199 protein-coding genes, 3 tRNA genes, 3 pseudogenes and 1 riboswitch (1 of these 206 running past the window's edge) are annotated in these 230,093 nt (G+C 71.0%); of the genes and pseudogenes, 119 read left to right on the top strand and 86 right to left on the bottom strand.

All coding sequences use genetic code 11. The annotated features are described in order from the left end of the window. Positions 1–43, bottom strand: the start of a protein-coding gene (locus tag AB0D59_RS26980; protein ID WP_362570261.1) for a low temperature requirement protein A. It extends 1,196 nt beyond the left edge of the window; the window shows 43 of its 1,239 coding nt (coding positions 1–43); the start codon lies at positions 41–43; the stop codon falls past the left edge of the window. Between the two features lie 479 nt (positions 44–522). On the opposite strand from AB0D59_RS26980, the gene AB0D59_RS26975 reads away from it, so the two are divergent. Next, positions 523–702, top strand: a complete 180-nt coding sequence (locus tag AB0D59_RS26975; RefSeq protein WP_362570258.1) for a hypothetical protein — start codon at positions 523–525, stop codon at positions 700–702. Between the two features lie 73 nt (positions 703–775). On the opposite strand, the gene mscL is transcribed toward AB0D59_RS26975, so the two are convergent. The 6 genes from mscL to AB0D59_RS26945 all read right to left on the bottom strand — a co-directional run bounded on the left by mscL (position 776) and on the right by AB0D59_RS26945 (position 6,609). Further along, positions 776–1,234: a large conductance mechanosensitive channel protein MscL gene (mscL, locus tag AB0D59_RS26970; RefSeq protein WP_362570256.1), complete on the bottom strand. Its 459-nt coding sequence runs from the start codon at positions 1,232–1,234 to the stop codon at positions 776–778. A gap of 138 nt (positions 1,235–1,372) precedes the next feature. Then, positions 1,373–1,948: a hypothetical protein gene (locus AB0D59_RS26965; protein ID WP_362570253.1), complete on the bottom strand. Its 576-nt coding sequence runs from the start codon at positions 1,946–1,948 to the stop codon at positions 1,373–1,375. A gap of 177 nt (positions 1,949–2,125) precedes the next feature. After that, the gene (locus AB0D59_RS26960) at positions 2,126–2,959 is read right to left on the bottom strand and encodes an S-methyl-5'-thioadenosine phosphorylase (RefSeq protein WP_362570250.1); all 834 of its coding nucleotides are present in this window, start codon (positions 2,957–2,959) and stop codon (positions 2,126–2,128) included. A 101-nt stretch (positions 2,960–3,060) separates the two neighbouring features. Further along, on the bottom strand, positions 3,061–3,390 hold the full coding sequence (locus tag AB0D59_RS26955) for an FmdB family zinc ribbon protein (protein WP_362570248.1): 330 nt from the start codon (positions 3,388–3,390) through the stop codon (positions 3,061–3,063). A gap of 67 nt (positions 3,391–3,457) precedes the next feature. Further along, positions 3,458–4,750: an MFS transporter gene (locus AB0D59_RS26950; RefSeq protein WP_362570245.1), complete on the bottom strand. Its 1,293-nt coding sequence runs from the start codon at positions 4,748–4,750 to the stop codon at positions 3,458–3,460. A 320-nt stretch (positions 4,751–5,070) separates the two neighbouring features. Beyond that, positions 5,071–6,609, bottom strand: coding sequence for a potassium/proton antiporter (locus AB0D59_RS26945; protein ID WP_362570351.1), 1,539 nt, complete (start codon positions 6,607–6,609; stop codon positions 5,071–5,073). 259 nt (positions 6,610–6,868) lie between these two features. Here AB0D59_RS26945 and AB0D59_RS26940 point away from each other — a divergent pair, with 259 nt between their 5' ends. Further along, complete coding sequence (locus AB0D59_RS26940; RefSeq protein ID WP_362570242.1) at positions 6,869–9,628, top strand: penicillin acylase family protein; 2,760 nt, start codon at positions 6,869–6,871, stop codon at positions 9,626–9,628. A gap of 96 nt (positions 9,629–9,724) precedes the next feature. Here the strand turns inward: AB0D59_RS26940 and AB0D59_RS26935 are convergent, their stop codons facing one another. Then, the gene (locus AB0D59_RS26935; RefSeq protein ID WP_362570239.1) at positions 9,725–10,306 is read right to left on the bottom strand and encodes a 5-formyltetrahydrofolate cyclo-ligase; all 582 of its coding nucleotides are present in this window, start codon (positions 10,304–10,306) and stop codon (positions 9,725–9,727) included. A 133-nt stretch (positions 10,307–10,439) separates the two neighbouring features. On the opposite strand from AB0D59_RS26935, the gene galU reads away from it, so the two are divergent. The 7 genes from galU (at position 10,440) to AB0D59_RS26900 (ending at position 16,147) form a co-directional block, all read left to right on the top strand. Next, positions 10,440–11,375, top strand: coding sequence for a UTP--glucose-1-phosphate uridylyltransferase GalU (gene galU, locus AB0D59_RS26930; protein ID WP_362570236.1), 936 nt, complete (start codon positions 10,440–10,442; stop codon positions 11,373–11,375). Next, positions 11,372–12,694, top strand: a complete 1,323-nt coding sequence (glp, locus tag AB0D59_RS26925) for a gephyrin-like molybdotransferase Glp (RefSeq protein WP_362570233.1) — start codon at positions 11,372–11,374, stop codon at positions 12,692–12,694. Before galU ends, glp begins: the two co-directional genes overlap by 4 nt. A 127-nt stretch (positions 12,695–12,821) precedes the next feature. Then, a complete protein-coding gene (gene moaC / locus AB0D59_RS26920; RefSeq protein WP_362570230.1) occupies positions 12,822–13,334 on the top strand; it encodes a cyclic pyranopterin monophosphate synthase MoaC in 513 nt (170 codons plus the stop codon). Then, positions 13,331–13,867, top strand: coding sequence for a MogA/MoaB family molybdenum cofactor biosynthesis protein (locus tag AB0D59_RS26915; RefSeq protein ID WP_362570227.1), 537 nt, complete (start codon positions 13,331–13,333; stop codon positions 13,865–13,867). The genes moaC and AB0D59_RS26915 overlap by 4 nt, the downstream gene beginning before the upstream one ends. A 20-nt stretch (positions 13,868–13,887) precedes the next feature. Then, positions 13,888–14,559 (top strand): GNAT family protein, encoded by a 672-nt coding sequence (locus AB0D59_RS26910; RefSeq protein ID WP_362570224.1) that lies wholly within the window; start codon positions 13,888–13,890, stop codon positions 14,557–14,559. A gap of 184 nt (positions 14,560–14,743) precedes the next feature. Next, the gene (gene glpR, locus AB0D59_RS26905; RefSeq protein WP_362570222.1) at positions 14,744–15,970 is read left to right on the top strand and encodes a gephyrin-like molybdotransferase receptor GlpR; all 1,227 of its coding nucleotides are present in this window, start codon (positions 14,744–14,746) and stop codon (positions 15,968–15,970) included. 103 nt (positions 15,971–16,073) lie between these two features. Further along, positions 16,074–16,147, top strand: a tRNA-Ala gene (locus AB0D59_RS26900). Positions 16,148–16,219: 72 nt separating this feature from the next. Here the strand turns inward: AB0D59_RS26900 and AB0D59_RS26895 are convergent. The 3 genes and pseudogenes from AB0D59_RS26895 to AB0D59_RS26885 all read right to left on the bottom strand — a co-directional run. Continuing rightward, the gene (locus tag AB0D59_RS26895; protein ID WP_362570219.1) at positions 16,220–17,443 is read right to left on the bottom strand and encodes a site-specific integrase; all 1,224 of its coding nucleotides are present in this window, start codon (positions 17,441–17,443) and stop codon (positions 16,220–16,222) included. Next, complete coding sequence (locus AB0D59_RS26890; RefSeq protein ID WP_362570348.1) at positions 17,440–17,631, bottom strand: excisionase family DNA-binding protein; 192 nt, start codon at positions 17,629–17,631, stop codon at positions 17,440–17,442. The genes AB0D59_RS26895 and AB0D59_RS26890 overlap by 4 nt, the downstream gene beginning before the upstream one ends. A 9-nt stretch (positions 17,632–17,640) precedes the next feature. Beyond that, positions 17,641–18,227, bottom strand: a pseudogene (locus AB0D59_RS26885) (replication initiator); the annotation flags it as partial. A gap of 90 nt (positions 18,228–18,317) precedes the next feature. Here AB0D59_RS26885 and AB0D59_RS26880 point away from each other — a divergent pair. Beyond that, positions 18,318–19,010, top strand: a complete 693-nt coding sequence (locus tag AB0D59_RS26880; protein WP_362570216.1) for a UTRA domain-containing protein — start codon at positions 18,318–18,320, stop codon at positions 19,008–19,010. Positions 19,011–19,656: 646 nt separating this feature from the next. Further along, positions 19,657–19,932: a CRISPR-associated protein Cas2 gene (locus AB0D59_RS26875; protein ID WP_362570214.1), complete on the top strand. Its 276-nt coding sequence runs from the start codon at positions 19,657–19,659 to the stop codon at positions 19,930–19,932. 172 nt (positions 19,933–20,104) lie between these two features. Here the strand turns inward: AB0D59_RS26875 and AB0D59_RS26870 are convergent, their stop codons facing one another. Together AB0D59_RS26870 and AB0D59_RS26865 are read right to left on the bottom strand one after the other, a co-directional pair. Continuing rightward, complete coding sequence (locus AB0D59_RS26870; protein WP_362570211.1) at positions 20,105–20,347, bottom strand: hypothetical protein; 243 nt, start codon at positions 20,345–20,347, stop codon at positions 20,105–20,107. A 411-nt stretch (positions 20,348–20,758) separates the two neighbouring features. Further along, entirely contained in the window at positions 20,759–21,247 is a 489-nt protein-coding gene (locus tag AB0D59_RS26865) for a GNAT family N-acetyltransferase (RefSeq protein ID WP_362570208.1), read from the bottom strand. 79 nt (positions 21,248–21,326) lie between these two features. Here AB0D59_RS26865 and AB0D59_RS26860 point away from each other — a divergent pair, with 79 nt between their 5' ends. Then, positions 21,327–22,130, top strand: coding sequence for an exodeoxyribonuclease III (locus AB0D59_RS26860; RefSeq protein ID WP_362570205.1), 804 nt, complete (start codon positions 21,327–21,329; stop codon positions 22,128–22,130). A gap of 78 nt (positions 22,131–22,208) precedes the next feature. Here AB0D59_RS26860 and AB0D59_RS26855 read toward each other — a convergent pair whose 3' ends face one another. Beyond that, on the bottom strand, positions 22,209–22,841 hold the full coding sequence (locus AB0D59_RS26855) for a MerR family transcriptional regulator (RefSeq protein ID WP_362570346.1): 633 nt from the start codon (positions 22,839–22,841) through the stop codon (positions 22,209–22,211). 232 nt (positions 22,842–23,073) lie between these two features. Between AB0D59_RS26855 and AB0D59_RS26850 the strand changes: the two genes are divergently transcribed. The 4 genes from AB0D59_RS26850 to AB0D59_RS26835 all read left to right on the top strand — a co-directional run bounded on the left by AB0D59_RS26850 (position 23,074) and on the right by AB0D59_RS26835 (position 26,848). Continuing rightward, on the top strand, positions 23,074–24,603 hold the full coding sequence (locus AB0D59_RS26850; protein ID WP_362570202.1) for an NAD(P)/FAD-dependent oxidoreductase: 1,530 nt from the start codon (positions 23,074–23,076) through the stop codon (positions 24,601–24,603). Then, entirely contained in the window at positions 24,600–25,559 is a 960-nt protein-coding gene (locus tag AB0D59_RS26845) for an alpha/beta hydrolase (RefSeq protein WP_362570199.1), read from the top strand. Before AB0D59_RS26850 ends, AB0D59_RS26845 begins: the two co-directional genes overlap by 4 nt. After that, positions 25,556–26,440: an SDR family oxidoreductase gene (locus AB0D59_RS26840; protein WP_351706790.1), complete on the top strand. Its 885-nt coding sequence runs from the start codon at positions 25,556–25,558 to the stop codon at positions 26,438–26,440. The genes AB0D59_RS26845 and AB0D59_RS26840 overlap by 4 nt, the downstream gene beginning before the upstream one ends. Before the next feature lie 96 nt (positions 26,441–26,536). After that, the gene (locus AB0D59_RS26835) at positions 26,537–26,848 is read left to right on the top strand and encodes a hypothetical protein (protein ID WP_362570196.1); all 312 of its coding nucleotides are present in this window, start codon (positions 26,537–26,539) and stop codon (positions 26,846–26,848) included. 72 nt (positions 26,849–26,920) lie between these two features. Here the strand turns inward: AB0D59_RS26835 and AB0D59_RS26830 are convergent, their stop codons facing one another. Next, positions 26,921–30,385 (bottom strand): S41 family peptidase, encoded by a 3,465-nt coding sequence (locus AB0D59_RS26830; RefSeq protein ID WP_362570193.1) that lies wholly within the window; start codon positions 30,383–30,385, stop codon positions 26,921–26,923. Between the two features lie 168 nt (positions 30,386–30,553). On the opposite strand from AB0D59_RS26830, the gene AB0D59_RS26825 reads away from it, so the two are divergent. The 9 genes from AB0D59_RS26825 (at position 30,554) to AB0D59_RS26785 (ending at position 41,708) form a co-directional block, all read left to right on the top strand. Continuing rightward, a complete protein-coding gene (locus AB0D59_RS26825; protein WP_362570190.1) occupies positions 30,554–31,159 on the top strand; it encodes a TetR/AcrR family transcriptional regulator in 606 nt (201 codons plus the stop codon). Between the two features lie 124 nt (positions 31,160–31,283). Next, positions 31,284–33,515: an MMPL family transporter gene (locus AB0D59_RS26820; protein WP_362570188.1), complete on the top strand. Its 2,232-nt coding sequence runs from the start codon at positions 31,284–31,286 to the stop codon at positions 33,513–33,515. 277 nt (positions 33,516–33,792) lie between these two features. Beyond that, the gene (locus AB0D59_RS26815; protein WP_362570187.1) at positions 33,793–34,308 is read left to right on the top strand and encodes a YbaK/EbsC family protein; all 516 of its coding nucleotides are present in this window, start codon (positions 33,793–33,795) and stop codon (positions 34,306–34,308) included. Beyond that, complete coding sequence (locus tag AB0D59_RS26810) at positions 34,305–35,150, top strand: DMT family transporter (protein WP_362570184.1); 846 nt, start codon at positions 34,305–34,307, stop codon at positions 35,148–35,150. The genes AB0D59_RS26815 and AB0D59_RS26810 overlap by 4 nt, the downstream gene beginning before the upstream one ends. 123 nt (positions 35,151–35,273) lie before the next feature. Continuing rightward, entirely contained in the window at positions 35,274–36,215 is a 942-nt protein-coding gene (locus AB0D59_RS26805) for an ABC transporter ATP-binding protein (RefSeq protein ID WP_362570181.1), read from the top strand. Beyond that, on the top strand, positions 36,212–37,561 hold the full coding sequence (locus tag AB0D59_RS26800; RefSeq protein WP_362570178.1) for an ABC transporter permease: 1,350 nt from the start codon (positions 36,212–36,214) through the stop codon (positions 37,559–37,561). The genes AB0D59_RS26805 and AB0D59_RS26800 overlap by 4 nt, the downstream gene beginning before the upstream one ends. 13 nt (positions 37,562–37,574) lie before the next feature. Further along, a complete protein-coding gene (locus AB0D59_RS26795; RefSeq protein WP_362570175.1) occupies positions 37,575–40,328 on the top strand; it encodes an alkaline phosphatase family protein in 2,754 nt (917 codons plus the stop codon). Positions 40,329–40,468: 140 nt separating this feature from the next. Beyond that, on the top strand, positions 40,469–41,350 hold the full coding sequence (locus tag AB0D59_RS26790; protein ID WP_362570172.1) for an NAD(P)-dependent oxidoreductase: 882 nt from the start codon (positions 40,469–40,471) through the stop codon (positions 41,348–41,350). 82 nt (positions 41,351–41,432) lie between these two features. After that, entirely contained in the window at positions 41,433–41,708 is a 276-nt protein-coding gene (locus AB0D59_RS26785; RefSeq protein ID WP_351706757.1) for a DUF1876 domain-containing protein, read from the top strand. Positions 41,709–41,880: 172 nt separating this feature from the next. Here the strand turns inward: AB0D59_RS26785 and AB0D59_RS26780 are convergent, their stop codons facing one another. The 6 genes from AB0D59_RS26780 to AB0D59_RS26755 form a co-directional block, all read right to left on the bottom strand. Continuing rightward, a complete protein-coding gene (locus AB0D59_RS26780; RefSeq protein WP_362570343.1) occupies positions 41,881–43,050 on the bottom strand; it encodes a serine hydrolase domain-containing protein in 1,170 nt (389 codons plus the stop codon). A gap of 119 nt (positions 43,051–43,169) precedes the next feature. Beyond that, positions 43,170–43,616 (bottom strand): organic hydroperoxide resistance protein, encoded by a 447-nt coding sequence (locus AB0D59_RS26775; RefSeq protein WP_362570169.1) that lies wholly within the window; start codon positions 43,614–43,616, stop codon positions 43,170–43,172. A 204-nt stretch (positions 43,617–43,820) separates the two neighbouring features. After that, positions 43,821–44,282 (bottom strand): MarR family transcriptional regulator, encoded by a 462-nt coding sequence (locus tag AB0D59_RS26770; protein WP_362570166.1) that lies wholly within the window; start codon positions 44,280–44,282, stop codon positions 43,821–43,823. A 53-nt stretch (positions 44,283–44,335) separates the two neighbouring features. After that, positions 44,336–45,112: an ABC transporter ATP-binding protein gene (locus AB0D59_RS26765; protein WP_362570163.1), complete on the bottom strand. Its 777-nt coding sequence runs from the start codon at positions 45,110–45,112 to the stop codon at positions 44,336–44,338. Continuing rightward, on the bottom strand, positions 45,100–45,861 hold the full coding sequence (gene cbiQ / locus AB0D59_RS26760) for a cobalt ECF transporter T component CbiQ (protein WP_362570161.1): 762 nt from the start codon (positions 45,859–45,861) through the stop codon (positions 45,100–45,102). Before cbiQ ends, AB0D59_RS26765 begins: the two co-directional genes overlap by 13 nt. 1 nt (position 45,862) lies before the next feature. Next, a complete protein-coding gene (locus AB0D59_RS26755; protein WP_362570341.1) occupies positions 45,863–46,912 on the bottom strand; it encodes an energy-coupling factor ABC transporter permease in 1,050 nt (349 codons plus the stop codon). Positions 46,913–47,165: 253 nt separating this feature from the next. Between AB0D59_RS26755 and AB0D59_RS26750 the strand changes: the two genes are divergently transcribed. Further along, positions 47,166–47,513, top strand: coding sequence for an SsgA family sporulation/cell division regulator (locus tag AB0D59_RS26750; protein ID WP_362570158.1), 348 nt, complete (start codon positions 47,166–47,168; stop codon positions 47,511–47,513). Between the two features lie 6 nt (positions 47,514–47,519). Here AB0D59_RS26750 and AB0D59_RS26745 read toward each other — a convergent pair whose 3' ends face one another. From AB0D59_RS26745 to AB0D59_RS26735, 3 genes are all read right to left on the bottom strand, one after another. Further along, on the bottom strand, positions 47,520–49,190 hold the full coding sequence (locus AB0D59_RS26745) for a penicillin-binding transpeptidase domain-containing protein (protein WP_362570155.1): 1,671 nt from the start codon (positions 49,188–49,190) through the stop codon (positions 47,520–47,522). Between the two features lie 103 nt (positions 49,191–49,293). After that, positions 49,294–50,910: a penicillin-binding transpeptidase domain-containing protein gene (locus AB0D59_RS26740; RefSeq protein WP_362570153.1), complete on the bottom strand. Its 1,617-nt coding sequence runs from the start codon at positions 50,908–50,910 to the stop codon at positions 49,294–49,296. Positions 50,911–51,053: 143 nt separating this feature from the next. Beyond that, positions 51,054–52,844, bottom strand: a complete 1,791-nt coding sequence (locus AB0D59_RS26735) for a phospholipid carrier-dependent glycosyltransferase (RefSeq protein ID WP_362570150.1) — start codon at positions 52,842–52,844, stop codon at positions 51,054–51,056. A 140-nt stretch (positions 52,845–52,984) separates the two neighbouring features. Here AB0D59_RS26735 and rsmI point away from each other — a divergent pair, with 140 nt between their 5' ends. From rsmI to AB0D59_RS26685, 10 genes are all read left to right on the top strand, one after another. Further along, on the top strand, positions 52,985–53,833 hold the full coding sequence (rsmI, locus tag AB0D59_RS26730) for a 16S rRNA (cytidine(1402)-2'-O)-methyltransferase (RefSeq protein WP_362570148.1): 849 nt from the start codon (positions 52,985–52,987) through the stop codon (positions 53,831–53,833). 451 nt (positions 53,834–54,284) lie between these two features. Beyond that, complete coding sequence (locus AB0D59_RS26725) at positions 54,285–54,731, top strand: hypothetical protein (RefSeq protein ID WP_362570145.1); 447 nt, start codon at positions 54,285–54,287, stop codon at positions 54,729–54,731. Positions 54,732–54,778: 47 nt separating this feature from the next. Continuing rightward, the gene (locus AB0D59_RS26720; protein WP_362570143.1) at positions 54,779–55,711 is read left to right on the top strand and encodes a TatD family hydrolase; all 933 of its coding nucleotides are present in this window, start codon (positions 54,779–54,781) and stop codon (positions 55,709–55,711) included. Positions 55,712–55,868: 157 nt separating this feature from the next. Further along, positions 55,869–57,368, top strand: coding sequence for a ubiquitin-like domain-containing protein (locus AB0D59_RS26715; protein WP_362570140.1), 1,500 nt, complete (start codon positions 55,869–55,871; stop codon positions 57,366–57,368). A gap of 38 nt (positions 57,369–57,406) precedes the next feature. Next, complete coding sequence (rsmA, locus tag AB0D59_RS26710; RefSeq protein WP_362570138.1) at positions 57,407–58,336, top strand: 16S rRNA (adenine(1518)-N(6)/adenine(1519)-N(6))-dimethyltransferase RsmA; 930 nt, start codon at positions 57,407–57,409, stop codon at positions 58,334–58,336. Then, positions 58,333–59,262 carry a 4-(cytidine 5'-diphospho)-2-C-methyl-D-erythritol kinase gene (locus tag AB0D59_RS26705; protein WP_362570136.1) on the top strand — a complete coding sequence of 310 codons (930 nt, stop codon included), beginning with the start codon at positions 58,333–58,335 and terminating at the stop codon, positions 59,260–59,262. Before rsmA ends, AB0D59_RS26705 begins: the two co-directional genes overlap by 4 nt. Positions 59,263–59,619: 357 nt before the next feature. Then, a complete protein-coding gene (locus AB0D59_RS26700) occupies positions 59,620–61,422 on the top strand; it encodes an ABC-F family ATP-binding cassette domain-containing protein (protein WP_362570134.1) in 1,803 nt (600 codons plus the stop codon). A 454-nt stretch (positions 61,423–61,876) separates the two neighbouring features. Further along, positions 61,877–63,661 (top strand): PQQ-binding-like beta-propeller repeat protein, encoded by a 1,785-nt coding sequence (locus AB0D59_RS26695; protein WP_362570132.1) that lies wholly within the window; start codon positions 61,877–61,879, stop codon positions 63,659–63,661. 192 nt (positions 63,662–63,853) lie between these two features. Continuing rightward, entirely contained in the window at positions 63,854–65,632 is a 1,779-nt protein-coding gene (locus AB0D59_RS26690) for a PQQ-binding-like beta-propeller repeat protein (RefSeq protein ID WP_362570130.1), read from the top strand. 293 nt (positions 65,633–65,925) lie between these two features. Then, complete coding sequence (locus tag AB0D59_RS26685) at positions 65,926–66,618, top strand: response regulator transcription factor (RefSeq protein WP_362570127.1); 693 nt, start codon at positions 65,926–65,928, stop codon at positions 66,616–66,618. A gap of 15 nt (positions 66,619–66,633) precedes the next feature. Here AB0D59_RS26685 and AB0D59_RS26680 read toward each other — a convergent pair whose 3' ends face one another. Both AB0D59_RS26680 and AB0D59_RS26675 read right to left on the bottom strand, forming a co-directional pair. Then, positions 66,634–66,960 carry a hypothetical protein gene (locus tag AB0D59_RS26680; protein ID WP_362570124.1) on the bottom strand — a complete coding sequence of 109 codons (327 nt, stop codon included), beginning with the start codon at positions 66,958–66,960 and terminating at the stop codon, positions 66,634–66,636. Between the two features lie 26 nt (positions 66,961–66,986). Next, a complete protein-coding gene (locus AB0D59_RS26675) occupies positions 66,987–68,687 on the bottom strand; it encodes a sodium:solute symporter family protein (protein WP_362570121.1) in 1,701 nt (566 codons plus the stop codon). Between the two features lie 126 nt (positions 68,688–68,813). Here AB0D59_RS26675 and galT point away from each other — a divergent pair, with 126 nt between their 5' ends. Genes galT through galK form a run of 3 tightly spaced genes read left to right on the top strand, consistent with a single transcriptional unit; the run spans position 68,814 to position 71,988 of the window. Then, positions 68,814–69,872 (top strand): galactose-1-phosphate uridylyltransferase, encoded by a 1,059-nt coding sequence (gene galT, locus AB0D59_RS26670; RefSeq protein ID WP_362570118.1) that lies wholly within the window; start codon positions 68,814–68,816, stop codon positions 69,870–69,872. Beyond that, positions 69,872–70,834 (top strand): UDP-glucose 4-epimerase GalE, encoded by a 963-nt coding sequence (galE, locus tag AB0D59_RS26665; protein WP_362570116.1) that lies wholly within the window; start codon positions 69,872–69,874, stop codon positions 70,832–70,834. The genes galT and galE overlap by 1 nt, the downstream gene beginning before the upstream one ends. Next, on the top strand, positions 70,834–71,988 hold the full coding sequence (gene galK / locus AB0D59_RS26660) for a galactokinase (protein ID WP_362570113.1): 1,155 nt from the start codon (positions 70,834–70,836) through the stop codon (positions 71,986–71,988). Before galE ends, galK begins: the two co-directional genes overlap by 1 nt. Positions 71,989–71,991: 3 nt before the next feature. On the opposite strand, the gene AB0D59_RS26655 is transcribed toward galK, so the two are convergent. Continuing rightward, complete coding sequence (locus AB0D59_RS26655) at positions 71,992–72,438, bottom strand: GNAT family N-acetyltransferase (protein WP_362570110.1); 447 nt, start codon at positions 72,436–72,438, stop codon at positions 71,992–71,994. Positions 72,439–72,710: 272 nt separating this feature from the next. On the opposite strand from AB0D59_RS26655, the gene AB0D59_RS26650 reads away from it, so the two are divergent. Next, positions 72,711–73,484 carry a response regulator transcription factor gene (locus tag AB0D59_RS26650; RefSeq protein WP_362570108.1) on the top strand — a complete coding sequence of 258 codons (774 nt, stop codon included), beginning with the start codon at positions 72,711–72,713 and terminating at the stop codon, positions 73,482–73,484. An 87-nt stretch (positions 73,485–73,571) separates the two neighbouring features. On the opposite strand, the gene AB0D59_RS26645 is transcribed toward AB0D59_RS26650, so the two are convergent. Further along, positions 73,572–74,069 (bottom strand): MarR family transcriptional regulator, encoded by a 498-nt coding sequence (locus AB0D59_RS26645; RefSeq protein ID WP_362570105.1) that lies wholly within the window; start codon positions 74,067–74,069, stop codon positions 73,572–73,574. Positions 74,070–74,158: 89 nt separating this feature from the next. Between AB0D59_RS26645 and AB0D59_RS26640 the strand changes: the two genes are divergently transcribed. The 3 genes from AB0D59_RS26640 (at position 74,159) to AB0D59_RS26630 (ending at position 75,588) form a co-directional block, all read left to right on the top strand. Continuing rightward, entirely contained in the window at positions 74,159–74,974 is an 816-nt protein-coding gene (locus AB0D59_RS26640; RefSeq protein ID WP_362570102.1) for a trans-aconitate 2-methyltransferase, read from the top strand. Further along, positions 74,974–75,336, top strand: a complete 363-nt coding sequence (locus AB0D59_RS26635; RefSeq protein WP_362570099.1) for a VOC family protein — start codon at positions 74,974–74,976, stop codon at positions 75,334–75,336. The genes AB0D59_RS26640 and AB0D59_RS26635 overlap by 1 nt, the downstream gene beginning before the upstream one ends. Before the next feature lie 78 nt (positions 75,337–75,414). Next, positions 75,415–75,588 (top strand): CsbD family protein, encoded by a 174-nt coding sequence (locus AB0D59_RS26630; protein WP_362570096.1) that lies wholly within the window; start codon positions 75,415–75,417, stop codon positions 75,586–75,588. 67 nt (positions 75,589–75,655) lie between these two features. Here the strand turns inward: AB0D59_RS26630 and AB0D59_RS26625 are convergent, their stop codons facing one another. Both AB0D59_RS26625 and AB0D59_RS26620 read right to left on the bottom strand, forming a co-directional pair. Beyond that, complete coding sequence (locus AB0D59_RS26625; RefSeq protein WP_351706674.1) at positions 75,656–76,330, bottom strand: TetR/AcrR family transcriptional regulator; 675 nt, start codon at positions 76,328–76,330, stop codon at positions 75,656–75,658. After that, the gene (locus AB0D59_RS26620) at positions 76,327–77,340 is read right to left on the bottom strand and encodes a fatty acid desaturase (RefSeq protein WP_362570093.1); all 1,014 of its coding nucleotides are present in this window, start codon (positions 77,338–77,340) and stop codon (positions 76,327–76,329) included. The genes AB0D59_RS26625 and AB0D59_RS26620 overlap by 4 nt, the downstream gene beginning before the upstream one ends. A 308-nt stretch (positions 77,341–77,648) precedes the next feature. Between AB0D59_RS26620 and ppc the strand changes: the two genes are divergently transcribed. Then, the gene (gene ppc, locus AB0D59_RS26615) at positions 77,649–80,393 is read left to right on the top strand and encodes a phosphoenolpyruvate carboxylase (RefSeq protein ID WP_362570090.1); all 2,745 of its coding nucleotides are present in this window, start codon (positions 77,649–77,651) and stop codon (positions 80,391–80,393) included. A gap of 127 nt (positions 80,394–80,520) precedes the next feature. Here the strand turns inward: ppc and AB0D59_RS26610 are convergent, their stop codons facing one another. The 7 genes from AB0D59_RS26610 to AB0D59_RS26580 all read right to left on the bottom strand — a co-directional run bounded on the left by AB0D59_RS26610 (position 80,521) and on the right by AB0D59_RS26580 (position 86,246). After that, a complete protein-coding gene (locus AB0D59_RS26610) occupies positions 80,521–81,030 on the bottom strand; it encodes a hypothetical protein (RefSeq protein ID WP_362570087.1) in 510 nt (169 codons plus the stop codon). 42 nt (positions 81,031–81,072) lie between these two features. After that, on the bottom strand, positions 81,073–81,681 hold the full coding sequence (pth, locus tag AB0D59_RS26605; protein ID WP_362570085.1) for an aminoacyl-tRNA hydrolase: 609 nt from the start codon (positions 81,679–81,681) through the stop codon (positions 81,073–81,075). Between the two features lie 74 nt (positions 81,682–81,755). After that, a complete protein-coding gene (locus AB0D59_RS26600) occupies positions 81,756–82,355 on the bottom strand; it encodes a 50S ribosomal protein L25/general stress protein Ctc (protein ID WP_351706660.1) in 600 nt (199 codons plus the stop codon). A gap of 241 nt (positions 82,356–82,596) precedes the next feature. Next, positions 82,597–83,577 carry a ribose-phosphate diphosphokinase gene (locus AB0D59_RS26595; protein WP_362570082.1) on the bottom strand — a complete coding sequence of 327 codons (981 nt, stop codon included), beginning with the start codon at positions 83,575–83,577 and terminating at the stop codon, positions 82,597–82,599. Positions 83,578–83,718: 141 nt separating this feature from the next. Beyond that, positions 83,719–85,167, bottom strand: a complete 1,449-nt coding sequence (gene glmU, locus AB0D59_RS26590) for a bifunctional UDP-N-acetylglucosamine diphosphorylase/glucosamine-1-phosphate N-acetyltransferase GlmU (RefSeq protein ID WP_362570080.1) — start codon at positions 85,165–85,167, stop codon at positions 83,719–83,721. A gap of 124 nt (positions 85,168–85,291) precedes the next feature. Continuing rightward, positions 85,292–85,363, bottom strand: a tRNA-Gln gene (locus tag AB0D59_RS26585). Between the two features lie 22 nt (positions 85,364–85,385). After that, positions 85,386–86,246, bottom strand: coding sequence for a hypothetical protein (locus tag AB0D59_RS26580; protein WP_362570077.1), 861 nt, complete (start codon positions 86,244–86,246; stop codon positions 85,386–85,388). Positions 86,247–86,412: 166 nt separating this feature from the next. On the opposite strand from AB0D59_RS26580, the gene AB0D59_RS26575 reads away from it, so the two are divergent. Then, a complete protein-coding gene (locus AB0D59_RS26575) occupies positions 86,413–87,726 on the top strand; it encodes a histidine kinase (RefSeq protein ID WP_362570074.1) in 1,314 nt (437 codons plus the stop codon). Positions 87,727–87,855: 129 nt separating this feature from the next. Here AB0D59_RS26575 and AB0D59_RS26570 read toward each other — a convergent pair whose 3' ends face one another. After that, complete coding sequence (locus AB0D59_RS26570) at positions 87,856–88,353, bottom strand: SUKH-3 domain-containing protein (protein ID WP_362570071.1); 498 nt, start codon at positions 88,351–88,353, stop codon at positions 87,856–87,858. 86 nt (positions 88,354–88,439) lie between these two features. After that, positions 88,440–88,979 carry a YwqJ-related putative deaminase gene (locus tag AB0D59_RS26565; protein ID WP_362570068.1) on the bottom strand — a complete coding sequence of 180 codons (540 nt, stop codon included), beginning with the start codon at positions 88,977–88,979 and terminating at the stop codon, positions 88,440–88,442. Between the two features lie 296 nt (positions 88,980–89,275). Between AB0D59_RS26565 and AB0D59_RS26560 the strand changes: the two genes are divergently transcribed. From AB0D59_RS26560 to AB0D59_RS26550, 3 genes are all read left to right on the top strand, one after another. Continuing rightward, a complete protein-coding gene (locus tag AB0D59_RS26560) occupies positions 89,276–90,292 on the top strand; it encodes an SMI1/KNR4 family protein (protein ID WP_362570066.1) in 1,017 nt (338 codons plus the stop codon). Between the two features lie 8 nt (positions 90,293–90,300). Beyond that, a complete protein-coding gene (locus tag AB0D59_RS26555; protein WP_362570063.1) occupies positions 90,301–93,438 on the top strand; it encodes an SUKH-4 family immunity protein in 3,138 nt (1,045 codons plus the stop codon). Positions 93,439–93,766: 328 nt separating this feature from the next. Continuing rightward, positions 93,767–94,639 carry a cellulose-binding protein gene (locus AB0D59_RS26550; RefSeq protein WP_362570338.1) on the top strand — a complete coding sequence of 291 codons (873 nt, stop codon included), beginning with the start codon at positions 93,767–93,769 and terminating at the stop codon, positions 94,637–94,639. A 49-nt stretch (positions 94,640–94,688) separates the two neighbouring features. On the opposite strand, the gene AB0D59_RS26545 is transcribed toward AB0D59_RS26550, so the two are convergent. The 3 genes from AB0D59_RS26545 to AB0D59_RS26535 form a co-directional block, all read right to left on the bottom strand. Continuing rightward, complete coding sequence (locus AB0D59_RS26545; RefSeq protein ID WP_362570061.1) at positions 94,689–96,299, bottom strand: cation acetate symporter; 1,611 nt, start codon at positions 96,297–96,299, stop codon at positions 94,689–94,691. After that, a complete protein-coding gene (locus AB0D59_RS26540; protein ID WP_362570058.1) occupies positions 96,296–96,706 on the bottom strand; it encodes a DUF485 domain-containing protein in 411 nt (136 codons plus the stop codon). The genes AB0D59_RS26545 and AB0D59_RS26540 overlap by 4 nt, the downstream gene beginning before the upstream one ends. A 227-nt stretch (positions 96,707–96,933) precedes the next feature. Next, on the bottom strand, positions 96,934–98,427 hold the full coding sequence (locus tag AB0D59_RS26535; RefSeq protein ID WP_362570055.1) for an MFS transporter: 1,494 nt from the start codon (positions 98,425–98,427) through the stop codon (positions 96,934–96,936). 447 nt (positions 98,428–98,874) lie between these two features. Between AB0D59_RS26535 and AB0D59_RS26530 the strand changes: the two genes are divergently transcribed. The 21 genes from AB0D59_RS26530 to AB0D59_RS26430 all read left to right on the top strand — a co-directional run bounded on the left by AB0D59_RS26530 (position 98,875) and on the right by AB0D59_RS26430 (position 127,684). Beyond that, positions 98,875–99,663, top strand: coding sequence for an ABC transporter ATP-binding protein (locus AB0D59_RS26530; RefSeq protein WP_362570052.1), 789 nt, complete (start codon positions 98,875–98,877; stop codon positions 99,661–99,663). Beyond that, entirely contained in the window at positions 99,660–102,239 is a 2,580-nt protein-coding gene (locus AB0D59_RS26525; RefSeq protein ID WP_362570049.1) for an FtsX-like permease family protein, read from the top strand. Before AB0D59_RS26530 ends, AB0D59_RS26525 begins: the two co-directional genes overlap by 4 nt. A 384-nt stretch (positions 102,240–102,623) precedes the next feature. After that, positions 102,624–106,157 carry a transcription-repair coupling factor gene (gene mfd, locus AB0D59_RS26520; RefSeq protein WP_362570047.1) on the top strand — a complete coding sequence of 1,178 codons (3,534 nt, stop codon included), beginning with the start codon at positions 102,624–102,626 and terminating at the stop codon, positions 106,155–106,157. Between the two features lie 327 nt (positions 106,158–106,484). Beyond that, positions 106,485–106,700 carry a hypothetical protein gene (locus AB0D59_RS26515; RefSeq protein WP_362570044.1) on the top strand — a complete coding sequence of 72 codons (216 nt, stop codon included), beginning with the start codon at positions 106,485–106,487 and terminating at the stop codon, positions 106,698–106,700. Positions 106,701–106,916: 216 nt separating this feature from the next. After that, a complete protein-coding gene (locus AB0D59_RS26510; RefSeq protein ID WP_362570041.1) occupies positions 106,917–107,261 on the top strand; it encodes a hypothetical protein in 345 nt (114 codons plus the stop codon). 265 nt (positions 107,262–107,526) lie between these two features. Next, positions 107,527–108,249 carry an HNH endonuclease family protein gene (locus AB0D59_RS26505; RefSeq protein WP_362570039.1) on the top strand — a complete coding sequence of 241 codons (723 nt, stop codon included), beginning with the start codon at positions 107,527–107,529 and terminating at the stop codon, positions 108,247–108,249. Positions 108,250–108,715: 466 nt separating this feature from the next. After that, the gene (locus tag AB0D59_RS26500; RefSeq protein ID WP_362570036.1) at positions 108,716–109,321 is read left to right on the top strand and encodes a hypothetical protein; all 606 of its coding nucleotides are present in this window, start codon (positions 108,716–108,718) and stop codon (positions 109,319–109,321) included. Positions 109,322–109,359: 38 nt separating this feature from the next. Continuing rightward, positions 109,360–110,847 carry a protein kinase gene (locus AB0D59_RS26495; RefSeq protein WP_362570335.1) on the top strand — a complete coding sequence of 496 codons (1,488 nt, stop codon included), beginning with the start codon at positions 109,360–109,362 and terminating at the stop codon, positions 110,845–110,847. A gap of 252 nt (positions 110,848–111,099) precedes the next feature. Beyond that, positions 111,100–111,927, top strand: coding sequence for a glycoside hydrolase domain-containing protein (locus tag AB0D59_RS26490; RefSeq protein WP_362570033.1), 828 nt, complete (start codon positions 111,100–111,102; stop codon positions 111,925–111,927). 261 nt (positions 111,928–112,188) lie between these two features. Further along, positions 112,189–112,836 (top strand): SurA N-terminal domain-containing protein, encoded by a 648-nt coding sequence (locus AB0D59_RS26485; protein WP_362570030.1) that lies wholly within the window; start codon positions 112,189–112,191, stop codon positions 112,834–112,836. Between the two features lie 159 nt (positions 112,837–112,995). Further along, entirely contained in the window at positions 112,996–113,985 is a 990-nt protein-coding gene (locus AB0D59_RS26480) for a nucleoside triphosphate pyrophosphohydrolase (RefSeq protein WP_362570027.1), read from the top strand. A gap of 78 nt (positions 113,986–114,063) precedes the next feature. Further along, positions 114,064–116,412 carry a tetratricopeptide repeat protein gene (locus tag AB0D59_RS26475; protein WP_362570024.1) on the top strand — a complete coding sequence of 783 codons (2,349 nt, stop codon included), beginning with the start codon at positions 114,064–114,066 and terminating at the stop codon, positions 116,410–116,412. Beyond that, on the top strand, positions 116,409–117,707 hold the full coding sequence (locus AB0D59_RS26470; RefSeq protein WP_362570021.1) for a cytochrome P450: 1,299 nt from the start codon (positions 116,409–116,411) through the stop codon (positions 117,705–117,707). The genes AB0D59_RS26475 and AB0D59_RS26470 overlap by 4 nt, the downstream gene beginning before the upstream one ends. Before the next feature lie 242 nt (positions 117,708–117,949). After that, the gene (locus tag AB0D59_RS26465; RefSeq protein ID WP_362570018.1) at positions 117,950–118,957 is read left to right on the top strand and encodes a transglycosylase family protein; all 1,008 of its coding nucleotides are present in this window, start codon (positions 117,950–117,952) and stop codon (positions 118,955–118,957) included. Between the two features lie 193 nt (positions 118,958–119,150). Beyond that, positions 119,151–119,322: riboswitch (cyclic di-AMP (ydaO/yuaA leader) on the top strand. A gap of 3 nt (positions 119,323–119,325) precedes the next feature. Next, positions 119,326–120,012, top strand: coding sequence for a transglycosylase family protein (locus tag AB0D59_RS26460; protein ID WP_362570015.1), 687 nt, complete (start codon positions 119,326–119,328; stop codon positions 120,010–120,012). Between the two features lie 407 nt (positions 120,013–120,419). Continuing rightward, positions 120,420–121,706 (top strand): phosphopyruvate hydratase, encoded by a 1,287-nt coding sequence (gene eno, locus AB0D59_RS26455; RefSeq protein WP_351738839.1) that lies wholly within the window; start codon positions 120,420–120,422, stop codon positions 121,704–121,706. A gap of 117 nt (positions 121,707–121,823) precedes the next feature. Continuing rightward, positions 121,824–122,300: a septum formation initiator family protein gene (locus tag AB0D59_RS26450; protein ID WP_362570012.1), complete on the top strand. Its 477-nt coding sequence runs from the start codon at positions 121,824–121,826 to the stop codon at positions 122,298–122,300. Positions 122,301–122,329: 29 nt separating this feature from the next. Then, complete coding sequence (locus AB0D59_RS26445; RefSeq protein ID WP_362570009.1) at positions 122,330–122,848, top strand: DUF501 domain-containing protein; 519 nt, start codon at positions 122,330–122,332, stop codon at positions 122,846–122,848. A gap of 102 nt (positions 122,849–122,950) precedes the next feature. After that, the gene (locus tag AB0D59_RS26440) at positions 122,951–123,892 is read left to right on the top strand and encodes a Ppx/GppA phosphatase family protein (RefSeq protein ID WP_362570006.1); all 942 of its coding nucleotides are present in this window, start codon (positions 122,951–122,953) and stop codon (positions 123,890–123,892) included. 857 nt (positions 123,893–124,749) lie between these two features. Continuing rightward, positions 124,750–126,129, top strand: a complete 1,380-nt coding sequence (locus tag AB0D59_RS26435) for an NAD(P)/FAD-dependent oxidoreductase (protein WP_351706567.1) — start codon at positions 124,750–124,752, stop codon at positions 126,127–126,129. Between the two features lie 256 nt (positions 126,130–126,385). Next, the gene (locus AB0D59_RS26430; RefSeq protein WP_362570003.1) at positions 126,386–127,684 is read left to right on the top strand and encodes a cyclopropane-fatty-acyl-phospholipid synthase family protein; all 1,299 of its coding nucleotides are present in this window, start codon (positions 126,386–126,388) and stop codon (positions 127,682–127,684) included. A gap of 76 nt (positions 127,685–127,760) precedes the next feature. On the opposite strand, the gene AB0D59_RS26425 is transcribed toward AB0D59_RS26430, so the two are convergent. After that, a complete protein-coding gene (locus AB0D59_RS26425) occupies positions 127,761–130,289 on the bottom strand; it encodes an FtsX-like permease family protein (protein ID WP_362570000.1) in 2,529 nt (842 codons plus the stop codon). Further along, positions 130,289–131,137: an ABC transporter ATP-binding protein gene (locus AB0D59_RS26420; RefSeq protein ID WP_362569998.1), complete on the bottom strand. Its 849-nt coding sequence runs from the start codon at positions 131,135–131,137 to the stop codon at positions 130,289–130,291. The genes AB0D59_RS26425 and AB0D59_RS26420 overlap by 1 nt, the downstream gene beginning before the upstream one ends. 372 nt (positions 131,138–131,509) lie before the next feature. Here AB0D59_RS26420 and AB0D59_RS26415 point away from each other — a divergent pair. Further along, positions 131,510–131,592, top strand: a tRNA-Leu gene (locus AB0D59_RS26415). A gap of 51 nt (positions 131,593–131,643) precedes the next feature. Here the strand turns inward: AB0D59_RS26415 and AB0D59_RS26410 are convergent. Continuing rightward, positions 131,644–131,895, bottom strand: coding sequence for a hypothetical protein (locus AB0D59_RS26410; protein WP_362569995.1), 252 nt, complete (start codon positions 131,893–131,895; stop codon positions 131,644–131,646). A gap of 218 nt (positions 131,896–132,113) precedes the next feature. Further along, a complete protein-coding gene (locus AB0D59_RS26405) occupies positions 132,114–132,512 on the bottom strand; it encodes a helix-turn-helix transcriptional regulator (RefSeq protein WP_362569992.1) in 399 nt (132 codons plus the stop codon). A gap of 229 nt (positions 132,513–132,741) precedes the next feature. Here AB0D59_RS26405 and AB0D59_RS26400 point away from each other — a divergent pair, with 229 nt between their 5' ends. The 6 genes from AB0D59_RS26400 (at position 132,742) to AB0D59_RS26375 (ending at position 138,537) form a co-directional block, all read left to right on the top strand. Then, positions 132,742–132,957 (top strand): hypothetical protein, encoded by a 216-nt coding sequence (locus tag AB0D59_RS26400; protein ID WP_207921928.1) that lies wholly within the window; start codon positions 132,742–132,744, stop codon positions 132,955–132,957. 69 nt (positions 132,958–133,026) lie between these two features. After that, complete coding sequence (locus AB0D59_RS26395; protein ID WP_351706552.1) at positions 133,027–133,245, top strand: hypothetical protein; 219 nt, start codon at positions 133,027–133,029, stop codon at positions 133,243–133,245. 87 nt (positions 133,246–133,332) lie between these two features. Continuing rightward, positions 133,333–135,243 carry a hypothetical protein gene (locus tag AB0D59_RS26390; protein ID WP_362569989.1) on the top strand — a complete coding sequence of 637 codons (1,911 nt, stop codon included), beginning with the start codon at positions 133,333–133,335 and terminating at the stop codon, positions 135,241–135,243. Positions 135,244–135,331: 88 nt separating this feature from the next. Beyond that, on the top strand, positions 135,332–136,006 hold the full coding sequence (locus AB0D59_RS26385; protein ID WP_362569986.1) for a hypothetical protein: 675 nt from the start codon (positions 135,332–135,334) through the stop codon (positions 136,004–136,006). Between the two features lie 296 nt (positions 136,007–136,302). After that, on the top strand, positions 136,303–137,481 hold the full coding sequence (locus AB0D59_RS26380; RefSeq protein ID WP_362569983.1) for a 4-hydroxybenzoate 3-monooxygenase: 1,179 nt from the start codon (positions 136,303–136,305) through the stop codon (positions 137,479–137,481). A 195-nt stretch (positions 137,482–137,676) separates the two neighbouring features. Next, positions 137,677–138,537 carry a Bax inhibitor-1/YccA family protein gene (locus AB0D59_RS26375; protein WP_362569981.1) on the top strand — a complete coding sequence of 287 codons (861 nt, stop codon included), beginning with the start codon at positions 137,677–137,679 and terminating at the stop codon, positions 138,535–138,537. 90 nt (positions 138,538–138,627) lie between these two features. Here the strand turns inward: AB0D59_RS26375 and AB0D59_RS26370 are convergent, their stop codons facing one another. Next, entirely contained in the window at positions 138,628–138,858 is a 231-nt protein-coding gene (locus AB0D59_RS26370; protein WP_351706537.1) for a DUF4287 domain-containing protein, read from the bottom strand. A 119-nt stretch (positions 138,859–138,977) separates the two neighbouring features. Here AB0D59_RS26370 and AB0D59_RS26365 point away from each other — a divergent pair, with 119 nt between their 5' ends. Continuing rightward, on the top strand, positions 138,978–139,289 hold the full coding sequence (locus AB0D59_RS26365; protein WP_362569978.1) for a hypothetical protein: 312 nt from the start codon (positions 138,978–138,980) through the stop codon (positions 139,287–139,289). 176 nt (positions 139,290–139,465) lie between these two features. On the opposite strand, the gene AB0D59_RS26360 is transcribed toward AB0D59_RS26365, so the two are convergent. The 3 genes from AB0D59_RS26360 to AB0D59_RS26350 all read right to left on the bottom strand — a co-directional run bounded on the left by AB0D59_RS26360 (position 139,466) and on the right by AB0D59_RS26350 (position 143,225). Continuing rightward, positions 139,466–140,260: a hypothetical protein gene (locus AB0D59_RS26360; protein WP_362569975.1), complete on the bottom strand. Its 795-nt coding sequence runs from the start codon at positions 140,258–140,260 to the stop codon at positions 139,466–139,468. A gap of 294 nt (positions 140,261–140,554) precedes the next feature. Beyond that, complete coding sequence (locus tag AB0D59_RS26355; protein ID WP_362569972.1) at positions 140,555–141,775, bottom strand: acetyl-CoA C-acetyltransferase; 1,221 nt, start codon at positions 141,773–141,775, stop codon at positions 140,555–140,557. Positions 141,776–142,166: 391 nt separating this feature from the next. Further along, positions 142,167–143,225, bottom strand: a complete 1,059-nt coding sequence (locus AB0D59_RS26350; RefSeq protein WP_362569970.1) for an SGNH/GDSL hydrolase family protein — start codon at positions 143,223–143,225, stop codon at positions 142,167–142,169. A 150-nt stretch (positions 143,226–143,375) separates the two neighbouring features. On the opposite strand from AB0D59_RS26350, the gene AB0D59_RS26345 reads away from it, so the two are divergent. Next, a complete protein-coding gene (locus AB0D59_RS26345) occupies positions 143,376–144,767 on the top strand; it encodes a cystathionine beta-synthase (RefSeq protein ID WP_351738794.1) in 1,392 nt (463 codons plus the stop codon). A 341-nt stretch (positions 144,768–145,108) separates the two neighbouring features. On the opposite strand, the gene AB0D59_RS26340 is transcribed toward AB0D59_RS26345, so the two are convergent. Continuing rightward, on the bottom strand, positions 145,109–145,960 hold the full coding sequence (locus AB0D59_RS26340) for a helix-turn-helix transcriptional regulator (protein WP_362569967.1): 852 nt from the start codon (positions 145,958–145,960) through the stop codon (positions 145,109–145,111). 146 nt (positions 145,961–146,106) lie between these two features. Between AB0D59_RS26340 and AB0D59_RS26335 the strand changes: the two genes are divergently transcribed. Further along, on the top strand, positions 146,107–146,868 hold the full coding sequence (locus AB0D59_RS26335) for an SDR family oxidoreductase (protein ID WP_362569964.1): 762 nt from the start codon (positions 146,107–146,109) through the stop codon (positions 146,866–146,868). A gap of 16 nt (positions 146,869–146,884) precedes the next feature. On the opposite strand, the gene AB0D59_RS26330 is transcribed toward AB0D59_RS26335, so the two are convergent. The 6 genes from AB0D59_RS26330 to AB0D59_RS26305 all read right to left on the bottom strand — a co-directional run bounded on the left by AB0D59_RS26330 (position 146,885) and on the right by AB0D59_RS26305 (position 151,511). Then, on the bottom strand, positions 146,885–147,292 hold the full coding sequence (locus AB0D59_RS26330) for a hypothetical protein (protein ID WP_362569961.1): 408 nt from the start codon (positions 147,290–147,292) through the stop codon (positions 146,885–146,887). A 72-nt stretch (positions 147,293–147,364) separates the two neighbouring features. Beyond that, positions 147,365–148,051 carry a carbonic anhydrase gene (locus tag AB0D59_RS26325; protein WP_362569958.1) on the bottom strand — a complete coding sequence of 229 codons (687 nt, stop codon included), beginning with the start codon at positions 148,049–148,051 and terminating at the stop codon, positions 147,365–147,367. A 147-nt stretch (positions 148,052–148,198) separates the two neighbouring features. Further along, on the bottom strand, positions 148,199–149,128 hold the full coding sequence (locus AB0D59_RS26320; RefSeq protein ID WP_362569955.1) for an ABC transporter substrate-binding protein: 930 nt from the start codon (positions 149,126–149,128) through the stop codon (positions 148,199–148,201). 10 nt (positions 149,129–149,138) lie between these two features. Then, entirely contained in the window at positions 149,139–149,837 is a 699-nt protein-coding gene (locus AB0D59_RS26315; protein WP_362569953.1) for an ABC transporter permease, read from the bottom strand. Between the two features lies 1 nt (position 149,838). Next, positions 149,839–150,480: an ABC transporter permease gene (locus AB0D59_RS26310; protein ID WP_362569951.1), complete on the bottom strand. Its 642-nt coding sequence runs from the start codon at positions 150,478–150,480 to the stop codon at positions 149,839–149,841. After that, on the bottom strand, positions 150,477–151,511 hold the full coding sequence (locus tag AB0D59_RS26305; RefSeq protein WP_362569948.1) for an ABC transporter ATP-binding protein: 1,035 nt from the start codon (positions 151,509–151,511) through the stop codon (positions 150,477–150,479). Before AB0D59_RS26305 ends, AB0D59_RS26310 begins: the two co-directional genes overlap by 4 nt. A 141-nt stretch (positions 151,512–151,652) precedes the next feature. Here AB0D59_RS26305 and AB0D59_RS26300 point away from each other — a divergent pair, with 141 nt between their 5' ends. The 3 genes from AB0D59_RS26300 (at position 151,653) to AB0D59_RS26290 (ending at position 154,679) form a co-directional block, all read left to right on the top strand. Beyond that, positions 151,653–153,161 (top strand): aromatic amino acid ammonia-lyase, encoded by a 1,509-nt coding sequence (locus AB0D59_RS26300; protein ID WP_362570332.1) that lies wholly within the window; start codon positions 151,653–151,655, stop codon positions 153,159–153,161. Continuing rightward, positions 153,158–154,000 carry a MurR/RpiR family transcriptional regulator gene (locus AB0D59_RS26295; protein ID WP_362569946.1) on the top strand — a complete coding sequence of 281 codons (843 nt, stop codon included), beginning with the start codon at positions 153,158–153,160 and terminating at the stop codon, positions 153,998–154,000. Before AB0D59_RS26300 ends, AB0D59_RS26295 begins: the two co-directional genes overlap by 4 nt. A 76-nt stretch (positions 154,001–154,076) precedes the next feature. Continuing rightward, the gene (locus AB0D59_RS26290; RefSeq protein WP_362569943.1) at positions 154,077–154,679 is read left to right on the top strand and encodes a hypothetical protein; all 603 of its coding nucleotides are present in this window, start codon (positions 154,077–154,079) and stop codon (positions 154,677–154,679) included. A gap of 16 nt (positions 154,680–154,695) precedes the next feature. Here the strand turns inward: AB0D59_RS26290 and AB0D59_RS26285 are convergent, their stop codons facing one another. The 5 genes from AB0D59_RS26285 to AB0D59_RS26265 form a co-directional block, all read right to left on the bottom strand. Further along, positions 154,696–155,070, bottom strand: a complete 375-nt coding sequence (locus AB0D59_RS26285) for a hypothetical protein (protein WP_362569941.1) — start codon at positions 155,068–155,070, stop codon at positions 154,696–154,698. A gap of 16 nt (positions 155,071–155,086) precedes the next feature. Further along, complete coding sequence (locus AB0D59_RS26280; RefSeq protein ID WP_362569938.1) at positions 155,087–155,590, bottom strand: roadblock/LC7 domain-containing protein; 504 nt, start codon at positions 155,588–155,590, stop codon at positions 155,087–155,089. A gap of 31 nt (positions 155,591–155,621) precedes the next feature. Beyond that, entirely contained in the window at positions 155,622–156,413 is a 792-nt protein-coding gene (locus tag AB0D59_RS26275; RefSeq protein WP_362569935.1) for a transcriptional regulator, read from the bottom strand. Then, complete coding sequence (locus AB0D59_RS26270) at positions 156,410–156,799, bottom strand: hypothetical protein (RefSeq protein ID WP_089102296.1); 390 nt, start codon at positions 156,797–156,799, stop codon at positions 156,410–156,412. Before AB0D59_RS26270 ends, AB0D59_RS26275 begins: the two co-directional genes overlap by 4 nt. Positions 156,800–156,970: 171 nt before the next feature. Further along, complete coding sequence (locus AB0D59_RS26265; RefSeq protein WP_362570329.1) at positions 156,971–158,341, bottom strand: diaminopimelate decarboxylase; 1,371 nt, start codon at positions 158,339–158,341, stop codon at positions 156,971–156,973. Between the two features lie 272 nt (positions 158,342–158,613). Between AB0D59_RS26265 and hutU the strand changes: the two genes are divergently transcribed. The 4 genes from hutU to hutI all read left to right on the top strand — a co-directional run bounded on the left by hutU (position 158,614) and on the right by hutI (position 164,253). Then, entirely contained in the window at positions 158,614–160,293 is a 1,680-nt protein-coding gene (gene hutU, locus AB0D59_RS26260; protein WP_362569932.1) for a urocanate hydratase, read from the top strand. 221 nt (positions 160,294–160,514) lie between these two features. Further along, complete coding sequence (locus tag AB0D59_RS26255) at positions 160,515–161,717, top strand: allantoate amidohydrolase (protein WP_362569929.1); 1,203 nt, start codon at positions 160,515–160,517, stop codon at positions 161,715–161,717. Then, positions 161,708–163,054 (top strand): formimidoylglutamate deiminase, encoded by a 1,347-nt coding sequence (locus AB0D59_RS26250; RefSeq protein ID WP_362570326.1) that lies wholly within the window; start codon positions 161,708–161,710, stop codon positions 163,052–163,054. Before AB0D59_RS26255 ends, AB0D59_RS26250 begins: the two co-directional genes overlap by 10 nt. A gap of 20 nt (positions 163,055–163,074) precedes the next feature. Next, a complete protein-coding gene (hutI, locus tag AB0D59_RS26245; RefSeq protein ID WP_362569926.1) occupies positions 163,075–164,253 on the top strand; it encodes an imidazolonepropionase in 1,179 nt (392 codons plus the stop codon). 329 nt (positions 164,254–164,582) lie between these two features. Here hutI and AB0D59_RS26240 read toward each other — a convergent pair whose 3' ends face one another. Further along, positions 164,583–165,476: an RNA polymerase sigma factor SigF gene (locus AB0D59_RS26240; protein ID WP_362570323.1), complete on the bottom strand. Its 894-nt coding sequence runs from the start codon at positions 165,474–165,476 to the stop codon at positions 164,583–164,585. Between the two features lie 305 nt (positions 165,477–165,781). Here AB0D59_RS26240 and AB0D59_RS26235 point away from each other — a divergent pair, with 305 nt between their 5' ends. The 6 genes from AB0D59_RS26235 (at position 165,782) to AB0D59_RS26210 (ending at position 171,093) form a co-directional block, all read left to right on the top strand. After that, positions 165,782–166,186: an STAS domain-containing protein gene (locus AB0D59_RS26235; protein ID WP_362569923.1), complete on the top strand. Its 405-nt coding sequence runs from the start codon at positions 165,782–165,784 to the stop codon at positions 166,184–166,186. Positions 166,187–166,367: 181 nt separating this feature from the next. Next, positions 166,368–166,886 (top strand): ATP-binding protein, encoded by a 519-nt coding sequence (locus AB0D59_RS26230; protein ID WP_362569920.1) that lies wholly within the window; start codon positions 166,368–166,370, stop codon positions 166,884–166,886. 232 nt (positions 166,887–167,118) lie between these two features. Further along, on the top strand, positions 167,119–167,829 hold the full coding sequence (locus AB0D59_RS26225; RefSeq protein WP_362569917.1) for an LPXTG cell wall anchor domain-containing protein: 711 nt from the start codon (positions 167,119–167,121) through the stop codon (positions 167,827–167,829). A gap of 29 nt (positions 167,830–167,858) precedes the next feature. After that, positions 167,859–168,710 carry a hypothetical protein gene (locus tag AB0D59_RS26220; protein ID WP_362569915.1) on the top strand — a complete coding sequence of 284 codons (852 nt, stop codon included), beginning with the start codon at positions 167,859–167,861 and terminating at the stop codon, positions 168,708–168,710. 11 nt (positions 168,711–168,721) lie between these two features. Beyond that, complete coding sequence (locus tag AB0D59_RS26215; RefSeq protein WP_362570320.1) at positions 168,722–169,777, top strand: hypothetical protein; 1,056 nt, start codon at positions 168,722–168,724, stop codon at positions 169,775–169,777. A gap of 2 nt (positions 169,778–169,779) precedes the next feature. Beyond that, complete coding sequence (locus AB0D59_RS26210; protein ID WP_362569912.1) at positions 169,780–171,093, top strand: hypothetical protein; 1,314 nt, start codon at positions 169,780–169,782, stop codon at positions 171,091–171,093. 142 nt (positions 171,094–171,235) lie between these two features. Here AB0D59_RS26210 and AB0D59_RS26205 read toward each other — a convergent pair whose 3' ends face one another. Continuing rightward, positions 171,236–172,732 (bottom strand): oligopeptide:H+ symporter, encoded by a 1,497-nt coding sequence (locus AB0D59_RS26205; protein ID WP_362569909.1) that lies wholly within the window; start codon positions 172,730–172,732, stop codon positions 171,236–171,238. A 492-nt stretch (positions 172,733–173,224) separates the two neighbouring features. Between AB0D59_RS26205 and AB0D59_RS26200 the strand changes: the two genes are divergently transcribed. Continuing rightward, on the top strand, positions 173,225–173,902 hold the full coding sequence (locus tag AB0D59_RS26200; protein ID WP_007382513.1) for a response regulator transcription factor: 678 nt from the start codon (positions 173,225–173,227) through the stop codon (positions 173,900–173,902). A gap of 135 nt (positions 173,903–174,037) precedes the next feature. Further along, entirely contained in the window at positions 174,038–175,312 is a 1,275-nt protein-coding gene (locus tag AB0D59_RS26195; RefSeq protein WP_362569906.1) for an ATP-binding protein, read from the top strand. Positions 175,313–175,318: 6 nt separating this feature from the next. Here AB0D59_RS26195 and AB0D59_RS26190 read toward each other — a convergent pair whose 3' ends face one another. Further along, positions 175,319–175,828, bottom strand: coding sequence for a GtrA family protein (locus AB0D59_RS26190; protein ID WP_362569903.1), 510 nt, complete (start codon positions 175,826–175,828; stop codon positions 175,319–175,321). A gap of 207 nt (positions 175,829–176,035) precedes the next feature. On the opposite strand from AB0D59_RS26190, the gene AB0D59_RS26185 reads away from it, so the two are divergent. The 4 genes from AB0D59_RS26185 (at position 176,036) to AB0D59_RS26170 (ending at position 180,208) form a co-directional block, all read left to right on the top strand. Further along, complete coding sequence (locus AB0D59_RS26185) at positions 176,036–177,175, top strand: 5-(carboxyamino)imidazole ribonucleotide synthase (RefSeq protein ID WP_362569900.1); 1,140 nt, start codon at positions 176,036–176,038, stop codon at positions 177,173–177,175. Beyond that, positions 177,172–177,696: a 5-(carboxyamino)imidazole ribonucleotide mutase gene (gene purE, locus AB0D59_RS26180; RefSeq protein WP_362569897.1), complete on the top strand. Its 525-nt coding sequence runs from the start codon at positions 177,172–177,174 to the stop codon at positions 177,694–177,696. Before AB0D59_RS26185 ends, purE begins: the two co-directional genes overlap by 4 nt. A 21-nt stretch (positions 177,697–177,717) precedes the next feature. Beyond that, on the top strand, positions 177,718–178,896 hold the full coding sequence (locus tag AB0D59_RS26175) for a dipeptidase (RefSeq protein WP_362569894.1): 1,179 nt from the start codon (positions 177,718–177,720) through the stop codon (positions 178,894–178,896). 217 nt (positions 178,897–179,113) lie between these two features. Next, complete coding sequence (locus AB0D59_RS26170; RefSeq protein ID WP_362569891.1) at positions 179,114–180,208, top strand: dipeptidase; 1,095 nt, start codon at positions 179,114–179,116, stop codon at positions 180,206–180,208. A 32-nt stretch (positions 180,209–180,240) separates the two neighbouring features. Here AB0D59_RS26170 and AB0D59_RS26165 read toward each other — a convergent pair whose 3' ends face one another. Then, positions 180,241–180,627 carry a VOC family protein gene (locus AB0D59_RS26165; protein WP_362569888.1) on the bottom strand — a complete coding sequence of 129 codons (387 nt, stop codon included), beginning with the start codon at positions 180,625–180,627 and terminating at the stop codon, positions 180,241–180,243. 13 nt (positions 180,628–180,640) lie between these two features. After that, entirely contained in the window at positions 180,641–181,000 is a 360-nt protein-coding gene (locus AB0D59_RS26160; RefSeq protein ID WP_362569885.1) for a VOC family protein, read from the bottom strand. Positions 181,001–181,142: 142 nt separating this feature from the next. Here AB0D59_RS26160 and AB0D59_RS26155 point away from each other — a divergent pair, with 142 nt between their 5' ends. Then, positions 181,143–181,649 (top strand): CGNR zinc finger domain-containing protein, encoded by a 507-nt coding sequence (locus tag AB0D59_RS26155; protein WP_362569882.1) that lies wholly within the window; start codon positions 181,143–181,145, stop codon positions 181,647–181,649. A gap of 304 nt (positions 181,650–181,953) precedes the next feature. Here AB0D59_RS26155 and AB0D59_RS26150 read toward each other — a convergent pair whose 3' ends face one another. Next, on the bottom strand, positions 181,954–183,297 hold the full coding sequence (locus AB0D59_RS26150; protein ID WP_362569879.1) for a UDP-glucose/GDP-mannose dehydrogenase family protein: 1,344 nt from the start codon (positions 183,295–183,297) through the stop codon (positions 181,954–181,956). 173 nt (positions 183,298–183,470) lie between these two features. On the opposite strand from AB0D59_RS26150, the gene AB0D59_RS26145 reads away from it, so the two are divergent. Both AB0D59_RS26145 and AB0D59_RS26140 read left to right on the top strand, forming a co-directional pair. Further along, entirely contained in the window at positions 183,471–184,628 is a 1,158-nt protein-coding gene (locus AB0D59_RS26145) for an acyl-CoA dehydrogenase (protein WP_362569876.1), read from the top strand. Between the two features lie 405 nt (positions 184,629–185,033). Next, positions 185,034–185,252: pseudogene (locus AB0D59_RS26140) on the top strand (hypothetical protein); the annotation flags it as partial. Here AB0D59_RS26140 and AB0D59_RS26135 read toward each other — a convergent pair. The 3 genes and pseudogenes from AB0D59_RS26135 to AB0D59_RS26125 all read right to left on the bottom strand — a co-directional run. After that, positions 185,160–185,826, bottom strand: a pseudogene (locus AB0D59_RS26135) (helix-turn-helix transcriptional regulator); the annotation flags it as partial. The pseudogenes AB0D59_RS26140 and AB0D59_RS26135 overlap by 93 nt on opposite strands. Beyond that, complete coding sequence (locus tag AB0D59_RS26130; RefSeq protein ID WP_362569873.1) at positions 185,823–186,347, bottom strand: DUF6879 family protein; 525 nt, start codon at positions 186,345–186,347, stop codon at positions 185,823–185,825. The pseudogene AB0D59_RS26135 and the gene AB0D59_RS26130, both read right to left, overlap by 4 nt. Then, a complete protein-coding gene (locus AB0D59_RS26125; protein ID WP_030115393.1) occupies positions 186,331–186,522 on the bottom strand; it encodes a hypothetical protein in 192 nt (63 codons plus the stop codon). The genes AB0D59_RS26130 and AB0D59_RS26125 overlap by 17 nt, the downstream gene beginning before the upstream one ends. A gap of 470 nt (positions 186,523–186,992) precedes the next feature. Between AB0D59_RS26125 and AB0D59_RS26120 the strand changes: the two genes are divergently transcribed. Continuing rightward, positions 186,993–187,358: a four-helix bundle copper-binding protein gene (locus tag AB0D59_RS26120; RefSeq protein ID WP_362569870.1), complete on the top strand. Its 366-nt coding sequence runs from the start codon at positions 186,993–186,995 to the stop codon at positions 187,356–187,358. Between the two features lie 204 nt (positions 187,359–187,562). Here the strand turns inward: AB0D59_RS26120 and AB0D59_RS26115 are convergent, their stop codons facing one another. Further along, entirely contained in the window at positions 187,563–188,852 is a 1,290-nt protein-coding gene (locus AB0D59_RS26115; RefSeq protein ID WP_362569867.1) for an LCP family protein, read from the bottom strand. A 119-nt stretch (positions 188,853–188,971) separates the two neighbouring features. On the opposite strand from AB0D59_RS26115, the gene AB0D59_RS26110 reads away from it, so the two are divergent. Continuing rightward, entirely contained in the window at positions 188,972–189,520 is a 549-nt protein-coding gene (locus AB0D59_RS26110) for an acyl-CoA thioesterase (protein WP_362569864.1), read from the top strand. Positions 189,521–189,705: 185 nt separating this feature from the next. On the opposite strand, the gene AB0D59_RS26105 is transcribed toward AB0D59_RS26110, so the two are convergent. Beyond that, positions 189,706–191,088, bottom strand: coding sequence for an LCP family protein (locus AB0D59_RS26105; protein WP_362569861.1), 1,383 nt, complete (start codon positions 191,086–191,088; stop codon positions 189,706–189,708). A 249-nt stretch (positions 191,089–191,337) separates the two neighbouring features. Here AB0D59_RS26105 and AB0D59_RS26100 point away from each other — a divergent pair, with 249 nt between their 5' ends. Next, entirely contained in the window at positions 191,338–192,372 is a 1,035-nt protein-coding gene (locus AB0D59_RS26100; protein WP_362569859.1) for a glycosyltransferase family 2 protein, read from the top strand. A 25-nt stretch (positions 192,373–192,397) separates the two neighbouring features. On the opposite strand, the gene AB0D59_RS26095 is transcribed toward AB0D59_RS26100, so the two are convergent. From AB0D59_RS26095 to AB0D59_RS26075, 5 genes are all read right to left on the bottom strand, one after another. Beyond that, on the bottom strand, positions 192,398–193,957 hold the full coding sequence (locus tag AB0D59_RS26095) for an LCP family protein (protein WP_362570318.1): 1,560 nt from the start codon (positions 193,955–193,957) through the stop codon (positions 192,398–192,400). A gap of 219 nt (positions 193,958–194,176) precedes the next feature. Further along, on the bottom strand, positions 194,177–195,817 hold the full coding sequence (locus AB0D59_RS26090; protein ID WP_362569856.1) for an LCP family protein: 1,641 nt from the start codon (positions 195,815–195,817) through the stop codon (positions 194,177–194,179). Positions 195,818–196,058: 241 nt separating this feature from the next. After that, complete coding sequence (locus AB0D59_RS26085; protein WP_362569853.1) at positions 196,059–197,795, bottom strand: LCP family protein; 1,737 nt, start codon at positions 197,793–197,795, stop codon at positions 196,059–196,061. Positions 197,796–198,037: 242 nt separating this feature from the next. After that, on the bottom strand, positions 198,038–199,162 hold the full coding sequence (locus AB0D59_RS26080; protein WP_362569850.1) for an LCP family protein: 1,125 nt from the start codon (positions 199,160–199,162) through the stop codon (positions 198,038–198,040). 375 nt (positions 199,163–199,537) lie between these two features. After that, positions 199,538–200,293, bottom strand: a complete 756-nt coding sequence (locus AB0D59_RS26075) for a TIGR03089 family protein (protein ID WP_362569848.1) — start codon at positions 200,291–200,293, stop codon at positions 199,538–199,540. A gap of 111 nt (positions 200,294–200,404) precedes the next feature. On the opposite strand from AB0D59_RS26075, the gene AB0D59_RS26070 reads away from it, so the two are divergent. Both AB0D59_RS26070 and AB0D59_RS26065 read left to right on the top strand, forming a co-directional pair. Then, the gene (locus AB0D59_RS26070) at positions 200,405–201,790 is read left to right on the top strand and encodes an N-acetylmuramoyl-L-alanine amidase (RefSeq protein ID WP_362569846.1); all 1,386 of its coding nucleotides are present in this window, start codon (positions 200,405–200,407) and stop codon (positions 201,788–201,790) included. A gap of 161 nt (positions 201,791–201,951) precedes the next feature. Then, the gene (locus tag AB0D59_RS26065; RefSeq protein ID WP_362569843.1) at positions 201,952–203,034 is read left to right on the top strand and encodes an NDP-sugar synthase; all 1,083 of its coding nucleotides are present in this window, start codon (positions 201,952–201,954) and stop codon (positions 203,032–203,034) included. Positions 203,035–203,255: 221 nt separating this feature from the next. Here AB0D59_RS26065 and AB0D59_RS26060 read toward each other — a convergent pair whose 3' ends face one another. The 4 genes from AB0D59_RS26060 to AB0D59_RS26045 all read right to left on the bottom strand — a co-directional run bounded on the left by AB0D59_RS26060 (position 203,256) and on the right by AB0D59_RS26045 (position 207,276). Next, positions 203,256–204,266 carry a DNA-3-methyladenine glycosylase 2 family protein gene (locus tag AB0D59_RS26060; protein ID WP_362569841.1) on the bottom strand — a complete coding sequence of 337 codons (1,011 nt, stop codon included), beginning with the start codon at positions 204,264–204,266 and terminating at the stop codon, positions 203,256–203,258. A gap of 170 nt (positions 204,267–204,436) precedes the next feature. Further along, on the bottom strand, positions 204,437–205,792 hold the full coding sequence (locus AB0D59_RS26055; protein WP_362569838.1) for a coenzyme F420-0:L-glutamate ligase: 1,356 nt from the start codon (positions 205,790–205,792) through the stop codon (positions 204,437–204,439). Continuing rightward, positions 205,789–206,748, bottom strand: a complete 960-nt coding sequence (gene cofD, locus AB0D59_RS26050) for a 2-phospho-L-lactate transferase (RefSeq protein ID WP_362569835.1) — start codon at positions 206,746–206,748, stop codon at positions 205,789–205,791. The genes AB0D59_RS26055 and cofD overlap by 4 nt, the downstream gene beginning before the upstream one ends. A gap of 33 nt (positions 206,749–206,781) precedes the next feature. Beyond that, on the bottom strand, positions 206,782–207,276 hold the full coding sequence (locus AB0D59_RS26045; RefSeq protein WP_362569832.1) for a cysteine dioxygenase family protein: 495 nt from the start codon (positions 207,274–207,276) through the stop codon (positions 206,782–206,784). A gap of 615 nt (positions 207,277–207,891) precedes the next feature. Here AB0D59_RS26045 and AB0D59_RS26040 point away from each other — a divergent pair. The 3 genes from AB0D59_RS26040 to AB0D59_RS26030 all read left to right on the top strand — a co-directional run bounded on the left by AB0D59_RS26040 (position 207,892) and on the right by AB0D59_RS26030 (position 213,525). Then, entirely contained in the window at positions 207,892–208,155 is a 264-nt protein-coding gene (locus AB0D59_RS26040; RefSeq protein WP_003975777.1) for a WhiB family transcriptional regulator, read from the top strand. A gap of 304 nt (positions 208,156–208,459) precedes the next feature. Beyond that, entirely contained in the window at positions 208,460–212,038 is a 3,579-nt protein-coding gene (locus AB0D59_RS26035) for a glycosyltransferase (RefSeq protein ID WP_362570315.1), read from the top strand. Further along, a complete protein-coding gene (locus AB0D59_RS26030; protein ID WP_362569829.1) occupies positions 212,035–213,525 on the top strand; it encodes a DUF5719 family protein in 1,491 nt (496 codons plus the stop codon). The genes AB0D59_RS26035 and AB0D59_RS26030 overlap by 4 nt, the downstream gene beginning before the upstream one ends. Positions 213,526–213,573: 48 nt before the next feature. Here the strand turns inward: AB0D59_RS26030 and AB0D59_RS26025 are convergent, their stop codons facing one another. Beyond that, positions 213,574–214,026 (bottom strand): metallopeptidase family protein, encoded by a 453-nt coding sequence (locus AB0D59_RS26025; RefSeq protein WP_351706832.1) that lies wholly within the window; start codon positions 214,024–214,026, stop codon positions 213,574–213,576. 278 nt (positions 214,027–214,304) lie between these two features. Between AB0D59_RS26025 and AB0D59_RS26020 the strand changes: the two genes are divergently transcribed. From AB0D59_RS26020 to AB0D59_RS25990, 7 genes are all read left to right on the top strand, one after another. Next, positions 214,305–214,727 (top strand): DUF3499 domain-containing protein, encoded by a 423-nt coding sequence (locus AB0D59_RS26020; protein ID WP_351706829.1) that lies wholly within the window; start codon positions 214,305–214,307, stop codon positions 214,725–214,727. Between the two features lie 173 nt (positions 214,728–214,900). Next, complete coding sequence (locus tag AB0D59_RS26015; protein WP_362570312.1) at positions 214,901–216,517, top strand: L-lactate permease; 1,617 nt, start codon at positions 214,901–214,903, stop codon at positions 216,515–216,517. Positions 216,518–216,844: 327 nt separating this feature from the next. Continuing rightward, positions 216,845–218,209 carry a phosphomannomutase/phosphoglucomutase gene (locus tag AB0D59_RS26010; protein ID WP_362569826.1) on the top strand — a complete coding sequence of 455 codons (1,365 nt, stop codon included), beginning with the start codon at positions 216,845–216,847 and terminating at the stop codon, positions 218,207–218,209. 79 nt (positions 218,210–218,288) lie between these two features. Next, positions 218,289–218,459: a Trm112 family protein gene (locus AB0D59_RS26005; RefSeq protein WP_020940431.1), complete on the top strand. Its 171-nt coding sequence runs from the start codon at positions 218,289–218,291 to the stop codon at positions 218,457–218,459. A gap of 61 nt (positions 218,460–218,520) precedes the next feature. Next, on the top strand, positions 218,521–219,648 hold the full coding sequence (locus AB0D59_RS26000; RefSeq protein ID WP_362569823.1) for an SIS domain-containing protein: 1,128 nt from the start codon (positions 218,521–218,523) through the stop codon (positions 219,646–219,648). Between the two features lie 243 nt (positions 219,649–219,891). Next, a complete protein-coding gene (gene manA, locus AB0D59_RS25995; protein WP_362569820.1) occupies positions 219,892–221,043 on the top strand; it encodes a mannose-6-phosphate isomerase, class I in 1,152 nt (383 codons plus the stop codon). Between the two features lie 170 nt (positions 221,044–221,213). Continuing rightward, complete coding sequence (locus AB0D59_RS25990) at positions 221,214–222,194, top strand: cation diffusion facilitator family transporter (RefSeq protein WP_362569817.1); 981 nt, start codon at positions 221,214–221,216, stop codon at positions 222,192–222,194. 218 nt (positions 222,195–222,412) lie between these two features. Here the strand turns inward: AB0D59_RS25990 and AB0D59_RS25985 are convergent, their stop codons facing one another. Beyond that, positions 222,413–224,656, bottom strand: a complete 2,244-nt coding sequence (locus AB0D59_RS25985; RefSeq protein ID WP_362569814.1) for a fructose-specific PTS transporter subunit EIIC — start codon at positions 224,654–224,656, stop codon at positions 222,413–222,415. Positions 224,657–225,124: 468 nt separating this feature from the next. Here AB0D59_RS25985 and ahcY point away from each other — a divergent pair, with 468 nt between their 5' ends. Further along, on the top strand, positions 225,125–226,582 hold the full coding sequence (ahcY, locus tag AB0D59_RS25980; protein WP_362569811.1) for an adenosylhomocysteinase: 1,458 nt from the start codon (positions 225,125–225,127) through the stop codon (positions 226,580–226,582). A 236-nt stretch (positions 226,583–226,818) separates the two neighbouring features. After that, the gene (locus AB0D59_RS25975; RefSeq protein ID WP_362569808.1) at positions 226,819–227,436 is read left to right on the top strand and encodes a hypothetical protein; all 618 of its coding nucleotides are present in this window, start codon (positions 226,819–226,821) and stop codon (positions 227,434–227,436) included. Positions 227,437–227,455: 19 nt separating this feature from the next. Here AB0D59_RS25975 and AB0D59_RS25970 read toward each other — a convergent pair whose 3' ends face one another. Then, positions 227,456–228,514, bottom strand: coding sequence for an RDD family protein (locus AB0D59_RS25970; protein ID WP_362569805.1), 1,059 nt, complete (start codon positions 228,512–228,514; stop codon positions 227,456–227,458). Positions 228,515–228,644: 130 nt separating this feature from the next. On the opposite strand from AB0D59_RS25970, the gene AB0D59_RS25965 reads away from it, so the two are divergent. After that, positions 228,645–229,652 carry a stage II sporulation protein M gene (locus AB0D59_RS25965; protein ID WP_362569802.1) on the top strand — a complete coding sequence of 336 codons (1,008 nt, stop codon included), beginning with the start codon at positions 228,645–228,647 and terminating at the stop codon, positions 229,650–229,652. Between the two features lie 138 nt (positions 229,653–229,790). Here AB0D59_RS25965 and AB0D59_RS25960 read toward each other — a convergent pair. After that, on the bottom strand, positions 229,791–230,093 hold a 303-nt coding region (locus AB0D59_RS25960; protein ID WP_362569799.1), incomplete at its 5' end, for a hypothetical protein.

Below are 230,093 nucleotides of genomic sequence, written 5' to 3'. Positions count from 1 at the left end.
GCGCGCCCTGGGGAGCGGGCGCCGGAGTGGAACTCGACGTCATGCGTCCAGCACAGCAGAAAAGGACAGCGAAGGCTTGTGAAGGGGTTCACGGGCGGAGTGCGGTGAGAACGGCGAGGAGTGCGGTGAGAACGGCGAGAGGGGTGCAGGCGCGGTCCTGACCGGACCGCCGGACGGACGGTGTGCACGCGCGAGGGGGCGGCGCCCGGGCGCGCGACGCAGGCGAGTGCCGGGACGGCCTCCGGGTAGGGCTCGGGAACCGTCGTGGCGCCTGGGGGCTTCTCCTCGCTCTCGAACAGTTGACTGAGCTGCTCGTCCAGGAACGCGCGGAATCCGGTGAGCAGATCCGGGCCCGTGAAGGGGTCGGCGCCATCGCCCTCCCGCGTGGACACGGCATCTGCGGTCTCGTCCGCGGCTTCGTGCCGGTCAGGCCGGGTGGCAGACCCGGAGCCGACGGACGGCTCGGCCGGCCCGGGACCGTACGGGTCCGGGCCGGAACCGTCCGGACCGTACCCTTGAGGCATGAGTACCGCCGCTCCCGAGCCCGAGCCGCGCGACCCGAAGGCCGCGCTGATCTTCGACGACCCGCTGGACCGGCAGTCGTCGGACGACACGGACGGCGGCTGGGGCGAACGCCCCGAGGGGGACTCCGCTGCGGACCTCAAGCGCTTCCTCGACGAGAAGCCGCCCCACCACCTCTGAACCGTCCGCGCCGTCGCCCGGACCCACCGCCGAGCGGCCCGCGCTTTCGCCCGGACCGCGCGCGGCAGCGTCGCTAGCGCTCGTTGTGCCCGGAACCGCGCTGCGCGACCAGGGCGTCGCGGATCTCCTTCAGTACCTCCAGCTCGGTCACCTCGACGACCTCGCGCGTGCCCTCCCTCGCCCTCCGGCGGGCCTCCAGCCGGGCCAGGTACTTCGCCATCGGCAGGACCATCAGGAAGTACACGACCGCCGCGGTGATCACGAAGCTCAGAGTGGCTCCGAGTACCGAGCCCCACATCAGCTGGATGCCGTGGGTCCCTTGGCACGACGAGCTCAGGCACGAGCTGTAGCTGTCGAGGTTCTTCGTGCCGATCGAGCCGACCAGCGGGTTGATGATCCCCTTCACCACCGAGTTGACGATGTTCGTGAAGGCGGCGCCGATGACCACCGCGACCGCCAGATCGACGACGTTGCCGCGCATCAGGAAGGCCTTGAAGCCCTGCCATATGCCCGGTTCCTGCTTCTCGCTCACCTCGGGGACTCTCCTCGCATGCACAGGGTGTGGAACAAAACGCTCCGCAACCTACGTCACCAAGCGGCCATCGTGCCCAATCCGGTAGCTCGAACGAGCGACTTGACAGGATTCGGCCAAGAAATCTCCCCAGGCTGTTCAGCACAACGTCACCGCCAGCCGCGCCGTGGCGCTCGCGCCGACCAGCCGTGCCGCGGCGGCACGCGGAACCGAGAGCACGACCAGCGCCCCGCTCTCCGAGGTCCCCTCGACCGGCTCCGGCAGCTCCGTCACACGCACCCCCCGCGCGATCACCCGGGCGTCCCCGCCCGCCGAGGGATCCCCGGCGGCGATGACGTCCACCCGGTCGCCCGGGCGCAGCAGGCGGACCGTTGCGGCGTCGGCGATCCGCACCGGCGCCGTCACCATGTCCACGGGCGGGGCGTGCCGCCGTACCGGCTGAGTGACCGGATGCTTCCGGGGCCGCTCGGCGCGCAGGGGATCCGTGGCGGCGCGGGGCCCGGCCGCGACGAGCGCCGCCGCCGTGACCGCCAGGCCGGCCGCGAGGGCCCGCCTGCGGTGCCGCAGCAGCCGCCCCAGCCGATGGCTCCCGCCGCGTACCCGCACCGGGTCGAAGTGCGGGACCTCGCAGGTGGCGGGGGCGTCCGTGCCCAGCGGGCGCGGGAGGCGAAGGGGAGGGGGGAAGGCGGGGGACGAGGACGGGGGAACGGACATGTGGATCACCACCAGCGACGAGGAATCGGCTTGCGAGGCCACGATGAGGCCTCGCGCCGAAACGCGTCGGAGCCCGTGGACTATCCACGGGTTGTGGACAACTCCGCCACCCGAACGGGGAGTTCCGCCCGTTTTCCACAGGGGGCCGGGCGTTCGGGAACCGCTCCGTCGCCCGTGCTACGGCAGCGGGAACCCCGGATCCATCCCGCCGAGCGCGTTCGTGCACAGGCAGTCCCGTGCCGCGTTCTCCGGCAGGGCCGCCACCGCGTCGAACAGCACGCCCCGCAGCCGGTCCACGTTCGCCGCGAACACCTGCAGCACCTCGTCGTGCGAGACGCCCTCACCGGTCTCGGCGCCCGCGTCCAGGTCGGTGACCAGCGTCAACGACGTGTAGCAGAGCTCCAGTTCACGAGCGAGTGCCGCCTCCGGATGGCCGGTCATGCCCACCACGGACCAGCCCTGCGCCTGATGCCACAGCGATTCGGCGCGGGTCGAGAAACGCGGCCCCTCGACCACGACCAGCGTGCCCCCTTCCACCGGCTCCCAGTCCCGGCCGCGAGCCGCCTTGAGCGCCGCGATGCGCCCGGTGGGGCAGTAGGGGTCGGCCAGGGAGACGTGCACCACGTTCGGTACGGTGCCGTCGGGCAGCGGCAGCCCGTCGAAGTACGACTGCGCCCGGGACTTCGTACGGTCCACCAGCTGGTCCGGCACGAGGAGTGTGCCCGGCCCGTACTCGGGGCGCAGACCGCCCACCGCGCACGGGCCGAGCACCTGGCGCACGCCGACGGAGCGCAGCGCCCAGAGGTTGGCCCGGTAGTTGATGCGGTGCGGCGGCAGATGGTGGCCGCGTCCGTGGCGGGGCAGGAAGGCGACCCGGCGGCCGGCGATCTCGCCGAGGAAGAGGGAGTCGCTGGGCGGCCCGTAGGGCGTGTCGACCTGGACCTCGGTCACGTCGTCGAGGAAGGAGTAGAAGCCGGAGCCGCCGATTACGCCGATCTCTGCGTTCGCCATGCCCAGCACACTAGCTGGCCCGCAGGATCGCGCAGGGGCCGGTGCCCGGGAATACCTCGGACCCCGCCGTCGTACGACAGCGGGGTCCGGGAGGAGGAGTCTCAGGCGGCGGAGCTGCTGGCGGAGCCCGAGGAGGACGCCGAACCCGACGAAGACGTCGACGACGACTTCGAGTCGGACGACTTCGAGTCGGACGACGCGCTCGACGAGCCGGAGCCGGACGGCTTCGACGCGGGGCTGCTGCTCGACGAGGAGCCGCGGCTGTCGTTGCGGTAGAAACCCGAGCCCTTGAAGACAATGCCGACGGCGGAGAACACCTTCTTCAGGCGGCCACCGCAGTTGGGGCACTCGGTCAGGGCGTCGTCGGTGAACTTCTGCACCGCCTCGAGGCCCTCGCCGCACTCGGTGCACTGGTACTGGTAGGTCGGCACTGTCTTCCTCCTGGCACTCTCACTCGATGAGTGCTAACGACGGTCCATAGTGACGTATTCCTGAGGATCAGTCCACCGTCACCGGCACGCGGTGACCGACGCCACGTGCGACCGTACGGTTCCGGGGCCGGGTGACGAGCCGCGAGCGCAGCGCCAGCAGGGTCACCAGGGCGAGCACCGTGCCCGCCATCGGCACCAGGAACCCGGCGCCGCCCCACAGGCGGTCCTCCAACTGTCCGGCGACCGTGACCGCGGCCGCCTGGCCGAGCGCGACCGCGCCGGTCAGCCAGGTGAACGCCTCCGTGCGGGCGCCGGCCGGGACCAGGCCCTCGACCAGCGTGTAGCCGGTGATCAGCGCGGGTGCGATGCACATGCCGACCAGGAGACCGAGGCCGGCCAGGACGAGCACGGAGTGGGACGTCCACAGCGCCGACGCGGTCAGCGCGAGCGCCGCGTAGCCGACGACCAGGCGCCGGTGCGGGGCGGCCTTCCAGACGATCGCGCCGCAGACGACGCCCGAGAGCATGTTGCCCGCGGCGAAGGTGCCGTACAGGACACCGTTCAGGCCGGGCTCGCCGATCGACTCGGTGAACGCGGCGAGCGAGACCTGCATGCCGCCGAAGACCGACCCGATGCCGAGGAAGGTGACGACCAGCACCCGCACGCCGGGGACGCGGAGCGCGGGGACGTGCTGCACGCGCGCGTGGCCGGTGCCGGTCACCCGCGGCTGGGTGCCGTTCTGCGCGGCGAAGAGGAGACCGCCGACCAGGGTCAGCGCGGCCTCCGTGACCAGACCGGCGGCCGGGGTCACGGTGGTGCACAGGGCGGTCGCGAGCAGCGGCCCGAAGACGAAGGTGAGCTCGTCCGTGACGGACTCGAAGGCGGCCGCGGTGGACATGAGGGGCGAATCCTGGAGCTTCACGCCCCAGCGGGCGCGCACCATGGGGCCGACCTGGGGCACCGAGGCGCCGGTCGGCACGGCCGCCGCGAACAGCGCCCACAGGGGCGCGTGCGCCAGCGCGAGCGCCGTGAAAGCGAGGCCCGACAGCGTGTGGACCAGCACTCCGGGGACCAGCACCGCGCGCTGCCCGTAGCGGTCGGCGAGGCGGCCGCTATAGGGCGCGAACAGCGCCATGGAGACACCGGTGACCGCCGCGGCGGCACCCGCGGCGCCGTACGAGCCGGTGGTGTGCTGCACGAGCAGCACGATCGAGATGGTGAGCATTGCGAACGGCTGGCGCGCCGCGAAACCGGGGAGCAGGAACGTCCAGGCGCCGCGGGTGCGCAGCAGCTGTCCGTATCCCGGGCGGGACGGCGCCGCCGAGTTCTCCGACGGCTCGGTGGTGACCGTGGATGCCACGGCCCGTGCCTTTCTGCCGCCTGGTAGCGCGCCCGTGCGGGGGCGCCGAGAGCTGTCCTCTTGCGCGGAACTGCGGTAGATACCGGTGTCCACTGCGAAGAGCGATCCGGCCGCCATACGGTCGCGCCAGCTCTGCGTCAGGCAGAGTTGGTTCGATCAGGGTGCTTTTATCGTACAGGGCTCACCCCCTCGTACGCCTGTGAAAACGGGCACCACGGGGGCCGTTCACCTGGGATTGGCGGCGGTGTGAACCGTCCGAAACGCGTCCTTAACACGCGCCTCACGCGCCCCGCGCCCGCAGCCGTTGCGTGCGCCCGCGCTCACCGCCCGGAGGGCGACCCCGAGCCCGCGCCCGACCCCGCGCCCGCCGTCCCGTTCGTGCCCAGCCAGCCCGCCAGTTTGCCCCCGTGTCCGACCGCGCGCAGCCGCCGCTCCGCGGTGTCGCGCACCGGGTCGGTGGCGACCACGAGGAGTTCGTCCCCGCGCCGCAGCACCGTCGTGGGTAGAGGGACAAACGATTTTCCTTCGCGGACGACCAGGGTGACGGCGGCCCCGGCGGGCAGCCGCAGTTCGTTGACCTCGACGCCGTGCATCCGCGAGCCCTCGGGGATCGAGACGGACAGCAGGTGCCCGCGCAGCCGCTCCAGCGGTGCGGACTCGATGCCGAGGTCGGCAGCCTCCGGACCGATGCCGAGCCGCAGCTTGCGGGCCAGCCAGGGCAGCGTCGGCCCCTGGACGAGGGTGTAGACGACGACCAGGACGAAGACGATGTTGAAGATCCGGTGGCTGGTGTCGACGCCGTTCACCATGGGGATCGTCGCCAGGATGATGGGGACGGCGCCGCGCAGGCCGGCCCAGGACATCAGGGTCTGCTCCCGCCAGGGCACACGGAACGGCGCGAGACTGACGATCACGCTCAGGGGCCGCGCCACCATGGTGAGCGCGAGCCCGATGATCAGGGCCGGCCAGATGTCGTCGCCGAGCTCGTGCGGGGTGACCAGCAGGCCGAGCAGGACGAACATGCCGATCTGGGCGATCCAGCCGAGTCCCTCGGCGAAGCCGCGGGTGGCGGGCCAGTGCGGCAGCCTGGCGTTGCCGAGCACCATGGAGGCGAGGTAGACGGCGAGGAAGCCGCTGCCGTGCGCCAGCGCGCCGGCCGCGTACGCCGTGACCGCGATGGCCATCACGGCGATCGGGTAGAGGCCGGAGGCGGGCAGCGCCACGTGCCTGAGGCCCCAGGAGCCGAGCCAGCCGACCGCGAGGCCCATGGCCGCGCCGATGGCCAGCTCCAGGGCTATCTCGCCGAGCAGGACGTACCAGTGCTCCACCGGTCCCGCGGTGGAGAAGGCGACGACCAGGATGACCACCGGGGCGTCGTTGAAGCCGGACTCCGCCTCCAGCGTGCCCGTCACGCGCGCGGGGAGGGGAATGCGCCGGAGCACCGAGAAGACCGCCGCCGCGTCCGTCGAGGACACCACCGCTCCGATGATGAGCGCCTGCCGCCATTCCAGCCCGACCAGATAGTGCGCGCCCGCCGCGGTGACCCCGACGCTCACCCCGACCCCGACCAGGGCCAGCATGGACGCGGACGCCAGGACCGGTTCGACCTCCTTCCACTTCGTGCCGAGACCGCCCTCGGCCAGGATCACGACCAGGGCCGCGTATCCGATGACCTGGGTCAGTTCGGCGTTGTCGAAGTGGATGTCGCCGATGCCGTCCTGGCCCATGAGGACGCCGATCCCCAGGTACACGAGCAGGCTGGGGAGCCCGCTGCGCGAGGAGATCCGGACCGCCGCGACGGCGACGAGCAGGACCAGGGAGCAGACGAGCAGGAGCTGGTTGAGGTGCTGGACAGTCAGTGGCGATTCCCTTCGTCGGCTCGCGCGCGGGCGACGCGAAAGCTCACGTACACATGACCCGAGGCTGCGGCTCCCCGCACCCAAGTACTTCGTTACCTTACCTAACTCTTGACGCTTTCTTGACGTTTCGCGAGGCAAGATCGAACGCCCGTGCCCGCCGGTTCCCGACTCCGCGTCAAGGCGCGCGAGGCCCTGCGCCTATGGTTGCTCCAGCACTCCAGGACCGCCTGCCGCTCGCGTTAGGACAGCAAGGACAGCGATGCCCCCCAACACCACCGCCACATCGGGTGACAAGCCTGGCAAGTCCGGCAGGAAGAAGGGGCGCAAAGCCCGCCTGATCGTTCTGGTGCTCGTCCTCGCCATCGTCGGGGGCATCGCCTACGGGGCGTACTGGTCGATCAGCACGGTCCGCGCGTCCTTCCCGCAGACCAAGGGTTCGCTCACGCTCAAGGGCCTCTCCGGACCCGTGACAGTGAAGCGGGACGGCTACGGAATCCCGCAGATCTACGCCTCGTCCGACGAGGACCTGTTCATGGCGCAGGGCTACGTCCAGGCGCAGGACCGGTTCTACGAGATGGACGTGCGCCGTCACATGACCTCCGGGCGCCTGTCGGAGATGTTCGGCAAGGGCCAGGTGAAGGACGACGAGTTCCTGCGCACCCTGGGCTGGGACCGGGTCGCGAAGGAGGAGTACGACACCAAGCTGTCGGACTCGACGAAGAAGTACCTCCAGGCCTACTCCAAGGGAGTCAACGCCTACCTCGCCGGCAAGGACGGCAAGGACATCTCCCTGGAGTACGCGGCCCTCGGCTTCATAAACGACTACAAGCCCGAGCAGTGGACCCCCGTCGACTCGGTCTCCTGGCTGAAGGCGATGGCCTGGGACCTGCGCGGCAACATGAAGGACGAGATCGACCGGGCCCTGATGACCAGCCGCCTCGGCCCGCAGCAGATCAAGGACCTCTACCCGGAGTACCCGTACAGCCGCAACGAGCCGATCGTCCAGGAGGGCCAGTACGACGAGCTCACCAAGACGTTCGAGCAGAGCGGCTCCACAAGCGGCTCCGGGACCTCGACGGGCACGAGTGGCTCCTCCACCTCGTCGACCACCGGTTCGGCGCTGACAAGCCAGCTGGCGGGCCTCTACAACGTCCTGGACGACGTCCCCACGGCCGTCGGCGTGAACGGCCAGGGCATCGGCTCCAACTCCTGGGTCGTCGGCGGGCAGTACACCATCACCGGCAAACCGCTGCTGGCCAACGATCCGCACCTGTCGGCCTCGCTGCCGTCCGTCTGGTACCAGATGGGCCTGCACTGCACCACGGTCTCCAGCAAGTGCCAGTACGACGTCACCGGGTACACCTTCGCCGGCATGCCCGGCGTGATCATCGGCCACAACGCGGACATCGCCTGGGGCATGACCAACTCCGGTGTCGACGTCACCGACCTCTACCTGGAGAAGCTCTCCGGCGACGGCTACCTGTACGACGGCAGGACCAAGCCCTTCACGAGCCGCGAGGAGACCATCAAGGTCGCCGGCGGCACCTCGAAGAAGATCGTCGTACGGCAGACCGCCGACGGGATGCCCCTGTTGTCCGACCGTAACGACGAACTCGTCAAGGTCGGCAAGAAGGCCTCCGTCGACAACGCCGCACCCGACCGCGGCGACGGTTACGGCGTCGCGCTGAAGTGGACCGCCCTCGACCCGGGCACCACCATGGACGCCGTCTTCGCCCTCGACAAGGCGTCCGACTGGAGCTCGTTCCGCGAGGCGGCCGCCCAGTTCGACGTGCCGTCGCAGAACCTGGTCTACGCCGACACCAAGAACCACATCGGCTACACGCTGCCCGGCAAGATCCCCACGCGTTCGTCGGCCGACGACGGCTCCATCCCGGCCCCCGGCTGGGACTCCAAGTACAAGTGGACCGGCTACATCAAGCAGGACGAACTGCCCTACGAGTACGACCCGAAGCGCGGCTACATCGTCACCGCCAACCAGGCCGTGGTCGACAAGGACAAGTACCCCTACACGCTCACCACGGACTGGGGCTACGGCGCCCGCAGCCAGCGCATCACCGACCTGATCGAGTCGAAGATCAAGGACGGCGGCAAGATCTCCACCGACGACATGCGGCAGATGCAGCTGGACAACAGCAGTGAGATCGCCAAGCTGCTCGTGCCCAAGCTGCTGAAGATCAACCTCGACGACAAGGACGTCCGCGAGGCGCAGAAGCTCCTCGAGGGCTGGGACTACACCCAGGACGCCGACTCCGCTGCCGCCGCCTACTTCAACGCGGTCTGGCGCAACATCCTCAAGCTGGCCTTCGGTAACAAGCTGCCCAAGGAGCTGCGGGTGAAGGGCCAGTGCCTGTGGGTCGAGAAGGCCGACGGCACCGGTCCGGTCGACGACGACACCAAGGTCCGCGAGTGTGGTGAGCGCGACGCCGACCAGGCCCAGCCGGACGGCGGCGACCGCTGGTTCGAGGTGGTCCGCACCCTCATGGAGAAGCCGGACAGCGACTGGTGGAAGACGCCGGCGTCGGGCACCCGCCCCAAGGCCGACAACATGAACGAGCTGTTCGAGCGTGCGATGATCGACGCCCGCTGGGAGCTGACCGCCAAGCTCGGCAAGGACATCGACACCTGGAGCTGGGGTCGGCTGCACCGCCTGTTCCTGAAGAACCAGACCCTGGGCACCGACGGCCCGGCCATCGTCCAGTACGTCCTCAACCGGGGCCCCTGGAAGCTCAGCGGCGGCGAGGCCACGGTCAACGCGACCGGCTGGAACGCCGCAGGCGGCTACGGCGTCGTCTGGGTCCCCTCCATGCGGATGGTCGTCAACCTCGACGACCTCGACAAATCCAAGTGGATCAACCTCACCGGAGCCTCCGGCCACGCCTTCAGCGCCCACTACACCGACCAGACCGGCAAGTGGGCCGACGGCGAGCTGCTCCCGTGGTCGTTCTCGGACAAGGCGGTCGACAAGAGCACCGGCGACACGCTCGTCCTCAAGCCCTGAGCTGTTGACCACACGCCGTCGAAAGCGGCCCCCCACGCACGCGTGGAGGGCCGCTTCACGTGACGGCGCCTGCCGTCGCCCCGCGTGCCGGCTACCTCAAGAGCCCGCGAACCGGCGCGCGCCCGACGGCGTCACCACCGCTTGCACCGGCCGGTCGTGCGCCTCCGCGGGCACGCGCTCGACGACCTCCGTGTCGTACAGCAGCACCACGAGCGCCGGGCGCGCGCCCGCGCGCTCCAGACGTGCCAGTACGCGGTCGTACGACCCTCCGCCGCGCCCCAGCCGCATCCCGCGCGCGTCGACCGCGAGCCCCGGCAGCAGGACGACGTCGGCGGAGAGCACGGCGTCCGGGCCGAGGAGTTCACCGGAGGGTTCGAACAGCGCCATCTTCCCGCCGTGTTGGACGCGCGCGAGGGAGCCCTCCCCGGCGTACGCGCCCCAGTCCAGATCGTTGTCCGGCAGGAGCGCGGGAAGCAGGACGCGCACGCCCCGCGTGAGCAGCGCGTCGAGTAGCGTGAGGGTGCCGGGCTCGCTCCCGACCGAGACGTACGCCGCCACCGTGCGTGCACGCGCCAGCTCGGGCAGTTCCAGAGCGTGCTCGGCCAGCGCGTCGGACGACTCCCTGACGACGTCTGTCGTCAACCTGTTCCTCACCCCCAGGAATTCTCGTCGCAACATTCGCTTGTCAGTCTCGCCCCCGGGCTCACCGTGCTGCACAGGTCGTCCCCGCATCCTTTCTAATCCGCTCATATGAGTGCCAATTAACCGGAGCCTCAGATTCTTCGCAAAGGCACCGGATAAGGTTGCGGGCATGACTCAGTCGCACCCCAGGATCAGCAAGGCTGTCATTCCCGCGGCAGGCCTCGGCACCCGGTTCCTGCCGGCCACCAAGGCCACTCCCAAGGAGATGCTGCCGGTCGTCGACAAGCCGGCGATCCAGTACGTGGTCGAGGAGGCCGTGTCGGCGGGGCTCGACGACGTCCTCATGATCACCGGACGCAACAAGCGTCCCTTGGAAGACCACTTCGACCGCAACTACGAGCTGGAATCGGCGCTCCAGAAGAAGGGCGACGCCAACCGGCTCGCCAAGGTCCAGGAGTCCAGCGACCTGGCCACGATGCACTACGTGCGCCAGGGCGACCCCAAGGGCCTCGGCCACGCCGTGCTCTGCGCGGCCCCGCACGTGGGCCACGAGCCCTTCGCCGTCCTGCTCGGCGACGACCTGATCGACCCGCGCGACCCGCTGCTCCAGCGCATGATCGAGGTTCAGGAGCAGTACGGCGGCAGCGTGATCGCGCTCATGGAGGTGGACCCGGAGCAGATCCATCTTTACGGCTGCGCCGAAGTGGAGACCACTGTCGACGGCGACGTCGTCAGGGTGACCGGCCTGGTTGAGAAGCCGGACCCGGCGGACGCTCCGTCGAACTACGCCATCATCGGCCGCTACGTCCTCGACCCGCACGTCTTCGACATACTGCGGCGCACCGAGCCGGGCCGCGGCGGCGAGATCCAGCTCACCGACGCCCTGCAGCAGCTCGCCCAGACGTATTCATCAGCGGCTACCGCCGCGGGGAAGGCCGGCGGCCCCGTGCACGGCGTCGTCTTCAAGGGCCGCCGCTATGACACCGGCGACCGCGGCGACTACCTGCGTGCCATTGTCAGACTCGCATGCGAACGTGAAGACCTGGGCCCGGACTTCCGGACCTGGCTTCGCAGTTACGTAGCCGAGGAGATGCAGCAGAGTTGAGCAGCGCCGCGACCCGCCCCGCCGGCCAGGACCACCTGTGGTCGGTGGACGAGCACCTGGAGGACATCCTCACCACCGTCCGCCCCCTGGAAGCCATCGAGCTGCAACTCCTCGACGCCCAGGGCTGCGTCCTGGTCGACGACGTCATGGTGCCGGTGTCCCTGCCGCCGTTCGACAACAGCTCCATGGACGGGTACGCGGTACGGGTCGCGGACGTGGCGGGCGCCAGCGAGGAGTTCCCGGCCGTCCTGGAGGTCGTCGGGGACGTCGCGGCGGGCGCGGCGGAGCTCACCCCGGTCGGCCCCGGCCAGGCCGCCCGGATCATGACCGGTGCCCCGCTGCCGCCCGGCGCCGAGACCGTCGTCCCCGTGGAGTGGACCGACGGCGGACTCGGCGAGGGACCGGTCGAGGGGATGGTGGCGCGCAGCCTCGCGCCCCAGGGCGCCGAGGGGCACGTGCGCGTGCACCGGCCGGCCGAGGCACGCGCGCACGTGCGCGCCAAGGGCAGCGACGTGCGGGCCGGCGAGCGCGCACTGGAGGCGGGCACCGTGCTGGGCCCGCCGCAGATCGCGCTGCTCGCCGCGATCGGCCGCGGCTCGGTACGCGTGCGCCCGCGCCCGCGCGTGGTGGTCCTGTCCACCGGCAGCGAGCTCGTCCAGCCCGACGAGGAGCTCGGCAGCGGCCAGATCTACGACTCCAACAGCTTCGCCCTCACCGCCGCAGCCCGCGACGCCGGCGCCATCGCCTACCGGGTGGGCGCGGTCGTCGACGACGCCGACACCCTGCGCGCCACCATCGAGGACCAGCTCGTCAGAGCCGACCTGATGGTCACCACCGGCGGCGTGAGCGTGGGGGCGTACGACGTCGTCAAAGAGGCGCTGGCGCACGTCGGCGACGCGGACGAGGCAGGCGGCGGCATCGACTTCCGCAAGCTCGCCATGCAGCCGGGCAAGCCCCAGGGCTTCGGCTCCATCGGCCCCGACCACACACCGCTGCTGGCCCTGCCCGGCAACCCCGTGTCGTCGTACGTCTCCTTCGAGCTGTTCGTCCGCCCCGCCATCCGCACCCTGATGGGCCTCCCGGACGTGCACCGGCCCCGTACCAAGGCGACCCTCAAGGCGGACCGGGCGCTCGGCTCGCCCAAGGGGCGCAGGCAGTTCCTGCGCGGGGCGTACGCCGACGGCGAGGTGACCGCAGTGGGTGCCGCCGGTTCGCATCTGGTCGCCGCCCTGGCGCACGCCGATGCGCTGATCGTCGTGCCCGAGGACATGGAGTCAGTCGAGCCCGGCAGCGAGGTCGAGGTCGTCCTGCTCGGCTGACCCGCGCGCGTACCCGTTCGCCGGGCGGTCCTGCCCGGTGGTGCGCGCCGGCTTGGCGGTACCGTGTCGCGCACAGCAGGCTCGAGCGCCGCACCGCGACGGGCCCGGACCGGGAGCGCCACACAGCATGACTGAGCCTTCCCGGGGGGACACCCCCGGACGCCCTGTGCCAGACCGTCTCACGCACATCGACGACGCGGGCGCCGCCCGCATGGTCGACGTGTCCGGCAAGGACGTGACCGCGCGTACCGCACGTGCCAGCGGACGCGTCCTCGTCTCGCCCCGCGTGATCGAGTTGCTGCGTGGTGAGGGCGTCCCCAAGGGCGACGCCCTCGCCACCGCGCGCATCGCGGGCATCATGGGCGCCAAGCGCACACCGGACCTGATCCCGCTGTGCCACCCCTTGGCGGTCTCCGGTGTGAAACTGGATCTGTCGGTCGCGGATGACGCCGTGGAGATCCAGGCCACCGTGAGGACGACGGACCGCACGGGCGTCGAGATGGAGGCCCTCACCGCGGTCTCCGTCGCCGCGCTCACCGTGATCGACATGGTCAAGGCGGTCGACAAGGGAGCGGTCATCACGGACGTACGCGTGGAGGAGAAGACGGGCGGCAAGTCGGGCGACTGGAGCCGGGCGTGAGCGCCGGGCCGTCCGCCGGTGGTGCGCCGCGCGCGCCGTACCGTGCGCTGGTGGTGACCGCCTCCAACCGCGCCGCCGCCGGCGTCTACGAGGACAAGGGCGGGCCGCTGATCGCGGCCGGACTGGAGGGCTTCGGATTCACCGTGGACGGGCCGCGGGTCGTGCCCGACGGGGATCCCGTGGCAGCCGCCCTGCGTGCGGCCGTCGAGGCCGGGTACGACGTCGTCGTCACCACCGGAGGCACCGGCATCTCGCCCACCGACCGCACGCCCGAGGCGACCCGTGCGGTGATCGACCACGAGGTGCCGGGCATCGCGGAGGCCGTCCGCGCGTTCGGACGGGAGAAGGTGCCCACCGCCGCGCTCTCCCGGGGTCTGGCCGGGGTGGCGGGCCGGACACTGATCGTCAACCTTCCGGGGTCCACCGGCGGGGTACGGGACGGCCTGGCCGTCCTGGAACCGTTGCTGGCGCACGCCGTCGACCAGATCCGAGGCGGCGACCACCCCAGACCCAGCACCGGGGGTGCGAGCTGAACAGCCCATCCTGGCCCGTCGTGCTGGTGGATGGCGATGTCGTCCTCCGGCCCATAAGGGTGCGCGACCAGCGTGCCTGGCGCGAGGTCAACCGGCGCAACCGCGACTGGCTGCGCCCCTGGGAGGCGACCATCCCGCCGCCCACGCCCAGTGGCCCGATCGCGCACCGGCCGACCTACCGGCAGATGGTCCGGCACCTGCGCTCCGAGGCGAACGCGGGCCGCATGCTGCCCTTCGTCATCGAGTACCAGGGGCGCCTGGTCGGGCAGTTGACCGTCGCCGGGATCACCTGGGGGTCGATGTGCTCGGGACACGTCGGCTACTGGGTGGACCGGTCGGTGGCCGGCCGCGGGGTGATGCCGACGGCCGTCGCGCTCGTGGTGGACCACTGTTTCCGCACGGTTGGTCTGCACCGCATCGAGGTCTGTATTCGCCCCGAGAACCGGCCCAGCCGCCGGGTCGTGGAGAAACTCGGATTCCGTGAGGAGGGGCTGCGACCGCGTTATCTCCACATCGACGGAGCCTGGCGCGACCACCTCGTCTTCGCCCTCACGGCGGAAGAGGTGCCAGAGGGGTTGCTCGGCCGCTGGCGGCGGGAACGCTCCCAGAGCGAGTCGCCGAAGGCACCGGGCACGACGGGCACCCCGAACGTGCCCTGGAATCCGCAGAACACTCCAGGGAATCCCACCTAGCCGAATAATGGAATACGTGTTCGAAATTGATCGACTGGTGACCGTCTCAGGGCATTGAATTCGCGGCTCCGGCGGCTGTCTGATCGCATCGGTCACAAAAAAAGCTCGAAATATCAGCCAGATCGTGCGACACACCGGCGCAATTGGCAGATGGCCCCACGCAAACCCCTCTACCGTGTGAGGCGTGAGCAGCAGCGGCCTCATCTACGCAGTCATTGTCGGGGCCTGGGCCGCCTACTTGGTGCCTATGTGGCTCCGTAGGCAGGACGAGTTGAACGAGGCCCGTCCGACGGAACGCTTCAGCACCGCCATCCGGCTGCTGTCCGGACGGGCGGGGATGGAGCGCCGGTACGCCAGGGACCTGCGGGCGCGCTCCGCCTCTGAGGGGGAGCAGGACGCCGGGGATCCGGACGCCGTCACCGACTCGGTGGACGTCCGGGCCTTCGCCATGCCTCCGACCCGCCGTCAGGTCCGGGCCGAGGCGGAGCCGGAGGCACCCGGGCGCCAGGAACCGGCACGCGACCAGGCGGTCGCGCCGGCGGCCAAGTCCCCGTCCACACCAGCCCGTCAGGCAGGCGCCACGCCCGCCCCGGCATCCACCCCCGCGCGCAAGCGAGTTCCGGCCGCGCGGCGCGCGTCCTCGGCACAGACGGCCGAAGCGCGCGCCCGGCGTACGAAGGCACTTGCGCGCCGTCGGCGCACCACTGTGTTGCTCTTCGTCGCGTTCACGCTGGGCGCGATCGTCGCCGCCGTCGGGGGGCTGGCGTTCCTGTGGGCGCCGGGCGTACCCGCCGTCATGCTCAGCGCCTACATCGCCTACCTCCGCGCACAGGAGCGCCGGCGCTTCGCCTACCAGATGGACCGGCGTCAGGCCGAGGTCGCCGCACAGCGGTTGCGGGAGCGCCAGCCGCGGCGGCGCGCCCCTCTCGACCCGGGCGCGGTCGCCGACGAACCGGAAGAGGGACCAGCGGCCGAGACCGACCCCGGCCTGTCCGCGCTCGCCGCTGACCGGCGCGCCCTCGTCGAACAGACCGACCACGCCGAGTGGGTCGACCAGCAGCGCGAGCGGCAGCGGCGGCCCGGGCACGGGGACAGCTGGGACCCGGTGCCGGTGCCACTGCCGACGTACGTGACCGCGCCGGTCGCGCCCCGCGCCACCTCGGACGTGGACCTGGGGGCGCCCGACGCCTGGAGTTCGGCGCGGTCCAGCTCCGTCGCGCCGGAACAGGAGACCAAGCCGGTCGGGACGGAGGCGGAGGCGCAGGCGCCGGAGGCCGCCGACGACAAGTCGGTGGACGTCCGGACCGACGCGCGCCGCGCGGCCTCCGCGCGCCGGGCGCGCGAGCGCGGCCGCACACCCCTGTTCGACCAGTACGAGGACGGCGACCGCCCGCGCGCGGCCAACGAGTGACACCAAGAGAGCGTGGGGCGCCTCCCGGTACCCCGGCCCTGACCAGTCAGGGAACGGATTTCCAAGCACCCCGACGGGGATGCTAGAGTTTCACTCGTTGCAAGGGCCTGTGGCGCAGTCTGGTAGCGCACCTCGTTCGCATCGAGGGGGTCTGGGGTTCAAATCCCCACAGGTCCACGCAGCTCAGAGCCCCGGTTGGTGATCACCGACCGGGGCTCTGACGTGTCGTACAGCAGCGAAGTACAGCAACTACTTCGGATCTTGCTTCCCAAGGTGCTTGCCCAGTTTGCGCAGTGCCCGGCGAGTGGCTTCCGACGGGACGTGCGTGTACACCTCCATGGTCACTGCGATCTTGCTGTGCCGAAGGATCTGCATCGCCACGCGGGGGTGCACGTCCAGGGCGGCGAGCAGCGAGCCGCACGTGTGCCGAGTGTCGTGCAACCGGATCCGGCGGACGCCGGCGCGGCCCGATCGGTCCTCGAACCGGCGGTTGAAGTTGCGCGGCTCGAAGGGCGTGCCGTAGCGCGTGGTGAACACGAAGTCGTTGGCCGTCCACAGCTCACCGTCTGCCTGCCTGGAGACCTCTTGCTCCTTCCGCCGCAGTTGGAGGGCCGTGACGCAGATCTCCGGAAGCGGGAGCGTCGCCGTCGACACCTCGGTCTTGGTCTCGTCATGGATCAAGCGCCGGTTGATCCGCTGTAGCTGCATTTGCACCGTGATCTCTCCGGCGTCCAGGTTGACGTTCTCCCAGGTGAGGCCCAGCACCTCACCGCGCCGGAAGCCCAAGACCAGGATCAGCACGTAAGCCGCGTACAGCGGGTCATGGGCCGCACTCGCCGCTTCGAGGAACTGCCGAGCCTCTTCGACCGACCATGGGTGCCGCTTCGTCTTGCGCGCCGACCGCACCTTGACCAGGCCCGCGACGTTCTTTGAGATCAGCTCTTCCGTCATCGCGTTGGTCAGGGCCGACCGCAGGACCGCGCGAGCATCCTGCACCGTGCGGCGGGACGGGATCCGCTCACAGCACTCGCCGGCGGCGCAGCAGCGAGGCGTGTCCCGCTTCGCATCCAGCCCCTGCGCGCAGCACTGGCACTGTTCCAGGAGGGTGTTCACCCAGTTCCGCACGTCCCGCACCGTGAGCTTGTCGAGCCGCTTCGAGCCCAGCCCCGGAACGATGTAGAGCCGGGTGTGCATCGCGTAGGTCTCGGCCGTCTTGGGCTTCAGATCAGGCTCTACGACCTCCCGAAGCCATCGCGCGAGGTACTGCGCCAGGGTCGGCGTAGACGTTGCCACCGGCCCTTCCTTGGCCTCCGCGTGCAGTTTGATCCACTTGTCGTGGACCTCTGCGCGGGTCTTGCCGTAGACGTACTTGCGCTTGCGCTTGCCCTCCGGGGTGTCGACCCAGACGTACGCGGCGAAGCCGTTCTTGTACGGGTAGATCGAGCCTTCGCCATTGCCCCGCTTGCCGCTCACGCTGACACCCCCTCAGGTGCGGAGGTGACGCGCTGGATGTAGTCGTCCACCCATTCCGGCAGGATGCGCCGGTTGCGTCCGACCTTCACCGAGCGGATCTCTCCGGTGAGCACCAGCATCTTGGTCTTGGAGAGGCCGAAGCCGAGCATGGCCGCAACCTCTGCTGTGGTGTGCCACTTGGGCGTGATCGGTCATGGTCATGCTGCGAGTTCCTCCCATTCGAGCTGGTCTTGCAGGGCTTCGCGTGCGGTCTCTCGGTTCAGGCGGATCTCCTTGGCGATCGTTGCGGCCAGCAGGACTCTCCTGGCGTGTGGCCCTGTCCGGCGTAGGTCCAGTGGGCGAGCACGAGCGTGGAGCCCTCCGAGTCGTCGAGGTCTTCGGAGAGCCCGCGTTCGCGGCGTTCCTGCCGGGCCCGGTAGTCGGCCCGCACCTGACGCAGCGGGCTCAGGGTGGTCGAGTAGCGGCGGCTCTTGGTCGAGAAGTGGCCCCGGAAGCCGAGCATGTGAGCCCAGCGGGCCAGCATCCGGTCCGGGTACGCGTCGTCCAGGTCCCAGCAGGCTTCGATCAGGCGCCGGGTGTGCGCGGGCAGCGGCAGCTTGTCGAGTTCCGAGAGCTCCCCGATCCGGTGGTCCACGGTGCCGGTGGTCTCGGCCGCCTTCGTGGCGTACTTCGCGACGTACGAGGCGACCGCCTGTTCCGTCAGCTCCTCGTGGCCCAGGGCGCCGATCGGCTGTACGTCGACCTGGGAGCCCCACCGCAGCGTGCGGGCGGGGAAGTCCCCGGCTTTAGAACAGGAGCGAAATCATGTCCGGAACATCGCCCGCTCTGCCGCCGTACCGGCGCATTGCCGCGCAGATCAAAGGGCGGATCGAGCGTGGCGAACTTCGTCCGGGCGACCGCATCCCGTCCAGTCCGTGGCATCGTCCGCGACGAAGGCGTATCGGTCGCCACGGCGACTCGTGTCGCAGGGGTTCTGCGGGCAGAGGGGTATGCGGAGACCATCCAGGGGATTGGAACGGTGGCGCGTATGCCCAGCAAAATCACGACCGGCCCTGACCGACTCCAGCTCCAGCGGACCACCGGCAGCGGCTTCCGGCCCGGAGAGCGGGTCGAGATCGTCAGTGCCGATGTAGTCCCGGCGAGTGCGGAAGTGGCCGACGCCCTCGGAGTCGAGGAGGGCAGCCCCGTAGTTCAGCGACGCCGGCGCTACCTGGACGAAGACGGAGTGATCGCACTCTCTACGTCGTGGTTGCCGAAGGAGTTGGGGGAGGCCGCCCCGGAGCTGACATCCACGGGGCCGTTGCCGAAGATGACATTCGGTCTGATCGAAGATCGGACGGGGCGCCGAGCGGTCAAGCGGCGAGACGTCGTGTCGATTCGCTCCGTGCCCGAGGATGTCGCGCCGCTCCTCGCCCTTGAAGCCGGAACCTTGGCCCTGACCATGGCAAACACCTATTGGGACCAGTACGGTCAAGTCACTGAGTTTGCCCGTGACTTCATGGGCCCGACCGTGAACTTGCTGCCGACTACGATCTTCAGTAGCGACCGGCAGGCGCAGCGGCTGTAGGCCCAGTTACGGGTTTCTCTACCTCATCAAGCCCCGGCTGCGCTCCGCTCCGCCGGGCGCGCTCCCGGCTCCGCTGCGGGCGACGCTCCTGCCTTCGGCCCGCTCCGCCCGCGCTGCGCCGACGCGCGCCCTGACGAGAGTTGGCCGGCGGCATGGGGTCAGAACCCGTCGTGGCTGGGGCGGTCGGCTCCACGACTTTAGGCAGCCACCATGGGGCGAGCCTCGAAGATCATGGCCCCAACGTCGTGCTTTAACGGGCAGGTCCACAGACTGCCCGACGCGCCGGAAGCTTACGGGGCCATGATCACTCGCCCCATGGCAGCTCCAGCCCAAAGTCGCTCCACCGACCTTTGTCAGTGCCGTCCGCTAGAGTTGGAAATTTGACCGCCCGTCAGCATCAAGCACTAGATGTAGTGGTGAGTACTCGCCGGTAGCACAACTTGTGGGGGTCATGCTTGCTGTCGGGGCGTCAGAGGTGCTGTACTTGCCCTTGACCGAAAACAAGCAGGCCCCATCCGGGGCTCGACTTGAGGTCGAGTCATCGGCATGGGGCCTTTTGCGTTGGCGCGCCTTGGGACCTTACAACGGTTGACATGGTTGTCCAAGTCTTCACGGCAGATGATTCGACCTCGGAAACGAGGTATTCATGCCCGTGAAATCTGTACTCATCGGCTACGACCTGAACAGCCCCGGCCAGGACTACGACTCGCTCTTCACGGCGATCAAGGGACTGGGCACATGGTGGCACCACCTCGACTCCACCTGGATCGTCAAGACGACGAAAACCACGGCCGAGGTGTGTGACACCCTGAAGGGGCACATCGACTCCAACGACGAGCTCCTCGTCGTCGCGCTGACCGGTGAGGGCGCCTGGATCGGGTTCAACGACCTGGGCAGTAAGTGGCTCATGGACAACCTCTGACCGTGCCCCTGCCGTGCCCGATCGCCCGGGAACCTACGGGGAATCGCGGTAAGTAGCGGACAGTCTGCATGAGAGCGGCCCCCGACCGATTTACCTGGTCAGGGGCCGTTCACCTGCGGTGGGTGTGGGATTTGAACCCACGGTGACATCGCTGCCACGACTGTTTTCAAGACTATGTGCGGGACGCAGATTGCCGACGCAGCCCCCACGCCCTGAACCGGCCACTCACGAAGATGCCGACGCCGGCGGACAGCGCAATCAGCGCAATGGAGGCCCCGCCCTCCACGGTGACGTGGCGACCCTGGGGCGCCGATGCCACCAGAAAGGCACTGATCCCGGCGAAAGTCACGGCGGCTACGGCAAGGAAAATCGCCATTTCAGCCCACCACATCGCCTGCGTCGGTCGAGTCGTCATGGCGTAGTTGTACCTCACGCCTTCCCGCGGTACCGCAGCGAGGTACAGCAACCATCGCGACCGGACCTAACCGCCAGCAGCCCCGCATGACCGTCTGACCAGCCGAGTAGACCCCAGCGACCGCTGTGCCCATAGTTCGCATCGAGGGGGTCTGGGGTTCAAATCCCCACAGGTCCACTGCACGATGAGATCCCGGCGATCATGATGATCGCCGGGATCTCTGTCGTTTCCGGGCTCTTTCGACCGGGTGGACGCCGAAGGACGAGTTGGTCCAGGGCTAGGGCTGGGTGGCCACCCGGTCGGTTCGGTAGAGCAGTTGGGGTCGATGCGGCGGCACCGCGATCCGCCCGGCGCCCGGGGGCGGGGTCCTGCCCCACATGGCGTCCGTCGAACGACCGGGCGTGACGTGGATTACAGAGTTCCCCGGAGGGTCTTCGCGTAGCAGCGGCTCGACTCGTAGTGGCGGTAGTAGCCGAACTTCACGCACGGCTCGTAACCGCTGGAGGTGTACAGGGCGATCGCCTCGGGCTGCTTGGTGCCCGTCTCGAGGACCATGCGGAGGCGGCCGGCCGCGCGGGCGTCGTCCTCCAGGGCCGCGAGTATGCGGCGGGCCAGGCCCCGGCCGCGCATCCCCTCGATGACGAACATCCGCTTGAGTTCGGCGTCGCCGTCCTCGTTGCCCTCGCCGTTCTCGTCCTGGCTGCGCCAGCCGCCGGTGGCCACGGGGCGGTCGAACTCGTCGTACGCGATCAGGTAGATGCCGTTCGGCGGTGCGAAGTCGGCCGGGTCGAGGGCCGTGGCGTCGCCTCCGTCGCCGTAACGCAAGTGGTACTCGGCCTGGACCTCGTCGTTGAGCTTTACGGCGTCGGGGTGGTCGAAGGCGACGGGGTGTATATTCATGTTAGGCATCGTATATTCGTGCAGGCGGTAAACGCGACGGGCATCGGGACTGCGTCCAGTGTGCCGGTATCGTGCCCTGGTGCTGACAGTGACCTCGGTGAATGTGAACGGGCTGCGGGCCGCCGCGAAGAAGGGCTTCGTGGAGTGGCTCGCGGAGACCTCCGCGGACGTGCTCTGCCTGCAGGAGGTGCGCGCGGAGCCGCAGCAGCTCCCGGAGGGGGTGCGCGCGCCCGGCGGGTGGCATGTCGTGCACGCCCCCGCGTCCGCCAAGGGGCGCGCGGGTGTGTCCTTGTACACCCGGCGCGAGCCGGACAGCGTGCGCGTCGGCTTCGGGTCGGACGAGTTCGACGCGAGCGGGCGCTATGTCGAGGCCGACCTTCCCGGCGTCACCGTCGCCTCCCTCTATCTCCCCTCCGGCGAGGTCGGCACCGAGCGGCAGGACGAGAAGTACCGGTTCATGGACGCGTTCCTCGTCCACCTGAAGGAACTGCGCGAGCGGGCCGCCGCCGACGGACGCGAGGTCGTCGTCTGCGGCGACTGGAACATCGCCCACCAGCAGGCCGACCTGAAGAACTGGCGCGGCAACACCAAGAACTCCGGCTTCCTGCCGGAGGAACGGGAGTGGCTCGGCAGCGTCCTGGACCCGGCCGGCGGCGGGTACGTCGACGTCGTACGCGCGCTGCATCCGGACGTCGAGGGACCGTACACCTGGTGGTCGTACCGGGGGCGGGCCTTTGACAACGATGCAGGTTGGAGGATCGATCTCGCGGTGGCGACCCCTGGGCTGGCAGCCCGCGCCGTCAAGGCAGTCGTGGAGCGGGCGGCCAGCCATGAGGAACGGTGGTCGGATCACGCTCCTGTGACGGTGGCCTTCGAGATGTGACGCGGACCGGTGCCCTCGCCGAGTGTGAAGGTCGGCGAGGCATCGCCACCCGCTATGAGAAGACCGCGACCGTCCACCTTACGAAAAGGGCTGGTCCCGCTTGCTCATCCGGCGGTCAAGGGCCAGTGACACCTCCGCCTCCACCACACTCCGGGCCAGCGGGCGCAGGCGCTCCATGTCCTCCTGGGGGCCGTGGCGCAGGACGAGTTCGGCGAAGAGTTCGGCGAGGGCGTCGGCGTGCTCGCGGACGCTTCGGCCCGCTGCCAGGACCTCCGCGAGCGGGAAGCCCTCGCGGACCAGGGCCTCCGAGGCGTCCAGCAGGCGGCGGCTTATGTGGACGATGTCGTCGCCGTCGGTGCCGAGGTAGCCGAGGTCCAGGGCGGCGGCGAGGTTCTCCGGGGTGGCCTCGCCCTCGAAGCGGGCGGCGAGTTCCTCGGGGGTCAGGCGGACCGGCTCCTCCTCGGTGGGGGTGCCGACGCCGAGCAGGTCGGCCACATCGCGACCGTGGTCGAAGGCCTCCGCCAGCTCCGCGATGCCGTTCAGGGTGTGGCCGCGCTCCAGGAGTGCCGAGATCGTGCGCAGCCGGGCCAGGTGATGGTCGTCGTACCAGGCGATACGGCCCTCGCGGCGCGGCGGTGGGATCAGCTTGCGTTCGCGGTAGAAGCGCAGCGTGCGCACGGTGATGCCGGCCAGGCCGGCCAGTTCCTCCATGCGGTACTCGCGCGGTCCGCCCTGGCCCGGGAGCCGGCCGCGGTCCGCGGAGGTGCTGCGTCCACCGTCGTCTGCCACGTGTGAAGCCTATGTTGTAGCGCCGGTACCCGCGGCGGAGCCGCTGATGTGAACGTCCCCCGACCGACCCCTACCCATCGGTACGGAGCTGCTCTACAGTCCAATCGTGCCAGTGTTCACTGGCGTAATCATGGTCGATGCGTGGAGGCTCCGGATGGCCCAGCACGAGCAGGTACGGGTGGCGGTGATCGGGTCCGGGTTCGGCGGTCTGGGCGCGGCCGTGCGATTGCGCCGGGAAGGCATCACCGACTTCGTCGTCCTGGAACGGGCCGGCAGCGTCGGCGGCACCTGGCGGGACAACAGCTACCCCGGGTGCGCCTGCGACGTGCCGTCCCACCTGTACTCCTTCTCCTTCGCACCCAACCCCGACTGGCCGCGCACCTTCTCCGGGCAGGAGCACATCCGCGCCTATCTGGAGCATGTCGCCGATGTCTTCGGGCTGAGGCCCCACCTCCGCTTCGGCTCCGAGGTCAAGCGGATGACCTGGGACCCGGAGAAATTGTGTTGGGACATCGAGACGGCCGCCGGTTCGCTCTCCGCCGACGTCGTCGTCTCCGCCACCGGCCCGCTGTCCGACCCGAAGATCCCCGAGATCCCGGGGCTGGACTCCTTCCCCGGCAAGGTCTTCCACTCGGCCCGCTGGGACCACGACTACGACCTGCGCGGCAAGCGGGTCGCCATGGTCGGTACCGGTGCCTCCGCGATCCAGATCGTGCCCGCCATCCAGCCCGAGGTCGCGAAACTCACGCTCCTCCAGCGCACGCCCCCGTGGGTGATGCCCCGCGTGGACCGCGCCATCAGCGCCGCCGAACGCCGGCTGCACCGGGCGCTGTCCTTCACCACCCAGGCCCGGCGCGGGTTCCTGTGGGGGATCCGGGAGCTCCAGGTCCAGGCGTTCACCAAGCGCCCCGACGAGCTCGGCCTGGTCGAGAGCCTCGCCAAGCGCAACATTGCGCGCGCGATCAAGGACCCCGCGCTGCGCGCCAAGCTCACGCCGGACTACCGCATCGGCTGCAAGCGGATCCTGCTGTCCAGCACCTACTATCCGGCGCTGGCGCAGCCCAACGTGGACGTGGTGGCGAGCGGGCTCAGCGAGATCCGCGGATCGACGGTGGTGGCCGCCGACGGCAGCAGCGCCGAGGTCGACGCGATCATCTTCGGCACCGGCTTCCACGTCACCGACATGCCCATCGCCGAGCGGGTCGTCGGCGCCGACGGGCGGACCCTCGCGGAGGCCTGGAAGGGCGGCATGGAGGCACTGCGCGGTGCCGCTGCCGCCGGGTTCCCCAACTGGATGACGATCATCGGGCCCAACACCGGCCTCGGGAACTCCTCCATGATCCTCATGATCGAGTCCCAGCTGAACTACATGGCCGACTACCTGCGCCAGCTCCATGTCCTCGGGGGGCGTGCGGCCCTCGACGCGCGCCCCGTGGCCGTGGCCGCCTGGAACCACAAGGTCCAGGAACGCATGAAGCGCACCGTGTGGAACACCGGCGGCTGCACCAGCTGGTACCTGGACGCGAGCGGCCGCAACACCACCATCTGGCCCGGCACCACGACGGAGTTCCGGCGCGCGACCCAGCGGGTGGATCTCGCGGAGTACGAGGTGGTCCGTCCGCCCCTGACCAGCGGTGCGGACGGCGCGCACGGCGCCAAGTCCGGTGCGGAGGTGGGCGCGTGAGCCGCCTCACCCACGTGACCACCGGGCCGTACGCCCCGCCCGCACCCGCGCGCGAACTCACCGCCGTCTCCGCCGACGGCGCGCGCCTGCACGTCGAGGTGCACGGCCCCGAGAACGCGCCCCCCGTCGTCCTCGCCCACGGCTGGACCTGCTCGACCGCCTTCTGGGCGGCGCAGATACGGGAACTCGCCGCCGACCACCGGGTCATCGCGTACGACCAGAGAGGGCACGGGCGCAGTCCCGCGAGCCCTGCGTGCACCACCCAGGCGCTGGCGGACGACCTCGAAGCGGTCCTCGCGCACACACTCGCACGCGGGGAGCGGGCCGTGATCGTCGGGCACTCCATGGGCGGCATGAGCGTCATGGCGGCCTCCGCGCGTCCGCGCTTCCGTGAGCACGCCGCCGCGGTCCTGTTGTGCAGCACGGGCAGTTCGCGGCTGGTCGCGGAGGCGCGCGTCGTACCGTTGCGTGCCGTGGCGGTGCGCACCTGGCTCACGGCGCACGTCCTGGCCTCGCGCGCCCCGCTCGGACCGGTCACGCCCGTCGCCCGGAGCATCCTCAAGTACGCCACCATGGGCGCCGGTTCCGCCCCGCACATGGTGGAGGCGTGCGCGCGGATCGTGCACGCTTGCCCGCGCGCCGTGCGCCACGCCTGGGCGCTCGTCCTCGCGCATCTCGACCTCGACGACGGCGTACGGGAGTTGCGCGCGCCCACGGCGGTCATCAGCGGCGCGTCCGACCGGCTCACGCCCCCTCTGCACGCCCGCGCGCTGGCCGCTGCACTGCCGCACTCCCTCGGTCTCACCGAGCTGCCCGGCATGGGCCACATGACTCCGGTCGAGGCGCCGGAACTGGTCAACGAAAAGATCCGGGAACTGGTCACCGCGTATGTGACGGACACCCCCGGCCGAGCCGGCGGCGCCGAGGCGCCCGAGCGGATCAAGGAGGGCTCATGAGCAGGGTCGGTCTCGAAGGACAGGTCGCCGTCGTCACCGGAGCGGCGCGCGGGGTCGGCGAGTTGCTCGCCCGCAAGCTCTCCGCGCGCGGGGCGAAGGTCGCGCTGGTCGGGCTGGAGGAGGAGGCGCTCAAGGAGGTCTCCGGGCGGCTGCACACCGACAGTGCGTACTGGTACGCCGATGTCACCGATCACGAGGCGATGAGCCGGGTGGCGCGGGAGGTCAAGGAACGGTTCGGGAAGGCCGACATCGTGGTGGCCAACGCCGGCGTGGCGAACGGTGGTCCGTTCGCCGAGTCGGATCCCGAGGCCTGGCGGCGGGTGATCGAGGTCAACCTGATCGGCTCGGCGGTGACGGCACGCGCGTTCCTGCCGGTGCTCACGGAGAGCCGGGGCTATCTGCTGCAGGTGGCGTCGCTGGCCGCGATCACGCCGGCGCCCATGATGACGGCGTACTGCGCGTCCAAGGCGGGCGTGGAGGCGTACGCGCACAGTCTGCGCGCCGAGGTCGGCCACCAGGGGGTGCGCGTCGGGGTCGCGTATCTGTCCTGGACGGACACCGACATGGTGCGCGGCGCCGACCAGGACGATGTGATGCGGGAGCTGCGGCAACGGCTTCCGTGGCCGTCGAACAAGACGTATCCGCTGGGCCCGGCGGTGGACCGGATCGTGGCCGGGATCGAGCGGCGCTCGGCACATGTGTACGGGCAGTGGTGGCTGCGGGGGATGCAGGGCGTCCGCGGATACCTGCCGGCGCTGATCGGGACCGTCGGGCAGCGTGAGATGAAGCGGTTCGCGCCCCGCTTGCAGGGCATCCGTACCGGGCTCGTCGGCGCAGGTGGGGCGGCTGATGAGGAGGCGCGCGCTACGCACCGTCATTGATCGAAATGCGGTCTGTAGCCGCCCGTGTGAGTCTGGTCGAGGCCCCACTGATGGGCCAATCCCCCTCACCCACCACGGGAGTGAACCCACATGGGTATGAAGGACAAGGCCGGCAAGACGCAGGGTCAGGCCAAGCAGAAGATGCGTGAAGGCCAGGAGCAGGCCAAGCAGCGCGGCCAGCAGACGCCGCAGGAGCACGGCCGACAGGCGCCGCAGGAGCACGGCCGACAGGCGCCGCAGGAGCACGGCCGGCAGACGCCGCAGGAGCACGGCCGGCAGACGACGCAGCAGCGTGGCCAGCAGGCGACGCAGGAGCGTGGCCAGCAGACGCGTGAGCGCGGCCGCCAGAACATGGACGACACCGAGCAGGAGATGCAGGACCGGTTCAACCAGGACTACGACGCGTAGTCGCCGTACTGGCTTGGCCGAAGTATGCGGGGCGCCCTTCGTCGTGGAGGGCGCCCTGCGCTTTTGGGCTCCCTAGGGGGCCGTCGGCCGCGGGGGCAGCTTCGGGCGGGATCTGTCCGGGGTCTCGCTGTAGTCCGGGGGGAGCGCCGCCGGGTGGTCGGTCAGGAGGTCCAGCGCCAGTTGGATCGCGTCGTCCATCTCGACGTGACGGCCCTCCGCCCAGTCCAGCGGGGTACGCAGGACCTCCACGTCGGGGGCGACGCCGTGGTTCTCGACGGACCAGCCGTAGTCCTCGAACCAGGCAGCGTTCATCGGCACCGTGATCACCGTGCCGTCGCCCAGCCGGTGCCGCCCGGTCATGCCTACGACCCCGCCCCAGGTGCGCTGCCCGACGACCGGGCCGAGCCGCAGCAGCTTGATCGCGGCCGTGATCATGTCACCGTCGGAGGAGGTCGCCTCGTCGGTGAGCGCGACGATCGGGCCGCGCGGCGCGTTGGAGGCGTACGACACCGGCTGGGCGTCCCTTGTCAGGTCCCAGCCGAGGATGGTCCGGGTGAGTTTCTCGACGACGAGTTCGCTGATGTGGCCGCCCGCGTTGCCGCGCACGTCGACGATGAGCGCGGGCCGCGAGACCTCCATGCGCAGATCGCGGTTGAACTGGGCCCAGCCCGAGCCGCCCATGTCCGGGATGTGCAGATAGCCGCACCTGCCACCGCTCGACTCCCGTACCACCGCACGGCGTTTGGCCACCCAGTCCTGGTAACGCAGCGGCCGCTCGTTGATCAACGGGAGGACGGCGACCCGGCGCGGCGGCCCCGGCTCGCCGTCGCCCGGCACGAAGGTCAGCTCCACCGTCGTACCGCCCGCTCCCGCGAGCAGCGGATACGGGCCGGTCACCGGATCCACCGGCCTGCCGTCCACGTGCGTGAGCACCGCCCCCTCCCGGATCCCCGTGCCCGCCAGCGGTGACCGCGCCTTGGAGTCGGAGGAGTCGCCGGGCAGGATCCGCTTGACCGTCCAGCCGCCGTTCCGGCGTACGAAGTCGGTGCCAAGCAGGCCCTGGAAACGCTGGTAGTGCGGTGGGCCCTCGTTGCGGCGGGCGGGGGAGACATAGGCGTGCGAGGTGCCCAGTTCACCGAGGACCTCGCGCAGGAGGTCGGCGAACTCGTCGGGGGAGGCTACTCGTTCGACCAGCGGACGGTACTGGTCGAGGACCCCGTCCCAGTCGATGCCGCACATTCCGGGGTCCCAGAAGTAGTCGCGGATGAGGCGGCCGGCCTCGGCGTACGCCTGCCGCCACTCGGCGGGCGGGTCGACCTGGTGCAGGATGCGGCGCAGATCGATCCAGACGGTCGAGTCGGCGTCGCCGGACTCGGTCGACGGCACGGCCCGCAACTCGCCCTCGTCGACCACGACCAGGCGGCTGCCGTCGCCACTGACCGTGAACCAGTCCAGGTGGTCCACGAGTTCGGACTTCTTCGCCTTGCTGATGTTGAAGTACTCCAGGGTCGGCCGGCCGCTGGTGTCCGCAGGGTTGACGAAGGTCTCGCCCAGCGCACCCGAGATCGGCCAGCGCAGCCAGACCAGACCGCCGCCCGCGACCGGGTACAGCGCCGAGTACTTGGAGGCGGTGACCGGGAAGGGGGTCACCCGGCTCTCCAGTCCCTCCACCTCGACGGTGACCGCGCCGCCCTCGCCGGGCTCCTCGTCCTCGACGAGGTCCAGACCGCCCGCCGCCGGTCGCCCGTCGGGGCTGAGGGCGAAGGGGGAGGGGGTCGCCGACGAGAGCGGGACCAGGTACGGGCGGCAGCCGAGCGGGAAGGACAGGTCGCCGGTGTGCACGTCGTACACCGGGTCGAACCCGCGCCAGGACAGGAACGCGAGATAGCGGCCGTCACGGGTGAAGACGGGGTTCTCGTCCTCGAAGCGGCCGTTGGTGACGTCGATGACGAGCCGGTCGCTGATCCGGGCCAGCTTGATCTGCCGCAGCGAACGGCCGATCCCTGGATGCGACCAGGTCAACCATGACCCGTCCGGCGAGAAGGCCAGATCACGGACCGGACCATTGATCGACTGGATCAACTCGGTGACCACGCCGTCGGGGCCTTCACCGTCAATGGAATCAATGCCGAGAGAGGTAGTGGCATCCACATGGTCAATGCCGTCAGCTGAATCAACAGGTCCAGCGGAATCAACAGGTCCAGCGGAATCAACGGAGTCAGCCGGACCGGCGGAATCGACTGCATCAGTGGCGTTGACAGCATCAGCGGCATTGACGGCATCAGCGGCGTCGACGGAATCCGCAGATGCCTCGACGTCCTCAACATCCTCGGTCACGTCGATGAGCAGCAATCGCCCGTCGTGCGCCGCCACCGCCAGCCGCTCGCCGAGCGGGTCGGACACCAGTTCAAGGACCCGGCCCAGCATCCCGGAGGCCAGCCGGCGCGGTGGGCGGTCGCCGCTCGCCCGGGGCAGGTGGGCGATCTCGACCGCGTCCTCGCCGCCGGCGTCCGTGACGTACGCGATCTGCCCCGTCGAGCCGAGCATCTCCGGGAGCCGCACCCGTACCCCCGGCGTGTCGGCGATGGTGCGCGCCGGGCCGTCGCGGTGGGTGAGCCAGTACAGGCTGCCGCGTACGACGACGGCGCTGGCCCGTCCCGTCTCGTCGACGGAGACGCCGTCGACGTGCTGGGCGGCCGGCACCTGGTAGGGGCGGCGCCCGGCGCGCGGCCCGGACAGCCGTACGTCCAGCCTGCGCGGCGCCGAGTCCGGGCCGAGGCCGTCGACGAGCCACAGGTCGCCCGCGCACTGGTACACCACCCGGGTGCCGTCGCTGGCCGCGTGCCGGGCGTAGAAAGCGTCGTGGTCGGTGTGGCGGCGCAGGTCGGAGCCGTCGTAGGCGCAGGAGTAGAGGTTGCCGACGCCCTCGTGGTCGGAGAGGAAGGCGATCCGGCCGGCGACGAACATCGGGGAGTGCAGATGGCCGCCGATGCCGGCGAGCAGCCGCTGCCCGTGCAGCCAGAGCCGGCCCATGGCGCCGCCCCGGTAGCGTTTCCAGCCGGCCGGTTCGTGCGGCGGCGTGCCGGTGAGCAGCAGGGTCCTGCGCTCGCCCTCGATGTCGGCGACCTGGATGTCGGAGACCGGCCCCCAGGGCAGCTTGCGGCCGGGGTCGCCGTCGGGGGACACCTTGTAGGCCCAGGTGAAGTAGGAGAACGGCTGCCCCTGGGAGGCCACCGCGAGAATGCCGCTCTCCGGGGTCCAGCCGCACACCTGGGTGTCGGCGCTGCCCCAGTACGTCAGCTGCCGCCCGGGTCCGCCGTCCACGTCGGCCAGGTGGATCTCGGGCACCAGGCTGCGCCAGCTCGTGTAGGCGACCTGGCGGCCGTCCGGCGAGAAGCGCGGATGGCCGACCTTGGTGCGGTCGACGGTGAGCCGCCAGGCGCGGCCCGGGGCGTTCAGCGAGGTCAGCCAGAGGTCGTCCTCGGCCACGAAGCACAACAGGTCACCGTGGAGATGCGGCATGCGCAGATAGCTCACCTCCCCATGCTTTTCCGGGTGCAGGGGCCCAGCAACTCGTGCGGCACGCGCGCGTGGCGGACGAGCGTGAGAGAGCACACGTACGAAACGGTTTCGTTTCTCTAGATCTCGGGGTATCTTCAACATGTACGCAGTGAGGTGCCGACGGAACAGGGAAGGGTGAGTGGCATGACTGAGGTCGCAACGGCGCGTCGCAGTCGGATCACGCCCGAGCGTGAGACCGAGCTGTACGAGGCCGTGCTCGACCTGCTCCGTGAGGTCGGCTACGACGCCCTCACCATGGACGCCGTCGCCACCCGCACCAAGTCCAGCAAGGCCACCCTCTATCGCCAGTGGGGCGGCAAGGCCGAACTGGTGGCCAAGGCGGTACGGCACCGGAAGCCGGGTGCCGCGATCGACGAGATCGACACCGGGTCGCTCCGCGGCGATCTGCACGCCCTCACGAAGCGCTCGGACGACTGTGAGATGGAGCAGAACTCCGCGCTGATGCGCGCGCTCGCCATGGCGGTCCACGGCAACCCGGACCTCCTGCAGGCGTTCAAGGAGCATCTGATCGAGCCCGAGATGGCCCAGTTCCGCCAAGTGCTGCAACGGGCGGTCGACCGGGGCGAGATCCGCGCGGACAATCCGGCGATCGGATTCCTGATGCACATGATGATCGGTGGATTCGCCGCTCGGACCCTGATCGACGAGCAGCCGCCTACGCAGTCCTTCGTGCTGTCCTACATCGACGCCGTGGTGCTCCCCGCCCTCGGCGCACCCGTCACCTGCTGACACCTCCCCACAACCAGCCCACCTGACGCCTCCGCTCACGTCGTCGGGCCGATCACCCCTGCCACCCACCGGGTTGATCACCCCTGCCCTGAATACCCCACGACCTGACCGGGAGTACGCCCACGTGGCCACGTTCCTCTACAAACTGGGCCGGCTCGCCTTCAGGCGACGGCACTTCGTCGCACTCATATGGGTGGCGCTGCTGACCCTCGCGGGAGTCGGCGCGGCCAGTGCCCCCGCCGCCGGCAACACCTCCTTCTCCATCCCCGGAACCGAGGCCCAGAAGGCCTTCGACCTGCTGGACCAGCGCTTCCCGGGCACCAGCTCCGACGGCGCCACCGCGCGCGTGGTCTTCAAGGCGCCGACCGGCGAGAAGATGACCGACAAGCTCAACAAGGCGACCGTCAAGAAGACCGTCAAGGAACTGTCCGAAGGCTCCGAGGTCGCCTCGGTCGCCGACCCCTACAAGGGCAAGGCCGTCAGCAAGAACGGCACGATCGCGTACGCCTCGGTCACGTACAAGGTCTCCGGCATGGAGCTGGAGGACTCCTCACGGGACGCCCTGAAGGCGGCCGCGCAGGATGCGCGGGACGCCGGGCTGACCGTGGAGGTCGGCGGCGACGCGCTCAGCGCCACGCCCGAGACCGGCTCCAGCGAGGTCATCGGCATCGCGATCGCCGCGGTCGTCCTGGTCATCACGTTCGGCTCGCTGCTCGCGGCCGGGTTCCCGCTGCTCACCGCGATCATCGGCGTCGGTATCGGCGTCTCCACGATCACGGCCCTGGCCAGCGCCCTCGACCTGGGCTCCACCACCTCCACACTGGCCACGATGATCGGCCTCGCGGTCGGTATCGACTACGCCCTGTTCATCGTCTCCCGCTACCGCGCGGAACTCGCCGAGGGCCGCGAACGCGAGGAAGCCGCCGGCCGCGCGGTCGGCACGGCGGGCTCGGCGGTCGTCTTCGCCGGTCTGACGGTCGTGATCGCCTTGGTCGGCCTGTCCGTCGTAAACATCCCGATGCTCACCAAGATGGGTGTGGCCGCCGCGGGCACGGTCGCCATCGCCGTCCTGATCGCCCTCACCCTCATCCCGGCGCTGCTCGGCTTCGCGGGCCGCAAGATCAAGCCCGCCGGTGAGAAGAGCAAGCTGCTCGGCGGCGGCCGCGCCGCGAAGAAGGCCGGCAAGCCCAACATGGGCACCCGCTGGGCCAGCTTCGTCGTACGGCGCCCGGTCGCCGTCCTGCTGCTCGGTGTCGTCGGCCTCGGCGCGGCGGCGGTTCCCGCGGCCTCCCTGCAGCTCGGCCTCGGCGACGACGGCTCCCAGCCGACCTCGACCACCCAGCGCCGCGCCTACGACCTGCTCTCCGACGGCTTCGGCCCCGGCTTCAACGGGCCGCTCATGGTCGTCATCGACGCCAAGGACAGCGCCCACCCGAAGGCCGCGTTCAACAAGGTCGACCACGACATCAAGGGCCTCAAGGACGTCGTCACGGTGACCCCGGCCGCCCCCAACAAGGCCGGCGACACCGCGACCATCACCGTCATCCCGAAGTCCAAGCCGTCCTCGGCCACCACCGAGGACCTGGTCCACGCGATCCGTGACCAGGGCACCGAGATCACCGCCGACACGGACGCCAAGGTCCTGGTCACCGGCTCGACGGCGATGAACATCGACGTCTCGCAGAAGCTCAACGACGCCCTGATCCCCTACCTGGTCCTGGTCGTCGGCCTCGCCTTCCTCCTGCTGATCGTGGTCTTCCGCTCGATCCTGGTCCCGCTGAAGGCAGCCCTCGGCTTCCTGCTCAGCGTGATGGCGGCGCTCGGCGCCGTGGTCGCGGTCTTCCAGTGGGGCTGGCTGTCCGGCCTGCTCGGCGTCGAGGAGACCGGACCGGTCATGTCGATGATGCCGATCTTCATGGTGGGCGTCGTCTTCGGCCTCGCCATGGACTACGAGGTGTTCCTCGTGACCCGGATGCGGGAGGCGTACGTCCACGGCGAGAAGCCGAGCCAGGCCGTCGTCACCGGCTTCAAGCACGGCGCACGGGTCGTCACGGCCGCCGCCGTCATCATGATGGCCGTCTTCTCCGGCTTCATCGGCTCCAGCGAGTCCATGATCAAGATGATCGGCTTCGGCCTCGCGATCGCCGTCTTCTTCGACGCGTTCATCGTCCGCATGGCGATCGTCCCCGCCGTGCTCGCCCTGCTCGGCAAGCGCGCCTGGTGGCTGCCGAAGTGGCTGGACCGCCTGCTGCCCAACGTCGACGTCGAGGGCGAGGGCCTGAAGGCCCTGTCCGACGAGAACGCCGGCCACGACTCCGGCAGGGACGAGGAGGACCGGGAGCTGATACGCGCCTGACGCACAGCTCGTGAAAGACCGCCGGTGAGGGTCCGTGGGGACGGGGCGCCCTCACCGGCCTTTCCGTACCCGATGAACCGGCCGCGGAGGGCGAGCGCCGGCTGGGGCAGCGTCCGGCCGGAAACGGAGCCCGACGCGACGCTGCCGACCGGCACGGCGCCCGGTTTGATCGTGATCTCCATGAGGTTCCCTCCCCGCGTGGTCGTACTCCGTGACCGGCACGGATCACGCGTTAACCATTCGCCGTCACTTCGTCCGCTTGGTTAGCGTGCCCTCCATGACGACGACAGCCGACGCCGACGCCGGGGGCTTCGGAGCCCATCCCCGTTTCGCCGCCGCCCTGGACGAACTGGGGCTGGGGGAGCTGACCTCCCGGATCCGGCGGTTCCCGGACGCGACCCGTACCGCCGCCGAGGCCGCCGCGGCGATCGGGTGCGAACTGAGCGAGATCTGCAAGTCGCTGATCTTCGCGGCCGACGGGGTGCCGGTGCTGGTGCTGATGGACGGCGCCTCCCGCGTCGACGTGGAGCTGGTTCGCAAGGAACTCGGCGCCCAGAAGGTCACCCGGGCCAAGGCGGACGTCGTACGGGAGACGACCGGGTACGCCATCGGCGGTGTGCCGCCGTTCGGGCACCGTACACGCACGCGCGTGCTCGCCGACCGGGCGCTGCTGCGGCACGACGTGGTGTGGGCCGCCGCCGGCAACCCCCATGCCGTCTTCCCGATCGCGCCCGCTGCCCTGGTCGGGCACGCCGGCGCCACCGTCGTGGACGTGCGCGAGCCCTCCGCGTGAGCCCACTGGTCACCGCGGCCGTCCTGTGCGCCGCGGTCACGCACGCCAGTTGGAACGCCATCGCCCACCGGATCACCGACAAACTCGTCGGCTCCTCGCTGATCGCCGCCGGAGGCGTGCTGATCGGGCTGCTGCTGATGCCGTTCGCGGCGGTCCCGGCGGCCGGCGCACGGCCGTATCTGATCGCCTCCGCGGTCGTCCATGTCGCCTACTTCGCGCTGCTGATGCTCTCCTTCCGACTCGGCGACTTCGGACAGGCCTATCCGCTCGCGCGCGGCACCGCACCGCTGCTGGTCACGCTGTTCGCCGCCGTGTTCGTGCACGAGGTCCCCAACGCCCTGGCGGCCGCGGGGATCGCCGTGTCCTGCGCCGGGCTCTTCGGGATCGCGCTGTGGGGGCTGCGCGGCCGCAGACCCGACTGGGCGGCGATCGGGGCCGCCCTCGCCACCGGCGTGTCCATCGCCGCGTACACCGTCCTCGACGGCCTGGGAGTCCGCGCCTCGGGTTCCCCGGTCGGCTACATCGCCTGGCTGATGGCCCTCCAGGGCCTGGCCATCCCGGCGTACGCCCTCTTTCGCAGACGTGGCGAACTGCTCACCGCGGCACGCCCGTTCGCGGCGCTGGGACTGCTGGGCGCCCTGCTGTCCGTCCTCGCCTACGGACTGGTCCTGTGGGCGCAGACGCGCGCCGAACTCGCGCCGGTCGCGGCGCTGCGCGAGTCGTCGATCATCGTCGGGGCGGCCATCGGCGCGGTGTTCTTCAAGGAGCGGTTCGGGACGCCCAGGATCGCGGCGGCCGGTCTCCTGGTCGTCGGTATCGGACTGATGCTGCACGCCGGTTGACGCGCGGCACTTGCCGTTGCCTTGACGAACCGTTCTTCGAACGTTCAACCGAGCGCCTGTATCCGGACTGTGTGTTCTCCGTAAGGTCCCTGCGGATTGCGAATGAAGGGACGCACGGGACTCATGGACACACTCCACGCAGTCCGGGCCCGCGGGATCAGCAAGTGCTTCGGCGATGTCGTCGCACTCGACGGCGTGGACCTGGATGTGACGCAAGGCCAGATCCACGGTCTGGTCGGGCCGAACGGCGCCGGCAAGACGACACTGCTCGGCCTGCTGCTGGGGCTGGCCGTCGCCGACGGCGGCAGGCTGGAGATCCTGGGCACGCCGGTCGAGCGGGCGCTCGCCGCTCCCGACGGTGTCGCCGGGTTCGTGGACGCGCCCGGTCTCTACCCCTCGCTGACCGCCCGGCAGAATCTCGCCGCGCTGGCCGCGCTCCGCGGCCTGGACGCGGGGACGGCGGGCATCGACGACGTGCTCGGCGAGGTCGGGCTCACCGATGTCGCCGACGACAAGACCCGCGGCTTCTCCCTCGGCATGCGCCAGCGGCTCGGGCTCGCCGCCGCCCTGCTCACCAGGCCCCGGCTGCTCGTGCTCGACGAACCGTCCAACGGCCTCGATCCGTCCGGCAAGAGACACGTGCACCGGGTCCTCACCCGGCTCGCCGCCGCCGGAACGGGCGTGGTGCTCTCCAGCCACCGGATGGACGACCTGGAGGCGCTGTGCTCCGAGGTCACCATCCTCGCCACCGGACGCGTCGTCTTCTCCGGCCCGCTGAGCAAGCTGGCCGCCGAGAACCGTGAACTCGACTACCGGCTGCGCGCCTCCGACCCCGAGGCCGCGCGCCGGATCGCCGCGGACACGGCGGGCATCCGCATCGTCGACGACAGCGGCGTACGACAGGACGCCGACGTACTCGTCGTACGCGCGCTGGTGCCCGCCCTCGACGAACTCGTCGCGAAGGTCGTGCGGTCGGACGTCGCGGTGCGCGAACTCGCTCCCGTCGTATCACCGCTGGAGGCCGCGTTCCTCGCCCTCACCGAGCAGGAGGAGACCGGCCGATGACCGTGACCACCATCGCCCAGCGCACGCCCGTCGCCCGCCGTGTCCCGGTGTCGCGCGGCTACCGCTTCGAACTGGTCAAGCTGGTCTCGCAGTGGCGGATTCGGCTGCTGGTCCTCGCCTGCTGGATCGCGCCGGCGCTCTTCGTCGCCGGGGTGAGCCAGCAGAGCACGCTCCCCGCCGACACCCTCTTCGGCCGCTGGATGCAGGCCACGGGGTGGGCCGGACCGCTGGTCATGCTCGGTTTCGCGGGCACCTGGGCGCTGCCGCTGCTGACCTCGGTGGTCGCCGGTGACGTGTTCGCCTCCGAGGACCGCCTGGGCACCTGGCGCCATCTGCTGGTGGCGGTCCGCTCGCCTGCGCGGATCTTCGTGGCGAAGGCACTGGCCAGCCTCACCGTCATCCTGCTGCTGGTGGCCGGGCTGGCCTGTTCCAGCGCGGTCGGCGGTCTGGCGGCGGTCGGCAACCAGCCCCTGGTCGGCCTCGACGGCCACCTGCTGTCGCCCGGGGACGCCGCCGGCCGGGTCCTGCTCGCCTGGGGCGTGGCGCTCGCCCCGACCCTCGCCCTCGCCGCGATCGGGCTCCTCGGCTCGGTCGCCCTCGGGCGCTCCCCGATGGGGCTGCTGCTGCCCCCGATCGTCGCGCTCGCGATGTCGGTCGCCCAGATGCTGCCGCTGCCCGTCGCCGTGCGCCTGGCCCTGCCCACCTACGCCTTCATCTCCTGGAACGGCCTGTTCACCAGTCCGGCCCAGCTCGCCCCGCTCCTGACCGCCGTCGCGGTCAGCCTGGTGTGGGCGGTGCTCGCGACCGCCTTGGCCTACGTGCTGTTCGTACGGCGGGACTTCACCAACCCGGCCTACGACGGCTCCGGCCGCCGCGCGTTCACCCTCGGCGTGCTGCCGCCGGCCGCGCTGATCGCCGTCACCGTCGGGGCGGTGGCCGTGGCCACCCCCTCGACAGGCTCCGGCATCGAACAGGACAAGGTGCAGAAGTCCCTCGCCACGGTCTTCGCGCACCTCTATCGCCTGCAGACGCAGGAACTCCATCGACCCGCCGTCACCGAAAAGCAGTTGGGGGCCACGGCGGCGTGTACCAAGAGCGACGGCCAGGCCGCCCAGGAGGGCGCGGGGAACGACTGGCGTTGCGTGGTGAGCTGGCACCTCCCCGGCGTCTCGGTGACGGGGACGGCGATCTACCAGCTCGACATCACCTCGGACGGGCGGTTCGTGGCCGACGGCGACGGTCCGAAGGAAGTGAACGGCTACTTCCTCGTACGGACGTCGACCGGCGACGCCCCGAATCCGCTCTGGCAGTTCGACGGCAACGTCGACCTGCTTGAAACCCACTGAAGGGAACAGTTCCGTGCAGGTAACCCGCCAGCGTCGGATCAGTGAGAAAAGACAGCTCAACCTCTTCGGCCACCGCGTCGGCCGCCGGGCCATGATGGTGACGGCCGGTATCGCCGTCGCCCTCGGCGTCACGGGCACCGCGGTCGCCTCGACGTACCAGTTCGGCACCCAGCAGGTCGGCCAGAGCACGGCCAACGGCCAGGTGGTCTCCGCCGACCAGTACATCAGGCCCTATGGCAGCCGTACCGTCATCAACGACGGCAAGATCATGTCGTCGACGGTCAGCCCGGACGGCACCCACCTCGCGGCCTCGGTCACCGATGGTGACGCGTCCCTGGTGATCATGGATCTGGCCACCGGGCAGGTCAAGCAGAAGATCGGCACCAACGCGGCGGACTCCCTGCGCATCAGCAGCGGCGCCGTCGGCCAGGAGGGTCCGACGTACTCGCCCGACGGCAAGCAGCTGTGGCTGGGACAGGCGAACGGCTACACCAGGTTCACCGTCAACGCGGACGGCACCCTAGCCAACCCGACGGCCGTCAACATCGCGGCCGACGGCTCCAAGCAGGCGCTCGTGGGCGCGGCCGTGTTCTCCGCCGACGGCTCCACCGTGTACTCCGCGGTCAACGGCCAGAACAAGGTGGTCGCGATAGACGCGGCGACCGGAACCATCAAGCAGACCTGGGCCGTCGGCAACGCCCCGCGCGGTATCGCCCTGGCCGGCGGCAAGCTGTACGTCAGCAACGAGGGCGGTCGCCCGGCCAAGGCCGGCGACACCACCATCAACTCCTACGGCACCGACGTCGTGGCGAACCCGAAGACCGGCGCCAGCACCACCGGCACGGTCAGCGTCATCGACACCGCGGACCCGTCCGCCGCCGTCGGCACCATCGACGTGGGCCTGCACCCGACCGCGGTGTACGCGAGCAAGGGCGCGGTGTTCGTCACCAACACCGCCGACAACAACGTGTCGGTCATCGACAGCCGCAAGGACAAGGTCGTCCAGACGATCTCCACCCAGCCCTGGCCCGAGGCGTCCGTCGGCTACGAGCCCAACGCGGTCACCCTCACCGACGACGGCCGGCTGCTGGTGACGCTCGGCCGCGCCAACGCCGTCGCCGTCTACCGCTACACGTCCCCGCAGATGCCGGCCCGCTACGTCGGCCTGCTTCCCACGGACTACTTCCCGTCGGAGATCGCCACCGTCGGCAAGAAGATCGTCGTCTCCAACACCCGCGGTGTCGACGCCCTGCGCCCCGACGCCGCCGGCCACAACACCCACGACACCACGTCGAGCCTCACCCAGTTCACCCTGCCGAGCGACCAGGTCGTCAGGTCCGAGACGGCCAAGGTGTTCAAGCAGAACGGCTGGACGTCCAACTCGGTCAAGACGGCCAAGGGCAACAGCCACGAGAAGGCCGTTCCGGTCCCCAAGCGGATCGGCGACCCGTCGACGATCAAGCACGTCTTCCTGCTCGTCAAGGAGAACCGCACCTACGACCAGGTCTTCGGCGACCTGCCGCAGGGCAACGGCAACTCCTCGCTCACCCAGTTCGGCGAGAACGTCACGCCCAACCAGCACGCGCTGGCCCAGCAGTTCGGGCTGTACGACAACTTCTACGACATCGGCACCAACTCCGCCGAGGGCCACAACTGGCTGATGCAGTCCGACAACCCGGAGTACACCGAGTCGTCGGCCGGCGAGTACACGCGCAGTTACGACACCGAGAACGACGTCCTCGGCCACCAGAAGACCGGCTTCATCTGGACCGGTGCGCAGGCGGCCGGGAAGTCCGTCAAGGACTTCGGCGAGTTCCAGTCGCTGGAAACCAAGCCGTCCGGCGCGACCTGGCAGAACCTGTACTGCGACAGCAAGAACATGGCCGCGACCGGCGCGCAGACCGCCTACCCCATCAAGACGGGCTCGGCGATCCCCTCCCTCAACGACGTGTCCGTGCAGGGCTTCCCGCTGTTCGACCTCGATGTCCCGGACATCTACAAGGAACAGATCTGGAAGCAGGACTTCGAGAAGAACGGTCCGGCGAACCTGAACATGTTCTGGTTCTCCAACGACCACACCGGTGGCCCGGCGAACGCGGCCGCCGAGGTCGCCGACAACGACCTCGCGGTCGGCCGGATGGTCGACCAGATCACCCACAGCAAGTACTGGAAGGACTCGGCGATCTTCGTCGTCGAGGACGACTCCCAGGCCGGTCTCGACCATGTCGACGGCCATCGTGCCCCGGTCCAGGTCATCAGCCCGTACGCCCAGCACGGCAAGGTCGACGACCACTACTACTCGCAGATCACCATGGTCCGCACCATCGAGCAGATCCTCGGGATCCACCCGATGAACCAGCTCGACAGCGCGGCCACCCCGATGTACGGGGCGTTCACCAAGAAGGCGGACGACACCCCGTTCACGGCGGTCCCCAACCGCACCTCGCTGACCCTCGGCGTGAACCCGCAGCCGACCTGCGGCTCGGACACCCCGGCGGCCCAGGACACCAAGGCGGCGGCCGCGCCGACGTCCGTGTCCGTGCCGGCGGCCGAGAAGGCGGTCGCGGCGCAGTGGCAGAGCTGGGCCTCGCACCAGCGGCTGACCGGCAAGAACGCGGTGCCGGACTACGCCAACCCCACGCAGATGAACCGTTACACCTGGTACCAGACCCACAACTGGACCAAGCCGTACCCCGGCGACAAGAAGATCTACACGCCCGACGACGTACCGGGCGCCTACCTCCCGTCCTCGGAGAACGACGGCTGACCGCACCCTCACGTCGGCACGTGCGGGGCCCGGTCCGGGCCCCGCACGTGCCGTTTCCGGTCCCTGGGCGGACGCCGCGCGCGGGCTGCCGCGCCATGCGCCAAGCTTGCTGCGGAACCGTACGACGACAGGGAGACGTCATGACCGACAAGCCGACCGTGGCCTTGCTGGGCACCGGCATCATGGGCGCCGCGATGGGCCGCAACCTCCTGAAGTCCGGACTCACCGTCCGCGCCTGGAACCGCACCCGCGCCAAGGCCGAACCCCTCGCCGCCGACGGAGCCCAGGTCACCGACACCCCGGCCGAGGCCGTCGAGGGCGCCGATGTCGTCCTGACCATGCTCTACGACGGCACCACCGCCCTGGAGACCATGCGGGAGGCCGCCGGCACGCTGCGCCCCGGTGTCGTCTGGGCGCAGTCGACCACCGCCGGCCTCGACCAGATCCCCGAACTGGCCGCGTTCGCCCGCGAGCACGAACTCGTCTTCTACGACGCCCCGGTCCTCGGCACCCGCCAGCCCGCCGAGGCCGGCCAGCTCACCGTCCTGGCCGCGGGGCCCGAGCAGGGCCGGGAGACGGTCACACCCGTCTTCGACGCCGTCGGCGCCCACACGCTGTGGACCGGCGACGACGGGTCCTCGGCCGCCGCGACCCGGCTCAAGCTGGTCGCCAACAGCTGGGTCCTCGCGGCCACCGCGGCGACCGGCGAGGTCCTGGCCCTGGCCCAGGCCCTCGGCGTCGACCCGCAGAACTTCTTCGACATCATCGCGGGCGGACCGCTCGACATGGGCTACGTGCGGGCCAAGGCCGGGCTGATCCTGGACGGCGGGCTGACCCCGGCGTCCTTCGCGGTGGCCACGGCCGGGAAGGACGCCCGGCTGATCGTCGCCGCCGGTGCGAGCCACGGCGTGCGCCTCGACGTCGCCGAGGCGGCCGCCGAACGCTTCGCCCGCGCCGCCGCCCAGGGCCACGCCGACGAGGACATGGCCGCCGCGTACTTCGCGAGCTTCGACGACGTGTAGCCGTCACCGGGAGCCCGCGTCGACGTGACGGCCCGGCCCATTGAGGAGCACCCTGGAAGCAGCGATTCCGGAGGTGGTCCCCATGATGCAAACCGCTGTGGGATGGCACGTCGAGATGGAGTTCCTGGAGGACGACACGCACACGCGCGCGGTGGCCATGGTGCGCCTGCCCGACGGCACCGAGGTACGAGCGCACGGCCATGCGAGCCGTCATGACTCCGACAGCAATCAGCCCAGAGTCGGCGAGGAGATCGCGGGAGCCCGCGCTTTGAACGAACTGGCCATGCAGTTGCTGACCAAGGCGCACGGCGAGATCGACGCGGACTCCGGACGGCACTCGCACCCGATCAACGTGTGAGGAGCGCGGGCGACGCGGGAGACGGGGGCGTTTTGCGGACACGCAGGCGCGCGCGGCGTGGGTGCGGGGCGCGGGCATGGGCGCGTACGCGGAGCGCTGAGGCGCGTACGCGGGCGATGGGGCGTATACGTGGGCGTTCGGCGCGTACGTGGGCGCTCGCCGCGTGCGGCGGCTACGACAGCGCCGTGCGCACCGCCCGCACCAGCGCCTGCGCCCGTGCGTCCGCCGTCACGCTCTTGCGGAAGCCGTTGGTGACATAGCCGAAGGCGATGCCCGACTCGGGGTCCGCGAAGCCGAGCGCGCCGCCGCGGCCCGGGTGGCCGAACGAGGTGGGGGAGAGCAGCGGGGACGCGCTGCCGTGCAGCATGTAGCCGAGCCCGAAGCGGGTGGAGATGACCAGCACCCGGTCCGGCCCCGCCGACTGCTCGGCGCGGGCCAGCTCCATGGTCTCCGGCGTGAACAGCCGCGTGCCACCGTCGACCGCGCCGATGAGGGAGGCGTAGAAGCGGGCCAGGCCGTCGGCGGTGGCGAACCCGTTGGAGGCGGGCAGGGCGGCCGCGCGGTAGGCGGGGTCGTTCTCGTCCGGAAGCGGGCTGATCGCGCCGAACGCCCGGCGGGTCAGCGATCCGGGGTCGGCGTACGCCTCGGAGACGGCCCGCTTGGGCCGGGTCCGCAGCGCGCCGGCGGTCTCCGGGCCCTCGACGGGCCCGACGCGCCCCACGCGCGCGTGCTCCGTCTGCGGCAGCCCGAGCCACAGCTCGGCGCCGACCGGACCGGCGATCTCCTCCGCGATCCACTCGCCGATCGGCCGCCCGGTCACCCGCCGCACCAGTTCACCGGTCAGCCAGCTGTAGGTCTGTGCGTGATAGCCGTGATCGGTGCCCGGCTCCCACGCCGGCGCCTGCGCCGCCACGGCGGCCGCGCCCAGATCGGGGTCGGCGGCCTCCTCGGGCGTGAGCGGCCGGTCCAGCACCGGCACGCCAGCGCGGTGCGCGAGCAGGTGCCGCACCAGCGTGTGCTCCTTGCCGGCCGCCTTGAACTCCGGCCAGTGGTCACCCACCGGGGCGTCCAGGTCCAGCTCCCCGCGCTGCCGCAGAAGCAGCAGCACCGCGGCGGCGACGCCCTTGGTCGCCGAGCGCACGATCTGGGCGGTGCCGTGCTCCCAGGAAGCCTCGCCGGCACTCCCGTCGAAGTCCCGGGTGCCGCCCCACAGGTCGACGACCCGGTGCCCGTCCCGGTACACGGCGACCGCCGCGCCCCGGTCCCCGAGCAGCTCGAAGTTCTTCGCGAACGCGTCCCTGACCGGCTCGAAGCCCTCGGCCACAGTGCCGTTCACGTCCACGTCCGCCACGTCCTTCCTGATCGCCTGCACCCTCGGGGGCAACGCCCCCGCGGGGCCCGCGATTCCTCGGTACCGAGGACATACGGGCGTGAGCTGCGCCTCAGTGCGGGAGGGCGCGGTCAGCCGAGCACGATCGTCACGTCGATGTTGTCGCGTGTCGCGTTCGAGTACGGGCACACCTCGTGGGCGGCGTCCACCAGCTTCGCCGCGATGTCCGCGTCCAGGACGGGGAGCGAGACACTGAGCGCGACGGCGAGACCGTAGCCGCGCCGCTTGTTGGGGCCGATACCGACCTTCGCGGCGACCGTGGAGCCGGTCAGGTCGTAGCCCGCGCGGTTGCCGACCAGGATCAGCGCGTTGTGGAAGCAGGAGCTGTAGCCCGCCGCGAACAGCTGCTCGGGGTTGGTGCCGTTGCCGTCGCCACCCAGCTCCAAAGGCATCGCGACCTTGAGTTCGATCTGGCCGTCCTGGCTGGTCACGTACCCGTCCCGGCCGCCGTGCGCGGTCGCCTCGGCGACATACATGATCTTCGTCGGACGGCTGTCGACGGTGGCGCCTTCGGTCACGGCGGGACCTCCCCCAGGGCGGAAACGATGGTGGGCAACACGGTGGTGTGCAAGCACATCGTGCACAAGGTACCGACCGGTAGGAAGTCTCTGGATTACCAGGGGGTGGAAACCGTGGGTAACAGGGGGCGGGGGGAGCGGCGGGAAAGAGAGGGCGGGAGGTGGGGCGTGCGATGTCGATGTGTGCGCCGAGCGCGGGCGCCGCTACGCGGGGCGCGAGGCCGCCCCGCTCGCCCGGTCCGCGAGCACCCGCAACTCCTCGCGCAACCGCGCCATGTCCGCGCCGTCGAGCCCCGTCGTCGTGAGCAGGGCGCCGGGTACGCGCGCCGCGCGCTCCCGCAGTTCCTCCGCGCGCCCGGTGCACGCGACGAGCACCGAGCGCTCGTCCCGCTCCGAGCGCTCCCTGCGCACCAGACCCGCCGCCTCCAGCCGCTTCAGCAGCGGCGACATCGTGCCGTAGTCGAGGCGGAGCGCACCGGCCAGTTCCTTCACCGTGGTCTCGCCCCGCTCCCACAGGACGAGCAGCACGAGGTACTGCGGGTAGGTGAGCCCGAGGTCGTCGAGGAGCGGGCGGTAGGCGGCGGTCACGGCGCGCTGCGCGGCGTACAGCGCGAAGCACAGCTGGTCGTCCAGCCGTGGCGACCCCGTGTCCTCTTGATGCGTCACCCGCCCATTGTCACGGACGCGGGGGCGCGCGGGACGGCCGTCACGGAAACGCGTCAGGCGCCCCCGCGTCCGGCCGTCGCGGCGCGCGGGTCGAAGCCGAACGGCAGTTCCAGCCGGTGGGCGCGCATCAGGGCGTCGTCGGAGAGGAGTTCACCGGTGGGGCCGTCGGCGGCGATCGTGCCGTCGCTCAGGATCAGGGAGCGCGGGCACAGCTCCAGGGCGTAGGGCAGGTCGTGGGTGACCATGAGGACCGTGACGTCCAGGGAGCGCAGGATGTCGGCGAGTTCGCGGCGGGAGGCCGGGTCGAGGTTGGAGGAGGGTTCGTCGAGGACGAGGATCTCCGGTTCCATGGCGAGGACGGTGGCGACGGCGACCCGGCGGCGCTGGCCGAAGGAGAGGTGGTGCGGCGGGCGTTCGGCGAAGTCGGCCATGCCGACCCGTTCCAGGGCGGTACGCACGCGTGCTTCGAGTTCGGCGCCCTTGAGGCCGGCCGCCGCCGGACCGAACGCCACGTCCTCGCGCACCGTCGGCATGAACAGCTGGTCGTCCGGGTCCTGGAAGACGATGCCGACCCGGCGCCGGATCTCCGCCATGTGCCGCTTGCCGACCGGCAGTCCGGCCACCGTCACCGTTCCCGTGCCGCCGCTCAGGATGCCGTTGAGGTGCAGTACGAGGGTGGTCTTGCCGGCGCCGTTCGGCCCGAGCAGCGCGACGCGCTCGCCGCGCGTGACGGTGAAGTCCACGCCGAACAGGGCCTGGTGCCCGTCGGGGTAGGCGAAGGCGAGGCCGGAGACCTCCAGGGAGGCGGGAGCGGTAGTCACAGGGCCCATCCCAACACGCAGACGACAAGGGCGGACAAGGGCAGCGCGAGGGCGTGGGACCACTGCGCCCGGGACGCGGTCACCTCGTCGATGACCGGCATCGAACCGGCGTACCCCCGGCTCACCATGGCCAGGTGGACGCGCTCCCCGCGCTCGTAGGAGCGGATGAACAACGCGCCGGCGGACTTCGCGAGCACGCCCCAGTGGCGCACGCCCCGCGCCTCGAAGCCGCGCGACTCCCGCGCGATCCGCATCCGGCGCATCTCGTCGGTGATGACGTCGCCGTAGCGGATCATGAAGGAGGCGATCTGGACGAGGAGCGGGGGGAGTCTGAGCCGCTGGAGCCCGAGGAGCAGTTCGCGCAGCTCCGTGGTGGCCGCCAGGAGGACGGAGGCGGCGACGCCGAGGGTGCCCTTGGCGAGCACGTTCCAGGCGCCCCACAGGCCGTTGACGCTGAGTGAGAGGCCGAGGACGTCGACCCGCTCGCCCTCCGCCACGAACGGCATCAGCACCGCGAAGGCGACGAACGGCACCTCGATCAGCAGCCGGCGCAGCACGAAGGAAGCGGGCACGCGCGCGTGGTACGCGACGCCCGCGAGGAGCACGGCGTACAGGGCGAACGCCCACATCGCCGAACGCGGTGTGGAGACCACGACGACCACGAAGGCGAAGGCGGCGGCGAGCTTGGTGTGCGGGGGGAGCGCGTGCACGGGGGAGTGTGCGTGCCGGTAGAGCCTGTGGGCGTGTCCTGCACCCATGTCAGAGCGCCCGGGACGGTTCTTCGGCGCCCCGGCGCCTGCGCACCGCCCAGAACACCGTGCTGCCCGCGACGACGGTCACACCGACGCCGATGACGCCCGCGAGGCCGCCGGAGAGACGGGCGTCGGAGATGTCGTTGACGCCGTAGTCGGCGAGCGGGGAGTCGGCGGCGGCGTGCTCCTCGGCCTTCACGTCGATGCCCTTGTCGTGGGCGACCTTCTCCAGACCGTCCGGGTTGGCGGAGGCGTAGAAGCTGACGAACCCGGCGAGGACCAGGGAGGTGGCGAGGCCCGTGATCCACAGCGCGCGCCGCGAGGTGCGCGCTGCCACCGGCGCCGCGGGCGCCGGCTGCGACGGGGGCGCGTCCACCAGCACGCCGTTCACGCGCAACTTCAGCCCTTGCCGAAGCTCGCGCGCCCCGTACACCAGGTCCGGGCGTACGGCGATGACGGCGCCGACCGTGAGCGCGGTGATCGCGGCCTCGCCGATGCCGATGAGGACGTGCACACCGATCATGGCCGTGGCCACCTTGCCGATGGACACGTCGGTGGTGCCGCCGATCGCGTAGAGGAGCGTGAAGGCGACGGAGGCGGCCGGGACGGAGAGCAGGGCGGCGACGAAGGAGGCGGCGGTCACCGAACGCCGGGTGCGCGGCAGGACCTTCAGCAGGCCCCGGAAGACGGCGTACGCGACGAGGGTCGTCACGATCGCCATGTCGGTGATGTTCACGCCGAGCGCGGTCAGGCCGCCGTCCGCGAACAGGATGCCCTGCATCAGCAGGACCACGGACACGCACAGGACGCCGGTAAAGGGGCCGACGAGTATCGCGGCCAGCGCTCCGCCCAGGAGATGGCCGCTTGTTCCGGCCGCGACGGGGAAGTTGAGCATCTGTACGGCGAAGATGAACGCCGCCACCAGGCCGGCGAGCGGCGCCGTGCGCTCGTCGAGTTCACGGCGCGCGCCGCGCAGGCTCACGGCGAGGGCGCCGGCCGCGACCACCGCGGTGACCGCCGAGGTGGGGGCGTCGATGAATCCGTCAGGTACATGCACCATTCGATTTTAAGCTGTTGTTGCGAAGCTTTTGCAAGAGCGAGGGAGTCGTATATCGCGCACCGGGACGCAGCACGGAGACACGGCACCGAGACGCAGTACCGAGACGCAGTATCGAGACACGTTCGGGGGTACACCGGGAAGCGCAGGAGATGCGACGGCCTCCGCAAGCGCAATCCGGAATATGTGCGACATTGGAGAAGAAGCGGATGCACAGCTTTCGCAAAGGTAACGGAGCGTAAAGGGCAGTCCGATGTCTGTAGTCGAGCAGTATGCGCGAGCCCACATCGTCACGGACGAGGACGTGCGGGAGGACCCGGGTGCGGTGCCCGTCGTCCTGCGCTACGACCCCGAAGCCGATCCGCGATCGGTGCGCGTCGGCCTGCCCGGGACGGACGAGTGGACGTTCTCGCGCGCGCTGCTGGAGCAGGGACTCAGGGCGCCGGCGGAGAGCGGTGACGTACGGGTGTGGCCGCTGGGGCGAGTGCAAGCCGTGGTGGAGTTCCACTCCGACCACGGCACGTCGGTGGTGCAGTTCGAGTCGAAGGCGCTGCTGCGCTTCCTCAGGCGCACCTACATGAGCACCCCTGTGGCCGGCTAGCGCCGCCTACAGCGACGACCCCAGCTTCAGCAGCGCCGCCACGATCGGCCCGGCCGTGTCGCCGCCGTGGCCGCCCGCCTGGACCACGCCCGCGCCCACCAGATCGCCCTTGTACGCCGTGAACCAGCCGTTGGGCTTCTTCTGCCCGTCGACCTCGGCCGAGCCCGTCTTGGCGCCGTAGTCCGGGCCGAGACCGGCCATCGCCTGGGCGGCCGTACCGTACGCCGCCGTGTACTGCATGACCTCCTTCAGCTCGGACTGGGTCTTCGCGGACATCGTGCGCGAGGCCTTGGCGACGGTCCGGTTGTCGACCGAGGGGGAGACCAGGTACGGCTGGTGGAAGACGCCCGTCTCGACGGTGGACGCCACCGACGCCATGTTCAGCGGGTTCATCCGCACCCCGCCCTGCCCGATCAGCGAGGCGCCCATCTGCGCGCCGCTCTGCACCGGGACCGAGCCGTCGAAGGTCGGCACGCCGATGGCCCAGTTGTTCATGCCGAGGCCGTAGACCTGCTGCGCCTCGGTCGTCAGGTCGCTGTTGGACAGCTTGGGCGCGAAGTTGATGAAGGCGTTGTTGCAGGACGCCCCGAAGGCCAACTTGAACGTGCCCTTCTTGATCTCGGAGTCGTCGTCGTTGTGGAACGTCCACCCGGCCAGCTTGTACGTCTTCGGGCAGGGGTGGGAGGCGTCCGGGGTGATGAGCCCCTTCTCGAACAGCATCGTCGAGGTGACGATCTTCATCGTGGAGCCGGGGGCCAGTGAGCCCTGGAAGGCCACGTTGAAGCCGTGGCTGGAGTTGGCCACGGCGTAGATCTCGCCGGTCGACGGGCGCATCACGACGACCGAGGCGTTCTTCTGCGTGGTGACCTGCTTCTCGGCGGCTGCCTGGAGAGTCGGGCTGAGCGTCGTCTTCACCGTGCCCGGCGTGCCCTTGCTGAGCTCCAGGAGGGTCTTGTCGGACAGCTTCGCCTTCTGGGACGCCTTACCGCGCACCACGCGCAGTTCGACGCCCGCCTTGCCGCCGGCCTTCTTGCCGAACTTGTCCCGCAGCCCGTCCAGGACGGTGCCCAGCGACGGGTACTTGGCGGTGGTGATCTCCCCGCCGTCACGGTCCAGGGCCTTGATGGGCGGAGTGCCGGACTCGCCGGTGGCCAGGGTGTCGCCGTCCGCGAGGTCCGGGTGGACGACCGCGGCATGCCAGTCGACCACCGGCTTGCCGTCGCCGGCGCGCCGCACGACGCTGAACGAGGAGTCGTACGACAGCGGCTTGCTGACGCCCTTGTACGACACCGTCGCCTTCACGGAGAACGGGACCTTGGCGCCGGTGCGCGTGCCCTCGGTGAGCGTGACGTCCTTGACGTGGGCGTTCTTGGCGTAGCCGGTGAGCAGCGTGATGCAGGCCTTGGCGTCGTCCGTGGCGGCGGCGGCCTGTGTGACCTTGCCCTGCTGCCAGGACGTCAGGAAGGTCCGCGCCGTCGTCTGCACCTCGGTCGCCGACAGGGGCCCGGTCTTGACGGGCTTGGCGGCCGACGCCTTCGACGCCGCGTCGGCCGCTCCGCCGCCGTACAGCGCGTAGACGCCGAAGCCGGCGCCGCCGACGACGACGGCGATCATCCCGACGATGACGGCGGGTCTCTTCTTCTTCCGCCGTTCGACGACGCGCCTTCTCTTGCCCACAGCTCAGTTCCTCCGCGCACTTCCCCAGGGCCCCCGCCGCCCCGTAGCCCTCACGCTCCCCAACGACTGCAACAGCCTAGAGTCCCGGCCTGTGGGAGTGACTTCAGCCACCGATCCGTAGCACGCTTGCGACAATAGGACCGGCCGCGTCGATGCCGTGACCGCCGTCCTGGGTCATGGCCGCGGCCGCGACGTCATTGCGGTAACCGGCGAACCAGCTGTTCGACTTGGACTGCCCGTCGACCTCCGCCGAGCCCGTCTTGGCCCCGATGCTGCCGCTCAGCCCGCTCATCACCCCGGCCGCGGTACCGCTGGTGGCGGTGCGGTTCATCATGGAGCGCAGCTGGCCGACCGTGTTGGCCGGCAGGCCCTTGGCGGTGGCCAGGTCACGGCCGTCCAGTTTCTGGGAGACGAGCACCGGCTGCCGGAAGGTTCCCGTCGCCGCCGTCGCCGTCACCGACGCCATGTTCAGCGGGCTCATCTGCACCTGGCCCTGGCCGATGAGGTTGGCCGCGGTGTCCGGGCCGCCGGAGGCGGGGACGCGGCCGTCGAAGCTCGGGATGCCGACCTTCCAGTCGTTGCGCCCGAGCCCGAAGCGGTCCTCGGCCTCCTTGGTGAGCGAGTCGACCTGGACGGAGTCCGCGTACTTCACGAACGCCGTGTTGCACGACCGCGCGAAGCTGTCCGAGAGGGTGGCCTTCAGATCCGGCTGAAGTCCCTTGAGGTTGCTGAAGGTCTGGCTCTGCCAGGTCGCGGTCGGCGGGCAGGGCGCCGGGCCGTTCATCGTGGTGATCCCGGTGTCGATGAGGGTGGCCGCGCTGATGATCTTCATGGTGGAGCCGGGCGCCAGCTCGCCCAGGAAGGCCGCGTTGAAGCCGTCCTCACGGTGGTTGGCGACCGCGAGCACCTCGCCGGTGCTGGGCTTGACGGCCACCACCGACGACTCGGCGTACTTCGTCACCGCCGACTCGGCGGCGGCCTGCACGCGCGCGTCGAGCGTCGTGCGCAGCTTGCCCGCCCTGCCCGCCGCGAGGGTCAGCAGGGTGGTGTCGGCGGATTCCTGGGACGTGTGCTGGATCACCAGTTCCACGCCCGGGGTGCCGCCCGCCTTGTCGCCGTAGCGGCTGCGCAGCTCGTCCAGGATCGGGCCCAGGGACGGGTACTTGTCCTTGCTGAGGGCCGTGCCGTTGCGGTCGACGGCCTCGATCGGCGGGCTCGCCGCCTCGCCGGTGGCCAGCGTGTCGCCACGTCTGAGCTGCGGATGGACCACGGACGGCTGCCAGTCGACGAGTGCGCGGTGCGTGGTCTCGCCGCGCACGACCGTCAACGTGCTCCGGTAGGCGAGTGTCTTCGACTTCCCGTCGTAGGACACCGTCCCCTTCACGCTGAACGGCACGGTGGCTCCGGTCGCCTTGCCGGGCGTGATGTGCACGTCCTTGATGTGCGCGGTGGCGCTGAAGGAGGTGAGTACCGGTTCGGCGTCGGCGGAGTTGTTCGTGTACGACGCCGCGGTCACCGACTCGCCCTTCTCCCAGGCCGTGAAGAACTTCCGCGTGGTGTCCTTGATCTCGTCCGTGGTGGGCGGCCCGGTCCGAACCGCCGGTGTGCCGCCGCCGTCGCCGCGCAACGCCGACAGCACGTTGTAGCCGCCGTACCCGGCTCCGCCCACCATCACGGTGCAGACGCTGCCGACTATGGCCGCCTTGACCCCCTTGCGCATGGTGCGAATCCCCTCCCCGTGCGCTTTCGCCGCATTTTGTGAACGCGTTCAAAAGCTGGCTTTGATGCGCACTGTAGGCGGTTGTGAGGGCCCTGTGTCAGATGTTGACTAATTGTTGTCTGAACAGAGATCAGGGATGTGGCTCACACCCAGGTATCGAGCCACATACGTGAACGCCAGGAATCGATCGGAATCGCCGTGCCGGTGTACAGCGGCCAGAAGTAGATGAAGTTCCAGACGATCAGCAGGACGAGTACGCCCGCACCCGACGCGCCGATCAGCCGGCGGGTGTCGCTGGAGCCCGGCGGGCCGATGATCGAACCGATCATCATCGCCACCGCGAGACACAGGAACGGCACGAAGACGACGGCGTAGAAGAGGAAGATCGTGCGCTCCTGGTACATGAACCAGGGCAGGTACCCGGCCGCGATGCCACAGGCGATGGCGCCCGCCCGCCAGTCACGGCGGAACGCCCACCGCCACAGGATGTACAGGATCGCGAAGCAGGCCGCCCACCACAGCAGCGGCGTGCCGATCGCCAGCACCTCACGGGCGCACTTCTCCCCGGCGTCCGACGGGCAGCCGTCCGCACCGGGGGATGGCGACTCGTAGAAGTACGACACCGGGCGGCCCAGCACCAGCCAGGACCACGGGTTGGACATGTAGGTGTGCGGCGACGAGAGGCCGACGTGGAAGAGGTAGACCTCGTGCTCGTAGTGCCACAGGCTGCGCAGCCAGTCCGGCAGGAACGTCCAGTCGCCGCCCTTGCCGTCGGTGGCCGCCCAGTTGCGGAAGTAGCCGCCGCTGCCGTCGGTCGGGGACAGGATCCAGCCGATCCAGGACGTCAGGTAGACGGCGATCGCCACCGGGACCGTCGCCAGGAACGTGATCCCCGTGTCGTACTTCAGGACCGCCTTGTACGGGTGCCGGGCGCCGGCCACCTTGCGGGCGCCGACGTCCCACAACAGCGCCATCAGGCAGAACGCGGCCAGGATGTAGAGGCCGTTCCACTTGGTGCCGAGCGCCAGGCCCAGCAGCACACCCGCCGCCCAGCGCCAGGGGCGCCAGCCGAAGCGGAAACCGTCGGCCACGCGCGCGTCGGGGCGGATCCGGCCGTCCGCATCGGGAGGCAGCGCGGCCGCGAGTCTCTCCCGTGACCTGTCCCGGTCGATGACCAGGCAGCCGAACGCGGCCAGCACGAAGAACATCAGCACGCCGTCGAGCAGCGAGGTGCGGCTCATCACGAAGTGCAGCCCGTCCACCGCCATCAGGCCGCCCGCCAGGCAGCCCAAGAAGGTGGAGCGGAACATCCGGCGCCCGATCCGGCACAGCAGCAGCACGCTCAGCGTGCCGAGGAGCGCCGTCATGAAGCGCCAGCCGAACGGATTGAAGCCGAAGATCAGCTCCCCGAGCCCGATGACGTACTTGCCGACCGGCGGGTGCACGACGTACGCCGCGTCCGCCGGGACCGTGACATGGCCGTTCGCCTGCAGGATCAGGTCGTTGGCGTTCTTGTCCCAGTTGACCTCGAAACCGCGGTGGACGAGCGCCCACGCGTCTTTCGCGTAGTACGTCTCGTCGAATATCACCGCCTTCGGGCTGCCCAGGTTCCAGAACCGCAGCAGGCCCGCCATCAGCGTCACAAGGAGCGGGCCGCCCCAGCCGGACCAGCGCGTGATCCGCTCGGCGAGCGCCGGGGGCACGCCCAGGCCGAACCACAGCCGGGAGCTGGGCTCGGCGTACGGCGGGACCAGGCGGTCGACGACATCGGCGCCCGCGCCGGCGCCCACAGCGCTTCTCCCGCCGGCGGTGTGCGCCGTGTGCGCCGGGCTCGCCGGGTAGCCGAAGCGGCGCAGCCGCTGCTGCCACGCCGGCTGCTCGTCGAGCGCTGCCTGGCCCTGCCGGGTGTCCGTGGAGGACGCGGTACTGGTCACCGCGCCATCGTAGGGAACCGTTCTGTGTGAGTCCCGTGCAATGGGGCTTAGAGGTGGTTTCCTTTGCGACCGACGGCCGCGGTTCCCGGGGGGCCGCGCTGGGGGACGGTGCTGTCGGTGGCTGCTGCGAGGATGGAGGCGTGACTGGAACCCTTGTCCTCGCAGGCACCCCCATCGGCGACGTCGCGGACGCACCGCCCCGGCTCGCGGCGGAGCTGACCGGCGCCGACGTGATCGCGGCCGAGGACACCCGGCGGCTGCGGTGGCTCACCCAGGCGCTCGGTGTGACGCCCAAGGGGCGCGTGGTGTCGTACTTCGAGGGCAACGAGGCCGCCCGTACGCCCGAGCTGGTCGAGGAACTCGTCGGCGGCGCGCGCGTGCTGCTCGTGACCGACGCCGGGATGCCCTCCGTCTCCGACCCCGGCTACCGGCTGGTCGCGGCCGCCGTGGAGAAGGAGATCCGCGTCACCGCGGTCCCGGGGCCGTCCGCGGTGCTCACCGCGCTCGCGCTGTCCGGGCTGCCCGTCGACCGGTTCTGCTTCGAGGGGTTCCTGCCGCGCAAGGCGGGCGAACGCCGCTCCCGGCTCCAGGAGAACGCCGAGGAACGCCGCACCCTCGTCTACTTCGAGGCCCCGCACCGCCTCGACGACACCCTCGCCGCCATGGCCGAGGTCTTCGGCGCCGAGCGGCGGGCCGCCGTCTGCCGTGAGCTGACCAAGACGTACGAGGAGGTACGGCGCGGTCCGCTGGCCGAGCTCGCGGTGTGGGCGGCCGACGGGGTGCGCGGCGAGATCACCGTCGTCGTCGAGGGCGCCCCCGAGCGCGGGCCCGAGGAACTCGACGCGGCGGAACTCGTACGGCGGGTGCGGGTGCGGGAGGAGGCCGGCGAGCGCCGCAAGGAGGCGATCGCGGCGGTGGCGGTGGCGGCGGGGATTCCGAAGCGGGTGGTGTTCGACGCCGTGGTCGCCGCGAAGCGCGCGGATGGCTGAGGGCGGTTTCGGCAGCGCCGTCGTGGTTGCTCTTGTGCAGCCGTGTGCGGGTCGGTGGAGGCTGGTCGGCGAGTACCCACGCCCCTGGGGGGCGCCTCGGGGCCGGGGATTCACGCAGGGGCGCTGCTCGATCCTCGAGCGCGTCGCTCTTCCTCTGAGCATGCGCCCCTGACCTGCGATGATGTGTCCTCTGAGCGGGGCGCGTCTCCTTTGAGCGCACGCCCCACGCAACGGTAAAGCAAGGGCGGGAAACGCAAAGCCCAGCCCTATGCGACAAGGCCGATTTGGCAAGCCGGATCCAAATCGCATCCAACACTCGGCAGGCCCGTCGCATTCGCGCCGGTGAAGGCGTCCACTGGTCAGCAGGGACGTACCCGTCCCTCACCTCCATGGGATTCCGGGGGGAATCCCGACAACCGGGGTGCTTGTCCAGCGGACAAGAGGAGTTGGCATGAGTGAGATCGCAGGGCAGACCGGCCTCCGCGGTGCGGCCACAGCCGTCGTTCGCGAGTCGTATTCCTTCGCTTGCATGCGATGCGGGCACGGCTGGGAGCAGTCGTACGAGATAGAGCACCACACGGACGCGGAGAACCACGAGTTCGTCATGTATGTGGCGAACGGCCAGGTCGTCCCGTCCCCGCTGAGCCGGCCCGCGTGCCAGAACTGCGACGGCCAGGTCGTGCGGATCATGCGCGCGGGGCAGGTCTCGTCGGTGCACAGCGCGGCCCAGCAGCCGTCCCGGCGGCCGGTGCAGGGCGGCCGGGACGAGGCGGCCGAGGCGGCCGAGGAGGCCGAGACCGGACCCGCGGCGGCGACGGAGGCCTCCGCGCAGGTCAAGGCGCACCACCACTGGCACCTGTCCGATCTCCTGCATCCGTTCCAGCGCAAGGCGAGCTGACCCGGGCGCGGGTCCGGCGGGGTGTGCCCCTTTCGTAGGATCGGGGCATGCCTTCGAACGCCTCCGCGAACGCGTCCGCCGCGGCCCACAAGAACGCGGCACCGCCGCTCCCGGAACCCCTCCGGGTGCCGGTCGCCGACTCCCACACCCACCTCGACATGCAGTCCGGCACGGTCGAGGAGGGCCTCGCGAAGGCCGCCTCGGTGGGTGTGACGACCGTCGTCCAGGTCGGCTGCGACCTCAAGGGCTCCCGGTGGGCGGCCGAGACGGCGGCCGCGCACGCGAACGTCCACGGGACGGTCGCCCTGCACCCGAACGAGGCGCCGCGCATCGTCCACGGCGACCCTGGGGGTACCTCCCAGCCCCCTGGGGCTGGGGGAGGCTGGTCCCGGCAAGGTGCCCGCGCGGCGGGCGGGGACGCGGCCCTGGACGAGGCACTCGCCGAGATCGACCGGCTGGCCGGGCTGCCCCAGGTGAAGGGCGTCGGCGAGACCGGCCTCGACCACTTCCGCACCGGGCCCGAGGGCAAGGCCGCCCAGGAGCGTTCCTTCCGCGCCCACATCGAGATCGCCAAGCGGCACGGCAAGACCCTCGTCATCCACGACCGCGACGCCCACGCCGACGTGCTGCGTGTCCTCAAGGAGGAGGGCGCCCCCGAGCGGACGGTGTTCCACTGCTACTCCGGGGACGCCGAGATGGCCGAGGTGTGCGCCCGCGAGGGCTACTTCATGTCCTTCGCCGGCAACGTCACCTTCAAGAACGCCCAGAACCTCCGGGACGCGCTCGCCGTCGCCCCGCTGGAGCTGGTCCTCGTGGAGACCGACGCGCCCTTCCTGACCCCGGCGCCGTACCGCGGACGGCCCAACGCCCCGTATCTCATTCCGGTCACGGTGCGCGCGATGGCCGCCGTGCGAGGCACCGACGAGGACGCGCTGGCGACAGCCCTGGGCGCGAACACGGCCCGCGCCTTCGATTACTGAGGGTGCATCGATCATAACTGACGTGTAACGCTCGCACGGGCCCGGCTTGGGCCCGATCGCGACCGTGCGTAGTTGTGCCGCTTTGGAGAGTGACCAGTGCTCCGCTAGGTTCTGGGGGCCCGATCCGGACCCCTCTGGCCCTCTGGAGCGTGTCGGCGTGAGCACATCGCAGTACGAGACGTTTGAGGCGTACGACCCCTACGGCGCGCCGGGGGCGCACGGTGGAGGTGGCGCGCACGGGGAGCAGGGCGTGTACGACGCGTCTGTGATGCCAGTGCCCGGCGTGCACGACGCCGTGACGCAGGGATACGGCGTGGCCGCCTACGGGAGTGACACCTTCCGGCCGGCGTACGAGGTCTCGGCGGAGGCGGGCGCGGGAGCGGGGGCGCGGGTCGCGCCGGTGGGCCACGCGCAGGCGCAGGCGTATGCGGGTGAGCCGGGCGAGCCGGTGCTTCCGCGACAGGGCGGGCGCGTGCCGGAGAGCGAGGCGCGTGAATCGGGAGTGGGCGCCGTGGCGGGGCGGCGTGCCGCGCGCCGACGGAAGGCGCGGTACACCCAGCGCCCGGATTCCGCCGTGCGCCGTCTGCTGCCGCAGGCACTGGTCGTCGCCTTCCTCGCCGGCGGCACCACCGCGTTCCTCGCCAAGGACAAGGCCATCGAGCTGACCGTCGACGGCAGGCCGCGCATCCTGCACACGTTCGCGGACGACGTGACCGAACTGCTCGCCGACGAAGGCGTGCGGGTGGGCGCGCACGACATGGTGGCGCCGGCCGCCGACGCGGCGCTGGCCAGCGGCGACGAGGTCGCGGTGCGCTACGGCCGCCCCGTGCGGCTCACCCTGGACGGCCAGCGGCGCGAGGTGTGGACCACGGCGCGCACGGTCGACGGGGCGCTCACCCAGCTGGGGGTGCGTGCCGAGGGCGCGTACCTGTCGGCCTCGCGCTCCCAGAGCATCGGACGCGCCGGGCTCGCGCTCGACGTGCGCACCGAGCGCACGGTCACGATCCTGGCGGACGGCCGGACCCGCACCATCCGCACCAACGCCGCGACCGTCCGCGAGGCCGTCGAGGAGGCCGGGATCACCCTGCACGGCCAGGACACCACCTCCGTGCCGCAGGCCGGCTTCCCGCGCGACGGGCAGACGGTGACCGTGCTGCGCGTCACGGACGGCACGGAGGTGCGCGAGGAGGCCATCCCGTTCGAGGTGCGGCGGACGCCGGACCCCACGGTGTTCACGGGCACCGAGGTGGTCGAGCGGACCGGGCGGCCCGGGCTGCGCCGGGTCACGTACCACCTGCGGACCGTCAACGGGGTCCGGCAGAAGCCGCGCCGCGAGCGGTCCGAGATGGTCCGCGAGCCGAGCGCACAGCTCGTCAAGGTGGGCACCAAGCCGCACCCGGACTCCGTGAAGGGCGCCGACGGCCTCAACTGGCACGGTCTCGCCGTCTGCGAGTCCGGCGGCCGCGCGGCCGCGGTGGATCCCTCCGGGACGTACGGCGGGCTGTACCAGTTCGACACGCACACCTGGCACAGCCTCGGCGGCAGCGGGCGCCCGCAGGACGCGCCGGCCGAGGAGCAGACGTTCCGTGCGAAGAAGCTCTACACGAAACGCGGCTCCACCCCGTGGCCGCACTGCGGGGCACGGCTGCACGGGTGACCGGCGGGAGGGATCCCGGCGGCCCGTACCCTAGTCCCGTGAGCAGCCCCATCCCCGACGCCCTCCTCGGCCCGGCCGACATCCGTGAACTCGCGGCAGCGCTCGGTGTACGCCCCACCAAGCAGCGCGGTCAGAACTTCGTCATCGACGCCAACACGGTCCGCCGTATCGTCCGCACCGCCGAGGTCCGCCCGGACGACGTCGTCGTCGAGGTCGGTCCGGGACTCGGGTCCCTCACCCTCGCGCTCCTCGAGGCCGCCGACCGGGTGACCGCGGTGGAGATCGACGACGTTCTGGCGGGCGCGCTGCCCGCGACGATCACGGCGCGCATGCCGGCGCGCGCGGACCGGTTCGCGCTGGTCCACTCCGACGCGATGCACGTCACCGAACTGCCCGGGCCCCCACCCACCGCGCTCGTCGCGAATCTCCCCTACAACGTCGCCGTCCCCGTCCTCCTCCACATGCTCGACACCTTCCCGAGCATCGAACGGACGCTGGTGATGGTCCAGGCCGAGGTCGCCGACCGGCTCGCCGCCCCGCCCGGTTCGAAGGTGTACGGCGTGCCCTCCGTCAAGGCCAACTGGTACGCCGACGTGAAGCGCGCCGGATCCATCGGGCGCAGCGTCTTCTGGCCCGCCCCGAACGTCGACAGCGGACTCGTCTCCCTCGTCCGGCGCGCGGAGCCGCTGAAGACGACGGCGTCGAAGCGCGAGGTCTTCGCGGTCGTCGACGCGGCGTTCGCACAGCGCCGCAAGACCCTCCGGGCGGCGCTGGCCGGCTGGGCCGGGTCCGCGGTGGCCGCTGAGGCGGCCCTCGTGGCCGCCGGGGTCTCGCCGCAGGCGCGTGGGGAGTCGCTCACGGTGGAGGAGTTCGCGCGGATCGCCGAGGCCGCGTCCCCGCGGGGGACAGAGCAGCAGACGGCCGCCGCGCGGCAGGCCGCGTCCCCGACAGAGGAGTCCGGTAAGTGAGCGTCACGGTACGCGTGCCAGCCAAGGTCAACGTCCAGCTCGCGGTGGGCGCCGCCCGCCCCGACGGCTTCCACGACCTCGCCAACGTCTTCCTCGCCGTCGGCCTGTACGACGAGGTCACGGTCACGCCCGCCGACGAGCTGAGCATCACCTGCGAGGGCACGGACGCCGACCAGGTACCGCTGGACCGCACCAACCTCGCCGCGCGCGGCGCGCTCGCGCTCGCCGGGCGCCGGGGCATCGACCCGGCCGTGCACATCCACATCGCCAAGGACATCCCGGTCGCCGGCGGCATGGCCGGGGGGAGCGCGGACGGGGCGGGCGCGCTGCTCGCGTGCAACGAGCTCTGGCGCGCGGGCGCCTCGCGCGCCGAACTCCTCGCCATCTGCGCAGATCTGGGCAGCGACGTGCCCTTCAGCCTGGTCGGCGGCGCCGCCCTCGGCACCGGGCGCGGCGAACGGCTCGCCGCCCTCGAGGTCGGCGGGACCTTCCACTGGGTGTTCGCGATGGCCGAGCGCGGGCTGTCCACCCCCGCCGTCTTCCGCGAGTTCGACCGGCTCGCCGAGGGCCTCGACATCCCCGAGCCCGTCGCCTCCCGCGATCTCCTGGACGCGCTCGCCGAGGGCGACCCGGACGCGCTCGCCGCCGCCGTCTCCAACGACCTCCAGCCCGCCGCGCTCTCTCTCTTCCCGGAGCTCGCGGAGACGCTCGACGCGGGGCGCACGGCCGGTGCCCTCACGGCGCTGGTCTCCGGCTCCGGGCCCACGACGGCGTTCCTGGTCCGCGATACCGCGTCGGCGCAGAAGGTGTCCGAGGCGCTCCTCGCCTCCGGCACCTGCCGTACGGTGCGCACGGCAACGGCGCCCGCGCCGGGCGCGCGGGTCGTCACCACGGCGCACGACATCGGCGCCCCCGCCGGAGCGTGACACCAGCGCGCAGCCGCTGACGCCACCGGCACCGATCCGACGACCTCCCCGGCCCCCCGCACGGCCGCGAGCACCGGCACCGGCACGGTCACCACGGGTTTCCCCGCCTCCTACGTCGGCGTCCGCTGGGACGGCGACCAGGACGGCGTCACGATCCGTTTCGCGGACGGCGACAGCAAGGACGCCACCACCGTCTCCGGCCCCGGCGACCGGCTGGAGACCGACCGCCCGGCCCAGACGACGCACGACCTCCTCGGCGAGGTACGCGCTCAGGCGGGCGGAAGGCAGCTCGCGGCAGGACGGGCTCCCGGCGCGCATTACGCTGGGAGGCTGACCGTCCCCCTGCGCAGGAGTGAAATGGCCGTCAACCTGGTCAATGTCGAGAACGTCAGCAAGGTCTACGGCACCCGTGCCCTGCTGGACGGCGTCTCGCTCGGCGTGTCGGAGGGCGACCGCATCGGCGTGGTGGGCCGCAACGGCGACGGAAAGACCACCCTCATCCGGATGCTCGCCAAGCTGGAGGAGGCCGACACCGGGCGTGTCACGCACTCCGGCGGACTGCGCCTCGGCGTCCTCACCCAGCACGACTCCCTCGACCCGGCGGCCACCGTCCGGCACGAGGTCATCGGTGACATGGCCGACCACGAGTGGGCCGGCAACGCCAAGGTCCGGGACGTCCTCACCGGACTCTTCGGCGGCCTGGACCTGCCGGGGTTCCCCAAGGGCCTGGACACCGTCATCGGTCCGCTGTCCGGCGGTGAGCGGCGGCGTATCGCGCTGGCCAAGCTGCTCATCGAGGAGCAGGACCTGCTCGTCCTCGACGAGCCCACCAACCACCTCGACGTCGAGGGCATCGCCTGGCTCGCCCGGCATCTGCGGGAGCGCCGCTCGGCGCTGGTCTGCGTCACCCACGACCGCTGGTTCCTCGACCAGGTCTGCACCCGCATGTGGGACGTGCAGCGCGGCGCCGTCTACGAGTACGAGGGCGGCTACTCGGACTACGTCTTCGCCCGCGCGGAACGCGAGCGGATCGCGGCCACCGAGGAGACCAAGCGGCAGAACCTGGTCCGCAAGGAGCTCGCCTGGCTGCGCCGGGGCGCCCCCGCCCGGACCTCCAAGCCCCGCTTCCGGGTCGAGGCCGCCAACGAGCTGATCGCCGACGTGCCGCCGCCGCGCGACACCTCCGAGCTGATGAAGTTCGCCTCCTCGCGGCTCGGCAAGACCGTGTTCGACCTGGAGGACGTGACCGTCCAGGCCGGGCCCAAGGTGCTCCTCAAGCACGTCACCTGGCAGCTCGGGCCCGGCGACCGCATCGGCCTGGTCGGTGTCAACGGCGCCGGCAAGACCTCGCTGCTGCGCGCCATGGCCGAGGCCGCGCGCACCGAGGGCGAGGAGCAGCCGGCGGCCGGCCGGGTCGCCGTCGGCCGGACCGTCAAGCTCGCCTACCTCTCCCAGGAGGTCGTCGAACTCGACCCGAACCTGCGGGTCCTGGAGGCCGTCCAGCAGGTGCGTGAGCGCGTCGACCTCGGCAAGGGGCGCGAGATGACCGCCGGGCAGCTGTGCGAGACGTTCGGCTTCAACAAGGAGAAGCAGTGGACGCCGGTCGGCGACCTCTCCGGCGGGGAGCGCCGCCGCCTCCAGCTGCTCCGGCTGCTCATGGACGAGCCGAACGTCCTCTTCCTCGACGAGCCCACCAACGACCTCGACATCGAGACCCTCACCCAGCTGGAGGACGTCCTCGACGGCTGGCCCGGCTCGATGATCGTCATCTCCCATGACCGGTTCTTCGTGGAGCGCACCACGGACCGCGTCTTCGCCCTCCTCGGCGACGCCACCCTGCGGATGCTGCCGCGCGGCATCGACGAGTACCTGGAGCGGCGCCGGCGCATGGAGGAGGTGGCCGCCGCCACGGTCGTGGCTCTGAAGGCCCCCACGGCCGAGCGGAGCGCCGCCGACCAGCGCGCCGCCAAGAAGGAACTCCAGAAGATCGAACGTCAGCTGGACCGCGTCTCCGAGAAGGAGACCAAGCTGCACGACCAGATCGCCGCGAACGCCACGGACTTCGCCAAGGTCGCCGAACTCGACACCCAGCTGCGCGACTTGGCCGGGGAGCGCGAAGAACTGGAGATGCGCTGGCTGGAGTTGGCGGAGGACGCGTAGCGCGGCGTGCGCGCGGTGCTGGGTGGCGCGTAACTCGGCGTGCGCGCGGTGCTGGGTGGCGCGTAACTCGGCGTGCGCGCGGTGCTGAGCGGCGCGCAACTCAGCGTGCGCGCGGTGCTGGAGGGCGTGTGGTCCGGCGTGTGCGCCGTGCCGGTGGGCGTGCGACCCGCATCGGCGCGCCCGCCCCCTCACCCACCGGCGTGAACCGGCCGCGCACGTGCCCCACCCCACGGCGCGCGCAACCCCCTTGCGTGCGCCCCGTGAAGGGAGCGTGAAGGCGCGTAACGGGGGCATCACGGGGCGGTTCTTCCTTGGGAACAGGGGTTGATGAGGGCCCGTGGCCTGTCGGTCCCGAGTGATAGAAAGGTCAGTCTGAGAGCAGTCTGAGAACGGCCTGAGGCCCGTCGGGAGCCTCGGGGCGTGGCTAAAAATCAGTAACGGGGGAAGATCGCTGATGACTCAGCCACCCAGTCAGCCGCCGCAGCAGGGCGGATTCGGCGCACCGCAGGACCAGCCGCCACCGGGTGGTGGCTTCGGCGCCCCGCAACAGCCGCCCGCTCAGGGCGGTTTCGGTGCACCCCAGGGCACGCCCCCGCCGCCTGCCCAGCCGCCCCAGCCGGGATACGGCTATCCGCAGCAGCCGGGACCGTACGCGCAGCCCGGTCCCTACGGTCAGCCGCAGCAGCCCGGCCCATACGGTCAGCCGCAGCAGGCGGGGCCGTACGGGCAGCCGCCCCAGCCGGGTTACGGCTATCCGCCGCAGTACCCGGGCGCACCCGGCGTCGCTCCGCCGCCCGGTGGCGGGGGCCGCGGGCCGTTCAAGGGGAGGACCGGGCTGATCGTCGCGGCGGCCGTGGCGGGGCTGCTGGTCGTCGGCGGCACCGTGTACGCCGTGACCAGTGGCGGGGACGACGGCAAGAAGCCGGTGGCCCAGCAGTCCGAGGACCCCAAGGCCTCCGGCACCGACACCCCGGCCAACCCGGGAGACGGCAGTGGCGACGGCGGCGCGGACCCGGAGAACCTCAACGAGGGCCGCAAGTCCGGCGAGGCCAAGGTGCTCTGGTACAAGTCGGCTCCCGACGCCCCGGCGTCCGGCGCCGACGCACCCGGCATGTGGATCACCGGGAAGACCGCGGTGAAGGCGGCGTACAAGCAGGTCTTCGCCTACGGCGTGGGCAGCGGTGACCCGACCTGGGCCCCGATCACGTTCCCGCAGAAGATCTGCGCGGTGACCCCGGACCAGTCGGCCGACGGCAAGGTCGTCGTGGCGTACATGAACGGCACCAGCGACCGGGCCAAGTGCAACCGGCTGCAGGAGATCGATCTCGACACGGGCCACAAGGGGTGGACCGCGACCGTCGCCGACGGCGGCCTGTTCGACACCGCGATCAGCATCGAGCTGACGATCAGCGGCAAGACGGTGATGGTGGGCCGCTCCCAGTCGGGCACGGCGTACGACCTCGACAGCGGCGACAAGATGTACGACAAGAAGAAGTACGGCGCGTCCTGCTTCCCGACGGCGTTCGCGGGCGGTACGAACCGGCTGGTGGAGGTGGCCTCCTGCGGGGTCGGCGGCGGCAACGAGCACGACGAGATCTCAGAGCTGGAGCCGGGCACCGGCGCGGTCAGGTGGACCCAGCCGGTCAGGAAGGGCTGGTCGGTCCAGCGGACCTACTCCGTCGACCCGCTCGTGGTCTACATGACCAACGAGGAGAAGAAGGCCTGGAACATCTCGACTTTGGACGCCAAGGGCACGTTCCGGTCCGAGGTCAAGGTCGACGAGAAGTTCGCCCCCGAGTGCGGCTGGGCGATCCTCGCCCGTGACCTCCAGGGCTGCCAGGGCGTCGCCGTCGACGCGAACACCCTCTACCTGCCGACGGACACGAACAGCGGTGCCAACGAGATCGTCGCGATCAGCCTCGCCGACGGCAAGGCGAAGTGGCGTACGAAGTCCCCGACGGACGAGTCGATGTACCCGGTCAAGGTGGAGGGCGGCAAACTCGTCGCGTATGTACGGCCGTCGTACGACTCGGGCGGCCAGGTCGTGTCGATCCCGACCGCCGGCTCCGCCCACACCACCACCAGGCTGCTGCAGAACCCGCAGCACACCGCCGACATCGAGGACGGCTTCTACGACGGCGCGGTCGACTGGGTCGACGGGCGCTTCTATCTCTCCTCCACGCGGCTGTCCGGCAGCGACGACGCGAAGGAGAAGCTGATGATGGCCTTCGGCAACTGAGCGGCCCCGCCTCACCCCCTGCCTCAGCCCCCCTCGCCCCGCCCAGCAGCCCGCGCCGACGGCCGGCCCCCTCACACGCAGACCGCCGGCCTTCTGCCGCATCGGCCGCCAGTGCCGGCCCACGCGCCGTCCCCAACTGGCCCACGTGCCGTCCCCAGCCGTCTCCCGCGCCGTCCCCAGAGGTACCCCGTCATGACGCAGCCGCCTCCGCCACCGCCCAACCAGCCCCCGCAGCAGCCCGGTTTCGGCGCCCCCGCCGGCCCGCCGCAGCCACCCGTACCCCCGGCCCCCCAGCCGGGCTACGGCTACCCGCAGCAGCCCGCGGCCCCCCAGCCCGGCTACGGCCACCCCCACCAGCCACCCCAGCCCGCGCAGCCCGGCTACGGCTACCCCGCCCAGCCTCCGGCCGCGAACCCGTACACCCAGCAGCCCCCCGCCCCCACCCCCGCCAACCCCTACGCTCAGCAACCCGGTTACGGCTACCCGGGTGGCCCGCCCGGCAGCCCCGCCCCCGTTCCCACCCCTGCCCCCGCTCCCACCCCCGGCAGGAACAACGCCACGCTGTTCATCGTCGTCGCCGCGGTCGTCGTGATCGCGCTGATCGTCGGCGGTGGCATCTGGTACTCCAAGTCCTCCGGCGCCGACGGCAGGAAGGACGACACCGCCGGCTCCAGCGCCGGCGGCACCGGCGGCGAGGGAGGAGGCAAGGGCAGCGAGAAGGTGCCCGCGGACCCGGCCTCCAGGATCCTCTTCCAGGTCCCGCTGCCCACGGCGAACGACACCACGGTCACCGCCGGTTCCTGGCTCACCGACAAGGTGTACGCGAAGACCGGCGTTGCCCGGATCGTCGGCTACGACCCCGACTCGGGCGCCAAGCTGTGGACGGTCCCGCTGCCCGGCCCGGTCTGCTACGCCACCGGGCACACCAGCGCGGACGGCAGGACCGCCGTCGTCTTCCAGCCGAAAATGCCGCCCAAGGGTTCCACGGCCGGCTGCACCCAGGTCGCCGCGATCGACCTGAACGCCGGTAAAAGACTGTGGACGCAGACGATCAAGTCCGGTGACGTACCGATCAACTTCAATAACGTGACGGTCGCCCAGCAGACGGTCGCGGTCGGCGGCACCAGCGGCGGCGCCGCCTTCGCGCTCGCCTCCGGCAAGGTCCGCTGGCAGCCGAAACCGACCGACACCTGCTACGACGCCGGTTACGGCGGCGGCGCCAAACTGGTCGCGGTCCGCAGGTGCGGCAGCGGCGACACCGCCCAGCTGCACATCCAGACCATCGACCCGGTCTCCGGCAAGGTGATCTCCGAGTACGAGATGACCTCGGGCATCGCCTACGCCAGCGTCGTGTCGACCGACCCCCTGGTCGTGGCCGCCGACGTCAACGACAGCGCGGGCGACGGCAGCGGCTTCTCGGACGTCTTCTCCATCGACAACAGGACCGGGCGGCTGCGCACCCGTATCTCCACGCCGGGCAGCTCGTACGCGGCCCGCTGCGACGGCATCTACCAGCTGGAGAAGTGCCAGGGAGTGGTGGTCGGCAACGACCGGCTGTACCTGGCGACCGAGGAGCACGACGGCGGCGCGGACCACACCAAGACCAACGAGATCGTCGCCTTCGACCTGGCCACCGGCAAGCAGACCGGCCAGCGCGCCGACGCCGGCGACAACTACACGATCACACCGCTGCGCATGGACGGTCCGAATGTGATCGCGTACAAGGACCCGCCGTACGACAAGGGCGTTCGGATCGTCAGTATCGACGGCGGTTCGTTCAGTGAGACCAAGCTGCTGGAGAACCCGGCGACCGCGGCGGTCAGGGCCGTGGAGACCACCATGTCCCCGGCGTCCGCGGAGGTCCTCTACTCCCAGGGGCACCTGTACCTGTCCGCGGTGTACGCCCACGCCGCCGGTTCGTCGGTGTCGGCCAAGGAGTACCTGGTCACCGCGTTCGGCGCGGGTGGCTGACGGTTCGTCAAGCGGAAACGCCCGTGTCACCCGGCCCGCGATTCCGGTCCCGCCCCTGGTCAGGGGCGGGACCGGGCGCGTACCGCATCACATGCGCTCTTCACCTGCGAATACGAGAAAACCCAGAGATTCCTCCGATCCGGGGCACTTCTCATCAGTAGGGGCAGCGCAACGTCGAACAAGCGTGTAGCTTCCGGGGGCATGAAGGACGAGGTGCCGGGGGGCCCTCTGTCCACGCGGACCAGTGGGCATCCATAGTGGGGCATCCATTGGGGGGACTGGGGGGTTGCTCTATGGGAGTGCGGCTCATGGTGGTCGACGACCACCGGTTGCTCGCCGAGGCGCTGGCCTCTGCGCTGAAACTGCGCGGCCACCGGGTGCTCGCGGCGGCGGCGCCGGCGGCGGGTGCGGCCGAGCTGGTCATCACGCGCGCGCCCGAGGTGTGCCTGCTGGGTACGGCGACACCGGCCGAGCCGGGGATCTTCGACCCGGTGGTGAAGATCAAGCGGGAGCGGCCGCAGGTCGCCGTCCTCGTGCTGGGCCCGGTGCCCTCCCCGCGGGGCATCGCGGCGGCCTTCGCCGCGGGCGCCTCCGGGTACGTCCGGCACGACGAGCGGATAGAGGGCGTCGAGCGGGCGATCATGAAGGCGCGGGCCGGCGAGGCGGCCGTCGCCCCGGCGCTGCTCCAGGGCGCGTTCGGCGAACTGCTCAACCCCGCCGCGCAGCCCGACGACGAGGGTCAGCGCCTCCTCCAGATGCTCACCCCCAGGGAGGTCGAGGTCCTGGTCCGGGTGGCCGACGGCGAGGACACCCGCCTGATCGCCGCAGGCATGGGCATCGCCCCGAGCACGGCCCGCACCCATGTCCAGCGGGTACTGATGAAGCTGGGGGTGGGGTCGCGCCTGGAGGCGGCCGCGTTGGCGGCGCGGACAGGGCTCCTGGACAGGGCCGGCCCGCTCAACAACTCAGCAGGGCCCGACCTGTAGCCGGCTGGACCGCGATCAGTCGTCGGCCTCCGTTGCCGGAGGCACCGGCGGCGGCGTAGGCCGCAGCCACAACCACACCAGGAAGAACACCCCCAGCAACAGCATCCCGATCCCGGTCCACAGGTTGATGTTGATCCCCTGTGCCTTGTCGATCTCGGCCTGCGAGTCCGTGATCCCGGCGATCGTGACGATGATCCCGTACAGCACGAACAGGCCGCCGATGATCCGCCGCAGGTCGAAGATGCGCGCGGCGGTCGTGGACCTGCTCTCCAGCTCGGTGACTTCCCGGTGGACGTCCTGCTCGGAGTAGTGGAATCCGGAGTGCCCGGAGTCGTCGGTCATGGTCTCTCCATTCTCCCGGGTCCGGGTCAGAACGAGAACGGGATGTAGCAGAGGGCGGCGAGGACGACCGCACCCCAGCCCAGCAGCGCCGGCCGCCGGTACCAGGCGTCGTCGCCCGCGGCGGGCGCCTCGGACATGCCGGGGGAGCGCGTGCCGTAGACCAGGCCCGCCAGCTCCGCCGCCGGCTTCGGCGCGGTGAACAGGGACACGATCACCATCACCACCGCGCCGGCGACGAAGCCGGCGATCGCGGAGACGAAGTTGGCGCCCTGGTCCGAGGGGATGCTGATGATGTCCTTCTTGTAGAGGACGAAGTAGTTGACCATCGCGGTCACCGTCCCCGCGAGCAGCCCCCAGAAGCCGGACTTCGCCGAGGCGCGCTTCCAGAACATGCCGACGATGAAGACGACGAACATCGGCACGTTGAAGAAGGAGAACAGCGTCTGGAGGTAGCTCATGATGTTCGAGAACGACGACGCCAGGAACGCCGTACCGACGGACGCGGCCACGCCGATCGCGGTGATGAGGCGTCCGAAGCGGACGTAGTAGCCGTCCTCGCGGCCCCGCACCACGTACTTCGCCCAGATGTCCGTCGTGAAGACGGTGTTGAAGGACGACACGTTGGCGGCCATGCCGGCCATGAAGGCCGCGAGCAGACCGGTGACCGCGATGCCGAGGACGCCGTTGGGCAGCAGCTGGGACATCAGGTACGGGATCGCGTCGTTGTACTGGAGGCCCGAGCCGGACGTGCCGATGTTCGGCACCAGCGCGGCGGCGACCAGACCCGGGATCATCACCAGGAAGACGATGAAGATCTTCGGGTACGCGGCGATCAGCGGGGTGCGCTGGGCGGCGGAGAGGTTCTTCGCCGACAGGGCGCGCTGGACCTCGGCGAAGTTGGTCGTCCAGTAGCCGAAGGAGAGGACGAAGCCGAGGCCGAGGACGATGGTCAGCCAGTTCGCGCCGAGCGGGTTCACGCTGCCGATGCCGGTGCCGCCCCAGGCGGTGGTGAAGTTGTGGCCGTGGGTGGCGTCGAGCTTGCCGACCAGGCCGTCCCAGCCGCCGACCTTCTTCAGACCGAGCACGGACAGCGGGATGAGGGCGGCCAGGATCACGAAGAACTGGAGCACCTCGTTGTAGATGGCCGAGGAGAGGCCGCCCAGGGTGATGTACGCCAGCACGAACGCGCCGGCCACCACGATCGCCACCCACTGCGGCCAGCCCAGCAGCGCCTCCACGACGATCGCGAGGGCGTACAGGTTGACGCCCGCGATCAGGATGGCGGCGAAGGCGAACAGGATCGAACTCAGCAGGTGTGCGGCTCTGTCGAAGCGCAGCAGCAGCATCTCGGGGACCGAGCGGACCTTGCTCCCGTAGTAGAAGGGCATCATCACCAGGCCGAGGAAGACCATGGCCGGAATGGCGCCGATCCAGTACCAGTGCACGGTGTACGCGCCGTACTGCGCGCTGTTGGCGGCCATGCCGAGGATCTCGGTGGCGGCCAGGTTCGCCGAGATGAACGCGAGCCCGGTGATCCACGCGGGCAGCGAGCGTCCGGAGAGGAAGAAGTCGAGGCTGGTCTTCACCGAGCGGCGGGCCGCGAAGCCGATGCCCAGGACGACCACGAAATAGATCGCGAGGATCGCGTAGTCGAGGCCGTTGGTGGGGAGCCGTAGCTCCTCCGCGAGGTATGTGGGGGATACAGGGGCGTTGGTGGGGTTTTGCACCCAGTAATTCAACACTTTCGTTGTCTCACCTTGATTGATTGCGATGTTGACTCACCTGGTGAGTTGTGTTTTGGTGTGTTCGGTTCTGTTTGATGGTTTGGCTGACTCGATCAACGGGAGTCCGCAGTGAAGAAGACCTCGACCCGGCTGGCCGACGGTCGCGAGCTCATCTACTACGACCTGCGGGACGACACCGTGCGGGACGCGGTGGACCGCCGGCCGCTGGAGCGGACGCACACCACCTCCGAGATCCGCCGTGACCCGCTGCTCGGCGACCAGGTCGCCATCGCCTCGCACCGGCAGGGCCGCACCTACCACCCGCCGGCCGACCAGTGCCCGCTGTGCCCGACCAAGGGCGACCGGCTGAGCGAGATCCCTGACTCGTCGTACGACGTCGTCGTCTTCGAGAACCGTTTCCCCTCGCTGGCCGGCGACTCCGGGCGCTGCGAGGTGGTCTGCTTCACCTCGGACCACGACGCGTCCTTCGCGAGCCTCACCGAGGAGCAGGCGCGCCTCGTCCTCGAAGCGTGGACCGACCGGACCTCGGAACTGTCGCATCTCCCCTCCGTCCAGCAGGTGTTCTGCTTCGAGAACCGCGGCGAGGAGATCGGCGTGACGCTCGGTCACCCGCACGGCCAGATCTACGCCTACCCCTTCACCACCCCGCGCACCGCCCTGATGCTGCGTTCACTCGCAACCCACAAGGAGGCGACCGGCGGAGAGAACCTCTTCGACGCCGTCCTGGAGCGGGAACTCGCCGACGAGCGGGTCGTCCTTGAGGGTGAACACTGGGCCGCCTTCGTGCCGTACGCGGCACACTGGCCCTACGAGGTCCACCTGTACCCGAAGCGCCGCGTCCCCGACCTGCTCGGACTGGACGAGGCGGCGCGCTCAGAGTTCCCCCAGGTTTATCTGGAACTCTTGAGGCGCTTCGACCGTATCTTCGGTGAGGGTGAACCTCCCACGCCCTACATCGCCGCCTGGCACCAGGCGCCGTTCGGGACGCTGGAGGAGTTCGAGGGGGTCACGCGCGACGACTTCGCGCTCCACCTGGAGCTTTTCACCATCCGCCGAACGTCCGGCAAGCTGAAGTTTCTCGCGGGTTCCGAATCCGGCATGAACGTGTTCATCAACGACGTGCCGCCGGAGCGCGCGGCCGAGCGACTGCGAGAGGTAGCGAGTTGATGAAGTACCTGGTGACGGGCGGAGCGGGTTACGTCGGCAGCGTGGTGGCCCAGCACCTGCTGGAGGCGGGCCACGAGGTCACCGTCCTCGACAACCTGTCCACGGGCTTCCGGGAGGCCGTCCCGGCGGGCGCGGCCTTCGTCGAGGGCGACATCCGCGACGCCGCGAAGTGGCTCGACGCCTCCTACGACGCGGTACTGCACTTCGCCGCGTTCTCCAAGGTCGGCGAGTCGGTCGAGCAGCCCGAGAAGTACTGGGACAACAACGTCGGCGGCACCATGGCGCTGCTCGCCGCGATGCGCGAGGCCGGCGTCCGCAAGCTCGTCTTCTCCTCCACGGCAGCCACCTACGGCGAGCCGGAGCAGGTCCCGATCGTCGAGACCGCCCCGACGAAGCCCACCAGCCCGTACGGCGCCACCAAGCTCGCCGTCGACCACATGATCACCGGCGAAGCCGCCGCTCACGGCCTGGGCGCGGTCTCCCTGCGCTACTTCAACGTGGCCGGCGCGTACGGCACCCAGGGCGAGCGCCACGACCCCGAGTCGCACCTGATCCCGCTGGTCCTCCAGGTCGCCCAGGGCCGCCGCGAGGCCGTCTCGGTCTTCGGCGACGACTACCCGACGTCCGACGGCACCTGCGTCCGCGACTACATCCACGTCGCGGACCTGGCCGACGCGCACCTGCTGGCCCTGACGGCCGCGCTCCCCGGCGAGCACCTGATCTGCAACCTCGGCAACGGCGAGGGCTTCTCGGTCCGCGAGGTCATCGAGACCGTCCGCCAGGTCACCGGCCACCCGATCCCCGAGGTCGTGGCCCCGCGCCGGGGCGGCGACCCGGCCGTCCTGGTCGCCTCGGCGGCCACCGCCCGCGAGAAGCTGGGCTGGAACCCGACCCGCGCGGACCTCGCGGGCATCGTCGCGGACGCCTGGGAGTTCGCGCAGCACGTCTCAAGGGAGCAGTAGTGGGGGCACAGCAGGTCCGGGACGGTTTCGCGGAGCTCTACGGAACCGCGCCCGAAGGGGTCTGGTCGGCGCCGGGCCGGGTCAACCTGATCGGTGAGCACACCGACTACAACGACGGCTTCGTGATGCCGTTCGCGCTGCCGCACGTGACGACGGCCGCGGTCTCCCGCCGCACCGACGGCGTGCTGCGCCTGCACTCCGCCGACATCGAGGGCGGGGTCGTCGAGCTCTTGCTCGACGCCCTGGAACCCGGCACCGACCAGGAGTGGACGGCGTACCCGGCGGGCGTGGTCTGGGCGCTGCGCGAGGCCGGCCACCCGGTCACCGGCGCCGACGTGCACCTGTCCTCCACGGTCCCGACCGGCGCCGGTCTGTCCTCCTCCGCGGCCCTGGAGGTGGTGATCGCCCTCGCCCTCAACGACCTGCACCAACTGGGCCTGGCCCGCTGGCAGCTGGCCCGCCTGTGCCAGCGCGCGGAGAACGTCTACGTCGGGGCGCCGACCGGCATCATGGACCAGACGGCGTCCGCCTGCTGCGAGCACGGCCACGCCCTGTTCCTGGACACCCGCGACCTCTCGCAGAAGCAGATCCCCTTCGACCTCGCGGCCGAGGGCATGCGGCTGCTGGTCGTCGACACCCAGGTCAAGCACGCCCACAGCGGCGGCGAGTACGGCAAGCGCCGGGTCGGCTGCGAGAAGGGCGCGGCCCTGCTGGGCGTGGACGCGCTGCGGGACGTCGCCTACGACGACCTCGACGCGGCGCTCGACCGGCTGGGCGACGAGGAGGAGGTACGGCGCCTGGTCCGGCACGTCGTCACCGAGGACCACCGCGTGGAACGCGTCGTCGCCCTGCTGGAGGCCGGCGACACCCGCGCCATCGGCCCGGTCCTCACCGAGGGCCACGCCTCGCTGCGCGACGACTTCCGGATCTCCTGCCCGGAGCTGGACCTGGTCGTCGACACCGCCCTCGCCACCGGCGCCCTGGGCGCCCGGATGACCGGCGGCGGCTTCGGCGGCTCGGCGATCGTCCTCGCGGAGGCGTCCGACGTCGACACGATCACCAAGGCGGTCGAAGAGGCCTTCGCGGGGGCCGGGTTCACGGCGCCCCGGACGTTCGAGGCGGTGCCGTCGGCCGGCGCCCGCCGGGAGAGCTGAGGCTCAGCCCAGCCGCTTCGTGAGGGTGTACTCCGTGATCCCCGGCGGATAGTCGGGGACCACGCACACCACCTGGTAGCCCTGCTTCCGGTAGAAGTCCGGCGCCTGGAAGTCCCAGGTCTCCAGGCGGACGGCGGCGCAGGCGCGGTCCTGCCGGGCGATGCGCTCCGCCTCGGACAGCAGCCGGCCGCCGAGCCCCGTGCCGCGACGGCGGGCGTCCACCCACAGGTAGGTGACGTGCAGCCAGGTCGCCCAGGTGTGCCCCACCAGGCCGCCCGCCAGTTCGCCCGAACCGTCGTCCACCGCCCAGACGTGCAGCGGAACTTGGCGTTCGTCGGGTGTCCCGCGCAGGGCCGCGAGGACCGGGGAGGCCGCAGTGTTGGTGTCCCGCAGCCGCGCGTGGAGCAGTTCCCGCCGTTCTTTGTCGACTTCCGTCTCAATACGAAACATGCGGCACACCATAAACGTGTCGGCCGGGCAGTTCTGCAAATTGCCTTCCGCTCCCGCCCCCCTTCCGTACCCTGAGGAGCAGCACCGGTGGGGGCCGGTGCTGATCAGGGGGCGAGACAAGTCGGGTACGACACCCGCGGTGGGGGTAGCAGTTCAGGCACGGCGGCGGCCGTGCGGTTCCGTCCTCCCACGGGTGTCGTGTCCGCATGATCCGTCGTTCTGAGCACCTTGGGGTATCCCCTGCTCGTGAAGAGCTTGGGGAAGGGGGTTTTGTGGTTCGCATCCGAGTTCTGGTCGTCGACGACCACCGTATCTTCGCCGAGTCGCTCGCCGCGGCTCTGGCCGCCGAGCCCGACGTCGACGTGTCCGCGGCCGGCAGCGGTCCGGCGGCACTGCGCTGCCTGGAGCGCGCGGTCGCCGAGGGCCGTCGCTACGACGTGCTGCTCGTCGACGCCGATCTGGGCGGCCAACTGCCCGGCGGCCGCCCGGCCGTACCGGTGCAGGAGGGCAACGAGGAGGGTCTGGTCGACGGGATATCCCTGGTCGCCGGGGTCCGCTCGGCCCATCCCGCCGTCCGTGTCGTCGTGCTCGCCGAGAAGGACGATCCCAGGCGCGCGGCCCTGGCCCTGCAGGCCGGCGCCTGCGGCTGGGTGGCCAAGGACTGCTCGCTGTCCCGGCTGCTGAACGTCATCCGGGGGGTGCTGCGCGACGAGACCCATCTGCCGGCCGCCCTGCTGACCGGGGTCCTGCGGGAGTTGACGGCCGCGCGCAAGCACCGCACCGAGAGCGAACGGCTCGTGGAGTCCCTCACGCCGAGGGAGCGGGAAGTGCTCCGGTGCATGGTGGCGGGCCTGGGGCGCAAGGCGGTCGCCGAGCGCCTGTTCCTGTCTCCGCACACCGTCCGCACCCATATGCAGAACGTGCTCGGCAAACTGGGCGTGCACTCCACGCTGGCCGCCGTCGCGCTCGCGCGCCGGGCCGGAGTGGGGCCGGCCGACCTGGGAGCTGCCGGCCGGATCCTGCCGGAGGAGAGCAGCAGTGCCTGATCGACGCCGGTGAGCCCCGCGTAGCCGGTGAGCCCCGCGTCTCCGGCGGGGTCCGCGTCTCCGGTGGGATCCGCCCCCGCGGGTCCCTCAGCCGGGGATGTTGTCGAACGGGGCGGTCAACTGGCGTAGCAGACTGGCGAGTTCGGCGCGCTGGGCGCGGGAGAGTTCGGCGAGGATCGCCCGTTCCTGGTCGAGGAGTCCGGCCAGGGCCTGGTCCGCGCGGTCCTGGCCCTCCTCGGTCAGACGCACCAGCACGCCTCGCCGGTCGCTCGGGTCCGGCAGCCGTTCCACCAGGCCCTTCTTGGTCAGCCGGTCGATCCGGTTGGTCATGGTCCCGGAAGTCACCAGGGTCTGGGTCAGCAGCTGCCCGGGGGAGAGCTGGTACGGCGTCCCCGCGCGCCGGAGCGCGGTCAGCACGTCGAACTCCCAGGGCTCCAGGCTGTGCTCCGCGAAGGCCAGCCGACGCGCCCGGTCCAGGTGCCGGGCCAGTCGGCTCACCCGGCTGAGCACCTCAAGCGGTTCCACGTCGAGGTCCGGGCGCTCCCGGCGCCACGCAGCCACCAGCCGATCGACCTCGTCCTCCATGGCGATCAGTGTAGTGGTTGTGTCGATGTGAAGTCTCTTGATGTCGAGCTTCTTGACATCGAGATATCGAGGCGGGGAAGGTGGAGCCCATGACGACTCCCGCCTGGGACCCTGCCCAGTACCTCCGGCACGCCGACCACCGCGCCCGCCCCTTCACCGACCTCCTCGCCCGGATCCCCGAACTCCCCGGCGAACCCCCGGCCGTCGCCGATCTCGGCTGCGGCCCCGGCAACATGACCGCCCTGCTCGCCGAACGCTGGCCCACCGCCCGCATCACCGGCTACGACAACTCGCCCGAGATGCTCGACAAGGCACTCGTGGAGTACGCGGGCCCCACGGCCGGCGGCGGCCGCCTGGACTTCTCCCACGCCGACGTCCGCACCTGGGCGCCCGAGCGGACGTACGACCTGATCGTCAGCAACGCCACGCTCCAGTGGGTGCCCGGGCACACCGAGCGGTTCGCCGACTGGATCGCCGCCCTCGCCCCCGGCGGCACCTTCGCCTTCCAGGTTCCCGGCAACTTCACCGCCCCCAGCCACCGGCTCATGCGCACCCTCGCCGAGTCCCCCCGCTGGCGGGGCCGCCTCGCCGAGGTCCTCCGCCACGAGGACGCCGTCCTCACCCCCGAGGCCTACCTGGAGCGGCTGACGGGGCTCGGCTGCACCACCGACGTCTGGGAGACGACGTACATCCATCTGCTGACCGGCGAGGACCCGGTCCTCGACTGGGTGAAGGGCACCGGACTGCGCCCGGTCCTCACCGCCCTCGCCGACGATCCCGGGGCCCGCGACGCCTTCCTCGCCGAGTACCGGGCCGCACTGCGCGAGGCCTATCCGGCCGGCCCGCACGGCACCCCGTTCCCGTTCCGGCGCGTCTTCGCCGTCGCCCACAAGGAGGCGAACTGATGCTCGCCGCCCTCGACCATGTGCAGCTCGCCGCCCCGCCCGGCTCCGAGGACCGGCTGCGGACGTTCTACGTGGACACCCTCGGCATGACCGAGATCCCCAAACCGCCCGTGCTCGCGGCGCGCGGCGGCTGCTGGTTCCGGGCCGGCGAGATCCATCTGCACGTGGGGATCGAGCAGGCCTTCCGGCCGGCCAGGCAGGCCCACCCGGGCCTGCTGGTGACGGGTATCGAGACGTACGCGGCCCGGCTCACCGCCCACGGCACTCCCGTCGCCTGGGACGGGGACCTCCCCGGCCACCGCCGCTTCTACTGCGAGGACCCCGTGGGCAACCGCCTGGAGTTCCTCGAACCGGTCCGCTGAGCCGCCGTTTGCCCCGGCCCGCCCACGGTTACCCGGCGGGACGACAGCCGACTACGAACCCGTCAGGGGTGATCGACGGTGGCACGAGAGCAGAAGGCCAAGGCCAAGAAGGAACAGCTCAAGGGCAAGGCCAAGGAGATCGGCGGGCGGGCGACGGGCGACCTTCCGCTGGAGATGGAAGGCCGCGCCGAGAAGGCCAAGGGCGACGCCCGCCAGGCCAAGGAGAAGACCAAGGACATCTTCAAGCACTGAAGACATCTTCAAGCAGTGAGGACATCTTCAAGCACTGAGGAGGTCCGCAAGGGTCCGGCGGGCGGTCTCAGGCCTTGCGGTGCCCTATCAGCCGCGGCTTCTGCTCCAGGCCGTCCAGGCCGTGCCAGGCCAGATTGACCAGGTGGGCGGCGACCTCCGCCTTCTTCGGGCGGCGCACGTCCAGCCACCACTGGCCGGTCAGCGCCACCATGCCCACCAGGGCCTGCGCGTACAGCGGCGCCAGCTTGGGGTCGAAGCCGCGCGACTTGAACTCGCGCCCGAGGATGTCCTCCACCTGGGTGGCGATGTCCGAGATGAGCGACGCGAAGGAACCCGTGGACTGCGGGATGGGGGAGTCCCGGACCAGGATCCGGAACCCGTCCGTGTACTCCTCGATGTAGTCGAGCAGGGCGAACGCGGCCTGCTCGCACAGCTCACGCGGATGCCCGGCGGTGAGGGAGCCGGTCACCATGTCCAGCAACCGGCGCATCTCACGGTCGACCACCACCGCGTACAGCCCCTCCTTGCCGCCGAAGTGCTCGTACACCACCGGCTTGGAGACCCCGGCCTTCGCCGCGATCTCCTCCACCGAGGTGCCCTCGAAACCCTTCGCGGCGAAGAGGGTGCGACCGATCTCCAACAGCTGCTGGCGACGCTCCGCCCCGGTCATACGGGTGCGACGTGCCCGCCGCGGCTTTTCGGGACTGGGGGTGCTGGAGTCGGTCGCCACGGCGTCAATCATGCCGCCTCGGCGGTCTCCGACCCTCGTCGGGAGCCGCCTTCCCCGGTGTTACGGCGCGAATCGATACGTGAGCGTGACGGCCACCGCACGTCGTACGCCCAGCCCAGCTGCTCGCACCAGCGGATGATCCGCGCCGACGAATCCAGCTGGCCGCGCTCCACCCCGTGCCGGGCCGAGGTCGGGTCGGCGTGGTGCAGGTTGTGCCAGGACTCGCCGCAGGACAGGACCGCCAGCCACCACACGTTGCCCGACCTGTCCCGCGACTTGAACGGCCGCTTGCCCACGGCGTGGCAGATCGAGTTGATCGACCAGGTCACATGGTGCAGCAGCGCCACCCGGACGAGTGAACCCCAGAAGAACGCGGTGAACGCACCCCACCAGGACATGGTCACCAGACCGCCGATCAGCGGCGGCAGTGCCAGCGAGAGCGCCGTCCAGTAGATGAACTGGCGGGAGATCGCCCGGATCGCCGGGTCCCTGACCAGGTCCGGCGCGTACTTGTCCTGCGGGGTCCGCTCCTCGTCGAACATCCAGGCGATGTGCGCCCACCACAGGCCCTTGAGCAACGCCGGCACGGTCTCCCCGTACCGCCACGGCGAATGCGGGTCGCCCTCCGCGTCGGAGAACTTGTGGTGCTTGCGGTGATCGGCCACCCAGCGCACCAGGGGCCCCTCCACCGCCATCGAGCCCGCGACCGCCAGTGCGATCCTGAGCGGCCGCTTCGCCTTGAACGAGCCATGGGTGAAATAACGGTGGTAACCGATCGTCACGCCATGGCAGCCCAGATAGTAGAAGAACACCATCAGGCCCAGGTCGAGCCAGCTCACGCCCCCCCACCCCCACGCCAGCGGCACCGCCACCAGTAGTGCGAGGAACGGGACGACGATGAACAGCAGCAGGGTGATCTGCTCGATCGAACCCTTCTTCTCGCCGCCCAGCGTGGCGGACGTAGCCAGAGCGTCGGCCGGCTTGTGGGCGTCGTCGATCACATCGGAACTAGACGAGGTCATGCGCGTCCCCTGGGGGGTCGAGGGTTGAGAGGGGTGCCGATCCGCGGCGACCGGACGGGACGACAAGGGTCCTTCCCTACGGTTCCGTAACCTACGGCATCGTAAGTATGGCAGCGAGGCGTCTCGCGGCAAGAGCCCCATAGCCTGCGCGTCCTCATGGACACCTATCCTTGGAGTCGGTCGGACAGCGCGGTCCGCTCTGTTTCCTTCCCGGATGTCCGGCCCGTATGCGGACAGGCCCCGCCTGCCGCCCGGCCGACGGACGGGTCCCCTCCAGACGAGCTTCAACACTGCAAGGAGCCGCACCTGTGAGCAGTGCCGACGACCAGACCACCACGACCAGCAGTGAGCTGCGCGCCGACATCCGCCGGCTGGGTGACCTTCTCGGCGAGACCCTCGTCCGGCAGGAGGGCCCCGAGCTGCTGGACCTCGTCGAGAAGGTCCGCCGCCTCACCCGCGAGGACGGCGAGGCCGCCGCCGAACTGCTGCGCGGCATCGAACTGGAGACCGCCGCCAAGCTGGTCCGTGCCTTCTCCACCTACTTCCACCTGGCCAACGTCACCGAGCAGGTCCACCGCGGCCGCGAACTGCGGGCCCGCCGCGCCGCCGAGGGCGGCCTCCTCGCCCGCACCGCCGACCGGCTCAAGGACGCCGACGCCGACCACCTGCGCGAGACCGTCCAGAACCTCAATGTCCGGCCGGTGTTCACGGCGCACCCCACCGAGGCCGCGCGCCGTTCGGTCCTGAACAAGCTCCGGCGTATCGCGGCGCTCCTTGACACCCCGGTCATCGAGTCGGACCGCCGCCGCACCGACATCCGCCTCGCCGAGAACATCGACCTGGTCTGGCAGACGGACGAACTCCGGGTGGTGCGCCCCGAGCCCGCCGACGAGGCCCGCAACGCCATCTACTACCTGGACGAGCTGCACGCCGACGCCGTCGGCGACGTCCTGGAGGACCTGACCGCCGAACTGGAGCGCGTCGGCGTCAGGCTCCCCGACGACACCCGCCCCCTGACCTTCGGCACCTGGATCGGCGGCGACCGCGACGGCAACCCCAACGTCACCCCGCAGGTCACCTGGGACGTCCTGATCCTCCAGCACGAGCACGGCATCAACGACGCCCTGGAGATGATCGACGAACTCCGCGGCTTCCTCTCCAACTCCATCCGCTACACGGGGGCGACGGAGGAACTGCTGGAGTCCCTGCGCGCCGATCTGGAGCTGCTGCCGGAGATCAGCCCCCGCTACAAGCGCCTCAACGCCGAGGAGCCCTACCGCCTCAAGGCCACCTGCATCCGGCAGAAGCTGGTCAACACCAAGCGGCGCCTGGCCACCGACACCCCGCACCAGCCCGGCCGTGACTACCTGGGCACCGCCGAGCTCCTGGCCGACCTGCGGTTGATCCAGGCCTCGCTGCGCGAGCACCGCGGCGGCCTGTTCGCCGACGGCCGCCTGGCCCGTACGATCCGCACCCTGGCCGCATTCGGCCTCCAGCTCGCCACCATGGACGTCCGCGAACACGCCGACGCCCACCACCACGCCCTCGGCCAGCTCTTCGACCGCCTCGGTGAGGAGTCCTGGCGCTACACCGACATGCCCCGTGAGTACCGCGCCAAGCTCCTGGCCAAGGAACTCAGGTCGCGCCGGCCGCTCGCGCCCACTCCTGCGCCGGTGGACGCGGCCGGGGAGAAGACCCTCGGGGTCTTCCAGACGGTGAAGAAGGCCCTGGAGGTGTTCGGGCCGGAGGTCGTCGAGTCGTACATCATCTCCATGTGCCAGGGCGCCGACGACGTCTTCGCCGCCGCGGTCCTGGCCCGCGAGGCCGGCCTGATGGACCTGCACGCCGGCTGGGCAAAGGTCGGCATCGTCCCCCTCCTGGAGACCACCGACGAGCTCAAGGCCGCCGACACCATCCTGGAGGACATGCTCTCCGACCCCTCCTACCGGCGCCTGGTCGCCCTGCGCGGAGACGTCCAGGAAGTCATGCTCGGCTACTCCGACTCCTCCAAGTTCGGCGGCATCACCACCAGCCAGTGGGAGATCCACCGCGCCCAGCGCCGCCTGCGCGACGTCGCCCACCGCTACGGGGTGCGCCTGCGCCTCTTCCACGGCCGCGGCGGCACCGTCGGCCGCGGCGGCGGCCCCTCCCACGACGCCATCCTCGCCCAGCCCTGGGGCACCCTCGAAGGCGAGATCAAGGTCACCGAACAGGGCGAGGTCATCTCCGACAAGTACCTCATCCCCTCCCTCGCCCGGGAGAACCTGGAACTGACCCTCGCGGCGACCCTGCAGGCCTCCGCCCTGCACACCGCCCCCCGCCAGTCCGGAGAAGCCCTGGCCCGCTGGGACGCGGCGATGGACGTCGTCTCCGACGCCGCCCACTCCGCCTACCGGCGCCTGGTCGAGGACCCCGACCTGCCCGCCTACTTCTTCGCCGCCACCCCCGTCGACCAGCTCGCCGACCTCCACCTGGGCTCCCGCCCCTCCCGCCGCCCCGACTCCGGCGCCGGCCTGGACGGCCTGCGCGCCATCCCCTGGGTGTTCGGCTGGACCCAGTCCCGGCAGATCGTCCCCGGCTGGTTCGGCGTCGGCTCCGGACTGAAGGCCCTGCGCGAGGCCGGCCTGCGGCACGAAGGGGACACCGTCCTCGCCGAGATGCACGAACAGTGGCACTTCTTCCGCAACTTCGTCTCCAACGTCGAGATGACCCTCGCCAAGACCGACCTGCGCATCGCCCAGCACTACGTCGACACCCTCGTCCCCGACGACCTCAAGCACGTCTTCGACACCATCCGCGCCGAACATGAACTGACCGTCACCGAGGTCCTGAAGATCACCGGCGAGAGCGAACTGCTCGACGCCACCCCCGTGCTCAAGCAGACCTTCGGCATCCGCGACGCCTACCTCGACCCCATCTCCTACCTCCAGGTCACCCTCCTCAAGCGCCAGCGCGACGCCGCCGCCACGGGCGCCGAACCCGACCCCCTCCTCGCCCGCGCCCTCCTCCTCACCGTCAACGGCGTGGCAGCCGGCCTGCGCAACACCGGCTGACCAACGCCACCGCACATGGCTGTGCCCCCGGGGTCGTACACCCGGGGGCACAGCCGTATGCGCTCACAGCCGTATGCGCTCACAGCCGTATGCGCTCACAGCCGTATGGGCTCACAGCCGTATGGGCTCACTGCAAGGCGAAGAAAGCCGCCGTCAGCAGCGCGATCCCCGAACCGCCCAGTGCCCAGGCCACCCGGGTCAGCCGCAGCCCTCCGGCCACCACCACCGCCGACAGCAGCAGCGCGCCGCCCAGCGGCACCCAGGCGAGCAGGATCCCGGCGGGGCCGGACCGGACCACGTCGTCGGTGCCGGGCTTCACGATCACGTCGTAGGTCTGCCCCTTGCGCACCGCCACCGACTTGTCGATGACCACACGTGAGCGCGCGGAGGCGCCGGCGGCGACCGGGGTGAACGGGCCCGTGCAGGTGTCCGCACCGCACGCGGTCACCTCGACCGTGCCCCGTTCCTTGCCCTTGGTCAGCATCACGTGCTGCGCAGTGCCCCAGGAGCCCCACACCCCGCCGACCAGGATCAGCACGGCGACCGCGCCCATCGACACGACCCGGCCCAACCGCAGAGCGGCGACCGGAGGCGTACGGGAGGAGGGGACCGAGGCAGCAGGCATGGCCGGGATCATTGGCCATGTCCCTACGGCCGGTCAACTGCGGTGGGGGACAAGTCAGGAGTTGTACGTGCTTTGCGCCCGCTCCAGTCCCTCGGCGACCAGCGCCTCCACGGAGTCGGCCGCCCGGTCCACGAGGTAGTCCAGTTCCTTGCGCTCGGCCGAGGAGAAGTCCTTCAGCACGAAGTCCGCGACCTGCATACGACCCGGCGGGCGCCCGATCCCGAACCGCACCCGGTGGTAGTCGGCGCCCATGGCCTTCGTCATCGACTTCAGCCCGTTGTGGCCGTTGTCGCCGCCGCCGAGCTTGAGCCGCAGGACGCCGTAGTCGATGTCGAGTTCGTCGTGGACGGCGACGATGTTCGCCACCGGCACCTTGTAGAAGTCGCGCAGCGCGTTCACCGGGCCGCCGGACAGGTTCATGAACGACATCGGCTTGGCCAGGATCACCCGCCGGCTACCCGGACCCGGCGCCCCGAGCCGCCCCTCCACGACCTGCGCCTGTGCCTTGCCGGCCCGCTTGAACTTCCCCCCGATCCGCCCGGCGAGCAGGTCCGCGACCATGAAACCGACGTTGTGCCGGTTCATCGCGTACTCCGGTCCGGGGTTGCCGAGGCCGACGATCAGCCAAGGGGCGTTGGCGGCTGCGGGGGTGGTCACGTCCATGTCTCCTTGATACGCGCCAGCCGCCGCTCCCGGGAGGAAGCAGCGGCTGACGAACGATGAAACGAAGGTGAGGATCAGGCCTCGGCGACTTCCTCGGCCGCCTCGCCCTCTTCGCCCTCGGCGGACTCCTCGGCCTGCGCGGCCAGGACCTGCAGGACGACCGCGTCGCCGTCGACGGCCAGCGTGGTGCCGGACGGCAGGGTGATGTCCTTGGCCAGGATGGAGGCACCGGCCTCCAGGCCCTCGACGGAGACGGTGACGGACTCGGGGATGTGGGTGGCCTCGGCCTCGACCGGCAGCGCGTTCAGCACGTGCTCCAGCAGGTTGCCGCCCGGGGCCAGCTCGCCCTCGGTGTGCACCGGGATCTCGACGTTGACCTTCTCGCCGCGCTTGACCAGCAGCAGGTCGACGTGCTCCAGGAAGCCCTTGATCGGGTCGCGGACCACGGACTTCGGGATCGCCAGCTCGTTGGACTTGCCGTCGATGTCCAGGGAGATCAGGACGTTCGGGGTACGCAGCGCGAGCAGCAGCTCGTGGCCGGGGAGGGTCAGGTGGATCGGGTCCGAACCGTGGCCGTACAGGACACCGGGGACCTTGCTGTCGCGGCGGATACGGCGGGCGGCGCCCTTGCCGAACTCGGTGCGCGACTCGGCGGCGATCTTCACCTCGGACATGGTGATCACTCCTCGTAGAAGTAGAACGGACGTGGTCACCCGGCCACGAACGGCCTGCTACGAAGAGCGCGTCGATAACGGACCGCCGACACCTGTACAGAACAGGTACGGCCTCCCTCGCCGAGCAACTTGTGCAGTCTACTCGGCGGGGGAGGCCGTACCAAAAGGATCTTCAGCGCAGGCGATGCAGGCCGTGCACCTTGTGCAGAAACCTCACTGCACGGTGCTTACAAGTCGCCGCTCACTGCTCGTCGAAGAGGCTCGTCACCGAACCGTCCTCGAACACCTCGCGCACCGCGCTCGCGATCGTCGGCGCGATCGACAGCACCGTGATCTTGTCCAGGTCCCGGCCCAGCTCGCCCGGCGTGGGCAGCGTGTTCGTCAGCACGAACTCGCTCACCCGCGAGTTCTTCAGCCGGTCCGCCGCCGGACCCGAGAGCACGCCGTGCGTCGCCGTCACGATCACGTCCTCGGCGCCGTGCGCGAACAGGGCGTCCGCCGCCGCGCAGATCGTGCCGCCGGTGTCGATCATGTCGTCGACCAGGACACAGACCCGGCCCTTGACCTCGCCCACGACCTCGTGGACGGTCACCTGGTTCGCCACGTCCTTGTCACGGCGCTTGTGCACGATGGCCAGCGGCGCACCGAGCCGGTCGCACCAGCGGTCGGCGACCCGCACCCGGCCGGCGTCCGGGGACACGATCGTCAGCTTGTCCCTGTCCACCTTCCCGCCCACGTAGTCCGCGAGCAGCGGGAGCGCGAACAGGTGATCCACCGGACCGTCGAAGAATCCCTGGATCTGGTCCGTGTGCAGGTCCACCGTCAGGATCCGGTCCGCTCCCGCCGTCTTCATCAGATCGGCGATGAGCCGCGCCGAAATCGGTTCACGGCCCCGGTGCTTCTTGTCCTGCCGCGCGTAACCGTAGAACGGCACGATCACCGTGATGGAGCGCGCCGACGCTCGCTTCAGCGCGTCGATCATGATCAGCTGCTCCATGATCCACTGGTTGATCGGAGCCGTGTGGCTCTGGATCACGAAGCAGTCGGCACCGCGCGCCGACTCCTGGTAGCGGACGTAGATCTCGCCGTTCGCGAAGTCGAAGGCCTTGGTCGGTACTACCCCGACACCCAGCTGGTGGGCGACCTCCTCGGCAAGCTCGGGGTGGGCGCGGCCGGAGAAGAACATCATCTTCTTCTTGCCGGTCGTCTTGATCCCGGTCACAGCACTGTCTCCTCAGAGGTGTCTCAGCCGTACAGCTGGATGTCCAGCGACCTCCGCGCCGGGCGCATGAGGCCGAAACAGCTGGTTAGGTGCGGGTGTGCACTTATCACGGTACGACGTCTTCGGCGCACCTGTTTCCGGTCAGTCCTCGCTCGCGCCCTGCCGGGAAGCCGCCTCGGCGGCCTTCGCCGCCGAGCTCCCCGGACGCTTCCGGGCCACCCAGCCCTCGATATTCCGCTGCTGACCGCGGGCCACGGCCAGCGAACCGGGCGGTACGTCCTTCGTGATCACAGACCCGGCAGCGGTGTATGCACCGTCCCCGACCGTGACAGGCGCCACAAACATGTTGTCCGAACCCGTCTTGCAGTGCGACCCGACGGTGGTGTGGTGCTTGTTCTCACCGTCGTAGTTCACGAAAACGCTCGCCGCACCGATGTTCGAGTACTCGCCGATCGTCGCGTCGCCGACGTAGGAGAGGTGCGGGACCTTGCTCCCCTCCCCGATCTTGGCGTTCTTGGTCTCCACATAGGTGCCGATCTTCCCCTTGGCACCCAGCCGCGTCCCCGCCCGCAGATAGGCATACGGTCCCACGGTCGCGTTCGGACCGACATGGGCGGAATCGGCCACCGTGTTGTCCACCCGCGCCCCGGCGCCGACCCGGGTGTCCTTCAGCCGGCAGTTCGGCCCGACCTCGGCGCCCTCGCCGAGGTGCGTGGAGCCCTGCAGCTGCGTCCCCGGGTGGACGACGGCGTCCCGCTCGAAGGTGACCGTCACGTCGACCCAGGTGGTCGCCGGGTCCACGACCGTGACGCCGTCCAGCATCGCCCGCTCCAACAGCCGGTCGTTGAGGATCCGGCGGGCCTCCGCCAGCTGCACCCGGTTGTTGATCCCGGCGATCTCGCGGTGGTCGGCGGCGACCGACGCACCGACCCGGTGACCGGCCTCGCGCAGGATCCCCAGCACGTCCGTCAGGTACTCCTCGCCCTGGCTGTTGTCCGTGCGCACCTTCCCCAGCGCGTCCGCGAGCAGTTGCCCGTCGAACGCGAACACACCCGAGTTGATCTCCCGGATCGCCCGCTGCGCGTCGGAGGCGTCCTTGTGCTCCACGATGGCCGTCACGGCGCCGGACGCGTCGTCGCGCACGATACGGCCGTAACCGGTCGCGTCCGGGACCTCGGCGGTCAGCACGGTCACGGCGTTGCCGTCGGCGTGGTGGGTCCCGGCGAGCCGGGCGAGGGTCTCGCCGGTGAGCAGCGGGGTGTCCCCGCAGACGACCACGACGGTCCCGTCGACCGTGCCGCCCAGCTCCTCCAGCGCCATCCGCACGGCGTGCCCGGTGCCGTTCTGCTGCTCCTGCACGGCCGTACGGACGGTGGGGTCGACCGCAGCGAGATGCGTGCCGACCTGCTCGCGCGCGTGCCCGACGACGACGACCAGGTTCTCGGGGTCCAACTCACGGGAGGCGGCGAGCACATGACCCACCAGGGAACGGCCACAGATGTCGTGCATGACCTTGGGTGTGGCCGACTTCATACGGGTGCCCTCACCCGCTGCGAGAACGACGACGGCTGCCGGGCGAATGGCGCTCACGGAGTTGCCCTTCGGCTTTTTGGATGGGTGGGGGTGACATCCGCAGGATACCGGGGCGTTTCGTGGGGGACATGAGAGCGGGCCCTGACGGGACTGTCAGCGGTCAGGGCCGGAAAGAGTGCGGCTCCCCCGCCAGGACTCGAACCCGGACAGATGGCACCAAAAGCCACAGTGCTGCCAATTACACCACGGGGGAATATATCGACGAAACCGGACATTCAGTCAGGTCGTCGAGCGGCGCTTCCTACTATGCCGTACCAGGCGCCTTCCATGCGACGATACAAGTCGGCGCTCTTGAGTACATAGATGGTCAGGCAGCCTCGATATGCTTCCGAGGTGTTCTTGCGGCTCGTCCTCGGGTTGTGCTTCTTGATGGTGGGCCTCTGGAATTCGGAAGGCTTCACGCCCGCCAGATCTGCCCAGAACTCCTCGACGGCCGACACATTGGCCGACTCGTGGATGCTCACCCGGAAGCGCAGGCGCTCTCGCTCCACGCCGAGCATGCTGAGCCAGCGTAGGTAGAAGCTGATCACGTTCGGGTCGCTGTTGATGAACTGCAGTCTCTCGCGACGGTTGTACGACTTGTCCTTGGCGCCCTCTGCCCAATAGAGGGCCACGCCCGTCAGGAAGACTTCACGGTCGGACAGCTCGCCGACGGCCTGTTCGGCGGTCGCCTTGGTGTGTCGGCGTTCGTTCTCGCGGCGTTGCAGGGTTGCCTCCTGGCCTTGCCTGGCGATCGCCGAGGACTCCTCGGGTGTGCGCCTCCGCTCCGGCCTCGGCAGGTCCCGTACCCACAACGAGATCGAACTCTTCGAGCACCCCAGCTCCACCTGGATCCGGTCGTACGTCCAGCCCTGGAGCCGTAGCTCTCGCGCCTTGTCCCGCAAGTCGTCCTTCGCGTTCGGTCGCTTCGTCCATTCCGGGGGCGGCTCGCCCTCCAGGAGGCGGTTGAGGATGTCGTTGTTGTCCACGTGCAGCCGGTCGCGGATCTGGCGTCGGCTGAGTCCGGCCCGCCGCAGTGCCACCGCTTGCTCCCGGAGCCCCTCGAAGTCCTGATATTTGGTGTGTGGATGTGCCATAGGCATACCGTCCGGGTGGAATGATCGATTCCGACGCCGAACGAGCGTGGTTCAGCAGTTCGAGGGATACCGGTGGGTTTCGGTGTTGTTCGGTTACTGAGGGTGGTGTAGGCCAGTAGACGAAACTCACCGGAAAAGCCCACCCTCGCGCCCGTAGGCTGGACGCATGACCACGACGGGGGCAGACCGCACGACGGCCTTGGCAGGGCCGTGGTGGTGGTCGCGGTGGCGTAGTGCGGCGTTGGACGGTGGTCTGGCGCTGGTGTCGGCGCTGGAGTGCGGCGCCGAGGGGATCCCGTTCGCACGGGATGCGGGGGTTCCGGTGTCGGCCGGGATCGTGTTCGGTTTGCTGGCCGGTTCGGTGCTGTTGCTGCGCAGGAAATGGCCGATCGCCGTCGTACTCGTGTCGATCGCGATCACGCCGGCCCAGATGGGCTTCCTGATGGGCATCGTCGGCCTCTACACCCTCGCCGCGGCCGAGGTACCGCGGCGGATCATCGTGGCGCTGTCGGGGATGACGCTGCTGGGCACGTTGATCGTGACGTTCGTACGGGTGCGGCAGAGCATGGCACGGGGGGATCTGACGCTCGGGGACTGGTTCGTGCCGTTCGCGGCGCTGGCGACCTCGCTCGGCCTGACCGCCCCTCCGGTGCTGCTGGGCCTCTACGTGGGCGCGCGGCGGCGGCTGATGGAGAGCCTGCGGGAGCGCGCGGACAGCCTGGAGCGGGAGCTTCAGTTGCTCGCGGAGCGCGCGGAGGAGCGTGCGGAGTGGGCGCGGGGCGAGGAACGGACGCGGATCGCGCGGGAGATGCACGACGTCGTCGCGCACCGGGTGAGCCTGATGGTGGTGCACGCGGCGGCGTTGCAGGCGGTGGCGCGGAAGGACCCGGAGAAGGCGGTGAAGAACGCGGCGCTGGTGGGCGACATGGGGCGCCAGGCGCTGACGGAGCTGCGGGAGATGCTGGGGGTGCTGCGCTCCGGGGACGGCGACCGGCGTCGTACGGCGTCGGCGTCCGCGGCCCTGCCGTTGGCCGCGGTGGGGGTGGCCGCTGCGGTGGCGGCTTCGCGGGTGGCCGAGGAGGAGGGGCCGTATCTGTCGGAGCTGGAGGAGCTGATCGGGCAGTCGGCGGCGGCCGGGATGGTGGTCGATCTGTCGGTGGAGGGGGACGCGCGGTCGTACGCGGTCGAGGTGGAGCAGACGGCGTACCGGGTGGTGCAGGAGGCCCTGACGAACGTCCACAAGCACGCGGCGGGCGCCAAGACCCATGTCCGGCTGGCGCATCGGGTGGCGGAGATCGCGATGCAGGTGGAGAACGAGCCACCGCCGGAACCGGCGTCGGCGGCCTCGGCGGGCCTGCCGTCCGGTGGCAACGGTCTGGTAGGCATGCGCGAGCGGGTGCTGGGGCTCGGCGGGGTGTTCGTGTCGGGACCGACGGACGCGGGGGGTTTCCGGGTGTCGGCGGTGATTCCGGCGGCGTGAGCGGTGGTGGGTGGGCGAGGGGTTGTTGTGGGTGGGTGAGGGTTGCTGTGCGGGGGCGCGTGAGCGGTTTTGGTGGGTGGGTGCCGGTGAGGCGTGGGTAGGTGCCGATCAGGCGTGGGTGGGTGCCGGTCAGGCGTGGGTGGTGAGGCGTTGGGGTTCGACGCCCGCGATGAGGGTGGTGAGGCCGTGGTCGATGTCGGGGCCTACGTACCAGTCGCCGGTGTGGTCGAGGGTGTAGACGCGGCCCTCGGTGTCGATGGCGAGGAGCGAGTGGGTCTCGGTCTCCTCGCCCAGCGGGCAGACCTCGGTGTCCAGGGCGCGGCCGAGGTCGCCGAGGGTACGGGCGAGGTGCAGGCCGTGCAGGGGGTCCAGGTGGAGGGTGGCGGGGGCGATCTGGCGGCCGGGCCCGGTGGGGTTGATGTGCAGGCCGCCGAATTCGGCCCAGGCTTCTACGGCGGCGGGGAAGACGGTGTGCCGGTGTCCGGCGGGTGAGGTGTGCTCGCGGAGGGCGTCGGCCCAGACCTCGGCCTGCTTTATGTCCCAGCGTCCGGGTTGCCAGCCGGCGGCGCGCAGGGCTGCGTCGACGGGCACGGAGAAGCGGGTGGAGGAGGTGTGGTCGGGGTGCATCTGCCCTTAGTTCGTGTGCGGGTGCGGGTGCGGGTGCGGTGTGTTGCGTGGGGGGTAGGGGGGCGCCGCGTGGGTGGGGGTGTGCGTCAGTCGTCGGTGGCGGTGGGGTCGACGATGCGGACGCCGAAGTGGGCGGTGAGGGCGGCGCAGGCCCGGCAGGGGGCGGCGAAGCTGCCGTGCAGGGGGTCGCCGTCCTCGCGTATGCGACGGGCGGTGAGCTTGGCCTGCTTGAGGGCTTTGCGGGCTTCGCCGTTGGTCATGGGTTTGCGGGTGGCTCGTTTGCTGCGGGCGCTGTCGGCGGAGGCGATGTGCCGTGAGATGAGGATGGCCTCCGCGCAGCGGCCGGTGAAACGGTCGCGTTGTCCGCTGGGCAGGGTGTCGAGGAACTCCTGGACCAGCGGATGCAGTGGGGGCGGCTGATCGCCGCGGGCCGCGGTGCCGGTGAGGGTGGCGCCGCGGACGGAGAGGGCGGCGGCGACGGTGGGCAGGATGCCGTCGCGGCGGTGCCGGAGGGCGGGCGCGGGAGGTATTTCGGTGCTGCTCCAGCCGATGCGGGGGTCGCCGTTGGTGGCGCTGTGACTCGCGCCGGGCATGGCGGTGTGCGGTCCCGTCTGTGCGATGTTCATGATCGTCTTCCCCTCCCGGGCATCCCCCGAAAGTCACAGACTGCCAAATCCCGTGGCGGGTGCGGAAGCTGGGGCGGTGCGACACGCCCGGGTTTGGGCAGGCTGTCACGGCAGGGTGACGGCTGGTCACGGAAGCGGAGGCCCGGTGACCGGGGTTCGCGTACCGCATAGGCTGTCGGCACCGCGATGGGCGCGGTCGACGCGTCTGGGACGTGGGAGAGACAGCCGGATACGGGCCGTGGCGCGCTTTGGGGTGCGGTTTCGGTTCGTACAGAGTGCCGCAGGGGGCAACCGTCATGACGACAGGTCGGCTCGGGCTGGGGGCACCGCCCAGCCGCCAGGCCGGGGGACAAGCCGTGCCGCCGAACTCGGCCTACGCCGGGCAGGTCGTGCATTTCCCGGATCCGGTCCGGGCGGCACGTCACCCGAGAGGGGTACGTGTCGACGAGCACGGCTACCCCGATTTCTCGCCCTACGCGCGCGCGGCGGCGGAGATCGCGGACCCGCCGGAGGGCTTCGGCGTCGACGAGTTGCGGCTGACGGACTATGTGTCGGCGAACGCCGTGCTGTCCGCCTCGGGCCACGAGCTGTGGGACACGGTGCCGGCGGTGGCGACGCCGCACGGCTGGACGTGGCATCACGCGCCCGGGTCCCGGCGGCTGGAGCTGGTCCCGGTCGAGGTGAAGGCGTTGCTGCGGCATCACGGTGGGGTGGCGACGGCCCGGGTGGACCAGGGCAAGCGGGGCACCCGTCCGTTGCAGGAGACGCGCCCGGCCCATGTGGGGCTGCCCAAGTCGGGCGTGGCGGTGTCGGAGTCGCAGGTGCAGGGCGTCGAGGAGGACCTCGGCTACCGGTTGCCGGGTGCGTACCGCTCCTTCCTGAAGGCGGCGGGCGGGTGCGCGCCGGTGGGTACGGCACTGGACGCCGAACTCGGCCTCCTCCTCGACCAGCCGTTCTTCACGGTCCGCGACGAGGCGGCGGTCAACGACCTCGTGTACGTCAACAAATGCCTGCGCGACCACCTGACCAAGGACTACCTGGGCGTGTGCTTCGTGCAGGGCGGTCTGCTGGCGGTGAAGGTGAAGGGCGACCGGCTCGGCTCGGTGTGGTTCTGCGCGTACGACGACGTGCGCGACGTGGATCCGTCGTGGTCGCCGGCCGAGCGGGTGGAGCGCCTGCTGCTGCCCTGCGGTGAGGACTTCGATGTGTTCCTGTCCCGGCTGGCGGGTTCCCCGCCGGAGCTGGAGACGGTGGCGAACCTGATGGTGGACGGCGGCTTCGCCCGTGCCGTCTCTGTTGGCTCGGGGGAGTGAGTTTCGGCATGGTGACGTTCGCGCAGGCGCAGGAGCGCGCGGAGGAGTGGATCAACGGCGACGTGCCGGCGTACCAGCACCGCGAGGTGCGGGTACGGGAGTTCGGCCTCGGGTTCGTGGTGTGGGGCGAGGACCGTGCGGAGGGCCCGCGTTCGGACGCGGGCGGGCAGCGGCTGGTCATCGCCCGGGACAGCGGCGACGCGACACTGTGGCCGGCGCTGCCGGTGGGCGAGGTGATCCGCCGGTACGAGGAGGAGTACGGCCGTGAGGCGGAGGTCGCCGACGCGGTACCGGCGCCCGCGGCACGGGTCGACCTGAACCAGACCTCGTTCCTGTTGAGCCCGCCGGAGTGGCTCCAGGAAGCGGCGGACAAGCTGGGTATTCCGGATCGGCGATCGGGGGGTGACGGGGCGTCGGCCGAGGAGGTGGCCGGGGGGTCCGGGGTGGGTTCGGGTGCGGGGACTGGTGTGGGCTCAGGTGTGGGCTCAGGTGTAGGGGCCGGGGCGGGCTCAGGAATGGGTTCCGGTGTGGGGGTCGGTGCGGGCTCCGGCGTGGGGTCGGGGATGGGTTCCGGTGGGCTTGCGGAGACGCAGGCGGGGGTGCCGGCAGGCGCCGGTGGGGTTGGTGGGGTTGGTGGCGGGGCTGGTCCGGCAGGGGGTAGTGGGGCTTCCTGGCCGGTGGCCGGGAGCGGTGCGGGTGGCGCGAGTGGCGCCGGAGTGGGTGCGGGCGCGGGGGCGGCTGCCGGGGCGCAGGGTGCGCCTGGTGCGCCTGGTGCGCCCGGGGTGCCCAACGTGCCTGCCGGTGCGACTCCTTGGGCGGGCACCGACACGAACGCCGATGCCGGTGAGGACCGTTCCGTGCCGTTGCCCGCGACGGTGTTCGCGCCGCCGCTGAGCGACTCCGGCGACGGTGCGCTGGGTGACGCCGAGACGGCGCTGATGACGGGGGGCAGCCAACTGCCGCGCACGGCGGTGTCTCCGGCGCTCGACGACGCGAGCGCGCCGGGTGTGCAGGGCGCGCACGGCGTGCAGGGTGCATCGGGGGCGCCCGGAGCTGCTGGTGCGCCGAGGGTGCCGGGTGCACCCGGGGCGCACGGTGCGGCCGCCGCGCCCGGCGCGCCGCAGGACAGCACGCCTCCGCCGCCTCCGCCGGGCGTCCCGACGTACGGCTACCCGCAGGGGCCGGCGGCGGCTCCGGCTCCGCCCGCGCCGGGCGCGTCGGCCCCTGCGCCGGCGCCCGCGGCTCCGCCCGCGCCTTCTTACGGCTATCCGCAGGGCCCCGCCGCCCCGAGCTACGGCTACCCGCAGGCGCCGGCCGGTGCTCCGAGCGCGCCCCGGCCTCCGGCGGGTCCGGCCGCGCCGAGCCGCCCGCTGGCACCGAACGCCAGTGACATAGCGGACGCGGCGACGAGCCGGGCCGCACCTCCGCCGCGCAAGGCGCGTGGTGCGGCCGGTGCGCCGCCTCCGCCCCCGGGCGCCCCGGGAACCCCGGGCGCACGCCCAGGGGGCACGTCTCAGCCGCCCGCGCCGGGTGTGCCGGCGGGCGGGTATGCGCCGACCCAGATGGTGTCGGCGTTGGGTCCCGAGGGGCCTGAGGGGCCGGCGCAGGCGCAGGGCGCGCAGACTCCGCCGGGCGCCCCCAACCCGCCCGGTGCGCCGGGCGCTCCGGGTGGCGCGCCCCCCGGCGACGTCCATCGGTCGGCCACGATGCTGGCCGACTCGAGCGGGATGGGAGGGGGCGCACCTCAGCCCCCACGAGCCCCGGGCATGCCGAATCCGCCCGGCGCTCCTGGAGCACCGGGCGCCCCGGGTGTACCCCCGGCGCCCGGCGCACCGCCGCCGTTGCACGCCCCGGGTGCACCTTTCGCCCCAGGCGCACCGCAAGCTCCGGGCGCCCCCGGCGTGCCTCCCGCGCCCGGTGCCCAGGGCTCCGCCGGTGGTGCGCGTGAGGCGGTCCACCACGCGGAGACCGTGTTGGCCGCGCCGCCGGTGGGCGCCCCGGGCGCACCGCTGCCCCCGCCCGCCCCCGGCGTACCCGCGGCCCCGGGCGCCCCCGGTATGCCGCCGGGCGCCCCGCAGATGCCGCCGCCGATGCCGGCCGGTGCGATGCCGCCGCCCGGGCAGCCCGTGCCGGGGCAGCAGCCGTCGGCGTACGGCTACCCGCAGCAGGGTCAGCCGACCGTGGGCCCCGGCTACCAGGCGGTGCTGCGCTACCGCGCGCAGGACGGTTCGGAGCAGCAGCTGATCCGGCGTTCGGCGCCGGGGACGCCGCACCCGGAGTGGCAGATCTACCACGAGCTGCGGGCGATGAACGTGCCGCCGGGCCAGGTGCTGGAGCTGCACACGGAGCTGGAGCCGTGCGAGCTGCCGGGTGCCTACTGCGCGCGGATGATCCGGGAGCAGTGGCCGCAGGCGCGGCTCGCGAGCATCGCGCCGTACGGGACGGATCACGCGAGCCGGCAGCAGGGGATGCGGCAGTTGCTGGCGCACCAGGGCGAGTTGCACCAGGTGGCGGCGGGTCCCGCGCGGCCCGCGCCGGTGCGGGCGCCGTTGCCGCAGGTCCAGGCGGCGCCGCCGATCCCGCCCGAGGCGATCGCGCAGGAGCTGGGTGCGGCGTTCGGGCCGGGCGTGTTCCGGTTCGAGCAGGCGGCGGTGTCGCGGCAGGGTGTGCCGCCGATCGTGGCGCACACGCTGGTCGCGGCGGGACTGCCGCTGGACATGGGGCCGTTCTTCTGGGCGCAGGCCCAGCCGGGCCGTCCGGTGCCGACGCTGGCGGAGCTGGCGCAGGAGCGCGGGGTGCAGCCGGCGCCGGACGCGGGGTCGTACCTCGTGATGGGCACCGACTTCGGCAAGGCGATCTGTGTGCAGTACGGCACCGCCAACATCGTGGCCGTGCCTGTGGAGGCGGGGCCGGGCGGGGCGTCCGTGCCGCCGCAGTTCGTCAACACCGGGCTGCCGGAGTTCGCGCGCTGCCTGGCGCTGCTGGGCCGGATGTGGCGGCTCAGGTTCGGCCTGAACCAGGAGCAGGCGGGTCGCTGGACCGTCGACTTCCAGGCACAGTTGGCCTCGCTGGACCCGGCGGCGCTCGGTTCGCCGGAGAGCTGGTGGTCGGTGCTGCTGGAGCAGATGTGGGACGGACTGCTGTAGCGCGGCGGTAGGAACGGCCGGTGGGGGCCGGCCCGGTCGGGTGACCGGGCCGGCCCCCACGCGCGTGTGCACGCCTTGGCCCGGGACCGGGTCGGTCGGCGGCGCGCTGAGCCGGTACCGCGACCGCGGGGCGCGCGGCAGTGCGTTTCACGCCCCTGGTGCTCTCGGGTGCTCTCGCGGGCCTCGATACGACGCACGACGCTACGGCCGTGACATGTCTGCGGAGTGTCGCGTTATGAACACTTACGCCCTATCCATCAAGATGTGCGCGAAATCATCATTTCGTGCGGGTCCGGCGGAGAGGGGTTCCAGGGTGAGCAGCGCATCGATGTCGCCGTACGAGTTCGTGACCGTCCGGGGGCGTGGTTACCGCCCCGAGCAGGTCGACACGTTCCTGGTGGCGCTCTCGCAGGACAGGGACGCCGCGTGGGAGCGTGCCGCGCGGCTCACCGTGCTCGCCAAGGACATGGAGGCGGAGGCCGTGCGGATGCGTGCCGTCGTCGAGCAGCTCCCGCCCCAGACCTACGAGACGCTCGGGGACCGCGCGCAGCGGGTGTTCCGGCTTGTGGTGGACGAGGCGTCGGCCGTCCGTGACAACGCTCGGCGCGCTCTGACCGACGGGGTTGTGCAGGCGCAGACGTGCGCCGAGAACGAGCGCTGTGCGGCGCAGGAGGAGGCGGACGCGCTCCGCGCGGACACCGAGGAGCGCGCCCGCCAGCTGCTTCTCGCCGCGCGCGCCGAGGCCGACGAGATCCGCATCGGCGCCCGGCTGGAGGTGAAGGAGGCGCGCGGTGAGGCCCTCGCGGCGTTGCGCGAGGTGCGGCAGCGCACCACCGGGATGCTCGCCGAGCAGGCCCGGGAGCACGCCGAGCGCTGGGCCGAGGCGGAGCGCGAGGAGGTCGCGCGCGCCGCCGCGGTCGACGCGGACACCGCCGACCGCATCGCCCGCGCGGAGGCCGCCCTGTCCGAGGCGAAGCGTGCCCTGGGCGAGGCGGAGGAGTGGGAGCACCGTTCCCAGGAGGCGGCGCGGGTGCGTGCCGACGAGATTCTCGCGGAGGCGCGGGTCCGGGAGGAGCGCATCGCTCGGGATACCGAGCGGGTGCTGCGCGAGCACGGGGAGACCTGGGACGACGTACAGGCGCACATGGACCACATGCGCGACAGCCTCATGTCCCTGACGGGGCGTGCGACGGCCGAATAGCGCCCCGCCCCCGCCCTCTCACGCCCCCAACCCAACCCACCGCACCCGCTCAAGCCCCCCGGCGCCCGGCCCCCGCGAGGATCCAGCCCTCCACCGCCTCGTACTGCCGACGCTGTTCCGCCGCCCCGCGCCGGCCGGAGGCGACCGTGCCCAGCCATCCCAGGAGGAAGCCGGCCGGGATGGAGACGATGCCGGTGGTGGTGAAGGGGAACCAGTTGAAGTCGGCGTGCGGGAAGGCGGAACCCGGCGAACCGGAGACCAGGTTCGTGCCCGGCATCAGGAGGAGCACGGTGAGGGTGCCGCCGAGGAGGGTGCACATCAGGCCGGTGCGGGTGTAGCGGCGCCAGAAGAGGCCGTAGACCAGGGCGGGTGCGAGGGCGGAGGCGCCCAGGCAGAAGGAGAGGGTGGCCAGGGGCTGGAGGCTGTGGTGCTGGACCAGGGTCGCCAGCAGGATCGTGGGGACTCCTATGGCGACCGCGCAGACGCGGGCGAGTTTCATCTCCCGCCGGGCCGGTGTCTCCTGGGCGCGGGTCGCGAGGACGTCGTGGGCGAGGGAGTTGGCGCAGGCGAGGATCATGCCGGCGACGGAGGCGAGCAGGGTGAGGAAGATCGCCGTGGTGACGGTGGTGAAGAGCAGGGTTCCCGCCGTCGACACGTCGGTTCCGAACGCCGCTCGGGAGCCCAGCAGATAGGCGGTGTTGCCCTGCGGGTCGGCGGCGGCGATGGCGGTACGGCCGACCAGGGCGGTGGCGCCGAAGCCGACGACGCTGATGATCAGGACGAACAGGGCGACGCCCGACACGGCCCAGGACATCGAGCGGCGGACCTGGCGGGCGCCGGCGGCGGTGTACATGCGCATGGTGATGTGCGGCAGGCAGGCGCCGCCGAGGACGATGGTCAGTTCCGAACTGATCATGTCCAGCCGGGGGTCGGGTCCGGCGGCGAACTGGAGTCCGGAGTGCAGGTAGGCGGTTCCGGCGCCGCTGCCCCGGGCGGCCGCGGCGAGCAGCGCGCCGGGGTCCCAGTCGAAACGGTGCAGGATCAGCAGGGCGACCACCGTGCCGGAACCGAGCAGCATCACGATCTTCAGGATCTGGATGAGGGCGGTGCCCTTCATGCCGCCGATGGCCGCGTAACTGATCATCAGCGCGCCGAGGCCGATGACGCAGCCGGTCTGCACGGACTCGTCGGAGAAGCCGAGGATGAACGCCATCAGCTGGCCGGCGCCGGCGAGTTGGACCAGCATCAGCGGCAGCAGGGCGGCGATGGTCACCGCGCAGGCCGTGATCCGTACGCACCGGCCGGGCATCCGGCGGGCCAGCGCGTCGCCCATGGTGAACCGGCCCGCGTTGCGCAGCGGTTCGGCCAGCAGGAACATCAGCAGCATCAGCGACAGTGCCGTGCTGAGGGCGAGGACGACGCCGTCGTAGCCGCACAGGGCGATCACGCCGCCGGTGCCGAGGACGGTGGCCGCGGAGATGTAGTCGCCGGCGATGGCCAGGCCGTTGCGCAGCGGGGAGAGGGAGCCGTAGCCGGTGTAGAAGGCGTCGAGGTCGTCGCGGTCCGGGCCGGTCAGCACGCACAGCAGGAGGGTGAGCGTGGCGACGGCGGTGAAGGCGACCAGGGACATGGACTGTGCGGAGTCGCTGAAGCCGGTCACCGTACGGCTCCTCGCCTGGCGTCCAGTTCGGCCGTTCTGCGGATGCGGTCGGCGAGCGGGTCGACGTGGCGGCGCGCGGTGTGCTCGTACAGGGCGATCGCCAGCCAGGTGACGGGCAGTTGGAGGAGGGCGAGGAGCAGGCCGGCGGGTACGCCGTCGGTGACCGTGCTCGTCATCACGCGCGGGGCGAACGCGGACAGCACGAGGAACAGGGTGAAGTAGCCGAGCGCGGTGAGGGTCGCGGTGCGCCGCTGCAGGCGGTAGGCGGCGCGCAGCACCCGCAGGTCGCTGTGGTGGCCGACCGGCTCCCGGTGCGGCACATGACGGGGCGCCGGCGGCTCCGGCGGCAGCGGCTGCCAGGGGTAGGTGAGGTACGACGGATCGCGCGGGGAAGGGTCCTGGGACATCCCGGTGCTCCTTGCGTGGCTCGGGTCCGTGGCGGCGGACCGCAGGGAGAGGAGGGAGCGGGGTCACGCACCCTACTCGCAAGTAGCCGAGGCTCGCGGTCTTTTCCGCCAACTGGTCGACCGGTATGCGCTTACTGGGCGAGAGCGCGTCTGACCTCGGGTGTTACCCGCGTTAACCGAGGGATCGGAGTTCCTTCTCGAGGGCCGTGTTGACGCAGGGTCAGGTGTCAGTCGGTGAGGACCGGAAAGCGTCGCGGTGCGACGAACAGCAGGACGAGGAACGCCAGTGCCGCCGCGCACGCCGCTCCGAAGTACACGGCGTGGACCGCGTAGGCGATCGCGTGGCGGGTGGACTCGGGGGCGGTTCCGTCGTCCAGCGCGCGCGTGACGGAGTCGAGGTCGCCGGCGCCGCCCAGGTGGGCCGTGAGCACCCCGTTGGCGATGGCGCCGAACACCGAGGCGCCGATCGTCTGCCCGGTCTGCCGGCAGAAGAGCACCGACGCGGTCGTCGTGCCCCGCTCCTCCCAGCCCACCGTCGACTGCACGCCGACGATCAGCGGCAGTTGGAACAGGCCGAGCGCGCCGCCCAGCACGAGCATCAGCAGCGTCGGCTGCCAGGCGGCGCCGGGGTAGGGCAGGAAGGGGAAAGCGAACAGGATCAGCGCGGCCGCGCCGATGCCGAGCAGCGCGGTGTCGCGGAAGCCGATGCGCCGGTACACGTGCTGGCTGAGCGCCGCCGAGATCGGCCAGCTCAGCGTCCACACCGACAGCACGAATCCGGCGGCCACCGGCGCGAGACCGAGGACCGACTGCGCGTAGGTGGGCAGGAACACCGTCGGCGCCACCATCAGCAGGCCCAGCGCGCCGAGCGCGAGGTTGACAGCCGCGATCGTACGACGGCGCCACACCCAGCCCGGGATGATCGGCTCCGCGGCCCGGCGCTCGATCCACATCACGAGCCCCACCAGCGCGAGCCCGGTGCCGAACAGCGCGCACGACGGCGCGGACCACCACGCCCACGCCACCCCGCCCTGCACGAGCGCCGTCAGCAGCACGCCCCCGCACGCGAAGACCGCCAGCGCGCCCGCCCAGTCCACCCGCGGGGGCGTGCGCGGCGCGCGCTCCGGCTCGTGCAGATGACGCACTATCAGCCAGAGCGCCGCCGCGCCGATCGGCAGATTGATGAGGAAGATCCACCGCCAGTCCGCGTACGTGGCCAGCACCCCGCCGAGCCCCGGCCCGGCGACCGCGGAGACCGCCCACACCGTGGACAGCTTGGACTGGATCTTGGGGCGTTCCTTGAGCGGGTACAGGTCGGCCGCCAGGGTCTGCACGGTGCCCTGCAGCGCGCCCCCGCCCAGGCCCTGCACGATCCGGAACGCGATCAGCGCGGCCATGTTCCAGGCGCCCGCGCACAGCAGCGACCCCAGCAGGAACACCACGGCCCCCGCGACCAGCACCGGCTTGCGGCCGAAGGTGTCGGAGAGCTTGCCGTACACCGGCAGCGTCACCGTCACGGCCAGCAGATAGCCGGAGAACAGCCAGGAGAAGAAGGAGAACCCGCCGAGGTCGCCGACGATCTGCGGTACGGCGGTGGAGACGACGGTGGAGTCGAGCGCGGCCAGTGCCATCGCGAGCATCAGGGCGGCCACCACGGCCCCCCGCCGGCCCGTCCCGGCATCGCGCCCGGCCGCGCGTATCGCGGGTCTGGTGTTCTCCACGCCGGATCCTCTCCCCATGCGTTCCCCTTGCATCTATGTCGTGTGCGACAGCTTCCCATCCGCCCCGACCTGGCGGGAGTGCGCATCCGCTTGACCCTCACGCGAGGAGAGGGGGGAGGCTGACCGCACCGAAAGGTGGAGCCGAACCCGGAGAAGGGCTCCACCCGGCGGTGGACATCCCCTAGGGGGTTCTCCGTACTACGGCTCGGGGAGGGTTCGTCCCGCCGGAGGAGGAGACGGCACCCCTGTCGTCCTTAACCTGGCTTTACGCCGCCGGGGGGCGGTTGACCGAACCGGCGGGGGTGGGGTTTACCCCCCGGGAAAGACGGGGCTTCGCACCAGCGCGGAGCAACGCCGCACACCGCGAGACTCATCGTCGTACCGAACGCTTCGCAGCAGAGCGCGGCACCGCGCTGTTCTCTCGCTGACCGACTTAGGAGACATACCGTGACATCGGCTGTGACCATTCCCAGGCACGGGGGTACTGGAGGGCGTACGGCCGTTGCCGCGCGGGCGCGGCAGGTCGTCAAGGCGTACGGGTCCGGAGAGACCCGTGTCGTCGCTCTCGACCACGTCGACGTGGACATCGCGCGGGGGCAGTTCACCGCGATCATGGGCCCCTCGGGGTCCGGCAAGTCCACCCTGATGCACTGCCTCGCCGGACTCGACACCGTGACGAGCGGTCAGATCTACCTGGACGAGACCGAGATCACCGGCCTGAAGGACAAGAAGCTCACGAAGCTGCGCCGGGACCGGATCGGGTTCATCTTCCAGGCGTTCAACCTGCTGCCGACGCTGAACGCGCTGGAGAACATCACGCTCCCCATGGACATCGCCGGGCGCAAGCCCGACAAGGAGTGGCTGGGGCGCGTGGTCGGCACCGTGGGGCTCGCGGACCGGCTCAAGCACCGTCCCACGCAGCTCTCGGGCGGTCAGCAGCAGCGCGTGGCCGTGGCGCGCGCCCTCGCCGCGCGCCCCGAGATCATCTTCGGTGACGAGCCGACCGGAAACCTCGACTCCCGTGCGGGCGCGGAGGTCCTCGGCTTCCTGCGCCGCTCCGTCGACGACCTGGGGCAGACGATCGTGATGGTCACGCACGACCCGGTGGCCGCCTCCTACGCGGACCGTGTGCTCTACCTCGCCGACGGCCGGATCGTCGACGAGATGTTCAAGCCGACGGCGGACACCGTCCTGGACCGCATGAAGGACTTCGACGCGCGGGGGCGTACGTCATGACCGTCATGAAGACCTCCATGCGCAACTTCTTCGCGCACAAGGGACGCATGGCCCTGTCGGCGGTCGCCGTGCTGCTGTCGGTGGCGTTCGTGTGCGGCACGCTGGTGTTCACCGACACGATGAACACGACGTTCGACAAGCTGTTCGCGGCGACCTCGTCCGATGTGACGGTCAGCGCCAAGGGCGCCTCCGACACCGGCGAGACGACCTCCGACAACGGCAAGCCGCCGGTCATGCCGGCCTCGGTGGTCACCAAGGTCCGTGCGGCGGACGGCGTCAAGGCGGCCGAGGGGACGGTCTTCTCGACGTCCGTGACCGTCGTCGACGCCAAGAAGGACAGCCTGTCGCCGTCCAGCGGGGCGCCGACCATCGTCGGCAGCTGGAACTCCAACGACGCCCGCACCATGAAGATCACCTCCGGTGCGGCGCCGGAGAACTCCGGCCAGATCATGGTGGACGCCGACACCGCCGACAAGCACCACCTCGGGCTCGGCGACGAGATCGGCGTGATCAGCGCGGTCGGCACGCACACCGCGAAGATCTCCGGCATCGCCGACTTCACCGTCACCAACCCCGGTGCCGCGATCTTCTACCTGGACACGAAGACCGCGCAGCGCACGCTCGTCGGGCAGAGCGGTGTCTTCACGAACGTCAACGTGACGGCCGCGTCCGGTGTCACCGACGCGCAGCTGAAGAAGAACGTGACCGGCGAACTCGGCGCCGACTACCAGGTGCAGACCGCCAAGGAGACCGCCGACGCCAACCAGAAGGACGTCGAGGGCTTCATGAACGTCATGAGGTACGCGATGCTCGGCTTCGCCGGGATCGCCTTCCTGGTCGGCATCTTCCTGATCATCAACACCTTCTCCATGCTGGTCGCCCAGCGCACCCGCGAGATCGGCCTGATGCGGGCCATCGGCTCCAGCCGCGGCCAGGTCAACCGGTCCGTGCTCGTCGAGGCGCTGCTGCTCGGCGTGGTCGGCTCGGTCCTCGGGGTCGGCGCGGGCGTCGGTATCGCGGTCGCGCTGATGAAGCTCATGGGCTCGATAGGCATGCACCTGTCGACCAGCGATCTGACGGTCGCCTGGACGACCCCGGCGCTCGGCCTGGTCCTCGGGGTCGTCGTCACCGTCCTGGCCGCCTACCTGCCCGCGCGACGGGCCGGCAAGGTCTCCCCGATGGCCGCGCTGCGCGACGCGGGCGCCCCCACCGACGCCAGGGCCGGCCGCATACGTGCCCTGGTGGGCCTCCTGCTGACCGCCGGCGGCGCCTACGGCCTCTACCTGGCCGCGGAAGCCGACAAGGCGTCGCAGGGCGCCGCCTGGCTGGGCCTCGGCATCGTGCTCTCGCTGATCGGGTTCGTCGTCATCGGCCCGCTGCTCGCGGGCGCCGTCGTGCGGGTCCTGGGCGCCGTCCTGCTGCGGATGTTCGGCCCCGTCGGGCGCATGGCCGAACGCAACGCGCTGCGCAACCCGCGCCGTACCGGTGCGACGGGCGCCGCCCTGATGATCGGGCTCGCGCTGGTCGCCTGTCTCTCGGTGGTCGGCTCCTCCATGGTCGCCTCCGCCACCGACCAGCTCGACAAGACCGTAGGCACGGACTACATCATCCAGTCCGACAGCGGTCAGCGGATCACCCCGCAGGCGGTCAAGGCCGTCAAGGACACCCCGGGGCTCGCCCGGGTCACCGAGTACCGGGTCACCGAGGCCGACTACACCACCCCCGACGGCAAGACGCTCAAGGACACCGACATCACGGCGGCCGACCCGACGTACGCGACCGACCTGCGCACCAAGACCGTCGCCGGAAACCTCGCGGACGCCTATCTGCCGGACTCGATGTCCGTGCACGACAAGTTCGCGAAGGCGCACGGCATCCACCTCGGCTCGAAGATCACCCTCAAGTTCAAGGAGGGGCGGACGGCCCGGCTGACGGTCCGGGCGATCACCAGCAGCGACGGCCTCATCGACGCCGGATCCAAGTACATGTCGATCGCCACGCTCGCCAAGTACGTGCCGGCCGACAAGATGCCGCTCGACGACCTGGTCTTCGCCACCGCCAAGGAGGGGCAGCAGGACAGCGCCTACAAGTCGCTCAAGAGCGCGCTGCACGACTACCCGCAGTACACCGTGCGTGACCAGACCGACTACAAGGACGCGCTGAAGGACCAGATCGGCCAGCTGCTCAACCTGATCTACGGGCTGCTCGCCCTGGCGATCATCGTCGCGATCCTCGGTGTCGTGAACACCCTGGCGCTCTCGGTGGTCGAGCGGACGAGGGAGATCGGCCTGATGCGGGCGATCGGTCTGTCGCGGCGGCAGCTGCGCCGGATGATCCGGATGGAGTCCGTGGTGATCGCCCTCTTCGGCGCCCTGCTGGGCCTGGGGCTCGGCATGGGCTGGGGTGCCACCGCTCAGAAGCTGCTCGCCCTGCAGGGCCTGAAGGTCCTGGAGATCCCCTGGCCGACGATCATCGGGGTCTTCCTCGGCTCGGCCTTCGTGGGCCTGTTCGCCGCCCTGGTCCCGGCGTTCCGGGCGGGCCGCATGAACGTCCTGAACGCGATCGCGACGGACTGACGGGACTGACACGGGACCGACGGGACCGGCGGGACTGGCGGACCGACGGGACCGACGGGACCGACTGAGAGACCACCGCATACGGGGGTTGCGGGGGACGGCCCGGCGCCGGGGAGTCTTGGGGGACTCTCCGGCGCCGGGTACGTGTCTTGTCGGGCCCGGCCTCTCGACCGGCCGAGTCGGGCGGCGGCCGGGCGTAGGCTTCGGAAGTCCAGGGGCGAAGCCCCCTGGTACGGCCACCGAGACGCGCGGCGCCGCACCGGGCGACGGAGGTTATCCACAGCCCCGGCACACGCCGACGCGTCGACGTACGCTGGAGACCCCCCGGTCGCAGCCCGCGCCGGGCACTTCGCGTTGCCCACCCCCCGACGAAAGCCGCCCTGAATGAGCCTGCACGGTCTGCTCGACGTCGTCGTCAAGGACGCCGCACTCGCGGAAGCGATCAAGGCGGCCTCGGACGGCAACCGCATGCACGTCGACCTGGTCGGCCCCCCCGCGGCCCGCCCCTTCGCGGTCGCCGCCCTGGCCCGCGAGACCGGCCGCCCCGTGCTCGCGGTCACCGCCACCGGCCGCGAGGCCGAGGACCTGGCCGCGGCCCTGCGCACGCTGCTGCCGTCCGAGGGCGTCGTGGAGTACCCCTCCTGGGAGACGCTCCCGCACGAGCGGCTCAGCCCCCGCAGCGACACCGTCGGCCGCCGCCTCGCCGTGCTGCGCCGTCTCGCCCACCCGAGCCCCGACGACCCCGAGACCGGCCCGGTCTCCGTCGTCGTCTCGCCCGTACGGTCCGTGCTCCAGCCGCAGGTCAAGGGTCTGGGCGACCTGGAGCCGGTGGCGCTGCGCACCGGGCAGAGCGCCGATCTGAACGACATCGTGGAAGCCCTGGCGGCCGCCGCCTACGCGCGCGTGGAGCTCGTCGAGAGGCGCGGCGAGTTCGCCGTGCGCGGCGGCATCCTGGACGTGTTCCCGCCCACCGAGGAACACCCCCTGCGCGTCGAGTTCTGGGGCGACGACGTCGAGGAGATCCGCTACTTCAAGGTCGCCGACCAGCGCTCCCTGGAGGTCGCCGAGCACGGCCTGTGGGCGCCGCCCTGCCGCGAGCTGCTGCTCACCGACGACGTCCGCGCACGCGCACGTGCCCTCGCCGAGGAGCACCCGGAGCTGGGCGAGCTGCTGAACAAGATCGCCGAGGGGATCGCGGTCGAGGGCATGGAGTCCCTCGCCCCGGTCCTGGTCGACGACATGGAGCTGCTGCTCGACGTGCTGCCCGAGGGCGCGATGGCCGTCGTCTGCGACCCGGAGCGGGTCCGCACCCGCGCCGCCGACCTGGTGGCCACGAGCCAGGAGTTCCTGCAGGCCTCCTGGGCGGCCACCGCGGGCGGCGGCGAGGCGCCCATCGACGTCGACGCGGCATCCCTGTGGTCCATCGCGGACGTCCGCGACCGGGCGCGCGAGCGGGACATGATGTGGTGGTCGGTGTCGCCGTTCGCCGCCGACGAAGAGCTGTCCGCCGACACCCTCAAGCTCGGCATGCACGCCCCGGAGACCTACCGCGGCGACACCGCGAAGGCCCTCGCCGACACCAAGGGCTGGCTCGCCGACGGCTGGCGCACGGTGTACGTCACCGAGGGCCACGGTCCCGCCTCCCGCACCGTCGAGGTGCTCGGCGGCGAGGGCATCGCGGCCCGCCTGGACGTCGACCTGGACGAGCTGAGCCCCTCGGTCGTGCATGTCTCCTGCGGCTCGATCGACTACGGCTTCGTCGACCCGGCGCTCAGAGTCGCCGTCCTCACCGAGACCGACCTGTCGGGCCAGAAGGCGGCCGGCAAGGACGGCGCCCGGATGCCGGCCCGCCGCCGCAAGATCATCGACCCGCTCACCCTGGAGGCGGGCGACTACATCGTCCACGAGCAGCACGGCGTCGGCCGCTACATCGAGATGGTGCAGCGCACCGTGCAGGGCGCCACCCGCGAGTACCTGGTCGTGGAGTACGCCCCCGCAAAGCGCGGTCAGCCCGGCGACCGGCTCTACATCCCCACCGACCAGCTGGAGCAGATCACCAAGTACGTCGGCGGCGAGGCCCCCACCCTGCACCGCCTGGGCGGCGCGGACTGGACGAAGACCAAGGCACGCGCCAAGAAGGCCGTGAAGGAGATCGCCGCCGACCTGATCAAGCTCTACAGCGCGCGCATGGCGGCCCCCGGCCACGCCTTCGCCGGCGACTCGCCCTGGCAGCGCGAGCTGGAGGACGCCTTCCCGTACGCGGAGACCCCCGACCAGCTGACCACCATCGCCGAGGTCAAGGACGACATGGAGAAGTCGGTCCCCATGGACCGCCTGATCTGCGGCGACGTCGGCTACGGCAAGACCGAGATCGCGGTCCGGGCCGCCTTCAAGGCCGTACAGGACGGCAAGCAGGTCGCCGTCCTCGTGCCCACCACCCTGCTGGTGCAGCAGCACTTCGGGACGTTCTCCGAGCGGTACTCGCAGTTCCCGGTGAGCGTGAAGGCGCTCTCCCGCTTCCAGACCGACACCGAGGCGAAGACGACCCTGGAGGGCCTCAGGGAGGGCGCCGTCGACGTCGTCATCGGCACGCACCGGCTGTTCTCCTCGGAGACCAAGTTCAAGGACCTCGGCCTGGTCGTCGTCGACGAGGAGCAGCGCTTCGGCGTCGAGCACAAGGAGCAGCTGAAGAAGCTGCGCGCCAACGTCGACGTGCTGACCATGTCCGCGACCCCGATCCCGCGCACCCTGGAGATGGCGGTCACCGGCATCCGCGAGATGTCCACGATCACCACCCCGCCGGAGGAGCGGCACCCGGTGCTCACCTTCGTCGGCCCGTACGAGGAGAAGCAGATCGGCGCCGCCATCCGCCGCGAACTGCTGCGCGAGGGCCAGGTCTTCTACATCCACAACCGGGTCGAGTCCATCGACCGCGCGGCCTCCCGCCTCCGCGAGATCGTCCCCGAGGCGCGGATCGCCACCGCCCACGGCCAGATGTCGGAGTCGGCGCTGGAACAGGTCGTCGTCGACTTCTGGGAGAAGAAGTTCGACGTCCTCGTCTCCACGACGATCGTGGAGTCCGGCATCGACATCTCCAACGCCAACACCCTGATCGTCGAACGCGGCGACACCTTCGGCCTGTCCCAGCTGCACCAGCTGCGCGGTCGCGTCGGCCGCGGGCGGGAGCGCGGGTACGCGTACTTCCTGTACCCGCCGGAGAAGCCGCTCACCGAGACCGCGCACGAACGGCTCGCCACCATCGCCCAGCACACCGAGATGGGCGCCGGCATGTACGTGGCGATGAAGGACCTGGAGATCCGGGGCGCCGGCAACCTGCTCGGCGGCGAGCAGTCCGGGCACATCGCGGGCGTCGGCTTCGACCTGTACATCCGGATGGTCGGCGAGGCGGTCGCGGACTACCGACGGCAGCTGGAGACCGGGGAGATCGAGGAAGAGCCGCCGCTGGAGGTCAAGATCGAATTGCCCGTCGACGCGCACGTCCCCCACGACTACGCGCCCGGCGAGCGGCTGCGCCTCCAGGCCTACCGGTCCATCGCCTCCGCCAACTCCGAGGAGGACATCAAGGCGGTCCGCGAGGAACTCACCGACCGCTACGGCAAGCTCCCCGAGCCGGTGGAGAACCTGCTCCTCGTCGCCGGGCTGCGGATGCTCGCCCGCGCGTGCGGGGTCGGCGAGATCGTGCTCCAGGGCACCAACATCCGTTTCGCTCCGGTCGAGTTGCGCGAATCGCAGGAGCTGCGGCTCAAGCGTCTGTACCCGGGGACCGTCATCAAGCCGGCCGCCCACCAGGTGCTGGTGCCCCGCCCGAAGACCGCGAAGGTGGGCGGAAAGCCGCTGGTGGGGCGGGAGTTGCTGGGCTGGGTCGGCGAGTTCCTGGCGTCGGTGCTGGGCTCGTAGGGCCGTCGGTCCCCGGCGCGCGGGACCGCTGAGGCGCGGCTTTTGTCGGATTCCTTGACTCTGGCCGCGCCCACTCCCCATCGTTGACGCATCGGCGCCTGCCAGGCGCCCCGTTCATTCCCAGGGGAGGAATGAACAGCGTCGCCTTCGGCGATCTCGGCGTCACGCTGACCAACCAACCGACCGACCGACCGGCACGGCGCCCGCGTCACGCGCCTGCCACTGCACCCGATCGGCCCGGGGCTCGTCCGGCTCCCGCACGGACCGGGGGCGAGCCCAACGCCGTACCTCGTGTGCCGCGGGCACCAGCTCCTGGTGCACAGAGCGATGCGCGAGCGCGGGGCGGCCGCCCTCGTCCGCTTCGACGGGCGCACCTTCGCCGACCTCGCCACCCGTGCGGAGTCCGACCCGGCGGTCCTGGACGAGCTGAGCATCTCGGCCGTGGGCCCCCAGGCGAACGGGCGCCGGCGGTGCTCACCCTGGTCGGCGGCGTCCTGCTGCCCGCCGGCCTGCTCGGCCAGATGGCCGACCTCACGTACGTAGCCGAGACCCTGGACACGCCGGCCTCGCGGGGCCCGGCCGAACAGCGCGAGGACCGCTTCGGGTTACCGGTCCGCAAGTCCGAGCCCTACCGGCGGATCCTCTACCGCTCCATCGGACTCGGGGTTCGCGGCGATCGGCAGTTCCTGCCCGACCCGGCTCGCCACCCGGGCCACGTGCACGGTGACCGCCGAGTTCTCACCGCCCACGACGGGGCCCGTGAGTGGCGCCCTGACGGTCACCTCGGGGAAGAACACCGTCGCGGCCGCCCTGACCGGCACCGGATACGTCCACCTCACGGTCGCCCTCGTGGGCGCGTCCGACCGGCACGTCACCATCGGCGGGGTTCCCGCCGGCGCGGCCTGCGACGGCCCGGCCGACACGTGGAACTGCAAGTTCGACGTCACGACCGAGGCGTTGTCCCTGACCGCGACCATCACCGACGCCGGCTTCTCCTTCAAGGGGCGGTCGAGCCCCTGCACCGGCGTCAACAACCCCTGCACACCGGACCTCGCCGCCGACGCGACCGCCACGGCGACCTTCGGACCGCCGATCCTGCGCTGACCGCGGCACGGCGGCCGCCCCAGACGGTTTGGCGCGCCGCGGGCAGGTAAGGCGTGCGGTGCGGCGTACGGCCGTGGCGTGGTGTGAGCGGGCGCGAAGGCGTACCGCTCGGGCTTCTCCCGGTACGTCAAAGCGGTTCCGATAAGGGGGGGTTGGTTGTCATTCACCCTTTTGGATCCCATTCGGCGTGAACCGTGCGACGGCTACCGTGAGCCAGGAGAGATCCGCCCACGTGGAGGCGGGAAAAAAAGAAGAGGGGGCGCACGTGACGCGTCTGAGGGACGGGGCGGTCATCGCTGTCGTCGTGATCTTCGCTGTGGCCGGCTGCAAGGACCTGCAGGACAAGGGGAGTCCGGGAGCCCAGGGCACGGGCACGGGCGGCGGGGGAGCGGCGCTGACCGCCGCCGACGCGCTGACCGTCAAGGGCCGGGCACCGAAGACCGGATACACCCGGGAGAAGTTCGGCTCCGCCTGGGCGGACACCGACTCCAATTCCTGCGACACCCGGGACGACATACTCAAGCGCGACCTCAAGGAGGTGAAGTTCACCGACGGCGACTGCAAGGTCTCCTCCGGCGTGCTGGACCCGGACCCCTACTCCGGCAAGGACGTCACCTACAAGCGCGGCCGGAGCCTGGTCGACATCGACCACCTCGTCGCCCTCTCTGACGCCTGGCAGAAGGGCGCCAAGTACTGGGACGCCAGCAAGCGCATAGCCCTGGCCAACGACCCGCTCAACCTGCTGGCCGTCGACGCGAGCGCCAACCGCGGCAAGGGCGACGGCGACACGGCCACCTGGCTGCCGTCCGACAAGGCCTACCGCTGCACCTACGTCGCCGCGCAGGTGGCCGTGAAGAAGAAGTACGGCCTGTGGGTCACCGCCGCCGAGAAGGCCGCGATGAAGAAGGTCCTCGCCACCTGCCCCGGCCAGAAGCTCCCCGCGGGCGGGAACCCGACCAAGGCGCCGTCCCGGTTCAAGGCCCACTGACGCGACGGCTCGCGCATCGGCGCCGCGACGAAACCGTTCGGCACCGTGGGCTCCGTCGAGGTACCCGGCGCGCACACCCCGGTTCGCGGTGAACCGGGGTGTGCGCGGATGCGCCGCGCGCGCCGTGCACCAAGGGGTGCGCGCCGGGCCCAACGCGTGGACGCATCCGCCGCTCTGACACCGCACGCCACACCACTCGGCGCGCACCCCTTGGTGCACGCCGGCTCCCCTGGTCCGCGCCTTCGCGCCCGCGCGCACCACCCGCCCGCGCAACCCCATCCGACGGCCCGCGCCGGGGCGTGGGCGTCCCCGCTCCGCGCTCGGCACACAACGGTTCGATACAACCCGGACCGCGCGTCGGTGTCGGGCCATATGCTCGAAGCGACCACCGCGCGACCGGTGTTGTTCGCAAGTGGACGCACCGGACGGGCACGTACGCCCTATTTCAGGCAATACAGGAGCGATCATGCAAGGCCAGGGCCATGTGCAGCCGGTGCAGCGGCCGCCGCACGACGCAGTACTGGTCCTGTTGCGCGTGGTGTTCGTGGCGCTGGGGGTGTTCAGCGTCGGCTTCCTGGCCTGGGTGATGATGCTCCGGCTGGCCACGGTGACCCGCAGATCGGCGGACTACGGCCTGCTGGTGGCGGTGGCCGTGGCTGACGTCCTCAGCATCGTGCTGCTGGCCACCGAACCCGGCGACGACGTGCACACGCCCGGCGGCTATCTGGGGATCACGCTGCTGTTCGGCGTGCTCCTGGCCACAGTCGTCTACTACCTCGCCGCCGACGTACGCCACTTCCAGCGGCGGCGCGAGGCGTACGCGGCGCAGACAGCAGCGCAGGCGTACGGCTACCCGCCCCCCGCCTCCCCGTACACCACGGCGACGACGCCCCTGGGCACCCCGCCCCCGCACACCGTGCCCCCGGTTCCCCGGCCGCCGGTCTCCCAGCTCCCGATACCCGCGCCGCCCCAGCGTCCGGCGCCCGCGCGGATCGAGCAGGTGCGTGCCGAGCTCGACGAGCTCAGTGACTATCTGCGCAAGCACGACGGCCGCAACGAGGGCGGAAGGTGACCGTGGCGACAGGACGGGTCGTCGCCGACCGCTACCAGCTGTCCACGCTCATCGGGCAGGGCGGCATGGGTCAGGTCTGGACGGCTTACGACCAGCGGCTCGACCGGCGCGTGGCGGTGAAGCTGCTGCGCCCCGACAAGGTGGCGGGCGCGGACGCCGACGAACTGCGCCGCCGGTTCCTGCGGGAGTGCCGGGTGACCGCGCAGGTCGACCATCCCGGCCTGGTCACCGTGCACGACGCGGGCACCGAGGGCGAGGAGCTGTTCCTCGTCATGCAGTACGTGGACGGCATCGACCTCGCCGGGCACCTCGCGGAGCACGATCCGTACCCGTGGCCGTGGGCGGTAGCGGTGGCCGCACAACTGTGCGCCGTGCTGAGCGCCGTGCACGCCGTGCCGATCGTCCACCGCGACCTCAAGCCGCGCAACCTGATGGTCAAGCAGGACGGCACCATCACCGTCCTGGACCTCGGTGTCGCCTCCGTGATGGACACCGACACCACCCGCCTCACCCACACCGGCACCCCCATCGGCTCGCCCGCCTACATGGCGCCCGAGCAGGCGATGGGCGGCGCGGTCGGCCCGTACACGGACCTGTACGCGCTCGGGGTGCTGCTGCACGAACTGCTCAGCGGGGAGGTGCCGTTCGCCGGCTCCACCTCGCTCGGCGTGCTGCACCGGCATCTGTACGAGCAGCCGGTGCCGGTGCGCCGGCTCCGTCCCGAGGTGCCCGAGCCGCTGGAGGCGCTCGTGCTGCGGCTGCTCGCCAAGGACCCGCAGCACCGGCCCGGCTCGGCGCAGGAGGTGTACGAGAACCTCGTCCCGCTCCTGCCCGCGCGTGGCATGCACACCGGGGCGCCCCTGGACCCCACGCGCCCCTTCCTGCGCCCGCACGCCCCCTGGCCGGACCGCGCCCGGATGCCCGCGCCCCAGCCCGCCGCCCCCGTGGCCGCCGTACCGGAAAGGCCCGAGGTCGCCGCGGCCGTCGACGAGGTCAAGCGGCTGCTCGGGGAGGGGCGCATCACCCAGGCCGTCGACATCCTGGGCGCGATCCTGCCGGTCGCCGCCGACCAGCACGGCGAGCGCTCCACGGTCGTACGCACCCTGCGCAAGCAGTACGCGGCCACCCTGATGGACGACGGCCAGTACCGGCGCGCGCTGCCCGAACTGCGCCGGCTCGCCGACGAACGCGCCGCCGAGGCCGGTCAGGCCGACCCGCAGTCCCTGCGCTTCCGCTACGACACCGCCCAGTGCCTGGAACAGCTCGGCGAACCGGCCGCGGCGCTCGCCGAGTACCGCGCGCTGCTGCCGTACTACGAAAACCAGTACGTGGCCGGCGATCCGCAGCTCGCGCACGACGTGCGCCGCCGGATGGGGCATCTGCTGCTCGCGCTCGGCGACCGGCCGGCCGCGCAGGACACGCTCACCCGGCTGCTGTTCGACGTGGAACGGTTGCACGGGCCCGGCCATCCCATGGCGGGCGAGGTCCGGCGGACACTGCAGTGGCTGGGGCAGGTGCGGCGCTAGGGCCTGTCTGACAATTCCCGTCTGCCTTACGACGCCATGTACGTTCCCCCACTGCCTTGAGGGCGTGGGAGGTGCCCCCACCCGGCACGCCGAGAGCACGCACCTGACGCCGCGAGGCCGCCCTCCGGGCGACGACGGCAATCGTCAGACAGGCCCTGGCCCCCGCGACCGACAGGTCGTGGTCCGGCTCCCTCGATTCTTCTTGCACAATGGGTCTTCTTGACAGTGCACACACAGGGGTGGGGTTCCGGCATGTCCAGTCATCGGCAGTCGAAGAAGCGCAGATACATCGCCTGGGGCGTCGCGGGTGCCGCGGTCGTCGCCGGGGCCGGGATCGCCGCGCAGGCCTCCATGGCGGCCACGACGTGGCCCGCGCAGAAGACGTACACCGGCCGCGCCTTCGACACCTGCACCGCGCCCTCGTCGGCCGCGATGAAGGCCTGGCACGGCGGCCTCTACGGCGCCGCCGCCGTCTACGTAGGCGGCAAGAACCGCGGCTGTGCCCAGCCCAACCTCACCGCCTCCTGGGTCAAGTCCGTCTCCGCGATGGGCTGGAAGCTCATCCCGCTCTACGTCGGCGCCCAGCCGTCCTGCCAGAGCGGCTCCAACCCGGAGAAGATGACCACCGCCAACGCCGCCTCCCTCGGCACGACCGACGCCACCGACGCGGTCGCCAAGGCCGCCGCCCTCGGGATGAAGGCGGGCAGCCCGATCTACCTGGACATGGAGGCGTACGACACGACGAACACGGCGTGCAACAACGCCGTGCTCACCTATGTGCGCGCCTTCGACAAGCAGCTGCACGCGAAGACGTACCGCGCCGGCTTCTACGGCTTCACCAGCTCCAGCGCCAAGGCGATCGCGAACGCCAAGGACAAGACGGACCTGCCGGGCAACCTCTGGTACGCGCTGTGGGACAAGAACAACACCACCACGGCGGACTGGCCGTTCGGCGCGACCCAGTTCACCGCGCACAGCCGTGCGCACCAGTACATGGTGAACAGCAAGGAGACGCGCGGCGGTTACACGATCACCGTGGACCGTGACGCGTGGGACGCCCCGGTGGCGATCACGGGCTGAGCGCGGGGCGCCCCGCGAAATCCCGCGGACCGACCCGCAAACCCGCGGACCGACCCGCAAACCCGCGGACCGACCCGCAAACCCGCGGACCGACCCGCAAACCCGCGGACCGACCCGCAAACCCTTGCGGAGGGTGGCGCGGCGGTGCCGGATGTGCGTGTGAATCGTTGGTCGAATGGGTTGGCCAGAGCTTGCCCACTGCCTACCATCGATCACCGCAAGACTTTGTGCACCGTCGCACAATCTCCTCGGGAGGCATCCTTGCACCGCCGCCGTCGCACCGCGCTCGTCCTGTCCGCCGCGATCGCCACCGCGGCCCCCTTCCTCACCGCCTGCGGAAGCGACGCGCACCCGGGCGCGGCGGCCGTCGTCGGCGGCCAGCGGATCACCGTCGCCCAGCTGGAGACCCGGGTGAACGAGGTGCGCCAGGCACAGCGGTCCGCGGTGCCGGACGAGCAGCAGTACCAGCAGGTCCTCGCCGCCACCAGCAGCCTCACCCGGGACACCCTGCACAACATGGTCCTCGACCAGGTGCTGCACCGGGCCGCCCAGGACGCGGGCATCGGCGTCACCCGCAAGGAGATCCAGCGGATGCGCACCGGCCTCGAACAGCAGGCCGGCGGCTCCAAGGCGCTCCAGAACGCCTGGCTCCAGAAGTACGGCATCGCCCCCAAGCGCCTGGACGACAACCTCCGCCTCCAGCTGGAGGCCCAGAAACTCGCCCAGCAGCTCGGCACCGACACCACGCAGCCCGCCTTCTGGAAGGCCCTGTCCAAGGCGTCGCAGGAACTCCACGTCGACCTCAACCCGCGCTACGGCGCCTGGGACGTCCAGAAGAGCAGCCGGGTGGACGCGAAGACGCCGTGGGTACGGGAGGTCACGTCGTCGGGGACCCAGACGACGGCTTAGGGCGGGCCGCAGCGTAGGGCGGGCCACGGCGTAGCAGGTCGGATCGACGGGCGGAGTGAGGCAGGCGGGGCTGACGCGAGCGGTCATACGATCACTTGATCATCCCCGCCCTGTGGACAACGCCCGAGGCCGGCGGCGCGGGTGCGTTACGTTCGGATCGTGAACACCACCAGCCCGGAACCTCCCGCTCCTACCGTCCCCGACACCGGCCGGATCATCCTCCTCACCACCAGCCACCGCGTCGCCCCCGGCCTGCTGTCCTGGCCCGCCTGGCAGGCGCTGCGCTCGGCGGACCGCGTGCTGTGCGCGGACGGCGCGCATCCGCAGCTGCCGTATCTGCGGGAGGCCGGGACAGCCGTGGACGAGTCCGCCCCCACCGCCCAGGAGCTGGTCGACGCGTGCGCCGGCGGCCGGACGGTGGTGGTCGTGGCGACGGGCGAGGGCGAGCCGGCGCTCACGGACGGCCTGGCCCGCCTCGCCGGCTCCGGCCGTGTCGCCATGCCCGACCTGGAGCTGCTCCCCGCCTCCTACGACCTGCCCGGCGCCCGCCTCCTCGACCTCGTCCAGGTCATGGACCGCATCCGCGCCGAGTGCCCCTGGTCGTCCCGGAAGACCCATGAGGGACTGGCGAAGTACGCCATCGAGGAGGCGTACGAGCTGGTCGAGGCGATCGAGGACGGCGACCGCGACGATCTGCGGGAGGAGTTGGGGGACGTCCTGCTCCAGGTGGTCTTCCACGCCCGCATCGCCGAGGAGGACCCGGACGCCCCCTTCTCGATCGACGACGTGGCGGGCGGCATCGTCGCGAAGCTCATCCGCCGCCACCCGCACGTCTTCGGCGACGAGACCGCCTCGACACCGGAGGAGGTCAAGGAGCACTGGCTGCGCACGAAGGCTGCGGAGAAGCGCCGGGACTCGGTGACCGACGGGGTGCCCCTCGGCCAGCCGGGCCTCGCGCTGGCGGCGAAGCTCTCCTCACGGGTGCGGACGGCCGGGCTGGAGGTGCCGCTGCCCAAGGTGGAGGGCATCGGGTACGACCTGCTCGCGCTGGCGATACGGGCCGAGGCGGAAGGCGTCGACCCGGAGGCGGCACTGCGGGCGGCGGGCCGCGCCTACCGGGACGCGATCCGGGAGACGGAGGGCCACTGAGATCGTCCCGTCCGCACGGGGAGCGGCCGCGTTTGAGTACCGTGGATCCAGCGACGCTCGGGCTCAAAGGGGGACACGGTGGATACCGGGGTCGACGAACTGGCGAGGGCGGGCGCGCGGACGGTTGTCCAGGGCCTGGCGGTTCTCAAGGAGGGCCCGCGGCCCCCGTCGATGGCGGACTTCCCTTTTCTGCTCTGCCTTCTCGACGCTCCGGGAGGCAGCAGGATCGAGGGGCGTCTGGTCGTGGACTGGCACCGGCTCAGAAACCGCGGCAGCGCGGCGACGCGCGAGATCGAGACCGACTGGTTCCACCGCTTGCGGAGTCGGCTGAGCACGGACCCGCTGCGGGCCGCCCAACTGCGAGCCGCGCTGGAGGAGGACCGCCGGCGGCCGGACGCGGACACGGACGTGCCCGAGGGGACGGGGGCGGCCGACTCCGAGGAGCCGGCGGATCCGGCGGCGTCACCCGCCCCCGACAGCCCGCAGAGCGCGGGTGACCATGTCGACTTCCGCAACGCCACCTTCCAGGACCAGGTAGTGGGCGTGCAGCACCACCATTACGGGAGCATGCCCGTATCGATCGCCTGGCGTCCCGCGGACGAGGTCGCACCGCTGGAGTTCGGGGTCCGTCCGACGCGACGCGTGCCGGGGCTGCCGGAGGTGCCGCCGTACATCCCGCGCGACTGCGACAAGCGGCTGCGCGCCGAACTGGATCATCCCGGTCTCGTCCTGATCCTGGGCGAACCGTACGTCGGCAAGTCGTACTCGGCATGGCACGGCGTCCAGTCCTTAGCGGACCCCGTGCTCCACATCCCGGAGCCCGGTGAGGACCTGCGCGCACTCCTCACCGAACCGGAAGGCGGCCACGGCCGGTCCGTCGTCTGGCTCGACGACCTCACCGACCACCTCGGCGACGGGCGGCTCGGCCCGCGGCTGCTGGGGCGGCTCACGACGCTCGGCGTGGTCGTCATCGGGACGATGCCGACCGACGAGTACTACCGGCGCCGCGCCGGGACCGAACCCGGCGACCGGGTCGTGGCCATGGCGCGCACCGTCGAGGTGCCACGGGAGTGGAGCGAGGGAGAGCTGCAGCGGCTGGCGGGACACCGTCGTGATCCCCGCGCCTATCCGGCGTTCCTGTGGAGCGGCCGCGAGGGTGCCGCCTCGTACTTCGCGATCGGGCATCTGCTCTTCGACGAGTGGCGCCGGATCGGCACCCAACTGGAGCACCCGGGTGGCCAGTTGCTGGTGAGGGCGGCGGTCGATCTCGCCCGGTGCGGGGTCACCGCGGCGGTGCCGGTCGCCCTGCTCCGGGCGGTCCGGCGGCGGTACGCCGCGGAGGAGCGCGAGCCGTTCGAGGAGGCGTTCGCCTGGGCGACGGCACCGTTGTTCGGTGTCTCGGGACTGCTGGTGGAGGGCGACGAGAAGGGCACCTGGCGGGCGTACGGGGCGCTGGTGGCGGAGGCGCTGAGATCGGGGGACCTGGAGCCGGTGCCGGACGAGGTGTGGTGGACGCTGCTGGATGCGGCGGAGGCCGACACCCCGTTCGACCGCGGGGCCGTCGTCGACGCGGCGCGGGCCGCACTGCAGCCGCGGTTCGAGGCGGGGGACACGGTGGCGATGTACGCCTTCGCCGGCCGGATCGACGGGGAGGAGAGCGCGGAACTGTTGCGCCGGGCCGCCGAGGCCGGGCACCCGGAGGCGGCCGAGCAGTTGGCGGTGCGGCTGCTCGCGGTCGGGGACGAGGAGGCGGCGCTTCGATACCTGGAGGCGGCGGCGGAGGGCGGCAGCGTCTCGGCGGCCCGGGAGGCGGGGCGGCTGCACCGGGACCGGGCGGAGAGGTGGCTGCGGCGGGCGGCCGAGGCGGGGGACGGGGCGGCGGCACATCAGCTGGGGGAAATGCTGATGGGGCGGGGCCACAGGCCCGAAGCGCGGCACTGGTACTTCCGGGCGTTGAGCAAGGGCCATCAGGAAGTCGCCTTCGGTCTCGCCAACCTGTGCCTCGGCGCAGGCGACCTCGTGACCGCCGAGAGCTGGCTCCGGCGTGGCGTCGACCAGGGAGACGCGCGTGCCATGAACGGCCTGGCACTGCTGCTGCACCGGATGGACAGGGACGACCCCGAATGGGAGGAGCTGTTCCGCCGGTCCGCCGCGGCCGGGTACGTCGGGGCCAGGGTGAACCTCGGAAGCCGTCTGATGGCGCAGGGGCAGGAGCAGGAGGCGGAGAGACTCTTCCATGAGGCCGACGCCCTCGGGAACAGCGAGGCCGCGTTTCAGATAGCCGGTCTGCTGGTCCGCAGGGGAGCCGAGGAGGAGGCGCTGCAGTGGTACCGAAGGGCTGCTGAGCGGGGCCACTACCTCGCGGAGGGAGTCTTGGCGGATCGAGCCGTACCCCCGCCGCACGCACCGGATACCGTCAAGGAGTGACCAACCAGCCCGCCCCCGACGGCACCACCCACCCCGACGGCGCCCCCACCGCCCCCGACCTCTTCACCTGGGAGTTCGCCGCCGACCCCTACCCCGCCTACGCCTGGCTCCGGGAGCACGCGCCCGTGCGTCGCACCCGGCTTCCCAGTGGGGTCGAGGCATGGCTGGTCACCCGCTACGCCGACGCCCGGCAGGCGCTCGCCGACCCCCGGCTGTCCAAGAACCCGGCGCATCACGACGAGCCCGCGCACGCGAAGGGGAAGACCGGGATCCCCGGGGAGCGCAAGGCCGAGCTGATGACACATCTGCTGAACATCGACCCACCGGACCACACCCGGCTGCGGCGGCTGGTCAGCAAGGCGTTCACGCCGCGCCGGGTGGCCGAGTTCGCGCCCCGGGTGCAGGAGCTGACCGACCGGCTCATCGACGGGTTCGCGGACCGGGGCGAGGCCGACCTCATCCACGAGTTCGCCTTCCCGCTGCCCATCTACGCCATCTGCGACCTGCTGGGCGTCCCGCGCGAGGACCAGGACGACTTCCGGGACTGGGCCGGGATGATGATCCGACACGGCGGAGGGCCGCGGGGCGGGGTCGCGCGGTCCGTGAAGAAGATGCGCGGATATCTGGCCGAGCTGATCCACCGGAAGCGGGAGGCGCTGTCCGCCGAGCCGGCCCTGGGCGAGGACCTCATCTCCGGGCTCATCCGCGCCTCCGACCACGGCGAGCACCTCACCGAGAACGAGGCCGCCGCCATGGCCTTCATCCTGCTGTTCGCCGGATTCGAGACGACGGTCAACCTCATCGGGAACGGGACGTACGCCCTGCTCACCCACCCGGAACAGCGCCGCCGCCTGCAGGACTCCCTGGCCGCCGGCGAGCGCGCGCTGCTGGAGACCGGAGTGGAGGAACTCCTGCGCTACGACGGGCCGGTGGAGCTGGCCACCTGGCGGTTCGCCACCGAGCCGCTCGGCATCGGCGGACAGCGCATCGCACCCGGCGACCCGGTCCTCGTCGTACTCGCCGCCGCGGACCGGGACCCGGAGCGGTTCGCCGAGCCGGACACGCTCGACCTGGCGCGGCGGGACAACCAGCACCTCGGCTACGGCCACGGCATCCACTACTGCCTCGGCGCCCCGCTCGCCCGCCTGGAGGGGCAGACCGCGCTCGCCACCCTCCTCACCCGTCTCCCGGACCTGCGACTCGCGGTGCCGGAGAGCGAGTTGCGCTGGCGCGGTGGCCTCATCATGCGCGGACTGCGCACGCTCCCCGTGCAGTTCACCCCCGACGGCCGATGAGCCCCGCCGGCACCCGCCCGGCACCCACCCGGCCCCCGACCGGCGTCTGTCCGGCCCCCGCCGCCGCCCCCGCACGGCCCTTCACCGGCAGAGATGACCGGCGTTCAAGTCTGTGATCTTCACGTGATCTGCGCGGCATTAACTTGTGACAAGTGATCGTCTGCCTATACGTTCACCCATCAGTGCGGCGCCCCAGCGGGACCCGTCGCGCCGGTCACCGCTGTCGCTCGAAAGGTTTCCGCATGCTCTCCGGGAACGGTCGTCACCGTCGCCCCCGTCAGGCTCCGGCTCTCCTCGTCGCGGCCGGCGTGACCGGCTCGGCCATCGCCATCCCGCTCCTCGGTGCGGCGAGCGCCAACGCGGCCGACGGCAGCACCTGGGACAGGGTGGCCGAGTGCGAGAGCGGCGGCTCCTGGAGCATGGACACCGGCACCGGCTACTACGGCGGCCTGCAGATGTCCCAGGACGACTGGGACGCGTACGGCGGCCAGGAGTACGCCGGCACGCCGGACCAGGCGAGCCGTTCGCAGCAGATCGCCGTCGCCGAGAAGATCCTCGCCGACCAGGGCACCAAGCCCTGGCGGACCTGCGCCCTGCTCGCCGGACTCTCCTCGGACGACGCCTCGGTGAACGTCGACACGGGCCTCGGCGGATCGGACGACACGTCCGGCTCCTCCGACTCGTCCTCCGGGCTGTCGGATTCATCCTCTTCATCTGGTTCATCGGATTCATCCGGTTCACTGGATTCCGGCTCGTCCGACTCCTCGTCGGGCGCCACGGACTCCGCCACCCCGTCCCCGAGCGCGAGCGACGACTCCGGTACGGGCACCCCCACCGACTCCGCCAAGGCGGACAAGTCGGGATCTAAGGGCTCCAACGCCTCGAAGGCGAGCAAGAACCCCGTGGTGTCCGAAGCCGATGACTCGGACAATTCGTGGCAGACGGGCAGCTCTTGGGATCTGGTCGACACGGGGGCCGTCGATGGCGGCGGTAAGCACCGCGGCGGCTCGGCGGACGAAAGCGTGACAAACGGTCAAAGTGCGACTTCTTCCGGCCGTCACGCCTCCCGGGACGCCGACACCTACACCGTCCGGGACGGCGACACCCTCGCCTCCATCGCCGACTCCCTTGGCCTCGACGGCGGATGGCGCGCGCTCTATGCCGCCAACAAGGCGGACATCGGCTCCGACCCGAACGACATCGCCCCCGGTCAGGCCCTGAAACTCAGCAGCGAAACGGACGAAAAGTAGCGGGAGTTGGGCCCTCGGACCGCCCTACTTAGAAGTTAAATGTCCGTTTTGGTGAAAGTGTGGGATGAGTCTCAGAAGCCCTGATCATCTTTGAAATTCACCTGATCGCCTGTTTACGGTCAAGGCCGCTCGTCACCACGAGCCCCGGCCGTCGCAACGCCGAGTCCTGCCAGCGGCTGCCCGGGAACAGTCGTCGCGTCAAGCGCCGTAGGCAGGAGCGGGGGACCCAAGGTAAGTGCCGGGACCGGTAGTTGAGGCTGCCGTGTCCGGCTCGGGGTGAAGCCGCGCACCGTGAGGTGTGCGGCCGGGCAACTCAACCGGCCCGAACCCGACAGCTCACCTCGCAGGCGTCGGTGAGGGGATCCGTCATGCTGTTTTCCGGCAAGGGCAAGCACCGTCGTCCGTCCAAGGCCACCCGCGTCGCCGCGCTCGCCGGTGTCACCGGTGTCGCCATCGCCGCACCGCTGATGGCTTCCGGCAGCGCCTCCGCCGCCACCGCCTCCGAGTGGGACACCGTCGCCCAGTGCGAGTCCGGCGGCAACTGGGCCATCAACACCGGCAACGGCTACTACGGCGGTCTGCAGTTCTCCGCCTCCACCTGGGCCGCGTACGGCGGTACCCAGTACGCCGCGCAGGCCAACCAGGCCGGCAAGGCGCAGCAGATCGAGATCGCCGAGAAGGTCCTCGCCGCGCAGGGCAAGGGTGCCTGGCCGGTCTGCGGCACGGGCCTGTCCGGCGCCGCCTACACCGGCAGCGGCTCCTCCAACTCCTCCAGCTCCTCTTCGAGCAGCGCCACCAGCAGCCGTACGACCGACACCCAGGCCGCCTCCCGCTCCGCCGAGCGTCCGGCCGCCAAGAAGACCGTCACCACTCCGACCGGCAAGAAGGTCAAGAAGGGCGACGGCGAGTACAAGGTCGTCAAGGGCGACACGCTCAGCTCGATCGCCGAGAAGCACAAGGTCAAGGGCGGCTGGCAGGCGCTGTTCAAGCTGAACAAGGACATCGTCGACGACGCCGACTTCATCTACCCGGGCCAGCAGCTGCACCTGAAGTAGGACGACGGGCCGCTCCCGAAGCCTTACGAAGTAATACGCGGCGCCCAGCTGGACCACAGCGCCCACACAACCGTGGTCCTCATAGTGAGGACCATGTGAGGGCCACCCCCGTCCCCCACGGGCCCCCGCTCCGGTGCGTTCTCCCCCGTACGCACCGGGGCGGGGTTTCTCCTTGCGGTCCTCCCGCGGCCCTCCCGCGGTCTTCTTCTTGACCCGCTCTTCTTCCGTTCTTCATCGGGCCCCCCTTTGTTCCGTGCGTGAACAATGAGTACCGTCTGTGTGTCCAAGGGTCGGTCGGTCGTGCCGGTCGACGGCCCCGGGACGGTTAGGCTCTAGTCGCAAGGCTGAGCAAGGGCCGACAAGGCCCGCGTGCGCCCGCACAACCAGCGTCACATCCCAAGAAGGAGATGCTCGTGCCGTCCATCGACGTCGTCGTAGCCCGGGAAATCCTGGACTCCCGAGGCAACCCCACGGTCGAGGTCGAGGTCGGCCTCGACGACGGCAGCACGGGTCGTGCCGCCGTCCCGTCCGGCGCCTCCACCGGTGCCTTCGAGGCCATCGAGCTCCGTGACGGCGACCCCAACCGCTACCTCGGCAAGGGTGTCGAGAAGGCCGTCCTCGCCGTGATCGAGCAGATCGGCCCGGAGCTCGTCGGCTACGACGCCACCGAGCAGCGCCTGATCGACCAGGCGATGTTCGACCTGGACGCCACCGACAACAAGGGCTCGCTCGGAGCCAACGCCATCCTCGGCGTCTCCCTCGCCGTCGCCCACGCCGCCTCCGAGGCCAGCGACCTGCCGCTGTTCCGCTACCTGGGCGGCCCCAACGCGCACCTGCTGCCGGTGCCGATGATGAACATCCTCAACGGCGGCTCGCACGCGGACTCCAACGTGGACATCCAGGAGTTCATGATCGCCCCGATCGGCGCGGAGTCCTTCTCCGAGGCGCTGCGCTGGGGTGCCGAGGTCTACCACACCCTGAAGAAGGTCCTGAAGAGCAAGGGCCTGTCCACCGGCCTCGGCGACGAGGGCGGCTTCGCCCCGAACCTGGAGTCCAACCGCGCCGCGCTCGACCTCATCCTGGAGGCGATCAAGCAGGCCGGTTACGTCCCCGGTGAGCAGATCGCCCTTGCGCTCGACGTCGCCGCGTCCGAGTTCTACAAGGACGGCAAGTACGAGTTCGAGGGCAAGTCCCGCTCGGCCGCCGAGATGACCGAGTACTACGAGGAGCTCGTCTCCGCGTACCCGCTGGTCTCCATCGAGGACCCGCTGTTCGAGGACGACTGGGCCGGCTGGAAGGTCCTCACCGACAAGCTCGGCGACAAGGTCCAGATCGTCGGCGACGACCTCTTCGTCACCAACCCGGAGCGTCTGGCCCGCGGCATCGAGGACGGCGCCGCCAACGCCCTGCTCGTCAAGGTGAACCAGATCGGCTCGCTCACCGAGACCCTGGACGCCGTCGAGCTGGCCCAGCGCAACGGCTTCAAGTGCATGATGTCCCACCGCTCCGGCGAGACCGAGGACGTCACCATCGCCGACCTCGCCGTCGCCACCAACTGCGGCCAGATCAAGACCGGCGCCCCGGCCCGCTCCGAGCGCGTCGCCAAGTACAACCAGCTGCTGCGCATCGAGGAGATCCTCGACGACGCCGCGGTGTACGCCGGCCGCAGCGCCTTCCCGCGCTTCAAGGGCTGACCCGTCAGGGGTCGCTGACCCGTTAAGGGTCAAGGCTGCGCCAGTCGTACGTACGTCCCCGTACCGGTCCCGTACCGTGTGCGGGGACGTACGTGCGTGTGAACGGGAGGCGGGGACATGGCCGTGAAGGACCGGGACCGGTTCTCCACCGCGACCAGGCTGAAGCTGCTCGGCGAGCAGACGGCGGCCCGGGTCTACCGCTCCCAGACCAAGCGGCAGGCCCGCCGCTCCCGGCTCACCGGCCGCGCCGCGCTGCTCGCGATCGTGCTGTGCACGATGATCGTCGCGCTCGCGTATCCGATGCGGCAGTACGTCTCCCAGCGCGCCGAGATCGCCGACCAGGAACGCCAGCAGCAGCAGGCCCGGCAGCGGGTCGAGCAACTGCGGGACGTCAAGGCCCGGTGGCAGGACGACGCGTACGCCGAGCAGCAGATCCGGGAGCGGCTGCACTACGTGATGCCGGGGGAGACGGGGTACATCGTGATCGACCCCGCCGCCGCCAAGCAGGCGCACGCCTACCTAGGGGCGGCCGACCGGCCCTGGTACGCGAACGTCTGGGACGGCGTCGACAAGTCCGACGCGTCCGACCAGTGAACCGACAGAAAGCCACACAGAACACAGTCATGCAAACGCCTCCGCCCTCCACTGAGCGCACCGAGCCGACCGACGCCGACGTCGAGGCCTTCAAGCAGCAGCTCGGGCGGCCGCCGCGCGGGTTGCGGGCGATCGCGCACCGGTGCCCGTGCGGGCAGCCGGACGTCGTGGAGACCGCGCCCCGGCTGCCGGACGGCACGCCGTTCCCGACGCTGTACTACCTGACGTGCCCCAAGGCCGCGTCCGCCATCGGCACCCTGGAGGCCAACGGCGTGATGAAGGAGATGACGGCGCGGCTGGAGAGCGACCCGGAGCTGGCGGCGGCGTACCGGGCCGCGCACGAGGACTACATCCGGCGCCGGGACGAGATCGAGGAACTGACGGGGTTCCCGAGCGCCGGCGGGATGCCGGACCGGGTGAAGTGCCTCCACGTGCTGGTGGCGCACTCGCTGGCGGCGGGGCCCGGCGTGAACCCGCTGGGCGACGAGGCGATCGCCATGCTGCCCGAGTGGTGGGCCAAGGGCGCCTGCGTGGTCACCGGCGAGTGACGCCGTCCAGGGGGCTCGGCCCCCTGGGCCCCGAGACCTCCGCCCACCCACCACCGACCCGGTCCGCCACCAGGTCACGTACAGAGTGAGGAACCCCCAGCCATGACCCGCGTCGCCGCCATCGACTGTGGCACCAACTCCATCCGGCTGCTCGTCGCCGACGCCGACCCGGAGACCGGGGAACTCGTCGACCTGGACCGGCGGATGGTGATCGTGCGGCTCGGGCAGGGGGTCGACCGGACCGGGCGGCTGGCGCCCGAGGCGCTGGAGCGGACCTTCGCCGCCTGCCGGGAGTACGCGGCCGTCATCAAGGAGTACGGGGCGGAGCGGCTGCGGTTCGTGGCCACCTCCGCCTCCCGGGACGCCGAGAACCGCGACGAGTTCGTGCGCGGGGTGCTGGACATCCTCGGCGTCGAGCCGGAGGTCATCAGCGGTGACCAGGAGGCCGAGTTCTCCTTCACGGGTGCGACGAAGGAACTGACGGGCCGTGACGACCTCGCCAAGCCCTTCCTCGTCGTGGACATCGGCGGCGGTTCCACCGAGTTCGTCGTCGGGGACGAGCGGGTGCGGGCCGCGCGGTCCGTGGACGTCGGCTGCGTGCGGATGACCGAGCGGCACCTGGTGCACGAGGGGCAGGTCAGCGACCCGCCGGCCGAGACGGAGATCGCCGCCCTGCGGGCCGACATCGAGCGCGCCCTCGACCTCGCGGAGGAGACCGTGCCGCTGCGGGAGGCGCACACCCTGGTCGGCCTGGCCGGGTCGGTCACCACCCTCTCCGCCATCCACCAGGACCTGCCGGAGTACGACTCCGCCGCCATCCACCACTCCCGCATCCCCTACGCCCGGGTCCGGGAGATCACCGAGCGGCTGCTGGACTCCACCCACGCCGAGCGCGCCGCGATCCCCTCCATGCACCCCGGGCGTGTCGACGTCATCGGAGCCGGCGCCCTCGTCCTGCTGTCGATCATGGAACGAGTGGACGCGACGGAGGTCGTGGTGAGCGAGCACGACATCCTCGACGGCATCGCCTGGTCCATCGCCTGACCCTCCCACCCGTCGACGCCATCTCCTCCCGCCCGGTCCGCCCGATCCTGTGGCCCGTCGACGCCATCTCCTCCCGCCTGGTCCGCCCGATCCTGTGGGCCGTCGACGCCATCTCCTCCCGATCCTGTGGCCCGTCGACGCCATCTCCTCCCGCCCGGTCCGCCCGATCCTGTGGCCCGTCGACGCCTCCTCCTCCCGCCCGGCGTCGCCCGCGTCGCCGGCCCGTCGCCTCCTGCCGGCCGGCGTCGCCCGCGCCTTCCGCCTGCTCCTGCCGACCGGTCCGCCCGCTCCCTCGTCCCGACCCTCCCGGCCCCTCCTGACCGGCCTCACCCACCCCTTCCGGCCACCTCGCCCACCCCCCCTCCCGACCGGCTCGCCCACCCCCTCCGACCGGCCTCGCCCACCCCTTCCGACCATCTCACTCACCCCTCCCGACCACCTCGGATGAGCATGTGAGGTGACGGGTGAGCGGGGTTTTCGGGGTGTGACACGCCGTGCCATGACACCCCCTCGGGAAACTTCGTGAAGTTCTTCACAAGGAATTCGGTGCAGGTGGGGGGTCCGCGGGCACCCGTTGGCCCGTTCGGGGGCTCAACAGGCCCGAGCGCGTGCTCAGGAGAGCATTTCGGGGGTGTTCCGGGAGGCGCTCGTGAGGGTGACATCCGGTGTCCCCGCAGTCCCCCCGGAAGCCTGGAGGGGCAGCTCACACGGCATTGACAACGGGTCGTATCGGAAGTGGGTTCCCGCCGCTGACCATGACCTGTGTCACGTGGGCGGCGGAGTGTAGCACGACCCCCGTGGAACCTTGTGAAGGGGCGCACGAGCGGCCCCCCTGGGGCGGGTGGATACTCGATGCCATGAGCACCACGGAGCGTCCCAGGATCCTCGTAGTAGGCGGTGGGTACGTAGGCCTGTACGCAGCTCGGCGCATTCTCAAGAAGATGCGCTACGGCGAGGCGACCGTCACGGTCGTCGACCCCCGGTCGTACATGACCTACCAGCCCTTCCTCCCCGAAGCCGCCGCCGGCAGCATCTCCCCTCGGCACGTCGTCGTCCCGCTGCGACGCGTGCTGCCGAAGGCGGAGGTCCTCACCGGCCGGGTCACCACCATCGACCAGGACCGCAAGGTCGCCACGATCGCCCCCCTCGTGGGCGAGGCGTACGAGCTGCCGTTCGACTACCTGGTCATCGCGCTCGGCGCGGTCTCCCGTACCTTCCCGATCCCCGGCCTCGCCGAGCAGGGCATCGGCATGAAGGGCATCGAGGAGTCCATCGGCCTGCGCAACCACGTCCTGGAGCAGCTGGACAAGGCCGACTCCACGACCGACGAGGAGATCCGCCGCAAGGCGCTCACCTTCGTCTTCATCGGCGGCGGCTTCGCGGGCGCGGAGACCATCGGCGAGGTCGAGGACATGGCCCGCGACGCGGCGAAGTACTACAAGAACGTGTCCCGTGAGGACATGCGCTTCGTCCTCGTCGACGCCGCCGACAAGATCCTTCCCGAGGTGGGCCCCAAGCTCGGCCTGTACGGCAAGGAGCACCTGGAGAGCCGCGGTGTGGAGATCTACCTCTCCACCTCGATGGACTCCTGCGTCGACGGCCACGTCGTGCTGAAGAACGGCCTCGAGGTCGACTCCAACACGATCGTGTGGACCGCCGGCGTCAAGCCGAACCCGGCGCTCTCCCGCTTCGGTCTGCCGCTCGGCCCGCGCGGCCACGTGGACACCGCCCCCACCCTCCAGGTGCAGGGCACCGACTACATCTGGGCCGCGGGCGACAACGCCCAGGTGCCGGACGTCGCCGCCCGCAAGGCCGGTGTCGAGAACGCCTGGTGCCCGCCGAACGCGCAGCACGCGCTCCGTCAGGCCAAGGTCCTCGGCGACAACGTGGTCTCCGGTATGCGGGGCTTCCCGCAGAAGGAGTACAGCCACGCCAACAAGGGCGCGGTCGCCGGTCTCGGTCTGCACAAGGGCGTCGCGATGATCGTCCTGGGCAAGACGAAGATCAAGGTCAAGGGCCGTCTCGCCTGGTATATGCACCGTGGCTACCACGGTCTGGCGATGCCGACCTGGAACCGCAAGATCCGCATCTTCGCCGACTGGACGCTGGGCATGTTCCTCAAGCGCGAGGTCGTGTCCCTGGGTGCCATGGAGAACCCCCGCGAGGAGTTCTACGAGGCCGCCAAGCCGGCGCCGGTCGCCACCCCGAAGACCGAGGAGAAGGCCAAGGCCTCCTAGGCCAAGGCTTCCTGGGTCAGGGCCTCCTGGCTCAGGGCCTGCTGACGGCCTCGGCCGCCGGTCACCGAATCACCCCCGAAGGACCTCCCGCCATCCGTGGTGCGGGAGGTCCTTCGGCGTTCCCGGCGCCCGGGTAACTGCATGGCGGCTACAGCTATTTTGCCCAGTCGTAACTCCTTTGCGGGACTGCGCTGCTGCCCTCACGGTGTTTACGTGGTAACCGGCATCCGGGATCGTCGTCTTGGAGGTGTGCGCCATGGCCGACGCCGCGTCGCGGCTGAGGAGTGTTGCCGAGCAGGTGCTGGGAGTTCCGCTCCCGGTACGGCTGCAGGCCTGGGACGGATCACAGGCGGGACCGCCGGACGCTCCGGCGATCGTGATCCGTAACCGCCGTGCCCTGCGTTACATGCTGTTCAAGCCGGGGGAACTGGGCCTGGCCAGGGCCTGGGTCGCCGGCGATCTGGACATCGAGGGCGATCTGTACAGCGCCCTGGCGGTGATGTCCGGACTGATCTGGGAGCGCGGGGAGGACGGCCGTACCCTCGCCCAGGCCCTGCGCGACCCCGAGGTGCGGGCCGCCGGCCGGGAGCTGCTGAAGCTCGCCGGACCGCCCGTTCCGCCGGCCCCGCCCCGCGAGGAGGTGCGCAGACGCCGCCATCTGCACACCCGTCGCAGTGACAAACAGGCCATCAGCCACCACTACGACGTGGGGAACGACTTCTACGAGATCGTCCTCGGGCCGTCGATGGTCTACTCGTGCGCGTACTGGGGGGCCGTCGAAAATGCGGACACCCTGGAGACCGCCCAGCGCGACAAGCTCGAACTCGTCTGCCGGAAGCTCGGTCTGAAACCCGGTCAGCGACTGCTCGACGTCGGCTGCGGCTGGGGCTCGATGGCGATCCACGCGGCCCGCGAGCACGGCGTGAGCGTCGTCGGGGTCACCCTCTCCCAGGAGCAGGCCGCGTACGCCCGTAAACGGGTCGCGGACGAGGGTCTGACGGACCGGGTGGAGATCAGGGTCCAGGACTACCGGGACGTCAGGGACGGGCCGTACGACGCGATCTCGTCGATCGGGATGGCCGAGCACGTGGGCGCGGAGAAGTACCTGGACTACGCGAGCGATCTGTACGCCCTGCTGAAGACGGGGGGGCGGCTGCTCAACCACCAGATCGCGCGGCCGCCGCGGCGCGACGAGGAGGCCTACCAGGTCGACCCGTTCATCGATGCCTATGTCTTCCCGGACGGGGAGCTCGCCCCGATCGGCACCACCGTCACCCAGCTGGAGCGGGCCGGATTCGAGGTGCGGGACGTGGAGTCCCTCCGCGAGCACTACGCCCGCACCCTGCGCCGCTGGGTGACCAACCTGGAGGCCGACTGGGCGCGCGCGGTACGGCTCACCGGCCCCGGCCGGGCCCGCGTCTGGCTGCTGTACATGGCCGCCTCCGCCCTCGCCTTCGAACGCAACCGCATCGGCGTCAACCAGGTGCTGGCCGTCAAGACCCCCGAATCGGGTGCGTCGGGGCTGCCGCTGCGCTCCCGTACCTGGAACCGGTAGCACCCACAGCCGGAACCAGGAGGACGGCGAAGGGGCCCCGCACGCACGGCGCGGGGCCCCTTCGCCGTGTCCGCGGCTACTCGGACTTGATCGCCGCCAGCATGTTCAGCCGCGCCGCGCGCCGGGCCGGCCACAGGGCCGCCAGGACGCCGACCACGCCGGCCAGCACCAGGAAGAGCGCCATCCTGGACCACGGCACGACCAGTTCGTAGGTCGGCATCCTCGCGCCGACCAGCTGACCGGCCGCCCAGCCGAAGAACACGCCCAGGCCGAGGCCCAGCACCCCGCCGAAGAGCGAGATGACCAGGGACTCCAGCCGGACCATCCGCTTGACCGCCTTGCGGTCCAGGCCGATCGCGCGGAGCATGCCGATCTCCTGCTGGCGTTCGAAGACCGACATGGCCAGGGTGTTGATGACACCGATGACCGCGACGATCACCGCCATCGCGAGCAGGCCGTAGACCATGTTCAGGATCAGCGTGAACGCCTGGGCGATGGAGTCGGACAGGTCCTGCTTGTCCTGGACCTTGATCGCCGGGTTGGAGCCGAGGACCTTCTCGAGCTTGTCCTTGGCCGCGCTGGACGCGCCGTCCGCCGTCTTGACCATGACCTGCATGTCGGCGGGGTCGGTCTGGTGCGGGGTGAGGACGGTGTTGTCGAGCATGATCCCGCGGATCAGCTCGTTGCCCTCGTAGACCCCCGCGACCGTCAGTTCCTGCGCCTTGCCGTCCTCGTAGTGCACCGTGAAGGCCGAACCGGCCTTCCAGCCGTGCGAGGTGGCCGTGTCGTCGTCCACGACCACGTCCGAGCCGCCGACCTTGAAGGAGCCGTTGTCGACCGTGAGGTCGGTCAGCTTGCCGATCGCCGAGCCGTTGACGCCGGTCAGGTACTCGGTGTCGCCGTCGATCCGGGAGGCCGCGTTGCGCAGCGGGCTGCTGGCGGTCACTCCGTCGGCGGTCGCGAGCTTCTTCGCCACGTCGGGGGAGAGCGCGTTGCCGTTGGCCATCGAGACGACGTAGTCCGCGCGGACCGCCGAACTCGCCATCTTGTCGATCGACTTCTGCAGGCTGCCCGCCATCACCGTCATGCCGGTGATCAGGGTCAGGCCGATCATCAGCGCCGAGGCGGTCGCGGCGGTACGGCGCGGGTTGCGCACCGAGTTCTGCCGGGCCAGCTTCCCGGAGACGCCGAACCCGCGCAGCAGCGGGGCGGCGGCAGCGATCAGCGGACGGGAGAGGAGAGGGGTGAGCACGAAGACGCCGATGATCAGGAGGACCGCGCCCAGGCCCATCGGCGCCTGGCCGTCGGAGCCCGACATCGTGGTCGCCGCCAGGATCACCGTCACGCCCGCCGCCGAGAACAGTGCGCCGATCGTGTTGCGCAGCACCAGCGACTTGGTGGTCGGCGCCGAGTGCAGCGCGCTCATCGCGGCGACCGGCGGGATCTTCGCGGCCCGGCGGCCGGGCAGCCAGGCGGCCAGCATGGTGATGACGACGCCGACGGCGAGGGCGGCGGCCACCGTGCCGGGGCTGATGACCAGCGGGCCGTCCGGGACGGTCGCGCCGAACGAGCCCATCAGCGCGCGCAGTCCGGCGCCGATGCCGATACCGGCGACCAGCCCGGCCAGCCCGGCCACCGCGCCGACCACGAACGCCTCGATCAGCACCGAGCGGGTGACCTGGCGGCGAGAGGCGCCCACCGCGCGCAGCAGCGCCAGCTCCTTGGTGCGCTGGGCGACCAGCATGGTGAAGGTGTTGGCGATGATGAACGTGCCGACGAACAGGGCGATACCGGCGAAGACCAGCAGGCCCTGGCGCAGGCCGCTCATGCCGTCGGCGATGGCCTTCGCCTGGTCGTCGGCGAGCTTCCTGCCGGTGGTGGTCTCCACGAGCTTCTTCGGCAGCGCCTGGTCCAGCTGGGCCTTGAGGGCGGCCTGGGCGGTGCCGGACTTCGCGGTCACGTCGATCTCGTCGTACGCGCCCTTCTTGCCGAACAGCTGCTGCGCGGTCGCCGTGTCGAACAGGGCGAGGCTGCCGCCGGCCGCGACATTGCCGTCGTCGGTGGTGAAGACGCCGGCGACGGTGGGCTTGAGGACCGGGCCGTTCACCGAGATGCGCACGGTGTCGCCGACCTTGTAGCCGGCCCGCTCGGCGGTCTTGGAGTCGATCAGCACCTCGTTCGCGCCGCTCGGCGCGTGGCCGCTGACCAGTGGGTAGCGGGCGTCCTTGGTGCCCCAGTAGTTGCCGCCCTCGGACTGCCAGCCGCCGCCGATCAGCTTGCCGTCCTTGTCGGCGATCGCGGTGAAGCCGGAGACGACCCCGGTGGCGGAGGCGGCCCCGGGGACCTTCGCGGCCTTGTCGAGCAGCGCCTGGGTGAGGTCGGGGGTCTTGCCGACCTGATCGCCCTTGGAGTCCTGGTACTTGGCCTGTACGGCCACGTCGACGCCGTCGAAGCCCTTGGCGGAGCTGTTCTGGTAGGCGTCCGAGATGGTGTTGGTGAAGACCAGAGTGCCGGAGACGAAGGCCACGCCGAGCATCACGGCGAGCACGGTCATCAGCAGCCGGGCCTTGTGCGCGAGGACGTTGCGCAGGGCGGTGCGGAACATCAGCTGGTCCGGCCCTTCGCGTCGAACTGCTTCATGAAGTCGAGGACGCCGTCGGCCGTCGGGCGGTACATCTCGTCGACGACCCGGCCGTCGGCGAGGAAGACGACGCGGTCCGCGTACGACGCCGCCACCGGGTCGTGGGTGACCATGACGACCGTCTGGCCCAGCTCCCGCACCGAGTTGCGCAGGAAGCCGAGCACCTCGGCGCCGGAGCGGGAGTCCAGGTTGCCGGTCGGCTCGTCACCGAAGATGATCTCCGGCCGGGAGGCGAGGGCGCGGGCGACGGCGACGCGCTGCTGCTGGCCGCCGGAGAGCTGCGAGGGACGGTGGCTCAGCCGGTCCCTCAGACCCACCATCTGGATGACGCTGTCGAGCCACTGCTTGTCCGGCTTGCGGCCCGCGATGTCCATCGGGAGCGTGATGTTCTCCAGCGCGGTCAGCGTCGGCAGCAGGTTGAACGCCTGGAAGATGAATCCGATCTTGTCCCGGCGCAACTTGGTGAGCTGCTTGTCCTTCAGGGTGCCGAGTTCGGTGTCGCCGATCCGTACGGAACCGGAGGAGAAGGTGTCGAGGCCGGCCACGCAGTGCATCAGCGTGGACTTGCCGGAGCCGGACGGCCCCATGATCGCGGTGAACTCGGCCTGCCGGAACTCGACGGTGACCCGGTCCAGGGCGACGACCTGCGTCTCACCCTGCCCGTAGATCTTCGAGAGCTCCGTGGCGCGAGCGGCCACCGAGGTGGTCCGCCGGTCGGCTGGGGGCACCCCTGGACGAAGTTTGGGGGAGGGTGTGGTGGACACGGAAGGGCGCTCCTGTCGGGACGACGTCGTACATGGGGACCGCACCATCGTCTCGGCCGTACGGGCCCGTGTAGTCAGCCGCAGTTCCGGTTCCGGGGGGCGACCGAGGGGGGACCGGGAGCCCGCCGCGTCATACCTGGGGATGACGGCGGACCCTCGGGCCGACCGGACCAGATCCGGAACTGGTCGTTCCCAGCCGTCGAGAACAGGTGGAGCCCCCTTGTTCGGACGGTGAAATTCCGTCATTCCCCGTACGCGCGCACCCACCGCGCGTAACGCTATTGGCAAGTGCGGATGGCTCGTTCCGGTGGCTGATGCACCCTCAGACGTCAATAAAATAAGACAACATCGGGTCGCCCGTCCGCTGTTCGGGGGACGCCTCCCGATAGGCTCGGAATCTCGTAGCGGAGCCCATGGCCTGCCCGGATGGTGGAATGCAGACACGGCGAGCTTAAACCTCGCTGCCCCTCGCGGGCGTACCGGTTCAAGTCCGGTTCCGGGCACTTCCCGCGCCCTCTCGGGGGCGACGGCGGCTCGTCCATCGGAGCGTCGGCTCATCCCTCGTAGACGGTCAGGACCGCGCCGTCCACGTCGATACGGCGGCCCGCGCGCATGCCGTTGCGGCGCAGTGCGCGCAGGCACTCCTCGAAGAGGGTGAGTTCGCCGGCGTCCAGGATGGCGGCGGCCAGGTCCAGGAGTTCGGTGACCGAGGCGTCGGTGAGCACCTCGGGCAGTTCCCCGGACAGCAGGACGACGGACTCGCCGTCGGGTCCCCGGACCACGGCCGTCGCCGGTCCGCCGTGCACGAACAACACATCTCCCCCTGAGAGCCCGTGGTCGTGCGGCTCTCGCGTCCCGGGCAGGACGAGAGACTAGCCCTGGATCTCGACGCTTTCGTGCGGAGTTGGATTCTTTTTCCGACTTGACGGAAGTGCGTCCGAGAGCGTTCGGAGAGCGGTCCCCCGACGGGTCGGAGGCGGCTCCCCGACGGATCGGAGGCGGCCCGTCCGTGGCCCGGGGGCGGTCACTGCTCCTTGGTGGGTCTGGAGGAACGGTCCAGCAGGGACTCGACCAGAGCGGTGACATGGCGGCGGTCGTCCGCCGACAGCTTCTGGACGCTCGCGATGAGCAGGGCGACCTCGGGGTCGGCGGCGCCGCCGTTCGCGCCGGCGTCCGGCGAGGTGTCGTACACGTGGATCCCGCACGCCTCGGCGGCGGCCCGGCGCACGCGCTCCAGCGGGAGTTCCAGCCCCTTGGCCAGGCCCTCCAGGGTGGTCGTCTGGGGCATGCGGACCACCCGCTCGGCGGTGGCCAGGTGGTGGACGGTGGAGCGGGGGATGCCGCCGCGCCGCGCCACGTCACCGTAGGACCAGCCCTTGCGGTCGAGGTGCTCACGGATCAACTGCTGCAGTGCGTTGGCCACTGACCGTCACTTCCTGCTCGCCGCCTGCGGAGTCCGCCATGTCGCGCCGATTCTACGGTCGCCGCCGCGATCGGCCGAGAGGGTGATTTCTCGAACGGGTTGCGCAGGGGGTCTCCGAGGCCCTAGTGTCCAATCTCGTTGGACAGCTTGTCCGACCAGATTGGACAGAGTCCGGGGGGAACCTGACTCGGTCCGATCGGAAATGTCTATCCCTGAGGGGGAAGCGATCATGATGGACGCCCATGAGCTCGAGGCCGAGTCCGCGGAGCTGCTGCCGGGTCGTGAGGCCCTGGGCCGACTGAAGTTCGGCTTCGGCAAGACGGTCAACGTCACCAAGCACGTCGCGAACATCAGCGCCCACAACGAGTCCGCCGCGCTGAACGACCACTCGTCGTGGTCGGTGGCCGACTCCGGCGCCGCCCAGACCATCAGCGTCACCCAGTAACGCCGCCCCGGCGCACGGCGCCGGTGCCGACCTCAACCTCATCGCACACGAAACGAAAGGACATCCGTCATGAGCATGGACATGAACGAGCTGGAGAACGAGTCCGCCGAGCTGCTGCCGGGCCGTGAGGCCCTCGGCCGGCTGAAGTTCAGCTTCGGCAAGACCGTCAACGTCACCAAGCACATCGCCAACATCGACGCGTCCAACCAGTCCGCCGCCCTGAACGACCACTCGGCGTGGTCGTCCGCCACCTCGCAGGCCGCGCAGACGATCAGCGTCACCCAGTAGTCCCCGGGAGCGCCACCGCCGTCGCCCCGGCGGTGGCGCTCGCGGTCATGGGGGGAACTGCATGCGGGATCCGGGGGGAGACCACACATGACGGTGCTCGGAGACGGGACCGCCGCACTGTACGACACGGGCCCGGTGCCCGGACCCGGCGGCTGGCCGGTCACCTACGAGCAGGTCGCGACGGGCAACCTGCCGGTGGTCGACCCGCCGTCGCCGATCCCGAGGCTGAGCGCGGGACTGCGGCTGCACGGTGAGTACCAGGGGTCGGGATTCACCGAGCCCAGGTACATCGCCCGTCGGGGGGACGGGCAGGTCGTGCAGCTGTCCAGGCTGCTGTACCTGGTGGCGTCGTCGGTCGACGGCGTCCGCGATGCCGAGGCCATCGCCCACCGGGTCAGCGCCCGCTTCGGCCGCGAGGTCAGCGGGGAGAACATCCGCTACCTCGTCGAGAAGAAGCTCGAACCGCTGGGAGTGACGGTCCCGGAGGGCCAGGAGGACGACGAGGTCGACGCCCCGCGCTCCGACCTGCTGCTCGCCCTCAAGGGCCACCGGGTGATCTTCAACGAGCGGCGTACGGCGCGGATCGCCCGTTCGCTGGCCTGGCTACACCGACCGGTGGTGGTCGCACTGGTGCTGGCCTCGGCCGTCGGCATGGACGTCTGGCTGTTCGGGTTCTTCGGGGCGATAGAACCCGTCCTGGAGGTGCTCGACCAGCCGGTCCTGATCCTGGTCGTCTTCGTGCTCACCGTGGCCTCCCTCGTCTTCCACGAGTTCGGCCACGCCTCCGCGTGCAGATACGGCGGAGCCCGCCCCGGTTGCATCGGGTGCGGGCTCTTCCTCATCTGGCCCTCGATGTACACCGACGTCACCGACGTCTACCGGATCGGCCGGGCCGGCCGGCTCCGCACCGACCTCGGCGGCGTCTACTTCAACATCGTCTTCATGCTGGCCATGGCCGGCGCCTACTTCGCCACCGGGGCGCAGTTCTTCCTGGCCACGGTCTACCTCGGGCACTTCGAGATCCTGGAACAGCTGATGCCGGCCGTACGGCTGGACGGCTACTACATCCTCGGCGACCTGGCCGGGGTTCCGGACCTGTACGGCAAGATCAAGCCGATCCTGCTGGCGCTGGTGCCGGGGCCGCGGGGGGACAAGGCCCGCGAGGAGGTCGCCGGGCTGAAGAAGTCGGCGCGCGCCATCGTCGCCACCTGGGTGCTGACGATGGTCCCGCTGATCATCGGCGAACTCGGGTACGCGCTGTGGAACCTGCCGCGGATCCTCACCACCATGACCCGCTCCCTGACCGAGCAACTCGTCGGTACCGGCTCGGCGTTCGTGGCCGGCAAGATCGTCGAGGGGCTGGTCGGGACGATCGGCAGTGTGATGCTGCTGTGCCCGATGGCCGGTGTCGTCTATCTGTCCGTGAAGATCGGCGGGCGGCTCTTCCGGGCCGCGAAACGCACCACGGCGGGCCGGCCGAGGCTGCGGCTCGCGGTCTGCGCCCTCGCCCTCGCCGGGCTCACCGGTCTCAGCTACGCCTGGGTCTCCGGGGTGACGCCGAAGCCGCTGCCCAAGCAGCCGCCGATCGCGCCGATCCTCCAGCCGGGGGTGCCGACCGAGGAACCGCCGGCCCGGCAGGCCACGACCCCGGACCGTCCGACGGACTCCGGTACCCCGTCGGACCCGGCGGCAGGCGCGCCGACCGCCTCGGCCGGGGCGAGCGCCGGCCCCTCGCCGACCGAGACCTCGCGCGAGGCGTCCGCCTCGGCGTCGCCGTCCGCCTCGGCGCCCGGCGGCCCCGGCGGTGCCTCCAGGTCGCCGGTGCCGTCCAGCGGGGGAACGGTCGCCGATCCGGTGCCCTCGCCGTCCGACGGGCCCGGCACGACGGAGCCCGAGCCGTCGCCCTCGCCGTCGGAGAGCATCCCGGAGTCCCCGACGCCCAGCCCGTCCCCGCCGCCGGCCAGCGACTCGCCGAGCCCGGCCCCGGCCACGTCCTGACGAGCGGCACCGCGCGGCCGTACGCCGCACCACCCACAGCAGAAGCACAGCAGAAGCACAGCAGAAGCACAGGAGCACTGGAGCATCCATGAGCAGTCACCGAAAACCACGCACCACCTCAGGTCCGCTCACCCGGCGGGCCGTCCGGATCGGCCTGTTCGCCGCCGGGGTCGCCGGGGCGGCCACCGCCCTGCCCGCACAGGCGGCCACCGCCGTGCCGCATGCCGCGGTCGCCTCCGACCACGTCTTCAGCCACGCCGACCGCGGGCACCACACCCAGGTCCGGGACTCGTTCACGGTCCGTCAGTTCGGCAAGGTCAACGCCGCCGCCGTACGCAACCAGGCCAACGCCGTCTCGGCCGGCTGCTCGGCCGACGACCACTGCCGTTCGGTCGCGCTGTCCTTCCAGATCGTCACGGTCGCCGGGGAGCACACGCGGCTGAACGCGGTGAACCTCAGCGACGCCGCCAACAAGGAGTGCACGGGCTGCCAGACCCTGGCCGGTGCGTACCAGTTCGTGGTGTCCACGCCCAACCCGCTGCTCCTCGACGCGACCGCGCGGGGCAAGCTCGCCGGCATCCACCGCCGGCTCGACGAGCTGACCCGCTCCGCGCTGCCCGCCGCCGACCTGCGCACGCAGGCCGACGGGCTCGCCGCCGAGGTCACCACCGTCCTGCACGACGCGGTCGCGAACGCCCCGAAGAGCGACCCGCGCACCGACGTCACCCTGCACCGCCACCTGGACGGCTGGCCGGGCCGCTGACCCCCGCCCCGCCGTTCCGCGCACCGGCCGCCCGGCCCACCACCGCCTCCTGCGGGCCGGGCGGCCGGTCGCGTGCACGGGCAGACCTCGGGCGCGTCCATTGACAGGGGATACCTCCGGACGGAGACTCGGGAGAAATAGGTGAAGGAAATTTCACCACGCGAACACCTGTCAGGCGAACACAACACGTCAGGCGAACACCACGCGCCAGGCGAACACCACGCACCAGGCGCACCAGGTGACCGCCATAGTCTCCGAAGCGGGCGACGACGCCCCGGCCACGGAAGGAACGACCGATGCGCACCACCGTCGGCATCATCGGAGCCGGACCCGCCGGGCTCCTGCTCGCCCGGCTGCTGCACAACGCCGGCATCGACTCGGTCGTCCTGGAGAGCCGCGATCGCTCCTACGTGGAACACCGCCAGCGCGCCGGGATCCTGGAGCAGGGCACGGTGGACGTGCTGCGCGCGGCCGGCGCCGGGGAGCGCATGGACCGCGAGGGCCTGCGCCACGACGGCATCGAGCTGCGGTTCGCGACACAGCGCCACCGCGTGGACTTCCCCGGGCTCACCGGTGGGCGGTCCGTGACGGTCTACGCCCAGACCGAGGTCTGCAAGGACCTCATCGCCCTCCAGCTCAAGGAAGGCGGCTCGCTGCTCTTCGAGGCGGAGGCGCTGGCGGTGGAGGGCGCGGAGGGCGAGCGGCCGCGGGTGCGGTTCCGGCACGAGGGGCGGGAGGACGTGCTGGAGTGCGCGTACGTCGTCGGCTGCGACGGCTTCTGGGGGGTGGCCCGCGGCGTCTTCCCCGAGTCCCTCTCCCGGGTCTTCGAGCGCACCTACCCCTACGCCTGGCTGGGCATCCTCGCCGATGTCGCCCCCTCCCACGACGAGCTGGTCTACGCCCGCCACGACCGCGGCTTCGCCCTCCTGTCGATGCGCTCCCCGTCCGTCTCCCGCCTCTACCTCCAGGTCCCGGCCGACACGGACGCCGAGGACTGGACCGACGAGGCGATCTGGGACGAGCTGGAACGGCGCTTCGAGACCGACGACGACTGGCGCCTCGCACGCGGCCCGATCACCCAGAAGTCGGTCACGCCCATGCGGTCGTACGTCCATGAGCCCATGCGGCACGGCCGGGTCTTCCTCGCCGGGGACGCCGCCCACATCGTGCCGCCGACCGGCGCCAAGGGGCTGAACCTCGCCGTCGGCGACGTCGTCACCCTCGCCCGCGCCCTCGTCCACGAGCGGGAGACGGGCTCCCCCGAGCTCCTGGAGACCTACTCGGCGACCTGCCTGCGCCGGGTCTGGCAGGCCGAGCGGTTCTCGTACGACATGACCACCCTGCTCCACCGCGGCCCCGAGGACACCCCCTTCGACGCCAGGCTCCAGCTGGCCCGGCTCGGCCGGATCGCCTCCTGCCGGGCGGCCGAGACCGACCTGGCGGAGGCGTACACGGGCTTCCCCCTGGACGCCTGAGGCATCTTCGGCCGGTTCCGGTCGTGTAGCGACTCGGTCATGGAATGAAGCCCTCCATGGCCGGGAATCAGCGGTCCGCGTAGCGTGTTGGGCAGCACGGCGAGGGAAAGATCCTCCCCAGGTACGAGGGTCGATCTTTTGCCAATCCATTACTCTTGACGCCAAGGCCGCGCATGGTGGCCATGGAGGAGTGAAATGAGGAGCAGTAACCCGGTCTTCTCGCGACGGGGGTTCAGCCGCGACAACGGCTACGCGGGCTTCAACACCGCGCCGCAGGCCGGGTACGCACAGGGCAACCCGTACGCGCAGAACCCCTACGCGAACAACCCCTACGCCCAGCAGGACGTCCAGCAGGGCGCCCCGCCGCAGGCCCCGGCCACCACCGGCCGCATGACCATGGACGACGTGGTCCTGCGCTCGGCGATGACGCTGGGCACGGTCGCGGTCGGCGCGGTCCTCGCCTGGGCCCTGCTGCCGGTCTCCAGCACCAGCTACGGCCTGGCCTTCGGCTCCGCGATCGTGGCGATGGTTCTGGCGCTGATCCAGAGCTTCAAGCGCACCCCGGTGCCCGCGCTGATCCTGGGATACGCCGCCTTCGAGGGCGTCTTCCTCGGCGTGATCAGCGAGATGTACAACAGCCAGTGGAGCGGCGCCCCGTTCCAGGCGGTGCTCGGCACCATGGCGGTCACGGCCGCGACCCTGCTGGTCTACAAGGCCGGCTGGATCCGCGTCACCGCCCGCTACGCCCGCGTCGGCATGGCCATCGCCATCGCCTTCGTGCTGGTGATGGCGGTCAACCTGCTGCTGGTCGCGTTCGGCGTCGCCGAGAACGGCGGGCTGCGCAGCTTCGGTCCGCTCGGTGCGATCGTCGGCATCATCGCGATCCTGCTCGGCGCGTTCTTCCTGACCCTCGACTTCAAGCAGATCGAGGACGGCATCGCGTACGGCGCCCCGAAGAACGAGGCCTGGCTGGCCGCGTTCGGCCTCACCCTGACGCTGGTGTGGATCTACGTCGAGATGCTGCGCCTGGTGGCGATCTTCAGCAGTAACGACTAGCGGTAGCGACCAGCGGTAACGGCCAGCGGCCGTAAGAGAGCAGAGAAGGGCCCCGGGGCACCCCCGGGGCCCTTTCTCGTCTGTGCGCGCCTAGAGAAGTTTGCGCGCGGCCCTCCTCAGGTCGTACTCGTGGATCAACGCCTTCGCGTGGCCGTACGCGAGGTTGTGCTCGTGGCGGAGCCAGCTGACCTTCTCCTCGAAGCGGAAGAGGGACGGGCCTTCGGCGACGGTACGCAGCCAGTCGGACACTTCACGACCGGTGCAGTGGGGGATGCGGGCGAGCATGTTGCGATGGGTCTCCTCGGAGAAGACTTGGGACATCGGCGCCTCCGGTGCGCAAAGGGGGGTTGTAGCCGGTCCTTCACGTCACCGTGCCTGAGTGTTGGCGTGTTGGCAACAGTCGGGACAGGACAGCCGACATCAGGCGTTACGCTCACGGCGTGGTTGATACGACGCCTCTTACCCGTGCAGTGGAGCACTTCGCCGACAAGTTGAGGGCGGCGCCGCAGAGTCGGTTGCAGCGGGGGGCGGCCGCGGAGGCGCTGTCGCTGGCCAGGCGGTTGGCCGACTGGGCGCAAGCCGTCGAGGAGCCGGGCGGTGCGGCCCGGGAGATGCCGGACGCGGGGATGTTCGCCGTCGCCGACCAAATCACCGTGGCCGGGAACGACTTGGCGGTGGTCCTGGAGAGCGACGCGGAGGTGGGGGACGCGGTGCGCCTGGTGGAAGAGGCGCAGAAGAGGGCGGGGGTGTGAGCGCGGCGATGCGTTGCCGGGTGCTGGTGCTGGTGCGGGTGCGTGGGGGTCGCTCGCGCGGTTCCGCGCGCCCCTAAAGGCAGAAGCAGGGGCGCTGCAGTGCGCCCCTTGAGGGGCGCGGGGAACCGCGCGTCCAGCCACGACGGTCCCGCACCCGGCCCCGCACCCTCAACAGCTCACAGCGACGCTATGACCCGGTCCGCCAGGATGTACACGTTCTCCTCGCCGCACGCGAACGTCAGCGTGTAGGCGCCGGAGATCCCCGACCCGCCCAGCAGGTACGGCGTCTCGCCCGCGCTCAGCGCCGCGGCCAGCCGCTCAGCCGTCTCCCGGTGCCCCGGTGTCATGCACAGCGTCGTGCCGTCGGCGAAGACGTAGACGTCCAGCGTGCCCAGCGGCCCGGGGCGCACGTCGGAGAGCTCGACCCGGGACTCGGCCAACTGCTCCAGCGTCGCGACCGTGCGCTCATGGTCGTTCACCACCGGCGACTGCACCGGTACGAAGTCCGGATGGGACGGGTGACGACGGCGGGCCGCGGCCAGCTCCGGGGACTCACTGGGGGCGCCCCCGGCGAAGTCGTCGGCCTCCGCGGCCGGCTCGGCGACCGGCTCCAGGCCCACGAAGTCGCCCTGCCGGGGCAGGAACGGCTCACCGTCCGCCAGGCCCAGCAGGGACGGCGTGTCGGAGGCGTCACGCGCCTCCTGCGCGGCCCAGAAGGCCCGCGCCTCGGCCAGTTCCCGCTCCCGCTCCTCGGCCAGCGCCTCGGCCACGGCGGCCCGTATCTGCTCGGCGTCCGCATGACTGCGGGCGGCCGGCAACAGGGCGCGCATCGCGGCGGCCTGGTTCTGGGCAAGCTGGGTGTGCAGCTCGGCGACCTGACGGCGCAGCTTCAGAACGGTGCGCAGGACAGCGACGCCCACGGCGCCCGTGGCGGCCGTGGTGAGCAGCAAGGCGATCGGCATGGCGCTCACTGACGTACTCCCGGTTCAAAGTCGACCCCCGACTTCCTACATCAGCTTGAAGGGTGGACTATCAAGCTGTCAGTGCGTAACGTCACGAAACGGACAGGACTTTGACCCCCAGGTTTGCCTGGACAGCCACGTTGACCTGCGGAGATATCCCCGCAGAGGGAGATAGGTCACATCCTGGGGGAGATTGGATCACAAATCGGCCCGGTGTTCGGAGTTTTCTCGAACACCGGGCCGTGGCGTCACGGTGGGTTCCGTGACGGTCACTCAGGGGTCACTCGGGGGCCGTACGGTGGCTCAGCTCAGGCGCTCGATGACCATCGCCATGCCCTGACCGCCGCCGACGCACATCGTCTCCAGACCGAACTGCTTGTCGTGGAACTGGAGGGAGTTGATGAGCGTGCCGGTGATGCGGGCGCCGGTCATGCCGAAGGGGTGGCCGACGGCGATGGCGCCGCCGTTCACGTTCAGCTTCTCCAGCGGGATGTTCAGGTCGCGGTAGGAGGGGATCACCTGGGCGGCGAACGCCTCGTTGATCTCGACCAGGTCGATGTCGTCGATGGTCAGGCCGGCACGGCGCAGGGCCTGCTGCGAGGCCTCCACCGGGCCGAGGCCCATGATCTCGGGGGAGAGGCCGGTGACGCCGGTCGACACGATCCGGGCGAGCGGGGTGAGGCCGAGCTCGCGGGCCTTGGTGTCGGACATGATGATCACGGCGGCCGCGCCGTCGTTCAGCGGGCAGCAGTTGCCGGCCGTGACCAGGCCGTCGGGGCGGAAGACCGGCTTCAGGCCCGCCACGCCCTCCAGGGTGACGCCGGCGCGCGGGCCGTCGTCCTTGCTGACGACCGTGCCGTCGGGGAGGGTCACCGGGGTGATCTCGCGCTCCCAGAAGCCGTTCTTGATGGATTCCTCGGCGAGGTTCTGGGAGCGGACGCCGAACTCGTCCATGTCCTGGCGGGTGACGCCCTTGGCGCGGGCCAGGTTCTCGGCGGTCTGGCCCATCGCGATGTACGGGTCGGGGACCAGGCCGTCCTCGCGCGGGTCGTGCCAGGTGGAGCCCTCGGACGCGGCCGTGGCGGCGGTACGGGCCTGCGCCTCGGCGAACAGCGGGTTCATGGTGTCCGGGAGGCCGTCCGAGCTGCCCTTGGCGAACCGGGAGACCATCTCGACACCGGCCGAGATGAACACGTCGCCCTCGCCGGCCTTGATGGCGTGCAGCGCCATGCGGCTGGTCTGGAGGGACGAGGAACAGTAACGGGTGATCGTGCAGCCGGGGAGGTGGTCCATGCCCATCTGTACGGCGACGATCCGGCCGAGGTTGTAGCCCTGCTCGCCGCCGGGGAGGCCGCAGCCGAGCATCAGGTCGTCGATGTCCTTCGGGTCCAGCTCGGGGACCTTGGCGAGGGCGGCCTGGATGATCGTCGCGGTGAGGTCGTCGGGGCGCAGGTCCTTCAGGGAGCCCTTGACGGCACGGCCGATCGGGGAACGGGCGGTCGAGACGATGACGGCTTCGGGCATCTCACGGCTCCAGAGGGAAGGGGCGGCGCGTAGCGCCTCGTTGAGGGGTGGTGGTCGGGCGACGGGTGGGCGCGGGGACTGGCAGGGCTGCTTGGGAAGTTACCCGCACGTATGTCATCGGTCACCGGTACCGCGGTGTGACACTGGCCGCACTTTCTAAGCGCTTGCTTTTTCGGTGTCGAGGGGGTGCGTGGGTCCGTGCGGGCGCGTGGGGTCTGGTCGCGCAGTTCCGCGCCCCTTCGGGGCACGTCGTAGCTGCGGGCAGTCGCGCCGCCGGGCCGTCGGGGAGGGTGGGCGCCGCGGCACAATGCCGGCGCCGGCAAGCGCCCCCCGCCCCAGCTCACCGCCTCCCCGGCATGCCCCCCTCGGGGCGCACCGCTTCCCCTCCGCCCTAGTCGGTCGTGCCCGCCCTCGACCTCGCCTCCTCGGAAGCCGAGTCGGCCGGGAGGGCGGGCGGCTCGTCGACCTGGTGGCGCCGGCGGCGCTTCAGCAGGGCCCACGGTCCCCGCGGCCCCGTCGGCATCGCCGCCGTGACCTCCGTGCCGGCCTCGGCCGCCGCCTCCGCCGCAGCGCGGGCGACCGGGAGGAAACCCTCGCGGCGGGTGACGTCGGGGCGCTCCTCCTCGTCCGGCCACAGGCCGAGGGCCGCGCAGACCGTGGGGAGCACCGCCATCGCCGCGGTGGCGTAGCCCTCCGCCGAGGGGTGGTAGTTGTCGGGGCCGAAGAGCTCGCGGGGGTTCGCGGCGAACTCGGGGCCCAGTAGGTCGCCCAGCGACACCGTGCGGCCGCCCTGCTCGACCGTGCCGATCGTCTGGGCCGCCGCCAGCTGGCGCGACGCCCGCCGGGCCAGCCAGCGCAACGGCTGTCGTACCGGCTCGATCGTGCCCAGGTCGGGGCAGGTGCCGACCACGACCTCCGCGCCCGCCGTGCGCAGCCGGCGGACCGCTGCCGAGAGGTGGCGCACCGAGCGGGTCGGCGGCATGCGGCGGGTGACGTCGTTCGCGCCGATCATGATCACGCAGACGTCGGGGGCCGGCGAGGCCGAGCCCAGGACCAGCGCCACCTGGCGGTCCAGGTCGTCGGACTGGGCGCCGGGCAGCGCCACGTTGGTGAACTCGACCGGGCGTTCCGCCACCGCCGCGAGGCCCGACGCCAGCAGCGCGCCCGGCGTCTGCGCGGCCCGGTGCACCCCCTGCCCCGCGGCCGTGGAGTCGCCGAGCATCGTCAGGCGCAGCGGAGGCTCACCGGTGCCGTACGCGTCGCCGTAGCGGCCGTCCGCCATCGGCACCCGGCCGCCGCTGTTGCCGTTGCCCACCCGGGTCCTGGCCATCCGCACCTCGGCCAGCACCAGGCCCACCGCGGCCGCGCCGACCAGCCCGACCCCGCCTCCGCCGTACGCCGCCCCGGCCGCGATCCGCCGGGCCACCCGTGCCCTAGACATGCTCGACATACGTCGCCGCCACCTCCTCGTTGCCCGTACATCCACTCCTTGCCCCGTACTGGCCGTCCGCCAATCTCAACAGGGAGTGAACCTCCGGAGCGGGCCTTAGGCTGGCCGCACCACCAGGACCACTTCTTTTGAAAGCAACCGGAGACAACGGTGCGATTCCACGACTCGATGATCAGCCTCGTCGGCAACACCCCGCTGCTGAGGCTCAACAGCGTCACCCAGGGCATCCAGGCCACCGTGCTCGCCAAGGTCGAGTACTTCAACCCGGGCGGTTCCGTGAAGGACCGCATCGCCCTGCGGATGATCGAGGCCGCCGAGAAGAGCGGGGAGCTTCGCCCTGGCGGGACCATTGTCGAGCCGACCAGCGGAAACACCGGGGTGGGCCTGGCGATCGTGGCCCAGCAGAAGGGGTACAAGTGCATCTTCGTGTGCCCCGACAAGGTCAGCACCGACAAGATCAACGTGCTGCGTGCGTACGGCGCCGAGGTCGTCGTCTGCCCCACCGCCGTCGACCCCGAGCACCCGGACTCGTACTACAACGTCTCCGACCGGCTCGTCCGGGAGACCCCCGGCGCCTGGAAGCCGGACCAGTACTCCAACCCCAACAACCCCCTGTCGCACTATCACTCGACCGGCCCCGAGCTGTGGGAGCAGACGGAGGGGAAGATCACCCATTTCGTGGCGGGCGTGGGGACCGGCGGCACCATCTCCGGTACCGGCCGCTATCTGAAGGACGCCAGCGACGGCCGGGTCCAGGTCATCGGCGCGGACCCGGAGGGTTCCGTGTACTCCGGCGGGTCGGGGCGGCCGTACCTCGTCGAGGGCGTCGGTGAGGACTTCTGGCCGACCGCCTACGACCGGACCGTCGCTGACGAGATCGTCGCCGTGTCCGACAAGGACTCCTTCCAGATGACCCGGCGGCTGGCCAAGGAGGAGGGCCTCCTGGTCGGCGGCTCCTGCGGCATGGCGGTCGTGGCCGCGCTGCGGGTCGCCGAGCGGCTGGGCCCGGACGACGTGGTGGTCGTCCTCCTCCCGGACAGCGGCCGCGGCTACCTCAGCAAGATCTTCAACGACGAGTGGATGGCCGACTACGGCTTCCTGGAGGACGAGGGTCCCAGCGCCCGCGTCGCCGACGTGCTCAGCGACAAGGCCGGCGGCTCCATCCCGTCCCTCGTCCACATGCACCCGGAGGAGACCGTCGGGGAGGCCATCGAGGTGCTGCGCGAGTACGGCGTCTCGCAGATGCCGGTCGTCAAGCCGGGCGCCGGGCACCCGGACGTGATGGCCGCCGAGGTCGTCGGCTCGGTCGTCGAACGGGAGCTGCTCGACGCGCTGTTCAGCAAGCGGGCCTCCCTGGAGGATCCGCTGGAGAAGCACATGAGCGCGCCGCTGCCGCAGGTCGGCTCCGGCGAGCCGGTCGGCGACCTGATGTCGGTGCTGGGCGCGGCGGACGCGGCGATCGTCCTCGTCGAGGGCAAGCCCAAGGGCGTCGTCAGCCGGCAGGACCTGCTGGCCTTTCTCGCCAAGGGCGGCAAGCACTAGCGAACGTCCGGTGAACTGCCCGTGACACCGGGGAACTTACGGTCTCCTGTCCAAGCGGTGGACTTCGCGGAAGTGGTACGAGCGTGTCACGTCCACGCAGCACACACTTAACACGGGTCCGGCACATTGGTGGGTGTCGGCAGGGCGGGAGCGGCTCCCCGCCCCGGCCGGCACCGAACGTCCAAGGACCTCCGGAGCGGCTCCCGGACCTCCATGGACGCTTGGACGTGAGACCCGGCCCTGACCCGGTCCATGTCCCTCGCGGGGACCGCCGTCGTCCCGCCCCCCGGTAACGGGGGTGCGGCGGTCCCCGCGCATTACTTTTCCCGGCCCGGCCCGGCTCAGCCGGTCGTCGCCCAGCTCCCCAGCAGCGCAAGCCGTTCCGCCGTCTCCGAGCCCCGTTCCGGGGTGTACGCGACGAGGGTCTGGTCCGGGGCCGTCGGGACCGTGAGGGTCTCGTAGGGGAGGACGAGCAGTCCGGCGACCGGGTGCTGGATGCGCTTCACGCCGTACGCGCACACCTTGACCTCGTGGTCCGCCCACAGCCGGCGGAAGTCCGCGCTCTTCAGGGAGAGTTCGCCGATCAGCGCGGCCATGCGGGGGTCGTCGGGGTGGCGGCCCGCGTCGATCCGCAGATTGGCGACGGTCTGGGCGGCGGCGGCCGCCCAGTCGGGGTAGAAGTCCGCGGCCGCCGGGTCCAGGAACACATGGCGCGGGATGTTGCGCTCGGCCGGGGCCAGCCTGCTGAAGCCGTTCACCGCGTCGCCGAGCGCGTTCCAGGCGAGCACGTCCATCCGGCGGCCCAGCACGAACGCCGGCGTCCGGTCCATGCCGTCCAGCAGCAGCTGCACACCAAGGCGCACCAGCGGGCCGGCCGGGCGGACGGTGCCCTTGCGGCCGGGGCGGGCCACCGTCCGCAGATAGGCGTGCTCGGTCTCGTCCAGGCGCAGCACCCGGGCGATCGCGTCCAGCACCGCGTCCGAGACTCCCCCGGACTTCGTCCGGGCGGGGCCCCCGGGCCCCCTGCCCTGCTCAAGCCGGATGTAGTAGTCGACACTCACGCCCGCCAGCTGCGCCACTTCCTCCCGGCGCAGGCCCGGCACGCGGCGCCGCCCGTGCGAGGGCAGCCCCACCTCCTCGGGCCGGATCCGGGCGCGGCGCGAACGCAGAAAGTCTCCGAGATCCCCGTCCATGGCTTCGATCGTAGAGGAGCGGCCCCTTCCCAGCCTGGTTCTGCCAGACCCAGGAAAAACGCATCCCTGGGTAGGGCGCCCGGATCCGGCGAGGGTGGAGACCAGCCACCGGGGCCTGCCCGGCGGCACTGACCAGGGAGTACCTCATGTCGTACGACAACCTGTCCGGCCGTACCGCGGTCGTCACCGGAGCCGCCAGCGGGATCGGGGCGGCCGTCGCCCTGCGGCTCGCCGAGTCGGGCGCCCGGGTGGCGCTGCTCGCCCGGCGCGCGGACCGGCTGGAGACCGTCGTGGCGAAGATCCGGGCGAACGGCGGTCAGGCCCTCGCCGTCACCGCCGACGTCACCGACGACGCGTCCGTGCAGGCGGCGGCGGACGCGGTGCACGCGGCCCACGGCACCGTCGACCTCGTCGTCAACAACGCCGGTGTGATGCTGCCCCACCCGATCGACGACGGCCGGCTCGACGAGTGGCAGCGCATGATCGACATTAACGTCACCGGTGTGCTGCGGGTGCTGCGGGCCTTCACCGGGGACCTGGTGGAAGCCGCGGCGCAGGGCCGCACCGCCGATCTCGTCAATGTGTCGTCCGTCGGCGCGCACGCCGTCTTCCCCACCTACGCGGTGTACGGCGCCACCAAGGCCGCCGTCACCCATCTCTCGCAGCTGCTGCGCGCCGAGTTCGGGCCGCGTGACGTGCGGGTCACCAATGTCGAGCCGGGGCTGACGGAGACCGAACTGGCCGACCACATCGGGTCGGCCGAACTGCGGGAGCAACTGGGCGGCATGGTCGAGGGAATGGGCTCGCTGGCCGCCGAGGACATCGCCGACCTGGTGGGCTATGTGACGAGCCGGCCCCGCCACGTCAACCTGCGGCAGGTCGTCGTCCTGCCGACCCGGCAGGTGTGACCCGCGGGGTCGCGGGTCAGTCCTCGCGGTCGGAGCGGCGGAACACGCCCGGGTTGAAGCGGACCGCCTGGGCCATGTTCACGCCGACGATGCCGAGCCAGGTGGCGATCAGGCCGGTCGTGCCGCCGAACGTGCCGCCGAGCGCCGACAGCGGGACCGCCAGCACCAGCGAGACGATCGCGAAACCGAACCGCTCTCCCCAGGAGTCGGTACCCTTGCCGCGCCGCGCGCCCCGGGCCACCTGGAGCTGCTGCTCGGCCAGGGTCCTGCGCAGCCGGCGCTCCACCGCGCCGTCGATGCGCTGGTCGATCTTCTCCAGGAAGGAGTCGGCCAGTTCCGACTCGTACTCGGGTCCCAGTTCCCTGCGGGCGTGCAGGGTGGCGGCGAGTTCCTTCTTCAGGTCGGTGTCATGCGCGTCCGTCATGGAGCCCACGGTAGGGAGCCGGGGCGCCCGGCGCACTGGGGTAAGCCCCCGCACTTCTCCGGGGGCCCGCCCTCAGGGCAGCAGCGACACCAGCCCGCTGTCCAGGTCGAACCGTGCCGCGACCACCGACGCCCCCGCGAACGCGGGATCCGCCCGGATAGCGTCCCGCACCCAGGCCGTGTGCGCCCGTATGGTGTGCTCGGCCCAGTCGCCGGGCAGCGCCCTGGTGCGGCGGGCGGCCGGGGTGATCTCCTCGACGAGGAGTTCCAGATGACCGGGGACGGCTGCGCCGGTGCGCAGCCGGCCGAGCGTGGCGGCGACGGCCCCGCAGCGCTCGTGGCCGAGCACCATGACCAGCGGGACGCGCAGTTCCTCCACGCCGTACTGGATCGAACCGAGCACGGCCTCGTCCAGCACCTGTCCGGCCGTCCTTATGCACAGCAGGTCGCCGAGGCCCTGGTCGAAGACCAGCTCGGGGACGACCCGGGAGTCGATGCAGCCGAGGACGACGGCGAACGGGTGCTGTCCGCCGGCCAGCAGCCGGCGGTGGCCGACGATGTCGTGCGGGCGGCGCGGGCGGCCGGCCGCGTACCGCCGGTTGCCGGCGAGGAGTTCGTCCAGTGCGGCGGTGGCGGTGGCGGGAGCGGGGGAGTGCGGTCGGCCGGTGCCGGCCGTCGCCGGGGTGGGGGCGACGGTCAGCGCGCCGACGGCGGTGGCGGTTGCGGTGGCGGTCAGAAAGGCCCTGCGGTTCGAGGCCATGACGCTTCCTCAGAGTTCACAGAGTTCAGGTGCGGTGCTGTTGGCACTTCCTCACCGTAAGCAAACGTCCGGTCACTCCGCGTGCCTGTTTGCGGACATTTGGTACTTCCGTCATCAGGTCATCGATCTTGCTGTACGCCTTCGTGATCAGGCCAGCCCGTGCTCCTTGGCGTACGCGGCCGCCACGTCCTCCGGGTCCTTCTTGTCGTTGTCGACCTGGCTGTTGAGCTGGGTGAGCTGCTCGGTGGTGAGGACGTTGCCGAGCCGGGCGAGGGCCTTGCGGACCGTGTCGTCGGCCTTGCGGTCGGCGATCAGCGGGACGATGTGCTGGCTGGGGATCAGGTTCTTGGGGTCGGTCAGCACCACCCAGTCGTTGGCCGCGATGTCGGTGTCGGTGGTGAACAGGTTCGCCACGTCCACGTCGCCCTTCTTCAACGCGCCCTTGACCAGCGGCCCGTCGGAATCCAGCGACTTGAACTCCTTGAACTCGACGCCGTACACCTCCTGCAGCCCTACCGTGCCGATCCGCCGCTTCTTCACCTCGGCCGCCGCGCCGATGACCAGTTCGCCGTTCGCCTTGGCCAGGTCGGCGAGGGAGGTCAGACCGTACTTCCGCGCGGTCGCCCGGGTGACGACGAAGCAGTCGGAGTCGGCCGCCTGCCCGTAGCCCAGTACCTGGAGGCCGCTGGGCAGCGCCAGGGTGAGCGCGTTCTGGATGGTGCCCGGCTCGTCGGAGGTGTCCTTCGGAGCGAGGTAGTTGAGGAGGGAGCCCTGGTACTCGGGGAGCAGGTCGATGTCGCCCGCCTTGAGCGCGGGGATCACGATCTCCCGGGTGCCGAGGTTCGGGCGGACCTTCACCTTCACGCCGGCCTTCTGGAGCACGGCCGCGTAGAGGTAGCCGAGCACCTGGTTCTCGGTGTAGTTGGCGGTGCCGATGGTGATTCCGCCCTTGCTGGAGCCGCCGCCGGCGGTCGAACCGCTCTGCTCGTTCAGGGAGGTGATGCCGCTGGAGCAGGCGGCGAGGGCGGGGACGGAGGCCGCTGCGAACAGGCCGCCGAGGAGAGTGCGTCGGTTCATCGAGGGGTCCCTAGGAAGTGCGGGTGGGGGTGCCCCCGCGCGAGGTTGTTCGAGCGTGGGGGAGGAAGAGGAAGCGCTGGAGGCTGCTCAGCAGCAGGTCCAGGACGATGGCGACGACCGCGACCAGCACCGCGCCGCCGAGCACCTGGACGAGGTCGCGCTGGGCGAGTCCGTCGAAGACGTAGCGGCCGAGGCCGCCGAAGGAGACGTACGCGGCGACGGTGGCCGTGGCCACGACCTGGATGAGCGCGAGGCGCAGGCCCGTCATGATCAGGGGCAGCGCCAGCGGCAGTTCGACCTGGAAGAGGACCTGGTGGCCGCGCATGCCCTGGCCGCGGGCGGCGTCGCGGACGTCCGGGTCGACGGCCGTCATCCCGGCGTAGGTGTTGGTGACGATCGCCGGCACGGCGAGGGCGACCAGCGCCACGTACACCGGCAGCATCGACAGACCGCCGGCCAGGAAGACCAGGACGACCAGACCGACGGTGGGCAGCGCGCGGCCGAAGGACGCCAGGTTGATGGCGACGAACGCGCCCTTGCCGGTGTGGCCGATCAGCAGGCCGATCGGGAGGCCGATCGCGGCGGCGATCAGGGTCGCGAGCAGCGAGTACTGGAGGTGCTCGGCGAGCCGGTGGGCGATGCCGTCCGGGCCGGCCCACTGGGAGCCGCTGGTCAGCCAGGTGCCGAGGTTCTTGAACAGCTCGTACATCTCAGGCTCGCCTCCTGCGCCACGGGGTGAGGACGTACTGGAGGGCCACCAGCAGGGCGTCGGCGACCACCGCGAGCAGGATCGTGAGCACCACGCCCGCGATCACCGGGGTCGGGAAGTCGCGCTGGAAGCCGTCGGTGAAGAGCTGGCCGAGCCCGCCGTCGCCGATGTAGGTGGCGACGCTCACCAGCGAGATGGACATGACCGTGGCGATCCGGACGCCCGCCATGATCACCGGGAGGGCCAGCGGGAACTCGACCGTGAGGAGGGTGCGCAGCGGGCGGGTGCCCATCGCCTTGGCCGCCTCCTTGGTCTTCGCCGGGACCGAGTCCAGCCCCTCGACCGTGTTCCGCAGCAGCACCACCAGCGTGTAGACGGTGAGGCCGATGACCGTGGTGGTGCGGGTCAGGCCGCTGATCGGCAGCAGCAGGACGAAGATCGCGATCGACGGGATCGTGAAGAGCACGTTCGACAGGCCGAGCAGGAAGCCGCGCAGGGGGCGGACCCGGTGGGCGAGCACCGCGAGCGGCAGGGAGATCAGCAGGCCGAGGAAGACGGCGGTCATCGCGGCCTGGAGGTGGGAGAGCGTGAGGCTGGTGAGGTCGTCGGTGTGGTCGGCTATCCACGACCAGTCGATGGTCATGCGGCCACCACCCGGGCCTCGGTGTGGGCCTGACCGGCGTGGAGGTGGATGTCGTCGCGCGACGAGACGCCGGTGAGGACGCCCTGCGCGTCGACCCGGGCGACGAGCCCGGTGGGGGAGGCGATCGACTCGCCGATGGCCGCCAGCAGGGAGTCGTCGTCCCCGAGCGGCCGTACGGGGAGTTCGGCGTCCTTCGACGCCCAGTGCAGGGGCTTGCCCGCCGCGTCGAGTACGAGGGTCCAGTCCCCGTGGGGCGCCGGGCCCTGCGGGACGTCGGCCAGGGTCTTCAGGGACAGCAGCTTCAGTCCCCTTTCCGCGCCGAGGAAGTCGGCCACGAAGTCGTCCGCGGGCCGGGCCAGCAGCTCGGCCGGTGGCGCGCACTGGACGAGGTGGCCGCCGGTACGGAAGATCGCGATACGGTCGCCGAGCCGTACGGCCTCATCGACGTCGTGCGTGACGAAGACGATGGTCTTGTTCAACTCCTTCTGAAGGCGCAGGAGTTCGTCTTGGAGCTGGGTTCGCACCACCGGGTCGACCGCGCCGAACGGCTCGTCCATCAGGAGTACCGGCGGGTCGGCGGCGAGCGCGCGGGCCACGCCGACGCGCTGCTGCTGGCCGCCGGAGAGCTGGTGCGGGTAGCGCTTGCCGGCGTCGGCGGCCAGGCCCACGGTCTCCAGGAGTTCGGCGGCGCGGGCGCGGGCCTTCTTCCGGTTCCAGCCGAGCAGCAGCGGGACGGTGGCGATGTTGTCGAGCACCGTGCGGTGCGGGAAGAGCCCGGCCTGCTGGATGACGTACCCGATGGAGCGGCGCAGTTCGGCCGCGTCCTGTTCGAGGACGTCCTTGCCGCCGACCCGGATGGTGCCGGAGGTCGGATCGACCATCCGGTTGATCATCCGCAGGGTGGTGGTCTTGCCGCAACCGGAGGAGCCGACCAGGACGGTCACCCCGCCCTCCGGCATCTCCAGGGAGAGATCGTGGACTGCTGTCGTGCCGTTGGGGAAGCGCTTGTGGACCGCGTCGAACTGGATCATGAGATGTCCCTTGCCCGGCTGTATAACGTCATGCAGAGTTCTTCGTAGGTGAATAGCTTGTCAACGGTCTGGCGTTAATCCGAGGTAACGGATGACCGCAAGGCAAGATCGGATGTCCGGATTGAGGGGAGTTTGGGCGTGTTGTCGTCTCGCATCGTGGACACACCCGGAATAGCGCATTCCGGCCTGGTGATCCTCGACGGCATCGGAATGGGCGTCGAGGATGTCGTACGACTCGCCGACGGCGCCGCCCGGCCGGTCCCCGGCACGGACGGGATGCGGCGCGCGGACGCGTCCTGGAATGCCGCCCGGCAGATCGCCGCGACCGGGCGCGTCTACGGCCGTTCGACCGGCGTCGGCGCCAACCGGAACGAGGACGTGCCCACCGAGGCGGCCGCGGGGCACGGACTGCGGCTGCTGCGCAGCCATGCCGGGGCGATCGGCGAGGAGCTGCCCGCCCGGCAGGTGCGCGCGATGCTCGCGGTGCGGGCCAACCAGCTGCTGGCGGGCGGCGCGGGACTGCGGCCGAGCGTCGTCACCGCCCTGTGCGAGGCGCTGGAGTCGGGGGTCTACCCGGTCGTCAACGAGTTCGGCTCGGTCGGCACCGGGGACATCGCCGCGCTGGCCCAGGTGGGGCTGGCGCTGGCCGGGGAGCACCCCTGGCGGGGCGAGAAGGCCCCGGATCCCCAGCCGTTGGACAACAACGACGCCCTCGCCCTGATCAGCAGCAACGCCCTCACCCTCGGCCAGTCGGCGCTCGCCCTGCACGAGCTGCGCGGGCTGATCGAGGCCACCCAGGTCGTGGCGGCCCTGTCGCTGCTCGCCGTCGACGGGTCCCACGAGGCCTACGCGGCCCCCGTGCACGCGGCCCGCCCGCACCGGGGCAGTGTCGAGGTCGCCCGCCGCATGCGGGAGCTGATCGGCGCCGCCGACCGGCCCACCCCGCCGCTCGGCCGTATCCAGGACCCCTACGGCTTCCGCTGTCTGCCCCAGATCCACGGCCCGGCCCAGGACGCCGCCGACGCCCTGGAACAGGTGCTGGCGATCGAGATCAACGCGGCCGCCGAGAACCCCCTCATCTCGTCGGAGGATCTCGCCGCCTACCACCACGGCGGCTTCTACCAGGCCCAACTCGCCCTCGCGCTGGACCACTTCCGGCTCGCCGTCACCCAGGTCGCGCGCCTGTCCACCTCCCGGCTCTCCTCCCTCAACGAGCCCGCCTTCACCCGCCTGCGGCCCTTCCTCGCCGACCAGGAGGCCGCCTCCTCCGGCGTGATGATCCTGGAGTACGCCGCCGGCGCCGCCCTCGGCGATCTGCGCGCCTTCTCCGCGCCCGCCTCCCTCGGGCACGCTGTACTCTCCCGAGGCGTCGAGGAGCAGGCCAGTTTCGCCTCGCTCGCCGCCCGTCAAACGCTGCGCGCCTGCCGTGCGTACCGTCTGGTGGTCGGCTGCGAACTCGTCGCCGCCGTACGGGCGCTGCGCCAGCGCGACCTGAGTCCCGAACCCGGGCTCGGGGCGGGCCGGGCGCTGGAGCTCGCCGAGGCGGCGCTGGAGGCGGACCCGGCCGACCGGCCGCTCACGGACGACGTCACGACGGCGGCCGGGCTGCTCGACCGGTTCACGGACATCTGGAGGGGGAGCACGTCATGAACGTGACCGACAGCCCTGCGACTCGGTTGCAGGCGCTCTTCGAGGGGCACCGGCTGACGCCGACCCAGCGGCGCATCGCGCACAGCATGGTGCGGCGCGCCGCAGACGTGCCCTTCCTGTCCAGCGTGGAGCTGGCCGAACTGGCCGGGGTCAGCCAGCCGTCCGTGACCCGGTTCGCGGTCGCCCTCGGCTTCGACGGCTACCCGGCGCTGCGCAAGCACCTGCGCGAGGTGGTGCCCGCCGAACAGGCGGCCGGCAACGGGTCGTACAACGAGTACCAGCAGGCCGTCGAGGCCGAGATCGAGAACCTGCGGCACCTCGCCGAGGTGCTCGCCGACCCGCGTCCGGTGCAGCAGGCCGGCCGGGTGCTGGCCGCGTCCCGGCCGCTGCCGGTGCTCGGGCTGCGGGCGGCCGCCTCGCAGGCGTACGGCTTCGCCTACTTCGCCGCCAAGGTCCACCCGGACGTCCGGCTGCTCGACGAGGGCGGCACGATGATCCACGACCGTATCGACGCGGCCGTACGGGCGGGTGCGACGGCGCTGCTGTGCTTCGCGCTGCCCCGGCATCCGCGCGAGGTCGTGGACATCCTGGGCTATGCGAAGACGGCCGGGCTGACCGTCGTGACCGTCGCCGACTCCGCCTTCGCGCCCGTGGCCAAGGTCTCCGACCTGCTGCTGCCGGCCGCCGTCGGTACCGGGCTCGCCTTCGACACGGCGTGCGCGCCGATGCTGCTGGGCCGGGTGCTCCTGGAGGCGATGGCCGACGACCTGCCGGACGCGCAGGCCCGCCTGGAGGAGTTCGACGCGCGGGCGGCGGCCCGGGGGCTGTTCGTCGAATAGCCCGCTTTAAGACTCGTCTCACTTTCTGCGGTTAGCGTCCCGCCCTACGGACCGGACAGGCGAGGAGGCTGCGGACATGGCGCGTGCGGGACGAGGAGCACGGGGCGGACAGGGCTTGGCCCGGGTGGCCGTGGTCGTACGGGCCGGGGCCGCCCCGCTGTGGTGGTTCGGGGTGTTCGCGGCCGGGGTCGGCGTGCTGCCCGAGGGGATCACGGGGCGGCGGATCGGCGTCCTGGCCGGGGCCGCGCTGTTCATCGTCGGCGCCGTCGTCGTGGCGCTCACCCGCCGCAAGCGGTACACCGCGCTGCTGCGCGGGGCCGCCCGGGCCGGCAAGCACGACGTGCTCCAGGACCGGGCGGTGACCGTGCGCAACTGGCGCCGTGGGCACCGCTGGTGGCTGCTGCTGGCCTGCGCCGTGGCGCTCGGCAGCGCCTTCGCGGTGCCGGCCGCCGGCGGCATGCTGCTCGCCGGGACCGGCACCGGGCTGCGGCTGAAGGCTGCCTGGCTGGGCCGCCGGGAGCGGGCCGAGGAGCAGCTGGTGTGGCTGCGCGTCGACTGGCTCGACGGGCGCGGCGGCCGTCCGGCGGGCAAGGCCGTCAAGGCGTATCGAGGTACCGGCATCGCGGCGGGCGACGCGGCCCCGGGCGGGGCGCGCCGCCGCACCGCGGCACTGGTGTGAACCCGGGGCCCGGAGGTCAGACCTCCAGGTCCTCCTCTATGCGCTTCAGCTGGTGCCGGGCCATCGCCAGGTTGGACCGGGAGATGTCCAGGACCAGGTAGAGGAAGAGGCCGTTGCCGCCCCGGCCCTTGAGCAGCCGGATCAGGTGGTACTGGGTGGAGAGCGTGATCAGGATGTCCTCGATCTCGCCCTTGAGCCCCAGGTGCTCCATGGTGCGCATCTTGGCGCGGATCACGTCCGTGTTGCCGGCGGCGGCCACGTTGAGGTCGAAGGTCTTGCTGCCGCCCATCGTGCCCAGCGCCATCCCGCTGGTGTAGTCGACGAGCGCGACGCCGGTGGCGCCCTCGATGGAGGTGAGGGCCTCTTTCAGCGCGGTTTCGGTGTTGGCCATGACTTTCTGTTTCCTTTCAACTGTCGGTTGCGGTGCGCGCGTCGGTGGTGGTGCTGGTCCGTGGCGTGCGCGCGGTTCTGGTCCGTGTGGCTGGTGTGGTGCGGGCCGGGCGCAGGGCCTTGGCGGCGGCCTCGGCGGCGTCGACCAGCTCTCCGATGCGGGCGGCGGCCCGGCGGCCCTCCAGGTGCAGCCGGCCGACGTTCACCCGGTCCTCGGCGAGCAGGGCGAGTACGACGCTGCGGCCGGCCGCGTAGGTGGCGACATAGCCGTCCTCACCGCGTACCAGCAGCTCCCTGAGCTCGCCCTTGCCGGTGGCGTCGGAGACCCGCACGGCGACGCCGAGCTCGGCCGCGGTCAGGGCGGCGAGGCCCTCCGGGTCGACCCCCGGGCAGTCGTGCGCGACGACCAGGCCGTCCACGCCGGCCGCGAGGGCGCCGGTGAGCTGGGGCATCCGGGTGCGTAACCGGCGCAGTTCGTCGAGGACGGCCTCTCTGTCGGAGCTGCCGGGTTCTGCCGCCATCAGCTGTCTCCTCTCGGCGGGGCGGTGCCGTTCAAAGGGCCTCCAGCGCATCCCTGAGCCTCTTCAGCAGCGCGATGTCGGGGTCGGTGACCGGGGGGAGCCGGGGTGGGGCGGCCGTGGTGCGCCTCGGGGCGAGGAGTCCGGCCGCCGCCAGCCGCCGTATGTCCACCAGCGTGTGGAAGGCCGGCCGGCCCAGCTCCCGGGCGATCTCCGGGGCCGTGCGGACGCCGTCCACCCGGTCCAGGACCGCCCGCTGGCGCTGGGTGACCGGCGGTGCCGCGACCGGGTCGGCGCGGATCAGCGGGGTGCCGTCCGTCGACGGGTCGGGCCAGATCCGGTACAGCAGCTCGCGGCGGCGCAGGGTCTCGCGCTCCAGGGCGGTGACGGGGACCGCCGGGAGCGGGCCGGCGGCGGCCGGGGTGCCGTAGCGGAACCGGCCAGGGGTACTGCTGGGCGCGAGCGCGAAGTACCCGGCGTCGTACAGCGCGCCGAGCCGGCACAGTTCCAGAGCGCCTTTCGGCAGCAGGCCGGCGTCGAGCAGCCGGTGCACCGCGGCGGGTATGTCCTCGGTCCACGGCCAGACCGCCGCGTCGAGCGTGCCGTGGGCCGTGAGGAGCACGTCGAGGCCGGGTGCGAGGGGGCTCTCGGCGTGCACCACGCGGCCCTCGGCCAGGTGCAGGGTGCCGTGCTCGCGGACCAGGACACCGGTGGCCCGCTCCTCGGCGAGGCGTATCAGCATCGGCGAGAGCGCGCCGGCCGCCCCGTCGTGCGGGGCGGTCCGGTCCCGGACCGGCAGCGGCGGAGGTATGTCGACCACGGTCATCCCAGCACCAGCCGCTCGGCCATCTCGCCGAGCCGGATCCGGGCGAGGGCGAGATTGCCGTCCTCGCGGGCCAGCCACAGATGCAGGAACACCGTGGCGTCGAAGGAGGTGACCACGAACCGCAGCAGGTGGTAGCTGTCCCGGTTGCTGACGATCAGGTCCTCCACCGGGGGGCTCACCTCGGTGTCGTCCTCGGTGCTGAACGCCCCGTGCTCGGCGGCGAGCCGGGCCAGTTCGGCGGCCTCCGCCGCGGTGGTCTCGTGGTCACCGCCGGGCGCCTCCCCGACCGTGCCCAGGGCCAGCCCGCTCGTCCAGTCGACCAACGCGGCCCCCCGGGCACCGGGCAGTCGCATCGCTTCCAGTAAGCACTCGTCGATTCCGGGCACCGTGGCTCCCCTCCCACCGCCTGGCTCTCCGGTTGAGTGACGCAGACACTACGCAACGTGTGCGACGGGAGGGATGCGTTTGGCATTTTCCAGTGGAACATGCTTGCGGCAGACTAGTGTTGGTCAACTGGGCTGCTTTTCACGCCAGTTGATCCCTCTGTCCTGGGTGTCTCAACGGCTTCCGGTGGTGCGCGGGGTGGTGAGCGCGTCGGCGTGCGCCCCTCCGGAATCGGCCACGATCTCCGCGACGGTCTGCGGATCCCGTACGACGGCGAACGCCACGCCCCCGGCGCCGTCCGGTCCGAAGCCGTAAACCCCGGGCCGAACCAGGGAGTTGTAGGAGTAGTGGGTGCCGAAGTAGTACGCCCCGGTGTCCAGCGCGGCCGCGTAGTCGCCCTGCTCCAGCGGCGGCAGTGCGCGCCCCTCGGCGAGCAGGTCGCCCGTGAAACAGGCCGGCCCCGCCACGTCCTGCACCACCGCCGGGCCCTCCTTGGGCCGTCCCTTGGCGTCGTACGCGGCGATCCTGAGCGGCCAGGTCCCCGGCACGTACACCGTCCGCGCCGCCACCTGTACGCCCGCGTGCGTCACCGCGATCCGTCGCCCGCCGGAGCTCTTGGCGTACTCCACCCGGGCCACCACCGTCCCGTACCGGGCCAGCAGCGACCGCCCGAACTCCGTCACCAGCCCGTACCGCCCGTCGAACAGCCCCGGCACCGCCTCCGCGAGCAGCCGCGCGTACTGCGCGTACGTCGGCTCCGTCGTCTCCGACGCGAAGTTGACCGACAGCCCGCCGCCGATGTCGAGGGTGTCGATCTGCCGCCGCCCGATCCGCGCGTTGATCTCCTCGGCCAGCGCGTACGTCTCCGCCACGCCGCGCGCCAGCAGCGACAGCGAGATCCCCTGTGAACCGATGTGCGCGTGCAGTCGCGTCAGCCACGGCCGCTCCGTGAACGCCCGTACGACCCACTCCCGCGCCCCCTCGTCCCGCAGCCCCACCCCGAACTTCGAGGTCGCCGTCGCGGTGGAGGTGGCGCCGATGCTCCCGGCCCCGATCTGCGGGTTCACCCGGATCCCGAGCGGCGAGCGGGGGAGGCCGCCGCCGGGTACGTCGTCGGTCACCAGTGCGTCGATCCTGGCCAGCTCCTGGGGGTTGTCCGCGTTCACGGCGATGCCCAGCGCCAGCGCCTCGCGCAGCTCCGCCTCGGTCTTCGCGGGCGCGTCGAACACCGTCCGCTCCACCGGTACCCCGGCCGCCCGCGCCAGCGCCAGCTCGCCAGCGCTGGCCACCTCGGCGCCGATGCCCTCCCCGGCCAGCAGCCGCAACACCGGCACCAGCGGGTTCGCCTTCACCGCGAAGGCGTGCAGTATCGCGGCACCGGGCGCCGCGACCGCCTCGAACGCCTGGCGCAGCGCCGCCGCCGAGGCACGGATGCCGGTCACGTCCAGCAGGCCTACGATCGGCGCGTCCGGCCCCAGCAGTCCCTGCTCCACCGCCGCCCGCACGGCGTCGTCCCGCCGCACCACCCGCTCACGGTCGTCCATGCGACCGCCCCTGCCCACTCCGCCGCCCACTCCGCCGCCCGCTCCGTCGCTCGCTTCGATCTCCGCTTCGATCTCCGCTTCGTTGTCCGCCACGACACCCCCCGACATGTCGTCGTCCGCACCCTTAAGGCCCATAAGTCCAGCCAAACATCCGGAACGCGGCCGCGCTGGCGGACCAATGTATTGACTAGTTCTATTCAGCGGGCCAGGATGTGAATAACCGAATAACCGCAGGAACACTTCACTGGCCGTCATTCGCTAGGAGGCAGACCATGTCAGGACCCCGCCCCGTACGAGCACCGCGCGGTACGGAACTGAGCGCCCTGGGATGGCAGCAGGAAGCCGCCCTGCGGATGCTGCAGAACAACCTGGACCCCGAGGTCGCCGAGCACCCCGACAAGCTGGTCGTCTACGGCGGCACCGGCAAGGCCGCCCGCGACTGGCGCTCCTTCGACGCCATGGTCCGCACGCTGCGCACCCTCAAGCAGGACGAGACCATGCTGGTCCAGTCCGGCCGCCCGGTCGGCGTGATGCAGACCCACGAGTGGGCGCCGCGCGTCCTCATCGCCAACTCCAACCTGGTCGGCGACTGGGCCAACTGGGAGGAGTTCCGCCGTCTGGAGGCCCTCGGCCTGACCATGTACGGCCAGATGACCGCCGGCTCCTGGATCTACATCGGCACCCAGGGCATCCTCCAGGGCACCTACGAGACCTTCGCCGCCGTCGCCGCGAAGAAGTTCAACGGCACCCTCGCCGGGACCATCACCCTCACCGCCGGCCTCGGCGGCATGGGCGGCGCCCAGCCCCTCGCCGTCACCATGAACGACGGCGTCGTGATCTGTATCGACGTCGACCCGCGCGCCATCGAGCGCCGGATCGAGCACCGCTACCTCGACGTGAAGGCCGACTCGCTCGACCACGCGCTCCAGCTGGCCACCGAGGCCCGCGACGCCCGCCGCCCGCTCTCCATCGGCGTCCTCGGCAACGCGGCCGAGCTGGTCCCGCAGCTGCTCGCGATGAACGCGCCCATCGACATCGTCACCGACCAGACCTCGGCGCACGACCCGCTGGCCTACCTGCCGGTGGGTGTCGCCTTCGAGGACATGGCGGACGCGGCGGCCAAGGACCCGGCGGGCTTCACGACCCGCGCCCGTGAGTCCATGGCCAAGCACGTCGAGGCCATGGTCGGTTTCATGGACGCCGGCGCCGAGGTCTTCGACTACGGCAACTCCATCCGCGGCGAGGCGCAGCTGGCGGGCTACGAGCGGGCGTTCGCCTTCCCCGGCTTCGTCCCGGCGTACATCCGCCCCCTCTTCTCCGAGGGCAAGGGCCCCTTCCGCTGGGCCGCCCTGTCCGGTGAGGCCTCCGACATCCACAAGACCGACAAGGCGATCCTCGACCTCTTCCCCGAGGCTGAATCTATTCAAAACGCGTCCCTGCACCGCTGGATCAAGCTGGCCGGTGAGCGGGTCCACTTCCAGGGCCTGCCGGCGCGTATCTGCTGGCTCGGTTACGGCGAGCGGGACAAGGCCGGCGAGCGGTTCAACGACATGGTGGCGAGCGGCGAGCTGGCGGCGCCGCTGGCGATCGGCCGCGACCACCTCGACTGCGGCTCCGTGGCCTCGCCCTACCGCGAGACGGAGGCCATGCTGGACGGGTCCGACGCGATCGCCGACTGGCCGCTGCTGAACGCCATGGTGAACGTGGCGTCGGGTGCGTCCTGGGTCTCCATCCACCACGGCGGTGGGGTGGGGATGGGGCGGTCCATCCACGCGGGGCAGGTGACGGTGGCCGACGGTACGAAGCTCTCCGGCGAGAAGATCCGCCGGGTACTGACGAACGACCCCGGGATGGGCGTGATCCGGCACGTGGACGCGGGGTACGACATCGCGGAGTCGGTGGCGGACGAGCGGGGTGTCCGCGTCCCGATGCGTGAAGGTGAGTCCGCGTGACGAAGCGCGGGGACTCTCCGGTGGGGGCCGAGGTCTCGTCGCCGGGTGCGGGTGCGGGTGCGGGTGCGGGTGCGGGTGCGGCTGTGCCCACCCGTTCCGCCCTGCGGAACGACTGCCCACAGCGTGAAGCGGCACAGCCTGTAGCGGCACAGCCTGTAGCGGCGCGGCCTGCAGCGGCACGGCCTGTACAGCCGGTGAGTGGTGGTGGCTCCTTCCATTCCATGTGGCGGGAGCTGCTCCCCGTCGGCCGGCACCCCGACTCCGGTGGATACCGGCGTTTCGCCTGGACCGCGGCCGATGCCGAGTGCCGCGCCTGGTTCAAGGAGCAGGCCGAGGCGCGTGGGCTGACGTACGAGGTCGACCGGAACGGGAACCAGTGGGCCTGGCTGGGGGATCCCGCCGCCGGGGACGCCGTCGTCACCGGGTCGCACCTGGACTCCGTGCCGGACGGCGGGGCCTTCGACGGCCCCCTCGGTGTCGTGTCGTCGTTCGCCGCGCTCGACGAACTCCGCCGCAGGGGAGCGAAGCTCACGAGGCCCCTGGCCATCGTCAACTTCGGTGACGAGGAGGGCGCCCGGTTCGGGCTGGCCTGTGTCGGGTCACGGCTCACCGCCGGGCAGCTCAGCGTCGAGCAGGCGCACCGGCTGACCGACGGGGACGGGGTCACCCTGCCGCGGGCCATGGAGGCCGCCGGCCACGACCCCGACGCCATCGGTGCCGACCCCGAGCGGCTCGCCCGCATCGGCGCCTTCGTCGAACTGCACGTCGAACAGGGCCGGGCGCTGGACCTGTCCGGTGACCGGGTCGGTATCGCCAGCGCCATCTGGCCGCACGGCCGCTGGCGCTTCGACTTCCGCGGCGAGGCCAACCACGCCGGCACCACCCGGCTGGCCGACCGGCGCGACCCCATGCTGTCGTACGCCGAGACCGTGCTCGCCGCCCGCCGCGAGGCCGAACTCGCCGGTGCCGTCGCCACCTTCGGCAAGATCGCCGTCGAGCCGAACGGCGTCAACGCCATCCCCTCCCTGGTGCGCGGCTGGCTCGACTCCCGCGCCGCCGACCAGGCCACCCTCGACACCGTCGTCGGCGGCATCGAGAAGGCGGCCCGGGAGTACGCGGAGGCGCACGGCATCGACCTGGACGTGGTCCGCGAGTCGTTCACGCCGATCGTCGAGTTCGATCACGCCCTGCGGGACGAACTCGGGCGCGTTCTCGGCCGCGACACCGGTCTCACCGTGCCCGTCCTGGGCACCGGTGCCGGACACGATGCCGGGATCCTCTCCGGGAGCATCCCGACCGCCATGCTGTTCGTGCGCAACCCCACCGGTGTCTCGCACTCCCCGGCCGAGTTCGCGGCCGAGGACGACTGCGTGGCCGGGGTGAGCGCGCTCGCCGACGTACTGGAAGGGCTGGCCTGCGGGTGACGACACGGACGACGTACTGGTTGGAGTACGCCTGGCTGGACACGTATGTCGAGCCCGGTGTCGCCGTGGAGGTGGCGGACGGCCGGATCACCGCCGTCCGGACGGACACCCCCACCCCGCCGCCGGGGGCCGAGATCCTCAGCGGTCTCACCCTCCCCGGCCTGGCCAACGCCCACTCGCACGCCTTCCACCGCGCCCTGCGCGGCACCGTCCAGGTCGGCTCCGGGACCTTCTGGACCTGGCGCGAGCTGATGTACTCCTTCGCCGACCGGCTGACCCCGGAGACCTACCACGCGCTCGCCCGCGCGGTGTACGCCGAGATGGCGCTGGCGGGCACCGCCTGCGTCGGCGAGTTCCACTACGTCCATCACGCCCCCGGCGGCACCCCGTACGCCGACCCCAACGCCATGGGCGAGGCGCTGATCGCGGCCGCCGCCGACGCCGGTGTCCGCATCACCCTCCTCGACACCGCCTACCTCTCCGCAGGCTTCGGGGAGCCGCCCAACGCCCACCAGGCACGCTTCTCCGACGGCAGCGCGGAGGCCTGGGCCGAACGCTGTTCAGTTCTCAAGGAACGGGATCACGCGCGGATCGGGGCGGCCATCCACTCCGTACGGGCCGTGCCTGCCGGCCAGCTGGCGACCGTGGCCCACTGGGCCGAGGAGCGGCGGGCCCCGCTCCATGTGCACCTGTCCGAGCAGACCGCGGAGAACGACGCCTGCCTGGCCGCCCACGGCCGCACTCCCACCCGCCTGCTCGCCGACCACGGCGTCCTCGGCCCGCGCACGACGGGCGTCCACAACACCCACCTCACCGACGAGGACATCGCCCTGCTCGGCGGGTCCGGCACCGGCACCTGTATGTGCCCGACCACCGAGCGGGACCTGGCCGACGGCATCGGACCGGCCGTCGCCCTCCAGCGGGCGGGCTCGCCGCTCTCCCTCGGCTCCGACAGCCACGCCGTCATCGACCTGTTCGAAGAGGCGCGCGCGATGGAACTGAACGAGCGGCTGCGCACCCGCACCCGGGGCCACTGGACGGCCGCGGCCCTGCTGCGCGCCGCCTCCGCCGACGGCCACGCCGCCCTCGGCTGGGAGGACGCCGGCACCATCGAGACCGGCATGCTCGCCGACCTGACGACGATCGCGCTCGACTCGGTCAGAACGGCAGGGCCGCTGCCCCGGCTGGGCGCCGAGACGGCCGTATTCGCGGCGACGGCAGCGGACGTACGGCACACGGTCGTGGGCGGGCGGCACGTCGTACGAGACGGTGTGCACACCCTCGTACCCGATGCGCCGCAAGCCCTCGCGCGGGCCGTCGAAGCCCTCCGCGCCTGACGACCACCCACGAGGACACCATGAGCAGCAGCACCGTCATCACCAACATCGCCACGCTGGTCACCAACGACCCCTCCCTCGGTGACAACTCCCCTCTCGGTCTGATCCAGGACGCGGCCGTCGTCATCGACGGCGACCGTGTCGTGTGGACCGGTGAATCCAGCAAAGCACCCGCCACTGACAACCGGGTCGACGCGGGCGGCCGGGCGGTGCTGCCGGGCTTCGTGGACTCCCACTCCCACCTGGTCTTCGCGGGCGACCGCACCCAGGAGTTCAACGCCCGGATGTCCGGCCGGTCCTACACGGCGGGCGGCATCCGCACCACCGTCGCCGCCACCCGCGCCGCGACCGACGCGGAGCTGGAGGCGAACCTCACCCACTACCTCGCCGAGGCCCTCCGCCAGGGCACCACCACCTTCGAGACGAAGTCGGGCTACGGCCTGACGGTCGAGGACGAGGCGAGGGCCCTGCGCATCGCCGCCGCCCACACCGACGAGGTGACCTACCTCGGCGCCCACATCGTCTCCCCGGACTACGCCGACGACCCGGCCGCCTACGTCTCCCTGGTCACCGGCGAGATGCTCGACGCGTGTGCCCCGTACGCCCGTTGGGTCGACGTCTTCTGCGAGAAGGGCGCCTTCGACGGCGACCAGGCCCGCGCGATCCTCACGGCGGGCAAGGCGAAGGGCCTGACCCCGCGCGTCCACGCCAACCAGCTCTCCTACGGCCCCGGCGTCCAGCTGGCCGTCGAACTGGACGCGGCGAGCGCCGACCACTGCACCCACCTCACGGACGCGGACGTGGACGCCCTCGCGAACAGCGCGACGGTGGCCACCCTCCTCCCGGGCGCCGAATTCTCCACCCGGGCCGAGTGGCCGGACGCCCGCCGCCTCCTGGACGCGGGTGTGACCGTGGCCCTCTCCACGGACTGCAACCCGGGCTCCTCCTTCACGTCCTCCGTCCCCTTCTGCATCGCCCTGGCCGTCCGGGACATGCGCATGACCCCGGACGAGGCGGTGTGGTCGGCGACGGCGGGCGGCGCGCGGGCCCTGAGGAGGGACGACATCGGCCGGCTCAGCCTCGGCGCCCGTGCCGACCTGACCCTGCTGGACGCCCCCAGCCACGTCCACCTCGCCTACCGGCCGGGGGTTCCGCTGGTGGCCGGGGTGTGGCGCGGGGGCGTCCGAGCCGTCGGCTGAGCCGGCTCGCCCCGGCCCGCCGACGCTGGGCCGTGCCGTCGTGCACCGGCTCCAGGGAGAGGTGGTCGTCGCCGTTCGGGCTGCGGGCCGTCTCGATGGCGATCTCCTGCCCCGGACCGTCGCGCGCCCCTTCGGGCCGGCACGGCCGGGTGCCCGTCCTTGCTGACGTACCGGCCGGTTCGGGGTGTGGGCTGGGCGCGAGGGAGGCCTTTGGCGAGAAGAGGCGGGCGGGGCGGGTGACGGGGGTGTGTCCGGCATACGGCTGCGGGCGCGCGGGAGCGACCGGCTCCCGCGCGCCCGCAGTCGTACGACCCCGGCGGCCGCTTCTGTCACTCGTCCAGCGTCAGCGCCTTGCGCAGCTGCACCAGCGTCCGGGACAGCAGCCGGGACACGTGCATCTGCGAGATGCCGAGTTCCTCGCCGATCTCCGACTGGGTCATGCCGGCGACGAAGCGCAGCGAGAGGATCTTGCGGTCCCTGGAGGGGAGCTCGGCGATCAGCGGCTTCAGGGACTCGATGTACTCGATGCCCTCGAGGCCGTGGTCCTCGTAGCCGATGCGGTCCGCCAGAGCGCCCTCGGACTCGTCCTCGTCCGGCTGTGCGTCCAGGGAGGAGGCCGTGTACGCGTTGGAGGCGGCCATGCCCTCGACGACCTCGTCGTTCGAGAGGCCGAGGCGCTCCGCGAGTTCCGCGACCGTGGGGGCGCGGTCCAGCTTCTGCGCCAGCTCGTCGCCCGCCTTGGCGAGGTCGAGACGCAGCTCCTGGAGGCGGCGCGGGACCCGTACCGACCACGACGTGTCGCGGAAGAAGCGCTTGATCTCGCCGATGATGGTTGGCATCGCGAACGTGGGGAACTCGACGCCCCGGGAGAGTTCGAAGCGGTCGATCGCCTTGATCAGGCCGATCGTGCCGACCTGGATGATGTCCTCCATCGGCTCGCTGCGGGAGCGGAACCGGGAGGCGGCGAACTTGACGAGCGCGAGGTTCAGTTCGACGAGCGTGTTGCGTACGTACGAGTACTCGTGCGTGCCTTCCTCCAGCGACTCCAGCCGCTGGAAGAGGGTCTTGGACAGGGCTCGCGCGTCGACCGCGTCGACCTCGTCGTACGGGGGGATCTCAGGGAGGCCGAGCTCCGTGGTGAGTCCCTCGATGGCATCCAGTTGTTCCGGTGGGGGTGTCGACGTCGCCGTCCGGGTATGCGATGCGTCGAGCCGGGGTGACATGGTGTCCTCCATCGTTCTCGGCATAAGGCTGCCGAAGCCGTGCGTGCACTGCGGAGTGCGGCGCCTCCAAAGCCGGCCGTGTCGGTTTTCGTGTCCCTACTAGCCCTACCCGCTCCGGCGAGCCACTCGCAAGTCCGTTCTATTGGCATTTGTCCGATTGTGAGAGGTTGTTCGGGTGTCGGAGTGCGTGGAGAAGGCGTAATGTTCGAGGGCGCCGACACGGCGTTCGGCAGACTTCGGTGGGCATCGTCAGACAACGGTCAGACGGTGGTAAAAGCGGTCACGACCTCGGGAGAGAGACGGCAATGGACCACGGGACGGTCGGCAGCGCACAGTCGGGCCGGCTGCTGGTGGAAGTGCGGGAAGAGGGCCCCAGCGCCGTCGTGATTCCGGCGGGTGAGCTCGATCACCACACCGCCGATCTGCTGCGCGAGCCGCTCGACGATCTCCTCGACAAAGGCTTCTCACGCCTTGTCGTCGACTGTTCACGCCTCGAGTTCTGCGACTCCACCGGGCTGAACGTGCTGCTCGGCACCCGGCTGCGGGCCGAGGCCGCCGGAGGCGGGGTGCACCTCGCCGGGATGCTGCCTGTCGTCGCCCGGGTGTTCGAGATCACGGGGGCCGAGGCGGTCTTCACCGTCCATGACTCCGTCGAGGCGGCTCTGGTCGACGAACCCGGCGAACCCGGCGAAACCGACAGCGAGAGCTGAGTCCCGGCCCGGTGTTCGCAACCAGGGGGTGTCCCGGCGGATCGCCCGGGCAGGAGACATTCTGGATCTGTCGGCGACCTACCCGGCCCCGGTTGAGTAGGTCATCCCGACAGGCCCGTACGAACTGCAGCAACGCGAATTTGTGAATCGTTAACCGGTGAAACGGTGAGGTGAAGCGCTGATGAGCACCACCCGGCCTTACCCGCCGGGCGACCGCGGCCCGGAGACCAGCGGCGTCTCCGGGGTGTCCGAGGGGGCGGCGTCCGACGTGCCGTCCGACTCGTCGGGGGGTCGTCAGGTCCGCAGGCTGCGCCTTGTCGGCGAGAGCGGGGTCGTCCCGCTGGCTCGCGACTTCGCCCGGCAGGCGCTGTACGCGTGGGGCTGGCTGCCCGCCGCGTCCGCCGATCGCAGGGCCGCCGCGGAGGATGTGCTGCTCGTCGTCTCCGAGCTCGTCACCAACGCGTGCCTGCATGCGGAGGGGCCGGACGAGTTGTTCCTGGCCTGCGACAACAAGGTGATCCGGGTGGAGGTGTCCGACCGGGGGGCCGGGCAGCCGGCGCCGCGGACTCCGCATCGGGCGGGGCGGCCGGGCGGCCACGGGATGTTCATCGTGCAGCGGCTGTGCCTGGACTGGGGGGTTGTCCGGGCGTCCGGGGAGGCCGGGAAGACCGTCTGGGCCGAGCTGGGGGCGCCGGCGTAAGAGCGGGCGCCGCCGTATGCCCAAGAGGATGCGGCGCCGTGTCGGACGGCGGCTGCGGGGTGTCGCCGGTTGCTCGCGCCCACGCGGCGGAGCCGCAAAGCGATGGAGCCCCGCGCCCCTCACGGGGCACTCACACTTCCGCCACTCCCTTTCTCTTCCCTCCTCATGAGCCCCGGCGTACCTTGACGGCCGAATCTGATACCTCGTCAGTAGCGAATGGGGTGGACCGACCGTGTCGTCGTACCCGAAACGCACCGCCGTGCTCGCGTCCGCCGCAGCCCTGGCCGGCTCGGCGGTGCTGCTCACCGCCCCGGCGGCGCACGCCACCGTCGTCGACGTCAACTACGCCTGCAAGACGCCGATCGGCAACAAGAGCGCCGTCTCCCCGATCGACATCAAGGGTGTCCGGAGCGGCAGCGGCTACAAGATCACGATGTCCTGGCAGAAGGGGGTCTCCTCCAGCCCCGTCGAACTCGGCAAGGGCGCGATGAACCCGAGCGCCACCATCAAGCTCGGCGGCGCCGACAGCGGGACCCTGAACGTGACCGGCTCGCCCAACGGGGCCGCGATACCCGCCAACACCCCCATCAAGATCAATGACCTGAGCGGCACCTACACCCCGAAGAAGACCGGCAAGGTGACGTTCACGGCGGGCACGCTCACCATCAAGGCGCTCGGCACGACGACGACCTGCAACCCCACCAACAACCCCGGCCCGTCCCTGACTCTGGACGTGAGCGCCGCGAGCGGGGGCGGCTCCACCGGCTCGACCGGCTCCGACTCGTCGTCCGGCGGCACCGGCGCCGACTCCGGGGGCACTCTCCCGAAGACCGGCCCCGAGGACTCGTTCGTCGCGCTCGGCACCCTCGGCGGCACCGTGCTGCTCGCGGGCGCGGCCGGCGCCCTCTGGCTGACCCGGCGGAACCAGCCCGTACGCCGCTGACCCCGAGGGTCCGACCGCTGGAGCCGCCCATGCCGTCCGCCCAGTCCGCCACCCGTGTGCTCGGCCTCGCCGTGCTGACCCTGCTCGCCACCGCCCCGCGCGCCGCGGCGGCCGGGGACTGGTCACTCGCGCCCGCGGGCGGCGGCCGCCCGTCCTTCTACGCCGAGGGCGCCCCCGGGGCGGTCCTCCAGGACACCGTGTCGGTGACCAACCGCGGCGGGCACCCGGTCACGGTACGGCTGTCCGGCACCGGCGTCCCCGTCGCCTTCGCCGGGCCGAGCGTCCGCGTGCCCGCGCGCACCCGGGCCGACGTCCCCTTCACGGTGACCGTCCCGAGCGGCGCCGCCCCCGGTGACCGCCCCGGCACGCTCGTCGCGAAGGACGCCGACGGCCGCACCGCCACCGTCCGCGTCCGGCTGCGCGTCGGCGGCCCCACCCTGACCGCGCTGACCGTCGAACATGTCGCCGTCCACGGCGACCGCATCACGTACGAGCTGGTCAACCGGGGGACGACCGTCCTCGTACCGAAGCTCGCGGTGCACGCGGAGGGGGTTTTCGGCCGGGACCTCCTTGACCGGCCCCCGCGCACCCTCCCGGTCCGCCTCGCCCCGGGCAGCCGCACCGAACTCAGCGAGCCCTGGCCCGGCCACCCAGCCCTCGACGCGGTCGACGTCCGGCTGACGGCGACGGCGGCGGGCGGCGCGCACGACACGGCGGGCGCCCGCGCGCGGTTCGTGCCCTGGGGCGCGGTCGCGGGGACCGCGGGCGCGCTGGCGGCGGGCGCCGCCGTGACGGTCGTACGACTGCGCAGGCGCCGTGCCGGCCAGGCGACGGCCGAACCCCTGTCCATGGAGGCCGAGTTGACGGGAGCGGCGCGGTGAGAGCGCGTGCGATGGCGATATCGACGGTGCTGGCGGTGGTGTTCGCGCTGCTTCTGACGCCCCTGGCCACGGCCGCCGACGGACCGGCTGTCAAGGTCTCCGAGCCGCAGGCCGGCACCGGCGGATCGGTCACCGTGAGCGGCACCGGCTGGCGGCCGCACACCCTGCTGATGATGCTGATCTGCGGCCAGGCCACCCCGGCCCGGGGCGTGATCGGCGGCACCAACTCCTGCGCCAACGCCGACGGACGCGCCGTCACCACCGACGCGAAGGGCGGTTTCAGTAAGCAGCTCCCGGTCGCCGAGCCGCCGGTGCCCTGCCCCTGCGTGGTGCACGTGGCGACCGTGACCGGCGCGAAGGCCGACGCGGACGCCGTCTTCCAGGTCGCCGGGCACCCCGTGAAGGCGCTGCCCGCCGAGCCCACCGGCGGCCGCCTCTCGATGCTCACCGACACCCGCCTCGACGGCTCCTCCGGCCTGCTGACCTGGTTCGGCGCACCCCCCTCCCGCACCCTCGTCTTCACCATCGGCAACGCGGGCTCCACCACCCTCAAGGACCCCGTCTTCCAAGTCGGCACCGCACACGGCGTGTTCGCCCCCCAGTGGGACGAGCAGCAGTGGCGCGGCACCCTGGCGCCCGGCAAGAAGGCGCAGATCAAACTGCCCGTCGAACTCTCCGCCGGGGCGCACGGCGACTACACCGTCTCCCTCCGGTACGACGGCAAGGTCCTCGCCGAGCAGCCCTGGGGTGTCGGCCGCCCCTGGGGCGTGACCCTGTTCTGGCTCCTGCTCTGCGTGGTCGTTCCGGCCGCCGTCTTCCGCATCGGCATGGCGGTGGTGGACCGGATACGACCGCCCCGCGCGGGCGGCATCCGCCACCGGGGCGTGCACCGCCCGACCCTCCGGCGGCCGCGCCCGCGCGCGCCGGAGCCCGCGCCCGACACGACCTCGACCCTGCCGTGGTTCACCCCGGACAACGATCCGGGCACGGCGGCCGGTCGGCTCTCCGCACCGCACGACGACAGTTCCACGAGTCCCACGACTCCCACCAGGAAGGGAACCACGTGACCATGCGAAGGAGAGTGACACCGGTCAGAGCGGGTGCGGCGGCGGCCGCGCTGGTCCTCGGCGGGGCCGGCCTGCTGCTGGGCGCGGCCGCCGGGACCGCGCAGGCGGCCGAGGTGTCGTTCGCGACCCACTGCGTACCGCCCGCCGGGGTCGCCGACCCCGTCGACGGGACCACCAAGGTGGAGATCACCGCGCCCGCCACCGCGAAGGTCGGCGACACGGTCGACATCACCTGGAAGTTCGTGCAGGCCGCGTCCAAGAACCCGGACATCATCGACCTGCCCGCCAACTCGGTCCAGCCGTCCGGCACGCTCAAGGCGGCCGGCGCCCAGACCGCCGACATCGCCCTGCAGGGGCCGCGCGAGAACCCGGCGATCCCCAAGGGCGGCGACATGGTGCTGTCCGACATGACGGGCACGCTGAAACTGACCTCACCCGGCGCGGTGACGCTCACCCCGGACGCGTACAAGGTCAACGCGTTCGGGACGGACACCGTGTGCACCCCCTCGGAGACCGTGCAGAAGGCGGCGACGATCGAGGTGACCGGCAGCGGTTCGAGCGACTCGGCGACACCGACCGACACCGGCTCGGCCTCCCCGTCCCCCTCGGACTCGGCGTCGGAGTCCGCCTCCGCCTCCCCGTCCGACTCGGCCTCCGCGTCCGCCTCCGCCTCCGACGGCACGGGCACCGGCCAGACCGACTTCACGGGCAAGGAGGTCGACGTCCCCTACGCCTGCAAGACGCCCATCGGCGACAAGAACGCGACCTCGCCGGTGCAGATCAACGCCAAGAAGAACGGCGGGAGTTTCGACCTCACCGTGCAGTTCAACGGGTCCGTGATGGACAGCCCCGCGGACATCCCGGCGGACTCGGTGAAGCCGTCGATGGAGGTGGTCCTGGGCGGCGCCGACAAGGGCACGGTCCATGTGGAGGGCCCCACCAACTCCTCCGCGATCAAGTCCGGCGACCCGATCGAGATCCCGGACCTGACGGGCACGTACAAGCCGGGGGCGAGCGGCGAGTCGACGCTGTCGCCGGGTGTGCTCACGGTCAACGCCCTCGGTACGACGACCACGTGCACACCGACCAAGTCGGAGGTCTCCCTGACCCTGGACACGACCGAGCAGGCGAGCGGGGCGTCGGGGGGTTCGTCGACGTCGGGCGGTTCGTCGGGCGGTTCGAGCAGCAGCGGCGGACTGGCGGAGACGGGAGACAGCAGCAATGGCGCAGTGAAGGCACTTGGACTGGTGGCGGGTACCGCGATCCTCCTGGGCGGCGCTGTGTTCACCTTCATGCCTCGAAAGAGGACGAGGTGATCCACCGCCGTTAGGGGCGCGGGGCTGTATGCGACATGCGGCTCGGCCGCGTGGGCGCGAGCAACCCCCACGAACCGTTGGCCGAGACACGACGAGGGCCACCCCATTCCAAAGAATGCGGTGGCCCTCTGTCAGAAGACGATCAGTGAACGTTGCCCATGAGCTCCCGGACCTTCTTCCGGTACATCCACACCGCCGCACCGGCGAGCACCGCCAGCACCGCCTGGAACGCCACGATCCCCGTCTTGTTGAGGTCGACGCCCGCGATGGACAGCAGACCGGTGGTCGCGTCGCCCGCGGTGACCGCCAGGAACCACACGCCCATCATCTGGGACGCGTACTTCGCCGGAGCCATCTTGGTCGTCACGGACAGACCCACCGGAGAGAGCATCAGCTCACCCACGGTCTGCACGAAGTAGATGCCGACCAGCCACATCGCCGCGGCCTTGTGACCGCCGTCCGCGATCGACAGCGGAGCCAGGAACAGGAAGAACGACGCACCGATCAGCACCAGACCACCGGCGAACTTCACGGCCGTGCTCGGCTCCTTGCCGCGCCGCGCCATCGCCAGCCACGCCCAGGCGAAGACCGGCGCGAACGCCATGATCATGACCGGGTTGACGGACTGGTACCAGGAGACCGGGAACTCCCAGCCGAAGACGGTGTTCCGCGCGGAGGCCTCGGCGAACAGGGAGACCGTCGAGCCGCCCTGGTCGTAGATCATCCAGAAGACCGCGGCGGCCACGAAGAACCAGATGTACGCGCTCATCTTGGACTGCTCGGCGCGGTCCAGGTCCTTGTCGCGCTTGATGCGGGCGATGACGACGACCGGGATCAGCAGACCGGCGATCGTGATCGGGACCAGCAGCCAGTTCAGCGTGTAGACGCCGGAGACACCCACGACGACGTAGAAGACCACGGCGACGGCGGCCCACAGACCGGCCTTCGTGAGCGTCGCCTTCTTCTCCGCGGCGGACAGCGGCGTCGGGACGATGTCCGAACGCGAGCTCAGGTGGCGCGTGCCGAGCAGGAACTGGGCCAGACCCAGCGCCATGCCGAGCGCGGCCAGCGCGAAGCCGAGGTGCCAGTTGTAGTTCTCGCCGACCGTGCCGATGACCAGCGGCGCGGCGAAGGCACCCAGGTTGATGCCGATGTAGAAGAGCGTGAAGCCACCGTCACGGCGCGGGTCGTCCGGACCGCCGTACAGGTGACCGACCATCGTGGAGATGTTGGCCTTCAGCAGACCTGAGCCTATGGCGACCAGGCCGAGGCCCGCGAAGAACGTGCCGGAGCTGGGCAGCGCCAGCGTCAGGTGGCCGAGCATGATGATCGCGCCCGCGACGGCGACCGTCTTACGGGGGCCGAGGACACGGTCGGCGAACCAGCCGCCGGGCAGGGTGAGCAGGTACACGAGCGACAGATACACCGAGTAGATCGCCGTCGCCGTGGCCGCGCTCATGTGCAGGCCGCCGGGAGCGACCAGGTACAGCGGGAGCAGGGCCTTCATGCCGTAGTAGGAGAAACGCTCCCACATCTCGGTCATGAAGAGAGTGGCCAGTCCGCGGGGGTGGCCGAAGAAGGTCTTATCGGAACCGGGGGTGCCCGGTCGGACCGAGTCCTTCGTCAGGCTGGACGCCATTGGTCGTTCCTTGCTGGTCGGGACGCGCGGTGGGGCTGTGCGCGCCCGTGGGGGGAGCGGCCGGCACCGGCGGGTCGGACCGTCCACCCCACGCCCAGGGGGAGTCCGCCCCGGATCACGGAGCGGCGGACGGCGACCACCGGGATCCACGCCCCGTGACGCTGTGTCGCGTCCGGAGCCCGGCCAGAGGTCATTCCTTTCGAGGCCGGCATTGGCCGACCCGCACACAAAAGAGACCTTCAGTGTCAAGAAGCCCACCAAAGGTCCCCGGGTGTACTACAGGCGTTCACGTCACTGTACGTCAGGACACCGGCGTATATGGAAGGACTTGAGACGCGGATCACAGGTGTCGGGGGAACCGTGTGCCCGCATTCGAAGGCCCCTCTACGGTCTCACCTCTCGCTCACAGGTTCGTACCACTGTGCCCCAAGGTAAGAATCCCTGGTGCCGATCACACCCCGGCACAGCGCGTAATCGGACTACCATCACCTCATGACCCGTGTACTGCTCGCCGAGGACGACGCGTCCATTTCGGAGCCGCTGGCCCGCGCACTGCGCCGGGAAGGTTACGAGGTCGAGGTGCGCGAGGACGGACCCACCGCGCTCGACGCCGGAATGCAGGGCGGCATCGACCTGGTCGTGCTGGACCTCGGGCTGCCCGGCATGGACGGCCTGGAGGTGGCGCGCCGACTGCGTGCCGAGGGCCACGCCGTACCCATCCTCATCCTCACCGCGCGGGCCGACGAGGTGGACACCGTCGTCGGCCTGGACGCGGGTGCCGACGACTACGTCACCAAGCCGTTCCGGCTCGCCGAACTGCTCGCCCGGGTACGGGCGCTGCTCCGCCGCGGCGCCGCGGAGCCCGCGCAGCCGCCGGCCACGCACGGGGTGCGGATCGACGTCGAGTCGCACCGGGCGTGGATGGGGGACGAGGAACTCCAGCTCACCGCCAAGGAGTTCGACCTGCTGCGGGTGCTGGTGCGGGACGCCGGGCGGGTGGTTACTCGTGACCAGTTGATGCGGGAGGTCTGGGACACGACGTGGTGGTCGTCGACCAAGACGCTCGACATGCACATCTCGTGGCTGCGCAAGAAGCTCGGCGACGATGCGGCGAACCCGCGGTACATCGCTACGGTGCGTGGTGTGGGCTTCCGGTTCGAGAAGAGCTGAGTGCGGATCGCCCTGGGTACCTCACGCTGCGCGACTGACCGTCGTGGGTGGCTGGTCGCGCCCACGCGGCGGAGCCGCACATGTCAGCGTCCCGCGCCCCTGACGGGGCGCTGAAGTCGCCCCTCGGAGAATCCTGTGCGTCGTCGTCTGATCCAGTCCACCCTCGCTGTCGTACTGGTCGTGATCGCGGTCTTCGGCGTGTCTCTCGTGATCGTCGAGTCGCGGACCATCAGCAACAGTGCCCAGGAACGCGTCGACTCCGAGGCGCTCCGCCTCGCCAGCATCGTCGACAGCCGCATCCTCGGGGACGAGGACGTCACCGCCGAGATACTGCACAGCCAGGTCGGCAAGGACCAGTACGCCGTCATCCGGATCCCGGGCAAGGCGCCGATCGAGCTCGGCATCAAGCCCGAGGGTGACGTCATCCACTACACCGTCGACGGCGAGGAAGGCGAGACGGTCACCGTCCAGGAGCCGCGCTCCACGGTGACCCGGGAGGTCGGCCGGACGCTGCTGATCATCGGAGCCGTCGCGCTGCTCGCCGTGATCGCCGCCGTGCTGCTGGCCATCCGGCAGGCCAACCGGCTCGCCTCCCCGCTCACCGACCTCGCCGAGACCGCCGAGCGGCTCGGCTCCGGCGACCCGCGCCCCCGGCACAAGCGGTACGGCGTTCCGGAGCTGGACCGGGTCGCCGACGTGCTGGACTCCTCCGCCGAGCGGATCGGGCGGATGCTCACCGCCGAGCGGCGGCTGGCCGCCGACGCCTCCCACCAGCTGCGCACCCCGCTGACCGCGCTGTCCATGCGGCTCGAGGAGATCACCCTCACCGACGACCCGGACACCGTGAAGGAGGAGGCGAACGTGGCGTTGACGCAGGTGGAGCGGCTGACCGATGTCGTGGAGCGGCTGCTGACGAACTCCCGCGACCCGCGCACCGGCTCCGCCGTCACCTTCGACCTCGACGAGGTCATCCAGCAGCAGCTCGCCGAGTGGCGGCCCGCCTACCGCAGCTCGGGCCGGGCGATCGTCAGCTCCGGCAAGCGGCATCTGCGGGCGGTGGGCACGCCGGGCGCCGTCGCCCAGGTGCTGGCCGCACTGATCGAGAACTCGCTGATGCACGGCGGCGGCACGGTCGCCCTGCGCACCAGGGTCACCGGCAACCAGGCGGTCGTCGAGGTGACCGACGAGGGCGCCGGGGTGCCCGCCGACCTCGGCAACCGCATCTTCGAGCGCACCATCAGCGGCCGTAACTCCACCGGGATCGGGCTCGCCGTCGCCCGCGACCTCGCGGAGGCCGACGGCGGCCGCCTGGAACTGCTCCAGGCCCAGCCGCCGGTGTTCGGCCTGTTCCTGTCCCGCACCCCGCCGGCCCACAAGCCGCCGGACGACGACCGGCCGACGGTCCGCTAGAAGGACTCAGAAGACCCGCTGCGTGGGCTTGGGCTCCGCGGAGTCGGCGGCCTGCTCCAGGATCGCCTCCGCGTCGGCGACCGTCTCACGGGCCGGCAGCGCCTTGAACACCCAGGAGCGGTACGACCAGAAGCGGAACAGCGTCGCCACGCCGATGCCGACGAACTTGAAGACGTTGCTCTGCAGCGGGCTGTCCCAGCCGAAGCCGTAGGTAGCCAGATACAGCAGACCGTTCTCGATCACCAGGCCGACCGCGCTGAACAGCAGGAACAGGGTGAGTTCCTTGGTGCGGCCGCCCTTGTCACGGTCCCGGTACGTCCAGTAGCGGAAGCCGAGGTAGTTGAAGACAATGGCGACGACGGTGGCTATCACGCTCGCCCGCACCACCGGAAGCTCGGTGAGGTGCCGGACCAGGTTGAAGACGCCGAGATTGACGAGAATGCCGGCACCGCCGACCGCGCCGAATTTGGCGACCTCGCGCACGAGCCGTTGCAGCCCCGAGGAACCACCTTCCATGGTTGTGAGGGCTCCCGTCCGTAGGCATTGGCGACCCAGCCACTCTAACGACCCAGTATGTCCCACGCCCGTGGATGGCGACACAGGTCGGAAACGGCTTGGAAAGAACACCGGAAAAGCGGGGCAAGAGGCGGTGAAGCGTCAGGTAAGTGCCCTGGTCGCAGGCGCGGAAACCGGCCACCGTGGCGCGGCCGATACTCTGGGGGCGTGACGTTCCCGGTAGTCGGCATGGTCGGCGGGGGCCAGCTCGCGCGTATGACGCACGAAGCGGGCATCCCGTTGGGCATCAGGTTCAAGCTCCTCAGTGACACCCCTCAGGATTCCGCGGCCCAGGTGGTGAGCGATGTCGTCATCGGCGACTACCGCGACCTGGAGACACTGCGCGCGTTCGCGCGCGGCTGCGATGTGATCACCTTCGATCACGAGCATGTGCCCACCGAGCATCTGCGGGCCCTGGAGGCGGACGGCATCCCCGTGCGCCCCGGTCCCGACGCTCTGGTGCACGCCCAGGACAAGGGCGTGATGCGGGCCAAGCTCGACGCGATCGGCATCCCCTGCCCGCGCCACCGGATCGTGGCCGACCCGGAGGACGTGGTCCGGTTCGCGTCCGAGGGCGACGGCTTCCCGGTCGTCCTCAAGACGGTCCGCGGCGGCTACGACGGCAAGGGCGTCTGGGTCGTGGAGACCGCCGAGGAGGCCAGCGACCCGTTCCGCGCCGGCGTGCCCGTCCTCGCCGAGGAGAAGGTCGACTACGTCCGCGAGCTGGCCGCCAACGTCGTACGCTCCCCGCACGGCCAGGCCGTCGCCTACCCGGTGGTCGAGTCCCAGCAGGTGAACGGCGTCTGTGACACGGTCATCGCCCCCGCCCCCGACCTGGACGAGGCCCTCGCCCTGCGGGCCGAGGAGATGGCGCTGCGGATCGCCAAGGAACTGGGCGTGGTCGGCCATCTGGCCGTCGAACTGTTCCAGACCCGCGACGGCCGCATCCTCGTCAACGAACTGGCGATGCGCCCGCACAACTCCGGCCACTGGAGTCAGGACGGCGCGATCACCAGCCAGTTCGCCAACCATGTGCGGGCGGTTCTCGACCTGCCCCTGGGCGACCCGCGGCCCCGCGCCAGGTGGACGGTCATGGTCAACGTCCTCGGCGGGGACTACCCCGACATGTACTCCGCGTACCTGCACTGCATGGCCCGCGACCCCAAACTGAAGATCCACATGTACGGCAAGGACGTGAAGCCCGGCCGCAAGGTCGGACACGTCAACACCTACGGCGACGACCTGGACGACGTTCTCGAACGCGCACGTCACGCTGCCGGCTACCTGAGAGGCACGATCACCGAATGAGCCCTGTTGTTGGCATCGTCATGGGTTCGGACTCCGACTGGCCCGTCATGGAGGCCGCCGCCAAGGCCCTGGACGAGTTCGAGATCGGGTACGAGGTCGACGTCGTCTCCGCGCACCGCATGCCGCGCGAGATGGTGACGTACGGCGAGCAGGCGGCGGAGCGCGGTCTGAAGGTGATCATCGCGGGTGCCGGGGGAGCGGCCCACCTCCCGGGCATGCTCGCCTCCGTCACCCCCCTCCCGGTCATCGGCGTCCCGGTCCCGCTGAAGTACCTCGACGGCATGGACAGCCTGCTGTCGATCGTGCAGATGCCGGCCGGTGTCCCGGTCGCCACGGTCTCGGTCGCCGGCGCCCGCAACGCGGGCCTGCTGGCCGCCCGTATCCTGGCCACGCACGACGAGGACCTGCTGGCCCGGATGCGGGACTTCCAGCAGGAGCTCAACGACCAGGCGACCGAGAAGGGCAAGCGCCTGCGGTCGAAGGTCGAGGGCGGCTCGAACGGCTTCGGCTTCGGCAAGTAGGACACCGGGAAGCAATACGCAATGACCTCATCCGACGAAGCCCGGTCCCTGCTGCGCGAGTTCCCGGTCGTCGACGGCCACAACGACCTGCCCTACGCACTGCGCGAGCAGGTCCGCTACGACCTCGACGCCCGTGACATCGCCGGCCACCAGAACGCGCACCTGCACACCGACATCCCGCGCCTGCGCGAGGGCGGGGTGGGCGCCCAGTTCTGGTCGGTGTACGTCCGCTCGGACCTGCCGGGCGCGGTCCCGGCGACCCTCGAACAGATCGACTGCGTACGGCAGCTGATCGCCCGTTACCCGGCCGACCTGCGGGCCGCGCTGACCGCCTCCGACATGGAGGCGGCGCGCGCCGAGGGCCGGATCGCCTCCCTGATGGGCGCGGAGGGCGGCCACTCCATCGACAACTCGCTGGGCACCCTGCGCGGTCTGTACGAGCTGGGCGTGCGCTACATGACGCTCACCCACAACGACAACAACGACTGGGCGGACTCGGCGACCGACAAGCCGAACGTGGACGGGCTGTCGGCCTTCGGCCGCGAGGTCGTCCGGGAGATGAACCGGCTGGGCATGCTGGTGGACCTCTCCCACGTGGCGGCGACGACCATGCGCGCCGCCCTCGACACCACCACCGCCCCGGTGATCTTCTCCCACTCCTCCTCCCGGGCCGTCTGCGACCACCCCCGCAACATCCCGGACGACGTCCTCGAACGCCTCCCCGGCAACGGCGGTGTCGCGATGGTGACGTTCGTACCGAAGTTCGTGCTCCAGGCGGCGGTCGACTGGACGGCGGCGGCCGACGACAACATGCGCGCGCACGGCTTCCACCACCTCGACACCACCGAGGACGCGATGAAGGTCCACCGGGCCTTCGAGGAGACCCACCCCCGCCCGGTCGCGACGACCGCCACGGTCGCCGACCACCTCGACCACATGCGCGAGACCGCCGGCATCGACCACATCGGCATCGGCGGCGACTACGACGGCACGGCCTTCACCCCCGACGGCCTGAACGACGTCTCCGGCTACCCCAACCTGATCGCCGAACTCCTCGACCGCGGCTGGTCCCGCCCCGACCTGGCCAAGCTCACCTGGCAGAACGCGGTCCGCGTCCTGGGCGCGGCGGAGGACGTGGCCCGGGACCTCCAGGGGACGCGGGGGCCGTCGAACGCGACCATCTCCCAGCTGGACGGCTGACCGGCGAGACGGGACGGGGCGACCGGGTGCGACCGTCGGCCCCGCCCGGTCCGCCCCGGTGCGCCCCGGTCCCGGCGGTCACAGGCTCCGTCACCCGCGCCGTGCGGGCGGCCGTACCCCCGAACGCCCCGTCCACCAGGAACCCTCCCGGGCGGGCGTGCGACGGTGGGCTACAGCCCCATCACGACGTAGCTCACGACGACGTACGGAGCCCGCAATGGCCGACCTCCACGACGTTCCCACCACGACCGAGGTCGGCGAGGACGACAGCCTCCTGGGCGACCCGTTCCCGGTGGTGTCCCACGCCGAGTTCCTGGAACAGGCCCATGTCGTGCTGGCCGCGCACCCGGTCGCGGACGGCTACAGCGGGCTGCCGCGGGCGCTCGGGCCGCTGCCCTGGTACGACCTGGAACTGGGCGAGGCGGCCGTGGACACGGACGTACCCAGGCTGCGCGAGGGGCACGTGGGCGCGCTGTTCTGGTCGCTGGACCTGCCGGAGGAGGAACGCGGCGAACGGGCCGTGGGGGCCACCCTGGAACAGCTGGACCTGGCGCGCCGGGTGGTGGGCAGGCACCCGGAGGGGATCCGGCTGGTGCGCACCGCCGGGCAGATCATCGACGCCCGCCACTGCGGCCGGGTCGCCGTGGTGCTCGGCCCCGCCTCCGCCGCCGCCGTCGACGACTCCCTCGGCATCCTGCGCGTCCTGAACTCCCTCGGCCTGCGCGTGCTCTCCCTGGCCGGGGCCGCCTGGGCGGACCGCGAGGGGCTGACCCGGTTCGGCGAGGAGGTGATCCGGGAGATGAACCGGCTCGGCGTGCTCGCCGACCTGTCCGGCGCCCCGGAGCCGGTCCTCGCCCGGGTGCTCGCCCTGTCCAAGACGCCGGTCCTGTGCACCCGCTCCGCCGCCGCGGCCGTACGCCCGCACCCCGCCAACCTCTCCGACGCGCTGCTCGTGCAGCTGGGCGAGCAGCAGGGCCTGTGCATGGTGCCGCTGACCACCGAGCAGTCCGGGCCGGCCGTCCCGGACGTCGCCGACCACCTCGACCACGTCCGGATCGTGGCCGGCCCCGAGTGCGTCGCCCTGTCCGGCAGCTACGACACCGGAGCCGCCCACCCCCGCGACCTCGCCGACACCTCCCGCTATCCGCACCTGATCGCCGAACTGCTCCGACGAGGCTGGTCCGAGACCGAGCTGTCCATGCTGACCTGGGAAAACGTCCAGCGAGTGCTACGCAGCGCCGACTTCACCGCCCGCGCGGCCCAACGCCGCCGCGAGCCGACCCCCGCCAGTCCGACCGACCCGGAGGCGTGAGCCCGCCCGGTCGGCCGGTCCGGACCGCGTGATCAGGGGATCCGGCACAGGCAGAAGGGATGACCGGCCGGATCGGCGTACACCTGGAAGTCCTTCTTCTCCCGGTCCTCCAGATCCAGCGGGCGCGCCCCCAGCGCCAGCACCTTCTCGTGCGCCGCGTCGACCTCCTCCCAGGTCGACCCCGCGTCGAAGTCGAGATGGAACTGCTGGGGGTTGCGGTCGGCCCGCGGCCACTCGGGCGGCGTGTACCCCGCCACCCGCTGGAAGCCCAGCCGCGGTCCCTCCGGTACCCGCAGGACGACCCAGTCGTCGTCCTCGGCCACCGGGGTACCCCCGCCCACGGCGGCGTAGAAGCGGGCCAGTGCGAGCGGGTCGGGACAGTCGATCACCACGTTGCGCAGACGGGCGACGATCGCCATGAGTCCTCCCTCGTCAGCAGGCACAGAGACAGAACGGGTGCCCCGCCGGGTCGGCGTAGACCCGGAAGCTGCGCGCCCTGTCCGCCGCGTCCAGCGGCTTCGCGCCCAACTCCAGCACCCCCTTCTCGGCCGCGTCCAGATCGTCCACCACCAGATCCAGGTGGAACTGCTGGGAATCGTCGGGCGCGGGCCACTTCGGCGGGACGAGGCCGGGCGCCTTCTGGAAGGCCAGCGCCTGCCCGCCGGGCACCACCAGGTCCACCCACTCCTCGTCCCCCTCGACGCTGCCGCCGAGCACCGCCGCGTAGAAACCGGCGAGCGCGGAGGGGTCGGGACAGTCCAGGACGACGACACCGAGCTTGGCGAGAGCCATGACTTCCTCCTCGAAGTCCGAGTTGCCTGTTGCCGGCCACCCGTCACCTGTTACCTGTAGAGCCGGGTAACCAGTCACCGTTACCGCATGCTCCCCTAGTGGAGGTAACCTCGCAAGGTGATTCGGGAGGTAGCTTGCAGGGATGAGTGAGAGATCGCCCGCGCCGGGCGGCCTGGCCCTGGTCGAGGCCCTGGTGAACACGCTGGACATCGAGTCGGGCGCCGACGCGCTCGACACGCCGGACGGCAGGGCGCGCCTCGGCATCACGGAGGCCGGACTCCCGCTCGCGCGCGCCCTGCGCGAGTCGCTGCGCGCCACACTCCTCGCCCACGCCGGCCACCCCCCGCACCGCCAGGTGACCCCGCTCGGAGAACTGCTGGCCGACGCCCCCCTGCACATCGCCGTGGACCCGGCCGACGGCTCGGCCACCCTCGCCCCCGCGGACGAGGGTCCACTCCTGTCCCGCGTCGCGGCGGCGGTCGCCGGCGCCCTGGTCGAGGGCACCTGGACCCGCCTCAAGGCCTGCGAGGCCGACACCTGCCACTGGGCGTACTACGACCGCAGCCCGGCGGGACGCGGCCGCTGGTGCTCGATGCAGGTGTGCGGGGCGCGCGCGAAGATGCGCCGGTACCGGGCCAAGGACAAGTAAGGCACAGGCAGTTCACCGGCCACACCTGTGCCGCGTGGTGCAGAATGCACCAGGACACCGGTTCGGCCGACTGAGCCTCGGCCGAACCGGTGTCGTCTTCTTTGTTCTGGACGGATGCGGTACGACGCAGCACCCTGTGCCGGAGCGCCCCTCAGGGGCGCGGGGCCGTATCGATGTGCGGCTGCCGCCGCGTGGGTGCGACCGGGCTGTCTCGATGTGCGGCTGCCGCCGCGTGGGTGCGACCGGGCTGTGTCGATGTGCGGCTGTCGCCGTGGGCGCGAGCAGCCCCCACGCACCCGCGGACCTAAGCGGTCGGACGCCCCATCGCACGGAACGTCCACCCCGCCCGCCGCCAGACGTCCGGCTCCAGCGCGTTCCGCCCGTCAAGGATCACCTTCGCCGAGGCCACCGCACCCAGCGCCGCCGTGTCCAGCTCCCGGAACTCCCGCCACTCCGTCAGATGCAGCACGACATGCGCCCCCCGCACGGCCTCCAGCGCGGTCTGCGCGTAGCCAAGGGTCGGGAACAACCGCCGAGCGTTCTCCATCCCCTTCGGGTCGTACACCGTCACCTGCCCGCCCTGCAGATGGATCTGCCCGGCGACGTTCAGCGCCGGCGAGTCCCGTACGTCGTCCGAGTCCGGCTTGAACGCCGCGCCGAGCACCGCGACCCGCTTCCCGAGGAACGACCCGCCCCCCAGGGCCTCCCGGGCCATCTCGACCATCTGACCCCGGCGCCGCATGTTGATGGAGTCGATCTCGCGCAGGAAGGTCAGCGCCTGGTCGGCGCCCAGCTCGCCGGCGCGGGCCATGAACGCCCGGATGTCCTTCGGCAGGCAGCCGCCGCCGAACCCGATCCCGGCGCGCAGGAACTTCTTCCCGATCCGGTCGTCGTGCCCGATCGCCTCGGCCAGCTTGGCCACATCGCCGTCCGCGGCCTCGCACACCTCCGCCATGGCGTTGATGAAGGAGATCTTGGTCGCCAGGAAGGAGTTCGCGGCCGTCTTCACCAGCTCGGCCGTCGGGAAGTCGGTCACCACGAACGGCGTGTCCTCACCCACCGGCGTCGCGTACACCTCGCGCAGCAGCTTCTCGGCCCGCTCGCTGCGCACGCCGACCACGATCCGGTCGGGGTGCAGGGTGTCCTGGACGGCGAAGCCCTCCCGCAGGAACTCCGGGTTCCAGGCCAACTCGGCCTCGGCGCCCGCGGGCGCGTGCTCGGCGAGGTAGGCGGCCAGCCGCTCCGCCGAACCGACCGGCACGGTCGACTTGCCGACGACGAGCGCGGGCCCGGTGAGATGCGGGGCCAGCGACGCGATCGCGGAGTCGACGTAGGACATGTCGCACGCGTACTCCCCGTGCTTCTGCGGGGTGTTCACACAGACGAAGTGGACATCCCCGAAAGCGCCCACCTCGGCCCAGTCGGTGGTGAAGCGCAGCCGCCCGGTGGAGCCCTCGAAGCCGGCCACGTGCCGGCGCAGCAACTCGTCGAGCCCCGGCTCGTACATCGGGGTCTCGCCGCGCTCCAGCATGGCGATCTTCTCGGGTACGACGTCGAGGCCGAGTACCTCGAAGCCGAGCTCCGCCATGGCCGCGGCATGCGTGGCGCCGAGATAACCGGTGCCGATCACAGTGATCTTGAGGCTCATGATGCTCCAGCTCGGGGACGTGTGTGCTGCGGGGCCGAGCATAACCGGGCCCTCCCGCGGGCAACTTTCCCGCTGTCGCGTACCTCACGTCACCGTTCCGTGGGCCGCGCTCTAAACTTTGAGTTACTTAACAGTAATTAGCGTCAGCACCACTGCGTCTGGAGTGAGAGACCTTGGCCGGATCGGCTGACTTCGACCTGTACCGCCCGTCCGAGGAGCACGACATGCTCCGCGACGTCGTCCGCGCGCTGGTCGAGGCGAAGATCGCCCCGTACGCGGCCGCGGTGGACGAGGAGGCCCGCTTCCCGCAGGAGGCCCTCGACGCGCTGGTCGCGGGCGACCTGCACGCCGTGCACGTTCCCGAGGAGTACGGCGGTGCCGGCGCCGACGCGCTCGCCACGGTCATCGTGATCGAGGAGGTGGCCCGCGCCTGCGTCTCTTCCTCCCTCATCCCCGCCGTGAACAAGCTGGGCTCGCTCCCGGTGATCCTCTCCGGCGGCGAGGACCTGAAGAAGAAGTACCTGACCCCGCTCGCCAAGGGCGACGCGATGTTCTCGTACTGCCTCTCCGAGCCGGACGCGGGCTCCGACGCGGCCGGCATGAAGACGAAGGCGGTCCGCGACGGCGACCACTACGTCCTCAACGGCGTGAAGCGCTGGATCACCAACGCGGGCGTGTCCGACTACTACACCGTCATGGCCGTGACCGACCCGTCCAAGCGCTCGAAAGGCATCTCCGCGTTCGTCGTCGAGAAGTCGGACGAGGGCGTCTCCTTCGGCGCCCCGGAGAAGAAGCTCGGCATCAAGGGCTCGCCGACCCGTGAGGTCTACTTCGACAACGTCCGCATCCCCGCCGACCGCATGATCGGCGCGGAGGGCACCGGCTTCGCGACGGCGATGAAGACCCTGGACCACACCCGCATCACCATCGCCGCCCAGGCGCTGGGCGTGGCGCAGGGCGCGTTGGACTACGCCAAGGGCTACGTCCAGGAGCGCAAGCAGTTCGGCAAGCCCATCGGCGACTTCCAGGGCATCCAGTTCATGCTCGCCGACATGGCCATGAAGATCGCCGCGGCCCGTGCCCTCACCTACCAGGCCGCGGCCGCCTCCGAGCGCGGCGACGCCGACCTCACCTTCCAGGGCGCGGCGGCGAAGTGCTTCGCCTCCGACACCGCCATGGAGGTCACCACGGACGCCGTCCAGCTCCTCGGCGGCTACGGCTACACCCGCGACTATCCGGTCGAGCGCATGATGCGCGATGCGAAAATCACGCAAATTTATGAAGGTACGAATCAGGTTCAGCGGATCGTGATGGCGAGGAACCTGCCGTAGCAGGGTTTTTGCAGGTCAAAGGCGGTTTCGAGGGTCCGAGAGGACATCCTTGGCTTTCTGCCCCTTGCGGCCCGATCAGGACCGTTCCTGGGCGTCATGCTGGGGGAATCCTGGGTGGATGCCGGGCTGGAAACGGCCACTGACCTGCACAAACAACACAGCCCCCGGCGTGCTGCCGGGGGCTGTTGTCGTACGCGGATCAGGCGACTTCTGTCACCTCCGTGGGGTCGTTCGCGCCGGGCATCAGCATGGTTGCGATGGCTGCCCGGCCGCGCTGCTCGGCGCCTTCGAAGATGTAGTGGTAGTGCTCCCTGAGCACGTCAGTACTGCTGTGGCCCATCCAGTCGGCCACGTCGTTCTCGGGGACTCCGGCGTACAGCAGCCGCGACCCGTAGTAGTGCCGGGACCGTTGAAACCGTCCATGCCGAAGTCATTGTTACGGACCCGCGAGATGTGAGTCTCTACGTTGATAAGTTCGAAGGATTCGAGCGATCCGCGCTGGCCGGTGACGAAATGCGGGATCTGATCGAAGGTCACCATGCGGTCGTCACGGATGACGAAGGCATGATTTGCGATGTCGTGTTGCTGAACACGCAGCGGGACTATCCTGATGTCCACGTGTGAGAGTCGTGAAATAGAGACGATGCGATCAAGCTGAGCAGCCATCATCTGCGGTCGCACGATGCGCCAGCGCAGAACAGGTTCGGTGATGACGAAGCGAAGCGACTTTGCGTTGTCGTAGAGAACCGCTTGCCGTTCGAGTCGCCCATTGATCGTTCGCGTGAGTGCGTCTTCACTCAGGTTGTGGCGTTGCAGAATGGCCCGGATGTACTCGGGAGTCTGGAGCAGGCCCGGAACGAGCGCGGGTTGAAACAGCCGCAGTACAGACATCTGGGCTTCCAGAGCCTTGGCGGCCTGCTGGCCCTTGTGGACCCCGATCCGCTTGAGCAGGACGCCACGCCGTCGCCTCCGTCGCTGACGCGCGTGCGGCTTCCGCGTACTCCGCCTTGACCTCGTCCGAGACGCCGATGGCGGTCAGGATGCGCTCTACGTCCGTCGCGCTGGGGGCCAGCTTCGCATTCTCGATCTTGGACAGCTTGGATGGAGACATGAGGGCGCTGCGGGCCACCGCTTCGGCTTCCTTGCCGGATGCCACTCGCAGCGCCCGCAGCGCGGCTCCAAGCTGTGCTCTGTTCACGTCCCGTACTTGGCCCACCATTCGGTGAACGGTTCCGCGTGGGCGAGAGCCGCATCACGGTACCGCGTGAATTCCGCTGTTCGTTCCGACGGTAGTACTTCCGAACCCAGGTACTTTCCGCTTCCGTCGTAGTTCATCACGGCCACGGATTCGGAGTCGAAGATCCAGAAATCCGGAACGCTCTCCAAGGGGTTGGGTTTGCCGGTGATGTCGAGGATGAAGAACTCTTCGCCCCCGCTCACGTTCTTGTGGTAGCCCCAGCCGAGTTCGAACCTAAGATAGTCCGCGAGCGGGCGGGACAGGATATGGACCCGGTATACCCGTTTCCCCTTCTCGGTGTGCGAGCGTAGTTCTTCGACCCAGCCTGCGTTGTAGTCGTCTGGCTGTGGCTCCCCGGCCAGGAATGCCTGATAGGCGTCGACGCTCCCGGACTTGCTGTAGTCGTCCAGGGTCTCCAGCCGGAATGCCTCGCGCTCGAACGCGTCGAAGAGGTCGACGAGGGTCCTAGATGAGGTTGTCACGGATGGCCTTCTGGATCAGTTCCATCGGGATCTCGACCAAGGTTTCGTGCGCGGGAATCTGAAGCCCGTGGTCGGTCGGCGTCTCGCCCTGTACCAGGAAGGTGCCGCGATCCGTGGCGTAGATCGTCGGGCAGTCCTTGATGTCGCACGTGCTGACCAGCTTGGTGACCTTCATGGTCTGGGTTCCCCTCTCCCGTGCCGCTGCCAGTACCCCGCATCTGGGTTGATGCTCCCGAGGGCCGGGCGCACCGGTCAAGCGATCACGGTTGACGGAACGGGAAACCGCGTAACCTGCGCCGGGCCTGCTCGTATACCGCGCGACTGGCGGAGGTGCCTCCAGCGCACCTCCTGCCTGCGGAGACCCTTGACGATCACGGGGAATGCCGGGGAGACCCCCTCTCGGAGGGGTGTTCGCACAGGTCAGAGCCGTATGGCCTATAAAGCACGCAGATCTACGAAGGGACGAACCAGGTCCAGCGGATCGTCATGGCCCGCAACCTGCCGTAACCGCACCGGCATCCGGCGAGAAGGCGCCCTCGGGGCGCCTTTTTCGCGTCGGTCCCGAATGGCACTACCGGACGGTCGGGCTTAGGACGGGAACCACACGGGGACCGCCCCGGACCCCGCCCCTTCCCTGGAGGAGCCATGACCCAGACCGGACCCATGACGGCCATGAGCAAGCAGATGCAGGAGTGCGTCAACGCGTGCATGGCCACCCACACGATGTGCGAGGAGACCATGAGCTCCTGCATGTCGATGGAGGGCGGCCAGGCCCACATGCGCATCATGCGCGCGCTGATGGACTGCTCCGAGGCGACCCGGATGTGCGCCGACATGATGATGCGGCGCTCGCCGCTGTCGGCCGAGATGTGCGCGATGTGCGCCAAGGCCTGTGACATGTGCGCCGAGGCGTGTATGTCCATGCCGGACGACCCGCAGATGAAGCGCTGCGCGGACGCGTGTCGCCGCTGCGCCGAGATGTGCCGCTCGATGGCGGCCATGCCCATGTGACGCCGCTTCGCGCGAACGCTGTCAGGGGCCTCCGGCCGGGGTCCCTGCCAGCGTCGCGGACACTCCTGCTCCAAGGAGACGGCAGGGACGCCGGTCCCGCACTCGTTCGAGCGGTGCAAGAGATCCTGCCCGATACGCTGATGCTCGGCGCCCCGCCCTTCCCCCGTCTGCGCTGCTCGCCGCCGGGACGGCTCGGTCGGCGGGTCAGTTGTCGGAGACGGTGACCTTCTCGTCGTTCTTCAGTTCGTCCACCAGGGTCTTGACCTTCGCCTTGTCCCAGACGAGGTTGCCGCCCGTGGAGCCGGAGACCGGCATGTTCATCGAGGTGCCGTCGCCGCCGTTGACGTCCTTCATCGCGAAGAACATCGAGGCCAGGTCCCACAGGCTCATGTCCTTGTCGACGGTGAGGGAGTCCAGGCCCGCGCCGAGGGTGGGGTAGAGCTTGAAGGGGTTCAGGATCGTCGACGGGGTGGCCACCTGGTGGGCCAGCGCCGCCAGGAACTTCTGCTGGTTCTTGGTGCGCTGGAGGTCGGACGCGGCGAAGGCGTGCCGGGTGCGGACGAACGCGAGGGCCTCCTCGCCGTTCAGGGTCTGCTTGCCCGCCTTGAAGTTCGCGCCCGAGTAGCTGTCCTTGAAGCCCTTGTCGATGTCGATCGTGACACCGCCGACCGCGTCCACGATGTCCGCGAAGCCGGCGAAGCCGATCTCCACGTAGTGGTCGATGTGCAGACCGGTGTTGTACTCGACCGTGCGGACGAGGAGGGTCGGGCCGTCCTCGGCGTAGGCCGCGTTCAGCTTCGTGTGCCGGCCGGTGCCCTGGTAGACCTTGCCGGACGTCGACCCCTGGTACGAGGGGATCTCCACGTCCGAGTCACGCGGCAGCGAGATCAGCGTGTCGCCGTTGTCGCCGACGTGCAGGATCATCATCGAGTCCGTGCGCTGGCCCTCGGCCGACCCCGTGTGCAGCTTCTTCTTCTCCTCGTCCGACATGCCCTTGCGGCTGTCGGAACCGACGATCAGGTAGTTGGTGCCCGCGCCGGCCGCGGGACGGTCGATGACCTTCGACAGGTCGACGTCCCGGTGCAGCTTGGAGTCGGCCCAGAAGTAGGTGGCGACGGATGTGACGATCAGCACGCTCACGACGACGATCGCCGTCCACTTTATCCGCTTGCGCCAGTTCGGAGCCGGACGCGGGCCGCGCTCACGGGTGCCGCCGGGTCCCCCGCCCCCGGGGCCGCCGCCGTACACCTGGCCGGTGTTGTAGCCGTTGTCGTACCCGGAGCCGTCGTCGTACCCGTTGCCGTACGCCGGCTGCTGCGGGACGCCGGCGTAGCCGCCGCCCCCTTGCTGCGGCGCGCCGTACGGCGGCGCCGACGGCTCTCCGCGTCGTACCTGGCGCATCACGCGGGCGCCCTCAGGCTGCGCGCTTGCGCTACCGCGTCCGTACTGGTTGCCGCGGTTGTCGTTCGACCGCCCCTCGGGCCATTCGTTCATGGGCCCCAGTGTGCAGGCAGCGACTGTGCCTCTTACAAGGGTCGTAGGAAAATCAGGGCACCGCTGTTGCGAACCCGACACAAATTCCGCGATTGTCGCCTCGGCATAAGGTGGGCGCCATGACAGACCAGGCCCCCGAGGCGGAATCCGATATACCCGGCAAGCCGACGTCCGCGTCCCGGACCACCCTGAGCCACATCATGACCCACAACGACACCAACCTCCTCGGCACGGTGCACGGCGGCGTGATCATGAAGCTCGTCGACGACGCGGCGGGCGCGGTCGCCGGCCGGCACTCGGGCGGTCCCGCCGTCACGGCGTCCATGGACGAGATGGCCTTCCTGGAGCCGGTCCGCGTCGGCGACCTGGTCCATGTCAAGGCGCAGGTCAACTGGACCGGCCGGACGTCCATGGAGGTGGGCGTGCGGGTCCTGGCCGAGCGCTGGAACGAATCGAACCCGGCCACCCAGGTCGGCTCGGCCTACCTGGTCTTCGCGGCGGTCGACGCCGACGGCAAGCCGCGCCGGGTACCGCCGGTGATACCGGAGTCCGACAGGGACCGCCGGCGCAATCAGGAGGCCCAGATCAGGCGGACGCACCGGCTGGCGCGGCGGCGGGAGATCCGTGAGCTGCGCGAGCGCAGGGTGGCGGAGGGATTCGAGGACTAGGGCGGTGCCGCACGGGGCCGCCGGTCGGCTGCGGGCCGGTGGCGGCTTGTCGCGCAGTTCCCCGCGCTCCTGAAAGCAGGGGCGCTGCACGAGCGTCCCCCCAGAGGCGCGGGGCCGCATTCATGTGCGGCTACCGCCGCGTGGACGCGACAAGCCCCCATGCGCCCGCAGCCGACCGACGACCCTCAGCACACCGTCTCGTCGCCCCGGATGACCGTGGCCTCCCCCTGCGGCGCCGGGTCCTCGGCCCGTACCTTCCGTACACTCGCCGGCCCCTTGAAGTCCGACCCGGTCGTCACCCGCAGCACCGGGCCCATCCCCTTCACCGCCAGCAGCTCGCTGCCGGGCAGGGCCGCCGCGAGCGACCGGGCCGAGCGGTCCCAGCGGGGATCGTAGGAGATCACCGTCCGCCGCACGTCGTGCCGGGCGCCGGTGACCGGCTGGTGGTTCGTCGCGAACCCCGCCGCCGCCAGTGCCGCGTCCATCCGCCGCGCGAGCCCCGCCGTCCCCGTGCCGTTCTCCACCTGCACACGGATCTGCTGCGGCGCCACCTCCACGGTCACCGGCACCGGTCCGGCGGGCCGCTTGGGTGCCGGCGGTGCCAGCGGCTTGTCGTCGCGCAGGGACCGGAACAGCTGGTCCGACTTGGCCTGGTCCCACTTCAGCGTCGAGCCGATGCCCTTCACCGGGTACGCGATCTGCCCGATGGGTACGGTCGTGAACTCGGACGAGGACGGGGAGAAGTTCCGCATCGCCCGGCCGAGGTCCAGCAGCTCGTCCGTGCCGAAGCCCATGTCGGCCCGTACGGAGCCCAGTACCGCCCGTGTCACGTCCCGGAACCTGATCGGGTTCAGCAGCACCCCCGACGACGACACCCGCTCGATCAGCGCGGCCAGGAACCGCTGCTGCCGTTTCATCCGGCCGAGGTCGCTCGCCCCGTCGACGTGCCGGGCGCGGACGTACTGCAGGGCCTGGCCGCCGTTCAGCCGGTGCGTGCCGGAGGAGAGGTCGAGGCCGGTGTAGGAGTCCTTCAGCGGCTGGGGCGTGCAGATCCGGACCCCGCCGAGCACGTCGACGGTCCGCATGAACGTGATGAAGTCGACCTCGAGATAGTGGTCGATCTTCAGATGGGTCATGTCCTCGACCGTGCGGACGGTCAGCTGCGGGCCGCCCTCCGCGTAGGCCGCGTTCAGCTTGATGGGATGGGCGCTGTGCGTCCGGCCCGTCGTCTCGTCGACGTGCGGCGGGACCTCGGCGTACGAGTCGCGCGGCAGGCTGACGACCGTCGCCCGCTCCCGGTCCGGCGAGATGTGCACGATCATGATCGTGTCCGTGCAGTGGCAGGGCGCACCGCCCAGCCGGTACCGGCGCCGCTCTTTCTCCGTGATCTTGTCGCGGCCGTCGGTGCCGACCAGCAGGACGTTCATGCCGTGACCCGGGGCCGGACGGTTCTTCATGTCCTTGAACGGGTCGACCCGGGCGATGTCCGCGTCCAGACTGGCCATCACCGAGTGTCCGATCCCGGCCGACGCCAGCACCACCACCGAGAGTGTGGTCACGGCCCGCATGGCCCAGCGCGGCCGCCGGGGCCTCGTGGGTCGTACCGGCGGCCGCGGGGCCTGACGGGTGGGCTGCGGTCGACGCTGCGGCGGGGCGGGCCGGGCGGGGGACCGGGGCGGGCTGGCGGCCAAAGGACACCTCCGGACGAGGCCGTACGTGGGATCCGTGAGCACGGTAGGCCGATACGACCTTCAGCCCGCGGCTTGGCCCCGGCGGCGCGCACCGGTGTCCCCCGTTCGCGGTAACGTGAGCCCCCTATGAACGCCAAGCCCGACGTGCGGCACCCCGCAGTTTCTGTGATCATGCCCGTCCTCAACGAGGAGCGGCATCTGCGTGGGGCCGTCCAAGCGATCCTCGCGCAGGAGTACGCCGGCGAGCTGGAGGTCGTCATCGCCCTCGGTCCGTCCACGGACCGCACGGACGAGATCGCGGCGCAGCTCGTTGCGGAAGACGCGCGCGTGCACACCGTCCCGAACCCGACCGGCCGCACCCCGGCCGCGCTGAACGCCGCGATCAAGGCCTCCCGGCATCCGATCGTGGTGCGCGTGGACGGCCACGGCATGCTCTCCCCGAACTACATCGCGACCGCCGTACGGCTGCTTGAGGAGACCGGCGCGCAGAACGTCGGCGGCATCATGCACGCCGAGGGCGAGAACGCCTGGGAGCACGCGGTCGCGGCGGCCATGACCTCGAAGATCGGCGTCGGCAACGCCGCCTTCCACACGGGCGGCGGGGCCGGCCCCGCCGAGACCGTCTATCTCGGTGTCTTCCGCCGTGAGGCCCTGGAACAACAGGGCGGCTACAACGAGGAGTTCATCCGCGCCCAGGACTGGGAGCTGAACTTCCGGATCCGCGAGGCCGGCGGCCTGATCTGGTTCTCGCCGGAGCTGAAGGTGTCGTACCGGCCGCGGCCGTCGGTGAAGGCCCTCGCCAAGCAGTACAAGGACTACGGTCGTTGGCGGCACGTCGTCGCCCGCTACCACGAGGGCTCCATCAACCTGCGCTACCTCGCCCCGCCGGTGGCGGTGTGCGCGATAGCCGCCGGGATCGTCGTCGGGGCGCTGGTGACCCCGTTCGGTTTCGTGATCCCGGGCGGTTATCTCGCGGCGATCGCCGCCGGCTCCGTCCCGGCCGGCAAGGGGCTGCCGCTCAAGGCGCGGCTGCAGATCCCGCTGGCCCTCGCCACCATGCACATGTCGTGGGGGTACGGCTTCCTGACCAGCCCCAGGTCCCTGGCGAAGCGGGTCATCGCGTCCCGCCGTCCCGCGGTGCTCAGCTCTTCCTCCAGCTGAGCACCTGCCTTCGGCGCGGCCCGGACTACCAGGTGTAGTCCGGGTCGACGTGCATGCACGCCTTGGTGTCCGCGGCGTTGAGGGCGCTCGCCGAGGCCGGGGTGGTGTCATCGTCGTCGGCGGTGTACTTCGTACCCGAGCGCCAGTCGGCGCCCACCACCAGCGTGACCCCGTCGACGTCCGTGGACTTCTTCACCTGGCCGGCCGGGACGCCCAGCGCCTTCGCGACCCGCTGGGCGTCGCCCGCCAGGTCGGCGCTCGGATAGCGCACCAGCGTCCGGTCCTCGCTCAGCAGCGCCGAGGAGTCGGCCGCGGCCTTGGTGAAGCCCTTGGCGACCAGCAGCTCGGTGACCGCGGCGGCCCGGCCGGTGACGGCGGACTCCGTGCTGCTGCTGGTGCCGTTCTGCACCTGTACGGCGATCCGGTCGTCGGCCGCCGCCTTGTCGGTGACCTTGGTCGTGGTCGTCGTCTTCTTCTTGTCCTTGCCGTCGAGGGCGATGTCCTCGCGGACCAGCCGCCACAGCTTGGCCGCGTCGGTGGGCTTGGGCAGGACGCGGTTGCCGTCCGAGGAGTACACCCACGGCATGGTCGTCATGGTGATGCGCTTGGTGGGGACCTTCTTCAGCTCCTTGCTCAGGTCGTAGAGCTTGGTGACCGTGCCGAGGCCGTCGTCGACCGTCAGTGCCTTGGTGGCCGTCTCGGCGAGCTTGAGGAGCTTGTCGGGGTTGCTGAGGGTCGCGTCGGAGCGCAGCTGGCGGACCATCGAGTTCATGTACATGTGCTGGGCCTTGGTGCGGGCGATGTCGCTGCCGTCCTCGAAGCCGTACCGGGTGCGCAGCCACTGCAGGGCCTGCTTGCCCTTGACGGAGGTGGTGCCCTTCGTCAGCTTCAGGCCCGAGCCGTGTCCCGTCGAGGTGTGCGAGTAGATGTTGGCGTCCACGCAGACCGGCACCCCGCCGATCGCGTCCGCCATGGACACCACGCCCGAGAAGTCGACCATCATGAAGTGGTCGATGTGGATGTCGGTGAGCTTCTCCCAGGTGGCCACCGTGCAGCCGGGGCCGCCGCGCTCCAGGGAGGCGTTGGTCATGGTGTCGGAGGTCGCCGCGTACACCTTGCCGGTGTCGGTGTCCGTGCACTTGGGGATATCCACCAGGGTGTCGCGGGGCATGGACACCACCGACATGTTGGTGCGGTCCGCCGAGACGTGCAGCAGCATCTGTACGTCGGCGCGGGCGGCGGTGCCGATGTCCTTGGCGCCGCCCAGCTTCTGGTTCTCGGCGGTGTCCCGGGCGTCGGAGCCGATGAGCAGGATGTTCAGGGGCGTCTGCCCGGCCGCGTTCGCCTTCGACGCGGCCGCGCGGTCCTTGGAGTCCCCGATGTTCAGGGACTCCTTCTTGATGTTGCCGTTGAGGTGCTCGTAGTACAGGTATCCGGCGCCGGCGGTGCCGGCTATCGCCAGCGCCACGACCGAGGCCGACCAGCGCAGCACCCGGCGTCTGCGCCGCCCGCGGTCACCGTCCGCCCCGCCGCCGCGCCCTCTGCCGCCGCGCCGACCGCCACCGTCCTGGGGCGTCAGGGTCATCGTGTCGTCGACCACGGCCACGTCGGACACCTCCCCTCGCACATTGCCGCGCACCAACTGCCCGCCCTCCCGCTCGCCACTGCCGCCGCACCCGACTCCCGGGCACCTGGGCACCTGGGCACGGCGGCAGTGTCATGCAGTCGCTTAGGAGTTGCCTGTGCGTAGCTGTGCGGACCTGTGGGTGAAGAGGCCGCCCTGTCCGTAAAGTCCTTGCAGGGGCTACTGCCACCGATAGGGCGCGTACACGTCCATGCACTGCTTGGTGTCCGAGCCGTTGATGGCGTCGGAGTTGTCGGGCAGGTCACCGGCCTTCGGCGCGGACTGCTGGGGATACGTCGTCCCCTCGCGCCAGTCGGCACCGACGACGAGCGTGACACCCGACACATCGGTGGTCTGCTTCACCTGGCCGACCGGGATCCCCAGCGCCTTGGCGACCGCCTGGGCGTCGCCCTGCAGGTCCGCGCTCGGATACTCCACGACCGTCTTCTCCACGGACTCGGTGGCCGACGAGGTGTCCGCCGCCGCCCGGGTGTAGCCCTCGGTGCCGAGTTCCGTGGCCATCGCCCGGGCCCGAAGGGGGACCGCGGCCTCGGTCGAGGTCCCGGTGGCGTTCTGCACCAGCACCCCGAGTTGGCCGGCGGGGACGGAGGGCGCCTTGGTCGCCGCGGCGGTCCCGGTGTTCTTCTTCTTGCTCTCCTTGGCGTCGCCGTTCTTGTCGAACGCCACGTCGTCGCGGAGCATCTGCCACATCTTGTCGGCGTTCGCGGTGTCCGGCACGAGGTGGTCCCTGTTCTGCGGGTCCTGGAGGTTCGGCATCGTGAGCGAGGTGATGCGGTCCGTCGGCACCGACTTGAGCTGCATGCCCAGGTCGTAGAGCTTCTTCGGGGTGCCGATCTCCTCGGAGACCGTCAGCGACTTGGTCGCCGCCTCGGCCAGGTCCATCAGCCTGCCGGTGTCGGTGAAGACGTTCTGCCCCTTCAGCGTCCGGATCATCGAGTTGAGGTACATGTGCTGGGCCTTGGCCCGCAGCGGGTCACTGCCCCAGGCGTGCCGGGTGCGCAGCCACTGCAGGGCCTGCTTGCCCTGCACCTTGTGGGTGCCGGCGGTCAGCTTGAGCCCGGAGCCGCCGGACACCGCGGCCGTCGGCCGGTCCCACACGTTCTGCTTCACACAGACGTCGACGCCGCCGATGGCGTCCGCCATGTTCACCACGCCCGCGAAGTCGATCGTGATCCAGTGGTCGATGTAGACCCCGGTGAGATTCTCCCAGGTGGCCAGCGTGCAGCCGGCGCCGCCGCGGGCCAGCGACTCGTTGATGATGGTGTTGGTCGCCGGGTACACCTTGCCGGTGTCCGGGTCCGTGCACTTGGGGATGTCGACGCGGGTGTCCCGGGGGATGCTCACCATCGCCGCGCTCTTCCGGTCCGCCGACAGGTGGATCAGCATCTGGACATCCCCGAGCGGCGGGCTGCCCCGGTCGTACTTGGCACCGCCGAGCTTCACGTTCTCGTCGGAGTTACGGCTGTCGGAGCCGATCAGCAGGATGTTCAGCGGCGTCTGACCGGCCGCGTTGGCCGCGGTCTTCCGCGCCTTGGCGTCGCCGATGTCGCGCTCGCCCTTGTGGATGTTGCCGTTCAGGTGCTGGTAGTAGAGGTAACCGGCACCGGCCGTACCGAGGATCACCACCGACAGCACGGTCGCCGACCAGCGCAACGCGCGCCGTCGGCGTCTGCCCCGGCCACCGTTCGAACCGTGCGAACCGTGCGACCCCTTCGGGCCGTTCGGGCCGTTCGTGCTGTCCTTGCGACGACCGCCGCCCGCACCGCCCGGCGCCCCGGATGTCTTCGGTGCGAGGGACATCGTGTCCTCGACCGCAGGCTTTTCCCCCCGCACATCGCTCTGCGTCAACTTCCAGCCCTCCCCGCCCTGCGCACTGTGCGCACCGGCCCGCCGCCGACGCCCCCCATCGGACGCTCCACGGACCACACGGGTCCGCCCCGCGCCCGGTTAGACGCGTGACGGACCCATAGGGTTACCTGCTTATTCGCTGTGACTTGGTGTCATCGTGGAGCAACTCCCCGCTACCGCACGCCGCTTGGCGCTACTTGGCGCAGGTCACCTTGTCCGCGGTGGTCTTGCTGTCCACGTCCGGCGCCTTTGTCGGAGTGGTGAGGGGCACCCCCGCCCCCTGGAAGTCCTTGCCCAGCGTCAGGGTCATCGCGGGCAGCCCCTGGGAGTTGGTCACGCTCTTGCCGGGCTTCAGCGCCGAACCGGACAGCCCCATGATGCTGGCCAGTTCACGCGCCTGGGCGGCCTGGTCGGGGGCGTACTCCAGGGTGGTCTTGCTGAGCTTGGCGTCCGCGTTGCCGGCGTTCTCCGACTTCAGGACGCCCTCGTCGTTCTGCAGCCAGTTGAGGGCCTTCTGGGCGCTGCCGTCCGCGGCCCCGCCGTTGAGGATCCGCACCCGCACCTCGGAGGCCGCGGACTTGCTGCCCTTCAGGCGGGCGGCCGCCGCGTCCTTGCTGGCCTGCGCCTGCTTCTTCTTGACCGCGGTGAAGGAGACGTCGTCCTTGATGGCCTGGAACACCGGCGGAGCCTTCGTGTCGTTGAGCACGACGGTCGCCTTGACCTTCTCGGCCGGGTTGTCGATGACCGGGATGGTGGTGAAGGTCAGGTTCTTCGGGTTGAGTTTGCCGAGCTCCAGACCCAGGTCCTTCAGCTTGCCGATGTTGTCCAGCTTGGAGTCGACGGTTAGTGCCTTGGTGCCGACGTCGGCCAGCTTCAGCAGCTTGGTCGGGCTGGTGAGCGTCGAGTTGGAGCTGAGCTTGCGCATCAGCGCGCTGAGGAACTGCTGTTGGAGCTGGATCCGGCTGAGGTCACCGCCGAAGCCGACCGAGTGCCGGGTGCGCACGAAGGCCAGCGCGGTCTCGCCGGAGATGTTGTGGGTGCCCTTGGACAGCTTCAGATGCGAGTCCGAGTCGTCGATGTCCTTGGCCAGGCAGACCTCGACCCCGCCGACCGCGTCGGTCAGCGTCTTGACCGCGTTGAAGTCGGCCACCATGAAGTTGTCCGGTGTGATCCCGGTCAGCTCCGTCACCGTGCGCACGGTGCAACTGGCCGTACGGCCGTCCTGGCCGAGGCTGGTGTTGAAGCGGACGCCGGTGCTGCCCGGGATGACCTTCTGGGTGCCGTCGGCCTGCTCGGTCGGGCAGTCCGGGATGTCCACGATCAGGTCGCGCGGGATGCTCAGCGCGGTCGCGTTGGAGCGGTCCTTGGAGATGTGCAGCAGGATGTTGGTGTCGGCGTGCCCGACGCTGCCCGTGTCGCCGTACCCCTCGTTGCCCTTGCCGGTGCGCTTGTCGGTGCCGATCACCAGCAGGTTGATCGCCTTGTCCTTGCTGAAGCCACCGGTGCTCGCGCCGTCGTCGGAGACGGACGTGATGTTGTCGTTGAGGTGCTTCACATACAGATAGCCGGCGGCCGAGACGGCCACCAGGACGAAGGCCATCGAACCGCCGGTCCATAGCAGCACCTTCTTGGCCTTCGACTTCTTCTTCACGGGCCGCCGTGAGCGCCGCCCGGCCGGCGGCTCGGGCTCGCCGCGCCGCCTGCGCTGCCCCGGAAGCTGACCGGGAACCTGCCCCGGAACCTGCCGGGCCGCGCTCTCCCGCGGCGCGTCCGTGCCGGCGCGCGACGAAGTCGGCCTGCGCGGTCCGGGTACCGACGACTGCGGTGCGGAAGGTGTCAGTCGCAGTTCGTATTCGCCGGTGTTCGGATTGAGTACCCACTGGTCTGCGGGATCGATGTCGTCCGCCCGCCCACGGCCTTGCGCGTCCACGGTTGTCCGAATCCTCCGTCGGGGCCACGCGGCGCCTTCCCCCCATCAAGGCGCTCGGTCACGGTTAACAGTGCACGACCCCAGGACAGACCTTGCGGCCGGGTGCACCGGAGGGCTCACACTATCCGTCCAGTTCAGCGTCACGGGAAGCCAGTGACAAATTAGTCATCCCTACAACCGGGCAATCCATCCCATTTAACTGACAACGAACGGCGTGGAAGTTCGCCGCCTTGGCCGGTGCTTTACGCGCAACTGTCCTCGGCGGCGGTGTTCCCGCGGAACCCGGGCGCCTCGGAGTTGTCGGAAGAGGGGGCGTTCTTCTTGGTGACCGGCACCGGTTTGTCGGCTCGCAGCAGCGCGAAAAGCGCGTCCGCCCTGCCCTCCACGAGCTGGTCGCGATTGGAGTCGTACACATACGGCTCCCTCGGGACGGTGAGGAACTGCACCTGTTCGGTGGGGATGTCGCGCAGCCCGCGGACGAGCTGGTACAAACCGCGCAGGCTGGCCAGCTCCGGGTCGGTGGTGAGCGCGGAGGTGGCCGCGTCCAGCAGCGGATAGAGCTTCGCCGGGTTCAGCAGTACGTCACTGCCCCGCACCTTGTTGACAAGCGCCCCCAGGAACAGCTGCTGTCGCTCCATCCGCTCGGTGTCGCTGCCGTTGCCGAGCGACTTGCGCGCCCGCACGTACCCCAGCGCCTGCTCCCCGTCGAGGGTGACCCGTCCGGCGGGCAGCCGCAGTTTGGCCGCCTTGTCGTTGATCGGTTCCTTCAGGCAGACCTGCACCCCGTCGACCGAGTCGACCATGTCCTTGAACCCGCTGAAGTCGACGACGACGTGATGGTCGATCCGGATGTCCGTGAGCTTCTCGACGGTACGGATGGTGCAGGCCGAACCCCCGACCTCGAAGGCCGAGTTGAACAGCGTGAACGAGGGCTCGCTGCGGCGGCCGTCGCCCCGCAGGCAGCTCGGCACGTGCACCATCAGGTCCCGGGGCAGGGACACCGCGGTGGCGCTGCGCCGGTCGGCGGCGAGATGCAGCAGGATCGTGGTGTCGGACCGCTCGGTGCCCAGGTCCTTGCCATAGCGGCGGTTCCCGTCCCCCGCTCGGGTGTCCGACCCGATGAGGAGGATGTTCTGCGCGCCTCGCACCAGCGCGGTGGGCCGCTCCCGCTCGTAGCGGGCCAGCTCGGCGGCGGCCGCTTCGTCGGGGGTGATGTTGTCGCTGAGCCGGTCGTAGAGAACCCAGCCGCAGGCGAGGGTGCCGGCGCCGAGGAGCCCGGCGACCGCTGCCGCACCCGTCAGCCAACGCCGCCGCCGACGCCGGGCAATGCCGTCCCCGGTCGCGGTGGCCCCTCCGACGTCGGTCACTCCTCCAGAGTGCCTGGGGGTGGGGGCGGGGGGTGGCGGTAACTACTCCACAAGGGTGAGTGGACGCACGCGGGGGCGCGGGCCACAGGGATGCGCGGCTCCGCCGCGCCGGGCGCCCCCGGCCGGTCCGCGAACGGCGAACGGTCCGACCGGTCTGCGGCTGGCGCCCTCCGAACGGCTCGAGGCCGGCGCCCTCCGACTGGTCCCGGGCCGGCGGACGGCCCGACTGGTCCGGGGGCGGCGGACGGCCCGACCGGTCTGCGGTCGGCGCCCTCCGAACGGCCCGAGGCCGGCGCCCTCCGACTGGCCCGGGGTCGGCGAACGGCCTCACCAGCGGTCGGCCTCACCGGCCCACGGCCTCACCGGCCCACGGCCTCACCGGACCGTCGCGGTCACCCGCTCGCTCTCGATTCGCTTGGCGATCCCTTCCTCGCCCAGTTCCTGCAGATGTCGGCACAGCACCACGGAACCCCCGACCGCGAGCGGCGCGTACAGACCCGCGCTCAGCCCCTCCCACGTGTCGTACCCCAGCCCCGACAGCAGCCGCGACCCCGGCCCGGTCAGATCCAGCCCCGGTGCGTCCCCGAGCGCCCGCTCCACAACCTCGGCGCCGCTCATCTCCGCACCGGCCACGATCAGCGCGGGCTCGTCCGGACCGACGGGCGAGAAGGGAGCGAACCGGTCTCCCTGGCTCGGCACCTCCACCGCGTAGTCGGCGAACCCGTCCGGGACCGCAGGGAAACGCCCGCCCAGCGGCCGTAGCGCGAGAGCGACCCGCTCCCCGCGGCAGGCCCGAGCCGCCTCCAGCGAATCGGGCCCGCTCACCACCACGTCGGCCGCCGCCGGGTCCCCGGCCACGTCGGCGATCGCACCGACCGACGAACAGGCGAGCAGCCACACCGCCGTCTGCCAGTGCGCGGGCAGCAGCAGGGCCACCCGGTCGCCCGGCTGTGCCGCGAGGTCGCCCTGGAGCAGGTTCGCCGTCTTGGCCACCCAATTGGCGAAGGTGGCCACGGACAATTCGACGCGTTCGCCCGTGGCGTCGTCGTAGAAGGTCACCAGGGGGCGTCCGGGATCCGCGGCGAGCGCGGAACGCAGCAGGTCGGCAGGGGTGCGATCGGTGGCGTTCACCCGGGCAAGCGTACGCCGCGACCGGCGCCCGCACCGACCGGCGGGGCCACCGGTTCGGCGCAATCGCTCCCGACGGACCGTCAGTTCCACAATGGACATATATGTCTGACTATGTTCAAGATCAGGGGCATGCGTGGATTCCTGACTTCCTCGATCGGCGTCACCTGCGCGGCGGCCCTCACTCTCCCCGCGGCCGCGCTGAACGTGCCGTCCGCGGCCGCCGCACCGGCGGAGCGGGCCACCACGACCACCGGCCGTCCCGCCGGGACCGCTGCCCTCGCCGGCAGCACCCGGTCCCTGCCCCTCGTCCCCCGCACCCGTGAACGCGTTCTCGGCCGGGCCCCCGAACAGGGCCTGTACCGCGACGACCTGGAGCACTTCTCGCTCGTCGGCGTCAGCTGGGACAACCCCGGCACCGAACTGCACGGCCTGGTCCAGGTCCGCACCCGGTCCGCCGCCACCGGCCACTGGTCGGGCTGGCAGGACGTCGACACCCACAACGCCGACCACGGCGCCGACCCGGACACGGCGGAGGCCGACTCCGGCCATGTGCACGGCGGCACCGCGCCCCTGTGGGTGGGCGACTCAGACGGCGTCGACGTACGCGTGCGTGCCGAACTCGACGACGATCCCGGCCCGCGCGGCAGCACCCCCACCGGCGGTCACGACCTGCTCCCGGCCGGACTGCGCCTCGAACTCGTCGACCCCGGCGAGGAGGCCCCGCCGCAGGGCCCGCCGGCCGACGTCCCCCGCACCGGCACCGAGGCCGACGCGGCGGCGGCCGTCAACACCGACCTCGCGCCCTTCGGTGCCGCCGAGATCCCGGCCCTGGACCGGCAGGACACCGAGGACGAACTGGCGCAGCTGACCGGCGTCCCGCGTGCGAAGCCGTACATCGGACCGCGCCCGAGGATCGTCACCCGCCGCGGCTGGGGCGCCGACGAGGCACTGCGCGAGAAGGGGTTCGTCTACACCGGAAAGGTCAAGGCGGCCTTCGTCCACCACACCGCCTCCGGCAACGGGTACAAGTGCTCCCAGGCCCCGTCCGTCATCCGCAGTATCTACCGCTACCACGTGGTGAGCATGGGCTGGCGGGACATCGGCTACAACTTCCTCGTCGACAAGTGCGGAACCCTCTACGAGGGCCGCGCCGGGGGCGTGGCGAAGGCCGTCAGGGGCGCCCACACCCTGGGCTTCAACAACAACAGCATGGGCATCGCGGTGATCGGTTCGTTCGGCTCGCACAAGCCGCCCGCCGCCGTCGTGACGGCCATCGCCAAGCTCACCGCGTGGAAGCTCGGGCTCTTCGGAGCCAATCCCAAGGGAAAGACATATCTGAAGTCCGGAGGTGGCAATCTCTACCCAAAGGGGAAGAACGTACGACTGAACGTGATCTCCGGCCATAGGGACGGGTACGCCACCGAGTGTCCCGGCGCGAAGCTCTACGCCAAACTCGGCTCGGCCCGGACCAGCTCCGCGCACCTCCAGGGACGCTGAGCACGGGGGCCGCGTTCAACGCCGTCGGGGGCAGTCGGGGGAAACCGCACACCCATGCCGCGTGGCACCGCGCGGCCGTCGAAGGCGCCGTCGCACGGTCTGCATACACTGGCCGGCCGACAGAGAGTTCGGCCGGTCCCGGCAGGAAGCAGAGACGACAGGTGACAGAAGCGATCCTCCTGGTCGGCGGCAAAGGCACCCGGCTGCGCCCGCTCACGGTCCACACGCCCAAGCCGATGGTCCCGGCGGCGGGCGTGCCGTTCCTGACGCACCAGCTGGCCAGAGCCAGAGCGGCGGGCGTGGACCACATCGTCCTCGCGACGAGCTATCTGGCGGAGGTCTTCGAGCCGTACTTCGGCGACGGCGCGGCACTGGGCCTGCACATCGAGTACGTCACCGAGGAGGAACCGCTCGGCACGGGCGGCGCCATCCGCAACGTGGCCGCCCGTCTGCACTCGGTCCCCGACGACCCGGTCCTGATCTTCAACGGCGACATCCTGACGGGCCTGGACATCAGGGCGCTCGTCGAGACGCACGAGACGTCCGACGCCGACGTGTCCCTCCACCTCACCAAGGTGACGGACCCGCGCGCGTACGGCCTGGTCCCCACCGACGAGACGGGCAGGGTCCTCGCCTTCCTGGAGAAGCCGGCGACCCCCGAGGAGATCGTCACCGACCAGATCAACGCGGGGGCGTACGTCTTCCGCCGCTCGGTCATCGACACGATCCCGCAGGGCCGCCCGGTGTCGGTGGAGCGGGAGACCTTCCAGGAGCTGCTGTCGGCCGGTGCGCACCTCCAGGGCATGGTGGACTCCACGTACTGGCTGGACCTCGGCACCCCGGCGGCCTTCGTCCGGGGCTCGGCGGACCTGGTCCTGGGCCGCGCCCCGTCCCCGGCCGTTCCCGGCCGCTGCGGTGACCGCCTGATCCTGCCCACGGCACGGGTCGCGGCGGACGCGAAGCTGACGGGCGGCACGGTGGTGGGCGAGGGCGCGTTCGTGGCGGAGGGCGCGCGGGTCTTCGGCTCCACGATCCTGCCGGGCGCCGTGATCGAACCCGGCGCGGTCATCACCGACTCCCTGATCGGCAACCGCGCCCGGGTCGGCGAACGCGCGGTCCTCACGGGCACGGTGATCGGCGACGGCGCGACCGTCGGCGCCGACAACGAGCTGCGGGAGGGCGCGCGGGTGTGGTGCGACGCGATGATCCCGGCGGGGGCGGTGCGGTTCTCCTCGGACCAGTAGGGGTGGCCCGGGAAGTCGGTCGGCTGCGGGTGCGTGGGGGCTGGTCGCGCAGTTCCCCGCGCCCCTGACGGGGCCCCATAGCTGCGGGCAGTCGTGCCTCCCCCGGTGCCTTGAGGGCCTGGGAGGTGCCCCCAGGCGGCACGGGTGGGCGCTGGGGGTACCCCCTCTGGGGGAGGCACCCTGCAAGCGCCGGTAAGCGCCCCCGCCCCCCCACCCGCACGTCACAACCGGCCGATGTCCCCCCGCGGCATCCGCGGCGCCCGCCGCTTCGGCAGCTGCCCGCTCAGCAGAATCAACCGAGCCGCCCGATGCCGCTGCCCCGCATACGGCTCGAGCAACCGCAGCATCGCCTCGTCGTCGGCATGCCGATCCCCGGCCAGCGCGAACCCCACGATCCCCGGCAGGTGCAGGTCCCCGACCGTCACCGCGTCCGCCGCCCCATGACTGCGCTGCACGGTTTCCGCGGACGTCCAGGGCCCCACCCCCGGCACCACCTCCAACCGCGCCTGCGCGGCCTCCGCCGCCATCCCCACGGCCTGCTCCAGCCGCGCGGCGACCCGTACCGCCCGCAGAATCGTCGACGCCCGCTTGTTGTCGACGCCGGCCTTGTGCCACTCCCAGGAGGGAATCAGCGCCCAGGTCCGAGGCGCCGGCATCACCCACATCGGCCGCTCGCCCACCCCGGCGGGGCCGGGCGCCCGCTCTCCGAACCTCCGCACCAGCAACCGCCAGGCCCGGTACGCCTCGTCGGTCGTGACCTTCTGCTCCAGGACCGACGGAATCAACGACTCCAGCACCAGCCCGGTCCGCGTCAGCCGCAACCCCGGGCGCCGATGCCGGGCGGCGGCGAGAACCCGGTGCCGGGGCACGAAGAGGGACGGGTCGTCGGCGGAGCCGAGCATCTCCGGCAAGTGCTCCAGCAGCCACTCGGCACCGGCCCCCCAGGCCTCCCCGCGCACCTCACCGCCGTACGCGGCGACCCGCAGCGTCCCCGGCCCGGCAGGCGTGAGACTGGCCCGCCACACGGACCCGTCGGAGGTGGCCCGAAACGTCGGATCCCCGGGCCCCCGCCGCAACGGCCCGAGCACGAGCCCGAGGTCAAGCGCCCCGTCGGGCTTCCACGACCGAACCCGGCCGGGTGCGGCCTGCCGAGGCACTCCGACAGCGGGAACGACGACGTGCCCACCCCGCACAGTCGTACGAGTGGGCCGCGGAGCAAACCGTCCAGCCACGAAAGATCCCCGATGCGAGAGATGTCTGCTGTGGGCTACGAGCCTAGGGGTAAAGCGCCCCGTCAGGGGCGCGGGGCGGTACCGACTCGCGGCCACCGCCGCGTGCGCGCGACCAGCCCCCATCCCGCACCCGCCCGGACGCAGGTCCCCCGGCCCCCGGACGCAGAAAATCACCGCACCTCGATAAAGTCCCCGACCTCCCTCGGCGCCCTCTCCTTCGGCTCCTCCGCCGCCTTCCCCACAGCAACCGCCCCCATCGGATCCCACCCCGCCGGAAGCGCCAGCACCTCCCGCACCACGTCCCGGCAGAACATCGTCGACGACACCCACGCCGACCCCAGCTGCTCCCCGGCCAGCGCGACCAGGAAGTTCTGCACGCCCGCCCCCGCCGCGACCACGAACATCTCCCGCTCGGCCGCGTCCCGCCGCGTGTCTTTGTACGTGTGCGAACCGTCCATCACCAGACAGGGCACCACCAGATACGGCGCGTTCCGCAGCACGTTGCCGCGCCGTACCCGCTTGGCGATGGACTCCTCGGACTTGCCGTCCTTCCTCAGGTCGGCGATCCAGGCGTCCCGCATCGCGTCGAGCAACCGGGCGCGTGACTCCGCCGACTCCAGCAGCACGAACCGCCACGGCGTCGTGTGGTGCGGCGCCGGCGCCGTCACGGCCGCGGCGACCGCCCGCCGTACCGCTCCGGGGTCGACGGGTTCGTCGGTGAACGACCGCACCGTCCGTCGTAGTGCCACGGCTTCCCGGACCGCCTCGGACGTGCCGAGCCGGAACATGTCCGTGGCCGCGTCCCGGATCAGCGCCCGCGCGCTCTCGCCCTCGTCCCCCGCCTCGGCCACGACGTGCGCGAGCCCGCGCACCACGGCCACCGGCAGGCCCGTCGCCTTGCCCTTCACCAGATCGCCGGCGGCGGCCAGTTCGTCGGCCGTGGCGACGACCGTCGCGACCAGCGGATTGCCGTACGCGTCCACGCCACCGCGCAGATCGTCCAGGACCTGCACCCCGGCGGCGCCGATGGTCACGTCCGTGAGGCCCGCGCGCCAGGGGCGCCCGAAGGTGTCGGTGACGACGACCCCGACGTTGACGCCGAGGGCGTCGCGAAGCCCCGCGCGGATCGCGCGGGCGGACGCGTCGGGGTCCTCGGGCAGCAACAGCACGGTCCCGGACGGGGTGTTGGAGGCGTCCACCCCCGCCGCCGCCATGACCAGCCCCTGCCGGTTCTCCACGATCCGCAGGGTCCCGCGCCGGGCCACCACCCGCACGGTCTCGGCGTCGATCGCCGCCTCCCGGTCGGTCGCCTCGACGAGCCGCCCCTCCGCCTTGGAGACGATCTTCGACGTGACGATCACCACGTCCCCGTCGGCCAGTCCCGGCCCGGCCGCGGCGATCAGCTTGGCCAGGTCGTCGCCCTGCTGGACCTCGGGAAGCCCGGCCAGGGCCCACACCCGGTACTCGGGCACCGCGTCCCCGGTCACGTCGGTCGGGGCGGTGGTGTCGTGGATCGCGCCGGTCATGCCCCGCGCACCTCCTCGGCGAGTGTCAGCGCTTCCCGCGCCATCTGCGCGGCCGCGTCCAGGTCGGTCATCATCAGCGGTACGGCCCGGCAGCGGATGCCGGCCTCCTCGACGCGCGCCACGCTGCCCGCGTCCACGGTGTCGACGAGCCAGCCGTCCAGCAGCCCCGAGCCGTAGTGCTCGGCGACCGCCGCCGCCGTCGACTCCACGCCCACCGCCGCGAGCACCTTGTCGGCCATCCCGCGCACCGGCGCGTCCCCGACGATGGGGGAGAGGCCCACCACCGGCACCCCGGCGTTCGCGATCGCCTCCCGGATGCCCGGCACCGCGAGGATCGTGCCGACGGAGACCACCGGGTTGGACGGCGGGAAGAGGATCACGTCCGCTGCCGAGAGGGCCTCCAGGACGCCCGGCGCCGGCTTGGACTGCTCGGCGCCGACCGGGACGACCGCCTCGGCGGGCACGGACGCCCGCAGCCGGACCCAGTACTCCTGGAAGTGCACCGCCTTGCGCTCGCCGTCGACCTCGACGGCCACATGGGTCTCGACCCGGTCGTCGGTCATCGGGATGAGCCGCACCCCCGGCTTCCAGCGGTCGCACAGCGCCTCGGTCACCGCGCTCAGCGGATAGCCGGCGCCCAGCATCTGGGTGCGCACGATGTGCGTCGCGAAGTCCCGGTCGCCCAGCCCGAACCACTCGGGTCCCACCCCGTAGGCGGCGAGCTCCTCCTTGAGGTGGAAGGTCTCGTCGGCCCGCCCCCAGCCCTGCTCCTCGTTGATGCCGCCGCCGAGGGTGTACATCACCGTGTCGAGGTCCGGGCAGACCTTCAGCCCGAAGAGGTGGATGTCGTCCCCGGTGTTGCCGATGACGGTCACGTCGGCGTCCGGCACGGCCTGCTTGAGACCGCGCAGGAACCGGGCACCGCCGATACCGCCTGCCAGAACCACAATGCGCATGCGCCAAGTCTTGCAGGCGGGTCCGACAACGCGTCACGCAGTCACGGGTCGCGCCTCGCAGCTCTGCGCCGTGTGCATCGGCATCTCGGTGAGGCCCGGGTAGTAGACGTGCAGGCTCACCGCCGGCTCCAGCGCGTCGTTCACCACCTCGTGCACGTACCCCGGCGCGAAGACCCGTTGTGCGCCGGCGGACAGCGCGCGCGTGCCGCGCCCGGTGTGTTCGGTGAGCGTGCCCTCCAGGACGGTCAGCACCCCGGAGGAGCGGCCGTGGTCGTGCGACCCGCTGCCCTGACCGGGCACCCAGGACAGCAGCCACACCTCGTAGCCGGGACCGGTGCGCAGCCGGTGGTACCAGCGCGTGGTGGCGTCGTACCGCACGAGGTGCTCCCACTGCGCGCGGTCGGCGGCGATCGTGCGGGCCAGGCCGGCGAACTCGGCCACGGTGACCGGGTGCTCGCGCGGGGGCTGCAGCAGGTGGGGGACCTCGAGGATGTCGCCGGCGATCTGCAGGTCGTTGTCGCTGTTCATGGGGTGCGGTGGTTCCTCAGTGAAGAAGGTCAGCGGGGAACGAAAGGCGAAAACCGAGTCCTGGGGACTCGGTCCCCAGCTGGAGCGGTGGGATACGGCTACGGCTCAACAGCTGGAACAGCAACAGCTACAGCGAGCGCGGGCAGCACCGTGGGACCCGGCGGTGCGGGTCGAGGTGAATGCCAAGTTCGCGAGCATGCCCACTAGGACATCGGTTCACACCCGCAGTGTCAACTCGGCGCCCGGTATGTGGGACATGTTTCACCTCATCCGGTTCATCTCCCTGCCGAAAGGTTTGTTCAGCAAGCACCCGGGACACATGGCGCACAACCGGGCGCGCGCGCACCGCGGAACGCGATCGAACATCTGGGCGTCCTTCTCCGTACAAGGTCTGTATGGGGTCGGGGGTCCTCGTGGGCCTCGTCTGCATGTCAAGGTTTATGGCGATTTGAACACTTTCCGCATGGCCTTGGTTCCGCAGAGTGAATAACGGGCTCAATAGCAGATCTCGGCTTGACTCGCCCGGAGCAGCACACTTGTAATTTCACTCGTGTCGTTCAGCCGAAATCGGTAACGGCCAGGCACGGGGACGTGAAAGACAGACGAGGGGCGCACATGACCGAGCTGGTGCAGCAACTGCTGGTCGACGACGCGGACGAGGAACTCGGCTGGCAGGAGCGCGCGCTGTGCGCCCAGACCGACCCCGAGTCCTTCTTCCCCGAGAAGGGCGGCTCCACCAGAGAGGCCAAGAAGGTCTGCCTCGCCTGCGAGGTGCGCTCCGAGTGCCTCGAGTACGCCCTCGCCAACGACGAGCGATTCGGTATCTGGGGCGGACTGTCCGAGCGGGAACGCCGCCGCCTGAAGAAGGCCGCCGTCTGAGAGGCCGCCGTCTGAGAAGGAGGCCGCGGTCCGGACCGGGCGTCCACCCGACGCACACAACTGAACTGCGCGAACGGCCCGTCATCCGTGGGTTGTCCACAGGGGGCGGGCCGTCGACATGCCCAGCCGATAGTGTGGGCGCTCGTCCGAGACGCCTCGCCGCCACCAGCGGGCGCAGGAGTCCACCGCAGTCCATCGAACCGGGGCCCGTACCTCGATGTCCGTCCACAGCCACCAGGCAGCCCAGCCAACGGGTGCACCAGCGGTGTCCGACCCGACCCGCCCACCCGAGTTCCCGCGTCATGTGGTGACCGCGGTCCTCGTCTCCCACGACGGCGCCCGCTGGCTGCCCGACGCGCTCGCCGGGCTGCTCGGCCAGGAGCGCCCCGCCCAGTACGCGGTGGCGGCCGACACCGGCAGCGCGGACGACTCCGCCCGGCTGCTCACCGAGTCCCTCGGCGACGCCAACGTCCTGCACCTCGCCCGCCGCACCGGCTTCGGCCAGGCCGTCGAGGAGGCGACCCGCACCGCGCCCGTCCTCACCCCGGACGACCTGCCGTACCTGAAGCGGCCCAGCGGCTGGGACCCGGTCACCCGCCAGTGGCGCGACGACGCCTACGACATGCCCGAGCTGCCCCACGGCGAACCCGTCCAGTGGCTGTGGCTGCTGCACGACGACTGCGCCCCGGAACCCGACGCCCTGGCCCAGCTGCTCCGGGTCGTCGACAACGAGATGGAGCTGGGCCGCGACGACGTGGCGGTCGTCGGCCCCAAGCTGCGCGGCTGGTACGACCGCCGGCAGCTGCTGGAGGTCGGCGTCACCATCGCCAACTCCGGCCGCCGCTGGACCGGCCTGGACCGCCGTGAGCAGGACCAGGGACAGCACGACCACGTCCGGCCCGTGCTCTCCGTCTCCACCGCCGGCATGCTGATCCGCCGCGACGTCTTCGAGGAACTCGGCGGCTTCGACCGCCGGCTCCCCCTGATGCGCGACGACGTCGACCTGTGCTGGCGCGTGCACAACGCCGGCCACCGCGTCCTGATCGCTCCCGAGGCCGTCGTACGGCACGCCGAGGCCGCCTCCCGCGAGCGCCGCGCCGTCGACTGCGCCGGCCGCACCGCCGCCTCCCCGCACAAGGTCGACAAGGCCGGCGCCGTCTACACCCTGCTCGTCAACACCCGTACGGCCGCACTGCCCTGGATCCTGCTGCGGCTGGTCCTCGGCACCGTGCTGCGCACGATCGCCAATCTCGTCGGCAAGATCCCCGGACAGGCTCTCGACGAGATCCGCGGTCTGCTGGGCACCCTGCTGCGGCCCGAGCGGATCATCGCCGGGCGGCGCAGGCGCGGCCCCTCCCAGCTCGACAAGGGCGAGCTGCGCCCGCTGTTCCCGCCGCCCGGCGCGACCGTGCGGGCCACCGTCGAGCAGGTCGCGGGCAACTTCTTCGGTGCCGACGAGGACCTCTCCGCGGCCGGCCGGCACGGCGGCGCGGTCGAGTCCGGGCCCGGCGGCGACGACGCCGAGTTCCTGGAGATCGAGCAGTTCGCCCGCCTCAAGCGCATCGCCCGCAAACCGGGCCCGGTGCTCTTCCTGGTGCTGCTGCTGTTCTCGCTGATCGCCTGCCGTGCACTGCTCGGCAGTGGCGCGCTCGCGGGCGGCGCCCTGCTGCCCGCCCCGGGCACCGCGGGCGAGCTGTGGTCCGGCTACCTGGACGCCTGGCACGCGGTCGGAGCCGGCGGCACCCCGGCCGCCCCGCCGTATCTCGCGATCGTCGCCTCGCTGGCCTCAGTGCTGTTCGGCTCGACCGGGCTCGCGGTGACCGTGCTGCTGGTCGCCTCGGTGCCGCTGGCCGGGTTCACCGCCTACTTCGCCTCCCGGCCGCTGGTCACCTCCCGCCTGCTGCGCGCCTGGGCGGCCGTCGCCTACGCCTTCCTGCCCGCCGCCACCGGCGCGCTCGCGGGCGGCCGCATCGGCACCGCCGTGCTCGCCGTCCTGCTGCCGCTGATCGCCCGCGCGGGCGTCGCCGCCAGCGGCCTCACCAACGCCTCGGGCGGGCGCGGCAGCTGGCGTGCCACCTGGGCGTACGCGCTGCTGCTGACCATCACCACCGCGTTCACGCCGATCGTCTGGCCGATCGCCCTGGTCCTCGGTGTCGTCGTGCTCGCCGTCCGCCGCTCCGACCTGGTCGCCTCCGGCCTGCGGCTGCTGACCCAGCTCGGCACCCCGCTGCTGGTCCTCGCGCCCTGGTCGCTGACGCTGCTGCCGTTCGGCTTCTTCAAGGAGGCCGGACTGGAGTACGGCTCCTCGGCCGCCTCCGCCCTCGACCTGCTCGGCGCCAGCCCGGGCGGCCCCGGCACGGTCGACGGGCTGATGCTCATCGGCATCGTCCTGGCCGCGCTGGCCGCCCTGCTGCGCTCCGAGCGCCAGTCGGCGGTCCGCTCCGCCTGGGCGGTCGCCCTGGTCGGCCTGGTCTTCGCGGTCCTGTCCAACAAGTCGGCCTGGGCGGGCCCGGCGACCCTCGTCTACGGCATCGCGATCGTCTCCGCCGCCGCGCTCGGCGCCGACGGGGCACGCTCGCGTGTCGCCGAGCAGAGCTTCGGCTGGCGCCAGCCGGTGGCCGCACTGATCGCCTTCGCCTCGGCCGCGGGCCCGCTGCTCCTGGCCGCCGGCTGGATGATCGCGGGCGCCGACGGCCCGGTCGAGCGGCGCGACGCCACCCAGGTGCCCGCGTTCGTCGCCGAGGACAGCTCCACCACCGACCAGGTCCGCACCCTCGTCCTCGACAGCGACAGCACCGCGCGCGTGGACTACATGCTGGTGCGCGGCTCCGGCGCCCGTATGGGAGACGCCGAAGTGACCGCCGCCGACGGCGAGAACGCCAAGCTCGACAAGGTCGTCGCCAACCTGGTCGCCGGCTCCGGCGCCGACCAGGCCGACCAGCTCGGCGGGTTCGCGGTGCGCTACGTCCTCGTCCACAAGGGCGCGCCGCGTGACATCACCCGCGTGCTGGACGCCACGCCCGGCCTGTCCCGGCTGAGCCAGCAGAACGGCAGCGCCCTGTGGCGTGTCGACCAGCAGGTCTCCCGCGCCACCATCGTCTCCGCGAACGGCTCGGGCACCCCCGCCTCCGTCGCCGCCGGAGCCGTCGACATCCACACCACCGTCCCGACCGGCGCCGACGGCCGCATCCTGCGCCTGGCCGACTCGGTCGCACCGGGCTGGACGGCCACCCTGGACGGCAAGCCGCTGACCCGCACCACGGTCGACGGCTGGGCCCAGGGCTTCGAACTCCCCGCCGCCGGCGGAAAGCTGGACGTCACCTACGACACCCCCTTCACCCACACCGTCTGGCTGTGGGTCCAGGGCGCGCTCGCCGTCGTCCTGGTCGTCCTCGCCCTGCCCGGCCGCCGCCGCGACGTCGACGACGACCTCCCCGAGGAGCAGCCGATCCCCGCCCAGCCCGTCGAGGGCGAGGGCCGCCGCGCCCGCCGGCTGCGCGCCCAGGCGGAGTCCGAGGAGGCGGCGACCGCGGAGAACGGCGCCGACTTCCCGGCCGCCGGGGAGGAGCAACTCCCGGTCGCGGTCCCGCAGCAGCCGTCCTACGACGAATGGGATCCCGCGTCCTACCCGGCGGCCGACGGTTACCGAACCGGCTACGCCGACCAGTACCAGGACACCGGCCAGTACCACACGGGCGGCTACGACCAGCAGACGTACGACCCGTACCAGACCGGCCAGTACGACCCGTACGCCTACGGCGAACAGCAGGGGCAGCCGGCGTACGACCCGACGTACCAGCAGGGCTACGACCCCGCCTATGACCCGGCCGCCCAGCACCAGCACGGCACCGGCGGCGAGCACCACGACGGGAGCCAGCAGTGAACCGCACCACCCTGTCCCTGCTCGCCGGTACGGCCGCCCTCGCGGCGGTCACCGGGTTCGCCGCGCTCAACCCGCCTGCCGCCGCACCCGCGCACACCGCCGAGGCGGCCGCCCAGCTGCCCGTGGAGCGCACCACGCTGCTGTGCCCGGCACCGAGCCTGTCCGACATCGCCGACACCTCGTACACCTCGTTCACGCCCGTCACCAAGGGCACCACGAGCGACGGCAAGGCCGAACTCCAGGCGGCCACCGCGCAGTCGGCGGACGGGACGAGCGGCAAGAAGAAGAAGGCGTCCAAGCCCGTCCTCACCCCGAAGGCGCCCGGCACCCCGGCCACCGGGGACACCTCAGGCGCCGACGGGCCCGGCTACGTCGGCACCGCCGAGGGCAGGTACGCCCCCGGCTGGACCGTCCAGGAGACCACCGAGGTCGCCGCGGGCACCGGACGCGGCCTCCAGGGGGTCAACTGCACCTCCGCCGACACCGACTTCTGGTTCCCCGGCGCCAGCACCGCCTCCGGCCGCACCGACTACGTGCACCTCACCAACCCCGACGACAGCGCCGCCGTGGTCGACATCGAGCTGTACGGCAAGGACGGCCAACTCAAGTCCTCGGTGGGGGAGGGCATCACGGTCGCGCCGCACGCCAGCGAGCCGGTCCTGCTGTCCACGCTCAGCGACGAGAAGCAGACCGACCTGACCGTTCATGTGAACGTGCGCAGCGGGCGGGTCGGCGCGAGTGTGCAGGCCCTGGACGACAAGACCGGCGGCGACTGGCTGGCCGCCTCCGCCGACCCCTCGGGCAGCCTGGTGCTGCCGGGCATCCCCAAGGACGCCACGGACGTCCGGCTGATCGCCTTCACCGACGGTGACTCCGACGCCGACCTCAAGGTGCGCCTCGCCTCCCCGGACGGCCTGATCACCCCGGCCGGCAACGAGACGCTGCATGTGAAGGCGGGCATGACCACCGCGACCGACCTCGGCGACGTCACCCGCGGCGAGGCGGGCTCGCTGATCCTCACGCCCACCGACCAGTCCGTCCCGGTGGTGGCCGCGCTGCGTGTCACCCGCGGCAAGAGCGGCAAGCAGGAGACCGCGTACATCCCGGCGACCGCGCCGGTCGGCACCCGCGCGACGTCCGCCGACAACAGCGGCAAGGGCACCACCCTCTCGCTGACCGCCCCCACCGGCACCGCCCAGGTCAAGGTCACGGCGTCGGCGGGCAGCGGCGGCGGCAAGGCGGTGTCCAAGACGTTCACGATCAAGTCCGGCACCACCCAGGACGTCGACGCCCCGGCCCCGTCCGGCCTGAAGGGCACCTACGCGCTGACCGTGGAGCCGATCTCCGGTGGCCCGGTCTACGGCGCCCGCACCCTGGCGGCCACCGAGGAGGGCGTCCCGGGCTTCACGATCCAGACCCTCCCCGACGACCGCGGCACGGTGGCCGTACCGGAGGCGGACCAGGACGTGTCGGTGCTGCAGAAGTAGCCCGTGCCGGCAGCCCGTCCCGGCAGCCCGCGCCGAAGGGACCCGCGCTCACTCCTCGCCGTAGCGGGGGTCCACCGTCTCCGGGGTGAGGCCGAGCAGTTCGGCGACCTGTTCCACGACGACCTCGTGCACGAGCGCGGCCCGCTCGTCACGGCCCTTGGTGCGGATCTCGACCGGCCGCCGGTACACGACCACGCGTGCCCGGCGTCCCTCACGCGCGGGAATGACCCCGCCCAGCGGCACCGCCTCGTCGCTCCAGCTCTCGTCGTGCCGGTCCTGGAGCCGGGGCACTTCGAGCACCAGGAAATCGATGTCGGCCAGCTGGGGCCAGCGCCGCTCCAGGCGCTCCACGGAGTCCTGCACCAGGTCCGCGAACACGTCGGCGCGGCTCGCGGCCAGCGGCACCTGAGGTGGCGCGATCGGCCCGCGCATGCCCCGACCGTGGCGATCGCGTCGACGGGGCCCGGGGCCGGCGGCACGGGGCGGTACACGGTTGTCCATCACTGGTGAAGCGTAGTCCTCGCGGGCTCCGGGCGCGCCGCTCCACGCCTCGACACCGCCCGGGGCGACATGTCGGAGGATGACCATTCCAGCCAAGGTTGGGCTCGTTTCCGTATCTCCACACGACCGGCGGACTCAAGGCAATTGACGGTGTTTGTACCGACTCGTGACCGGATGCGATAGTGTCCGGGAAGGTGGGAGGTGTCGTCCACGCAGGTCAGCGGGGCGTGTCCGGAGAGGTGTGTGGGGCGTTTCACAACGCGACACGGTGGAGTGACCTGGGGGAGAGTCGTCGCGGCCCGCTCAAGAGTGCGGTACCGTCCAACGTCGTGAGCCCTGTACGTCGCTGTTCGCGAACCGCCTGCGGCCGACCCGCCGTCGCGACGCTGACGTACGTCTACGCCGACTCGACCGCGGTCCTCGGCCCGCTCGCCACCTACGCCGAACCCCACTGCTACGACCTGTGCGCCGAGCACTCCGAGCGCCTCACCGCCCCACGCGGCTGGGAGGTCGTCCGGCTCATCGACGGCTCCGCCCCGGCCCGTCCCAGCGGGGACGACCTGGAAGCGCTCGCCAACGCGGTGCGCGAGGCGGCCCGTCCCCAGGAGCGGGCGGCCGAAGCGGGCGGCGGACGCGGCGCGGACCCGATGGAGGTCGCACGGCGCGGCCATCTGCGGGTGCTGCGGTCACCGGACAACTGAGCCGCTCCCTGCCTGGTGGTCCCGGGTTTCCTCCCGCTCCTCCACGTTCGGTCCTTCCCTCTCCGTCCTGTTCGTCGATGCACACCCATTGACGTGTCGTTGTCGCGGACACGACCATTCCGGGTGACCGGCGGGAAATCGCTTTCCGCATGCCGGAATCCGGGGAGGCGCCCGTGTACGTCCAGGAACTGCAACCCCTCGCCGACTCCCTGGGCCTGTCCGCCCTGGTGGCCGCCCTGCCCCTGGTGATCGTCCTGATCCTGCTCGGCGGTGTCCGGGTGAAAGCCCACCTCGCGGGCCTGACGGGCCTTGTGGCGGCCGTACTTGTCGCCCGCCTCGCCTATGGCATGCCGCTCGGCCAGACCCTCTCCAGCGCCGCCCAGGGGGCCGCGTTCGGTCTGTTCCCCATCCTGTGGATCGTCGTCAACGCCCTGTGGGTGTACCGGATGACGGTCCGCACCCGGCACTTCGACATCCTGCGCCGCTCGTTCGGACGGCTCTCCGACGACCCGCGCATCCAGGCCCTGGTGATCGCTTTCTGTTTCGGCGCCCTCCTGGAGGCGCTGGCCGGATTCGGCGCCCCGGTCGCGATCTGCTCGGTGATGCTCGTCGCCCTCGGCTTCGACCCGGTACGCGCCGCCGTGCTCGCCCTGGTCGCCAACACCGCCCCGGTCGCCTTCGGTGCGATGGGCACGCCCGTGGTCACCCTCGCCCAAGTCACCGGACTGCCGCTGGACTCGGTGGCCTCCGTGGTGGGCCGTCAGACCCCGCTGCTGGCCCTGGTGGTGCCCCTGGTGCTGGTCGGCCTCGTCGACGGCACGCGCGGGCTCCGCGAGACCTGGGTGCCCGCCCTGGCGTGCGGAGTCGCCTTCGCCGCCGCCCAGTTCGCCGCCTCCAACTACGTCTCCGCCCAACTCGCCGACATCTGCGCCGCGCTGGCCGGCGCGGCCGCGCTGGTCGCCGTACCGCACGCGCGCGTGCCCGCCGCCGAGGAGGTGCGGGCGGCCGTGCTCACCGGCGCCCGCAGCGCGGACCTCGACGAACCCGACCCGCGCCCCGAAGTCCTGCGCGCCTACGCCCCGTACGCCCTCATCGTCGTCGTCTTCTCCGTCGCCCAGATCCCGCCCGTCAAGGACTGGCTGGCACAGGCGAACCAGGTCTACGACTGGCCCTTCCTGGACGTCGTCAACCCGAACGGCCAACCGGTCGGCGGGAATCTCTTCACCTGGCCGGTGGTGTCGACCGGCGGCACCCTCGTCCTGTTCGCCGGCATCGCCACGGCGGCCGTCCTGCGCGTGCACGCGCGCGTGGCGGTCGCGGAGTGGGCGGCGACGGTACGGGAGTTGAGGTTCGCGATCCTCACCGTGACATCCGTCCTCGCCCTCGCCTACGTCATGAACCTCTCCGGACAGGCGGCCACCATCGGCCAGTTCGTGGCGGCGGCCGGTGCGGGCCTCGCCTTCCTGTCACCGGTCCTCGGCTGGTTCGGCGTCGCGGTCTCCGGCTCCGACACCTCGGCCAACGCGCTCTTCGGCGCCCTTCAGGTGAGCGCCGCGCACGAGTCGGGACTTTCGCCGGAACTCCTGGCGGCCGCCAACAGCTCCGGCGGCGTACTCGGCAAGATGATCTCCCCGCAGAACCTCACGATCGCCTGCGCGGCGGTCGGACTGGAGGGACGGGAGGGGGACCTGCTGCGCAGGGTGCTCCCGTGGAGCCTCGGGCTGCTGCTGGTGATGTGCCTGATCGTGGCGGGGCAGAGCTCACCGGTACTGGGGTGGATGCTGCCGTGACGGGCTGTGCGTGACTGATCTGCGCGTGACTGATCTGCGCGTGACTGACCTGCGCGTGACCGGCTGTGTGGGACCGGCTGTGTGGGACCGGCTGTGTGGGACCGGCTGTGTGGGACCGGCTGTGTGGGACCGGCTGTGTGGGACCGGCTGTGCGGGACCGACCGTGTCCGACCGTGGTGGACCGCATGGGATCGCCGTAGGTCGCCGCAGATCACGGCCGGGAGTCCGCCGGGAGTCCGCCGGGGATCCGACAGCGGATCCCGCGTCCGTGCCTCACCCGGGGCAGGTAGTTTGGGGCGACCGATAGGAATTCAGGAGGGTTGGCCCGTGGTTGCTGATCTGTCGCAGATCGTCAAGGCGTACGACGTGCGCGGGGTGGTGCCGGACCAGTGGGACGAGGCGCTCGCCGAGCTGTTCGGCGCCGCGTTCGTACAGGTGACCGGCGCCGCCGCGATCGTCGTCGGCCACGACATGCGGCCCTCCTCGCCCGGCCTGTCCCGCGCCTTCGCGCGCGGCGCGGCGGCCCGCGGCGTCGACGTGACCGAGATCGGCCTCTGCTCGACCGACCAGCTGTACTACGCCTCGGGCGCATTCGGCCTGCCCGGCGCGATGTTCACGGCCTCGCACAACCCGGCGCAGTACAACGGCATCAAGATGTGCCGCGCGGGAGCCGCTCCGGTGGGCCAGGACACGGGCCTGACGGAGATCCGGGACCTGGCGCAGCGCTGGTCGCAGGAGGGCGCCCCCGAGCCGGCCGCCACGCCCGGAACCATCACCTCCCGCGAGACGTTGTCGGACTACGCGGCCCATCTGCGCTCGCTCGTGGACCTGACCTCCATCCGCCCCCTGAAGGTCGTGGTCGACGCGGGCAACGGGATGGGCGGCCATACGGTCCCGACGGTCTTCGAGGGCCTGCCGCTGACCCTGGTCCCGATGTACTTCGAGCTGGACGGAACCTTCCCGAACCACGAGGCCAACCCGCTCGACCCCGCCAACATCGTGGACCTCCAGCAGCGCGTCCGCGAGGAGTCGGCCGACCTCGGCCTGGCCTTCGACGGCGACGCCGACCGCTGCTTCGTCGTGGACGAGCGCGGCGAGCCGGTCTCCCCGTCGGCGATCACCGCCCTCGTCGCCGTCCGCGAACTCGCCCGGAACGGCGGCAAGGGCACGGTCATCCACAACCTGATCACGTCCTGGACCGTCCCGGAGGTGGTCCTGGAGAACGGCGGCACCCCGGTCCGCACCCGCGTCGGCCACTCGTTCATCAAGGCCGAGATGGCGAGGTCCGGCGCGATCTTCGGCGGCGAGCACTCGGCCCACTACTACTTCAAGGACTTCTGGAACGCGGACACGGGCATGCTGGCCGCCCTGCACGTCCTCGCCGCCCTCGGCGGCCAGACCGGCCCGCTGTCCTCCCTCGTCGCCCAGTACGACCGCTATGTCGGCTCCGGCGAGATCAACTCCACGGTCGCCGACCAGCAGGCCAGCCTCGCGGACATCCGCGCCACCTACGGAGACCGCGACGACACCACCCTGGACGACCTGGACGGGCTCACCGTCACCGCCGCCGACTGGTGGTTCAACGTCCGCCCGTCCAACACGGAACCGCTGCTGCGCCTGAACGCGGAGGCCAGGGACGAGGCGACGATGACGAAGGTACGGGACGAGGTACTGGCGATCATCAGGGGCTGAGATCGGCCCCGCCCACCCCGGCGGCGGTAATCTGACCGCACGCGAACATCCGCTCCCCGCATCCCCGAAGGGAAACCCCATGCCGCTCGAAGCCGGCCTTCTGGAGATCCTCGCCTGCCCGGCCTGCCACGCCCCTCTCAAGGAGCAGGACGCCGAGCTGATCTGCACCGGCCAGGACTGCGGCCTGGCGTACCCCGTCCGCGACGGCATCCCCGTCCTCCTCGTCGACGAGGCCCGCCGCCCCGCGTAAGCAGCACCACCGCGACCACAACCGCACCGCACCAGGACCCCGGCAACCGGAGGCCGCTCCCATGCTCGACGAATCGCTGCTCGACACCCCGGAGGGCCTCGCCGAGGCCGACCGCCGAGGTCTGCTGCGCGGCGCGGCCGAGGCCGGCGCCCGTGTCCGTACCGCGGCCCGGCACGCCATCGAGGCAGGTGTCCAGGAGCTGAAGCCGGACGGCCGCCCGCGCGCCGTCCTGATCGCGGGCCCCGGCGTCGCCGCCACCCACGCCGCCGACCTCCTCGGCTCGCTGGCCGGCCCCGGTAGCCCCGTCATCCGGCTGGCCCCCTCCGGCGTCGCCCCGGCCGCCGGCGCCCTGCGCTGGGAGCTGCCCGGCTGGGCCGGCTCCGTCGACCTGCTGCTGATCGCCACCCCGGACGGCACCGAACCCAGCCTCTCCCTCCTCGCCGACCAGGCCTACCGGCGCGGCTGCTCGGTCGCCGCCGTGGCCCCCGCGGGGACCCCGCTCGCCGAGGCGGTGGCCGGCGCCCACGGCATGTTCGTACCGATGGCGACGGCCCCCTACGACCAGGGCGAGCCGCTCGCCGGTTCCTCTCCGGGCGTCCTGTGGGCGCTGCTCACCCCGCTGCTGGTGCTCCTCGACCGCATCGGCCTGGTCACCGCCCCGCCGGAGGACCTGGAGAAGGTCGCCGACCGCCTCGACCGCATCGCCGAGCGCTGCGGCCCGGCCATCGTGACCTACAGCAACCCCGCCAAGACCCTCGCCTCGGATCTCGCCGACGCGCTCCCGGTGGTCTGGACGGAGGGCGTCTCGGCCGGCCCCGCCGGCCGCCGCTTCGCCGCCGCCCTCGCCGAACTGGCAGGCCGCCCGGCCCTGGTCGCCGAACTCCCCGAGGCCCTGGCGGCCCACCACGCCCTGCTCGCCGGCCCGCTCGCCGCCAGCGCCGACCCCGACGACTTCTTCCGCGACCGCGTGGAGGAGGCCCCCGCGCTGCACGCGCACGTGGTGCTGCTGCGCGACCGCCCCCTCGGCGGACTCACCGCCGCGCCCGCCGCTCGCGAGCTCGCCCTCGGCCACGACACCCCGGTCAGCGAGCTGGAGCCCGAGGAGGGCGACGAGCTGGAGACCCTCGCGGAACTGATCGCCGTCACGGATTTCGCCGCCGTTTACCTGGCGCTCGCTTCGAGAGCCTGAGGTGGACACCGGCACCGGGGCCGCCGTACGAAGGACGACCTGAGGGCCGTACCGGAGGCGAACCGGTGGGGGAACACACGGTGAACACGGCCGCCGTACACCGGCGCACGCGCGCGTACACCGGCGTTCGGGGGACGTGGCCCCGTCGCGGATCCTCGTCACCGTCGTACGACGCGCCCCGCGTCCCTCGCGACCCTGTTCGCTGATCGTCCCGTACGCAGAGAGAACCGGCAGAGAGAAGTCATGGACCGCCTCGACAACACCATCCGCCCCTACGCCTGGGGTTCCCCGACCGCCATTCCGAAGCTGCTCGGGGTCGAGCCGAGCGGCGAGCCGCAGGCGGAGATGTGGATGGGCGCGCACCCGGGCGCCCCCTCGCGCACCGCGCGCGGCACGCTGGTCGAGGTCATCGACGCGAACCCGAAGGCCGAGCTGGGCGAGGCGGCCGTGGCCAAGTTCGGCCCGCGGCTGCCCTTCCTGCTCAAGATCCTCGCCGCCGGCGCCCCGCTCTCCCTCCAGGTGCACCCCAACCTGGAGCAGGCCAGGGAGGGTTACGAGGACGAGGAACGGCGCGGGATCCCGGTCGACGCCCCGGACCGCAACTACAAGGACGCCAACCACAAGCCCGAACTGATCTGCGCGCTCACCGAGTTCGACGGCCTGTGCGGCTTCCGCGCCCCCGAGCAGGCCGCCGAACTCCTCGAGGCCCTCGGCGTCGACTCCCTCAAGCCGTACGTCGACCTGCTGCGCGCCCACCCCGAGGAAGCGGCCCTGCGCGAGGTCCTCACCGCGATCCTCACCGCCGACCGCGAGGAGATGGCCCACACGGTCGCCGAGGCCACGGCCGCCTGCACCCGCCTCGGCGGCGACCACGCGCCCTACGCCGACCTCGCCCACCACTACCCGGGCGACCCCGGCGTGATCGCCGCGATGCTCCTCAACCACGTCCGTCTCCAGCCCGGCGAGGCCCTCTTCCTCGGCGCCGGTATCCCGCACGCCTACCTCAACGGTCTCGGCGTCGAGATCATGGCCAACTCCGACAACGTGCTGCGCTGCGGCCTGACCCCCAAGCACGTCGACGTCCCCGAACTCCTGCGCATCGTCCGCTTCGAGGCGGGCGACGCGGGCGTGCTGCGCCCGGAGGCCGCCCCGGACGGCGAGGAGGTGTACGAGACGCCGATCGACGAGTTCCGGCTCTCCCGCTACGTCCTGCCCGAGGGCACCACGGCCCACGACCTGACCCTGCCGACCCCGCAGATCCTGCTCTGCACTGCCGGCACGGTTCGGGCGGGCGAGTACGACCTGGCCCCCGGCCAGTCGGTGTTCGTCCCCGCGGGCGAAAAGGCGGAGGTCTCGGGCGCGGGCACAGTCTTCCGTGCCACGGTGATCGTCTGAGGGGTCCGTGGTTCCGGATGGGTCGGATTGTCGTACCGGGATTGTGGATACCTGACGAGCCGCTCCCGGGCAGGGCTGCAAGAATGACCCATCCGGCAAAGCACGGGCAAAGACGAGCGCACGCCTGGACGGCGTAGACGGATGACGGCGAGAAGGGACATCGCGGACACATGAGCGCGTCAGGCGGCAACAGGGCGATCGTGGCGGCACTCGGCGCCAACCTCGCGATCGCGGCAGCGAAGTTCGTGGCGTTCGCGTTCAGCGGCTCCTCGTCGATGCTCGCCGAGGGCGTGCACTCGGTCGCCGACTCCGGCAACCAGTTCCTGCTGCTCATCGGCGGCAAGAAGGCCCAGCGCGAGGCGACCCCGCAACACCCCTTCGGCTACGGCCGCGAGCGGTACATCTATGCCTTCCTCGTCTCCATCGTCCTCTTCTCGGTCGGCGGCATGTTCGCCATCTACGAGGGCTACGAGAAGATCAGCCACCCCCACGCAGTCGAACACTGGTACTGGCCGGTGGGCGTCCTGGTCTTCGCGATCATCGCCGAGGGCTTCTCCTTCCGTACGGCCATCAAGGAGTCCAACGAACTGCGGGGCAAGCTGTCCTGGTCGCAGTTCATCCGCCGCGCCAAGGCACCCGAGCTGCCGGTCGTCCTCCTCGAGGACTTCGGCGCCCTCATCGGCCTGGTCCTCGCCCTCGGCGGCGTCGGCCTCGCCCTGCTCACCGGCGACGGCGTCTGGGACGGCATCGGCACGGTCTGCATCGGTGTCCTGCTCGTCCTGATCGCCCTGGTCCTCGCCGCCGAGACCAAGTCCCTTCTTCTCGGCGAGTCCGCGGGCGTCGAGGAGGTCAAGAAGATCGAGGCCGCGATCGTCGACGGCGACACGGTCACCGGCATCATCCACATGCGCACGCTCCACCTCGGCCCTGAGGAACTGCTCGTCGCCGCCAAGATCGCCGTCCGGCACGACGACACGGCCGCCGAGGTCGCCAGGGCCATCAACGCCGCCGAGGCCCGCATCCGCACCGCGGTCCCCATCGCCCGCGTGATCTACCTCGAACCCGACATCTACAGCGAGGCCGAGGCCGCCAAGGGCCCCGACCCCGAAGCCACCCCGGGCGGCCCGACCCCCCACCCCGCCGACCACTGACGCCCCCGGACCGACACAGCGGCGGGCCCGCCTCTTGAGACAGGGGAGCGGGCCCGTGGCCGTCGGGTGCCCTTCGCTGCCGAGCCCGCTCATGCCCGGCTCATCGTGGCCCTGGCTCTGGCCCCGGTTCTGGCTCTGACTCTGACTCTGGCCCAGCGCACGCCGACCATGGGCCCGCCCACCCCGCCCGCCGGGGAAGCGGGCCCGCCGTCATCCGGTCATCCGACCTCGCTCAGCACGCCCAGCACCGCCCGCTCGTCCGGTGCCGCCAGCAGCCGCTCCCGGAACCCGGCGTCCATCAACTTCCGGGACAGCAGCGCGAGTATCCGCAGATGCTCGTCACCGGCGGCCGCCTCCGGTACGGCGATCATGAAGACCAGCCGTGCCTTCGTATTGTCCAGCGAGCCCCACTCGACGCCCTCAGCCGATCGCGCGAACCCGACGACCGGCGCGGTCACCGCATCCGTCTTGGCATGCGGGATCGCGATCTCCTCACCGAGCCCGGTCGTCCCCTGCTCCTCGCGGCGCAGCGCGGTGGCCACCAGCTCCCCGACATCCGCGACCCGGCCACTGCCCGCCAGCAACCCGGCCATCTCCCGGATCGCGTCCTCCTTGCCGTCCGAGTCCAGCCGCACCTTGACGGTCCGTTCGGTCAGATACCCGGAGAGAACCTCGGCCGCGCCGCGTTCAGCCGCATCCGCCGTATCCGCCGCATCCGCCGTACCGGGCGCATCGGGCGCCCCCGGTCGGCCGATCGCGCTCGTCACCCCCGACCGATCAGCCGCATCTGCTGCCGCCGTATCCGCCGTATCCGCCGTATCCGCCGTATCCGGCGTGTCCGTTGCCGTCCCGGCTGTCCTCGCCGTCCGATCGGGCGCACCGCCTGTACCGCCCGCACCGACTGTCACCGGAACCGCAACCCCGCCGGCCAGCGCCCCGACCAGCACGGACCCGGGCATCTCAACCGGTGCGCCCGCGCCTGCACCCGCACCCTCCGCCGGCTCGCCGCCCCTCTTCCGCATGCTCAGGTCGACCAGCGCCACGGTCGTCGTCGCCGTCACCACCGCCCCGATCACGACGGCCACGAAGAACATCGGTACGCCGCTCACCGCGCCCAGCACCGCCACGATCGGCCCGCCGTGCGGCACCGCGTCCTTCACCCCGGCCAGCCCGGCGATCGCACCGGCGACCGCGCCGCCCAGCATGTTGGCCGGGATGACCTGCGCGGGCCGCGCCGCGGCGAACGGGATCGCGCCCTCCGAGATACCGAAGCAGCCCATGAACAGGGAGGCCAGCCCGGTCTCCCGCTGCTGCTCGTCGTACCACCGCTTCCGCATCAGCGTGGCCAGCCCCTGGCCCAACGGCATGACCGGGATCGCGGCGGCGCACATGCCCATCACCGTCTGGTTGCCGGTCGCGATGAGCCCGGCGCCGAAGAGAAAGGCCGTCTTGTTGACCGGCCCGCCCATGTCGAACGCGATCATCAGCCCCAGGATCGCGCCCAGCAGGATCGCGCTCGTGCCCGTCATCCCGCTGAGCCAGCTGGTCAGATGCTCGAAGACCCAGGCGATCGGCTTCCCGATCACGTAGATGAAGAGCAGGCCGAGCGCCGTCGTCGCCACGATCGGGATCACGATGATCGGCATGATCGGCTGGACGAACTTCGGGACCTTGACCCTCTTGATCCACAGCACCAGATATCCGGCCAGGAACCCGGTCACGATCGCCCCGATGAACCCCGCGCCCGCCTTCGAGTCGTACAGCGACCCGGTGTTGGCGATCCAGCCGCCGATCATGCCCGGCACCAGCGCGGGCCGGTCGCCGATGGCGTACGCGATGTACCCGGAGAGGATCGGCACCATCAGCGTGAAGCCGATGACACCGATGTTGTTCACGTCCATCCAGAAGGAGTCCTTCGGGATGACGAGCCCGCCCGACGGGTCCGGGTTCCCGCCCAGCGAGAGCGAGATCGCGATCAGCAACCCGCCGACCACGACGAACGGGATCATGTAACTGACGCCGTTCATCAGTGCCTTGTACGCGACGCTCCGCTCCGTGCCACTGCTCGCTGCCGAGTCCGCGTCCGAACCCCCGGGCTGGTGCACGGGCGCCGACCGAACCCGTTCGATCAACTGCTCGGGATGGCGGATGCCCTCGGCCACCCCGACCTTGAGCACCCGCTTGCCGACGAAGCGGCTCAGATCCACGTCCTTGTCGGCGGCGACGATGACACCGTCCGCGGTCCTGACATCGTTGTCATCCAATACGTTCTCGGCCCCGATGGAGCCCTGCGTCTCCACCTTCATCTCGACACCGCGGCTCTGAGCGGCCTGCGCGAGCTTCTCCGCGGCCATGTAGGTGTGTGCGATACCCGTCGGGCACGCGGTCACCGCCAGCAGCTTCAACGTCTTCGGCTCGTCACCGTGGCTGCCCGTGGGGGGAGGGCCGGCCGGACTGGTCACGTCGATCTCCTAACGCCTTCGTCACACGAAACGCCGTCCCGGACGCTCCGCGCGCTCGATCGGAACTCCCGATCACCCTGCATCCTGCAACACCCCCACCCTGGATCAAAGGAGCGAAAGTCCTGGTTGATCCCCTTCTGGCCGCTCCTGTGCACCCCCTCGCGGAGACCCTCATCACCTCTTCACATCCCACCCCGCCGACCGTGCTCGCCCCGTCGAACGGCGTGAACTGTTCGGAGGCGGACTGGGGACGTCCGCCCTACCGGTGTAGCTTGGGACGGAGCCAGACGTCGCTGCTGATGGCGGTCGGGCGGTCCCCTGCGGGCCGGCCGAGGGAGAGAGGGCCTCCGACGGACTGCGCTGCGCGTACGTGGGCATGCCTGTGTCCTCTTCTCGGGCACCCCTGTGTCCGCCGCCGCGCAGACCAGCCGTACCCACCCTCGACCCGATACCGAGGAGCAGCTCGCAATGACGACTGTCGACAACCGACAGGACTTCAAGGTCGCCGACCTCTCCCTGGCCGACTTCGGCCGCAAGGAGATCACCCTCGCCGAGCACGAGATGCCCGGCCTGATGGCGATCCGTAAGGAGTACGCCGACGCGCAGCCGCTGGCCGGCGCCCGCGTCACCGGTTCCCTGCACATGACCGTGCAGACCGCCGTCCTCATCGAGACCCTGGTCGCCCTCGGCGCCGAGGTCCGCTGGGCGTCCTGCAACATCTTCTCCACCCAGGACCACGCGGCCGCCGCCATCGCCGTCGGCCCGAACGGCACGCCCGACAACCCGCAGGGCGTCCCCGTCTTCGCCTGGAAGGGCGAGACGCTCGAGGAGTACTGGTGGTGCACGGAGCAGGCACTGACCTGGCCGAACACCCCCACTGGCGGCCCGAACATGATCCTGGACGACGGTGGTGACGCCACCCTCCTCGTCCACAAGGGCGTCGAGTACGAGAAGGACGGCAAGGTGCCGTCCGTCGACACCGCCGAGTCCGACGAACACCGCGTCATCCTCGAACTCCTGCACCGCACCATCACGGACGGCTCGCAGAAGTGGACCCAGCTGGCGTCCGAGATCCGCGGCGTCACCGAGGAGACCACGACCGGCGTCCACCGCCTGTACGAGATGCAGCGCGACGGCGAGCTCCTGTTTCCGGCGATCAACGTCAACGACGCCGTCACCAAGTCGAAGTTCGACAACAAGTACGGCTGCCGCCACTCCCTCATCGACGGCATCAACCGCGCCACCGACGTCCTGATCGGCGGCAAGACCGCGGTCGTCTGCGGCTACGGCGACGTGGGCAAGGGCTGCGCGGAGTCCCTGCGCGGACAGGGCGCCCGGGTGATCATCACCGAGATCGACCCGATCTGCGCCCTCCAGGCCGCGATGGACGGCTACCAGGTCACGACCCTCGATGAGGTCATCGACAAGGCCGACATCTTCGTCACCACGACCGGCAACAAGGACATCATCATGGCCTCCGACATGGCCAAGATGAAGCACCAGGCCATCGTCGGCAACATCGGTCACTTCGACAACGAGATCGACATGGCCGGCCTCGCCAAGATCCCCGGCATCGTCAAGGACGAGGTCAAGCCGCAGGTCCACACCTGGAAGTTCCCCGACGGCAAGGTCCTCATCGTGCTGTCCGAGGGCCGTCTGCTGAACCTGGGCAACGCCACCGGTCACCCGTCGTTCGTGATGTCCAACTCCTTCGCGGACCAGACCCTGGCCCAGATCGAGCTGTTCACCAAGCCCGACGAGTACCCGGTCGGCGTCTACACGCTGCCCAAGCACCTCGACGAGAAGGTCGCCCGCCTGCACCTGGACGCGCTCGGCGTGAAGCTCACGACGCTGCGCCCCGAGCAGGCCTCGTACATCGGCGTGAAGGTCGAGGGCCCGTACAAGTCGGACCACTACCGCTACTGAGGTACCGCTGTTGAGGTACCGCAACTGAGGTGCCTCGGCTGACTCCGCGGTCCGCCCTCCGGGAGAGCACGCCAGTGCACTGGCGTGCTCTCCCGGAGGGAGACGCTCCGGTCCATCGAGGCAGGCCCCCGCACCCCCGTGTCGGGGGCTTGCCCCTTTGGCACGTCGGCCCACCCCCGCGGCCGTACCGCAGGACCGAGCACCGGACCGGCAGCCCGCTAAGACCCAGGACCCCCATGCCCCGCGGCCGTTATTCGCTCCACGATCCGCACGATCACACCCCCCTCGGCGAAGAACACTTCCAGTGCGCCCCCGGCCCCTCCGGCTGGCGTTATGTCTCCCAGGTGACCACCCCCTCCGGTGACCACGGCGGCTCGGTGGATCTCGCCCTCGACGACCTCGGCCGCCCCATCCGCCTCGAACTGCACGCCGGGAGCTGGCAGGTGCGAGGCGCCGCCCTCGACGGCGTCACCTGGGTCCGCACGGACCCGACCGGCACTCATGCCACCGAAGGCCATGTGCGCGCCCACGCCTTCACCGGCACGTCCCCCGCGTTTCTGGTCGCCACCGCCCGTCTCCTGCGCCTCACCCCTTCCGCCGCCGCGACCCGCGTACGCCTCGTGGCCTTCACGGACCCCGTCCTCGCCCCGCGCACCGTGGACCAGTCCTGGGCCTTGGTGAAAAGCGAAGCACACGCCACTGACAACGGCCCTCTGACCGTGGACGAATACCAGGTCACAGCCCTGGACACGGGAGAACAGCACGTCGTGCACCTGGCCGGCGACGTGGTCCTGGCGGCACCCGGAATCGAGCTGGAGGACCTGCGGTCGCCGCCGTCCGTCTTCACCGACTGACCGGACTTCGGCTTCGGGCCTAGGCCGGCGGCACGAACCCGGTGGAGGGCCGTTCGGTCGCCGGGGAAGCGGCGGGTGCGGGAGCCGGAGGCTGTTCCACCGGCGGAGGCGGGGGATACGTACCGGCCGGCGCCGTCGGCCCGGGCCGGTACGGAGCCGACAGAGGCGCGGGACCCTGAGGCACCGAAGGGGCGTAGCTGTTCGGCGCACTCGGCACCGGAGGGGCGTAGCCGTGGGGCGCGCCCGGCGTCGAGGGGACGCCGTACGCATAGGGAGCACCCGGCGTCTGCGGGCCGTACGCGCCCGGCGTACCGGACTCCGAGGGGGCGCGGCCGACGAAGGTCCGCCGGGCCTCCCGCGCCTGCCGCTCCTGTGCCACCGCCGCCAGAAACGCCGCCGGCGGAATGCCCTGCGGTGCCGGAGTCCCCGTCCGGGCCGCGAGGTCGGCCGCGAGCTGCTCGGCCATCGTCCAGGAGACCTGCGGATCGAGCTGCTGCATCCGCGTCAGGTACTGCCGGACGGCAAGCCACAGCCCGTCCGGAACGGCCGACAGATCCAGCTCGGTGAAACGTCCCGCCAGCCAGGGCGGAGGCGGCGGAATGAATCGGGTCTGCCCGACGGGCACCCGCTCACGTACGACCAGAGTCCCCGCGAACACATCTCCCAACCGCCGGCCGCGTGCCGAGACCAGCGAGGCGATACAGGCGACGACCCCGAACGTCATCAGGATCTCGATCACGCCGAGAGCACCACGCACCAACGCATGCCGGAACCGGATGGGCCCGCCGTCATCGCGCACCACACGCAGTCCGCACGCCATCTTCCCCAGCGAGCGCCCATGGCTCAGCGTCTCCACCGCGATCGGCCCGCCCACCAGCACCAACAGGAAGGCCGCGAGCGACAGTGCGACCTGCGCGGCCTCGTCCAGCGAGGCCGTGCCCGCCACCAGGCCTATGGACACACCGATGTACACGGTCATGGCCACGACCAGGTCCAGCAGTATGGCCAGCGCCCTGCTGGGCAGCCTCGCGGGACGCAGTTCGAGCGCCACCGCCTCACCTGTCACCAGCTCACTCACGCCTGCCGCCTTCCCCTGGTCTGCCCCGTACAGCGCAAGTCTGCCAAGCTGAGAGCGCATCGCGCCGCAGTACGACAAGCTGACAGCTACGACAGGCAGTCGACGACCAGCCGAGGAGCAGGCAGACCCGATGGACCTCGACGTCTTCGCCTCCGCACACCGAGCCGAGTGGGACCGCCTCGACGTGCTCCTCCGCCGCCAGCGACGCCTCAACGGAGCCGAAGCCGACGAACTCGTCGCTCTCTACCAGCGCACCGCCACCCACCTGTCCCTGATCCAGTCCAGCGCACCCGACCCACAGCTCGTCGGACGCCTCAGCCAACTCGTGGCACGCGCGCGTAGCGCTGTGACCGGGGCCCGCCGCGCCTCCTGGCGCGATGTCGCCCGCTTCCTGGGACAGGGATTTCCGGCCGCCGTCTACCGGTGCCGCCACTGGTGGGTCCCCACCGCGCTCATATCCACCGCCATCGCGATCCTTCTGGGCTGGTGGATCGGCACCCACCCGGACGTGCAGTCGACCATCGCCGCCCCCAGCCAGCTCCGCGAGCTGACCCGTCCTGGTGGTGAGTACGAGACCTACTACTCCAGCCATCCCGCGGCCTCGTTCGCCGCCCAGGTGTGGACGAACAACGCCGAGGCCGCCGCGATGTGCCTGGTCCTGGGGGTCTTTCTCGGCCTCCCGGTCCTCTACATCCTCTTCGAGAACATGCTCAACCTGGGCGTCGGCTTCGGCCTGATGTCCTCGGCCGGCCGCCTCGACGCCTTCCTGGGGCTGGTCCTCCCGCACGGGCTGCTCGAACTCACCGCGGTCTTCGTCGCCGCGGGAACCGGGCTCCGCCTCGGATGGACCCTCATAGACCCGGGCCCGCGCAGTCGCCGTATCGCCCTGGCCGAAGAGGGCCGCGCCGCCGTGGGTATGGCGATCGGGCTGGCCCTGGTCCTGTTCGTCTCCGGCGCCATCGAAGGCTTCGTCACCCCGTCGGGCCTGCCTACCTGGGCCCGCATAGGCATCGGAGTCGTCGCTGAGCTGGCCTTCCTCGCCTACGTCTTCGTCCTCGGCGGCCGTGCCGCCCGCGCCGGCGAGACGGGCGACCTCGAGGAGAACGAGCGCAGCGCCTTCGTCCCGACGGCCGCCTGATGTGCGGAGACCCCTCGTGAGCTGCTAGTCTCCTCTTCGCCCCGGAAGACCTGTTGACACAGGTCCGGCGGGGAGGTAGATTCAAACAGTTGCCTAGAACTGGACAGGTTCAGGGCTGATCGTTAGAATCAATCTGCTTCATAACGGAGACTTCTCTCCGAACATCGAAGCCACCTCCGATTTACTCAGAAACGAGTGTCCGGTCAGACCGGCCAAGAACTTCTGATAAAGTCGGAAACGCCGAAAGAGAGCCGGAAGGCGATCGAATAGGCAAAGGCCCTCCAACGGCCACCGGAAATGAATTCCGACCGGAAACGGAACGGAAAGCGGATCTGGTAAGGTTGGAAACACCGAAGGGAAGCCCGGAGGAAAGCCCGAGAGGGTGAGTACAAAGGAAGCGACCGTTCCTTGAGAACTCAACAGCGTGCCAAAAGTCAACGC

It is taken from the genome of Streptomyces sp. NPDC048417 (assembly GCF_040651615.1).
Lineage (GTDB): Bacteria > Actinomycetota > Actinomycetes > Streptomycetales > Streptomycetaceae > Streptomyces.
The sequence above is the reverse complement of the archived record's forward strand: the minus strand, read 5'-3'. Positions and strand labels throughout refer to the sequence as shown.

Excerpts from the sequence above, each read along its gene's own strand:
- AB0D59_RS26840 (WP_351706790.1), top strand. The coding sequence starts at position 25,556 with ATGAGCAGGGTCGGTCTCGAAGGACAGGTCGCCGTCGTCACCGGAGCG.
- hutU (WP_362569932.1), top strand. The coding sequence starts at position 158,614 with ATGTCAGGACCCCGCCCCGTACGAGCACCGCGCGGTACGGAACTGAGC.
- AB0D59_RS26855 (WP_362570346.1), bottom strand. The coding sequence starts at position 22,841 with ATGGAGGAACTGGCCGGCCTGGCCGGCATCACCGTGCGCACGCTGCGC.
- AB0D59_RS26095 (WP_362570318.1), bottom strand. The coding sequence starts at position 193,957 with ATGACCCTGACGCCCCAGGACGGTGGCGGTCGGCGCGGCGGCAGAGGG.
- AB0D59_RS26100 (WP_362569859.1), top strand. The coding sequence starts at position 191,338 with ATGAACGCCAAGCCCGACGTGCGGCACCCCGCAGTTTCTGTGATCATG.
- AB0D59_RS26290 (WP_362569943.1), top strand. The coding sequence starts at position 154,077 with ATGGCGCGTGCGGGACGAGGAGCACGGGGCGGACAGGGCTTGGCCCGG.
- AB0D59_RS26170 (WP_362569891.1), top strand. The coding sequence starts at position 179,114 with ATGGCCGACCTCCACGACGTTCCCACCACGACCGAGGTCGGCGAGGAC.
- AB0D59_RS26120 (WP_362569870.1), top strand. The coding sequence starts at position 186,993 with ATGACCCAGACCGGACCCATGACGGCCATGAGCAAGCAGATGCAGGAG.
- AB0D59_RS26725 (WP_362570145.1), top strand. The coding sequence starts at position 54,285 with ATGAGTGAGATCGCAGGGCAGACCGGCCTCCGCGGTGCGGCCACAGCC.
- manA (WP_362569820.1), top strand. The coding sequence starts at position 219,892 with ATGGACCGCCTCGACAACACCATCCGCCCCTACGCCTGGGGTTCCCCG.
- AB0D59_RS26515 (WP_362570044.1), top strand. The coding sequence starts at position 106,485 with ATGCGCGAGCGCGGGGCGGCCGCCCTCGTCCGCTTCGACGGGCGCACC.
- AB0D59_RS26400 (WP_207921928.1), top strand. The coding sequence starts at position 132,742 with ATGATGGACGCCCATGAGCTCGAGGCCGAGTCCGCGGAGCTGCTGCCG.
- AB0D59_RS26720 (WP_362570143.1), top strand. The coding sequence starts at position 54,779 with ATGCCTTCGAACGCCTCCGCGAACGCGTCCGCCGCGGCCCACAAGAAC.
- AB0D59_RS26125 (WP_030115393.1), bottom strand. The coding sequence starts at position 186,522 with ATGAAGGTCACCAAGCTGGTCAGCACGTGCGACATCAAGGACTGCCCG.
- AB0D59_RS26865 (WP_362570208.1), bottom strand. The coding sequence starts at position 21,247 with ATGAATATACACCCCGTCGCCTTCGACCACCCCGACGCCGTAAAGCTC.
- AB0D59_RS26295 (WP_362569946.1), top strand. The coding sequence starts at position 153,158 with ATGAACGTGACCGACAGCCCTGCGACTCGGTTGCAGGCGCTCTTCGAG.
- AB0D59_RS26975 (WP_362570258.1), top strand. The coding sequence starts at position 523 with ATGAGTACCGCCGCTCCCGAGCCCGAGCCGCGCGACCCGAAGGCCGCG.
- moaC (WP_362570230.1), top strand. The coding sequence starts at position 12,822 with ATGACTGAGCCTTCCCGGGGGGACACCCCCGGACGCCCTGTGCCAGAC.
- AB0D59_RS26620 (WP_362570093.1), bottom strand. The coding sequence starts at position 77,340 with ATGACCTCGTCTAGTTCCGATGTGATCGACGACGCCCACAAGCCGGCC.
- AB0D59_RS26040 (WP_003975777.1), top strand. The coding sequence starts at position 207,892 with ATGACCGAGCTGGTGCAGCAACTGCTGGTCGACGACGCGGACGAGGAA.
- AB0D59_RS25975 (WP_362569808.1), top strand. The coding sequence starts at position 226,819 with ATGCCCCGCGGCCGTTATTCGCTCCACGATCCGCACGATCACACCCCC.
- AB0D59_RS26940 (WP_362570242.1), top strand. The coding sequence starts at position 6,869 with ATGCCCCCCAACACCACCGCCACATCGGGTGACAAGCCTGGCAAGTCC.
- AB0D59_RS26385 (WP_362569986.1), top strand. The coding sequence starts at position 135,332 with ATGAGCAGTCACCGAAAACCACGCACCACCTCAGGTCCGCTCACCCGG.
- AB0D59_RS26790 (WP_362570172.1), top strand. The coding sequence starts at position 40,469 with ATGACCGACAAGCCGACCGTGGCCTTGCTGGGCACCGGCATCATGGGC.
- AB0D59_RS26395 (WP_351706552.1), top strand. The coding sequence starts at position 133,027 with ATGAGCATGGACATGAACGAGCTGGAGAACGAGTCCGCCGAGCTGCTG.
- AB0D59_RS26740 (WP_362570153.1), bottom strand. The coding sequence starts at position 50,910 with ATGCGCAAGGGGGTCAAGGCGGCCATAGTCGGCAGCGTCTGCACCGTG.
- AB0D59_RS26645 (WP_362570105.1), bottom strand. The coding sequence starts at position 74,069 with ATGGAGGACGAGGTCGATCGGCTGGTGGCTGCGTGGCGCCGGGAGCGC.
- AB0D59_RS25990 (WP_362569817.1), top strand. The coding sequence starts at position 221,214 with ATGAGCGCGTCAGGCGGCAACAGGGCGATCGTGGCGGCACTCGGCGCC.
- AB0D59_RS26685 (WP_362570127.1), top strand. The coding sequence starts at position 65,926 with ATGGGAGTGCGGCTCATGGTGGTCGACGACCACCGGTTGCTCGCCGAG.
- mfd (WP_362570047.1), top strand. The coding sequence starts at position 102,624 with ATGAGCCTGCACGGTCTGCTCGACGTCGTCGTCAAGGACGCCGCACTC.
- AB0D59_RS26215 (WP_362570320.1), top strand. The coding sequence starts at position 168,722 with ATGGCGATATCGACGGTGCTGGCGGTGGTGTTCGCGCTGCTTCTGACG.
- AB0D59_RS26175 (WP_362569894.1), top strand. The coding sequence starts at position 177,718 with ATGACCTCATCCGACGAAGCCCGGTCCCTGCTGCGCGAGTTCCCGGTC.
- AB0D59_RS26765 (WP_362570163.1), bottom strand. The coding sequence starts at position 45,112 with ATGGGCCCTGTGACTACCGCTCCCGCCTCCCTGGAGGTCTCCGGCCTC.
- AB0D59_RS26390 (WP_362569989.1), top strand. The coding sequence starts at position 133,333 with ATGACGGTGCTCGGAGACGGGACCGCCGCACTGTACGACACGGGCCCG.
- hutI (WP_362569926.1), top strand. The coding sequence starts at position 163,075 with ATGAGCAGCAGCACCGTCATCACCAACATCGCCACGCTGGTCACCAAC.
- AB0D59_RS26275 (WP_362569935.1), bottom strand. The coding sequence starts at position 156,413 with ATGACCGTGGTCGACATACCTCCGCCGCTGCCGGTCCGGGACCGGACC.
- AB0D59_RS26550 (WP_362570338.1), top strand. The coding sequence starts at position 93,767 with ATGTCGCCGTACGAGTTCGTGACCGTCCGGGGGCGTGGTTACCGCCCC.
- AB0D59_RS26580 (WP_362570077.1), bottom strand. The coding sequence starts at position 86,246 with ATGGCACATCCACACACCAAATATCAGGACTTCGAGGGGCTCCGGGAG.
- AB0D59_RS26320 (WP_362569955.1), bottom strand. The coding sequence starts at position 149,128 with ATGAACCGACGCACTCTCCTCGGCGGCCTGTTCGCAGCGGCCTCCGTC.
- AB0D59_RS26540 (WP_362570058.1), bottom strand. The coding sequence starts at position 96,706 with ATGTCCCAGGACCCTTCCCCGCGCGATCCGTCGTACCTCACCTACCCC.
- AB0D59_RS26445 (WP_362570009.1), top strand. The coding sequence starts at position 122,330 with ATGCAAACGCCTCCGCCCTCCACTGAGCGCACCGAGCCGACCGACGCC.
- AB0D59_RS26255 (WP_362569929.1), top strand. The coding sequence starts at position 160,515 with ATGTGGCGGGAGCTGCTCCCCGTCGGCCGGCACCCCGACTCCGGTGGA.
- AB0D59_RS26005 (WP_020940431.1), top strand. The coding sequence starts at position 218,289 with ATGCCGCTCGAAGCCGGCCTTCTGGAGATCCTCGCCTGCCCGGCCTGC.
- AB0D59_RS26965 (WP_362570253.1), bottom strand. The coding sequence starts at position 1,948 with ATGTCCGTTCCCCCGTCCTCGTCCCCCGCCTTCCCCCCTCCCCTTCGC.
- AB0D59_RS26230 (WP_362569920.1), top strand. The coding sequence starts at position 166,368 with ATGAGCACCACCCGGCCTTACCCGCCGGGCGACCGCGGCCCGGAGACC.
- purE (WP_362569897.1), top strand. The coding sequence starts at position 177,172 with ATGAGCCCTGTTGTTGGCATCGTCATGGGTTCGGACTCCGACTGGCCC.
- cbiQ (WP_362570161.1), bottom strand. The coding sequence starts at position 45,861 with ATGGGTGCAGGACACGCCCACAGGCTCTACCGGCACGCACACTCCCCC.
- AB0D59_RS26235 (WP_362569923.1), top strand. The coding sequence starts at position 165,782 with ATGGACCACGGGACGGTCGGCAGCGCACAGTCGGGCCGGCTGCTGGTG.
- AB0D59_RS26265 (WP_362570329.1), bottom strand. The coding sequence starts at position 158,341 with ATGGACGACCGTGAGCGGGTGGTGCGGCGGGACGACGCCGTGCGGGCG.
- AB0D59_RS26110 (WP_362569864.1), top strand. The coding sequence starts at position 188,972 with ATGACAGACCAGGCCCCCGAGGCGGAATCCGATATACCCGGCAAGCCG.
- AB0D59_RS26610 (WP_362570087.1), bottom strand. The coding sequence starts at position 81,030 with ATGATCCCGGCCATGCCTGCTGCCTCGGTCCCCTCCTCCCGTACGCCT.
- AB0D59_RS26220 (WP_362569915.1), top strand. The coding sequence starts at position 167,859 with ATGCCGTCCGCCCAGTCCGCCACCCGTGTGCTCGGCCTCGCCGTGCTG.
- AB0D59_RS26210 (WP_362569912.1), top strand. The coding sequence starts at position 169,780 with ATGCGAAGGAGAGTGACACCGGTCAGAGCGGGTGCGGCGGCGGCCGCG.
- AB0D59_RS26370 (WP_351706537.1), bottom strand. The coding sequence starts at position 138,858 with ATGTCCCAAGTCTTCTCCGAGGAGACCCATCGCAACATGCTCGCCCGC.
- AB0D59_RS26750 (WP_362570158.1), top strand. The coding sequence starts at position 47,166 with ATGTCTGTAGTCGAGCAGTATGCGCGAGCCCACATCGTCACGGACGAG.
- AB0D59_RS26440 (WP_362570006.1), top strand. The coding sequence starts at position 122,951 with ATGACCCGCGTCGCCGCCATCGACTGTGGCACCAACTCCATCCGGCTG.
- AB0D59_RS26800 (WP_362570178.1), top strand. The coding sequence starts at position 36,212 with ATGACCGTGACCACCATCGCCCAGCGCACGCCCGTCGCCCGCCGTGTC.
- AB0D59_RS26435 (WP_351706567.1), top strand. The coding sequence starts at position 124,750 with ATGAGCACCACGGAGCGTCCCAGGATCCTCGTAGTAGGCGGTGGGTAC.
- AB0D59_RS26625 (WP_351706674.1), bottom strand. The coding sequence starts at position 76,330 with ATGATTGACGCCGTGGCGACCGACTCCAGCACCCCCAGTCCCGAAAAG.
- AB0D59_RS26500 (WP_362570036.1), top strand. The coding sequence starts at position 108,716 with ATGCAAGGCCAGGGCCATGTGCAGCCGGTGCAGCGGCCGCCGCACGAC.
- AB0D59_RS26115 (WP_362569867.1), bottom strand. The coding sequence starts at position 188,852 with ATGAACGAATGGCCCGAGGGGCGGTCGAACGACAACCGCGGCAACCAG.
- AB0D59_RS26045 (WP_362569832.1), bottom strand. The coding sequence starts at position 207,276 with ATGAACAGCGACAACGACCTGCAGATCGCCGGCGACATCCTCGAGGTC.
- AB0D59_RS26025 (WP_351706832.1), bottom strand. The coding sequence starts at position 214,026 with ATGGACAACCGTGTACCGCCCCGTGCCGCCGGCCCCGGGCCCCGTCGA.
- AB0D59_RS26825 (WP_362570190.1), top strand. The coding sequence starts at position 30,554 with ATGACTGAGGTCGCAACGGCGCGTCGCAGTCGGATCACGCCCGAGCGT.
- AB0D59_RS26640 (WP_362570102.1), top strand. The coding sequence starts at position 74,159 with ATGACGACTCCCGCCTGGGACCCTGCCCAGTACCTCCGGCACGCCGAC.
- AB0D59_RS26205 (WP_362569909.1), bottom strand. The coding sequence starts at position 172,732 with ATGGCGTCCAGCCTGACGAAGGACTCGGTCCGACCGGGCACCCCCGGT.
- AB0D59_RS26105 (WP_362569861.1), bottom strand. The coding sequence starts at position 191,088 with ATGCGGGCCGTGACCACACTCTCGGTGGTGGTGCTGGCGTCGGCCGGG.
- AB0D59_RS26165 (WP_362569888.1), bottom strand. The coding sequence starts at position 180,627 with ATGGCGATCGTCGCCCGTCTGCGCAACGTGGTGATCGACTGTCCCGAC.
- AB0D59_RS26305 (WP_362569948.1), bottom strand. The coding sequence starts at position 151,511 with ATGATCCAGTTCGACGCGGTCCACAAGCGCTTCCCCAACGGCACGACA.
- AB0D59_RS26000 (WP_362569823.1), top strand. The coding sequence starts at position 218,521 with ATGCTCGACGAATCGCTGCTCGACACCCCGGAGGGCCTCGCCGAGGCC.
- AB0D59_RS26680 (WP_362570124.1), bottom strand. The coding sequence starts at position 66,960 with ATGACCGACGACTCCGGGCACTCCGGATTCCACTACTCCGAGCAGGAC.
- AB0D59_RS26690 (WP_362570130.1), top strand. The coding sequence starts at position 63,854 with ATGACGCAGCCGCCTCCGCCACCGCCCAACCAGCCCCCGCAGCAGCCC.
- AB0D59_RS26355 (WP_362569972.1), bottom strand. The coding sequence starts at position 141,775 with ATGCCCGAAGCCGTCATCGTCTCGACCGCCCGTTCCCCGATCGGCCGT.
- AB0D59_RS26330 (WP_362569961.1), bottom strand. The coding sequence starts at position 147,292 with ATGACGGACGCGCATGACACCGACCTGAAGAAGGAACTCGCCGCCACC.
- AB0D59_RS26785 (WP_351706757.1), top strand. The coding sequence starts at position 41,433 with ATGATGCAAACCGCTGTGGGATGGCACGTCGAGATGGAGTTCCTGGAG.
- AB0D59_RS26350 (WP_362569970.1), bottom strand. The coding sequence starts at position 143,225 with ATGTCGAGCATGTCTAGGGCACGGGTGGCCCGGCGGATCGCGGCCGGG.
- AB0D59_RS26160 (WP_362569885.1), bottom strand. The coding sequence starts at position 181,000 with ATGGCTCTCGCCAAGCTCGGTGTCGTCGTCCTGGACTGTCCCGACCCC.
- AB0D59_RS26070 (WP_362569846.1), top strand. The coding sequence starts at position 200,405 with ATGTTCAAGATCAGGGGCATGCGTGGATTCCTGACTTCCTCGATCGGC.
- AB0D59_RS26935 (WP_362570239.1), bottom strand. The coding sequence starts at position 10,306 with ATGTTGCGACGAGAATTCCTGGGGGTGAGGAACAGGTTGACGACAGAC.
- AB0D59_RS26155 (WP_362569882.1), top strand. The coding sequence starts at position 181,143 with ATGAGTGAGAGATCGCCCGCGCCGGGCGGCCTGGCCCTGGTCGAGGCC.
- AB0D59_RS26635 (WP_362570099.1), top strand. The coding sequence starts at position 74,974 with ATGCTCGCCGCCCTCGACCATGTGCAGCTCGCCGCCCCGCCCGGCTCC.
- AB0D59_RS26575 (WP_362570074.1), top strand. The coding sequence starts at position 86,413 with ATGACCACGACGGGGGCAGACCGCACGACGGCCTTGGCAGGGCCGTGG.
- AB0D59_RS26380 (WP_362569983.1), top strand. The coding sequence starts at position 136,303 with ATGCGCACCACCGTCGGCATCATCGGAGCCGGACCCGCCGGGCTCCTG.
- AB0D59_RS26150 (WP_362569879.1), bottom strand. The coding sequence starts at position 183,297 with ATGAGCCTCAAGATCACTGTGATCGGCACCGGTTATCTCGGCGCCACG.
- AB0D59_RS26835 (WP_362570196.1), top strand. The coding sequence starts at position 26,537 with ATGAAGGACAAGGCCGGCAAGACGCAGGGTCAGGCCAAGCAGAAGATG.
- AB0D59_RS26240 (WP_362570323.1), bottom strand. The coding sequence starts at position 165,476 with ATGTCACCCCGGCTCGACGCATCGCATACCCGGACGGCGACGTCGACA.
- AB0D59_RS26055 (WP_362569838.1), bottom strand. The coding sequence starts at position 205,792 with ATGACCGGCGCGATCCACGACACCACCGCCCCGACCGACGTGACCGGG.
- galU (WP_362570236.1), top strand. The coding sequence starts at position 10,440 with ATGACTCAGTCGCACCCCAGGATCAGCAAGGCTGTCATTCCCGCGGCA.
- AB0D59_RS26560 (WP_362570066.1), top strand. The coding sequence starts at position 89,276 with ATGACGACAGGTCGGCTCGGGCTGGGGGCACCGCCCAGCCGCCAGGCC.
- AB0D59_RS26805 (WP_362570181.1), top strand. The coding sequence starts at position 35,274 with ATGGACACACTCCACGCAGTCCGGGCCCGCGGGATCAGCAAGTGCTTC.
- AB0D59_RS26310 (WP_362569951.1), bottom strand. The coding sequence starts at position 150,480 with ATGACCATCGACTGGTCGTGGATAGCCGACCACACCGACGACCTCACC.
- AB0D59_RS26340 (WP_362569967.1), bottom strand. The coding sequence starts at position 145,960 with ATGGACGGGGATCTCGGAGACTTTCTGCGTTCGCGCCGCGCCCGGATC.
- AB0D59_RS26700 (WP_362570134.1), top strand. The coding sequence starts at position 59,620 with ATGGCCGTCAACCTGGTCAATGTCGAGAACGTCAGCAAGGTCTACGGC.
- AB0D59_RS26490 (WP_362570033.1), top strand. The coding sequence starts at position 111,100 with ATGTCCAGTCATCGGCAGTCGAAGAAGCGCAGATACATCGCCTGGGGC.
- AB0D59_RS26430 (WP_362570003.1), top strand. The coding sequence starts at position 126,386 with ATGGCCGACGCCGCGTCGCGGCTGAGGAGTGTTGCCGAGCAGGTGCTG.
- AB0D59_RS26570 (WP_362570071.1), bottom strand. The coding sequence starts at position 88,353 with ATGCACCCCGACCACACCTCCTCCACCCGCTTCTCCGTGCCCGTCGAC.
- galE (WP_362570116.1), top strand. The coding sequence starts at position 69,872 with ATGAAGTACCTGGTGACGGGCGGAGCGGGTTACGTCGGCAGCGTGGTG.
- AB0D59_RS26190 (WP_362569903.1), bottom strand. The coding sequence starts at position 175,828 with ATGGAAGGTGGTTCCTCGGGGCTGCAACGGCTCGTGCGCGAGGTCGCC.
- pth (WP_362570085.1), bottom strand. The coding sequence starts at position 81,681 with ATGGACGTGACCACCCCCGCAGCCGCCAACGCCCCTTGGCTGATCGTC.
- AB0D59_RS26870 (WP_362570211.1), bottom strand. The coding sequence starts at position 20,347 with ATGACGACTCGACCGACGCAGGCGATGTGGTGGGCTGAAATGGCGATT.
- AB0D59_RS26655 (WP_362570110.1), bottom strand. The coding sequence starts at position 72,438 with ATGTTTCGTATTGAGACGGAAGTCGACAAAGAACGGCGGGAACTGCTC.
- AB0D59_RS26695 (WP_362570132.1), top strand. The coding sequence starts at position 61,877 with ATGACTCAGCCACCCAGTCAGCCGCCGCAGCAGGGCGGATTCGGCGCA.
- AB0D59_RS26335 (WP_362569964.1), top strand. The coding sequence starts at position 146,107 with ATGTCGTACGACAACCTGTCCGGCCGTACCGCGGTCGTCACCGGAGCC.
- AB0D59_RS26375 (WP_362569981.1), top strand. The coding sequence starts at position 137,677 with ATGAGGAGCAGTAACCCGGTCTTCTCGCGACGGGGGTTCAGCCGCGAC.
- cofD (WP_362569835.1), bottom strand. The coding sequence starts at position 206,748 with ATGCGCATTGTGGTTCTGGCAGGCGGTATCGGCGGTGCCCGGTTCCTG.
- AB0D59_RS25965 (WP_362569802.1), top strand. The coding sequence starts at position 228,645 with ATGGACCTCGACGTCTTCGCCTCCGCACACCGAGCCGAGTGGGACCGC.
- AB0D59_RS26815 (WP_362570187.1), top strand. The coding sequence starts at position 33,793 with ATGACGACGACAGCCGACGCCGACGCCGGGGGCTTCGGAGCCCATCCC.
- AB0D59_RS26450 (WP_362570012.1), top strand. The coding sequence starts at position 121,824 with ATGGCCGTGAAGGACCGGGACCGGTTCTCCACCGCGACCAGGCTGAAG.
- AB0D59_RS26555 (WP_362570063.1), top strand. The coding sequence starts at position 90,301 with ATGGTGACGTTCGCGCAGGCGCAGGAGCGCGCGGAGGAGTGGATCAAC.
- eno (WP_351738839.1), top strand. The coding sequence starts at position 120,420 with ATGCTCGTGCCGTCCATCGACGTCGTCGTAGCCCGGGAAATCCTGGAC.
- AB0D59_RS26525 (WP_362570049.1), top strand. The coding sequence starts at position 99,660 with ATGACCGTCATGAAGACCTCCATGCGCAACTTCTTCGCGCACAAGGGA.
- AB0D59_RS26875 (WP_362570214.1), top strand. The coding sequence starts at position 19,657 with ATGCCCGTGAAATCTGTACTCATCGGCTACGACCTGAACAGCCCCGGC.
- AB0D59_RS26425 (WP_362570000.1), bottom strand. The coding sequence starts at position 130,289 with ATGTTCCGCACCGCCCTGCGCAACGTCCTCGCGCACAAGGCCCGGCTG.
- ahcY (WP_362569811.1), top strand. The coding sequence starts at position 225,125 with ATGACGACTGTCGACAACCGACAGGACTTCAAGGTCGCCGACCTCTCC.
- AB0D59_RS26565 (WP_362570068.1), bottom strand. The coding sequence starts at position 88,979 with ATGAACATCGCACAGACGGGACCGCACACCGCCATGCCCGGCGCGAGT.
- AB0D59_RS26200 (WP_007382513.1), top strand. The coding sequence starts at position 173,225 with ATGACCCGTGTACTGCTCGCCGAGGACGACGCGTCCATTTCGGAGCCG.
- AB0D59_RS26850 (WP_362570202.1), top strand. The coding sequence starts at position 23,074 with ATGGCCCAGCACGAGCAGGTACGGGTGGCGGTGATCGGGTCCGGGTTC.
- AB0D59_RS26315 (WP_362569953.1), bottom strand. The coding sequence starts at position 149,837 with ATGTACGAGCTGTTCAAGAACCTCGGCACCTGGCTGACCAGCGGCTCC.
- AB0D59_RS26285 (WP_362569941.1), bottom strand. The coding sequence starts at position 155,070 with ATGGCCAACACCGAAACCGCGCTGAAAGAGGCCCTCACCTCCATCGAG.
- AB0D59_RS26280 (WP_362569938.1), bottom strand. The coding sequence starts at position 155,590 with ATGGCGGCAGAACCCGGCAGCTCCGACAGAGAGGCCGTCCTCGACGAA.
- AB0D59_RS26420 (WP_362569998.1), bottom strand. The coding sequence starts at position 131,137 with ATGGTGCGGTCCCCATGTACGACGTCGTCCCGACAGGAGCGCCCTTCC.
- AB0D59_RS26325 (WP_362569958.1), bottom strand. The coding sequence starts at position 148,051 with ATGGCCTCGAACCGCAGGGCCTTTCTGACCGCCACCGCAACCGCCACC.
- AB0D59_RS26090 (WP_362569856.1), bottom strand. The coding sequence starts at position 195,817 with ATGTCCCTCGCACCGAAGACATCCGGGGCGCCGGGCGGTGCGGGCGGC.
- AB0D59_RS26460 (WP_362570015.1), top strand. The coding sequence starts at position 119,326 with ATGCTGTTTTCCGGCAAGGGCAAGCACCGTCGTCCGTCCAAGGCCACC.
- AB0D59_RS26600 (WP_351706660.1), bottom strand. The coding sequence starts at position 82,355 with ATGTCCGAGGTGAAGATCGCCGCCGAGTCGCGCACCGAGTTCGGCAAG.
- AB0D59_RS26960 (WP_362570250.1), bottom strand. The coding sequence starts at position 2,959 with ATGGCGAACGCAGAGATCGGCGTAATCGGCGGCTCCGGCTTCTACTCC.
- AB0D59_RS26465 (WP_362570018.1), top strand. The coding sequence starts at position 117,950 with ATGCTCTCCGGGAACGGTCGTCACCGTCGCCCCCGTCAGGCTCCGGCT.